The 230,686-nt window shown below is 56.4% G+C and carries 223 protein-coding genes, 5 tRNA genes, 3 pseudogenes and 1 riboswitch (2 of these 232 only partly in view); of the genes and pseudogenes, 92 read left to right on the forward strand and 139 right to left on the reverse strand.

Annotated features, from left to right (window positions below; genetic code table 11):
- Together E0L20_RS04200 and E0L20_RS04205 are read right to left on the reverse strand one after the other, a co-directional pair.
- A protein-coding gene (locus tag E0L20_RS04200) for an N-acetylmuramoyl-L-alanine amidase (protein WP_131632867.1) crosses the window boundary here: on the reverse strand, positions 1-587 show its 5' portion. It extends 244 nt beyond the left edge of the window; only the first 587 of its 831 coding nucleotides appear in the window; it begins with the start codon at positions 585-587; its stop codon lies off the left edge, out of view.
- Complete coding sequence (locus E0L20_RS04205) at positions 584-907, reverse strand: heavy metal-binding domain-containing protein (RefSeq protein ID WP_006174327.1); 324 nt, start codon at positions 905-907, stop codon at positions 584-586. Before E0L20_RS04205 ends, E0L20_RS04200 begins: the two co-directional genes overlap by 4 nt.
- Positions 908-1,004: 97 nt before the next feature.
- Here E0L20_RS04205 and E0L20_RS04210 point away from each other — a divergent pair, with 97 nt between their 5' ends.
- The 6 genes from E0L20_RS04210 to artJ all read left to right on the forward strand — a co-directional run bounded on the left by E0L20_RS04210 (position 1,005) and on the right by artJ (position 5,529).
- Complete coding sequence (locus E0L20_RS04210) at positions 1,005-1,523, forward strand: lipoprotein (RefSeq protein ID WP_131632868.1); 519 nt, start codon at positions 1,005-1,007, stop codon at positions 1,521-1,523.
- Between the two features lie 226 nt (positions 1,524-1,749).
- Positions 1,750-2,478, forward strand: a complete 729-nt coding sequence (gene artP, locus E0L20_RS04215; RefSeq protein ID WP_131632869.1) for an arginine ABC transporter ATP-binding protein ArtP — start codon at positions 1,750-1,752, stop codon at positions 2,476-2,478.
- Positions 2,479-2,497: 19 nt separating this feature from the next.
- Positions 2,498-3,229 (forward strand): arginine ABC transporter substrate-binding protein ArtI, encoded by a 732-nt coding sequence (gene artI, locus E0L20_RS04220; protein ID WP_125914173.1) that lies wholly within the window; start codon positions 2,498-2,500, stop codon positions 3,227-3,229.
- Between the two features lie 6 nt (positions 3,230-3,235).
- Entirely contained in the window at positions 3,236-3,952 is a 717-nt protein-coding gene (artQ, locus tag E0L20_RS04225) for an arginine ABC transporter permease ArtQ (RefSeq protein WP_119934913.1), read from the forward strand.
- Positions 3,952-4,620: an arginine ABC transporter permease ArtM gene (gene artM / locus E0L20_RS04230; protein ID WP_006174318.1), complete on the forward strand. Its 669-nt coding sequence runs from the start codon at positions 3,952-3,954 to the stop codon at positions 4,618-4,620. Before artQ ends, artM begins: the two co-directional genes overlap by 1 nt.
- A gap of 177 nt (positions 4,621-4,797) precedes the next feature.
- Complete coding sequence (gene artJ, locus E0L20_RS04235) at positions 4,798-5,529, forward strand: arginine ABC transporter substrate-binding protein ArtJ (RefSeq protein ID WP_131632870.1); 732 nt, start codon at positions 4,798-4,800, stop codon at positions 5,527-5,529.
- 87 nt (positions 5,530-5,616) lie between these two features.
- On the opposite strand, the gene E0L20_RS04240 is transcribed toward artJ, so the two are convergent.
- From E0L20_RS04240 to nfsA, 11 genes are all read right to left on the reverse strand, one after another.
- The gene (locus E0L20_RS04240; protein WP_131632871.1) at positions 5,617-7,086 is read right to left on the reverse strand and encodes a sensor histidine kinase; all 1,470 of its coding nucleotides are present in this window, start codon (positions 7,084-7,086) and stop codon (positions 5,617-5,619) included.
- The gene (locus E0L20_RS04245) at positions 7,070-7,777 is read right to left on the reverse strand and encodes a response regulator transcription factor (protein ID WP_131632872.1); all 708 of its coding nucleotides are present in this window, start codon (positions 7,775-7,777) and stop codon (positions 7,070-7,072) included. Before E0L20_RS04245 ends, E0L20_RS04240 begins: the two co-directional genes overlap by 17 nt.
- A gap of 174 nt (positions 7,778-7,951) precedes the next feature.
- Positions 7,952-9,082: a 23S rRNA (uracil(747)-C(5))-methyltransferase RlmC gene (gene rlmC, locus E0L20_RS04255; protein WP_131632874.1), complete on the reverse strand. Its 1,131-nt coding sequence runs from the start codon at positions 9,080-9,082 to the stop codon at positions 7,952-7,954.
- 40 nt (positions 9,083-9,122) lie between these two features.
- Complete coding sequence (locus tag E0L20_RS04260) at positions 9,123-9,596, reverse strand: YbjO family protein (protein WP_131632875.1); 474 nt, start codon at positions 9,594-9,596, stop codon at positions 9,123-9,125.
- Positions 9,597-9,661: 65 nt separating this feature from the next.
- Positions 9,662-10,507, reverse strand: a complete 846-nt coding sequence (gene potI, locus E0L20_RS04265; protein ID WP_131632876.1) for a putrescine ABC transporter permease PotI — start codon at positions 10,505-10,507, stop codon at positions 9,662-9,664.
- Positions 10,504-11,457, reverse strand: coding sequence for a putrescine ABC transporter permease PotH (potH, locus tag E0L20_RS04270; RefSeq protein ID WP_131632877.1), 954 nt, complete (start codon positions 11,455-11,457; stop codon positions 10,504-10,506). The genes potI and potH overlap by 4 nt, the downstream gene beginning before the upstream one ends.
- Positions 11,458-11,466: 9 nt before the next feature.
- Entirely contained in the window at positions 11,467-12,600 is a 1,134-nt protein-coding gene (potG, locus tag E0L20_RS04275) for a putrescine ABC transporter ATP-binding subunit PotG (protein ID WP_131632878.1), read from the reverse strand.
- 100 nt (positions 12,601-12,700) lie between these two features.
- A complete protein-coding gene (gene potF / locus E0L20_RS04280) occupies positions 12,701-13,813 on the reverse strand; it encodes a spermidine/putrescine ABC transporter substrate-binding protein PotF (protein ID WP_131632879.1) in 1,113 nt (370 codons plus the stop codon).
- Between the two features lie 351 nt (positions 13,814-14,164).
- Complete coding sequence (locus E0L20_RS04290) at positions 14,165-14,641, reverse strand: YbjN domain-containing protein (protein WP_131632881.1); 477 nt, start codon at positions 14,639-14,641, stop codon at positions 14,165-14,167.
- 63 nt (positions 14,642-14,704) lie between these two features.
- Positions 14,705-15,607, reverse strand: coding sequence for a 30S ribosomal protein S6--L-glutamate ligase (rimK, locus tag E0L20_RS04295; RefSeq protein ID WP_131632882.1), 903 nt, complete (start codon positions 15,605-15,607; stop codon positions 14,705-14,707).
- Positions 15,608-15,658: 51 nt separating this feature from the next.
- Positions 15,659-16,381: a nitroreductase NfsA gene (nfsA, locus tag E0L20_RS04300; RefSeq protein WP_131632883.1), complete on the reverse strand. Its 723-nt coding sequence runs from the start codon at positions 16,379-16,381 to the stop codon at positions 15,659-15,661.
- A gap of 185 nt (positions 16,382-16,566) precedes the next feature.
- Between nfsA and E0L20_RS04305 the strand changes: the two genes are divergently transcribed.
- Entirely contained in the window at positions 16,567-16,836 is a 270-nt protein-coding gene (locus E0L20_RS04305; protein ID WP_014069504.1) for a GrxA family glutaredoxin, read from the forward strand.
- A 29-nt stretch (positions 16,837-16,865) separates the two neighbouring features.
- Here E0L20_RS04305 and E0L20_RS04310 read toward each other — a convergent pair whose 3' ends face one another.
- Positions 16,866-17,240, reverse strand: a complete 375-nt coding sequence (locus E0L20_RS04310; RefSeq protein WP_131632884.1) for an inner membrane protein YbjM — start codon at positions 17,238-17,240, stop codon at positions 16,866-16,868.
- Between the two features lie 273 nt (positions 17,241-17,513).
- On the opposite strand from E0L20_RS04310, the gene E0L20_RS04315 reads away from it, so the two are divergent.
- Positions 17,514-19,199 (forward strand): aspartate:alanine antiporter, encoded by a 1,686-nt coding sequence (locus tag E0L20_RS04315; RefSeq protein ID WP_119934927.1) that lies wholly within the window; start codon positions 17,514-17,516, stop codon positions 19,197-19,199.
- 288 nt (positions 19,200-19,487) lie between these two features.
- Here the strand turns inward: E0L20_RS04315 and E0L20_RS04320 are convergent, their stop codons facing one another.
- The 8 genes from E0L20_RS04320 to E0L20_RS04355 all read right to left on the reverse strand — a co-directional run bounded on the left by E0L20_RS04320 (position 19,488) and on the right by E0L20_RS04355 (position 26,977).
- Positions 19,488-19,703, reverse strand: a complete 216-nt coding sequence (locus E0L20_RS04320) for an ogr/Delta-like zinc finger family protein (RefSeq protein ID WP_012016760.1) — start codon at positions 19,701-19,703, stop codon at positions 19,488-19,490.
- Between the two features lie 67 nt (positions 19,704-19,770).
- Complete coding sequence (locus tag E0L20_RS04325; protein ID WP_131632885.1) at positions 19,771-20,871, reverse strand: phage late control D family protein; 1,101 nt, start codon at positions 20,869-20,871, stop codon at positions 19,771-19,773.
- Entirely contained in the window at positions 20,868-21,353 is a 486-nt protein-coding gene (locus tag E0L20_RS04330) for a phage tail protein (protein ID WP_131632886.1), read from the reverse strand. The genes E0L20_RS04325 and E0L20_RS04330 overlap by 4 nt, the downstream gene beginning before the upstream one ends.
- Complete coding sequence (locus E0L20_RS04335; RefSeq protein WP_131632887.1) at positions 21,353-24,796, reverse strand: phage tail tape measure protein; 3,444 nt, start codon at positions 24,794-24,796, stop codon at positions 21,353-21,355. The genes E0L20_RS04330 and E0L20_RS04335 overlap by 1 nt, the downstream gene beginning before the upstream one ends.
- Positions 24,789-24,908, reverse strand: coding sequence for a GpE family phage tail protein (locus tag E0L20_RS04340; protein ID WP_071842818.1), 120 nt, complete (start codon positions 24,906-24,908; stop codon positions 24,789-24,791). Before E0L20_RS04340 ends, E0L20_RS04335 begins: the two co-directional genes overlap by 8 nt.
- A 14-nt stretch (positions 24,909-24,922) precedes the next feature.
- The gene (locus E0L20_RS04345; RefSeq protein WP_007848877.1) at positions 24,923-25,225 is read right to left on the reverse strand and encodes a phage tail assembly protein; all 303 of its coding nucleotides are present in this window, start codon (positions 25,223-25,225) and stop codon (positions 24,923-24,925) included.
- A gap of 54 nt (positions 25,226-25,279) precedes the next feature.
- Positions 25,280-25,795, reverse strand: coding sequence for a phage major tail tube protein (locus E0L20_RS04350; protein WP_007848874.1), 516 nt, complete (start codon positions 25,793-25,795; stop codon positions 25,280-25,282).
- Positions 25,796-25,804: 9 nt separating this feature from the next.
- Positions 25,805-26,977, reverse strand: a complete 1,173-nt coding sequence (locus tag E0L20_RS04355; RefSeq protein WP_131632888.1) for a phage tail sheath protein — start codon at positions 26,975-26,977, stop codon at positions 25,805-25,807.
- Between the two features lie 677 nt (positions 26,978-27,654).
- Between E0L20_RS04355 and E0L20_RS04360 the strand changes: the two genes are divergently transcribed.
- Positions 27,655-28,137 carry a hypothetical protein gene (locus E0L20_RS04360; RefSeq protein WP_131632889.1) on the forward strand — a complete coding sequence of 161 codons (483 nt, stop codon included), beginning with the start codon at positions 27,655-27,657 and terminating at the stop codon, positions 28,135-28,137.
- 281 nt (positions 28,138-28,418) lie between these two features.
- On the opposite strand, the gene E0L20_RS04365 is transcribed toward E0L20_RS04360, so the two are convergent.
- The 5 genes from E0L20_RS04365 to E0L20_RS04385 are packed head-to-tail and all read right to left on the reverse strand — an operon-like array spanning position 28,419 to position 32,177.
- The gene (locus E0L20_RS04365) at positions 28,419-29,753 is read right to left on the reverse strand and encodes a phage tail protein (protein ID WP_242673385.1); all 1,335 of its coding nucleotides are present in this window, start codon (positions 29,751-29,753) and stop codon (positions 28,419-28,421) included.
- Positions 29,750-30,355 (reverse strand): phage tail protein I, encoded by a 606-nt coding sequence (locus E0L20_RS04370; protein WP_131632890.1) that lies wholly within the window; start codon positions 30,353-30,355, stop codon positions 29,750-29,752. The genes E0L20_RS04365 and E0L20_RS04370 overlap by 4 nt, the downstream gene beginning before the upstream one ends.
- The gene (locus E0L20_RS04375; protein ID WP_131632891.1) at positions 30,348-31,256 is read right to left on the reverse strand and encodes a baseplate assembly protein; all 909 of its coding nucleotides are present in this window, start codon (positions 31,254-31,256) and stop codon (positions 30,348-30,350) included. The genes E0L20_RS04370 and E0L20_RS04375 overlap by 8 nt, the downstream gene beginning before the upstream one ends.
- On the reverse strand, positions 31,243-31,602 hold the full coding sequence (locus E0L20_RS04380; RefSeq protein WP_131632892.1) for a GPW/gp25 family protein: 360 nt from the start codon (positions 31,600-31,602) through the stop codon (positions 31,243-31,245). Before E0L20_RS04380 ends, E0L20_RS04375 begins: the two co-directional genes overlap by 14 nt.
- Entirely contained in the window at positions 31,599-32,177 is a 579-nt protein-coding gene (locus E0L20_RS04385; RefSeq protein WP_131632893.1) for a phage baseplate assembly protein V, read from the reverse strand. The genes E0L20_RS04380 and E0L20_RS04385 overlap by 4 nt, the downstream gene beginning before the upstream one ends.
- A gap of 94 nt (positions 32,178-32,271) precedes the next feature.
- Here E0L20_RS04385 and E0L20_RS04390 point away from each other — a divergent pair, with 94 nt between their 5' ends.
- Both E0L20_RS04390 and E0L20_RS04395 read left to right on the forward strand, forming a co-directional pair.
- Positions 32,272-33,495, forward strand: coding sequence for an AAA family ATPase (locus E0L20_RS04390; RefSeq protein WP_131632894.1), 1,224 nt, complete (start codon positions 32,272-32,274; stop codon positions 33,493-33,495).
- Between the two features lie 3 nt (positions 33,496-33,498).
- Positions 33,499-34,155 carry an HNH endonuclease gene (locus E0L20_RS04395; protein ID WP_131632895.1) on the forward strand — a complete coding sequence of 219 codons (657 nt, stop codon included), beginning with the start codon at positions 33,499-33,501 and terminating at the stop codon, positions 34,153-34,155.
- An 86-nt stretch (positions 34,156-34,241) separates the two neighbouring features.
- On the opposite strand, the gene E0L20_RS04400 is transcribed toward E0L20_RS04395, so the two are convergent.
- The 11 genes from E0L20_RS04400 to E0L20_RS04450 form a co-directional block, all read right to left on the reverse strand.
- Positions 34,242-34,688 (reverse strand): phage virion morphogenesis protein, encoded by a 447-nt coding sequence (locus E0L20_RS04400; protein WP_131632896.1) that lies wholly within the window; start codon positions 34,686-34,688, stop codon positions 34,242-34,244.
- Positions 34,681-35,112: a phage tail protein gene (locus tag E0L20_RS04405; RefSeq protein ID WP_131632897.1), complete on the reverse strand. Its 432-nt coding sequence runs from the start codon at positions 35,110-35,112 to the stop codon at positions 34,681-34,683. The genes E0L20_RS04400 and E0L20_RS04405 overlap by 8 nt, the downstream gene beginning before the upstream one ends.
- A complete protein-coding gene (gene lysC, locus E0L20_RS24010) occupies positions 35,075-35,323 on the reverse strand; it encodes an Rz1-like lysis system protein LysC (RefSeq protein ID WP_242673390.1) in 249 nt (82 codons plus the stop codon). The genes E0L20_RS04405 and lysC overlap by 38 nt, the downstream gene beginning before the upstream one ends.
- Positions 35,208-35,636, reverse strand: a complete 429-nt coding sequence (lysB, locus tag E0L20_RS04415) for an Rz-like lysis system protein LysB (RefSeq protein ID WP_131632899.1) — start codon at positions 35,634-35,636, stop codon at positions 35,208-35,210. Before lysB ends, lysC begins: the two co-directional genes overlap by 116 nt.
- Entirely contained in the window at positions 35,633-36,148 is a 516-nt protein-coding gene (locus E0L20_RS04420; RefSeq protein ID WP_131632900.1) for a lysozyme, read from the reverse strand. The genes lysB and E0L20_RS04420 overlap by 4 nt, the downstream gene beginning before the upstream one ends.
- On the reverse strand, positions 36,129-36,344 hold the full coding sequence (locus tag E0L20_RS04425) for an HP1 family phage holin (RefSeq protein WP_131632901.1): 216 nt from the start codon (positions 36,342-36,344) through the stop codon (positions 36,129-36,131). Before E0L20_RS04425 ends, E0L20_RS04420 begins: the two co-directional genes overlap by 20 nt.
- A 3-nt stretch (positions 36,345-36,347) precedes the next feature.
- Positions 36,348-36,551 carry a tail protein X gene (locus tag E0L20_RS04430; protein WP_090279262.1) on the reverse strand — a complete coding sequence of 68 codons (204 nt, stop codon included), beginning with the start codon at positions 36,549-36,551 and terminating at the stop codon, positions 36,348-36,350.
- Positions 36,551-37,015: a head completion/stabilization protein gene (locus E0L20_RS04435; protein ID WP_131633405.1), complete on the reverse strand. Its 465-nt coding sequence runs from the start codon at positions 37,013-37,015 to the stop codon at positions 36,551-36,553. Before E0L20_RS04435 ends, E0L20_RS04430 begins: the two co-directional genes overlap by 1 nt.
- A gap of 94 nt (positions 37,016-37,109) precedes the next feature.
- Positions 37,110-37,757, reverse strand: coding sequence for a phage terminase small subunit (locus tag E0L20_RS04440; protein WP_131632902.1), 648 nt, complete (start codon positions 37,755-37,757; stop codon positions 37,110-37,112).
- Positions 37,758-37,760: 3 nt separating this feature from the next.
- Positions 37,761-38,825, reverse strand: a complete 1,065-nt coding sequence (locus tag E0L20_RS04445) for a phage major capsid protein, P2 family (RefSeq protein WP_131632903.1) — start codon at positions 38,823-38,825, stop codon at positions 37,761-37,763.
- 15 nt (positions 38,826-38,840) lie between these two features.
- On the reverse strand, positions 38,841-39,674 hold the full coding sequence (locus tag E0L20_RS04450) for a GPO family capsid scaffolding protein (protein WP_131632904.1): 834 nt from the start codon (positions 39,672-39,674) through the stop codon (positions 38,841-38,843).
- A gap of 140 nt (positions 39,675-39,814) precedes the next feature.
- Between E0L20_RS04450 and E0L20_RS04455 the strand changes: the two genes are divergently transcribed.
- The 3 genes from E0L20_RS04455 (at position 39,815) to E0L20_RS04465 (ending at position 43,625) form a co-directional block, all read left to right on the forward strand.
- Positions 39,815-41,581, forward strand: a complete 1,767-nt coding sequence (locus tag E0L20_RS04455) for a terminase ATPase subunit family protein (RefSeq protein ID WP_131632905.1) — start codon at positions 39,815-39,817, stop codon at positions 41,579-41,581.
- Positions 41,581-42,597 carry a phage portal protein gene (locus tag E0L20_RS04460; RefSeq protein WP_131632906.1) on the forward strand — a complete coding sequence of 339 codons (1,017 nt, stop codon included), beginning with the start codon at positions 41,581-41,583 and terminating at the stop codon, positions 42,595-42,597. Before E0L20_RS04455 ends, E0L20_RS04460 begins: the two co-directional genes overlap by 1 nt.
- Before the next feature lie 68 nt (positions 42,598-42,665).
- A complete protein-coding gene (locus tag E0L20_RS04465) occupies positions 42,666-43,625 on the forward strand; it encodes an HNH endonuclease (RefSeq protein WP_131632907.1) in 960 nt (319 codons plus the stop codon).
- 68 nt (positions 43,626-43,693) lie between these two features.
- On the opposite strand, the gene E0L20_RS04470 is transcribed toward E0L20_RS04465, so the two are convergent.
- The 6 genes from E0L20_RS04470 to E0L20_RS04500 all read right to left on the reverse strand — a co-directional run bounded on the left by E0L20_RS04470 (position 43,694) and on the right by E0L20_RS04500 (position 49,342).
- Complete coding sequence (locus tag E0L20_RS04470) at positions 43,694-44,392, reverse strand: DUF4145 domain-containing protein (protein WP_131632908.1); 699 nt, start codon at positions 44,390-44,392, stop codon at positions 43,694-43,696.
- 662 nt (positions 44,393-45,054) lie between these two features.
- Positions 45,055-47,439: a replication endonuclease gene (locus E0L20_RS04480; RefSeq protein WP_207389438.1), complete on the reverse strand. Its 2,385-nt coding sequence runs from the start codon at positions 47,437-47,439 to the stop codon at positions 45,055-45,057.
- A 23-nt stretch (positions 47,440-47,462) separates the two neighbouring features.
- Complete coding sequence (locus tag E0L20_RS04485; protein WP_131632910.1) at positions 47,463-48,473, reverse strand: phosphoadenosine phosphosulfate reductase domain-containing protein; 1,011 nt, start codon at positions 48,471-48,473, stop codon at positions 47,463-47,465.
- A complete protein-coding gene (locus E0L20_RS04490; protein ID WP_060572614.1) occupies positions 48,470-48,697 on the reverse strand; it encodes a TraR/DksA family transcriptional regulator in 228 nt (75 codons plus the stop codon). The genes E0L20_RS04485 and E0L20_RS04490 overlap by 4 nt, the downstream gene beginning before the upstream one ends.
- Entirely contained in the window at positions 48,697-48,933 is a 237-nt protein-coding gene (locus E0L20_RS04495; RefSeq protein ID WP_131632911.1) for a DUF2732 family protein, read from the reverse strand. The genes E0L20_RS04490 and E0L20_RS04495 overlap by 1 nt, the downstream gene beginning before the upstream one ends.
- A 67-nt stretch (positions 48,934-49,000) precedes the next feature.
- The gene (locus E0L20_RS04500; protein WP_131632912.1) at positions 49,001-49,342 is read right to left on the reverse strand and encodes a DUF5347 domain-containing protein; all 342 of its coding nucleotides are present in this window, start codon (positions 49,340-49,342) and stop codon (positions 49,001-49,003) included.
- A gap of 257 nt (positions 49,343-49,599) precedes the next feature.
- Here E0L20_RS04500 and E0L20_RS04505 point away from each other — a divergent pair.
- Positions 49,600-50,058 (forward strand): annotated as a pseudogene (locus E0L20_RS04505) (hypothetical protein).
- On the opposite strand, the gene E0L20_RS04510 reads toward E0L20_RS04505, so the two are convergent.
- The 3 genes from E0L20_RS04510 to E0L20_RS04520 all read right to left on the reverse strand — a co-directional run bounded on the left by E0L20_RS04510 (position 50,006) and on the right by E0L20_RS04520 (position 51,025).
- A complete protein-coding gene (locus E0L20_RS04510; RefSeq protein WP_131632913.1) occupies positions 50,006-50,239 on the reverse strand; it encodes a phage filamentation protein Fil family protein in 234 nt (77 codons plus the stop codon). The pseudogene E0L20_RS04505 and the gene E0L20_RS04510 overlap by 53 nt on opposite strands.
- 7 nt (positions 50,240-50,246) lie before the next feature.
- On the reverse strand, positions 50,247-50,756 hold the full coding sequence (locus E0L20_RS04515; protein WP_131632914.1) for a phage regulatory CII family protein: 510 nt from the start codon (positions 50,754-50,756) through the stop codon (positions 50,247-50,249).
- 65 nt (positions 50,757-50,821) lie between these two features.
- On the reverse strand, positions 50,822-51,025 hold the full coding sequence (locus E0L20_RS04520) for a hypothetical protein (RefSeq protein ID WP_045355697.1): 204 nt from the start codon (positions 51,023-51,025) through the stop codon (positions 50,822-50,824).
- A 59-nt stretch (positions 51,026-51,084) separates the two neighbouring features.
- Between E0L20_RS04520 and E0L20_RS04525 the strand changes: the two genes are divergently transcribed.
- From E0L20_RS04525 to arsC, 6 genes are all read left to right on the forward strand, one after another.
- Positions 51,085-51,723 carry a phage repressor protein CI gene (locus tag E0L20_RS04525; RefSeq protein ID WP_131632915.1) on the forward strand — a complete coding sequence of 213 codons (639 nt, stop codon included), beginning with the start codon at positions 51,085-51,087 and terminating at the stop codon, positions 51,721-51,723.
- A 13-nt stretch (positions 51,724-51,736) separates the two neighbouring features.
- Positions 51,737-53,002 (forward strand): HEPN domain-containing protein, encoded by a 1,266-nt coding sequence (locus E0L20_RS04530; RefSeq protein WP_131632916.1) that lies wholly within the window; start codon positions 51,737-51,739, stop codon positions 53,000-53,002.
- Between the two features lie 87 nt (positions 53,003-53,089).
- Positions 53,090-54,142 (forward strand): phage integrase, encoded by a 1,053-nt coding sequence (locus tag E0L20_RS04535; protein ID WP_131632917.1) that lies wholly within the window; start codon positions 53,090-53,092, stop codon positions 54,140-54,142.
- 184 nt (positions 54,143-54,326) lie between these two features.
- Positions 54,327-54,647 carry a metalloregulator ArsR/SmtB family transcription factor gene (locus tag E0L20_RS04540; protein WP_131632918.1) on the forward strand — a complete coding sequence of 107 codons (321 nt, stop codon included), beginning with the start codon at positions 54,327-54,329 and terminating at the stop codon, positions 54,645-54,647.
- Between the two features lie 40 nt (positions 54,648-54,687).
- Entirely contained in the window at positions 54,688-55,977 is a 1,290-nt protein-coding gene (locus tag E0L20_RS04545) for an arsenic transporter (protein ID WP_131632919.1), read from the forward strand.
- Positions 55,978-55,989: 12 nt separating this feature from the next.
- On the forward strand, positions 55,990-56,421 hold the full coding sequence (gene arsC / locus E0L20_RS04550; RefSeq protein ID WP_131632920.1) for a glutaredoxin-dependent arsenate reductase: 432 nt from the start codon (positions 55,990-55,992) through the stop codon (positions 56,419-56,421).
- Positions 56,422-56,443: 22 nt separating this feature from the next.
- On the opposite strand, the gene E0L20_RS04555 is transcribed toward arsC, so the two are convergent.
- Positions 56,444-56,995 (reverse strand): TetR/AcrR family transcriptional regulator, encoded by a 552-nt coding sequence (locus E0L20_RS04555; RefSeq protein ID WP_131632921.1) that lies wholly within the window; start codon positions 56,993-56,995, stop codon positions 56,444-56,446.
- Positions 56,996-57,076: 81 nt separating this feature from the next.
- Between E0L20_RS04555 and E0L20_RS04560 the strand changes: the two genes are divergently transcribed.
- Positions 57,077-58,291: an MFS transporter gene (locus tag E0L20_RS04560; protein WP_131632922.1), complete on the forward strand. Its 1,215-nt coding sequence runs from the start codon at positions 57,077-57,079 to the stop codon at positions 58,289-58,291.
- Positions 58,281-59,093 (forward strand): annotated as a pseudogene (locus E0L20_RS04565) (Cof-type HAD-IIB family hydrolase). The gene E0L20_RS04560 and the pseudogene E0L20_RS04565 overlap by 11 nt, the downstream one beginning before the upstream one ends.
- Before the next feature lie 60 nt (positions 59,094-59,153).
- Here the strand turns inward: E0L20_RS04565 and E0L20_RS04570 are convergent.
- Positions 59,154-60,386, reverse strand: coding sequence for an MFS transporter (locus tag E0L20_RS04570; protein WP_131632923.1), 1,233 nt, complete (start codon positions 60,384-60,386; stop codon positions 59,154-59,156).
- A gap of 167 nt (positions 60,387-60,553) precedes the next feature.
- Here E0L20_RS04570 and E0L20_RS04575 point away from each other — a divergent pair, with 167 nt between their 5' ends.
- From E0L20_RS04575 to deoR, 3 genes are all read left to right on the forward strand, one after another.
- On the forward strand, positions 60,554-61,282 hold the full coding sequence (locus E0L20_RS04575) for a phosphatase PAP2 family protein (RefSeq protein WP_131632924.1): 729 nt from the start codon (positions 60,554-60,556) through the stop codon (positions 61,280-61,282).
- Between the two features lie 7 nt (positions 61,283-61,289).
- Positions 61,290-61,898 (forward strand): undecaprenyl-diphosphate phosphatase, encoded by a 609-nt coding sequence (ybjG, locus tag E0L20_RS04580; protein WP_131632925.1) that lies wholly within the window; start codon positions 61,290-61,292, stop codon positions 61,896-61,898.
- A 67-nt stretch (positions 61,899-61,965) separates the two neighbouring features.
- Positions 61,966-62,724, forward strand: coding sequence for a DNA-binding transcriptional repressor DeoR (deoR, locus tag E0L20_RS04585; RefSeq protein ID WP_131632926.1), 759 nt, complete (start codon positions 61,966-61,968; stop codon positions 62,722-62,724).
- 67 nt (positions 62,725-62,791) lie between these two features.
- Here deoR and dacC read toward each other — a convergent pair whose 3' ends face one another.
- Positions 62,792-63,997 (reverse strand): serine-type D-Ala-D-Ala carboxypeptidase, encoded by a 1,206-nt coding sequence (gene dacC, locus E0L20_RS04590; protein ID WP_131632927.1) that lies wholly within the window; start codon positions 63,995-63,997, stop codon positions 62,792-62,794.
- Between the two features lie 242 nt (positions 63,998-64,239).
- Here dacC and E0L20_RS04595 point away from each other — a divergent pair, with 242 nt between their 5' ends.
- Positions 64,240-64,866 (forward strand): glutathione S-transferase family protein, encoded by a 627-nt coding sequence (locus tag E0L20_RS04595; RefSeq protein WP_131632928.1) that lies wholly within the window; start codon positions 64,240-64,242, stop codon positions 64,864-64,866.
- Here the strand turns inward: E0L20_RS04595 and E0L20_RS04600 are convergent, their stop codons facing one another.
- Together E0L20_RS04600 and bssR are read right to left on the reverse strand one after the other, a co-directional pair.
- Positions 64,867-65,985 (reverse strand): PQQ-dependent sugar dehydrogenase, encoded by a 1,119-nt coding sequence (locus E0L20_RS04600; protein WP_131632929.1) that lies wholly within the window; start codon positions 65,983-65,985, stop codon positions 64,867-64,869.
- 106 nt (positions 65,986-66,091) lie between these two features.
- Positions 66,092-66,475: a biofilm formation regulator BssR gene (gene bssR, locus E0L20_RS04605; RefSeq protein ID WP_131632930.1), complete on the reverse strand. Its 384-nt coding sequence runs from the start codon at positions 66,473-66,475 to the stop codon at positions 66,092-66,094.
- 216 nt (positions 66,476-66,691) lie between these two features.
- Here bssR and rimO point away from each other — a divergent pair, with 216 nt between their 5' ends.
- Positions 66,692-68,017, forward strand: a complete 1,326-nt coding sequence (gene rimO, locus E0L20_RS04610) for a 30S ribosomal protein S12 methylthiotransferase RimO (protein WP_131632931.1) — start codon at positions 66,692-66,694, stop codon at positions 68,015-68,017.
- Between the two features lie 108 nt (positions 68,018-68,125).
- Here rimO and gsiD read toward each other — a convergent pair whose 3' ends face one another.
- The 5 genes and pseudogenes from gsiD to iaaA form a co-directional block, all read right to left on the reverse strand.
- The gene (gene gsiD / locus E0L20_RS04615) at positions 68,126-69,037 is read right to left on the reverse strand and encodes a glutathione ABC transporter permease GsiD (protein ID WP_131632932.1); all 912 of its coding nucleotides are present in this window, start codon (positions 69,035-69,037) and stop codon (positions 68,126-68,128) included.
- A 1-nt stretch (position 69,038) separates the two neighbouring features.
- Positions 69,039-69,959, reverse strand: a complete 921-nt coding sequence (gene gsiC, locus E0L20_RS04620) for a glutathione ABC transporter permease GsiC (RefSeq protein ID WP_131632933.1) — start codon at positions 69,957-69,959, stop codon at positions 69,039-69,041.
- A gap of 4 nt (positions 69,960-69,963) precedes the next feature.
- On the reverse strand, positions 69,964-71,502 hold the full coding sequence (gene gsiB / locus E0L20_RS04625) for a glutathione ABC transporter substrate-binding protein GsiB (RefSeq protein WP_131632934.1): 1,539 nt from the start codon (positions 71,500-71,502) through the stop codon (positions 69,964-69,966).
- Positions 71,503-71,525: 23 nt separating this feature from the next.
- On the reverse strand, positions 71,526-73,391 hold the full coding sequence (gene gsiA / locus E0L20_RS04630) for a glutathione ABC transporter ATP-binding protein GsiA (protein ID WP_131632935.1): 1,866 nt from the start codon (positions 73,389-73,391) through the stop codon (positions 71,526-71,528).
- A pseudogene (gene iaaA / locus E0L20_RS04635) lies at positions 73,378-74,341 on the reverse strand (beta-aspartyl-peptidase). The gene gsiA and the pseudogene iaaA overlap by 14 nt, the downstream one beginning before the upstream one ends.
- A gap of 189 nt (positions 74,342-74,530) precedes the next feature.
- Between iaaA and moeA the strand changes: the two are divergent.
- Both moeA and moeB read left to right on the forward strand, forming a co-directional pair.
- Positions 74,531-75,763, forward strand: coding sequence for a molybdopterin molybdotransferase MoeA (gene moeA / locus E0L20_RS04640; RefSeq protein ID WP_131632937.1), 1,233 nt, complete (start codon positions 74,531-74,533; stop codon positions 75,761-75,763).
- A gap of 1 nt (position 75,764) precedes the next feature.
- Positions 75,765-76,517, forward strand: a complete 753-nt coding sequence (moeB, locus tag E0L20_RS04645) for a molybdopterin-synthase adenylyltransferase MoeB (protein WP_131632938.1) — start codon at positions 75,765-75,767, stop codon at positions 76,515-76,517.
- Positions 76,518-76,615: 98 nt separating this feature from the next.
- Here the strand turns inward: moeB and fsa are convergent, their stop codons facing one another.
- On the reverse strand, positions 76,616-77,278 hold the full coding sequence (gene fsa, locus E0L20_RS04650) for a fructose-6-phosphate aldolase (protein WP_119935454.1): 663 nt from the start codon (positions 77,276-77,278) through the stop codon (positions 76,616-76,618).
- Positions 77,279-77,405: 127 nt separating this feature from the next.
- Between fsa and E0L20_RS04655 the strand changes: the two genes are divergently transcribed.
- The 4 genes from E0L20_RS04655 (at position 77,406) to E0L20_RS04670 (ending at position 83,157) form a co-directional block, all read left to right on the forward strand.
- Complete coding sequence (locus E0L20_RS04655) at positions 77,406-78,305, forward strand: glycyl-radical enzyme activating protein (protein ID WP_131632939.1); 900 nt, start codon at positions 77,406-77,408, stop codon at positions 78,303-78,305.
- A gap of 4 nt (positions 78,306-78,309) precedes the next feature.
- Positions 78,310-80,742 carry a formate C-acetyltransferase/glycerol dehydratase family glycyl radical enzyme gene (locus tag E0L20_RS04660; RefSeq protein WP_131632940.1) on the forward strand — a complete coding sequence of 811 codons (2,433 nt, stop codon included), beginning with the start codon at positions 78,310-78,312 and terminating at the stop codon, positions 80,740-80,742.
- Positions 80,743-80,935: 193 nt separating this feature from the next.
- Entirely contained in the window at positions 80,936-81,751 is an 816-nt protein-coding gene (locus tag E0L20_RS04665; protein WP_131632941.1) for a Cof-type HAD-IIB family hydrolase, read from the forward strand.
- A gap of 149 nt (positions 81,752-81,900) precedes the next feature.
- On the forward strand, positions 81,901-83,157 hold the full coding sequence (locus E0L20_RS04670; RefSeq protein ID WP_131632942.1) for a DUF1479 domain-containing protein: 1,257 nt from the start codon (positions 81,901-81,903) through the stop codon (positions 83,155-83,157).
- Here the strand turns inward: E0L20_RS04670 and E0L20_RS04675 are convergent.
- Positions 83,154-84,227 carry a LacI family DNA-binding transcriptional regulator gene (locus tag E0L20_RS04675; protein WP_131632943.1) on the reverse strand — a complete coding sequence of 358 codons (1,074 nt, stop codon included), beginning with the start codon at positions 84,225-84,227 and terminating at the stop codon, positions 83,154-83,156. The two genes, E0L20_RS04670 and E0L20_RS04675, sit on opposite strands and share 4 nt — an antisense overlap.
- A gap of 287 nt (positions 84,228-84,514) precedes the next feature.
- Here E0L20_RS04675 and E0L20_RS04680 point away from each other — a divergent pair, with 287 nt between their 5' ends.
- The gene (locus tag E0L20_RS04680; protein WP_131632944.1) at positions 84,515-85,816 is read left to right on the forward strand and encodes an MFS transporter; all 1,302 of its coding nucleotides are present in this window, start codon (positions 84,515-84,517) and stop codon (positions 85,814-85,816) included.
- Between the two features lie 17 nt (positions 85,817-85,833).
- Positions 85,834-88,197: a glycoside hydrolase family 31 protein gene (locus E0L20_RS04685; RefSeq protein WP_131632945.1), complete on the forward strand. Its 2,364-nt coding sequence runs from the start codon at positions 85,834-85,836 to the stop codon at positions 88,195-88,197.
- 90 nt (positions 88,198-88,287) lie between these two features.
- Here the strand turns inward: E0L20_RS04685 and E0L20_RS04690 are convergent, their stop codons facing one another.
- A complete protein-coding gene (locus tag E0L20_RS04690; RefSeq protein WP_131632946.1) occupies positions 88,288-89,883 on the reverse strand; it encodes an ABC-F family ATPase in 1,596 nt (531 codons plus the stop codon).
- 222 nt (positions 89,884-90,105) lie between these two features.
- Here E0L20_RS04690 and ldtB point away from each other — a divergent pair, with 222 nt between their 5' ends.
- Entirely contained in the window at positions 90,106-91,026 is a 921-nt protein-coding gene (gene ldtB, locus E0L20_RS04695) for a L,D-transpeptidase (RefSeq protein WP_131632947.1), read from the forward strand.
- Positions 91,027-91,363: 337 nt separating this feature from the next.
- Positions 91,364-92,071: a hypothetical protein gene (locus E0L20_RS04700; RefSeq protein ID WP_242673386.1), complete on the forward strand. Its 708-nt coding sequence runs from the start codon at positions 91,364-91,366 to the stop codon at positions 92,069-92,071.
- On the opposite strand, the gene E0L20_RS04705 is transcribed toward E0L20_RS04700, so the two are convergent.
- The 10 genes from E0L20_RS04705 to mntR all read right to left on the reverse strand — a co-directional run bounded on the left by E0L20_RS04705 (position 92,072) and on the right by mntR (position 102,602).
- A complete protein-coding gene (locus E0L20_RS04705; RefSeq protein ID WP_131632949.1) occupies positions 92,072-92,788 on the reverse strand; it encodes a GntR family transcriptional regulator in 717 nt (238 codons plus the stop codon). It abuts the gene before it with no gap.
- A 16-nt stretch (positions 92,789-92,804) separates the two neighbouring features.
- Positions 92,805-94,127 carry a PTS sugar transporter subunit IIC gene (locus E0L20_RS04710; RefSeq protein ID WP_131632950.1) on the reverse strand — a complete coding sequence of 441 codons (1,323 nt, stop codon included), beginning with the start codon at positions 94,125-94,127 and terminating at the stop codon, positions 92,805-92,807.
- Between the two features lie 51 nt (positions 94,128-94,178).
- Entirely contained in the window at positions 94,179-95,555 is a 1,377-nt protein-coding gene (locus tag E0L20_RS04715) for a glycoside hydrolase family 1 protein (protein WP_131632951.1), read from the reverse strand.
- 150 nt (positions 95,556-95,705) lie between these two features.
- Complete coding sequence (locus tag E0L20_RS04720; protein ID WP_131632952.1) at positions 95,706-96,203, reverse strand: YqhG/Tai3 family protein; 498 nt, start codon at positions 96,201-96,203, stop codon at positions 95,706-95,708.
- Positions 96,203-96,571: an NlpC/P60 family protein gene (locus E0L20_RS24020; protein ID WP_131632953.1), complete on the reverse strand. Its 369-nt coding sequence runs from the start codon at positions 96,569-96,571 to the stop codon at positions 96,203-96,205. The genes E0L20_RS04720 and E0L20_RS24020 overlap by 1 nt, the downstream gene beginning before the upstream one ends.
- Before the next feature lie 164 nt (positions 96,572-96,735).
- Positions 96,736-98,259: an efflux transporter outer membrane subunit gene (locus E0L20_RS04730; RefSeq protein ID WP_131632954.1), complete on the reverse strand. Its 1,524-nt coding sequence runs from the start codon at positions 98,257-98,259 to the stop codon at positions 96,736-96,738.
- The gene (locus E0L20_RS04735) at positions 98,259-99,830 is read right to left on the reverse strand and encodes a DHA2 family efflux MFS transporter permease subunit (protein WP_131632955.1); all 1,572 of its coding nucleotides are present in this window, start codon (positions 99,828-99,830) and stop codon (positions 98,259-98,261) included. Before E0L20_RS04735 ends, E0L20_RS04730 begins: the two co-directional genes overlap by 1 nt.
- Positions 99,827-100,921, reverse strand: a complete 1,095-nt coding sequence (locus tag E0L20_RS04740) for an HlyD family secretion protein (protein ID WP_131632956.1) — start codon at positions 100,919-100,921, stop codon at positions 99,827-99,829. Before E0L20_RS04740 ends, E0L20_RS04735 begins: the two co-directional genes overlap by 4 nt.
- Positions 100,922-101,022: 101 nt before the next feature.
- A complete protein-coding gene (locus E0L20_RS04745; RefSeq protein WP_131632957.1) occupies positions 101,023-102,132 on the reverse strand; it encodes an anion transporter in 1,110 nt (369 codons plus the stop codon).
- A complete protein-coding gene (mntR, locus tag E0L20_RS04750) occupies positions 102,129-102,602 on the reverse strand; it encodes a manganese-binding transcriptional regulator MntR (RefSeq protein WP_131632958.1) in 474 nt (157 codons plus the stop codon). The genes E0L20_RS04745 and mntR overlap by 4 nt, the downstream gene beginning before the upstream one ends.
- Positions 102,603-102,786: 184 nt before the next feature.
- On the opposite strand from mntR, the gene mntS reads away from it, so the two are divergent.
- Together mntS and E0L20_RS04760 are read left to right on the forward strand one after the other, a co-directional pair.
- Positions 102,787-102,915: a manganase accumulation protein MntS gene (mntS, locus tag E0L20_RS04755; protein WP_131632959.1), complete on the forward strand. Its 129-nt coding sequence runs from the start codon at positions 102,787-102,789 to the stop codon at positions 102,913-102,915.
- Positions 102,916-103,193: 278 nt separating this feature from the next.
- Positions 103,194-104,777, forward strand: coding sequence for a phosphoethanolamine transferase (locus E0L20_RS04760; protein WP_131632960.1), 1,584 nt, complete (start codon positions 103,194-103,196; stop codon positions 104,775-104,777).
- Positions 104,778-104,937: 160 nt separating this feature from the next.
- Here E0L20_RS04760 and ompX read toward each other — a convergent pair whose 3' ends face one another.
- Complete coding sequence (gene ompX / locus E0L20_RS04765; RefSeq protein ID WP_131632961.1) at positions 104,938-105,456, reverse strand: outer membrane protein OmpX; 519 nt, start codon at positions 105,454-105,456, stop codon at positions 104,938-104,940.
- A 353-nt stretch (positions 105,457-105,809) separates the two neighbouring features.
- On the opposite strand from ompX, the gene rhtA reads away from it, so the two are divergent.
- The 6 genes from rhtA (at position 105,810) to ybiO (ending at position 112,438) form a co-directional block, all read left to right on the forward strand.
- Positions 105,810-106,697 carry a threonine/homoserine exporter RhtA gene (gene rhtA / locus E0L20_RS04770; protein WP_131632962.1) on the forward strand — a complete coding sequence of 296 codons (888 nt, stop codon included), beginning with the start codon at positions 105,810-105,812 and terminating at the stop codon, positions 106,695-106,697.
- 298 nt (positions 106,698-106,995) lie between these two features.
- A complete protein-coding gene (dps, locus tag E0L20_RS04775) occupies positions 106,996-107,499 on the forward strand; it encodes a DNA starvation/stationary phase protection protein Dps (protein ID WP_010428924.1) in 504 nt (167 codons plus the stop codon).
- A gap of 361 nt (positions 107,500-107,860) precedes the next feature.
- Positions 107,861-108,604: a glutamine ABC transporter substrate-binding protein GlnH gene (gene glnH, locus E0L20_RS04785; protein ID WP_131632963.1), complete on the forward strand. Its 744-nt coding sequence runs from the start codon at positions 107,861-107,863 to the stop codon at positions 108,602-108,604.
- A gap of 117 nt (positions 108,605-108,721) precedes the next feature.
- Positions 108,722-109,381, forward strand: coding sequence for a glutamine ABC transporter permease GlnP (gene glnP, locus E0L20_RS04790; protein WP_010428919.1), 660 nt, complete (start codon positions 108,722-108,724; stop codon positions 109,379-109,381).
- Complete coding sequence (glnQ, locus tag E0L20_RS04795) at positions 109,378-110,100, forward strand: glutamine ABC transporter ATP-binding protein GlnQ (protein WP_131632964.1); 723 nt, start codon at positions 109,378-109,380, stop codon at positions 110,098-110,100. The genes glnP and glnQ overlap by 4 nt, the downstream gene beginning before the upstream one ends.
- 124 nt (positions 110,101-110,224) lie before the next feature.
- Entirely contained in the window at positions 110,225-112,438 is a 2,214-nt protein-coding gene (ybiO, locus tag E0L20_RS04800; protein ID WP_131632965.1) for a mechanosensitive channel protein, read from the forward strand.
- Positions 112,439-112,486: 48 nt separating this feature from the next.
- Here ybiO and rlmF read toward each other — a convergent pair whose 3' ends face one another.
- Positions 112,487-113,398, reverse strand: coding sequence for a 23S rRNA (adenine(1618)-N(6))-methyltransferase RlmF (gene rlmF, locus E0L20_RS04805; RefSeq protein WP_165500681.1), 912 nt, complete (start codon positions 113,396-113,398; stop codon positions 112,487-112,489).
- 242 nt (positions 113,399-113,640) lie between these two features.
- On the opposite strand from rlmF, the gene mcbA reads away from it, so the two are divergent.
- The 3 genes from mcbA to ybiJ all read left to right on the forward strand — a co-directional run bounded on the left by mcbA (position 113,641) and on the right by ybiJ (position 114,841).
- Positions 113,641-113,907 (forward strand): DUF1471 family periplasmic protein McbA, encoded by a 267-nt coding sequence (gene mcbA, locus E0L20_RS04815; protein WP_131632968.1) that lies wholly within the window; start codon positions 113,641-113,643, stop codon positions 113,905-113,907.
- A 121-nt stretch (positions 113,908-114,028) separates the two neighbouring features.
- Positions 114,029-114,295 (forward strand): DksA/TraR family C4-type zinc finger protein, encoded by a 267-nt coding sequence (locus tag E0L20_RS04820; protein ID WP_131632969.1) that lies wholly within the window; start codon positions 114,029-114,031, stop codon positions 114,293-114,295.
- 285 nt (positions 114,296-114,580) lie between these two features.
- The gene (gene ybiJ / locus E0L20_RS04825; RefSeq protein WP_131632970.1) at positions 114,581-114,841 is read left to right on the forward strand and encodes a DUF1471 family protein YbiJ; all 261 of its coding nucleotides are present in this window, start codon (positions 114,581-114,583) and stop codon (positions 114,839-114,841) included.
- Between the two features lie 118 nt (positions 114,842-114,959).
- Here the strand turns inward: ybiJ and ybiB are convergent, their stop codons facing one another.
- Positions 114,960-115,922: a DNA-binding protein YbiB gene (gene ybiB / locus E0L20_RS04830; protein WP_131632971.1), complete on the reverse strand. Its 963-nt coding sequence runs from the start codon at positions 115,920-115,922 to the stop codon at positions 114,960-114,962.
- 255 nt (positions 115,923-116,177) lie between these two features.
- Here ybiB and E0L20_RS04835 point away from each other — a divergent pair, with 255 nt between their 5' ends.
- The 5 genes from E0L20_RS04835 (at position 116,178) to E0L20_RS04855 (ending at position 121,548) form a co-directional block, all read left to right on the forward strand.
- Positions 116,178-116,714 (forward strand): fimbrial protein, encoded by a 537-nt coding sequence (locus E0L20_RS04835; protein ID WP_131632972.1) that lies wholly within the window; start codon positions 116,178-116,180, stop codon positions 116,712-116,714.
- Positions 116,715-116,780: 66 nt separating this feature from the next.
- Positions 116,781-117,455, forward strand: a complete 675-nt coding sequence (locus tag E0L20_RS04840; protein WP_131632973.1) for a fimbrial biogenesis chaperone — start codon at positions 116,781-116,783, stop codon at positions 117,453-117,455.
- 28 nt (positions 117,456-117,483) lie between these two features.
- Entirely contained in the window at positions 117,484-120,027 is a 2,544-nt protein-coding gene (locus tag E0L20_RS04845; protein WP_165500682.1) for a fimbria/pilus outer membrane usher protein, read from the forward strand.
- Between the two features lie 22 nt (positions 120,028-120,049).
- A complete protein-coding gene (locus E0L20_RS04850) occupies positions 120,050-121,039 on the forward strand; it encodes a fimbrial protein (RefSeq protein WP_131632975.1) in 990 nt (329 codons plus the stop codon).
- A gap of 5 nt (positions 121,040-121,044) precedes the next feature.
- Complete coding sequence (locus E0L20_RS04855; protein WP_131632976.1) at positions 121,045-121,548, forward strand: fimbrial protein; 504 nt, start codon at positions 121,045-121,047, stop codon at positions 121,546-121,548.
- On the opposite strand, the gene dinG is transcribed toward E0L20_RS04855, so the two are convergent.
- A complete protein-coding gene (gene dinG / locus E0L20_RS04860) occupies positions 121,535-123,712 on the reverse strand; it encodes an ATP-dependent DNA helicase DinG (RefSeq protein ID WP_131632977.1) in 2,178 nt (725 codons plus the stop codon). The genes E0L20_RS04855 and dinG overlap by 14 nt on opposite strands.
- A 97-nt stretch (positions 123,713-123,809) precedes the next feature.
- Positions 123,810-125,195, reverse strand: coding sequence for an ATP-dependent RNA helicase RhlE (rhlE, locus tag E0L20_RS04865; RefSeq protein ID WP_131632978.1), 1,386 nt, complete (start codon positions 125,193-125,195; stop codon positions 123,810-123,812).
- A gap of 205 nt (positions 125,196-125,400) precedes the next feature.
- Here rhlE and cecR point away from each other — a divergent pair, with 205 nt between their 5' ends.
- The 5 genes from cecR to E0L20_RS04890 are packed head-to-tail and all read left to right on the forward strand — an operon-like array spanning position 125,401 to position 131,089.
- Positions 125,401-126,078 (forward strand): transcriptional regulator CecR, encoded by a 678-nt coding sequence (gene cecR, locus E0L20_RS04870; RefSeq protein WP_131632979.1) that lies wholly within the window; start codon positions 125,401-125,403, stop codon positions 126,076-126,078.
- Positions 126,075-127,070 (forward strand): secretion protein HlyD, encoded by a 996-nt coding sequence (gene hlyD, locus E0L20_RS04875; protein WP_131632980.1) that lies wholly within the window; start codon positions 126,075-126,077, stop codon positions 127,068-127,070. The genes cecR and hlyD overlap by 4 nt, the downstream gene beginning before the upstream one ends.
- Positions 127,063-128,802, forward strand: coding sequence for an ATP-binding cassette domain-containing protein (locus tag E0L20_RS04880; RefSeq protein WP_131632981.1), 1,740 nt, complete (start codon positions 127,063-127,065; stop codon positions 128,800-128,802). The genes hlyD and E0L20_RS04880 overlap by 8 nt, the downstream gene beginning before the upstream one ends.
- The gene (locus tag E0L20_RS04885; RefSeq protein ID WP_131632982.1) at positions 128,792-129,925 is read left to right on the forward strand and encodes an ABC transporter permease; all 1,134 of its coding nucleotides are present in this window, start codon (positions 128,792-128,794) and stop codon (positions 129,923-129,925) included. Before E0L20_RS04880 ends, E0L20_RS04885 begins: the two co-directional genes overlap by 11 nt.
- 57 nt (positions 129,926-129,982) lie before the next feature.
- A complete protein-coding gene (locus tag E0L20_RS04890; RefSeq protein WP_131632983.1) occupies positions 129,983-131,089 on the forward strand; it encodes an ABC transporter permease in 1,107 nt (368 codons plus the stop codon).
- Here E0L20_RS04890 and E0L20_RS04895 read toward each other — a convergent pair.
- Positions 131,051-131,461 (reverse strand): YbhQ family protein, encoded by a 411-nt coding sequence (locus tag E0L20_RS04895; RefSeq protein WP_131632984.1) that lies wholly within the window; start codon positions 131,459-131,461, stop codon positions 131,051-131,053. The two genes, E0L20_RS04890 and E0L20_RS04895, sit on opposite strands and share 39 nt — an antisense overlap.
- Before the next feature lie 133 nt (positions 131,462-131,594).
- Here E0L20_RS04895 and E0L20_RS04900 point away from each other — a divergent pair, with 133 nt between their 5' ends.
- The 3 genes from E0L20_RS04900 to E0L20_RS04910 are packed head-to-tail and all read left to right on the forward strand — an operon-like array spanning position 131,595 to position 134,553.
- Positions 131,595-132,356, forward strand: coding sequence for an endonuclease/exonuclease/phosphatase family protein (locus tag E0L20_RS04900; RefSeq protein WP_131632985.1), 762 nt, complete (start codon positions 131,595-131,597; stop codon positions 132,354-132,356).
- Entirely contained in the window at positions 132,353-133,591 is a 1,239-nt protein-coding gene (clsB, locus tag E0L20_RS04905; protein ID WP_131632986.1) for a cardiolipin synthase ClsB, read from the forward strand. The genes E0L20_RS04900 and clsB overlap by 4 nt, the downstream gene beginning before the upstream one ends.
- A complete protein-coding gene (locus E0L20_RS04910) occupies positions 133,591-134,553 on the forward strand; it encodes a lysylphosphatidylglycerol synthase domain-containing protein (protein WP_131632987.1) in 963 nt (320 codons plus the stop codon). Before clsB ends, E0L20_RS04910 begins: the two co-directional genes overlap by 1 nt.
- A gap of 105 nt (positions 134,554-134,658) precedes the next feature.
- Here the strand turns inward: E0L20_RS04910 and E0L20_RS04915 are convergent, their stop codons facing one another.
- From E0L20_RS04915 to moaA, 6 genes are all read right to left on the reverse strand, one after another.
- Complete coding sequence (locus tag E0L20_RS04915; RefSeq protein WP_131632988.1) at positions 134,659-135,366, reverse strand: Bax inhibitor-1/YccA family protein; 708 nt, start codon at positions 135,364-135,366, stop codon at positions 134,659-134,661.
- 58 nt (positions 135,367-135,424) lie between these two features.
- Entirely contained in the window at positions 135,425-135,877 is a 453-nt protein-coding gene (gene moaE, locus E0L20_RS04920) for a molybdopterin synthase catalytic subunit MoaE (RefSeq protein WP_131632989.1), read from the reverse strand.
- Position 135,878: 1 nt separating this feature from the next.
- Positions 135,879-136,124: a molybdopterin synthase sulfur carrier subunit gene (moaD, locus tag E0L20_RS04925; protein WP_131632990.1), complete on the reverse strand. Its 246-nt coding sequence runs from the start codon at positions 136,122-136,124 to the stop codon at positions 135,879-135,881.
- Positions 136,117-136,602: a cyclic pyranopterin monophosphate synthase MoaC gene (moaC, locus tag E0L20_RS04930; RefSeq protein WP_023292962.1), complete on the reverse strand. Its 486-nt coding sequence runs from the start codon at positions 136,600-136,602 to the stop codon at positions 136,117-136,119. Before moaC ends, moaD begins: the two co-directional genes overlap by 8 nt.
- 3 nt (positions 136,603-136,605) lie before the next feature.
- Positions 136,606-137,118: a molybdenum cofactor biosynthesis protein B gene (gene moaB / locus E0L20_RS04935; RefSeq protein WP_131632991.1), complete on the reverse strand. Its 513-nt coding sequence runs from the start codon at positions 137,116-137,118 to the stop codon at positions 136,606-136,608.
- Between the two features lie 23 nt (positions 137,119-137,141).
- Entirely contained in the window at positions 137,142-138,131 is a 990-nt protein-coding gene (moaA, locus tag E0L20_RS04940; protein WP_131632992.1) for a GTP 3',8-cyclase MoaA, read from the reverse strand.
- Positions 138,119-138,253, reverse strand: a riboswitch (molybdenum cofactor riboswitch). Its footprint overlaps the gene before it by 13 nt.
- A 226-nt stretch (positions 138,254-138,479) precedes the next feature.
- Here moaA and yvcK point away from each other — a divergent pair.
- Positions 138,480-139,388, forward strand: coding sequence for a uridine diphosphate-N-acetylglucosamine-binding protein YvcK (gene yvcK, locus E0L20_RS04945; RefSeq protein ID WP_131632993.1), 909 nt, complete (start codon positions 138,480-138,482; stop codon positions 139,386-139,388).
- A 72-nt stretch (positions 139,389-139,460) separates the two neighbouring features.
- Here the strand turns inward: yvcK and uvrB are convergent, their stop codons facing one another.
- Positions 139,461-141,476, reverse strand: coding sequence for an excinuclease ABC subunit UvrB (gene uvrB, locus E0L20_RS04950; protein WP_131632994.1), 2,016 nt, complete (start codon positions 141,474-141,476; stop codon positions 139,461-139,463).
- Positions 141,477-142,227: 751 nt separating this feature from the next.
- Between uvrB and E0L20_RS04955 the strand changes: the two genes are divergently transcribed.
- Positions 142,228-142,950: an ABC transporter ATP-binding protein gene (locus tag E0L20_RS04955; protein ID WP_131632995.1), complete on the forward strand. Its 723-nt coding sequence runs from the start codon at positions 142,228-142,230 to the stop codon at positions 142,948-142,950.
- Here the strand turns inward: E0L20_RS04955 and bioD are convergent.
- The 4 genes from bioD to bioB are packed head-to-tail and all read right to left on the reverse strand — an operon-like array spanning position 142,913 to position 146,540.
- On the reverse strand, positions 142,913-143,614 hold the full coding sequence (gene bioD, locus E0L20_RS04960; protein WP_207389435.1) for a dethiobiotin synthase: 702 nt from the start codon (positions 143,612-143,614) through the stop codon (positions 142,913-142,915). The genes E0L20_RS04955 and bioD overlap by 38 nt on opposite strands.
- Positions 143,607-144,362 carry a malonyl-ACP O-methyltransferase BioC gene (gene bioC / locus E0L20_RS04965; RefSeq protein WP_131632997.1) on the reverse strand — a complete coding sequence of 252 codons (756 nt, stop codon included), beginning with the start codon at positions 144,360-144,362 and terminating at the stop codon, positions 143,607-143,609. The genes bioD and bioC overlap by 8 nt, the downstream gene beginning before the upstream one ends.
- The gene (gene bioF / locus E0L20_RS04970; protein ID WP_131632998.1) at positions 144,346-145,503 is read right to left on the reverse strand and encodes an 8-amino-7-oxononanoate synthase; all 1,158 of its coding nucleotides are present in this window, start codon (positions 145,501-145,503) and stop codon (positions 144,346-144,348) included. Before bioF ends, bioC begins: the two co-directional genes overlap by 17 nt.
- The gene (gene bioB, locus E0L20_RS04975) at positions 145,500-146,540 is read right to left on the reverse strand and encodes a biotin synthase BioB (RefSeq protein ID WP_121425411.1); all 1,041 of its coding nucleotides are present in this window, start codon (positions 146,538-146,540) and stop codon (positions 145,500-145,502) included. Before bioB ends, bioF begins: the two co-directional genes overlap by 4 nt.
- A gap of 68 nt (positions 146,541-146,608) precedes the next feature.
- Here bioB and bioA point away from each other — a divergent pair, with 68 nt between their 5' ends.
- Positions 146,609-147,916: an adenosylmethionine--8-amino-7-oxononanoate transaminase gene (gene bioA / locus E0L20_RS04980; protein WP_131632999.1), complete on the forward strand. Its 1,308-nt coding sequence runs from the start codon at positions 146,609-146,611 to the stop codon at positions 147,914-147,916.
- Positions 147,917-147,964: 48 nt separating this feature from the next.
- Positions 147,965-148,441 (forward strand): kinase inhibitor, encoded by a 477-nt coding sequence (locus tag E0L20_RS04985; protein WP_008501131.1) that lies wholly within the window; start codon positions 147,965-147,967, stop codon positions 148,439-148,441.
- A gap of 105 nt (positions 148,442-148,546) precedes the next feature.
- Here E0L20_RS04985 and hutH read toward each other — a convergent pair whose 3' ends face one another.
- The 5 genes from hutH to hutI form a co-directional block, all read right to left on the reverse strand.
- On the reverse strand, positions 148,547-150,067 hold the full coding sequence (gene hutH, locus E0L20_RS04990) for a histidine ammonia-lyase (RefSeq protein ID WP_131633000.1): 1,521 nt from the start codon (positions 150,065-150,067) through the stop codon (positions 148,547-148,549).
- The gene (gene hutU / locus E0L20_RS04995; RefSeq protein WP_131633001.1) at positions 150,067-151,752 is read right to left on the reverse strand and encodes a urocanate hydratase; all 1,686 of its coding nucleotides are present in this window, start codon (positions 151,750-151,752) and stop codon (positions 150,067-150,069) included. Before hutU ends, hutH begins: the two co-directional genes overlap by 1 nt.
- 127 nt (positions 151,753-151,879) lie before the next feature.
- Positions 151,880-152,614 (reverse strand): histidine utilization repressor, encoded by a 735-nt coding sequence (locus tag E0L20_RS05000; RefSeq protein ID WP_131633406.1) that lies wholly within the window; start codon positions 152,612-152,614, stop codon positions 151,880-151,882.
- Positions 152,615-152,633: 19 nt separating this feature from the next.
- A complete protein-coding gene (gene hutG / locus E0L20_RS05005; RefSeq protein WP_131633002.1) occupies positions 152,634-153,572 on the reverse strand; it encodes a formimidoylglutamase in 939 nt (312 codons plus the stop codon).
- A complete protein-coding gene (hutI, locus tag E0L20_RS05010) occupies positions 153,569-154,792 on the reverse strand; it encodes an imidazolonepropionase (RefSeq protein WP_131633407.1) in 1,224 nt (407 codons plus the stop codon). The genes hutG and hutI overlap by 4 nt, the downstream gene beginning before the upstream one ends.
- A 223-nt stretch (positions 154,793-155,015) precedes the next feature.
- Here hutI and E0L20_RS05015 point away from each other — a divergent pair, with 223 nt between their 5' ends.
- The gene (locus E0L20_RS05015; protein ID WP_131633003.1) at positions 155,016-156,299 is read left to right on the forward strand and encodes a putative acyl-CoA thioester hydrolase; all 1,284 of its coding nucleotides are present in this window, start codon (positions 155,016-155,018) and stop codon (positions 156,297-156,299) included.
- A gap of 87 nt (positions 156,300-156,386) precedes the next feature.
- Here the strand turns inward: E0L20_RS05015 and pgl are convergent, their stop codons facing one another.
- A complete protein-coding gene (gene pgl, locus E0L20_RS05020; RefSeq protein WP_131633004.1) occupies positions 156,387-157,382 on the reverse strand; it encodes a 6-phosphogluconolactonase in 996 nt (331 codons plus the stop codon).
- Positions 157,383-157,522: 140 nt separating this feature from the next.
- Between pgl and E0L20_RS05025 the strand changes: the two genes are divergently transcribed.
- Positions 157,523-158,341, forward strand: a complete 819-nt coding sequence (locus E0L20_RS05025; protein WP_131633005.1) for a pyridoxal phosphatase — start codon at positions 157,523-157,525, stop codon at positions 158,339-158,341.
- Here E0L20_RS05025 and modC read toward each other — a convergent pair whose 3' ends face one another.
- The 4 genes from modC to E0L20_RS05045 all read right to left on the reverse strand — a co-directional run bounded on the left by modC (position 158,342) and on the right by E0L20_RS05045 (position 161,193).
- A complete protein-coding gene (modC, locus tag E0L20_RS05030) occupies positions 158,342-159,400 on the reverse strand; it encodes a molybdenum ABC transporter ATP-binding protein ModC (protein WP_131633006.1) in 1,059 nt (352 codons plus the stop codon). It lies immediately after the preceding gene.
- A gap of 2 nt (positions 159,401-159,402) precedes the next feature.
- Positions 159,403-160,092 carry a molybdate ABC transporter permease subunit gene (gene modB, locus E0L20_RS05035; protein ID WP_131633007.1) on the reverse strand — a complete coding sequence of 230 codons (690 nt, stop codon included), beginning with the start codon at positions 160,090-160,092 and terminating at the stop codon, positions 159,403-159,405.
- On the reverse strand, positions 160,092-160,865 hold the full coding sequence (modA, locus tag E0L20_RS05040) for a molybdate ABC transporter substrate-binding protein (RefSeq protein WP_131633008.1): 774 nt from the start codon (positions 160,863-160,865) through the stop codon (positions 160,092-160,094). Before modA ends, modB begins: the two co-directional genes overlap by 1 nt.
- A gap of 178 nt (positions 160,866-161,043) precedes the next feature.
- Positions 161,044-161,193: an AcrZ family multidrug efflux pump-associated protein gene (locus E0L20_RS05045; RefSeq protein WP_042321036.1), complete on the reverse strand. Its 150-nt coding sequence runs from the start codon at positions 161,191-161,193 to the stop codon at positions 161,044-161,046.
- A gap of 127 nt (positions 161,194-161,320) precedes the next feature.
- On the opposite strand from E0L20_RS05045, the gene modE reads away from it, so the two are divergent.
- From modE to gpmA, 7 genes are all read left to right on the forward strand, one after another.
- Complete coding sequence (modE, locus tag E0L20_RS05050; protein ID WP_131633009.1) at positions 161,321-162,109, forward strand: molybdenum-dependent transcriptional regulator; 789 nt, start codon at positions 161,321-161,323, stop codon at positions 162,107-162,109.
- 67 nt (positions 162,110-162,176) lie between these two features.
- Complete coding sequence (modF, locus tag E0L20_RS05055) at positions 162,177-163,649, forward strand: molybdate ABC transporter ATP-binding protein ModF (RefSeq protein WP_131633010.1); 1,473 nt, start codon at positions 162,177-162,179, stop codon at positions 163,647-163,649.
- Positions 163,650-163,849: 200 nt separating this feature from the next.
- Entirely contained in the window at positions 163,850-164,866 is a 1,017-nt protein-coding gene (gene galE / locus E0L20_RS05060) for a UDP-glucose 4-epimerase GalE (RefSeq protein ID WP_131633011.1), read from the forward strand.
- Between the two features lie 9 nt (positions 164,867-164,875).
- Positions 164,876-165,922 (forward strand): galactose-1-phosphate uridylyltransferase, encoded by a 1,047-nt coding sequence (galT, locus tag E0L20_RS05065; RefSeq protein ID WP_131633012.1) that lies wholly within the window; start codon positions 164,876-164,878, stop codon positions 165,920-165,922.
- A gap of 3 nt (positions 165,923-165,925) precedes the next feature.
- On the forward strand, positions 165,926-167,074 hold the full coding sequence (galK, locus tag E0L20_RS05070) for a galactokinase (protein ID WP_131633013.1): 1,149 nt from the start codon (positions 165,926-165,928) through the stop codon (positions 167,072-167,074).
- Positions 167,068-168,111 carry a galactose-1-epimerase gene (gene galM / locus E0L20_RS05075; RefSeq protein WP_131633014.1) on the forward strand — a complete coding sequence of 348 codons (1,044 nt, stop codon included), beginning with the start codon at positions 167,068-167,070 and terminating at the stop codon, positions 168,109-168,111. Before galK ends, galM begins: the two co-directional genes overlap by 7 nt.
- Positions 168,112-168,386: 275 nt before the next feature.
- The gene (gene gpmA, locus E0L20_RS05080) at positions 168,387-169,139 is read left to right on the forward strand and encodes a 2,3-diphosphoglycerate-dependent phosphoglycerate mutase (protein ID WP_131633015.1); all 753 of its coding nucleotides are present in this window, start codon (positions 168,387-168,389) and stop codon (positions 169,137-169,139) included.
- Positions 169,140-169,200: 61 nt separating this feature from the next.
- On the opposite strand, the gene aroG is transcribed toward gpmA, so the two are convergent.
- Positions 169,201-170,253, reverse strand: a complete 1,053-nt coding sequence (aroG, locus tag E0L20_RS05085; RefSeq protein ID WP_131633016.1) for a 3-deoxy-7-phosphoheptulonate synthase AroG — start codon at positions 170,251-170,253, stop codon at positions 169,201-169,203.
- A gap of 304 nt (positions 170,254-170,557) precedes the next feature.
- Here aroG and E0L20_RS05090 point away from each other — a divergent pair, with 304 nt between their 5' ends.
- Together E0L20_RS05090 and zitB are read left to right on the forward strand one after the other, a co-directional pair.
- The gene (locus E0L20_RS05090; RefSeq protein WP_131633408.1) at positions 170,558-170,938 is read left to right on the forward strand and encodes a protein YbgS; all 381 of its coding nucleotides are present in this window, start codon (positions 170,558-170,560) and stop codon (positions 170,936-170,938) included.
- Positions 170,939-171,038: 100 nt separating this feature from the next.
- Positions 171,039-171,977, forward strand: coding sequence for a CDF family zinc transporter ZitB (gene zitB / locus E0L20_RS05095; protein WP_131633017.1), 939 nt, complete (start codon positions 171,039-171,041; stop codon positions 171,975-171,977).
- Here the strand turns inward: zitB and pnuC are convergent.
- The 20 genes from pnuC to mngA form a co-directional block, all read right to left on the reverse strand.
- Positions 171,974-172,693, reverse strand: coding sequence for a nicotinamide riboside transporter PnuC (gene pnuC, locus E0L20_RS05100; RefSeq protein ID WP_131633018.1), 720 nt, complete (start codon positions 172,691-172,693; stop codon positions 171,974-171,976). The genes zitB and pnuC overlap by 4 nt on opposite strands.
- 22 nt (positions 172,694-172,715) lie before the next feature.
- On the reverse strand, positions 172,716-173,759 hold the full coding sequence (gene nadA, locus E0L20_RS05105; RefSeq protein ID WP_131633019.1) for a quinolinate synthase NadA: 1,044 nt from the start codon (positions 173,757-173,759) through the stop codon (positions 172,716-172,718).
- 233 nt (positions 173,760-173,992) lie between these two features.
- Positions 173,993-174,068 (reverse strand) — tRNA-Lys (locus E0L20_RS05110).
- Positions 174,069-174,091: 23 nt separating this feature from the next.
- A tRNA-Lys gene (locus E0L20_RS05115) sits at positions 174,092-174,167 on the reverse strand.
- Positions 174,168-174,213: 46 nt separating this feature from the next.
- Positions 174,214-174,289: transfer RNA gene (locus E0L20_RS05120), tRNA-Lys, on the reverse strand.
- A 3-nt stretch (positions 174,290-174,292) separates the two neighbouring features.
- Positions 174,293-174,368 (reverse strand) — tRNA-Val (locus tag E0L20_RS05125).
- A 27-nt stretch (positions 174,369-174,395) separates the two neighbouring features.
- Positions 174,396-174,471 (reverse strand) — tRNA-Lys (locus E0L20_RS05130).
- Between the two features lie 161 nt (positions 174,472-174,632).
- The gene (gene cpoB, locus E0L20_RS05135; protein WP_131633020.1) at positions 174,633-175,421 is read right to left on the reverse strand and encodes a cell division protein CpoB; all 789 of its coding nucleotides are present in this window, start codon (positions 175,419-175,421) and stop codon (positions 174,633-174,635) included.
- 9 nt (positions 175,422-175,430) lie between these two features.
- Positions 175,431-175,952, reverse strand: coding sequence for a peptidoglycan-associated lipoprotein Pal (gene pal / locus E0L20_RS05140; RefSeq protein WP_131633021.1), 522 nt, complete (start codon positions 175,950-175,952; stop codon positions 175,431-175,433).
- A 35-nt stretch (positions 175,953-175,987) separates the two neighbouring features.
- Positions 175,988-177,280, reverse strand: a complete 1,293-nt coding sequence (gene tolB / locus E0L20_RS05145) for a Tol-Pal system beta propeller repeat protein TolB (RefSeq protein ID WP_131633022.1) — start codon at positions 177,278-177,280, stop codon at positions 175,988-175,990.
- Positions 177,281-177,409: 129 nt separating this feature from the next.
- Entirely contained in the window at positions 177,410-178,663 is a 1,254-nt protein-coding gene (gene tolA / locus E0L20_RS05150) for a cell envelope integrity protein TolA (protein ID WP_131633023.1), read from the reverse strand.
- Between the two features lie 28 nt (positions 178,664-178,691).
- Positions 178,692-179,120: a colicin uptake protein TolR gene (gene tolR, locus E0L20_RS05155; protein ID WP_003858589.1), complete on the reverse strand. Its 429-nt coding sequence runs from the start codon at positions 179,118-179,120 to the stop codon at positions 178,692-178,694.
- Between the two features lie 3 nt (positions 179,121-179,123).
- Positions 179,124-179,816 (reverse strand): Tol-Pal system protein TolQ, encoded by a 693-nt coding sequence (gene tolQ / locus E0L20_RS05160; protein ID WP_089598919.1) that lies wholly within the window; start codon positions 179,814-179,816, stop codon positions 179,124-179,126.
- Positions 179,813-180,217 carry a tol-pal system-associated acyl-CoA thioesterase gene (ybgC, locus tag E0L20_RS05165; protein ID WP_003858593.1) on the reverse strand — a complete coding sequence of 135 codons (405 nt, stop codon included), beginning with the start codon at positions 180,215-180,217 and terminating at the stop codon, positions 179,813-179,815. The genes tolQ and ybgC overlap by 4 nt, the downstream gene beginning before the upstream one ends.
- A 148-nt stretch (positions 180,218-180,365) precedes the next feature.
- On the reverse strand, positions 180,366-180,656 hold the full coding sequence (gene ybgE / locus E0L20_RS05170; RefSeq protein WP_119935039.1) for a cyd operon protein YbgE: 291 nt from the start codon (positions 180,654-180,656) through the stop codon (positions 180,366-180,368).
- Positions 180,656-180,769, reverse strand: coding sequence for a cytochrome bd-I oxidase subunit CydX (gene cydX / locus E0L20_RS05175; RefSeq protein ID WP_006177208.1), 114 nt, complete (start codon positions 180,767-180,769; stop codon positions 180,656-180,658). The genes ybgE and cydX overlap by 1 nt, the downstream gene beginning before the upstream one ends.
- Before the next feature lie 14 nt (positions 180,770-180,783).
- Entirely contained in the window at positions 180,784-181,923 is a 1,140-nt protein-coding gene (gene cydB, locus E0L20_RS05180; RefSeq protein ID WP_131633024.1) for a cytochrome d ubiquinol oxidase subunit II, read from the reverse strand.
- A gap of 15 nt (positions 181,924-181,938) precedes the next feature.
- Positions 181,939-183,507, reverse strand: a complete 1,569-nt coding sequence (gene cydA, locus E0L20_RS05185; RefSeq protein WP_131633025.1) for a cytochrome ubiquinol oxidase subunit I — start codon at positions 183,505-183,507, stop codon at positions 181,939-181,941.
- A gap of 674 nt (positions 183,508-184,181) precedes the next feature.
- Entirely contained in the window at positions 184,182-186,815 is a 2,634-nt protein-coding gene (gene mngB / locus E0L20_RS05190) for a mannosylglycerate hydrolase (RefSeq protein ID WP_131633026.1), read from the reverse strand.
- Positions 186,816-186,835: 20 nt separating this feature from the next.
- The gene (mngA, locus tag E0L20_RS05195; protein ID WP_131633027.1) at positions 186,836-188,743 is read right to left on the reverse strand and encodes a PTS 2-O-a-mannosyl-D-glycerate transporter subunit IIABC; all 1,908 of its coding nucleotides are present in this window, start codon (positions 188,741-188,743) and stop codon (positions 186,836-186,838) included.
- A 171-nt stretch (positions 188,744-188,914) separates the two neighbouring features.
- On the opposite strand from mngA, the gene E0L20_RS05200 reads away from it, so the two are divergent.
- Positions 188,915-189,631, forward strand: coding sequence for a GntR family transcriptional regulator (locus E0L20_RS05200; RefSeq protein WP_131633028.1), 717 nt, complete (start codon positions 188,915-188,917; stop codon positions 189,629-189,631).
- 83 nt (positions 189,632-189,714) lie between these two features.
- Here E0L20_RS05200 and sucD read toward each other — a convergent pair whose 3' ends face one another.
- From sucD to sdhC, 8 genes are all read right to left on the reverse strand, one after another.
- Positions 189,715-190,584 (reverse strand): succinate--CoA ligase subunit alpha, encoded by an 870-nt coding sequence (sucD, locus tag E0L20_RS05205; RefSeq protein WP_008501094.1) that lies wholly within the window; start codon positions 190,582-190,584, stop codon positions 189,715-189,717.
- Complete coding sequence (gene sucC / locus E0L20_RS05210) at positions 190,584-191,750, reverse strand: ADP-forming succinate--CoA ligase subunit beta (protein ID WP_023310791.1); 1,167 nt, start codon at positions 191,748-191,750, stop codon at positions 190,584-190,586. The genes sucD and sucC overlap by 1 nt, the downstream gene beginning before the upstream one ends.
- Before the next feature lie 117 nt (positions 191,751-191,867).
- Entirely contained in the window at positions 191,868-193,088 is a 1,221-nt protein-coding gene (gene odhB / locus E0L20_RS05215; RefSeq protein WP_025912846.1) for a 2-oxoglutarate dehydrogenase complex dihydrolipoyllysine-residue succinyltransferase, read from the reverse strand.
- Positions 193,089-193,102: 14 nt separating this feature from the next.
- Positions 193,103-195,910, reverse strand: coding sequence for a 2-oxoglutarate dehydrogenase E1 component (gene sucA, locus E0L20_RS05220; protein WP_131633029.1), 2,808 nt, complete (start codon positions 195,908-195,910; stop codon positions 193,103-193,105).
- A 269-nt stretch (positions 195,911-196,179) separates the two neighbouring features.
- Positions 196,180-196,896, reverse strand: coding sequence for a succinate dehydrogenase iron-sulfur subunit SdhB (gene sdhB / locus E0L20_RS05225; RefSeq protein ID WP_010428707.1), 717 nt, complete (start codon positions 196,894-196,896; stop codon positions 196,180-196,182).
- A gap of 15 nt (positions 196,897-196,911) precedes the next feature.
- A complete protein-coding gene (gene sdhA / locus E0L20_RS05230) occupies positions 196,912-198,678 on the reverse strand; it encodes a succinate dehydrogenase flavoprotein subunit (protein ID WP_131633030.1) in 1,767 nt (588 codons plus the stop codon).
- Positions 198,678-199,025 carry a succinate dehydrogenase membrane anchor subunit gene (gene sdhD, locus E0L20_RS05235; protein ID WP_008501088.1) on the reverse strand — a complete coding sequence of 116 codons (348 nt, stop codon included), beginning with the start codon at positions 199,023-199,025 and terminating at the stop codon, positions 198,678-198,680. The genes sdhA and sdhD overlap by 1 nt, the downstream gene beginning before the upstream one ends.
- A complete protein-coding gene (gene sdhC / locus E0L20_RS05240) occupies positions 199,019-199,423 on the reverse strand; it encodes a succinate dehydrogenase cytochrome b556 subunit (RefSeq protein ID WP_020684965.1) in 405 nt (134 codons plus the stop codon). Before sdhC ends, sdhD begins: the two co-directional genes overlap by 7 nt.
- A gap of 639 nt (positions 199,424-200,062) precedes the next feature.
- Here sdhC and E0L20_RS05245 point away from each other — a divergent pair.
- The gene (locus E0L20_RS05245; RefSeq protein ID WP_010428698.1) at positions 200,063-201,346 is read left to right on the forward strand and encodes a citrate synthase; all 1,284 of its coding nucleotides are present in this window, start codon (positions 200,063-200,065) and stop codon (positions 201,344-201,346) included.
- A gap of 84 nt (positions 201,347-201,430) precedes the next feature.
- On the opposite strand, the gene nei is transcribed toward E0L20_RS05245, so the two are convergent.
- The 7 genes from nei to E0L20_RS05280 form a co-directional block, all read right to left on the reverse strand.
- Positions 201,431-202,222, reverse strand: a complete 792-nt coding sequence (gene nei / locus E0L20_RS05250; protein WP_131633031.1) for an endonuclease VIII — start codon at positions 202,220-202,222, stop codon at positions 201,431-201,433.
- Between the two features lie 21 nt (positions 202,223-202,243).
- Complete coding sequence (pxpA, locus tag E0L20_RS05255; protein ID WP_131633032.1) at positions 202,244-202,981, reverse strand: 5-oxoprolinase subunit PxpA; 738 nt, start codon at positions 202,979-202,981, stop codon at positions 202,244-202,246.
- Positions 202,968-203,900, reverse strand: coding sequence for a 5-oxoprolinase subunit PxpC (pxpC, locus tag E0L20_RS05260; RefSeq protein ID WP_131633033.1), 933 nt, complete (start codon positions 203,898-203,900; stop codon positions 202,968-202,970). Before pxpC ends, pxpA begins: the two co-directional genes overlap by 14 nt.
- On the reverse strand, positions 203,894-204,550 hold the full coding sequence (gene pxpB / locus E0L20_RS05265) for a 5-oxoprolinase subunit PxpB (RefSeq protein WP_131633034.1): 657 nt from the start codon (positions 204,548-204,550) through the stop codon (positions 203,894-203,896). Before pxpB ends, pxpC begins: the two co-directional genes overlap by 7 nt.
- Positions 204,551-204,564: 14 nt before the next feature.
- Entirely contained in the window at positions 204,565-205,308 is a 744-nt protein-coding gene (locus tag E0L20_RS05270) for a type 2 GTP cyclohydrolase I (protein WP_131633035.1), read from the reverse strand.
- A 10-nt stretch (positions 205,309-205,318) separates the two neighbouring features.
- Positions 205,319-206,731 carry a deoxyribodipyrimidine photo-lyase gene (phrB, locus tag E0L20_RS05275; RefSeq protein WP_131633036.1) on the reverse strand — a complete coding sequence of 471 codons (1,413 nt, stop codon included), beginning with the start codon at positions 206,729-206,731 and terminating at the stop codon, positions 205,319-205,321.
- A 602-nt stretch (positions 206,732-207,333) separates the two neighbouring features.
- A complete protein-coding gene (locus tag E0L20_RS05280; protein WP_028019445.1) occupies positions 207,334-207,540 on the reverse strand; it encodes a YbfA family protein in 207 nt (68 codons plus the stop codon).
- Positions 207,541-207,849: 309 nt separating this feature from the next.
- Here E0L20_RS05280 and kdpF point away from each other — a divergent pair, with 309 nt between their 5' ends.
- The 9 genes from kdpF (at position 207,850) to potE (ending at position 219,779) form a co-directional block, all read left to right on the forward strand.
- Positions 207,850-207,939, forward strand: a complete 90-nt coding sequence (gene kdpF / locus E0L20_RS05285) for a K(+)-transporting ATPase subunit F (protein ID WP_015386886.1) — start codon at positions 207,850-207,852, stop codon at positions 207,937-207,939.
- Entirely contained in the window at positions 207,939-209,618 is a 1,680-nt protein-coding gene (gene kdpA, locus E0L20_RS05290) for a potassium-transporting ATPase subunit KdpA (RefSeq protein WP_131633037.1), read from the forward strand. The genes kdpF and kdpA overlap by 1 nt, the downstream gene beginning before the upstream one ends.
- A gap of 17 nt (positions 209,619-209,635) precedes the next feature.
- A complete protein-coding gene (gene kdpB / locus E0L20_RS05295; protein ID WP_131633038.1) occupies positions 209,636-211,684 on the forward strand; it encodes a potassium-transporting ATPase subunit KdpB in 2,049 nt (682 codons plus the stop codon).
- Positions 211,685-211,696: 12 nt separating this feature from the next.
- The gene (gene kdpC / locus E0L20_RS05300) at positions 211,697-212,272 is read left to right on the forward strand and encodes a potassium-transporting ATPase subunit KdpC (RefSeq protein ID WP_131633039.1); all 576 of its coding nucleotides are present in this window, start codon (positions 211,697-211,699) and stop codon (positions 212,270-212,272) included.
- Entirely contained in the window at positions 212,273-214,960 is a 2,688-nt protein-coding gene (kdpD, locus tag E0L20_RS05305; RefSeq protein ID WP_131633040.1) for a two-component system sensor histidine kinase KdpD, read from the forward strand.
- Complete coding sequence (kdpE, locus tag E0L20_RS05310) at positions 214,957-215,634, forward strand: two-component system response regulator KdpE (protein WP_131633041.1); 678 nt, start codon at positions 214,957-214,959, stop codon at positions 215,632-215,634. The genes kdpD and kdpE overlap by 4 nt, the downstream gene beginning before the upstream one ends.
- A 278-nt stretch (positions 215,635-215,912) precedes the next feature.
- Positions 215,913-216,017 (forward strand): leader peptide SpeFL, encoded by a 105-nt coding sequence (gene speFL / locus E0L20_RS05315; RefSeq protein ID WP_003858645.1) that lies wholly within the window; start codon positions 215,913-215,915, stop codon positions 216,015-216,017.
- A 253-nt stretch (positions 216,018-216,270) separates the two neighbouring features.
- Positions 216,271-218,469 (forward strand): ornithine decarboxylase SpeF, encoded by a 2,199-nt coding sequence (speF, locus tag E0L20_RS05320; RefSeq protein WP_131633042.1) that lies wholly within the window; start codon positions 216,271-216,273, stop codon positions 218,467-218,469.
- Positions 218,466-219,779, forward strand: coding sequence for a putrescine-ornithine antiporter (potE, locus tag E0L20_RS05325; protein ID WP_131633043.1), 1,314 nt, complete (start codon positions 218,466-218,468; stop codon positions 219,777-219,779). The genes speF and potE overlap by 4 nt, the downstream gene beginning before the upstream one ends.
- Positions 219,780-219,869: 90 nt before the next feature.
- Here potE and pgm read toward each other — a convergent pair whose 3' ends face one another.
- Both pgm and seqA read right to left on the reverse strand, forming a co-directional pair.
- Positions 219,870-221,510 carry a phosphoglucomutase (alpha-D-glucose-1,6-bisphosphate-dependent) gene (gene pgm / locus E0L20_RS05330; protein WP_131633044.1) on the reverse strand — a complete coding sequence of 547 codons (1,641 nt, stop codon included), beginning with the start codon at positions 221,508-221,510 and terminating at the stop codon, positions 219,870-219,872.
- A gap of 24 nt (positions 221,511-221,534) precedes the next feature.
- On the reverse strand, positions 221,535-222,083 hold the full coding sequence (gene seqA, locus E0L20_RS05335) for a replication initiation negative regulator SeqA (protein ID WP_131633045.1): 549 nt from the start codon (positions 222,081-222,083) through the stop codon (positions 221,535-221,537).
- A gap of 183 nt (positions 222,084-222,266) precedes the next feature.
- Here seqA and ybfF point away from each other — a divergent pair, with 183 nt between their 5' ends.
- The 4 genes from ybfF to fur all read left to right on the forward strand — a co-directional run bounded on the left by ybfF (position 222,267) and on the right by fur (position 224,880).
- A complete protein-coding gene (ybfF, locus tag E0L20_RS05340; protein ID WP_131633046.1) occupies positions 222,267-223,040 on the forward strand; it encodes an esterase in 774 nt (257 codons plus the stop codon).
- 128 nt (positions 223,041-223,168) lie between these two features.
- On the forward strand, positions 223,169-223,456 hold the full coding sequence (gene ybfE, locus E0L20_RS05345) for a LexA regulated protein (RefSeq protein ID WP_131633047.1): 288 nt from the start codon (positions 223,169-223,171) through the stop codon (positions 223,454-223,456).
- A 155-nt stretch (positions 223,457-223,611) separates the two neighbouring features.
- A complete protein-coding gene (gene fldA / locus E0L20_RS05350; RefSeq protein ID WP_003858653.1) occupies positions 223,612-224,142 on the forward strand; it encodes a flavodoxin FldA in 531 nt (176 codons plus the stop codon).
- 291 nt (positions 224,143-224,433) lie between these two features.
- The gene (gene fur, locus E0L20_RS05360; protein WP_003858655.1) at positions 224,434-224,880 is read left to right on the forward strand and encodes a ferric iron uptake transcriptional regulator; all 447 of its coding nucleotides are present in this window, start codon (positions 224,434-224,436) and stop codon (positions 224,878-224,880) included.
- A gap of 141 nt (positions 224,881-225,021) precedes the next feature.
- Here the strand turns inward: fur and chiQ are convergent, their stop codons facing one another.
- From chiQ to nagE, 4 genes are all read right to left on the reverse strand, one after another.
- Positions 225,022-225,348, reverse strand: a complete 327-nt coding sequence (chiQ, locus tag E0L20_RS05365; RefSeq protein WP_131633409.1) for a ChiQ/YbfN family lipoprotein — start codon at positions 225,346-225,348, stop codon at positions 225,022-225,024.
- 47 nt (positions 225,349-225,395) lie between these two features.
- Positions 225,396-226,811 (reverse strand): chitoporin ChiP, encoded by a 1,416-nt coding sequence (chiP, locus tag E0L20_RS05370; protein WP_131633048.1) that lies wholly within the window; start codon positions 226,809-226,811, stop codon positions 225,396-225,398.
- A 447-nt stretch (positions 226,812-227,258) separates the two neighbouring features.
- Positions 227,259-228,926 (reverse strand): glutamine--tRNA ligase, encoded by a 1,668-nt coding sequence (gene glnS / locus E0L20_RS05375; RefSeq protein ID WP_131633049.1) that lies wholly within the window; start codon positions 228,924-228,926, stop codon positions 227,259-227,261.
- Between the two features lie 169 nt (positions 228,927-229,095).
- Positions 229,096-230,686, reverse strand: the 3' portion of a protein-coding gene (gene nagE / locus E0L20_RS05380; RefSeq protein ID WP_131633050.1) for an N-acetylglucosamine-specific PTS transporter subunit IIBC. 431 nt of this gene lie beyond the right edge of the window; the window shows 1,591 of its 2,022 coding nt (coding positions 432-2,022); its start codon lies off the right edge, out of view; its stop codon occupies positions 229,096-229,098.

The following is a 230,686-nucleotide window of genomic DNA, read 5'->3' on the forward strand; positions in this document are numbered from 1 at the left end:
TCAGGCCAGGCCCCGATCCCCTGCTGGGCCAGCGCCTGCCAGGGAAACAGCGGGCCGGGATCGTCCTTACGCTGCGGGGCAATATCCGAATGCGCCACCACGTTCTGCGGCTTGATGTCGTAGCGGGCAATAATGTCCTTCGCCAGCGGAACCAGCGCCGCAATCTGCGCTCCCTCGAAAGGGGTAAATGTTTTCACGCCATCGCGCTTTTGCCAGCCGCGGTTTTCCAGCTCAATGCCCACAGAGGTATCGTTGATGCGGTTGGTGCCGCGCCAGAAGCTGATGCCCGCGTGCCAGGCCAGTTCGCTCTCCGGCACCAGCTGCCAGATGCGCGGTTTTCCATCCGGCGCGGGGGGAATGGCGGGGATTAAATAGTGGGAGCTGACGTTTTTGTCCGTCAGGGTTGCCAGCGAGCTGTCGAAATCATCGGCGGTGTAGTGGATCACCAGCACCTTTATACGCGGGTACGCCGCCTGCGCCTGATGCCGGGTATCCAGCTCGTAGGCACCTTTATCAACGACGCCTTTTTCCGAGGCGCACCCTGCCAGCAGCAACGCCAGCAGGAGTGTGGAAAGCGGACGCTTCATCGACGCGTTTTCACCGCCGTGCCGCTAACGCTTACCATCAGCATGCTGGCATCTTTGCCCACCGTTTCGTAGTCGATATCAATCCCGACAACGGCATCGGCGCCCAGGGCTTTGGCCTGCTCGCCCAGCTCCTTAAAAGCAATTTCGCGCGCTTTGCGCAGCTCTTTCTCGTACGCGCCAGAGCGACCGCCGACGATGTCGCGGATGCCGGCAAAAAAGTCGCGGAAGATGTTGGCGCCCAGAATCGCTTCACCGGTGACCACGCCGCAGTATTCGGTAATGGGCTGCCCTTCCAGGGTCGGGGTAGTTGAAAATTGCATACTTTCTCTCCTTCTTTAGCGTTCAATGCCTTAGCAACAGCATTATCGGTTCGTTACGCTATGATTGAAAGGATAGTTAACAAATAAGGAAATCAACATGCGCTACTCTGCTTTAACGCTTTTAGTGCCCTGTGCGCTGGTGCTCAGCGCCTGCACCACCCCGGTCACGCCAGCCTTTAAGGATATCGGCACCCGCAGCGGCCCCTGCATTGAGGGCGGCCCGGATACCGTGGCGCAGCAGTTCTATGATTATCGCATTCAGCACCGCGGCAACGATCTCACCGGCCTGCGTCCGTACCTGAGCGACGGGCTGGCAAAGCTGCTGAACGATGCCTCGCGCGATCCGCAGCATAACGCGCTGCTGAAGTCCGATCCGTTCTCCAGCCGCACTACGCTGCCAGACAGCGCAGACGTTGCCAGCGCGTCGACTATCCCGAACACCGACGCGCGGAACATTCCCCTGCGCGTGAAGCTGACCCAGGGCAGCCAGTCATGGCAGGATGAAGTGCTGATGATCCGCGAAGGCCACTGCTGGGCCGTCGACGACGTACGCTACATCGGTGGCAGCGTACATGCCCCGGCAGGCACGCTTCGCCAGTCGATTGAGAATCGCTAAAACAGCCGTTTAAAAAGCGTAAACCCCGTAAAATGTGCGGCATTTCATGCGGAATGCCGACATTTATACTCGCCGCCTTTGGCCTTCGCTATTTTGTGCTATGTTTAGTGAGTATGACGGGTTATATTTAACTTTTAACGCAGAAATATTGCATAACTATTCTGTCAACGGTACTATCTGCGGCCTCAATTGCTATAGATTGCCTGGATGAGTAAAGACTGCCCCGATGAGTATTAAACTAAACGGCATTAACTGCTTCTACGGCGCACACCAGGCGCTGTTCGACATCACGCTGAGCTGCCCGGAGGGCGAAACGCTGGTTTTGCTCGGCCCAAGCGGCGCGGGCAAAAGCTCCCTTCTGCGTGTCCTTAATCTGCTTGAAATGCCCCGCTCGGGCACGCTGGCGATTGCCGGTAACCATTTTGATTTTGCGAAAACGCCGTCTGATAAAGCGATTCGTGAACTGCGTCAAAACGTCGGCATGGTTTTTCAGCAATACAATCTTTGGCCGCACCTGACCGTCCTGCAAAACCTGATTGAAGCGCCCTGCCGCGTGCTTGGTTTAAGCAAGGACCAGGCGATGGCGCGCGCCGAAAAGCTGCTGGAACGTCTGCGCCTGAAGCCCTACAGCGATCGCTATCCTTTACACCTCTCCGGCGGCCAGCAGCAGCGCGTGGCGATTGCCCGTGCGCTGATGATGGAGCCTGCGGTGCTGCTGTTTGATGAGCCAACCGCGGCGCTGGACCCGGAAATCACCGCCCAGATCGTGAGCATCATTCGCGAGCTGGCGGAAACCAACATTACTCAGGTCATCGTAACCCATGAAGTGGAAGTGGCGCGTAAAACCGCCAGCCGCGTGGTTTACATGGAAAACGGGTATATCGTTGAGCAAGGTGACGCGAGCTGCTTCACCAACCCGCAAACCGATGCGTTTAAAAATTACTTATCTCACTGATGTGTTAGGGAAAATGATAATGAAAAAAGTATTGATTGCCGCGCTGCTTGCTAGCGTCAGCCTTTCCGCTACCGCAGCCCAGACCATTCGTTTCGCCACCGAAGCGTCTTATCCTCCGTTTGAATCCATCGATGCGAACAACAAGATTGTTGGCTTCGACGTAGACCTGGCTAACGCCCTGTGTAAAGAGATCGACGCGACCTGTACCTTCAGCAACCAGGCGTTCGACAGCCTGATCCCGAGCCTGAAGTTCCGCCGCATCGACGCCGTGATGGCCGGTATGGACATCACCCCCGAGCGTGAAAAGCAGGTGCTGTTCTCTACCCCTTACTACGACAACTCCGCCCTGTTCATTGGTCAGAAAGGCAAGTTCACTTCCATCGACCAGCTGAAAGGCAAGAAAGTGGGCGTGCAAAACGGCACCACCCACCAGAAATTCATCATGGATAAACACCCGGAAATCACCACCGTTCCGTACGACAGCTACCAGAATGCGAAGCTGGACCTGCAGAACGGCCGTATCGACGGCGTGTTTGGTGATACCGCGGTGGTCACTGAATGGCTGAAAGCCAACGACAAGCTGGCGCCAGTCGGCGACAAAGTGACCGATAAAGCCTACTTCGGCACCGGTCTGGGCATCGCCGTGCGTCAGGGCAACACCGAGCTGCAGCAGAAATTCAACGCTGCGCTGGAAAAAGTGAAGAAAGACGGCACCTACGAAACCATCTACCAAAAATGGTTCCAGAAGTAATTCCTGATGAATGAAATTTTTCCTTTAGCAAGCGCCGCCGGTATGACCGTCGGCCTTGCCGTTTGTGCACTGATCATCGGCCTCGTGCTGGCGATGTTCTTTGCGGTGTGGGAATCGGCTAAATGGTTCCCCGTCGCATGGACGGGCTCCGCGCTGGTGACCGTGCTGCGTGGGCTGCCGGAAATTCTGGTGGTTCTGTTTATCTATTTCGGTTCCTCTCAGCTGCTGTTAACGCTGTCGGACGGCTTCACCATTAATCTCGGATTTGCGCAGATCCCGGTGCAGATGCAGATTGAAAACTTCGACGTCAGCCCGTTCCTGTGCGGCGTGATTGCCCTCTCCCTGCTCTACTCTGCCTATGCGTCACAAACGCTGCGCGGCGCGCTAAAGGCGGTTCCGCAGGGGCAGTGGGAATCCGGCCAGGCGCTCGGCATGTCGAAAGCGGCGATCTTTTTCCGCCTGGTGATGCCGCAGATGTGGCGTCACGCCCTGCCGGGGCTGGGCAACCAGTGGCTGGTGCTGCTGAAGGACACCGCGCTGGTGAGCCTCATCAGCGTGAACGATTTAATGCTGCAGACCAAAAGTATCGCCACCCGTACCCAGGAGCCGTTTACCTGGTACATCGTGGCGGCGGCTATCTACCTGGTGATCACGTTGCTGAGTCAGTACATCCTCAAACGCATCGACCTGCGCGCAACGCGTTTTGAACGGAGACCGGGCTGATGCTTGACTACTTACCCGAGCTGATGAAGGGGCTGCACACCAGCCTGACGCTGACCGTGGCGTCTATCGTGGTGGCACTGATCCTGGCCCTGATTTTCACCATCATCCTGACGCTGAAAACGCCGGTGCTGGTATGGATCGTGCGCGCCTACATTACCCTGTTTACCGGCACGCCGCTGCTGGTGCAGATCTTCCTGATTTACTACGGCCCGGGCCAGTTCCCGTCGCTGCAGGAGTATCCGGTTATCTGGCACCTGCTCTCCGAGCCGTGGCTCTGCGCCCTGATTGCGCTCTCCCTGAACAGTGCGGCCTATACCACCCAGCTGTTCTATGGTGCGATCCGCGCCATCCCTGAAGGCCAGTGGCAGTCCTGCGGGGCGCTCGGCATGAGCAAGAAAGACACGCTGGCGATTCTGCTGCCGTACGCCTTTAAGCGCGCGCTCTCCTCGTATTCCAACGAGGTGGTGCTGGTGTTCAAGAGTACCTCTCTGGCCTACACCATCACCCTGATGGAAGTGATGGGCCACGGGCAGCTGCTCTATGGACGCACTTACGACGTGATGGTGTTCGGTGCGGCGGGTCTGGTGTATCTGGTGGTCAACGGTCTGCTGACGCTGATGATGCGCCTGATCGAGCGCAGAGCGTTAGCGTTTGAGCGCAGATCGTAGGCCGGGTAAGCGCAGCGCCACCCGGCAAGAAGTGCATAAATGTGATTAATCAATGCGGGTAACCTTTTGGTTATCCGTTTTTTTTTGCAATTAAAATAATATTTAATCATTTATATTGCATATAAATTCAATTGCTGGCATTGTTTTTCCATAAGACTTACAGACGGGAGTATGACAATGAAAAAGTTAGTTCTGGCCGCATTACTGGCAACCTTCGCCACTGGCGCATCCGCAGCAGACAAAATCAACTTCGGCGTTTCCGCCACCTATCCGCCGTTTGAATCGCTGGATGCCAGCAACCAGATCGTCGGTTTCGATATCGATCTGGCGAAAGCGCTGTGCACGCAGATGCAGGCCGACTGCACCTTTACCAACCATGCCTTCGACAGCCTGATCCCGTCGTTGAAATTTAAAAAATACGATGCGGTGATCTCCGGGATGGACATCACGCCTGAGCGCAGCAAGCAGGTCGCGTTTACCGACCCGTACTACGCCAACTCTGCGGTCGTGATTGCGAAGAAAGGGGCTTATACCTCTTTCGATCAGCTGAAAGGCAAACGCATCGGGATGGAAAACGGCACCACGCACCAGAAGTATCTGCAGGACAAGCATCCTGAAGTGAAAACCGTGGCCTATGACAGCTACCAGAACGCGATTATTGACCTGAAAAATGGCCGTATCGACGGCGTATTCGGCGACACCGCCGTGGTGAACGAGTGGCTGAAAACCAATCCGCAGCTGGGGACCGCAACCGAGAAGGTGACCGATCCGCAGTACTTTGGCACGGGCCTCGGCATCGCGGTACGTCCGGATAACAAGGCCCTGCTGGAAAAACTGAACGGCGCGCTGAAGGCGATTAAAGCCGACGGTACGTATCAGAAAATCAGCGACCAGTGGTTCCCGCAGTAAATCTCTTTTGCCGGGTGACGGCTTCGCCTTACCCGGCCTACGCGGGGGGTTGTAGGCCGGGTAAGCGCAGCGCCACCCGGCAATCTCTCAAAGTGGCACGAAAAATCTGAACCTCGCCCCGCTCACCGATTCCATCAGGCCGATCCCACCGCCGTGTAGCTCCAGCATTCGCTTAACGATTAACAGCCCCAGCCCGCCGCGGTTCTCACGCGATGCCTGGGTATTCAACGCCGAAGGCCGCTGGAACAGATCGTCGCGCAGCGAAGCCTCCACGCCCGTTCCGCTGTCTGCCACCTCGACCTGCAGCCGTTCATTCTCCTGCCAGACCGCCAGACGTATTTCCCCGCCCGCTGGCGTGTGGCGCATCGCGTTATCGAGCAGGTTGGTCACTACGCGTTCGATCATCGACACATCGGCGTTCACCAGCGGCAGCGGTCCCGGCACGTCAATATGCAGATTTAATTCACGCGTGCGGGCGGTTAATTCAAACTTCTGCGCCACGTCGGAGATCAGTTCCCCCATCGCGAAGCGCTCGCGCTGCGGTTTAATACCGCCGTGCTCAAGGCGCGCCAGCTCAAACAGCTGCTGGGACAGGTGCCGCACCTTCTGCCCCTGACGCAGCGCGGTGGCAAGATACTGCTGATGCTCCTGCGGCGTGAGGGTGGCGGATTTCAGCGACAAGGTTTCCAGATAGCCCAGCAGCGAGGTCAGCGGCGTGCGCAGGTCGTGCGAAATATTGGCAATAAACTCCCGGCGCTGGCGGTCGCTGTCGGCCAGCCGATCCCACTGGGAGGTGATTTTGCGCGCCAGCTCGATGAAACTGTTCCGCAGCATCGCCACTTCGTCGTTGACGGCAGGCTCCAGCGGCTCGGCTGCCAGCCGTTTAATGGCGCTCATGCTGTCCTGCTCCAGCCCGGCGACCTCCATCGTCAGGTGCTTCACCGGACGCGTCACCCAGTACCAAATCAGCATTCCTGCGAGCAGTCCAAACAGGGCGACCCACAGCAGTGACCACAGCACCGTACTCCAGAGCGCCTTGTGCCAGGCCATCTCCGCCAGCGCGTTCGACTCTTCGCCCTGCAAAATAATGTACAGGTAGCCTTTTAGCTCGCCGTCCTGCCGCAGCGGCGTGGCGCTGAAGACCTTTTTATTCTGACTGCGGGGATCGTCGCCCAGTATCGGTATGGCAGTGCCGCTCAGGAAGGTCTGAACCGGCGCAAGGTCGATCCTTTGCCGCTGAATATGGCCCGGCGGCGCGGCATCGGCCAGGATCTCGCCGTCCGGGGAAACGACGTACAGCTCGACGCTCGGATTGAAGGTCATCAGCCGATCGAACAGGGGCTTCAGCGCGCGGCGATCGACCCTGCCCTGCGCGTCCAGAATAGGTTCCCGCTGCACGATCTGTTGCGCCAGCCCGCCCGACAGCCGCTGCACCATCGCGTTGCCGTACTGCATGCTGGTGTAAAGCTGCACCGCGCAGGCCACGGTGGCGCAGAGCATCATCAGCAGAATAAACAGCAGCGTCAGCCGCTGGCTGAGGCTAAAGCGGCGCATCATGATTCTGCTCCGCAAATTTATAGCCCTTGCCCCAGACGGTGCGAATGATTTCCGGCTCGGCGGCATCCTTCTCAATCTTGATGCGCAGGCGGTTAATGTGGGTGTTGACGGTGTGCTCGTAACCTTCGTGCTGATATCCCCAGACCTGCTCCAGCAGCGCAAGCCGCGAGAAAACGTCGCCGGGATGACGAGCGAAGAAGTACAGCAGCTCGAACTCGCGCGGCGTGAGATCGACGTCCTGGCCGTGCAAACGTACCGCGCGTGCCAGCGGGTCGATCGTCAGGCCGTGCGCCTGAATCAGCCCCGAGGTTTGCGCCTGCCCCATCGCCTGCTGGCGGCGGAACAGCGCTTTGATGCGGGCGATCAGCTCCTGCACCGAGAACGGCTTGGCGAGGTAGTCATCGGCACCGGTTTCCAGCCCGGTAATGCGGTCGGTTTCGCTGCTGCGGGCGCTGATGATGATCACCGGCAGATAGCGGGTCATCTGGCGGATGCGGCGACAAATCTCCAGCCCGTCAACGTTAGGCAGCATCAGGTCGAGGATCGCCGCATCCCACGGCTGGGACTCCAGACGCTGTAACGCCTTAGCCCCGTCGGGTTCGTGGGTAATGCTGTAGCCTTCATCTTCTAAATTAAGACGCAGAAGCGCCGCGATATCGTGGTCGTCTTCCACCAGCAGGATCTGCTTCATGGGTAAGCCTTTATTCAGTTCTTATGACGTAAGCTTACCCGATTTTGCAGGGATGAAGAGTTCACATTTTGTTGAACATTGTGCCGGGTTCATGCCGGGTGGCGGCTACGCCTTACCCGGCCTACTCCAGTTTGTAGGCCCGGTAAGCGCAGCGCCACCGGGCGATGTTAAGGATTAGCGCGTTTTCACCAACAACGCCAACACTTCATAATGCGCGGTATGCGGGAACATATCGAAAAGCTGAACGCGCTCAATGCGGTAGCCCGGCAGGTGGGCGATGTCTTTCGCCATGGTTTGCGCGTTGCAGCTGGAGTAGACGATAAAATCGGGCGCCATCTGGCTGAGGTAGTCGCACAGGGCGTTGCCAATTCCCCGGCGCGGCGGGTTGACCAGCACCAGTTCCGGCACGTTGCCCTGCCCGGTGGCGAACTGCGTCGAGTCCAGCGCCTGGAAGTGCAGATTCGTTAGCCCCAGCTCGGCGGCGGACTGCTTCGCGCAGGCGATAGCCTCGGCGGAAATCTCGATGCCGGTCAGCTGCATTTCTGGCGTGGCGCAGTGCAGGCCGAAGCCGCCCACGCCGCAGAACAGATCCCACATGTGGCTGATGTTCAGTGCGCGGACCCAGTCCCGCGCGGTGGCGTACAGCGCGCTGGCAACTACCGGGTTAGTCTGGAAGAAGCTCTGCGGGCGTATCCACAGCGGGACGTTATTGAAGTTTTCTGCCAGCGCGTGCTGCTCGGTAAAGAAAATCTCTTTCTCCCCTTCCATGATCGCCATATGCACCGGCTGGATGTTTGCGGTGATGACCTTGAGCTGCGGAAGCTGTTCCTGCAGCCACGGCAGCGCCGCGCGCAGCTGCTCCAGCTTAGTTTCCGATCGCAGCACGAAGCGCAGCATCATGCCGCCGTCTTTCTGGCTTTCGGTCAGCAGAAGGTATTTCAGCTCGCCGCGCCTGCGGGCGACGTTGTAAGGCGTTAACCCTGCACGCGCAATAAAGGGTTTCAGTGCGGCAAAGACGGGCTCAAACGAGGCGGGATACAGCGGGCAGTCGGTTAAGTCTTCCGGTGTGCCGTCGCGGTGCAGCATCCCCAGCAGCGGTTTTTCAACGCTGCCGCTGACCACCATTTTGGCTTTATTACGGAAACCCTGCTCCGGGCCGCTGACGGGTGCGCACCACTCGCCCACCGCGTGTTCAGCCAGCAGCTGTTGCAGGTCGGCCATTTTGGCGGTGAGTTGTTGAGAGACCGGCTGTTCTATCCACTGACAGGAGCGGCAGCGTCCGGCGTCATAGAGTGCGCACTGCATATGAAAACCTTAAGGATCACGAGGGCTGCGATTATACACATTATTGCAGGCGGAAGAACCGCCGACTGGAGGCGGGGATAAAAAGCAGAAACAGAACCAGCATGTCCGGGAGTTTTTGCATAAACAGCGCGCGCAGGATCTCGCGTTTGGATTCCCCCGCAATGCTGAACAGCTCCGGGTAGCCGTATCCCAGCGAGGCAGCCCACAGATAGCTGGCGGCGGTAATTTGCGTCAGCAGATAGACCCAGCGCGCCCAGTTGCGCCCTTTGACCAGCGAGAATGCACAGTAGATTTCAATAAACACCAGCACCAGGCTGCTCAAAAAAACCAGCGTCAGATTCCACGTCTGTACGCTGCGGTGAATGAATTCACCGATGCCGCGGGCACCTAAGGTGTTCAAAATCATCAGCACGTCCAGACAGCGGATCATAATAATGGCGAGCGCCGCCACCTGCACCAGCGCAGGAACGTTCGGACGAGCATGCGTATGACGTGTTTTTTGAAAGAATCCCAATGTTTTACTTCCCTGAAAAACAGTGCCGCGTCATGCGCGGCACTTCACTGGAAATTTTAAATGCTTCAGCCGCGTCTTGCACGCTGGATATCACGCACGCGCTGTTTTTCCGCGCGCGCCATCAAATACCAGGCGATAAATCCGACAATTCCGACCACGCCGAGGATAATTGACGCCAGGGCGTTAATCTCCGGGTTCACCCCCATGCGCACGCTGGAGAAGACCAGCATCGGCAGCGTCGTCGCGCCCGGCCCGGAGACAAAGCTGGCGATAACCAGATCGTCCAGCGAAAGCGTAAACGCCAGCAGCCAGCCGGATATCACCGCCGGCATAATCATCGGCAGCGTGATGATGAAGAAGACCTTCAGCGGCGTCGCGCCGAGATCCATCGCCGCCTCCTCAATCGAGCGGTCCAGCTCGCGCAGGCGCGAGGAGATCACCACCGCCACGTAGGCGGTACAGAACGTGACGTGCGCCAGCCAGATGGTCAACATGCCGCGATCCGCAGGCCAGCCGATGGCGTGCGCCAGGGCCACAAACAGCAGCAGCAGCGATAGGCCGGTGATCACGTCCGGCATCACCAGCGGGGCGGTGATCATAAAGGCAAAGCCGTTCGCGCCGCGAAAACGCCCGAAGCGCACCATCACCAGCGCGGCGATAGTGCCCAGCACGCAGGCCATCGTCGCCGCCAGCGCGGCAATCGTCAGGCTCAAGCCCACCGCGCTCATCATCGCGTCGTCGTGGAACAGCTCGCTGTACCAGCGCGTCGACCAGCCCGCCCAGACCGTCACCAGCTTAGAGCTGTTGAACGAATAGATCACCAGCATCAGCATGGGCGCATACAGAAAGGTAAAGCCAATCACCAGGATCAGAATTCGCCACGGGGAGCGCACTACCGGTAGGTTGTTCATCCGCGATCTCCCATCTGTTTCTGCTGATGCTTGTGGAACCACATGATCGGCACGATCAGCAGCAGTAACATCACGATCGCCACCGCCGAGGCCACCGGCCAGTCGCGGTTGTTGAAGAACTCCTGCCACAGCACGCGGCCAATCATGATGCTGTCCGGGCCGCCGAGCAGTTCCGGGATCACGAACTCCCCCACCGCCGGAATAAAGACCAGCATTGATCCGGCGATAATGCCGCCTTTGGTCAGCGGGACAATGACGCTGAAGAAGGTTTTTAGCGGGCGGGCGCCGAGATCGAGCGACGCTTCCACCAGCGAGTAATCAATGCGGGTCAGCGCCGTATAGATCGGCAGCACCATAAACGGCAGATAGGCGTACACAATGCCGATATAAACCGCGAGGTTGGTATGCAGGATCGTCAGCGGCTGGTCGATCACCCCGAGCCACATGAGAAAGTTATTCAGCACGCCGTTGTTTTTCAGGATCCCCATCCACGCATACACGCGGATCAGGAACGAGGTCCACGACGGCAGGATCACCAGCAGCAGCAGAATGTTGCGCGTCGACGGCTTGCTGTGCGCCACCGCCCACGCCAGCGGGTAGCCCATCAGCAGACAGCAGATCGTCGAGATCGCCGCCACCTGCAGCGACTGCAAATAGGCTTCGAAATAGAGCGGATCGTCGGTGAGCTGCAGGAAATTGCCGAGATTAAGCGTCAGCGTCAGCTGCCCGTCGGCCCAGTCCAGCAGGTTGGTATACGGCGGGATCGCCCGCGCCATCTCCGCCAGGCTGATCTTAAAGACGATCAGGAACGGCAGCAGGAACAGCAGGATCAGCCAGACGTACGGCATGGCGATGACCAGCTTGCGGCCGTGGTTCATCTGCATACGCGCCAGCCAGTTCCCAAAGCCGCCCGGCTTTTTGACGCGGGCTGGAGGTTCAAGTGTGCTCATGATCGCTCCTTATACCGTCAGTACAACGCAGCTGTCCGCGTCCCAGCACAGGCGCACTTCGTCGCCCCAGGTCGGCTGTCCCTTGCGATACCGGTGCTCGTTTTGCAGCTGCGCGCTGAGCATTTGTCCGCTTTTCAGACGCACGTGATAGATGGAGAGATCGCCCAGATAGGCAATATGCACCACTTCCCCGACGGCAAAGTTATAGCCGTCGGCGGGCGGCTCATCGCAGAGCATGATTTTTTCCGGGCGCAGGGCCACGTAGACCGGCACGTTGTCCACCACGGAGTTATCAGGGTCAACTTTCAGCGGATGAACCAGCCCCGGCGATTCAATCACCAGCCCGTCCTCCTGGCGGTCTTTCAGCAGCCCCTCGAAGACGTTCACCGACCCGATAAACTCCGCGCTGTAGCGGGTGGTCGGGTGCTCATAAATCTCTTCCGGCTCGCCAATCTGCACGAACTTCCCGCGGTTCATGATCGCAATACGTCCGGCCATGGTCATCGCCTCTTCCTGGTCGTGGGTCACCATCACGCAGGTCACCCCCACGCGTTCAAGGATGTCCACCACTTCCAGCTGCATGCGGTCGCGCAGTTTTTTATCCAGCGCCCCCATCGGCTCGTCAAGCAGCAGCAGCTTCGGGCGTTTCGCCAGGCTGCGCGCCAGCGCCACGCGCTGACGCTGGCCGCCGGAGAGCTGGTGCGGCTTACGCTTCGCGAACTCCTGCATGTGTACGAGGCTCAGCATCTCGGCCACGCGCGCGGTGATTTCGGCCTTCGGCAGCTTGTCCTGCTTCAGGCCAAAGGCGATGTTCTGCTCCACCGTCATGTGCGGAAACAGCGCGTAAGACTGGAACATCATGTTAATCGGGCGCTGATACGGCGGCACGCTGGAGAGATCGACCCCATCGAGCACGATCTGCCCGGCGGTCGGCTGCTCAAACCCGGCCAGCATACGCAGCAGGGTGGATTTACCGCAGCCCGATGCGCCAAGCAGCGCGAAGATTTCGCCTTTGTAGATCGTCAGGCTGACGTCGTCCACGGCGTGCTGGCCGTCGAAAGATTTGGTGAGGTTACGAATTTCAAGCAGCGGGGTCAGCGCTTTACGGACTTTCGCCTGCGGGCGGGGGATCGCGTCATTCACGGGGTGTTCTCCGGTAGAGATCAAAACGGGTGCAAACGCACCGTCATGGTGCGCATCGCCGGGCGGCGCTAGCGCTTGCCCGGCCTACATCTGACAAACGCTATTTGCCGCTTTTCACCTTGGTCCACGCGCGGGTGCGCACGCGATCAATTTTCGGGTCCTGGACCTTCAGGGTGAACAGCTTGGCGAATACGTCCGCAGGCGGGTAGATAGCCGGGTTATTGCGGATCGCTTCGCTCACCAGCGGCACGGACGCCTTATTGCCGTTAGCGTAGTAGACGTGGTCGCTGATGTGGGCAATCACGTCCGGACGCATCAGGTAGTTGAGGAACTGATAGGCTTCGTCTTTGTTTTTCGCATCAGCAGGCATCGCGAAAACGTCGAAGAAGGCCAGCGCCCCCTCTTTCGGAATGAAGTAGGAAACGTTCACGCCGTTTTTGGCTTCTTTAGCACGGTTTGCCGCCTGCCAGACGTCGCCCGCCCAGCCGATAGCCACGCAGATGTCGCCGTTTGCCAGGTCGTTGATGTACTGCGACGAGTGGAAGTAGCGAATGTTTGGACGCAGCTTCAGCAGCAGATCGGTTGCCGGGCCGGTGTAGTCGTCGGCCTTGCTGCTGTTCGGATCTTTGCCGAGATAGTTAAGCACGGTGGCGAAGATCTCTTCCGGCGCATCGAGGAAGGAGACGCCGCAGCTTTTCAGCTTCGCGAGGTTTTCCGGCTTCAGCACCACGTCCCAGCTGTCCAGCTTCACGTCAGGCCCCAGCGCCGCTTTCACTTTATCGACGTTAAAGCCGATGCCGGTGGTCGCCCAGAGATAAGGCATGGCATATTTGTTGTCCGGGTCGTGTTTCGAAACGAGCTTCAACACCTCCGGATCGAGGTTTTTCCAGTTCGGTAACTTGCTCTTATCCAGCGGCTGGAACACGCCCGCGGTGAGCTGACGCTCCAGGAAGCTCGCAGAGGGCACCACGAGATCAAAGCCGGTGCTGCCTGCCATCAGCTTGCCTTCCAGCACTTCGTTGGAATCGAACACGTCATAGACCACTTTGATACCGGTCTCTTTTTCAAAATTGGCGACGGTATCCGGCGCAATATAGTCAGACCAGTTATAAACGTGGAGCGTTTTTTGTTCCGCAGCGAGCGTGCCGGCAGAGACGGCCATCAGAGCACCCGCAACCAGACCCGATAACCATTTTTTATTCAAGGCGATCATATCTTTATTCCTTCTGAAAGCTCGTTAACAAACGAGCTAAAACTGTGCAATCTGAAGATATGCAATAATCATGCATAGTTTGTCGCTCTGCCCGAAATAAAAATAACGCCCTTTATCCGGCAGGATCCGCTCGCTTTTTTAAGCATCGCAAGAATAACTGTAGCCCGTGTCTCCGGCTATAGCCCAGATGAAAAAACGCCTTTTATCAATTTTTTATGCAGGTTATGTCTACGGGATAAGCCGAAATGGCCTCAGAGGAGGTGAAAAATTCTTTACAGGAAGGTTAAAAGCAGCAGAAAAAATGGTGTTACGCAGCCGCTCTGGCAGCGACTGCGCAAAAGTCAGGCAGGCTTAGTGAAGAAAATTGGGAGATGCATCATTATTCTCTGCATCGTCTTCGGTGCTGTACAGCAGATGATGCGCGTTGGCTTCCATCATCACCATCGAAATTTGCTCTTCGCTCAGGCGCATAAACCAGGCAAACTGCTTGAACGAAAGCCCGGCACCGGAGAATAAAGACTGGCAAACCACCAGCTTGGGCAGATTATCATCCTGTATGTCCAGAAACGCTTTCACCGTCAAAGAACTGGCGTTAATCGCTGACAGGTCGGAGGCCAGCGCCAGCAGCGCAGAGGGTTTCACCTCAGCCAGCGCCGAGAAAAGAATGACGTCGTTAATCAGATCGACTTTGGCATCGAAAATACCGTCGAAATTTTGCATATGAGGCAGATGCAGCGCCTGACAGGAGTCGCATTCAAAGAAGGTGATACCGGCATCATCAAGCCATTGACGTAACGTATCCAGTGTAGGGACGACCTGTAAATCCATCGCTGTGCAGCCTCTTCAATATAATCTGTGCATAGGGTACGCAAAAAGTGCGCGGTAATCTATTCAACCACCCGTTTTAAGACAGTAGCCCGGCGTCGCATGACGCTCGATCCATGCGATCATTTTACCCGCAATATCGACGCCTGTGGTTTTTTCCACGCCTTCGAGCCCCGGCGAGGCGTTAACTTCCATCACCAGCGGCCCGCGCGTCGCCCGCAGCAGGTCCACGCCCGCCACGTCCAGCCCCAGCGTTTGCGCCGCCTTTACGGCAATCTCGCGTTCACGCTCGCTGATCTCTGCCACCCGCGCCACGCCCCCGCGATGGAGATTTGAACGGAAATCGCCCTCTTTCGCCTGACGCTCAATGGCGGCGACCACCTCATTTCCAACCACGAAGCAGCGAATATCGCGCCCTTTGGCCTCTTCGATATACTCCTGCACCAGAATGTGAGCGTTAAGGCCGCGAAAGGCGTCAATCACGCTTTCAGCCGCCTGGCGCGTTTCCGCCAGCACCACGCCAATGCCCTGGGTGCCTTCCACCAGCTTGATAACCAGCGGCGCACCGCCCACCATGTCGATCAGGTCGCTGGTGTCGTCCGGCGAATGGGCAATCCCGGTGACGGGCAGATCGATCCCCTGACGCGCAAGCAGCTGCAGCGAGCGCAGCTTATCGCGGGCGCGGGAGATAGCGACGGATTCATTGAGGGGGTAACTGCCCAGCATTTCAAACTGGCGCAGCGCGGCGGTGCCGTAATAGGTAATCTGGGAGCCAATGCGCGGGATCACCGCATCAAAGTGGGGAAGCTTGCGGCCTTTGTAATGAATCGACGACGCGGCGGGGTCGATGTTCATATAGCAGGACATCGGATCGAGGATCTCGATCTGATGCCCGCGTTTCGCCGCTGCTTCTCGCAGGCGTTTGCATGAATAGAGCGTTCCATCCCGGGACAATATGGCAATTTTCACCCTGCACCTCTCTAACGACATGGGAAAAGCCTGCATATCATACAGAAGGAACTATCGCGTCGCCCAGCCTTGTTTATGCAGATAATCGAGAATAAACGGGCGATTTTCCTTGATGATGGTGCGACGAATATGGTCGGTCCAGGTATCGCGGCGGTTGTTGCTGTCGCGCGTCAGGTAATAGTTCGCCAGCTCTTCGTCGTATTGATTCAGCACGTCCTGATCCACCGGCTGGTAGTGATTTTCATGCACTAGCATCGCGGCAGGAATGCGCGGCTTCAGATCCGGGTTATCCGCCGGCCAGCCGAGGCACAGGCCGAACAGCGGCAGGACGTGTTTTGGCAGCTTGAGCAGCTCGGTCACGCTTTCGATGTTGTTACGCAGGCCGCCGATATAGACGCCGCCTAATCCCAGCGATTCCGCCGCCGTGAAGGCGTTTTGCGCCATCAGCGCGGTATCCACCACGCCCAGCAGCAGCTGTTCGGCCAGGCCCAGTTCCGCTTCAGGGCAGATCTGCAGATGGCGGTTAAAGTCGGCGCAGAACACCCAAAATTCGGCAGCCTGGGCCACGTGCTTCTGCCCGCCCGTCAGCGTCACCAGCTGTTCGCGCATCGCCGGGTCGGTGATGCGGATAATAGAGCTGCACTGCAGGAAACTTGAGCTGGACGTGCCTCTCGCGCTGTCGACGATCGCTTCGCGCTGGGCCTGGGTGATTGGCTCATCGGTAAAATGGCGAATGGAGCGGTGGGAACGGAGCAGGTCAATAGTTGGCGTCATTCTTTCTCTCTTTGTCTGTCTTTACGCGGTATGGCTGCCAGTATAGGCAAAGATGAAGAGCATGTAATTGGCGAAACATAGCTCGTAGATATTAAAGCGACAGGCGAAACCTTCTTTCCATGACGGCAGGTTATCGTGCACTATAGCGTTATTCGCCGTCAGGCTTGTTTTTTGAGGAGAGAGAAATGTTTGCAGTAATTTTTGGTCGTCCAGGATGCCCTTACTGCGTGCGCGCAAAAGAGCTGGCTGAGAAACTGACAGAAGAGCGTGATGACTTCAACTTCCGCTACGTGGACATTCACGCGGAAGGCATCAGCAAAGCGGATCTGGAAAAAACCGTGGGTAAACCGGTTGAAACCGTACCGCAGATCTTCCTCGATCAGAAACACATTGGCGGCTGCACTGATTTCGAAGCCTACGCCAAAGAAAATCTGGGCCTGTTTGCCGCTCAGTAATGCACAGACGCCCTCACCGCGAGGGCGTTTTAGTTTTGCCGTTTCCGTCTGTGCAGCAGGCTACGCACAAAAAGGAAGCAGAGCGCGCCCAGCGCGCACCAGAATACCCCGCTCAGCAACCACGCCAGCTCCTGCCAGACGCTTCTGGATGAGATATACATTAAGCGCATCATGAGCAGGCACAAAGGCGCGGCAAGCATCGCCCCCAGCAGCGGCTTTACCACCTCGCCATTACGCGAGAGAAAGCTCGCCACCGCCCCTGGCAAAAGGAAAAAGAGCAGCCCGAGTTCAGGATGACCTGACGCTCTGAACGCACCCTTCACATTAAATGCGAGCGACATACACACGACCGTGAACAGCAAAAAGCAGCTGACCACACCCGCCCAGTTTCGTTTATTGTTCACACAATCCTCCTGACTACATCTCTATCAAATACACATTCGTCCGGTGGACGCCCAGTCAGATAAAGCAATGTGGCAATCCGTGCCAAAGCCCGCATACGGTTATGCGATAATAGGTAGCTGTCGATAGCTAATACGATTAAACTATCCGCTTGCTATTGTTTTAGGGAATTTATTAGGAAGCAGGGAATGTTGTGGTTTTCCCTGACGCTAAAAACAGTAGCCCAAATAGTCCTTTCATTCAACAACTTACTGGTAAACAAGAAGTTAGCCTCCGTGAATATAAACGTCGCAGACTTGTTAAATGGGAATTACATCCTGTTATTATTTGTGGTACTGGCGTTGGGCCTCTGCCTGGGTAAATTGCGCCTGGGGTCAGTTCAACTTGGTAATTCCATTGGCGTTTTAGTCGTCTCCTTATTATTAGGTCAGCAGCATTTCAGCATTAACACGGACGCGCTCAACTTAGGCTTTATGCTGTTTATTTTTTGTGTTGGCGTGGAAGCGGGGCCGAACTTTTTTTCGATTTTCTTCCGCGACGGCAAAAATTATCTGATGCTGGCGCTGGTGATGGTCGGCAGCGCCCTGCTGATTGCGTTAGGGCTGGGCAAACTGTTTGGCTGGGATATCGGGTTAACGGCCGGTATGCTGGCCGGCGCTATGACCTCCACGCCGGTTCTGGTCGGTGCGGGTGATACGTTACGCCATTCCGGCATGGCCGGTTCCCAACTCTCTACTGCACTTGACCACCTGAGCCTGGGCTATGCCCTGACCTATCTGATTGGTCTTGTGAGCCTGATTGTGGGCGCGCGCTACCTGCCGAAGCTGCAGCATCAGGACCTGCAGACCAGCGCCCAGACCATCGCCCGCGAGCGCGGCCTGGATACTGACTCCAAGCGTAAAGTCTACCTCCCGGTGATCCGCGCCTATCGCGTTGGGCCAGAGCTGGTGGCCTGGGCGGACGGTAAAAACCTGCGCGAGCTGGGTATTTACCGCCAGACGGGCTGCTATATCGAGCGTATTCGCCGTAACGGCATTCTGGCGAACCCGGACGGCGACGCGGTGCTGCAGATGGGCGATGACATCGCGCTGGTGGGCTATCCGGATGCGCACGCGCGCCTCGACCCCAGCTTCCGTAACGGCAAAGAGGTGTTCGACCGCGACCTGCTCGACATGCGCATCGTTACCGAAGAGATCGTGGTGAAAAACCATAACGCCGTGGGCCGCCGCCTGGCGCAGCTGAAGCTGACCGACCACGGCTGCTTCCTCAACCGCGTGATCCGCAGCCAGATTGAGATGCCTATCGACGATAACGTCGTGCTCAACAAAGGCGACGTTCTGCAGGTCAGCGGCGACGCGCGACGCGTGAAAACCGTTGCCGACCGCATCGGCTTTATCTCCATTCACAGCCAGGTCACCGATCTGCTGGCCTTCTGCGCCTTCTTTATAGTTGGCCTGATGATCGGGATGATCACCTTCCAGTTCAGCAACTTTAGCTTCGGCATCGGTAACGCCGCCGGACTGCTGTTCGCCGGGATCATGCTGGGCTTCCTGCGAGCGAACCATCCAACCTTCGGCTATATCCCGCAGGGCGCGCTGAACATGGTGAAAGAGTTCGGTCTGATGGTGTTTATGGCAGGCGTTGGCTTGAGTGCCGGTAGCGGCATTGGCCACAGCCTGGGCGCCGTCGGCTGGCAGATGTTGGTTTCCGGACTTATCGTTAGCCTGGTACCGGTGGTGATCTGCTTCCTGTTCGGCGCCTACGTGCTGCGCATGAACCGCGCCCTGCTCTTCGGGGCCATGATGGGCGCGCGTACCTGTGCGCCCGCAATGGAAATCATCAGCGACACCGCGCGCAGCAACATCCCGGCGCTGGGGTATGCGGGTACCTACGCTATCGCTAACGTGCTGCTCACGCTGGCAGGTACGCTGATCATCATCATCTGGCCAGGACTCGGATAACTCTTAAGTTTGCGCAGGGTGGAAAATAATTTCACTTTGTGCAGAACTTTTCTTATAGGGCGCAGTCATAATTAGTGCCACTGCTTTTCTTTGATGTCCCCAATTTGTGGAGCCCATCAACCCCGCCGTTTTGGTTCAAGGTTGATGGGTTTTTTGTTGCCTGAAATTTACCACCCATTAAATCAATTACTTATAACCACCCCTCCCCATGCATGGCGACAAAGTGGCGACAGCGCTTTTGCTATGGCGACAGCAATCAATAAAAAACCCGCCAGCGGCGGGTCAATATCAGTAAGCTAATTGTTCCTGCATTCCTTTCGGATGTGGCGGTGCGGCGCTGATTTTTTGCGGACGGCACACGGACCGCACAAACGTCTCATGCGTCACGAACGTATGACCGCACTCAATATTGGTGCACTGGTTGTATCGTTCTTTGGTCTCACTGGAAACCTGAAAGCTACTGCGTGTATGCGCAGCCTGACCGCACATCGGACAATTCATCATTTCGTTCAGCCCTCACTCTTAACCAGTTCGCAATAATGATACATTATTGTTCTCAATTTGGAACTAATCATTCAACGTCGAACTCATCTATTTTCACTTCGAGATCCAGACTGGTCGTAAACCCGTTATCCGGGCTGACGGTATGCGTCAACGTGGTGATGGTCCACTCCGCATCATCAATGGGTTGCTTAAAGCCGCTCACCTTCACCGGCATTTCGGTGTAGAGATCAGCACGCCCTTCTGCGAGCAGCAGGGAGAATAACGCCACCCCACGCTGCAGTCGCTCCCACTGCATCTTTGCCGCTCGCTCTGCATTGCTGCGGTTTGCATAAGTTCTGTTGAGTACCAGCACGTTTTCATCCGTTCCCACCAGGTAATCGCCCTGTTTTGCTTCCGGCTCCTTTGCCGTGGTGGTTTTGTTTCGACGGCGCTTAACCTTTGCTGTCTCTTTTTTCTTTGGCTCACGGGTATGGAGCCAGCTGGCAATTACCCCCGTATAGGCATCGCGATCAGCCAGGGTAAAACGATGACCGTCACCGGCCTGGCGGGTGATGGTGATAACCGGCAGCGGCTTACCGCTTGCCGTTCTGCCCTGCCCCTGGCGGATAAATAACAGATTGCCGTCCTTAACTGAGGCTATCGCCCCATACTGCCGCGCCAGCTTCATCAAAAAGCTGGCGTCGCTTTCATTAGTCTGGTCAAGATGATCGACAGGCTTGTCCAACAGGTCCTTTCCCAGCGCCATCTTTAATTTATGCCTGCCCGCGATTTCCTTCACAACTTCGCCCACCGTTGTCTGGTGCCAGGACTTTTCACGCCGCGTATTCAGGGTTTCACGGAAATCTGCACTACGCGCGCGGATTGTGAGACGGTCAGGCGCGCCGCTGTGCTCAATCTCATCGACAGTAAACGCCCCTTTCGGAAAAAGCGGCTGACCTTTCCACCCCAGCGCAAACTGAATAATGGCCCCCCGACGCGGCAGAACGATTTGCCCGTCAGAGTCGTCTAGTTCCAGATCAAGCTGGTCCGCTTCAAAGCCCCGGTTATCCGTCAGCGTCAGACTCATCAGGCGCGCATCCAGCACGGTAGTCACATCTTTACCTTCAATGATGATACTGAAACCGGGAGTTTTGCTGTTTAGGTTCAGGAGATCAGAGCTGAAATTCACTGCAGTAACCCTCCAACCGTATTTTTCATATTGCCTATCGCAGAGGTGGCAGATTCCTGCAAATTACTGAGCTGGTCGCTGAGGCTGCCGAACATATCAGACAGCGACTCATCCACACGTTTCAGGCTCAGCGAAAATTCGATACGCCGGGGCATACCGCTCTCAAAAAATTCTGTTTTTGTCTGGCTCAGACTCTCGATCACAAACATGCCGTAAATCGTCCCGCTCCCCTCAATCAGAGGCCAGGCTTTTCCCAGCTCCGCCATCTGCTCCAGCGCCAGCAAAGACAACCTGCCGCCGGTAATCTCCGGCAGCAGGACACCGGACAGCGTAAGCGTATCGTTATCCGGTCCAAGAAACTGCGTTGACGGGCGCCGGTTAACCCGGCTGTTGGCTGCGTGCCGCCAGCTGCGCTGATACTGCAGCTCCTGATAGGGCAATGTTCGCAGCATGAATACGTACAACCCCAGCACCATCATCATTATTCGTAACCCCCTCGATCACTGAAATTACTGCGTGTTTTTGCCCTTGCCCTGCGCTCACGCTCATCAAGCTGCCGGGCCACCTCGCGGGCGACATCCTGCGCGCTTTGCCCTGGCTGGGCGACAATATGAATTGGCGCGCTTATCTCGTACTTAATGACCTGCGGCTGTCTCTCTGCCTTTGCTGACGGCGCCGGTTGCGTCCTGACAGGTACACTGTACGGATGAAGTGGTGCGGCTTCTGCCGGGGCAGCCGCCAGGCCCATTACCCCAGCGACCACGGAAGCGAACACCTTCTGGCGCATAGCCATCGGGTCAGCCCTGTTATCCGTGATTTCCGTAAGGGCCGGTGCTGGCATGACAGCCGCAGCGATATCAGCCAGCTCCGCAGCACGATCCCGACCAGGACGATTTACCGGGGCGTTAACAATCTCAGGAGGCAGTATTAACCTGCTTTCAGGCCGTTGCTCCGGGCTGGCTGTTACATCACGAACGGGGCTTACTGTTGCCGCCAGTTTCACCAGTTCAGTAGTGCGATTGCTTACCGGAAGATTTGCCGGACCGTTCACACTATCAGGCGGCAGAACTATCCCGCGTTCAGGACGTTGTTTAGCGCTGGCCGGTTCCGTCCGGGAAGGATTGAGCGTTGCCGCCACCCTCGCCAGATCAGCAGTCCGTTTCCTGCCGGTGACATTGGCGGGCCCGTTTACGATCTCTGGGCCATTCTCACCCACGATGCCGAACTGGCCGCGCGGAATGGTACCGCCGCTGTCGTACATGCCAGCAAAACCCATCGGCGGGAATCCGCCAGGCGGCAGCACCACTTTACCGTCTGTGCTTACCGTGGCTGGTTGCTGCCGCGTGACCTGCTCAGGAAGCTTCGCTTTGGCCGCTTCCTTGCTGACAATGCCAAGTTTTTCAAGCAGCCAGGAAACGCCCGATTTAAGCGAATCCAGCGGGTGCATGACCATGTTCAGCCCTGCCGCCAGCGCCTCCCCAAACTGCCGCCCCATCGACGCCGCGCTTTGCAGCTCTGCAGAGGTGGATTTAACCGGCGTCAGCAGATCAGTAAACCAGCCCCACAATGCCTGGACCTTGTCACCTATCCACTGAAAAACAGGCTGCAGTGGCTCAAACGCCGCACTGACAGGCGCAGCTGCAGCTTTGAATCCTTCAACCACTCCGCCTAAAAATGCGCTTATCGGCTGCCAGTATTTCCAGACAACCAGCGCCACGCCAGCCAGCGCCGCCACAACGAGCCCTATCGGACTAAGCAGGGCGCCCAGCAATCCAGAAATCCCGTACAGCGCAACGCGAAGGAGGTCCAGCGGGCCGGACGCCAGAAAACGCAGCACGCCACCGGCTGCGGATAATCCCCCGCGCAACGCGGCCAGCGGATTCATTACCATGCCGATAATGTTGCGAATACCAGACATTCCGCCGCGAAGGACAGCAAGCGGCGCACCGGCCAGCGCTTTCAGCGCATTGCCAGCCAGCCCGGCAGAACGGCGCAGGGAGTTAAGGGGAGACGCCAGCAACCCGGCGCTGCTGCCGGATGCCGCCAGGCCACGGCGCAACAGGGAAAGCGGCGCATTTGCCAGCCAGGAGAGCGCGCCGCCGGTGCGGGTCACTGCAGACATAACGGAGGGGAGTGTTTTTACACCCAACACGGACAGGCCAAAACGGATCACCGCCAGCGGCCCCAGCACGGCAGCCACGGCCACCGCCAGCGTGCCGAGCACAACGGTGATCGCAGCTGTGGCTGCAGCCACTTTCATCAGCGTGCCCGCCAGCTGCGGGTTAGCCTCAACCCATCGACGCAGTGCCCCGGTAACGTTTTTGACGTACCCCATGATATCCATCAGCGGCTGGCGCAGGGTTTCACCCAGGCTACTGAAAGCGTTCTGCGCGCCCGTTTTAACAAGCAACCACTGCGCGGAAAGTGAATCCTTATTGATATCGGATTCTTTCTGCATGGAGCCGTTAGCCTCAGTGCCTGAGGTGAGTTTCAGCTGTCGCTGCAGCTCCGGCAGGTTGTTTGCAAGCTTCGCCGCATCGTCGCCAAACTCCTTGCCAAATATCATCGTCATGGCGGACAGGCGTTTATCCTGCGGCAGCTTGTTGACCTTCTCCAGCACGCGCTGAATGGTCCCCATTGCGTCCTTTGTCATCTGCTTTTCAATCTCTTCTGGATTGAGTTTCAGCAGATCCATACCTTCCATGAACCGCTTGCTCTGCATGGTTGCAATCGACAGTTCGCGCACCATCGCATTTGATGCGCTGGCGGCAATTTCAGGCGCGGCCCCCAGAGAAAGGAAGGTGGAACCCAGCGCGGCCGCCTTTCGGAAATCAAGCCGGTCAGCCACGCCACCCATGCGCTGCAGCACATTGATGATATCGCCGCCCTTAGACATGGCGTTATCGTCCAGGTAGTTCAGGGTATCGCCAAGCTGTTCAATATTTCGGGTCGGCACTTTATACAGCTGCGCGATTTTCCCCAGCCCCTCCGCCAGCTCATCAGCGGGCAGCTCGAATGCCGTTGCGGCCTTTGCTGCAGTGGATGCAAAGGCCAGCAGGTCACGCTTCTGGTCTTCGTAAGAATCGTTCTGGTTTGTCACGCCCATGCGGGCGCCACCTTCAACCAGCGCGGCATAGTCAATGGCGCCATTCTCCATCGGCAGCTTTTCACTGGCGGCCTTAATGGCATCCTGCATGTCGTAAAACTGTTTTGTGCGGTTGCCGTTGTCGTCCCGCAGCCCGTTAACCTGCTTTGCAACGCCTTTCATCGCATCTTCCATGCTGGCATAGCTTTTAACGGCTGCCATCACCGGCGCGCCCATCGCCAGCCCGGCGGCAGTAGTCGTTGCTCCCGCGCCCGCGATACGATCCCGCACCTCAAGACGCCGCGAATACTGATCGCGGACGGCGTTCATACGGGCCTGCTGCTCGCCCAGGCGTTTAAGGGATTTCTGCTGTCGGTCCAGCGCCTGCCGGGTTTCGTCGGCATTCTGCCGCAGCTCACGCTGGGCACTGCTCAACTTTTTGGTGTCCAGCCCGGCCTCATTGAGCGCAAGACGCTGACGCTGCACCGACTGACGCAGGCCGTTATATTTGCTCTGCAGCTCGTTAACGCGGTTTTTTGCCTGCTCAAGCAGACGAGCCTGCGCCGCCGTCGGGCGGTTAGTTGCCGAGAACTGCGTGGCAAGCTTCGCCGCTTCTTCGCGTGCGGCTTTAAGACTGTTGCCGGTGACGGCGAGCTGCGCGCTTGCCTTGCGGAAACCGTCAATACGGCCCGCCTGGGCGTCCAGTTCTTTTAATCTTGCGCGGCTTTGCTGAATGGCGGTAGCCAGCTCTTTAGAGCTGGCCTGCGCTGATCGGAATGGGCGGGTGAGCTTATCAACCGCATTTAGAATTACCTGCAAACGCAGGTTAGTGTCACTCATCGCTGGCCCCGCTTCTCTGAATCGCTTTATACCGCCACTCCAGCACTTCGGTCAGCGGCATAACGTCAGTGACGGACGGCGGCCAGTGAAAAATGGTGGCGATATCAGCCACCAGGTCTTCTACCGTCAGGCTGTCGGCAAACCGGCAAGCACCGATTTCTTCAACAAAAAAGTGACCACCTCAACCGACAGCGCGGTGAGATCGGCGGGGTCCATTTCAGCCATTTCCTGAGCGGTCAGCGCGGGCGTGGAGATGCGGGGAATAATCGTCATCATCGCGCCGACGTCCATATCCATGATCGCCTGCAGACGGGTGCCACGCAGCGCGCCGGACTGTGGCTTGCGCAGCACAATTTCGGCAATTTCGGTTTTACCGCGTTTGATTGGGGTGTCCAGCTGTACGGTTTTTTCAGTCAGTTGTTCGCTCATTGTCATTTCCTGTTAATAAGGTACTGGCGCGGCTGCCCGCGCCTTTAAAGTAGATCAGAGGCCCAGGGCGTTGCGGTGTTCTTCCATCAGGTCCACGCCATCAACGATTTCAATCATGTTGATCACATCAACCTCATAGAGCACCTCGCCGTTAATGGTCAGCTTCGCGTAGCTGTTGGTGCTGCTGACTTTAGTGGTGTTGCTCTCCCCGGTTTTCCATTCGCCGGAATCGACTTCTTTATGTCGCCCGCGCACAACCAGCTCAACGGCCTGCACTTCGCCGGTATCGTCACGCTGAATGGAGCCGGTGAAACGCAGCTGGATACCGTCAACGGTGGCTTTACCCATCTGTTTGAATAACAGCAGTTCGGTGCCACCGATTGAAAATTCCGTGTCCAGCGCGCCATCATCCAGCCCCAGATCAACATCAGCCGAACCGGGCATACCGCCGCCGCGATACTTTTCAAACTTGCGGCCGAATTTAGGCAGGGTCAGGGACTCAACAATCCCCTGATAGTTATTCCCGTCGTTAAACAGGTTCAGGTGTTTTAACTTGCGTGGTAAAGCCATATTGTCCCCTTACGCGCTGACCTGGCTGGAGAAATCCAGCAGATACTGATCGGTGATGCGCTGGCGCAGCATCAGGTTTTCCAGAGGCGGTACCGGCGTATAGTCGTAATCGATAGTGAGCTTCCCGGCTTTCAGGGAATCTTTATCGTTTACGGACTCATCCAGCCAGCAGTCGGCGCCGATGATGTAACCCTGCGTTTTCAGGTTGCGCAGTTTGGCGCGAATACCTTCGATAATGTCGCGTGCCAGCGACGGGTTAAGTACGCCATCCACCGCCCACATGTGCGCTTCTGCAATGGTGTCAGCCAGCACCTGCGCGGTGCGGGTGTAGTTTTCAAAGGCAAACAGAGGATCGTCACTGAGGCAGCGGGAACCCCAGAAGCGGAAACCATCTTTGCGGATCAGCGTGGTGACATCGTTCTGGTTCAGCAGCCCCGCATCGGTTGCCGGGTCCTGCAAATCCCAGAACACATCCGCAGAAATGCCGGTGACGCCGTTCACGCCCACGTTGGACAGGGATTTGTGCCAGCCGGTCTGTTCGTCAATTTTGGCACGCAGGCCAAGCGCACGGGCTGAGGCGTAAGCCGTTGCGTCAGCATTCAGCACGGTGTCAAAACTGATGAAATCAGGCCAGATCAGCATCCCCTCACGCTGGCTGAAATTAGCGCGGTAGGCAATGGCCTCCTCTACCGTTTTGCAGCCGTAGGCTGACAGATAGGCGAACCCGCGCAGACTCTGCGCCACGCTCAGTAGCTCGGTTGCAACCGCCTGCGCGTCGTGCCCCGGCACGCCAAGAATGCGCGGCTTAACGCCGAGCTGGGACTGCGCAGATAACAGCGCTTTCATGCCCGTTTTTTTACCGTCAGCTGTCACGCCGCCGATAATGTTGGAGGTTGTTTCCGCTTCGGTTTCGCCCTGCGCCACACGCACAACGACGGTGACTGGTTTAGCCTGGTCGGCAATTGCATCCAGCGAGCGGGCCAGCGTGCCGGACTCGCCTGCTTTACCGCTGGCGGTCAGCACGTCGGTGAGCAGGACCGGTTTATTGAGGGGGAACACGGACGCATCTGCATCATCGCCGGTACAGACCATACCGACAATTGCCGTGCTTACTGTTGAAATGGGGCGGGTGCCATCGTTGACCTCAACGACGCGCACACCATGGTGATAATCCTTAGCCATATAACGAATCTCCTTTAGAAGAGTTTCGCCATGATTCCTTTGTATGAAATGAAAATCATCGAGACCATATTGTCTGATTTATGATACAAAGTGATCGTTGAAGGATTAGCGAGACGATGAGCGTAAGCAATGGTTTTTAGTGAGATTACTGTTCTGTCATGTCAGATAGTTGCGTCTTTACTGATGGGGTGTGATTATTTCATGCCTTCCGCATGGAGAACCAGGGTCAATCAAACTCTTTTTGGATACTTTTCTCGATTAAGAGATAATCTTGACAAGGATATTTCACAGAAAATCAAAGAAACATTCGCACAGTTAAAAGTAATATCTTTTTGTTTATGTTTAATAGCAATTGCATATGTAATATACTATTTTAGAATTTCGTTATATGAAAATTTAACACCTATTTTGTATTTGTGCCTCGCAGTCATTTCAATTTTATGTGCAACTCTGGCCCTACATGTTATTGTTGGCCACGCCGTAAAATTGCTTGTCGCATTGGGCATTGGTGGAGTATTTTTCAGAAGTATTTCTGTTTTCTTACTAAAAACAGAAAAAGGTCCACTTGCCGGAACAGGATTTCTCATGTTACTTATCTCATTCATTATGCGATACGCGAACATTACTCATATCTGAACACAACGAACCAGAAAAAAAATACTTATAAAGGAAGGTATATGATTTTTTATCATGCATCAACAACGAAACATGAAATCGGCGACACATTAACTCACACTCAAAGCAATACGTGCAAATACTATCCAGATGTAAATATTGCATTAGAGAAAGTAAAACCTCAGGGCATGCTTGGTCGAGACAATGCCATCTATATAACCAATGATAGTGCTTTTGCTAAACACTTCATCAGTTCCCAACATAAACAAAGCAAAACCTTTATTTATGAAGTTAGTACCACTGACGAACCTAGCGGACATCCATTCGCTGTAATTCATCAGATAAACAAGCATATTAATAACCTTAACGGCTCAAAAGTCAATGTATTAGCCCTCGAATATTGGCAGCCAAGCCAACAATGGAAGTTTTACGAATACCTTGTTTCTAACATTACAATAACTGGCATTATTGAAGTGGATGACAATGACATCTTACTGGCAACACTTTCATACCAAGATGATATTTCTCTTGCTACATCCATATAACCATAAAATATTATTGGGTGTCATTACAACACCCAACAACCAACCCCACCAGTAAGTTCTACCATTATATTAATTATAGCAAGACACCATCAAGAACAGATGATATTGGGTCAATACTAATGAGAATAGGTTTATTATTTTCATCACTGCACCATTGTTTCCCGTACGGCGTAGGTGTTGTTTTGAACGGATGATCATCATCAGATATATTTGTGCATAAACTCAAATCGTGAATGCCCGGTAATGCTTCATTACAACTTATAGGATCCCAGTACCACATATTAGTACCCCTCCGCAATGTAACTACCCGCAAATTTAGAACCATAAGACGTACCAGCATTTGATGAGAGAGTTGTTAGCTGGATTGCTAAACAAATACTTGAGAGTCCGGCTTGTCCGACCTGAGCACTCTCAAACGTATTCTCAATATTAAAGTCTGCAACTGAACTGTAGTAAGCCACTTCGCTAGTAAAACTGATCGGGTAGGCAACGACGACACCGCTTGCAGGGTTTGGAATAGTTAGTGGCTGGGATGTATACCATCGGCGCCCTACACGTTTAAATCCGTCACTGTAAACTTCGTACCAACCATTTGCGTTAGACCCCTTACTCACCAGGTAGCGAGGCGTTTTCGCCAGTTCAGCAATACCTAGGTACTTCAGAATATCTGCCACCGACTTACCTGAAAGCGCTGTCAGCGTCGTATCCAGTGGCTGCTTACCTGAAAGCGCATTGGTCACCGTGGTAGCGAAGTTAGGATCGTTACCCAGCGCTGTGGCCAGTTCGTTTAACGTATCTAGTGCCGCCGGCGATGAATCTACAAGTGCCGCCAGAGCTGACTTAACAAAAGCCGTGGTGGCAATTTGCGTGTTGTTAGCCGTTTGCGCTGCAGTGGGTGCCGTCGGCGTTCCCGTTAGGGCCGGATTTGCCAGCGATGCTTTCAGTCCGAGCGCGTTATTGAGTAACGTCACCACGGCCTGCACAAATGCCGTGCTGGCAATCTGAGTGGTGTTCGTCCCCGCCGGTGCTGTTGGCGTTTTGGGCGTGCCCGTCAGGATCGGACTTTCTTTCGGGGCATACTGAGAATGCGGATCGGCTGCAGCCAGGTGTTTTGCCATCAGGTCATCGACATATACCCTCAGCTCCAGCACCTTGTCATCGACATACTTGCGGGTTGCCAGCACCACCGCTGGGTCAATTTTCAGGGTAATGGTGTCGGTGCTGCTGGTAATCAGCACCATGCGCATGGTCTGCGTGCGTCCGCTCCCCTCCGCCAGCTGCGGCTTGTAGCTCTCCGGACAGTTGCCCACAGCAATCAGCGCGCCGGTGTCATCAAACAGCCCGACCTCGCGAATCCACCACCCGCCCTCAGTTTCGGGGATCACCTGCTCAGCAATAATCTGGCTGCTGTTCTGCGGGTCGATGTACAGCATGTTGAGATCGGCTCGGCGCTTTTCAGCAATCAGCCTGGTCTGCTGTGCGCTGGGTGTGGGAAGCACACCGCCACCGTCGCCCACCGCCATCTGGGTAATTTTCAGCGGAACGCCAAGCGCGGCGGCGCTCGCCAGTTTCGCCGCGCCGATCTCCGTCAGCAGGGTGTAGAATTTTGCGCTCATGGATTCACTCTCACTGTGTCGATAACGTGGACCGCCCCGCCCTCGTAAGCGGTGCCGCCAGAAATAATGGTTTCGTTGATATACGGGTAAATTGTGATTTCTTCGCCGGTATAGGTGGCTGCGCCGACAAAATACGGCCCGCCGCTTTGCAGATTGATGGACATGCCGATCAGATGACGACTGCAGGGTTTGGCGTCACTGATGAGCCGCTCCAGCTCCAGATAGGTTTCTTCAGTGATGCCCTGGTCCTGCACACCGATATCCAGGCGAAACGTGCCAGGCTGTTCACCGGTCTGCCACCATTCGATAATGCGGATCAGGAAGCCGAACGGCTCCACCACGCGACGCACGGCGCTGGTCGTCCCTTTGTGCTGATGTATATAGAACGCATCCTGCACCACCCGGCGCTTTACGCTTTCTGTCCAGCTTTCGTCCCATCGGTCCACAGAAAACGCCCACGCCAGATACGGCAGGAAACTGACCGGACAGGTTGCCGGGTTCCACAGGTCACGCAGCGGAACCCCCAGCCCCGAAATACCGCTGCAGCTCTGCGCCAGTCTGCGCTCAAGCGGCGATGAGCCAGGCGGTAGCAGACTATACATCCGTGCCTCCGTTGGTCACATTCCACTGCGTGCAGGAGGCGGCCTGCGTTTTGTCCAGCACCACATCAGCCAGCGGAGACGCCAGCTCTACACGCTGCACACCTTCAACATGCAGCGCGGCATACAGGGCACTGCGGCGGATATCCCGCCCGAGCCGTGTCTGGCTGGCGATGTACTTCTGCAGGCTAGATTTTGCCGCCGCCAAAACCGGCTCCGCCTCCGGTCCAGGATAGAGAAAAATGTTGGCATCCACGCTGTACGGGATAATTTCGGCGCTGCGCACCGTCAGGCGGTCTGCCACCGGACGCACGCTCTCGCTGTTCAGCGCCTTTTCAACCACGGCCAGTAGGTCATTTTCTGCCGTGCCGTCACCTTCGCGGCTCAGTACGGTCAGAACCACCTCCGCCGGTGCCGGGCTGGTTGCGCTCGCATCCGCCACGCGACCGTCCGCACTTCTGGCATGAAACTCATAGGCTGCCGTCGGCCCGGCAACGGACAGCCCCTCAAATGCTGCTGGTACGCGCAGACGCAGCGCCTCGTCGCTTTCCATCACAGCAGCAACAGGCGGCACGGCGTCGTTATCGGCAGGCGTCACCGTCAGGCGCTTCACGTTATAGTTGGCGGCCAGCTGCTCCAGATCGCCGCCGAGGGCATATGCGACCATGACCGCCTGCGCCGCCTCGTTGATACGCTGGCGCAGCAGAACTTCACGGTAGGTACTTTCCTGCAGCTGTTTGGTGATAGGTTCAGATTCGAGCGACAGCGTGCGCGCGACGGCGGCCTGCTCATCCACCGGATACATCGCCACAAAGGCGGCCTTGCGCTCCGCCAGGAGCGTCTCAAAATCCGGCACGTCCACAATCTGCGGTGCGGGGAGCTGTGAAAGGTCAATGACCGCCATTGTCTGCTCCTGTTGATACGGAAAGAGAAACCGGCGCGCCGTTGTTACGCTGCCCGGTAAGGTCAACCACCATGGAGCCGTCAAAATTGCTTCTGATGGTGATGGATTCCAGCGTCAGGCGAGGCTCCCAGCGACTCAGCGCCATATACACCGCTGACATGATCTGCAGGCGCAGCGCCGGATTTTGCGGCTGGTCAATCAGGACGGACAGGAGGGAGCCATATTCCCGACGGGCAATACGACTGCCCTGCGGCGTCAGCAGAATGTCGCGCACCGACTGGCGCAGATGGTCAGTGTCCGTGATGGCTTTCCCGTTGTTCTGACTCATGCCGAGATACAGCGTCATACCGGACCTCCCGACGTGTCGCCGCCTGATTTAACTTTATTGTGCGCGTGGTTATCCACCACGATCCCGTTGGAACTCATCGGGCCGCCGCCCTGCGTGACAGCGCCGTTGATCACCACTTCGCTGTTGATGCGCGTGGTGCCAGCGTCCACCACAAATTCAGCGGTTTTGACGGTGATATTGTCGGCCGCCTCAATAACCATGGATTTTATACCCCTGACGTGCCAGCGTCCGGTGGCGGGTTCGTACTCAAACCAGCCCCCGTCCGGGTACTGCGTCACGCTGCCGTCTACGGAATCCGACGGCGGCGCAAACTGGCTGGAGTAAATAGCTGGTAGAGCAAAAGCGGTTTCGAGATTGCCGCCCATGCTCAGGACCACCACCTGCTCATCCGGCGACGGGCACCACCATGTACGGGCACCTCCGGCACGCAGCGTCAGCCAGTTAATCCAGTTGGTTTCGAGTTCGCCTACCTTTATCCGGCACAGCCAGTTGTCCCGGTCCACTTCGGTCACGGTGCCGGTGCGGATCAGGTTGGTGATGAGGCGCATGATTTCTGTGAGTTGTGTGTTCATAAGATGCATTATTAAGTTTCCCAAACCTTCATGCATCTGGTATAGAATGTGCTAATCCTGAAACAATAACCGTAATAAGTATTGAGGTACAAAAGTGGAAAAAACAATTAGCGAACTTTATGGTAGAATACCTTTTACTGAAAAAAAATTTTTCATCGAACTTTACGGTAAAAATTTAATAATTACTGGAGGAAATGGCTCTGGAAAAACTAGAATCCTTGAAAATATATATAAACAGCTATCCTTATCCTTAGACAATCCAGATCACACATCCAAAAAATATCATTTAAATAGAATTTCAGAATATCGCAACCAATTACCTTCACACCCCAAAGGGAGCGACGCACAAAAATATGTTCTGAGCTTAATTGAAACTTACAAAGGTTATATCAAAGACATTGAAAATATACAGATAAACACAAAAGATAGACCCAGCAAGATAATTTTATCGAAAACCATCAAACCACTCCTTAGGTATTACACTGCAGATAGAAAATCAGCCATTCAAAAACCTGACGCCGTGTTATCGCTTGGCACATTAAAAGATGATGAGTTTAATAAAAGTTTTGATAGCAACGCTGGCGAACAATTCGAAAATTTCCTTGTCAGTAACAAAACATATCAAAGCCATTTGATTGCGATAGAAAACAATCATGAAGCTGCCCACAAAATAAAAATCTGGTTCGATAAAATTCAAGAAGACTTGCAAAGCTTATTTGAGGATAAGAAATTAAAATTAGTTTTTAATCTACAAGAACAGAGATTTTACATACAACAACCTGAGAAAGAGAAATTCACACTTCAGTCTCTGTCCTCTGGACAATCTGCAATCATGTCTATATATGCAGATTTAGTAATGAAAGTTCAATTCCAAAATACTAAACCCGAAGATTTAAGAGGTATTGTTTTCATAGATGAAATTGATGCTCATCTTCATGTTTCTATTCAGAAGAAAATATTCAATTTCTTAAAAGAAAGTTTCCCTTCAGTTCAGTTCATCATTACAACACACTCACCATTTGTAATTATGTCTGTCAATGACACTGTAATATATGATTTATCAAAACTGGAGTATGTAAGCGACGTATCGCTTTTCTCATATGAGTCTGTGCTTGAGGGCGTATTTGACGTATTACCAGTATCATTAGTCCTCGAAGAAAAAATTAAAAAATTAGCATCACTAATCCTTGATAAAAACTTCAACATAAGCGTTGTTAACTCACTAATACAACAAATAAAACCTATGGAAAATAAATTAGACAGTGAGTCGCAGTATTATCTATTACAAGCAGAATTAGAAGTAGCTAAAAGGGGGTGAGCAATGTTTAATGTAATACGGCCTACAGAAATACCTCATACTCTAACATTAGGTAGAGACTATAAGGGCGAGGATGTATTGAATGCTCTCAAAGAGTGCTTTCATAAAAAATGTTACTTATGTGAAACAAAAGAACCGCATGATATAAATGTCGAGCATTTCATACCTCATGAGGGCGACCCAAATTTAAAATTCGACTGGAATAATTTATATTTAGTTTGCAGTAGATGCAACAACATTAAATTAGCAGGTCGTGCAGCACTTTTGGATTGTTGCGATACAACGCAAGATGTGAGCAAAAAAATAAAAATACTTCCACCTTGTTCACCCTATGCAAAAAAAATGTTAATTGAACCTAATACACAGGATGATGCTGTTGTAAACACAGCGTCTCTCCTCGATAAAATATATAATAGCGAACACACCATAAATAAAGAAGTAACTGGAAGTTTTTTGCGTAAGAAAGTCTTTGATGAAATGATAGATCTTACAACGCATATGATTAATTACTTAAAAAAAGACACGCTTGAAATAGAAAAACCAACAATATTACTGCGAATCAAAAAATTAACAGAGAGCGAATCTCCGTTTTCGTCAATTGCCACAAGTCAAATCTTGGAAGACGAATGTTTCGCGCCGCTCATTTTCCCAAGAAATTAATCCAGTGTAACTGATACAGGATGGATATGTGAGGGTCTTGGAAAATCAAAGCCCCCACACTCCAGAGCTTGAAAGGCACAAATTATTTACAAAGAACTTTTTGATATCAAAGCATTGATAACAATTTTATATGTTGTATCACTATATCCCAATAATTTCCGCTCAGAATATTGCACCTGAGGCCCATTACGGCTTACACGATCACGTAAGCCGTAATGATGCACCCGAGCAATGCGCTGCACTTTCCCTGTAAACTGCACGCTGGCTGAATCCGCGCTGGCCGCAGTTTTCAGGTATTTCGCCGTGCGCAGCTTCGCAAACATCTGCCGCTTAATACGCCCTTTTTTAGTCCTTGCCGTGACCTTTCGCGCCTCGTACCCGCTGCCGTCTGGGTTGCGCTGCAGCCGGATATTGTTTTGCTGATTACGCCTCAGCTCCTTCGCCAGCTCGCGCATCATACGCTGACGTGCGGCAGGTTCAAAATTCGCCAGCAGCGCCTCCAGCCACTCGTCCACTTTATGCAGATTATCCACGTTTCACCGTCCACATTTCTTCCGACTCATCAGGTTCTGGCTCCGCCTCAACCATCGAGATAGCGCCGTCAGTACTGACCAGAACGCGCTCGGTCAGCTGCAGGTTCAGGCTGATATCACACACATCGTTGCGCAGAATATCCACCTCAAAGGTAAACAGCTTTTCGCGCAGGTCCGGGTTGTTGATCGCATCCACCTGATTGGCTTTCAGCCACAGCAGCACCGGGGCCATCAGCAGGTTTTGGTCCCCGCTGAAATCCTCGATCACCACGTTCAGAGTGTAACGATATTCCCACGACATGGAATGCGCGCCGGTTGCCACTAGGGAACCGTTATCCACGAACAGATGCAGCTTGTCCGGGTTATCGCGCACATAAGGCACTGCTTTATTCAGGGCGGTGCGTAAGGACTGCGGCTTGTTCACTGTTTCGCTCCTGACACGCCACTATCGTATCCACTTTGTCTGCACACGCCGCCCAGGCGGCCTCGGTTTCATCCAGCATCGCATTCAGCTCGCCGTTAGTGCGCGGCGCTGACGGGTTCAGGCTGCACGGCGTCACTCTGGGACAGCCATTCACGGTAAGTTGCACCTCCGGCGAGGGCCGGACGCTCCCGCAGCCGGATAATGTCAGCAGGCAAAGGAGTGTCAGCCCAGCGGCGTAAATCTTTGTTCTCACGTTTCAGTTCCTCGATCCGGTGCTGCCGGTTTCGCAGCAGCGAGGTGGTCTTCTCCGCTGCCGCATAAAGTCGCATCTGCTCCCGGCTGTTGGTTTCGGTCAGAATGGACAGGCCGATCAGCTGGCTGTTTTTCTTCGCCAGTGCCTGCGTTTTGGTCTCCAGTGCCTCGCCCTGGGTTTCGATGGTATAGCGGGCGTTGTTTAGTCGCCATGACTGCCAGCCCAGCGTTGCGATGACCAGCGCCAACGCTATCGCCAGCGTGCGCGTCATTCCCCAGCCCCTTGCAGGCACCAAGCCATTTCACGCGCACGGCGATTATCCAGTCCCTGATTAAGCAAGCCTTTGACATACACCCAGCGCGGCAGTTGGCGGCAGGCATCCGCCCAGCGCTTTTGATTCAGCAGTTTCACCAGCGTGGAGCTGCAGGCATTGCCGGTGCCAACATTAAAGGCAAACGACACCATGGCGTCATAGACCTTTTGCGGCACCGATGGCACCACGCATTTTTCCAGTTCCCGTTCGACAATCAGCACATTGCTGATTAGCCCCTGCGCCGCCTGCCGTTCGGTGATAGTTTTACCGGGCGTCACGCCGGACGTGTTGCCGATGCCATCGGTCCAGACGCCCGCGCTGCACTGGTACGGCTGCAGGCGGCAGCCCTCGTAATCGGCAATCAGTTTCAGCCCCTCCACGGAGGTGTGCAGCGACTGAAAACCGGGCAGCGTGGCGGCAATAGCCAGCACCGCACCGACCAGACAGCGCTTAACGATTGAAGGATTCATATTCCCCCCGCGAGATTTTGCCGCCGCGCAGCAGTTTGAAAGACTGGTGTTTGTAGTACCAGTTGATCGCCAGCATCAGCACACCAATCAGCACACCGCCGACCGTTGAGGCATCCTTAAGCGACAGGTCGCCCAGCCAGGCCAGCAGCAAAGCAATGCAGTAAGTGATAAAGGCGCTGACTCTCTCAAGCGTCATGATTCAGTCCCATAGCTGGACGGTCTGCGCGGTGGTCGATGCCGGGAGATCCGGCAGTTCCACCTGCAGCCCGTGCGGTAAAAAGGGGCCGTGTTCAGCCAGCCCTGGATTGGCACGTAATACCTGCTCCGTGACACCCTGCGTGCGCCCGTAGTGACGCCAGCACAGCGCATCCACCGTGTCATACTGGTGCGCACGCACTTTCATCAGATAAGCTCCACCGTGCAGTGCGGTGCGTCCTGCACCCGGCTGATTGCCCAGCGCGCATCGCGCCACAGGTCTCCGCTGGCCTCCGCCAGCTCTTCCCCTCGCTTCACACCGGACGCCGTGGCGTCATAGTCCTGATAGCGTTCATTGAGTACGGCGCGCGCCCAGCAATAGACAGCGTTGTGGTAGTGCTGGATGCGCTCGTTTTTGCCGTCGAGCACGTCCGCAGGTACCTCGGCCAGCGCCAGAAAGCCTAGCATTCGCTGGCGGTTGCGGAAGTCGAACAACTCGGCGTTCACTTCGGAAATAGCGGTGAGCAGCACCTGCTTTAAGCGCGGCTGCGTCACCGTGCCGTCGGTGCGCATCACGCTGCGAAACTCCGACAGGCTTACATCCGGCCAGAACGGCGTGTTTTTGATGACCTCCGCCTGTTCCGGTGCCGGTTCGGGCGCAACAAACTTCATGCGGTCTTCTCCTGAATAAGTGGGCGGTGGACGGGATTTTGATAAGGCGGTGCCTGTCACCATCCCGTGCCGCCCGTGCGCGGGGCACGTTCCGTCAGCGGTCGTTGCGCAGTCTGCGCTCCAGCCGCTCTTTGTCTTTCTTCACACCGCAGCGGGCGTCCAGCTGGAGCGCATGCGTGAGGTGATTCAGGGCCGAGGCCGGATTGTTCTCGCTCAGCACCGCACCGATAGCTTTGTGCAGGCGCGCCCGTGACTGGTCCGGCATATCCTGTCCGGTGGTCAGGTCCAGCGTCTGCAGCAGTGGATCGGCATCGAACGGGGCAGCGGCGAGCATTGCGCTTTGCGCCGCATCCGCCATTTCCTCAGCCAGCACGGTCTGCACGTTGCGGTTGCCGAGCGGCATCACCCAGCCATGGCGCAGGGCATGACGCCCGATTTCCAGCGCACCGGCATAATCACCGGCATCGATACGCCATAGCATCACGTACATCAGGACGTCATCCTGCTGCGTGCCTCCGACTGCCAGTACGCCGTCCGCCCAGGCGGTATAACGCGGCAGCAACTCCACCTTGATTTGCGCCTTTTTCACCGTGGACTGGATACCCTTGAGGCGGCGACGGTCCTCTGCCAGCTGGAGCAGCATCAGGTCATAACCCGAGGCATGGCGAACACTGCCGCCCTCACGGGCGGCCTGCTCAGCCTGAATGCGCAGGCGGTGCTGCCGTGCGGGACTCAGGCTCATGCGTTACTCCCCGGCGTCCGGTGCGGCAGCCGCGCTGAAATCACCGATTTCGATGTTCTCCACCAGGGCAGCGCAGCGGTAGTCTTCGACCACATAGGCCTCGTTCACCGATTCGAAGTTTTCGATGCGGTCACGTTTCGGGTTGTCGATAACCGAGCGGCGGCGTGTGTCTTCCTGCCAGTAGATGGACAGGTTATCCAGACGGGTGATCAGCACGGCGTTCGCCGGGAAATACGGCGCGCGCACGGCCTGCAGGCCGCCCATGCGTTTCTGGCTGATGATCAGATCGGCGGCAATTTTCTCGCTGTTCTCCTGCTCCTTGTTGACCAGCGGGAAATACTTGTCGGATAAAAGCTCACGGCCACAGACCACTACCAGCTCGTCGTCGTCCTGGAAAATCGGATCGATAAGCTCGTTGACCGCGTCCATCACCAGCGCGTCGAGGTTCGCGTAAAGACCGCCCTTGCCGACTTTCACCGGTTCAATGGTCACGGTGCCGTCGTCTGCCGTTTTAATGCCCAGCACGTTGTCCGGCGCGTCTTCGCGGATTTTCTGTAGCCAGCCTTTGTTCACGTCCTGCAGCAGGACGTTCTCACCACGGTTGGAGGTTTTGGCACGCTTCACACCGTTGAAGCCGATCATGATGCGGTCCAGCGCCTGGCGCTTCACGATGGCGTTGCGGATACGCACCTGGAAGTCCTGGAACTTCGCCCACAGGTCCAGCTTCGCGTAGGTCAGCACCGTGTCAAAGTTGGTCTGCTCGCACTTGTATTCCACGTCCGCCATCAGGGTTGGATCGGTGGGTTCGCGCTCTTTGGTGGTGGTATCGGTGGTGCCGGCAATGGTGCTGCCGACGCCCAGGCCCAGCAGCTGGCCGGACTGTTCGGCCACGCCCATCACGTTGATCAGCGTCAGAAACGCGGCGGACTGCTGAATTTCATCTTCCAGCGTCTGGGATACCGACGGCTCCACGGTGAACTTGCTGGCAAGTTCGGTCACAGCCACACCGTTCAGGCGCGCCAGCTGCTGCAGGTAAGCGTTAAAGGCAAAGCGGGTTTTCTGTTTCATGTGTTGGTTTGCTCCTCAGCAATTGGTCACGGTGCCTGCCGGGGCGTCACCGCCCGGCGCGCGCTGGCGGTAGTCCCTGCGGCTGTCTTCGCGGTTCAGCTTCTGCTCCAGTTCGGCAAAGGCGGCCTGCTGTTCCTGCAGGGAAGTTTCCAGCGCGGACAGGCGTTCGCCGTTTTCTGTCAGGGTTTTGGCGGTGCGTTCGCTCAGGTTCTGCTGCTCGGTAGCAACCAGCTCCACGGCCTGATGCACATCAGAGAATCGCGCGTCGTCGGTCTGCTCTTTTTTGGTAAACAGTGCGGTAACGCGGGTAAACAGGTAGGGCTTGTCGTCCTGGACTTCTTCCAGCTCGATAAGCGTTTCTTCGGCGGCAGAAAACAGGTTGTCCGGTTTCTGCTTGCGGTTCGCCAGCGGGTTACGGGCGGCACTGGCACTGAACGCCAGCATCTCAGTACCCAGGCTCGCCGGATCGTCAGTGGCAGCCAGGCCGACAAGATAGGCTTTGCCGGTGTCGGCAAATTTCGGGCTGACCTCCATGGAGGTGAACAGCTTCTGGCCTTTTTTGACCAGCTCCACGAGGGAACTGGTCGGCTCCACGTCGGCATACAGCGCCATCTTGCCTGCCAGCGGACCGTCCGTGATTTCTTCGGCAACCAGCGCCGTCACCTGGCCGTAGCGGTTAAAGGCGCTGTCCGGAGAATAGGATTTGATGTGCTCAAGGTTAATGAGCGCGGTGTAGACCGTCGGGTTGTAGCTCGCCGCCATCTGTTCCAGCCATTCACGCTGGATTTCGCGTCCGTCGGTGGTGGCACCTTCCACCCCGATGCGGAAACGCTTTGCTTTCACTGTCATGAGCCGTGCTCCGTTAAAAAACTGTCTGGAGCCTTATGGTTGCGGGGATGTGGGAAGTGAGACAACGCGCGGCGCTTGTGCCTTTCGCCATACAAAACGAAGCCAAAGAAAGAGGACATTCAAGCCCGTAGGCTTGTGCCATGGATATGACACTGACCCCCGCAGATCTCGATCCCCGTCGGCAGGCTATGCTGCTGTACTTTCAGGGATACCGCGTTGCCCGCATTGCTGAAATGCTGGGCGAGAAAGTTGCAACCGTTCACAGCTGGAAGAAGCGCGACAAATGGGGTGAGTACGGGCCACTGGATCAGATGCAGCTCACCACCGCCGCGCGCTACTGCCAGCTCATCATGAAGGAGCAGAAGGAAGGGAAAGACTTCAAGGAAATTGACCTGCTGGCGCGCCAGTCCGAGCGACACGCCCGCATCGGCAAATTCAACGACGGCGGCAACGAAGCCGACCTCAACCCCAATGTGGCAAACCGCAACAAAGGCCCGCGCAAGCCGCCGGAAAAGAACCTTTTTACCGACGAGCAGATCGAGAAGCTGCAGGTGGTTTTCCACGACTCGATGTTTGCCTACCAGCGCCACTGGTGGGAGGCAGGCAACCGGCACCGCATCCGCAACCTGCTTAAGTCGCGCCAGATTGGGGCGACCTTTTTCTTTGCACGTGAGGCGCTGATTGACGCCATCACCACCGGGCGCAACCAGATTTTCCTCTCCGCCAGCAAGGCGCAGGCGCACGTCTTCAAACAGTACATCATCGACTTCGCCAAAGAGGTCGATGTGGAGCTGAAAGGCGACCCGATGACGCTCAGCAACGGGGCGTGCCTGTACTTCCTCGGCACCAACGCCCGCACGGCGCAGAGCTACCACGGCAACCTGTACCTGGACGAATATTTCTGGATACCGAAATTCCAGGAGCTGCGCAAAGTGGCGTCAGGGATGGCCATTCACAAAAAATGGCGGCAGACCTACTTCTCCACGCCGTCCAGCCTGACCCACAGTGCGTATCCGTTCTGGTCCGGAGCCCTGTTCAACCGGGGCCGCGCCAAAGCTGACAAGGTGGACATTGACCTGACTCACCTTCGCCTGGCCCCCGGCCTGCTCTGCCCGGACGGACAGTACCGCCAGATTGTCACCGTGGAAGACGCGGTGCGCGGCGGCTGTAACCTGTTCGACATCGATCAACTGCGCATGGAGTACAGCCCGGACGAATACCAGAATCTGCTGATGTGCGAGTTTATCGACGATCTGGCGTCCGTGTTTCCGCTCAGCGAGCTACAGGCCTGCATGGTGGACAGCTGGGAAGTCTGGTCAGATTTTCACGCCCTGGCGCTGCGTCCGTTTGGCTGGCGCGAAGTGTGGATCGGCTACGACCCGGCGAAGGGTACGCAAAACGGCGACAGCGCCGGTTGCGTGGTCATGGCCCCGCCCACAGTGCCGGGCGGCAAGTTCCGCATTCTGGAGCGTCACCAGTGGCGCGGAATGGACTTCCGCGCCCAGGCCGATGCCATCAAAAAGCTGACGCAGCAGTACAACGTGACCTATATCGGCATCGACTCCACCGGCGTCGGCCACGGCGTGTATGAGAACGTGAAGGCGTTCTTTCCTGCCGTCCGTGAGTTTGTTTACAACCCCAACGTCAAAAACGCCCTAGTGCTCAAGGCGTACGACATTATCAGCCACCGCCGCCTGGAGTTCGACGCCGGGCACACCGACATCGCGCAGTCATTCATGGCAATCCGCCGCGCCACCACCGCCAGCGGCAACCGCCCGACCTATGAAGCTAGCCGCAGCGAAGAAGCCAGCCATGCCGATCTGGCCTGGGCAACGATGCACGCACTGTTTAACGAACCGCTGCAGGGCGAATCCGCCAATACCAGCAATATTGTGGAGATTTTTTGATGGGCAAGAGTAAAAAAAACCGCGCTGCAGTTCAGCACAGCAGCGGCACGTCTGCAGAAGCCTTCAGCTTTGGCGACCCGATCCCAGTGCTGGACCGCCGCGAGCTGCTGGATTATGTGGAGTGCGTGCAGATGGACCGCTGGTATGAGCCGCCGGTCAGCTTTGACGGACTGGCGCGCACTTATCGCGCGGCCGTGCATCACAGCTCACCCATTGCCGTGAAACGCAACATTCTGACCAGCACCTTTATTCCGCACCCGTTGCTCAGCCAGCAGGCGTTCAGCCGGTTTGTGCAGGATTATCTGGTATTCGGTAACGCCTATCTGGAGAAGCGCACCAACCGGCTCGGCGGCATTCTGTCGCTGGAGCCATCGCTGGCAAAATACACCCGGCGCGGCGTGGATCTGGATACGTACTGGTTCGTGCAATACGGCATGACAACCCAGCCGTATGAGTTCACCAGAGGCAGCATTTTTCACCTGATGGAGCCAGATTTAAACCAGGAGATTTACGGCCTGCCGGAATACCTGTCCGCCATCCCGTCTGCCCTGCTGAACGAGTCCGCCACCCTGTTCCGCCGCAAGTATTACATCAACGGCAGCCATGCGGGGTTCATCATGTACATGACCGACGCTGCGCAGAACCAGGAGGATGTAAACAACATCCGCCAGGCGATGAAAAGCGCCAAAGGGCCGGGCAATTTCCGCAACCTGTTTATGTACTCACCCAATGGTAAAAAGGACGGGATTCAGATCATCCCGCTGTCAGAGGTCGCTGCTAAAGATGAGTTTCTGAACATCAAGAATGTGAGCCGGGATGACATGATGGCTGCACACCGCGTTCCGCCGCAGATGATGGGGATCATGCCAAGTAATGTTGGAGGGTTTGGGGATGTGGAGAAGGCGGCAAATGTGTTTGTGCGTAATGAATTGCTACCTTTAACAAAACGGATTAAAGAGGTAAACGAATGGTTAGGGGAAGAGGTTTTGCGATTTGAGTCATATTCTCTGAATTAATTTTTGTTGTAAATCAACATGCTTTGCTGTTCGATAGTATCAACTATTATTTCAAACAGGATGAAAACGTGGCACAGCAGGCATGGTCCTTCAAAGCAATTGATCAAGATGATTTAAGGTACTGGGGAAATGATGGGTATCATGATGACTCATCAGCCTTCTACCGCTATGACAGTTTCGTAGCAAATCACAAAAACGTAAAAGAAGGTGACATCGTTATCATAACTAATAGAGAAAAGGTTTTAGGAATCTCTATTATTGAAAACTTGTCAAATCAAGGCATCAATAAAAAACGCAATAAGTGTTTTCACTTAAACTGTAATGCAAAAAAAATCCTCCCAAGGAAAACCATCAAACCAGAGTGGCGTTGTGATAATGGGCATGAATTTGATGAGCCAAGAGTTATTTTTGAACCAGCTATTGAGTTTATTGCTAATTATGGAAGTCAGTACAAAGAGCTAATCGATATGTCGATGACTCAACTTATAACTGAAACACCACGCTACAATGGACAAATGTCTATTCAAGAAATTAATCTTGCTTGGGCTATAAACTTACTTGACTCAAAATCTTCTATGGCTTTGGAACTTGAAGCTGACGAAGCGTCTGATGATGAAAATGCAACTCTGATTGATAATGATCAGAGAATAACCATTGAAAAGCAAATTAAACAACGCCGTGGACAAAAAACATTTCGCGATCAACTATTGAAATCCAAACCTGTCTGTGCTGTTACTGGTTGCGAGCTTATAGATATTATTGATGCTGCACACATTGATGCCTATCGAAATGACAGCCATAATCATATAAGCAATGGACTGTTACTTCGTAGCGATATCCATACATTATTTGATTTAAATCTTATTGCCATACATCCAGAAAAAAAGACCATACACTTTTCTTCAGATGCATTAAAAAATGGATACTCAACTTTTGAAGGGAAACCGATCAATGTCAATCACAGTTTACTAAAACACCCCTTAAGTAAACGATGGGATATTTATAAGAAAATTCATAATGAAGAGTGAGAAATAAAGAACCACATATATAAAAAGTCTGATATTACTAACAGATAAGGCCACAAGGGCCTTATCTGTCACTTTAATTTCCGTTGTTCCCTTCGTTTTTTAGCTTGAACAAGCCTTTCTTTTTCAGTATAGAGACGTTCAAGAAGTATGTATGTGAAATCTTCTAGGTTCAAAGCGGCCTCTTTATCGAGTATCCCTTCATGGGCACCATCATTACCATCATCCTTAACACACTCAGCCAAATCTTTCAAAGAAATAGGAAGTATTCCATTCTCAAAAAGCCACGCCATTCTCAACCCTAAACTTCTGCGTATCTTATTATTTGGCTCTTTCGTCTCATCAGGGAGCAAACCCTTTGTGGCATAGTCTAAACAAAGACGGAACATAGTCGCAGCGGCATTATAACAGTCAACAGATAAACATTTCGCACCTTCTAAATAAATGCTATTAATATCATCTGGTAGATACTCAGGTGGAGTCGATGCATTTAAATCAGCAGGTGTGACTACTCCTGTTATTTTTGCCACTTCATTTATATTCCATGGATTATCGTTCCATGTAATTTGGCTAATACTTGTCACATCCTCTAATTGCTGAGCAATGAAAATTGTTGATCTATTGCATTCCTTGCAAACTGCATAAATTTCATAAAAGTCTGCTTTCTTATAGTTTGGAAGGTTTCTATACCCATAATAATTAGCACCTTTAATATCAAAGGTTATTTTTTGTGTACCACAGCGCGGACAATCATTAACCATAACAGCCATATCTTACTACCTCAATTGTAGTTCCCGAAAGAAAAGACATTGTTAATCATTCTACTATTGCCTTTTGTCAATCACAATCTAACAAAAATGTATCTAATCACATATTACAGATTGCTTAGAGTCATTAACTACGAGTTCAACATTATAGAGATAGCGCGCGCTCGTATCCCCGCCACGCCTGCCCGCTTTGTGTAGTGGTTTTCATGCAGGTGCATGACAGGCCGGAAAGCGCGCCAGTTCTGGCGGCTCCGACCCATTGCGATCCTTTTTGGATCATGCGAATCCATGCACCATAGACATGCACTGCGTTCTCAAACCGCAGGATGCCATATGAGAGGGAGTTTCCCATCGTGCGGAATCACTAATGCGTATTCTCATCCTGCCCTACTCCATAATCATTCATCCTAGTAACTAGATCGCTTGTCAGCTCCGACAGCCACGAAATCGCAACCTCCTTATCGTCATCGCTACAATCTGAACTGGCAACCAGCCGGGCCATAAGTTCTATCCGCTGCAGTGCAAGTGACTCCATGAACAAATCGTTCACAACTCCCTCCCAATATTACTGTTTATATATACAGTACATCATATGATTTTAAAGCTGAAATGGTTTTTTACTCAGCTAACTCCTTGATTAATAGATATGCCATTTATCTGAGCTGTCAGTACCACTGACGCCATTTGTCATCCTCCTGTAGGCGCTGGTTCCGGTAGTACAGGCGCAGCCCGGCTCCAGATGGCAGGCTGCCGCCACGCAGAAGCAGATCCACTTCCGTTTCACTGGCGTCAAAGCCTCTGGACAGCAACTCAGCATCGAGCTGTAGCCTTTGGTGTTCCGTAATTTCCTGTTTGTAGCCTTTTCGACGCTTCGGTTTAACCAGCCGCAGCCTTGCCGTCAGCTCGCGCAGTTCCTTTTTGCTCATGTTTTCCAAGTTCGGCAGCGCTGCAGGTTCTTCACCGCTCGGAGGTTCGCCCCCTGTCTGGTACGTTTTTTCAACAGGGGGACAGTTATTGCCACGAGTCCAAGGGGCGCGAGCGCCCTGGTCGGCTGTCGCCTCCTGAACATCAACGGCCTTACGAACCATTTTCCACTTCATCGCGTGCGTGCAGATCCGGCCCTCAATAATCGGGGACCAGACGCCATAGATACGGATACCGTGATCGCCGTAGGCGCTTGGCTCGTCGTTAAGCTCGTATGCCGTTCTGACAAGATGATGTTTACGGGGAATCAGCACGCCGCCCTGCTTCATAATGTAGGTGGCAAAGCACCCAGCATCTGCAGCCGCCAGCACGGCATCCAGTCGCGCATTTTCCAGCACCGGTGCACATGCTTTTTTGTCGCTCTGCGCTCTCGCGGCCTGCCCGGCCAGCAGGCGCAGCTCACGGTAAGCCTGGCGGCCCGGAATACCAAAGAAGCGGAACTGCTGGACGCGATGAAGTGATGCCCAGGCGGTGACGTGCTCGGCGCTGTCTCGCAGCGATTTGCCGGTTTCTTTGCTGATCTCTTTCGCCAGGCCACGCCCGTCGATGTTCTTGCTGATGTATTTGGCGATGTAGCTGGTTGGTGTGCCTTTGCGCGGGTTGATCAACTCAGACTTAAAGCGCGGCCCGGTATTGTTCCCCAACTCCTCGCGGTCTTCACGGATGGCGAATTTACGCAGCAGCGCGGTTATGGAGCGGCGGTCTTTTTTTCGCATGAAGCACAGCAGATGCCAGTGCACGGTGCCGTCGTGATGCGGCTCGGCAACGCGCACGCCGTACCAGCGCAGCCCGGTTTTGTGCATGGCTTTGCGGAATGCGGCGAAGGTATCAACCAGGTAGTCACTGCTCTGCCGGACCGTTTCGCTGGTCCACTTCGGATTCGGTCTGCCATTGTTGAGAGTTGCGTGAAAGCGTGACGGGCAAGTGATGGTATAGAACACGGCGCAGTCGCCACGCATTTCTGAGATCAGCTCCAGCCCTTTAACACAGGCCATCATTTCGTTGCGACGGTGCGCCGGATTGCTATTACTGGCATTTACCACGTCTTCCATATCCAGCGTATCGCCGTCAGCGTTAACCAGCTCATGCGATTTGAAAAACTCCAGTGACCTGCGGCGCTGTTCGCGCTTATGGATCACAGCTTCATAGCTGACATACGGGGAGGCTTTCTTGTTGACCAGGCAAACGGCGCGCAGCTGTTCCTCCCGCCACTCGCAGCGCATCTGCCACAGCTTGCGATACCACCAATCTGCACACAGCATACGAGCCAGTGAACCCGGAATAAGGTCATAAGGCACAGGCTTGCGACGGCGTTTCTTGCGGCGTAGCTGTTCGAAAGCAGGCGGGATCACATCAAGCCGCATAGCCTCAGCCGCCACCTTTTCCCATGACTGGCGGATTTGTTCCGGTTTGACGTCATCAGTCACAAACAGATCGCTGCAGGCCGCATCGAGACACATACTCATATGTGCCGAAACCAGCGTAGACAGTCGCTTGACCTGTTCCTGATTCATTTCAGGGAGAACCAGTAGCCCCTCCAGCCCTTCGTGGCTCGCCATAAACCGGAACGAGGCAGACACCTGACTTTCACGCACGCGATGCAGCCGCTCAAGACACGGCCTGATGGTCTCGCGCAGATAGCGGGAATATGCCTTTGCCCTTCCTAACCCCTGGAAGAACTTAATCCTTTCGAGAAGTGGTTTGCTGATGTGGGCAGGTTCGGCGCTGACGTTGGCCAGAATGACCAAATCGGGATTAACACGCTGCTGCTCGCGGGCCATTTTTGCGTAGCTGATGAGGTTATCCTGCTCCATTTCTCGCTGGACAGGATCGCGGGACTCATTGAAGAAATAACGCTCCCAGACCTCATCACTCAATGCCTCACGGCGTAGCTGCCCCTGCTCATTATCAGCAGCGTACAGAGTGATCAGGTTTGAAAGTGCGGAAACCGGCGCTACTGCCGCCGGGTCCAGATAGGGGTTAACCGCCTTTTTAGGCGAGGTCCATGGATATGCCCCGGCAGCATTACCTCCGCTACCAGGGACTTCAGATACATGAGGTGCGATAAGACGGCCTGAACTGATATCCGTCACTCACAAACTCCCGCATAGACACTGCTACATACCGCGCTGTCATTTGTGCCTGCAAGCAGATCAAATTGCGCACCACCTCGTGTGGTTAACGCCCAGTCGCGATAAGTCTCAATGCCATAGCCATCTACGGTGATGACTTCAATACGCTTCTCGGCCCGTCGCGGATCGTGAGTCGATGGGAAGAACGTTGAATTACCACGACGTGAGCATTCAGCAACCATCCTTTCCCATTCTGCGACACGGCGAATTTCTTCTGGCCAGCGCTGGAAGATTTCCGCCAATTCAGATTTACGGGCATGAATGCAGGGCATGCATCCAACACGACTGCAGCCCTGTTGATAAAGTGGGTTAGGTTTGATGCCATGACGTTTGGCTATAGCGAACACATCTTCGTGCAGCCAGTTAAGGATCGGGCGATAAACATGAAGGCCAGGAGTGTTATCCGCATCTTCCTCCCAGTCCGGAAGCAATGCACGCGCTGGCGATTCCTGCGCCCTCACTCCCTGCCAGCTGATAACCTCGTCATATTCATCTAATGCAGGAACAATCACCTGAGTACGGACAGGCTCATGCTTCAAATCAAATGTGCAAAAACGAGCCTTTGTGGACGGGAATCGCCCTTTCCACATGCACAAGTCAAGAAACGGATTACCAGTTGGTTTAAGAATTTCTAGTGCGCGATGGATACGTTCTGCGGCCTCATCAGGAGACATGCCGCATTCCTCAACCAAAGAAAAAGGCCATTTTTCAGCAATGAATTTACGCTTGCCTTCAATCTGGCGAGTGAAATCCGCTTTCACACGAATAACCTTACCCAGCCGCGATTCCAGATATTCCAGGTAGTCCATCGTCTGAGGATGCTCATGGCCCGTATCAGCAAAGACAGAGATATGAGGAACATCGTTTTCAATGGCCCGTAACCACTGAGCAAGGCTATCCTTGCCCCCTGAGATACTGATGCTGTTAATAGTGCTGATACCGAAGCAACGCGGATCGATGATGTTCATACAGCACGACCGCTGTAATGTTTACCTTTCAGCTCAGCAATTTCCTGGCAAGTCACGCAGCACTGTACGCCCGGAATAGCTTGTCTGCGCGCCGCTGGGATTGGTGCTTCACAGTCGATGCAAAGCACGCGAGCGATACCCGGATTTCGTGCCCGGGCATTGTGGATATGGCGCTGCAGGTTTTCTTCGACGCGCTGCTGTACGAGATCCATAGAATCAGCCATCAGTGCCAGTCCCCGCGTGATTCAGCTTCATAACAGGCAACTTCACGGCGCAGTAATTCTGCAGCCTCCACTCCGTTCATCCCCTCTTTCAGGATGTGGATCGCCAGTGCCTCCATGCGGATGGAAACGGCAAAGGCGCAGCTTTTACGCTCATCCAGACGAGTCTCGTTAAACAACTGGAACAAACCGGCATCATCCGGTCCGGTTTTAGTAGTGCGTGTTTCGCTATTTCGCATAATCATTTCTCCTGAATTTGGGCAAAAGAATGCCCGGCGGGTTTACGCCATTAATTTCTGTTTTGGGTTAGTTCGGCATGGTTAGCCGTTTGGGAAATAAGCTCACTACTGCACGAAAATGATTCATTGCTTTAATCAACTCCCGCATTTCGTCAGTAGTCAGCTCATTAATATTGACGCTGTGACGTTCTGCCGGAATTTTTGCCATGAAGAATATGGCGGCCAGTGCCCTCTCATTCTGTTTATGATTAATGTCGCGGGGATCGCGCATCTCATTAATAAAACGTTCCAGCTCGTGCTCAATATTCAGACCAAACACTTTTGCTCTCAGCTCCGCTATGTGGTTCAGCCCATTCAGGCGCTGACCGGGACTAAGCGGAACTGTCGCCGTGTTACCTTCTATAGCCATTAATTAACCTCACTAGCGACCTGAACTTAGATGGTTAAACATCCACATAACCCACTGAACCAAAGAATGTTTAAAGTGATGCCGGGGATTTTTATGCACGCCCGGCACGTGCCTTAGTGGTAGACTATTTGCGCCAACAATCATCTACCCATCGAAGGAGAAACCTGATGTCAGACTCTGACAATTTCCACGTATTGCCTCGCCCTGCCCCTGCACCTCAACCAGCGCCGGGACAGGATAAAAAATAGGATTCCGGCATGACTAAACAAAGCTCCGAATACTTCCAACTGCATTACAGTTATTACCTTGAGGTTATGACGGCAACGCTTCACGGTAGAGCTGACAAATTGATGACAGCCATTCAGCTTATTAGTGGTACAGCTGTGTTTGCGGACACTGGTCTGGAATGGTTGTTCGCTTTGCCTGTAGTCGTTATCGCGACAATTCAACTTGTGTGGCAACCAGCTATTATTTCCGAACGTGCTAACGTACAAAGCCGCCAGTACGGGGAATAGCTTTATGCAGGGAATGAACTGACCCCGGAACTGATTGCACAAAAGTTGAAAACGCTGCATCACTCTGATTCCGCACCTTTCGGTTCTTTGTTAAATCCAGCCTACAAAAGAGCTGCTATTGCATGTGGTCGGCCTGATGACACTAAGCTCAGCGTCCAGGAAAAGCTTTTCGCCTGGTTTGCAGGTTGCCTGCCACGTTAATACTTAGACGTTGCAGCAAACTCTTTTTGCCTGTTCCCCGGACAGCCTGCTGCCGGGGAGACAATTCAATACACGGATGCCACTTTTTCCCGTCAGGTAAGTAAATCCAGCCATGACCGTAATGTATTGCCGGGCTTTGCCTAACCAGCAGTGATGCGAATGAAGGTTCGTTATTCAACATAAACACCTCAGCTCAGTCCAAAAGAAGAGCCAAGACCTGTCACGGTATCGACGACACTGGCCATTGCAGGATTGGCCTGTAAACGCGCCTGCAGCGAAATAGCGGTTAAAGCCATCAAACGAGTAACTGAGTTGACGCTTTCGACTACCTGACGGCGGGTGGTCGCATTCAGTTGAACACCAGAAACAGCGCTGGCAGCGACACGGCCGATCTCGGCGGTGGCTTTCAGGACGTACTGAGACATTTTCTCTCGTGCGACTTCATTGGTTGGCACACACGGCAGGCAATGGATCTGCGCCAAAAAACCATCAACCAGTGTTGAGTCTTCGGTGAGATCGGTCAGCAGCCAGATATCTGGCGCTGTGAGCTGGTGCGGTTGCTCCGGGTTGAGCTTATTTCGCAGGGTTTGAACATTCATACCTGCATGTTCTGCCAGCTTTGCCATGTTGTGACGTAGAGCGAAGGCCCGGCAGGCTTCATCAAAATGTCTTTGTTTGGAAACTTTATAATCAAACATAGTTTTCATCTCCGAACTTATCGCAAAATCGAACCTCAAAACTGACTGCGATAAGCAAACGTTTCTTAGGCCGACAGTGCATCTACTGTCAAAGCAGCCATGTTAATCATTACCTTTTCGCGCTTTTTATCTTTGCGGAGACGATGGCGCGGAAGGCGACCATCAGCCAACATGTCATTGATCGTATCGACTGGAAGGCCTGTAAGTTCGCTATAGCGCTCAATTGTGACGTGCGGTGTATTCAGAGTGATTGAAATGTTTGGGGTCATGGTGCAACATTCCTTCTTAAGTTCGGCTTGTGGCGAGCCGTTGTTTATCGTGATTAGTTGTGAAGGCTCCAAAAGAACACTTCGAGTTCAACTTTAAGATCGCTTTTGGAATCTGTCAATGGAATTTGGATTGTTTTGGAGGTCTTTTGGATTTCAATAGCGGTGGTAAGAAAGTGATTGAGCGTCTGGTTGAGGCGTACGGATTCACGACTCGTCAAGCTCTCTGCGACCATCTTGGTGTGTCTAAGAGCACAATGGCTACGCGATACATGCGTGACATATTCCCTGCAGACTGGGTAATTCAATGCGCTATCGAAACCGGCAGTTCCCTTGAATGGCTATCTTTTGGTGTAGGAAAAAATACGGCTTCATCTAAAACTCTTACTTTAAATAAATACAAATTAGAAAATGGAATTTTTCAAGAAGTTGGCAGTGTAACATTTGATACATCACTTCTTTCATTTAGTTTTGATAGTCTTATTTATGTTTTTGAGGGTGATATTGGATATATTCTGGAGAAGAAAGTTAAAAACATTTTGGATGGCCAATGGTTGCTTGATATAGATGGTCAAGTTAGTATCCGAAAGATTAGAAGAATACCAGGTAACAATTTGAGAGTTGAAAGCGATGATTTTGTTTTCGATTGTAATATTAATGATATTACTCTTATTGGATTAGTTGTTAAAACCTTCAAATGAAAATGGTGTAATCATGAGAAAAACGAACATCATGAATAAATGTAACGTTGAAATGCTTTTTATCATTAACAAAAGCTCATCAATAGGAAAATCTCCAAAGTCATTTATCAAAATCCTAGAATCAATCGAAGAAATAAAATTAACAAACAACCAGATTACCTTTAACCAAGTAATTTTCGACTTTGAGATATCTGAACATGATCTAAAAAAAGATTCGTTACTAATAAAACTTTCTTTAGATAAGATAGACGAGGATAAACTTGTAGTATTTTCAAAAGTGATACGTATTTTCCGTAAAGTCACCAGTGAATGCAAAATTGGACAAATTCAACTCATTTGGGATGATATTAGTAAGTATTATTGTATTAAAGCATACCCTCTTGTTCACGAAATTGAAAATTTAATGCGCAAACTGATCACAAAATTCATGATTCTTAATGTAGGAATTTCGTGGACCAAAACTTCGATTCCAGAAGAATTTACAAGTTTGAGATCTAATCAAAAATCATTTGAAGATCATAACATGATGTATCAAGTCGATTTCATACAGTTAACAAACTTCTTATTCAAAGCCTATAGAGAACTCGAAATCAGTGAATTAATAAGAAAATTATCACCATTAGAATTCTCAGATTTGGACGCTAAAACCTTTGCAGAATTAAAAAAAATAGTCCCTCAATCAAACTGGGATAAATATTTCTCCCCACATATTGAAGCGCCACAAAAAACTATAATTGAAAGTTGGGAAAGGCTATATGAACTTAGATGCAAAATAGCTCATAACAGAGACTTTTCCAAATCAGATTACGATGAAACGTCAAAGCTTATAAGTGAACTCCTACCTATTTTAAAAAAAGCAATTGATAAAACAGAACTTATAAATATTAAAGACAAGGACAAAGATGAATTAGCAGATCAATTTGAAGATAATTTTTTCAAACAGGATAAAAGCGATATTCAGAACTTTGCCGAGTCAGTTTATAAACTCTATTTAGAAATTGAAAAATTGTATCGCATTGTTATTAATAATCACATTGAGAAAGGAACAGCAGTCTCACTCGTTATCAAACAAGTTTTTGAAAACGTACTACCTGATGAAAAATATAATGCAAGTGATGTCATGGATCTTATCAGGATAATGGCAGACAAAGACAATATTCATAAAATTGACAATTTTGAACTTCACGATCTTATTAAAAAATGCATAGAAATAAAAAAAATAATAAGTGATAAAATCAATACAATCGAAATTACAATTGATGAGCCAGAGCATGATTGACTGGCTTGTTTGTTTATTTAATAACAAACATTGACCACTGTCCAAACATACAGTTAAATTTAGCCCTCAGACATGAGGGCTTTTTTTATGGCAGTACGAAAACTCGACACTGGAAAATGGATTTGCGAATGCTACCCTGCCGGACGCAGTGGGCGTCGTGTGCGTAAACAGTTCGCCACCAAAGGCGAAGCATTAGCCTTTGAGCGTCACACGATGGATGAGACTGAGGCTAAGCCCTGGCTGGGTGAATCGGTAGATCGTCGGACTCTGAAAGACGTGGTTGAACTCTGGTACAAACTGCACGGCAAATCCCTGACTGCTGGCGAGCATGTTTACGACAAGCTGGTCCTGATGGTCGATGCACTCGGAAACCCTCTTGCTACTGATCTCAGCTCGAAATTGTTCGCGCATTACCGTGACAAACGGCTAACGGGTGAAATCTATTTCAGTGAGAAGTGGAAGAAAGGTGCCAGCCCGGTAACAATCAACCTCGAACAAAGCTATCTGAGTGGCGTTTTTAGCGAGCTGGCCCGACTCGGAGAATGGACTGCACCGAATCCACTAGAGAATATGCGCAAATTCACCATTGCCGAAAAAGAAATGGCCTGGCTGACACATGAACAGATTACCGAGCTTCTTTATGACTGCCAACGCCAAAGCGCCCTGCTTGCTCTGGTAGTTAAAATCTGCCTGAGCACCGGAGCGCGCTGGCGCGAAGCGGTGAACCTCACCCGCTCCCAGGTCACAAAGTATCGGATCACGTTCGTCAGGACCAAAGGCAAAAAGAACCGAAGCATTCCGATTAGCAAAGAGCTTTACGAGGAAATCATTGCCCTGGACGGCTTCAAGTTTTTTACAGATTGCTACTTCCAGTTCTTGTCAGTGATGGACAAAACCTCCATCGTGCTTCCGCGCGGCCAGCTCACCCACGTTCTGCGCCATACGTTCGCAGCGCACTTCATGATGTCTGGCGGCAACATCCTTGCCCTGCAGAAAATCCTCGGCCATCATGACATAAAAATGACCATGCGCTATGCTCACCTGGCACCTGATCACCTTGAAACGGCCCTGCGCTTTAATCCAATAGCTACATTGCCAAGTGGCGACAAAGTGGCGGCAGCGGTTGGCATTGCCCCGTAATCGCCACTGCTTACCACCAACCTAACTCATTGATAATCTTGCAAGTCGTTGTTTTCACTAACCCGTTTACATAAATGGTTTTTTTGTTGCCTGAAATTCCCTTACCTCTCATCTCCGCTTCTATCCTGCAATCAAAACATATATGATTAAACGCATATAAATAATCACACCTGCAGGTACTCCCATGCTACACCCGCTCCAGCTCTTCAAAACCCTCGCCGACGAAACGCGGCTCGCCATCGTCATGCTGCTCCGTGAAGCGGGAGAATTGTGCGTCTGCGATCTCTGCGCCGCGACCACAGAGTCGCAGCCGAAGGTCTCCCGCCACATGGCGCTGCTGCGCGAGTCCGGGCTGGTTATTGACCGTCGCGAGGGGAAATGGGTCTATTACCGCCTCTCTCCCACCATGCCTGCGTGGGCGGCAACCGTTATCGACTCCAGCTGGAACTGCCTGCGGGAAGAGACGCGCATGAAGCTGAAAAACAAACTTCCGGGTTCGTGCTAAGCAAAACACATTCACAAAAACAGATGTAACGGAGTAAAAAATGTTTCTGGCAGGGGCTATTTTTCTGTTTACGCTGGTACTGGTCATCTGGCAGCCCAAAGGGCTCAGTATCGGCTGGAGCGCCACCATCGGCGCCGTGCTGGCACTGGCCAGCGGCGTGATTCACATTAACGATATACCGGTCGTGTGGAATATCGTCTGGAACGCCACGGCAACCTTCATCGCCGTCATCATCATCAGCCTGCTGCTGGATGAGTCCGGCTTTTTCGAGTGGGCGGCGCTGCACGTTGCCCGCTGGGGAAAGGGTCGCGGGCGAATGCTGTTTACGTATATCGTGCTGCTGGGCGCAGCCGTGGCGGCGCTGTTTGCCAATGACGGTGCGGCGCTGATCCTGACCCCTATCGTCATCGCCATGCTGCTGGCGCTGGGGTTCAGCAAGCAGGCCACGCTGGCCTTCGTGATGGCAGCAGGTTTTATCGCCGATACCGCCAGCCTGCCGCTGATTGTGTCCAACCTGGTCAACATCGTGTCGGCAGACTTCTTCAAGCTGGGGTTCAGCGAATACGCCTCGGTGATGATCCCGGTGGATATCGCCGCGATCGCCGCAACGCTGGTGATGCTGCATCTCTTCTTCCGCAAGGAAATTCCCCCGGAATATGACCTGGCAAAACTCCGCGAGCCCGCGCGGGCCATTCACGATCTCCCAACGTTCAGAACGGGCTGGATCGTCCTGCTGCTTCTGCTTGTCGGTTTCTTCGTACTTGAACCTCTCGGTATTCCGGTCAGCGCCATTGCGACCGTCGGCGCGCTGATTTTATTCGCTGTCGCAAAGCGCGGACATGCGATAAACACCGGAAAAGTGCTGCGCGGCGCACCGTGGCAAATCGTTATCTTCTCGCTGGGGATGTACCTGGTGGTGTATGGCCTGCGCAATGCCGGGCTGACGGAATATCTCTCAGGCGTACTGGATAGTCTGGCCGGACACGGGCTGTGGGCTACCACGCTGGGTACCGGGTTCATCACCGCGTTCCTGTCATCCATAATGAATAATATGCCCACGGTGCTGATTGGCGCGCTCTCCATTGAGGGCAGTACGGCGACGGGATTGATCAAGGAAGCGATGATTTACGCTAACGTGATTGGCTGCGATCTGGGGCCGAAAATCACGCCTATCGGCAGCCTTGCCACCCTGCTCTGGCTCCACGTGCTGGCGCAGAAAAACATGACGATCGCCTGGGGCTACTATTTCCGGACAGGCATCATTATGACGCTGCCGGTCCTGTTTGTGACGCTCGCCGCGCTGGCGCTACGTCTCTCCTTCACCCTGTAATGAGCCACTGATATGAGCCACATCACTATCTACCACAACCCCGCCTGCGGCACCTCGCGCAACACGCTGGAGATGATCCGCAACAGCGGCACGGAGCCAGAGATTATCCTCTATCTGGAAACCCCACCGTCGCGCGATAAGCTAGCCACCCTGATTGCCGAGATGGGAATTCAGGTGCGGGATCTGCTGCGTAAAAACGTGGAGCCCTATGAGCAGCTCGGCCTTGCCGAAGATAACTTCACCGACGACCAGCTTATCGATTTTATGCTGCAACATCCGATTTTGATCAACCGCCCGATTGTGGTGACGCCCCTGGGCACTCGCCTGTGTCGCCCTTCAGAAGTCGTCCTCGACATCCTGCCGGACGCGCAGAAAGGGGCGTTTACAAAAGAGGATGGCGAAGCCATCGTGGACGCCAGCGGGAAACAGATCGTCCACAAGTAGATATACCCGGGGCAAGGGATACCTAACGGCCGCCCTCGCACGCTATCCGCCCGACCATCGCCCGGATCTCTTCGCGAGTTAACGGCGCGCGGTCGGTCACATAGTGCAGCGTCATTCCTTCAATAAACGCGTCCAGCGCGCGGGCGGTGACCGGGTCGAACCACTGCTCCAACGTATCCTGGCTCATCTTCATCCAGTCCTGCATCACCGTTTTCAGCGCCGCGCTGCGGTGCATGAAGGCGTAGAGCTGATACATCAGCGCCATGTTGTGCGGCGTCGTCACCTGCGAGCTGTGGATTAAGGAGGTGATAGCCTCGCACGCCATCTCAGGGCCGGTGACGCCAGCGAAGAAATCCCGGTACTGCTGCGACATCTGCCGGGTGAACCACGTGAAGGCCTCCTCCAGCAGCGGCTCCATGCCGTCGAAATAGTAGGTCATCGACCCCAGCGGTACGCCCGCGCAGCTGGCAATTTTACGGTGCGTGACGGCATGGATGCCGTGCTCGGCAATGGTGTCCAGGGTCGCCTGCAGAATTTTTTCCCGGCGGTGCGGATCGTTCGGTGGTCTGCTCATAAATTCCTCATCCGGTTTATGTACAAATGTACACAAACTTGCTAGTGTTGTCGCTATTGTTGTACTTCTGGTGCTATCCCAATGACGCAGACCTCTCCCCGCAAAGCCCTGCAGCTCCGCATGTGGGCGCTGTTTATGTTCTTCTTTATTCCAGGGCTGTTAATGGCCTCCTGGGCGACGCGTACGCCTGCGATCCGCGATATTTTGTCCGTCTCCACGGCAGAAATGGGCATAGTGCTCTTCGGCCTCTCGATAGGCTCGATGAGCGGCATTCTCTGCTCCGCGTGGCTGGTCAAGCGCTTCGGCACGCGGGCGGTGATCCGCACCACCATGTGCTGCGCGGTGTTCGGAATGGTGGTGCTGAGCGTCGCGCTCTGGTTTGCCTCGCCTATCCTGTTTGCGCTGGGGCTGACGGTATTTGGCGGCAGCTTCGGCTCGGCGGAAGTAGCAATTAACGTCGAAGGGGCCGCCGTCGAGCAGGAGATGAACAAAACCGTGCTGCCGATGATGCACGGTTTTTACAGCCTCGGCACGCTGGCGGGGGCTGGCGTAGGGATGGCGCTAACGGCGCTGGGCATTGCGGCCAACCTGCATATTTTGCTGGCAGCGCTGGTGTGTATTATCCCGATCCTGACCGGTATCCGATTGATCCCTGACGGCACGGGTAAAAACTCCGCTAACGAACACAAATCGGCTGAAAAAGGGCTGCCGTTCTACCGCGATATGCAGCTAATGCTGATTGGCGTGGTGGTGCTGGCGATGGCCTTTGCCGAAGGCTCTGCCAACGACTGGCTGCCGCTGCTGATGGTGGACGGACACGGCTTTAGCCCAACCTCCGGCTCGCTGATTTACGCCGGGTTTACCCTGGGCATGACCGTCGGGCGCTTTACCGGCGGCTGGTTTATTGACCGCTATAGCCGCGTGGCCGTTGTGCGCGCCAGTGCTCTGCTCGGCGGGTTAGGTATCGCGATGATCATCTTTGTGGACGTGGACTGGATTGCCGGCGTTTCGGTGATCCTGTGGGGATTGGGCGCGTCGCTTGGCTTCCCGCTGACCATTTCCGCCGCCAGCGATACCGGCCCGGATGCGCCAACGCGCGTCAGCGTGGTGGCAACCACCGGCTATCTCGCCTTCCTGGTAGGGCCACCGCTACTCGGTTTCCTGGGCGAGCACTACGGGTTGCGCAGCGCCATGCTGGTGGTATTAGGATTAGTGCTTATCGCAGCGCTGGTGGCGCGGGCGGTGGCAAAGCCGGAAGCAGAACACACGACACTGGAGAAGGGATATGAGCGTTAAACTGATTGCAGTCGACATGGATGGTACCTTTCTTAGCGATGCTAAGACCTACAATCGCGAACGTTTTCTGGCGCAGTATGCGCGCATGAAGGAGCAAGGCATTCGCTTCGTCGTCGCCAGTGGCAACCAGTATTACCAGCTGATCTCTTTCTTCCCGGAGATCGCGCATGAGATCGCCTTCGTGGCCGAAAACGGCGGCTGAGTGGTTGATGCCGGGGAAGACGTGTTCAACGGTGAGCTGACGAAAGCACATTTCGACGCCGTCGCGGCGGTGTTACTCGACGTGCCGGGCATTGAGATTATTGCCTGCGGGAAAGGCAGCGCCTATACGCTTAACGCCTATGACGATGCGTTCATTGATATTGCGTCAAAATACTATCACCGCCTCGAACGGGTGAATGACTTCAACAACCTGAGCGATATTTTCTTCAAATTCGGGCTTAACGTCTCTGACGACGAAATCCCACTGATTCAGCCCATGCTGCATGAAAAGCTGGGCGATATCATGGTGCCCGTCACCACCGGGCACGGCAGTATCGACCTGATTATCCCCGGCGTGCATAAGGCTAACGGCCTGCGGATCCTGCAGCAGCGCTGGGGGATTGAGGACGATGAGGTGGTGGCCTTTGGCGACAGCGGGAACGACGTGGAAATGCTGCGTCAGTCAGGATTCAGCTTCGCGATGGCCAATGCCAGACCGCATATTAAAGCCATTGCCCGCTTTGAAGCGCCGCATAACAACGAAGAAGGCGTTTTAAACGTGATTGAGAAGGCATTGAACGGGGACGCGCCGTTTCATTGATCGCGTGCGGCCTGGTGCCCTCACCCTGGCCCTCTCCCACGGGGAGAGGGAATAATCAGGTTAAGGCTGCAGTGCGCTTCCGACGCGTTTGTCTTTCAGGAACACCACCATTAATCCTACCCACAGCACGCCGTTGGCAAGGTTAAACAGGCTGAACAGCCCGTTGCCGCCAAACGCGTAGGCGTGTTTGCTCACCTCGATGCCGACGGTAAAAATCAGCATCTGCAGCATGCCCATTGCCGCCGACACCGTGCCTTTACTCATCTCGCTGGCAAACAGCGTCAGGCGCACCAGCCCGGCGTTCGCCACGCCGATACCGAAGGCATAGATGCTCAGCCCTGCGGTCATCCACAGGTAGGCGTGGGATGACGCCACGGTCGCAGCCGCAGCAAGGATCAGCCCCGCCGCAATCGGCCAGCCGCCCATGATAATCAGCGAACGTACGGTGCGCCGTGCCGTCAGGCGAGCCAGCACCAGGTTACCGATAATCAGCGCGCCAAAGATCGGCACCTGCAGCAGGCCGTATTCGTAGCTGCTGAGCTTTTCACCGCTGATGATAATGACCGGGGACTGGGCAATCCACGCCAGCAGCGGCAGGCTCACAAAGCCGGTTGCCAGCGCCCCCGCCACAAAGCGAACGTTTTTCAGGACGTCTTTGTAATCGCGTCCCAGCTCCTTCAGCGACAGCTTTTCACCCAGGCGGGTAGCGGTTTCCGGCATCGCGCGATGCAGGCCAAAGAAGGAGATGGCGGCGAGAACCGCGAAGAGAATAAACATCCCCTCCCACGGCGCGACGTGCACCCAGGCCGCCCCCACCAGCGGCCCTAACAGCGGCGCAATCAGCGCCACGTTCGCCATCAGCGCGGTAATTTTGATGCACACCGCCTCCTCAAACGACTCCTGGATGGCGGCATAGCCGACGGCGCCGATAAAGCACAGGCTGACCCCCTGCAGGAAACGCAGCAGCGTGAACTGTTCAATATTTTGCGCCAGCAGCGTGGCAAGACAGGTCACGATAAACCACACCACGCCCGTCAGCATCACCGGACGACGGCCAATACGGTCCGACAGCGGCCCGAGCAGCCACTGCAAAAACATGCCGCCAGCCAGATAGGCGGTCATGGAGGTTGGCACCCACTCAATACCGGCGTTGTACTGTTCCACCACGGCCAGCATGCCGGGCTGGATCATGTCGTTGCCGATATAGGTAGAAAACTCGTAGAGCACCAGACACAGGGGAAACAGTAACGCCTGACGACCCAGACGATGACCGGAAGAAGAACGGTTTATCATGCAATCTCTTTATGATGAAAAAATCGCGATGAGTGTAATGAATTGCCGCACGCTGAGATAGCACATTATCGAGATAAAACAGAAATAAAGCACATCGTGTTGTTGTTTAAGGTTTCCTTAAGTTGACGCTTATATGATAGCGATATTTCACGTCACCGACCCAAATTATGGCACTTAACTCCAGCCGTTCAGAATTGTCTAAGTTACAGACCAATAAGACAAAACGCCTTTACCGTTTGCCGCCCCGCTTTTATGGTTATCAGCTTTTCGTGCTGATAGCCCTTGCCGTGGTGTTTACCTGGCTATCTCGCGATGAAGCGCTGGATAGATGGATCACAGGGTTTTGGTACGACGCGGCGACACAGAGCTTCCCGCTGCAGAAAAATCATCTGTTGGATCTGCTGAACCACCGGCTGGCGAAGTATATCGCCATCGCGCTGGGTGCCGCGGCGCTGTTTTATGGTGCTTACAAGCGCAACGCACGGCTGGTAACAGCCGCGCTGCTGATGGGGCTTGGCGCACTGGTGGTGGGCCTGCTTAAAAGTATGAGCCACCACAGCTGCCCGTGGGATCTGGTGGAATACGGCGGTAAGGCAGTCTCTTATCCCCTGTTCAGTTCCCCCCCGGCGGAAAGCGGCCCCGGACGCTGTTTCCCCGGCGGCCATGCCTCCAGCGGTTTCATGGTGATGGGGCTGTTTTTCGCCTTCTGGCGCGAGCGTCCTCGCCTGGCCTGGTTCTTTGTGGCGCTGGGCGCGACGCTGGGCCTGGCAATGGGGTATGGCCAGGTGATGCGCGGCGCACATTTCTTCTCTCACAACCTGTGGGCCGGGTGGTGGGTTTGGTTTTCCCAGGTGGTGGTCTACGGACTTGTTTCCACCCGGTTTGCTAAAGAGTAACGACATTATGTTAGAGCAACTGAACTACGAGCTGTTTTATCTGATCAACGCCACCCCGGCGTCTCCCGAGTGGATGCTTGATTTCGCCACGTTTCTGGCGAAAGACCTGATCAGCATCGTTCCCGTGCTGGCCGTTGTCCTGTGGCTGTGGGGCCCCCGTGACCAGGTGACGGCGCAGCGCCATCTGGTGATAAAAATGGCGATGGCTCTCGGGGTTAGCGTGTTAGCCAGCTACATCCTCGGACACGCTTTCCCGCACGATCGTCCCTTCGTCGATCGTGTCGGCTATACCTTCCTGCACCATGCGCCGGATGACTCCTTCCCGAGCGATCACGGCACGGTGATTTTTACCTTTGCCCTGGCATTCTTCTTCTGGCATCGCCTGTGGTCCGGCGCGGTGCTCATGGTGGTGGCGGCCGCTATCGCCTGGTCCCGCGTCTATCTCGGCGTCCACTGGCCGTTGGATATGGTAGGCGGCTTCCTGGTGGGGCTGATGGGCTGCGTCAGCGCGTCAATCCTCTGGAGCCTCTTCGGCCCGGCGCTCTATCGCGGTTTATCTCGGGTTTATCGCGTGCTGTTTGCCCTCCCGATCCGCAAGGGTTGGATACGTGACTAACCCCGGTCTGACAGGTTACACTTGAGCCCCCGCCCTGCGGGGGCTCACTTTTTTACCCCGAGGAACTATGGAAACACGTCGCGATGACCGCATTGCTCAGCTGCTCCAGGCGCTGAAGCGCAGTGATAAGCTGCATCTGAAAGAGGCTGCCACTCTGCTCGGCGTCTCCGAGATGACCATTCGTCGTGACCTGAACAGCGAGAGCGCCCCCGTGGTGCTGCTGGGCGGCTATATCGTGCTGGAGCCGCGCAGCGCCAGCCATTACCTGATTAGCGATCAAAAGACGCGTCTGGTTGAAGAAAAACGCAAAGCCGCGCGGCTTGCGGCCTCGCTGGTGCAGCCGCATCAGACGCTGTTTTTTGACTGCGGAACGACTACGCCGTGGATCATCGAAGCCATCGACAGCAGCATTCCCTTTACCGCCGTCTGTTACTCGTTAAACACCTTCCTGGCGCTGCAGGAAAAGCCCGAGTGCCGGGTGATCCTCTGCGGTGGAGAGTTCCACGCCAGCAACGCCATTTTCAAGCCGCTGGATCTCCAGGACACGCTGAGCAACCTATGCCCGGATATCGCCTTTTACTCTGCGGCAGGCGTGAGCGTCCGTCAGGGGGCAACCTGCTTTAACCTGGAAGAGCTGCCGGTGAAGCACTGGGCATTAAATGCGGCGCAGTACCACGTGCTGGTTGTCGATCGCAGCAAGTTTGGCAAGGTGCGTTCGGCAAGAATGGGTGAACTGGCGCAGTTTGACGCCATCGTGAGCGATTGCCGGCCGGATGACGAGTATGTGGCCTATGCGAAGGCGCAGCAGGTGAAGTTGATGTATTGAGAGGGGTGCGGCCTGATGCCCTCACCCCGGCCCTCTCCCACAGGGAGAGGGAGAAAACCCATAAGGTTTAGCTAAACCAGCTGCCAAACCATCCGTGTAATTTCATCATCACGAAATCCCACATCCGGCTGAAGAAGCCGCCCTCTTCTACCGCTTCCATCACGATCAGCGGGCGCTGTTCAATCGATTTGCCGTTCAGCTGGAAATCAATCGTCCCGACGACCTGGCCTTTTTTCAGCGGCGCGGTCAGCTGTGGATCGGTCAGGGTATAGCTGGCCTTCAGGTTTTTCAGCTGGCCGCGCGGAATAGTCACTGAACCCGCCTCGCCGGCCCCCAGATTCACCTCGCTCTTGTCACCAAACCAGACGCGCTGGCTGATGAACGTGGCATCGGGCTTAATCGGCGTCACGGTTTCAAAGAAGCGGAAGCCCCAGGTCAGCAGCTTTTCTGATTCGTTAAAGCGAATGCGGTCCGTTTTGGTGCCCAGCACGACCGAGATCAGGCGCATGTCGCCCTGGGTCGCGGAAGCCACCAGGTTGTAGCCCGCCCCTGCCGTTGTGCCGGTCTTCATGCCGTCCACGTTGACGTTGCTGCTCCACAGCAGACGGTTGCGGTTAGGCTGGCGGATCTTGTTGAAGGTAAACTCTTTCTCTTTATGGATGGCGTATTCATCCGGCACGTCGTGGATCAGCGCCTTCCCCAGCAGCGCCATATCGCGCGCGGTGCTGAACTGGCCCGGCGCATCCAGGCCATGAACCGTTTTGAAGGTGGTGTTGGTTAAGCCCAGCTTCTGCGCGTAGCCATTCATAAGCCCAATGAATGAATCCTGGCTACCCGCCACATAATCCGCCAGCGCAATACAGGCATCGTTACCCGACTGAATGATCACCCCTTTATTCAGATCGGAAACGGAAACCTGATCGCCAGGCTTGAGAAACATCACGGAAGAACCGCGCAGCGCCGGGTTGCCGGTCGCCCAGGCGTCCTTCCCGATGGTGACCATATCATCGAGCTTAATCTTGCCCGCTTTTAACGCCTGCCCGACCACGTAGCTGGTCATGATTTTTGTCAGGCTGGCCGGGTCAAGCTGCTCGTCGGCGTTGCCTTCTGCCAGCACTTTCCCGCTGGCGTAATCCATCAGGATCCAGGCGCGCGCATCCACCGGCGGCGCTTCGGGCGCAGCCTGCTCGGCCGCATAGAGAGTTGGTGCAAACAGGAAAAGGAGCGCAGAGCCTGCCGCCAGGCCGCGCAGAGAAGTCATTTTTCGCGTCATAAATGCCACCCGAGTGTCCATTCAAAAAATTACGTCACATCACCGTGTCGCAAGAAGCGATGAGTAATAGCGCACTAAAACTTTTAAAGAAACCTAAACCAGGTAAAGTTTTTAAAGTTTATGCAATAACGTCCCGATACGCTTTGATTCATGCGATTTATTTGTCTCCTGTTGCGTAATTGTTAGGTTTATCTCAACATGGCGAATCGCTGACTCGGATTCACATCTCATCGGGAGTAAATATGATTACGCTGTGGGGCAGGAACAACTCAACCAACGTGAAGAAGGTGCTCTGGACGCTGGAAGAGCTGGATTTACCGTTTAAGCAGGTGATGGCAGGCCTGGAGTTTGGCGTGAACAAAGAGGCCGACTATCTGGCCATGAACCCAAATGGCCTGGTGCCGCTGCTGCGCGATGAAGAAACTGACGCGACGCTGTGGGAGTCCAACACGATTGTGCGTTACCTCGCCGCCCAGTACGGACAGAACCGCCTGTGGGTGGACAGCCCGGCACGGCGCGCGCAGGGTGAAAAGTGGATGGACTGGGCGAACCAGACGCTCTCTCCGACTCACCGCGTGATCCTGATGGGGCTTATCCGGACGCCTGAAGCCGAGCGAGATTATCCCGCCATTCATGCCGCACAGGACGCCTGCGAAACTCTGTTTGCGATGATGGACGACGAGCTGGCGAAGCACGCATGGTTCTCCGGCGACGCCTTCGGCGTGGGCGATATCGCCGTTGCGCCTTTCATCTGGAATCTGACCAATATGGGGCTGAAATGGACGCCGCGCCCTCATCTCGAGCGCTGGCTCCAGCAGCTGAGCGATCGCCCGGCGTACCGCAAGGTCGTGATGATCCCGGTTACCTGATCACCCGTCGGACGGGCTAACCTTCAACAGCTGCCCGTCCGATTCGTCGGTCAGCACATAGAGATAACCATCCGGCCCGACCCGCACGTCGCGGATGCGCCGATCGTTATCGCCCAGAATGCGCCCGTCCTCCGTCACCTTGTTGCCGTCCACGCTCATGACGATAACGTCCTTTTCCTTCAACGCGCCGACGAACAGCTTATTTTTCCACTGCGGGAAGACGTCGCTGTTATAAAACGCCATACCGCTCACGGCAGGTGAAACCTTCCAGACAAACAGCGGCTTTTCGGTTCCTTCAACGTGCTCACCTTTGGCTTCCGGGATCTTCAGGCCGCTGTAGTTAATGCCGTGGGTCGCCAGCGGCCAGCCGTAATTCTTCCCTTTTTCTGGGATGTTGATTTCATCCCCGCCGCGCGGGCCGTGCTCGTTAAGCCACAGCGCGTCGCTCCAGGGGTTCATCGCCATCCCCTGAGGGTTACGAATGCCGTAGGACCAGATTTCAGGACGCGCGCCGGAGGTGTTCACAAAGGGGTTATCCGAAGGCACTTTTCCATCCTCGGTCAGACGCACCACCTTGCCCTGTAGCTTGTCCAAATCCTGCGCCGTCGGGCGCTGGTTATTCTCCCCGAGGCCGATAAACAGGTAGCCTTTACCGTCAAACACTAACCGACCGCCAAAGTGGTTCCCCGTGGAGAGCTTCGGCGTCTGGCGTAACACCACCCGGAAGGCTTCAATCCGCGAGAGATCGTCGCTTAAGCGGCCATAGCCCACCGCCGTTCCCGCTTTGCCGTCATCCCCCTCTTCGGCATAGCTGAGCCATATTCGTCGAGATTTTGCGAAGTCCGGTGCCAGCACCACGTCGAGCAGCCCGCCCTGTCCGTTTGCCCAGACGCTGGGCACGCCGACGATCGGATCGGAAAGCCCTTTCCCCGCCTGCCAGTGTTTTAGCTGCCCGCCCCGAAGCGTCACGAGCAGCCCTTTGTTATCCGGCAGAAATGCCAGTGACCAGGGATGATCGAGCCGGTTCTGCAACACCTCTACGTTCACCGCGCCCAGCGCGGCAAGAAGATAAGCGGGAAATAACAACGCGGGCAGGAAAATCAGGGAGGATCGATGCATAACGCGCTCCTTTTTCGGCATATGGCTTAAAGGTTAGCCACAACCCCCGGTCGCGTTACTACTTTTACAAAAGCTTAATCAGAAGGGGGAGTTACCTCCCCCGGATCTAATGCTCTTCAAGCTGAGCGTGCTTGTTGAGACACATGATGCAAAGAGAGAGCGTCGTCAGGCAGTTCTCAAGCTTTTCTGCGTCCACGGCAATAAAATTGGGGCAATCATGACGCCCATTCATCAGGCATACCCCTGCGATGGAAAGCATTTCGGCGGCACGACGCAGCGCGATTAGCTCGCTTTCTGCGTATTCCGCTTTCAGAACGGGTGCTTTTTCACGCATAAAATTGCAAAGTTCAAAGAAGTTATCACGCAGATGTTCGCTTTCGCCGACTGACATATACCCTTTGGCCTTCCTCAACTGGAGATAAGCAGCAAGGTCGAGTCGGGCGTTGATCAGCTTGTAAAGCAGATCGCGTTTCAGTCTGTCAACGGACATGCTTTTTCCTCCTCTGTCAGCCATGTTGCACATTCAGAATAAGGTTAATTTTTGTACAATTGTCTGCTTGAGATCAATAAATCATAACTGATTAACATCATTTACAATGTTACAACCTCAGAGGGCGTCATCTGCCCTGCAAAGAGTGTATAAATCCCCCGCAATACGCTGTAAAATCCCGCCCTGATAACTCCATAATTGATGAATTTTTAACCTATGAGCAATGTTACGCACCAGCCGAAAATCGGCTTCGTCTCCCTCGGCTGCCCGAAAAACCTGGTGGATTCCGAACGCATCCTGACCGAACTTCGTACCGAAGGCTATGACGTGGTGCCAAGCTACGACAACGCCGATATGGTGATCGTTAACACCTGCGGGTTCATCGACAGCGCGGTTCAGGAATCTCTGGAAGCCATCGGCGAAGCCCTGACTGAAAACGGCAAGGTTATTGTGACCGGCTGCCTGGGCGCAAAAGTGGATCAGATCCGCGAAGTGCATCCGAAGGTGCTGGAGATCACCGGCCCGCACAGCTATGAGCAGGTGCTGGAACATGTTCATCACTACGTGCCAAAACCAAAGCACAACCCGTTCCTGAGCCTGGTGCCGGAACAGGGCGTGAAGCTGACGCCGCGCCACTATGCTTACTTAAAAATTTCCGAAGGCTGCAACCACCGCTGCACCTTCTGCATTATCCCGTCCATGCGTGGCGATCTGGTGAGCCGCCCTATCGGCGAAGTGCTGGCAGAAGCCAAACGTCTGGCCGACGCGGGCGTGAAGGAGCTGCTGGTCATCTCTCAGGACACCTCAGCCTACGGCGTGGACGTCAAACACCGCTCCGGCTTCCACAACGGCGAGCCGGTGAAGACCAGCATGGTGGGCCTGTGCGAGCAGCTGTCCAAGCTCGGTATCTGGACGCGTCTGCACTACGTCTACCCGTACCCGCACGTTGACGACGTGATCCCGCTGATGGCGGAAGGCAAAATTCTGCCGTACCTGGATATCCCGCTGCAGCACGCCAGCCCGCGCATTCTCAAGCTGATGAAGCGCCCTGGCTCCGTTGACCGCCAGCTGGCGCGCATCAAGCAGTGGCGCGAAATCTGCCCGGAACTGACCCTGCGCTCCACCTTCATCGTCGGCTTCCCGGGTGAAACCGAAGAAGACTTCCAGATGCTGCTCGACTTCCTGAAGGAAGCGCGTCTGGACCGCGTCGGCTGCTTCAAGTACAGCCCGGTCGAGGGCGCAACCGCCAACGAGCTGGCGGATCAGGTGCCGGAAGAGGTGAAAGAAGAGCGCTGGAACCGCTTCATGCAGCTGCAGCAGCAGATCTCTGCCGAGCGTCTGCAGGAAAAAGTCGGCCGCGAAATTCTGGTGATTATCGACGAAGTGGACGAAGAAGGCGCGATTGGCCGCAGCATGGCGGATGCCCCTGAAATCGACGGCGCGGTGTACCTGAACGGCGAAACCAGCGTTAAGCCGGGTGATATTATTCGCGTGAAGGTTGAAAACGCGGATGAGTATGATTTGTGGGGTAGCCGGGTTTAATTACATTCCCCTCACCCCGACCCTCTCCCCAAAGGGGCGAGGGGGAAAACCGCACCGAGCAGTCCCCTCTCCCCTCCGGGGAGAGGGTTAGGGTGAGGGGCAATAAACCTACCCCTTAATCCTCGGATCCAGCGCGTCGCGCAGCCCATCTCCCAGCAGGTTAAACGCCAGCACGGTCAGGAAAATCGCCAGGCTCGGGAAGATCGCCACGTGTGGCGCAATCACCATATCCGCCCTCGCCTCGTTCAGCATCGCGCCCCACTCCGGCGTCGGTGGCTGCGCGCCTAGCCCCAGAAACGACAGGCTGGCCGCCGAGATAATCGATACGCCGATGCGCATGGTGAAATAGACCACGATGGACGACACCGTACCCGGCAGAATGTGGCTGAACAGGATCGTGGTATCGCTGGCCCCCATACTGCGGGCGGATTCGATAAAGGTCTGCTGCTTCAGCACCAGCGTGTTGCCGCGCACCAGACGCGCAAAGGCCGGAATCGAAAAGACCGCAACCGCAATGATGACGTTCGCCATGCCGCTGCCCATGATCGCCACCACCGCAATCGCCAGCAGGATGCCGGGGAAGGCAAACAGCACGTCGCAGATACGCATGATGATGCGGTCCCACCAGCCTTCGTAATACCCGGCCACCAGACCCAGCACCGTGCCGATCGCCGCGCCGATTAATACCGCAAAGACCCCTGCGGCCAGGGATATCTGTGCGCCCACCAGCACGCGGCTGAAAATATCGCGTCCGAGCGAATCCACGCCAAACCAGTGCATCATCGACGGACCGTCGTTCAGACGATCGTAATCAAAGTAGTTTTCGGCATCAAACGGTGCCACCCACGGCGCAATAATGGCCACCACGATCAGCAGCAGCACAAACAGCCCTGCCGTCATGGCGACAGGCTGGCGACGGAAACGCCGCCAGAATTCAGACCACGGCGTGCGGATATGGTCCGGCTTGAGCCCCGGCATAGCGCTTAACACCGCCTGACGACGCCAGTTCAACAATCGCATCTTACTTGTACCTGATGGCCGGGTTAATGGCGGCGTAGAGCACGTCCACCACTAAGTTGATAAGAATAAACTCCAGCGAGAAGAGCAGGACTTCTGCCTGTATCACCGGGTAATCGCGCATGTCGACCGAATCGACCAGCAGGCGCCCCAGCCCCGGCCAGTTGAAGACCTTCTCCACCACGATAGAGCCGCCCAGCAGGAAGCCAAACTGCAGCCCCATCATCGTTACCACCGGGATCATCGCGTTGCGAAAACCGTGCTTGAGGATGACCCACTTCTCGCTCACCCCTTTCGCCCGCGCGGTGCGGATGTAGTCTTCGCTCAGCACGTCAACAAACGAGGCGCGGGTAAAGCGGGCCATTACCGCGGCAACGGCCGCGCCCAGCGTCATGGAGGGGAGAATATAGTGCTTCCAGGTGTCGGCACCCACGGTCGGCAGCCAGCCCAGCTCGACGGAGAAGATCTGCATCAGCAGCATGCCCAGCGCAAACGCCGGGAAGGAGATGCCGGTCACCGCCAGCGCCATGCCCAGCTTATCCGGCCAGCGGTTGCGCCAGATAGCCGCGACAATCCCCGCCCCCAGGCCAAACACCACCGCCCAGCTCATGCTGGCGAGAGTGAGCCAGAAGGTGGGCATAAAGCGGCTGGCGATCTCTTCCGATACCGGGCGACGCGACACCATCGAGGTGCCAAAATCGCCCTGCAGCACGTTGCCCATATAGTGCAGAAACTGCTTATACAGCGGCTGGTCGAGACCCAGCTGCTTGCGCACAAGGTCGATAACGGTCGCATCAGCCTCCGGCCCCGCCACCAGACGCGCCGGATCGCCCGGCAGCATATGAACGAACAAAAACACCAGCACCGCCACGATAAGCAGCGTCGGGATCAGCCCCAGCAGGCGTTTACAAACATAATTCAGCATGAGTTTATTTTAGATCCGCGTCTTCAAAGCTAAAGCCCGTGTCCGGCATGATGTAGAACCCGGTCAGCGCTTTGTTATGGGCAGACACCAGCTTTTCGACCACCAGCGGCACCCACGGCGACTCTTTCCAGATGATATCCTGCGCCTCTTTATACAGGCGCGCTTTCTCTTCCGGTTTGGTCGTTTTCAGCGCGTCGGCCAGGTCTTTGTCCACCTGCGGATTGCTGTAGAACGCGGTATTGAAAAGCGTTGGCGGCCAGTTCTGCGAGGCAAACAGCGGGGAAAGCGCCCAGTCCGCTTCGCCGGTAGAGGCCGTCCAGCCGGTGTAGAACATCCGCACGCCGCTCTCTTTCTGCCCTTTGCCCTCCACTTCCGCCGCACGCTGTCCGGCATCCATTGCGGTGACCTGCGCCTTAATCCCCACCTGCGCCAGCTGCTGCTGGGTGAACTGCAGCACCTTCTGGGCGGTACTGTGATTATGGGACGACCACAGCGTGGTGCTAAAGCCGTTCGGGAAACCGGCTTCCTTCAGCAGCTCGCGCGCTTTAGCGGGATCGTACGGCCACGGCTGATAGCGTTGCGCGTATTCAATGGCCGGCGGCAGCACGCCCGCTGCCGGGGTGGCATAGCCCGCAAAGGCCACCTTCACCAGCGCCTGGCGGTTAATAGCGTAATTGATGGCTTCACGCACCTTCGGGTTATCGAACGGTTTTTGCGTGACGTTCATGCTGATGTAGCGCTGCATGATTGACGGGCTGGCAACCAGCTCCAGCTTGCTGTTTTTCGCCAGCAGCGCCGCCTGTTCGTACGGGATCGGGAAGGCAAACTGCGCTTCACCGGTTTGCAGCATCGCCGCGCGGGTGTTGTTGTCCACCACCGGACGCCAGGTGATGGTGTCGAGCTTCGGCAAGCCCTGCTGCCAGTATCCGGCGAATTTCTTCACCTTCACAAAATCGGTCTGATTCCAGGTAAGCAGCTCGTACGGACCGGTGCCGACCGGGTGGAAGCCAATCTCCTTGCCGTATTTCTTCAGCGCCGCCGGCGAAATCATTGCCGTTGCCGGGTGCGCCAGAATGTTGATGAACGCAGAGAACGGCTCTTTCAGGGTAATTTTCACCGTCGCCGGGTCAACCGCCTCGGTGCTGGCGATGTTTTTATACAGGTTATAACGCTTGAGGCTGTTTTCCGGGTTGCTGGCGCGGTCGAGGTTGACCTTCACCGCGTCCGCGTTGAAATCCGTGCCGTCCTGGAACTTCACGCCGGAGCGCAGCTTGATGGTATACACCAGCCCGTCATCCGAAACGGTATAGCTCTCCGCCAGCACGTTTTTCAGCTTCATCTCTTTATCCAGGCCAAACAGCCCCTGGTAGAACGATTTCGCCACCGCCTGCGACAGCGTGTCGTTAGCGTCATACGGATCGAGCGTTGTGAAATTGGAGCCAACCGCCACCACCACATCTTTGGCAGCGAACGCGGGGGATGCGGCCAGGGCTGCCGTCACGCTCGCGGCTAACAGCCATGTCCGAGCAACAAATTTAACCATTGTGTTCTCCTGCCTGTTGTACGTTATAACCGCGAGAATGCATTGTCCTGACGCGGCGGTGCGACAAAATGTCCGGGGCCGACTTCGCGCAGCGTAACCCGCTCCACGCTTTCACCCCTTTTACGAATATTGCTCGGCATTTCGTCCTGCAGCAGCACGCGCTGGGCGTGGCGATGCGCAGGATCGGCAACCGGTACGGCGGCCATCAGCTTGCGGGTGTAGGGATGCTGCGGGTTTTCAAAAACCGCGCGGCGCGGGCCAATTTCAACGATTTGCCCCATGTACATCACCGCCACCCGATGGCTGATACGCTCAACCACCGCCATATCGTGCGAGATAAAGAGGAACGCGATCCCCATATCCCGCTGCAAATCGAGCATTAAGTTGATGATTTGCGCGCGGATAGAGACGTCCAGCGCCGAGACGGACTCATCCGCAATCACCACCTTCGGATTCAGCGCCAGCGCCCGCGCAATGCAAATACGCTGCCGCTGACCGCCGGAAAATTCGTGCGGATAGCGCCAGGCGTGTTCGGGCTTCAGCCCCACCCGCTCCAGCAGCCAGGCCACACGACGCTGCGCCGCTTCGCCGTCAAGCAGGTTATGCACCCGAAGCGGCTCCATAATCGAGTACCCTATCGTATGGCGCGGATCGAGAGAGGCATACGGGTCCTGAAATATGAACTGAATGTCCCGGCGTATCGCCTGCAGCCGGCTGTCCGGCAGGGTATCGATACGCTCCCCGTTGAAGGTAATACTCCCTTCCTGCGATTCCACCAGCCTGAGCAGCGCCCGCCCGGTGGTGGATTTACCGCAGCCGGACTCCCCCACCAGCGCCAGCGTTTCGCCTGGCCACAGGTCAAAGCTGACGTTTTCAACCGCATGCACTTCGCGCTTCACGCGGTTCAGTATTCCGCCGCGCAGGGGAAAACGGGTGACCAGATCGCGCACTTCAAGGATCGGTTTGCCCGGCACCACCGTATCCTGTTCGACTTCCTGTTGTTCTGCCAGCTCCTGGGTGTTGAGCGGAAAACGGCGCGGTAAATCGCTGCCGTTCATCGCCCCAAGACGCGGCACCGCCGCCAGCAGCGCTTTGGTGTAAGGATGAACAGGCGCATGAAAGATCTGCTCAACCGTGCCCGTCTCCACGGCGTGCCCCTGGTGCATCACCAGTACGCGGTCAGCGATATCCGCCACCACGCCCATATCGTGGGTGATAAAAATCACCCCCATGTCCATCTCCTGCTGCAGCACTTTGATGAGCTGCAGGATCTGCGCCTGAATGGTGACGTCCAGCGCCGTCGTCGGCTCGTCGGCGATCAGCACCGCCGGGCGGCACGACAGCGCCATGGCGATCATCACCCGCTGGCGCATTCCGCCGGAAAGCTGGTGCGGGTAGCGCGCTAAAATGGCCTGCGCCTCCGGAATACGTACCAGCTCAAGCATCCGTTTGGCCTCAAGGAGCGCTTCATCGCCGCTCAGCCCCTGATGCAGCCGAATGGACTCGGCAATTTGTTCCCCCACCGGAAAGACCGGGTTCAGGGAGGTCATCGGCTCCTGGAAGATCATGGCGATATCCGCCCCGCGCACGCCCTGCATCTGCGAGGCGCTCAGTTCGTTTAAATCGATGACCTGTCGGTTGCGGCGGCGCAGCAGCATTTGCTCGCTGGTCACCTGCCCGCCCGTCTGTTCAAGCAGGCGCATCAATGCCAGCGCGGTGACGGATTTACCTGAACCGGACTCCCCCACGATCGCCAGCGTTTCGCCGCGGTTAAGCGAAAACGATAAATTCGGTACTGCAGGGATGAACTGCCGCTCTTCCTGAAAGGCAATATTCAGCTGATGAACCGCCAGTACTTCCCGGCTGTCCAGCTCTTCACTGTGCGGCACGCGTTGCCCCCTTATTCACGATAAATCCCCGTACTGGGCTCGTCACCCGCATAGCCCCAGGCGCGGTACATCCCTTCGCTGTTGAACGGCAACGCCACGTTGCCCTCACGATCCACCGCAATAAGCCCGCCGACGCCGCCCAGCGCGGGCAATTTTTCCATCACCACGCGCTCGCAGGCCTCGCTCAGGCTTAGTCCGCCGTAGTCCATCAGCGCGGTGATGTCGTATGCCGCAAGTGCACGAATAAAGACTTCGCCGGTGCCGGTACAGGACACGGCGGCCGTGGCGTTATTGGCATAGCATCCTGCCCCCGGCAGCGGGCTGTCGCCTACCCGCCCAGGCAGCTTGTTGGTCATCCCGCCGGTCGAAGTTGCGGCAGCAAGATTGCCTGCTTTATCGAGCGCAACCGCGCCAACGGTGCCCATTTTGGTGCGCTCATCCAGCGGCGCGACGTGGTCAAGCTGCGTCTTTCCTGCCGTACGGGCGTCCAGCAGCTGCTGATAGCGCTCCTCGGTAGAAAACAGATCGGGCGATACCGCGTCCATCCCGTGCTCGAAGGCAAATTGCTCTGCGCCCGCCCCCGCCAGCAGCACGTGCGGGCTCGCCTCCATCACCAGCCGCGCGGCCAGAATGGGATTTCGCAGACGGCTCACGCCCGCTACCGCTCCGGCTTTCAGGGTAATCCCGTCCATCACGCAGGCGTCCAGCTCGTGGGTTTCATCCCGCGTATAGACTGAACCGATCCCCGCGTTAAACAGCGGGCACTCTTCCAGCAGGCGCACCGCCTCGGTGACCACATCCAGCGCGCTCTCGCCCGCCTCCAGCATTCGCTGCCCCGTTTCCACAATGGCAGACAGCGCGTCAATGTAGCGCTTCTCCTGCTCAGGGCTGAGCTGTGCACGGGTGATTGCCCCGGCGCCACCATGAATCGCGATTACCGCATTAACCATTTCGCCTCACCCGTCAGCCTGATTTGCGGCTTTTTCTATAAATATCATTATCGTCGATGAAACTTCAGATGATTTTTGAATATAGAAAGACGCAACTGTGATGTAAAGCGTACACCCATCGGGTCATACAGTTAGCCGCACTTTTCTGCCATAATGAGCGCTTTCGTTGTTACTCCGCAGGAGCCCACCATGGATTTTACCGCCGGACTGATGCCGCTTGAGACGGCACTCACGCAGATGCTTGACCGTATTTCCCCGCTGCATGACGTAGAGACGCTGCCCCTCGCCCGCTGTTTTGGCCGCATTGTCGCCCGCGATATCGTCTCCCCGCTTAACGTGCCGGGGTTTGATAATTCCGCGATGGACGGTTACGCGGTACGCCTGGCGGATATTCAGGCGGGTAACGCCCTGCCGGTGGCGGGTAAAGCCTTTGCGGGTCAGCCGTTTAGCGGCGAATGGCCTGCGGGCACCTGCGTGCGCATCATGACCGGCGCGCCCGTTCCGACAGGCTGCGACGCCGTGGTGATGCAGGAAGAGACGGAACAGACCGACGACGGCGTGCGTTTTACCGCCAGCGTCAAAGCGGGGCAGAACATCCGCCGCACGGGCGAAGATATCACGCTTGGCGCAACGGTCTTTGCCGCCGGGCAAAAGCTGACGGTCGCTGAGCTGCCGGTGCTGGCCTCGCTCGGCGTTGCGGAAATCGACGTGATCCGCAAGGTGCGCGTCGCCGTTTTCTCCACCGGCGACGAGCTGCAGCTTCCGGGCCAGCCGCTGCAGGAGGGCCAGATTTACGATACCAACCGCCTGGCGGTGCACCTGATGCTGGAGCAGCTGGGCTGCGAGGTGATTAACCTCGGCATCATTCCTGACGACCCGGAAAAACTGCGCGCCGCGTTTATCGAAGCGGATAAATCCGCCGACGTGGTCATCAGCTCCGGCGGCGTCTCCGTGGGCGAAGCGGATTACACCAAAACCATCCTCGAAGAGCTGGGCGAAATCGCCTTCTGGAAGCTCGCCATCAAGCCGGGCAAACCGTTCGCCTTTGGCAAGCTGCAACACAGCTGGTTCTGCGGCCTGCCGGGTAATCCGGTCTCGGCGGCACTCACCTTCTACCAACTGGCGATCCCGCTGCTGGCGAAGCTTTCCGGCAACAGCGACAGCCCGCTGCCGGCACGCCAGCGCGTGCGCGCCGTCACGCGCCTGAAAAAATCGCCGGGCCGCCTCGATTTCCAGCGCGGGATTCTGGCGCGCAACGCGGACGGCGAATTGGAAGTGAGCACCACCGGGCATCAGGGCTCGCACATTTTTAGCTCCTTCAGCCAGGGCAACTGCTTTATCGTGCTGGAGCGCGAGCGCGGCAATGTGGAAGCAGGCGAGTGGGTTGAGGTTGAACGTTTTAACCACCTGTTCGGAGGCTGACATGACGGTGGAGCTGAGCGACCCGGAGATGATGCGCTACAACCGCCAGATTGTTTTGCGCGGGTTTGACTTTGAAGGGCAGGAAGCGCTTAAGGCAGCAAACGTGCTGGTTGTCGGTCTCGGCGGCCTGGGCTGCGCCGCCGCGCAGTACCTTGCGGCGGCTGGCGTGGGCAGGATGACGCTGCTGGATTTCGATACCGTGTCGGTGTCCAACCTGCAGCGCCAGACGCTGCACAGCGACGCGACCGTAGGGCAACCAAAAGTCGAGTCCGCCAGGGCTGCGCTGGCGCGCATCAACCCCAACGTTCAGTTCACCCTGATTGACGCGATGCTGGACGAAGACGCGCTCTTTGCGCAGATCGCTCAGCACGACCTGGTGCTGGACTGCACCGACAACGTCACCGTCCGTAACCAGCTGAACGCGGGCTGTTTTGCCCACAAAATCCCGCTGGTCTCCGGCGCGGCGATCCGCATGGAGGGGCAAATCAGCGTCTTTACCTACGCCGAGGGTGAACCCTGCTACCGCTGCCTGAGCCGCCTGTTCGGCGAGAACGCCCTGACCTGCGTCGAAGCGGGCGTGATGGCGCCGTTAGTGGGCGTGATTGGCGCCCTGCAGGCGATGGAAGCGATCAAAGTCCTGGCGCACTACGGCACGCCTGCCGCGGGAAAAATCGTGATGTATGACGCGATGACCTGCCAGTTCCGCGAGATGAAGCTGATGCGTAACCTGGGGTGTGAAGTGTGCGGAGGTTAAACCCTGCTGCGGGATGATGCCCTCACCCCGGCCCTCTCCCACAGGGAGAGGGAGAAAATCGTAGGCCGGGTAAGCGTGAGCGCCACCCGGCAACAGCATTAGATCGACGTCCGTCCAAACGCCCCCTGCCAGTCCTGCTCAAACTTCACAATCGCCGCATCCACGGCCGGAGAGGTAATAAACTGCTGCGCCACGTCCAGCGGCAGCGTGATGGACTCGCACCCTGCCAGCAGGCAGTCCAGCGCCTGACGCGGCGTTTTAAAGCTCGCGGCCAGCACCTTTGACTGCGGGGCGTGCAGCGTCAGCAGCTGCTGTAGCTCAACAACCGTCTGGATACCGTCCCCGCCCTGCGCGTCGACGCGGTTAACGTAAGGCGCCACATACTCAGCCCCCGCCAGCGCGGAGAGCATCCCCTGCGCGGCGCCGTATACCGCCGTGCCCAGCGTTGGAATACCTTCCGCTTTCAGCATCTTGATCGCCGCCAGCCCTTCCGCGGTCACCGGCACTTTCACTACCAGGTCGTTAATGATGGCGCGCAGCCTGCGCGCGTCTTCCACCATCCCTTCGGCAGTGGTCGCCATCACCTGGGCGAACAGACGGCCTTTGCCGCCCAGCGCGTCGTGCAGCTCTGGCAGCAACACGTCCAGCGGCGTTTTGCCTGCCGCCACAATGCTTGGGTTGGTGGTCACGCCCGCCAGCGGGAAGATACGCGCCAGCTTTTTCACTGCCGCAACGTCTGATGTGTCGAGATAAAGTTCCATGATGTCGCCCTCAAAATTAGCCTGCACTTACCCTATCACGACAAAACCTGCTCAAGAGTTGACCTGCATCAAGATAACTTTCATTCGAAAGTAATTTAATCTTCATATGCAACACGAGGGCAAAAATATGATCTTCAACATTCAGCGTTACTCTACCCACGATGGCCCCGGTATTCGAACCGTGGTGTTCCTGAAGGGCTGCTCGCTGGGCTGTCGCTGGTGCCAGAACCCGGAAAGCCGCTCCCGCAGCCGGGACGTGCTGTTTGATGCGCGCCTGTGCCTGGACGGCTGCGATCTGTGCCAGCAGGCGGCGCCGGGCTGTATCGAACGCGCGCTGAACGGGCTGGTCATTCACCGTGAGAAGCTTGATGACGCCACGCTCAACGCCCTCACCGACTGCTGCCCGACGCAGGCGCTCACCGTCTGCGGTGAAGATAAGCAGGTAGAAGATATTATGGCGACCGTGCTGCGCGATAAACCCTTCTACGACCGCAGCGGCGGCGGGATCACCCTCTCCGGCGGCGAGCCGTTTATGAACCCTGAACTGGCGCACGCCCTGTTTAAAACCAGCCACGAACAGGGGATCCACACCGCCGTCGAAACCTGTCTTCACGTGCCGTGGCACTATATCGAGCCGTCATTACCCTACGTCGATCTGTTCCTCGCCGACCTGAAGCACGTCGATAGCGAGGTGTTTAAACAGTGGACGGACGGTTCGGCTAAGCGGATCCTGGATAACCTGAAACGCCTTGCCGCGGCCGGGAAAAAAATCACCATCCGCGTGCCGCTGATCCAGGGCTTTAACGCCGATGAAGCGTCCATAACCGCCGTTACCAACTTCGCCGCCGATGAACTCGGCGTCGAGGATATTCATTTTCTGCCGTATCACACGCTGGGCATGAACAAATACACCCTGCTCGGCCAACCCTACTCTGCCCCTGACAAACCGCTGGATAACCCTGCCCTGCTGGACTTCGCGCAGCAGTACGCCTGCCAGAAAGGGTTAACCGCGACCTTACGAGGATAAACCTATGACAACCCTGAATCTCAGCACCCTCAGCGAGCGCATTAAGGCGCACAAAATGGCCCTGGTGCACATCGTTAAGCCGCCGGTCTGTACCGAGCGCGCGCAGCATTACACCGAAATGTACCAGCAGCACATGGACAAGCCGATCCCGGTACGTCGCGCCCTGGCCCTGGCGCATCACCTGGCTGAACGCACCATCTGGATCAAACACGACGAGCTAATCATCGGTAACCAGGCAAGCGAAGTGCGCGCCGCGCCGATTTTCCCGGAATACACCGTCTCCTGGATTGAGAAAGAGATCGACGATCTGGCGGACCGCCCGGGCGCGGGCTTTGCGGTGAGCGAAGAGAACAAGCGCGTGCTGCACGAGATCTGCCCGTGGTGGCGCGGCCAGACGGTGCAGGACCGCTGCTACGGCATGTTTACCGACGAGCAGAAAGGACTGCTGGAAACCGGCATTATCAAAGCCGAAGGCAACATGACCTCCGGCGACGCGCACCTGGCGGTGAACTTCCCGCTGGTGCTGGAGAAAGGCCTCGACGGCCTGCGCGCCAAAGTGGCCGAGCGCCGCTCGCGCATCAACCTGACGGTGCTGGAAGACCTGCACGGCGACCAGTTCCTGAAGGCGATCGATATCGTGCTCGAAGCGGTGACTCTGCACATCAAACGCTTTGCCGATCTGGCGCGCGAGATGGCCGCGACCGAAACCCGCGCAAGCCGCCGCGACGAGCTGCTGGCGATGGCGGAAAACTGCGACATCATTGCCCACGAACCGCCAAAAACCTTCTGGCAGGCGCTGCAGCTGTGCTACTTCATCCAGCTGATCCTGCAGATTGAGTCCAACGGCCACTCCGTCTCGTTCGCGCGCATGGACCAGTATCTCTATCCGTACTACCGCCGCGACGTGGAGCTGAACCAGAGCCTGGATCGCGAGCACGCCATTGAGCTGCTGCACAGCTGCTGGCTGAAGCTGCTGGAAGTGAACAAGATCCGCTCCGGCTCTCACTCCAAGGCTTCCGCCGGTAGCCCGCTGTACCAGAACGTCACCATCGGCGGCCAGAAGCTGGTCAATGGTGAGCCGATGGACGCGGTGAACCCGCTCTCCTACGCGATTCTGGAATCCTGCGGTCGCCTGCGCTCCACCCAGCCGAACCTGAGCGTGCGCTACCACGCGGGCATGAGCAACGACTTCCTCGACGCCTGCGTGCAGGTGATCCGCTGCGGCTTCGGCATGCCCGCGTTCAACAACGATGAAATCGTCATTCCGGAATTCATCAAGCTCGGCGTTGAACGCGACGACGCCTACGACTACGCGGCCATCGGCTGCATCGAAACCGCAGTCGGCGGCAAGTGGGGCTACCGCTGCACCGGCATGAGCTTTATCAACTTCGCCCGCGTGATGCTGGCGGCGATGGAGGGCGGGCGCGACGCCACCAGCGGCAAGGTGTTCCTGCCGCAGGAGAAAGCGCTCTCTGCCGGTAACTTCGACAACTTCGATGAAGTGATGGCGGCGTGGGACAGCCAGATCCGCTACTACACCCGCAAATCCATCGAGATTGAGTACGTGGTGGATACCATGCTGGAAGAGAACGTCCACGATATTCTCTGCTCGGCGCTGGTGGACGACTGCATCGAGCGCGCGAAAAGCATCAAGCAGGGCGGCGCGAAGTATGACTGGGTCTCCGGCCTGCAGGTGGGTATCGCCAACCTAGGCAACAGCCTGGCGGCGGTGAAAAAGCTGGTGTTCGAACAGGGCACTATCGGTCAGCAGCAGCTGGCGGCCGCGCTGGCGGATGACTTCGACGGGCTGACCCACGAGCAGCTGCGCCAGCGCCTGATCAACGGCGCGCCGAAGTACGGCAACGATGACGACAGCGTGGACATGCTGCTGACGCGCGCCTATCAGACCTACATCGAAGAGCTGAAGCAGTACCACAACCCGCGCCATGGCCGCGGCCCGATTGGCGGTAACTACTACGCAGGCACCTCCTCGATATCCGCGAACGTGCCGTTTGGCGCGGCGACAATGGCCACTCCGGACGGACGTAAGGCACACACCCCGCTGGCGGAAGGGGCAAGCCCGGCCTCCGGTACGGATCATCTCGGCCCGACGGCGGTAATCGGCTCGGTGGGCAAACTGCCGACCGAAGCCATTCTCGGCGGCGTGCTGCTGAACCAGAAGCTGAACCCGTCAACGCTGGAAAACGACAGCGATCGCCAGAAGCTGATGGTGCTGCTGCGCACCTTCTTCGAGGTGCATAAGGGCTGGCACATTCAGTACAACATCGTCTCGCGCGAAACGCTGCTGGAAGCGAAGAAGCATCCTGACCAGTATCGTGACCTGGTGGTGCGCGTGGCGGGCTACTCGGCGTTCTTCACCGCCCTGTCGCCGGATGCGCAGGACGATATTATTGCGCGTACTGAGCATACGCTGTAACGGTTTATCCCTTAAGGGGAAATGCGCACGCTGATGCCCTCACCCCGGCCCTCTCCCACGGGGAGAGGGAGAAAACACTAAAAACGGCAACCCAGGTTGCCGTTTTGCTTTTACTTTCGAATGAAATTAAATTTGTGCTCCCCGTCACCTTGTTATTAGAATGTTTCAAAACGCAGTGACCCAGGAGCACAGTATGACCGTTAAAGTTATCGTCACCGATATGGACGGAACTTTCCTTGATGATGCCAAGCAGTACGATCGTGACCGCTTCCAGGCACAGTTTGAACAGCTTAAAGCCCGCGACATTGAATTTGTTGTCGCCAGCGGCAACCAGTATTACCAGCTCATCTCCTTCTTTCCGGAGCTGAAAGAGCAGATCTCCTTCGTGGCGGAAAACGGCGCGCTGGTGTTCGAGCGCGGGGAACAGATTTTCCACGGCGAGCTAACGCGCCATAAGTCACAAATCGTCATTGGCGAACTGCTGAAAGACAAAGGTCTAAACTTTGTGGCCTGCGGGCTGGAGAGCGCCTACGTCAGCGACCAGGCCCCTGAAGAATTCGTGGCGCTGATGTCAAAGCACTACCACCGCTTAAAGCGCATCAGCGATTACCGCGACATTGACGACGTGCTGTTTAAGTTCTCCCTGAACCTGCCGGACAGCGATATCCCTAAGCTGGTGGATAAACTTCACGTCTCCCTGGACGGCATCATGAAGCCGGTCACCAGCGGCTTTGGCTTTGTCGATCTGATTATCCCCGGCCTGCATAAGGCCAACGGCATTAGCCGCCTGCTGAAACGCTGGAAAATTTCCCCGCAAGAATGCGTGGCCATTGGCGACAGCGGCAACGATGCCGAGATGCTGAAGCTGGTGAAATACTCCTTTGCGATGGGCAACGCGGCGGAAAGCATCAAAGACATCAGCCGCTACAGCACCGACGACAACAACCATCAGGGCGCGCTGAACGTCATTCAGGCCGTGCTCGAGAACCATTCCCCGTTCGACGCCTGATCCTCTCCTCGCCGGAGCCTCGCTCCGGCCTCTCACTCTTTTTCCGTCCTGTGGCTTGCGTCAAGTTTTTAAACTTGCATTAACTTATTTTTAACTTAAAGTATCACTTGTAGACACTTTTACTTTCGAATGAAAGATGCGAGGCGGTTATGACCTTTACCAGTGAAACTTTGCCAGCGGATCCCAAAGCGGCAATCCGTCAGTTAAAACGTGAGCTGCGCGCGCAGATCGGCGACGTGCAGGCGGTGTTTGATAAGCTCAGCGACAAAATTGCCACCCGCGTGGCGGAGATCAACGCCCTTAAGAACAAAGGCGAATCCGTCTGGCCGGAGATCCCGTTTGCGGATGTGAAAAACGGCGCCATCACCGACGCTCAGCGCGAGGCGGTCAAGCGCCGCGGCTGCGCGGTGATTAAAGGTCATTTCCCGCGCGAGCAGGCGCTGGCGTGGGATCGGTCGATGCTCGACTACCTCGATCTGAACAAATTTGACGACGTGTACAAAGGGCCAGGCGATAACTTCTTCGGCACCTTAACGGCATCCCGCCCGGAGATTTACCCGATCTACTGGTCGCAGGCGCAGATGCAGGCGCGCCAGAGCGAAGAGATGGCGCAGGTGCAGTCGTTCCTGAACCGTTTATGGACGTTCGAGAGCAACGGCAAGCAGTGGTTCGACCCGGACGTGAGCGTGATTTACCCGGACCGTATCCGCCGCCGTGCGCCGGGAACCACCTCGAAAGGGCTGGGCGCGCATACCGACTCCGGCGCGCTAGAGCGCTGGCTGCTTCCGGCCTATCAGCAGGTCTTTGCCCGCGTGTTTGACGGCAACGTCGATAAGTACGATCCGTGGAACGCCGCGCACCGCACCGAAGTGGAAGAGTACACCGTCGACAACACCACCAAATGCTCGGTGTTCCGCACCTTCCAGGGCTGGACGGCGCTGTCGGACATGATCCCCGGACAGGGGCTGCTGCACGTGGTGCCGATCCCGGAAGCGATGGCCTATATTCTTCTGCGCCCGCTGCTGGACGACGTGCCGGAAGACGAGCTGTGCGGCGTGGCGCCGGGGCGCGTGCTGCCGGTTTCCGAGAAGTGGCACCCGCTGCTCATCGAGGCGCTGACCAGCATTCCGGCACTCGAGGCGGGCGATTCCGTGTGGTGGCACTGCGATGTGATCCACTCCGTCGCGCCGGTGGAAAATCAGCAGGGCTGGGGCAACGTGATGTATATCCCTGCCGCGCCGATGTGCGAGAAAAACCTCGCCTACGCGAAAAAGGTCAAGGAGGCGCTGGAAACCGGCGCGTCGCCGGGAGACTTCCCGCGTGAAGACTACGAAAAAACCTGGCAGGACCGCTTTACCGTGAACGATCTCAACATCCACGGCAAGCGCGCGCTGGGCATGGCTTAACTGTCGTACAGCCCTTCCCGCTCCACGGCGGTGCGTCGTTTTCCCTGACGTATCCGCCGTACCGATTCCCGTACGGTCAGGGTTCCATTAAGCAACAGCGTGCCTACCGGCGCGTCCGGGCGCATCAGCCGCTGCTGGAGCATATAAACCGCTTCTGTTCCCAGCTCATCGCGCGGAACGTGCACGGCCGTTAATGGAACATCCTGAATCGCCGCCAGATTAAACCCGTCTATGCTCATCACCGACACGTCCTGCGGCACGCGCAGACCGTGGTTTTGTAATGCGCTAATAGTGCCCGCCGCCATAAAGTCGCCGCCGACCAGAAACGCCGTCGGCAGGTCTTTGCCCTTCTGCTGGTTAAGCCACTCGCTGACCATCTGTTCCGTTTCACGCGCGCTGAAGCTGGGCACCACCAGCAGATCGCGTTTATCGTTGAACTTCAGGTTGTGGGACAGCCATGCATCGCGGATCCCCGACAGGCGCAGCTCCATGGTGTAGCGACGCAGGCACAGCACGTTCATCACCTCACGGTGTCCCATCTCGAACAGGTACTCCGCTGCCCGCTCGCCAATGGCGCGATGATCCGGCGCGACGGCTGGCAGACGCATGTGGCGGTCACGGCAGTTAATCAACATGCAGGGTTTCCCCACGTCTACCGCCAGATCGTGAATATGCGGATCGTCAATGCCGAGAAGTATGGCGGCCTGGGAATCCGGCTCGTTCATGCGCGCCAGAAACAGCTGCGCGTCGCTGTCGTTCTCCTCCAGCGCGCAGTAGCGCAGGCGAACCTCGTGCGATGCGAGACCTTTACTGATGCTTTGTATCACGCGGTAGTAAAAGATGTCGGACCGCTCGTCGAAGGCGCGCTGCGGCGCAAAAACCACCAGGCTATTCAACAGCAAACGCCCTGCCACCATGCCGTCCATCACGCCCAGCTCCCGCGCGCAGGCCAGCACCTTTGCGCGCGCTTTTTCACTGGTGTTGGCTTTCCCCGCCAGCACGCGGGAAACCGTGCTGATAGAGAGCTGGGTTCGGGCGGCAATTTCAGTGATTTTTAGCCTTTTGTCCATTTTGTGATCTGGCTCCATTTGCGAAATGAAAAAATTTTCATAGCCTGTTTTTCAGTTCATAACTGACGTTGCAGCCATCATGCCAAAGGATTGACGTTCTTTATGAGAAAGTTTGCACAAAATTGACTATTTCCCTCCCACAATCTCCCTTAAGGTGAACTTGTCACACAGCTTCCATACTAGTTGTATAGCAACTTCAAGCTTTAAAACCGATAACAATCAAAGCCATAAAAACCTGTGTGACACCTGAACCTCCGTCCCCTACCGTCCGTCTTGTGGAGAGTAAAATGAGTCAGGACATCAATAACACCGTTGCGACAAGCAAAACCCGTCGCGTCATCAAGAACCTGCGCTGGTACGTGCTGGTGCTATTCTTACTTGGCGTCACCGTTAACTACATCACCCGAAATTCGCTGGGTATTCTTGCCCCCGAGCTGAAAGAGAGCCTCGGGATCACCACCGAGCAGTACTCCTGGATCGTCGGCGCGTTCCAGATCGCCTACACCATTTTCCAGCCCCTGTGCGGCTGGCTGATTGACGTTATCGGCCTGAAGATAGGCTTTATGGTCTGCGCCGGGCTCTGGGCGCTGATGTGTATTTTCCACGCGGGCGCCGGAAGCTGGCTGCACCTGGCGATTCTGCGCTTCTTTATGGGCGCGTCCGAAGCCGCCGCTACCCCGGCGAACGCCAAAACCATCGGAGAATGGTTCCCGAAATCAGAGCGCCCCGTTGCCGCAGGCTGGGCGGGCGTGGGCTTCTCCATCGGCGCGATGCTGGCCCCGCCTATCATCTACTTCGCTCACGCCTCGTTCGGCTGGCAGGGCGCGTTTATGTTTACCGGCGTGCTGGCGCTGCTGTGGGTGATCCTGTGGTGGGCGTTCTACCACAACCCGGAGCAGCACCCGAACCTGGGCAAGAACGAGCTGGCGTTTATCAAGCAGGATAACGAACCGCCTGCGGTGAAGCTGCCCTTCCTGACCGCGCTGAAAACCGTCTCTAAAAACAAACGCTTCTACGGTATCGCCATCCCGGCCTTTATGGCTGAACCGGCCTGGGCGGTGCTGAGCTTCTGGGTGCCGCTGTACCTCGCCAAAGAGCACGGCATGGACCTGAAGCAGATTGCGATGTTTGCCTGGCTGCCGTTCCTCGCCGCCGACCTCGGCAGCGTGGCGAGCGGCTACCTGACGCGTCTGTATACCCGTCTGTTCGGCTGCTCCCGCGTTAACTCGGTCGTTGCAAGCTCCGTGACGGGCGCGTTCCTGATGATCGCGTTGGGCATCGTCGCCATTACCCGCGACCCGTATATCACCATCGTGCTGATCTCCATCGGCGGCTTCGGGCACCAGATCATCTCCTGCATGCTGAGCGCCCTGGTCGTGGAGTCGTTCGACAAAGGCCAGATGGCGACCGTCAACGGCATGCGCGGCTCGGCGGCGTGGATCGCCAGCTTCCTGTTCTCGCTGTTAATCGGCGTGACCGCCGACAAAATCGGCTTTAACCCGCTCTTTATTGCCATGGGCTTCTTTGACCTGATTGGCGCTGTCTTCCTGGTAGCATTTATTGCTGAACGTCGCGCCAAGCGCGCCTGATAGTGGATGTATTGCATATGAAAACCCTGAAAAACTGGACCGTAGATAAGCAGTCGGCAAACCATCTGGAACTGCTGGTCGATAACCAGCACCGCCTGTGCCTGTACGTGCTGGAAGAAAACCTGTTCCGCGTGCTGATTAAGCGCAAGGGCGAGCTGGCGCTGGACCGCACCTGGAGCATCGCGCCGGACAAAGACGTGCCCTGGGAAGGCCGCCGTCGTGACGACATAAGCGGGTTCTCCTGCCCGGCCTGGACGCTGACGCAGCAGGGCGAGACGCTCACCGTGGCAACCCAAGGGCTGCGCGTGACCGTCCACCAGCCGCTGTGGCTGGAGTGGCACTACCGCAATGAGGCGGGCGAGTGGCAGCCGCTGGTCAACGACCGTCCGACCAGCGCCTACCTGCTGAACGCCCACGGCGACGGCGTGGCGCACTACCTCAGCCGTCGCAAGGACGAGCGTTTCTACGGCCTGGGCGAGAAAGCGGGCGATCTGCAGCGCAACGGTAAACGGTACGAGATGCGCAACCTCGACGCGATGGGTTACAACGCGTCCAGCACCGACCCGCTCTACAAGCACATTCCGTTCACCCTCACCCGCCGCGACGACGTCAGCTACGGCCTGTTCTACGACAACCTGAGCAGCTGCTGGCTGGACCTGGGCAACGAAATGGACAACTACCACACCGCCTATCGCCGCTGGCAGGCGGAAGCGGGCGATATTGATTACTACATCTTTACCGGCAGGCGCGTGCTGGACGTCACCAAAGCCTTCGTGCGCCTGACCGGGAAAACGCTGTTCGGACCGAAATGGAGCCTGGGCTACAGCGGCTCGACCATGCACTACACCGACGCGCCGGACGCGCAGAACCAGCTGATGAACTTCATTCGCCTGTGCGAAGAGCACGCCATTCCGTGCGACTCGTTCCAGCTCTCCTCCGGCTATACCTCCATCAACGGCAAGCGCTACGTCTTCAACTGGAACTATGACAAAGTGCCGCAGCCGAAGGTGATGAGCCAGGCGTTCCACGACGCCGGGCTGAAGCTTGCGGCCAACATCAAGCCGTGCCTGCTGCAGGATCATCCGCGCTATAGCGAAGTGGCGGAGAGCGGTCTGTTCATTCGCGATTCAGAAACCGATGCACCGGAACGTTCCAGCTTCTGGGATGACGAAGGCTCGCACCTCGATTTTACCAACCCGCAGACGGTTCAGTGGTGGCAGAACGGCGTCACCACGCAGCTGCTGGAGATGGGCATCGACTCCACCTGGAACGATAACAACGAATATGAAGTGTGGGACGGAGAAGCGCGCTGCTTTGGCTTCGGCAAGGAGATCGCCATCAAGCACATTCGCCCGGTGATGCCGCTGCTGATGATGCGCGCCTCGCTGGAAGCGCAGCAGCGTTTCGCGCCGGAAAAGCGCCCGTACCTGATCTCCCGCTCCGGCTGCGCCGGGATGCAGCGCTACGTCCAGACCTGGAGCGGCGACAACCGCACCAACTGGGACACCCTGCGCTATAACATCCGCATGGGGCTGGGCATGAGCCTGTCCGGCCTGTTCAACGTCGGTCACGACGTCGGCGGCTTCTCCGGCGACAAACCGGACGCCGAGCTGTTCGTTCGCTGGGTGCAGAACGGCGTGATGCATCCGCGCTTTACCATTCACTCGTGGAACGACGACCGCACCGTGAACGAGCCGTGGATGTACCCGGGCGTCACGCCCGCCATTCGCGGCGCGGTTGAGCTGCGCTACCGCCTGCTGCCGTACCTCTACACCCTGCTCTGGCAGGCGCACGCCGACGACGAGCCGATGCTGCGTCCGACCTTCCTCGACCACGAGCACGATGCGCAGACCTTTGAAGAGTGTGATGACTTCCTGCTGGGCCGCGATCTGCTGGTGGCCAGCGTGGTCGAAGCCGGGCAGCGCGAGCGCCGCGTCTGGCTGCCGGATAACGCCACCGGCTGGTACGATTTTTACACCCACGCGTGGTATGCGGGCGGCCAGTCGATCGTTCTCGACGCGCCGCTGGAGAAACTGCCGCTGCTGGTGCGCGCCGGTGCCGGTCTGCCGCTGAGCGAGCGCATTACCCACGTGTCCGCTGAAAAAGACAATACCCGCGAGCTGAAGCTGTTCCCGGTGAAGGGCGTCGGGACAACCTCGGGCATGCTGTTTGAAGACGACGGCGAAAGCTGGGGCTATCAGAACGGCAATGCGCTGTGGGTGGAATGGGACATGGTGTGCGACGGCGCAACCATCAACCTGAAGGTGAACGCGCGCGGGGATTATCGTCCGGCGTGGAAAGCGCTGAAGGTGTCGCTGCCTGTAGGGGAAAAACGTACGCTGCTGGTGAACGGGGTTGAAGGGAGCGAGTGGGTGGTGTAGTGCGGCCTGATGCCCTCACCCTAACCCTCTCCCACAGGGAGAGGGGATAGAACGTAGGCCGGGTAAGGCGAAGCCGCCACCCGGCTTTTTTTAGCCGTCGATACCTTTACTGCGCAGATAATCTTCGTAATTACCGGTGAAGTCCACCACGCGCTCTGGCGTAATTTCGATCACGCGGGTCGCCAGCGAGCTGACGAACTCACGGTCGTGAGAGACGAAGATCAGGGTGCCCTGATACATCTCCAGCGCCATGTTCAGGGATTCGATAGACTCCATGTCCAGGTGGTTAGTCGGTTCGTCCATCACCAGGATATTCGGTTTTTCCATCATCAGCTTGCCGAACAGCATGCGGCCCTTCTCGCCACCGGAGAGCACTTTAGCCGGCTTTTTGATGTCGTCCTGGCTGAACAGCAGACGACCCAGAATGCTGCGCACCGCCTGCTCGTCGTCACCGTCCTGCTTCCACTGGCTCATCCAGTCGAAGACGGTGAGGTCGTTTTCGAACTCGTATTCATGATCCTGCGCGTAATAGCCAATCTGCGCGTTTTCAGACCACTTCACGGTGCCGTTGTCCGGCTGCAGCTCGCCAACCAGGGTTTTCAGCAGGGTGGATTTACCCACGCCGTTGGCACCGAGGATGGCAATCTTCTCGCCCACTTCCAGCAGCAGGTTGAATTTCTGGAACAGCGGGCCGTTCTCAAAGCCTTTTGCCAGGGCTTCCACTTCCAGCGCGTTACGGAACAGCTTTTTGTCCTGCTCGAAGCGGATGAACGGGTTCTGACGGCTGGAGGCTTTGACTTCGTCCAGCTTGATTTTGTCGATCTGACGCGCACGCGAGGTCGCCTGACGCGACTTAGAGGCGTTGGCGCTGAAGCGGCTGACGAAGGACTGCAGGTCAGCAATCTGCGCTTTCTTCTTGGCGTTATCCGCCAGCAGACGTTCACGCGCCTGGGTGGCCGCCGTCATGTACTCATCGTAGTTGCCCGGATAAACGCGCAGCTCGCCGTAGTCCAGATCCGCCATGTGCGTACAGACCATGTTCAGGAAGTGACGGTCGTGCGAGATGATGATCATGGTGCTGTCGCGGTCGTTCAGCGTCTGCTCCAGCCAGCGGATGGTGTCGATGTCCAGGTTGTTCGTCGGTTCGTCGAGCAGCAGGATGTCCGGGTTAGAGAACAGCGCCTGCGCCAGCAGCACACGCAGCTTCCAGCCTGGCGCGACTTCGCTCATCGGGCCGTAATGTTGTTCAACAGGAATGCCCACGCCCAGCAGCAGCTCGCCCGCGCGCGCTTCGGCGGAGTAACCGTCCATCTCGCCGTACTGCGTCTCCAGATCGGCCACTTTGTAGCCGTCCTCTTCGCTCATTTCGGCAAGCGCATAGATACGGTCGCGCTCCTGCTTCACTTCCCACAGCTCACCGTGCCCCATGATCACCGTATCAAGCACCGTGAACTCTTCGAAGGCGAACTGATCCTGACGCAGCTTACCGATGCGCTCGTTCGGATCGAGCGACACGTTGCCAAGCGTCGGCTCTAAATCGCCGCCGAGGATCTTCATAAAGGTGGATTTGCCGCTACCGTTGGCACCAATCAGGCCGTAACGGTTGCCGCCGCCAAATTTGACGGAAATATTTTCGAACAGCGGCTTACTGCCAAACTGCATAGTGACGTTGCTGGTAACTAACACGGGGAGATTCCTGCGAAAAGTGTGATAAACACGGCATTATGCCACAATTCCGAATTGAGATCCCGTGTTGCAGTAATGCACTAAAATTTAACAAAAGCGAAAAAAGTGTGATTTCGTACACATCTGAATTCCCTGTTAGCGGGAATGCACATATAATGCGCTCCCATCACAGATTCAGACTTATCAACTCATCGCCTGAATGGCTTAGATACCTCGCAAAACATGAACATGAAATTAACAACGCTTTTTGCGGCAGCGTTAGCCGTAGTAGGTTTTTGTAAGACCGCTTCAGCGGTGACGTATCCCCTGCCGACAGACGGAAGCCGTCTGGTGGGTCAAAACCAAGTGGTGATCGTGCCGGAAGGCAACTCCCAGCCGCTGGAATATTTTGCTGCGCAGTATCAGCTCGGCCTGTCCAACATGCTGGAAGCCAACCCGGGCGTTGACCCGTACCTGCCAAAAGCCGGTACCGTGCTCAACATTCCACAGCAGCTGATCCTGCCGGACACCGTCCATGAAGGTATCGTGATCAACAGCGCCGAAATGCGTCTGTATTACTACCCGAAAGGCACCAATACCGTGATCGTGCTGCCAATCGGCATCGGCCAGCTGGGCAAAGACACCCCGCTGAACTGGACCACCAAGGTTGAGCGTAAGAAAGCGGGCCCAACCTGGACCCCTACCGCCAAAATGCACGCGGAATACATCGCGGCGGGCGAACCGCTGCCAGCCGTTGTGCCAGCAGGCCCGGACAACCCAATGGGCCTGTACGCGCTGTACATTGGCCGTCTGTACGCCATCCACGGTACCAACGCCAACTTCGGTATCGGCCTGCGCGTAAGCCACGGCTGCGTACGTCTGCGTAACGAAGACATCAAGTTCCTGTTCGATAACGTGCCGGTCGGTACGCGCGTCCAGTTCATCAACGAACCGGTGAAAGCGACCTCTGAACCAGACGGTAGCCGCTACATCGAAGTGCACAACCCGCTGTCCACCAGCGAAGACCAGATCAACAACAATGAAATCGTTCCAGTCACCCTGACCAGCGCAGTGCAGGCTGTGACTTCGCAGGCTGACGTTGAAACCACCGTTGTCGATCAGGCCGTTCAGAACCGCTCGGGTATGCCGGTGCGCCTGAACTGATCGCGACACAAATAGCGTTAAATCATGAGACCCCGACCTGTCGGGGTCTTTTTTTTTAAAGCCACACCCTTTCTGTGCCTAAATGCATAAATTGCTATTAATCCGACTCCAGCCATTTTCTGCTATGCGGGCGGGGTTACATCATTTTGACTAAGTGTTATGATGCGCAATCTCGAAAAATCAGTTTTTTCTGTATTTATCGAGATTTTCAATCTTCCTGGAGCCGCATAGTTCGATGATCAGCATTAACTTAACAACAACAAAATCACGCCTTTATCTCTGTTCGCAAACAGTGTGGTCACTTGCGAATCAGAGTAAAAAGGTCGATCAAATTGTTGTGTGGGTATCCAGCACGCCTTACCTCAGCGATGAAGGCATCACTGAAGAGCCGGAATGGGTTGAGAAAATTCGACTGACCGGCACCAACCTGGTTTTTAAATGGGTCAAAAATACCGGCCCTTACCGCAAGTTATTCCCGGCACTGCAGGCTGCGGCAGAAGACGATATCCTGATCTACGCTGACGATGATGCCATTTATAACGAAGTGTGGGCGGAAACCCTGCTGGATGATTTTTATCGCCATAATCAGGAATATGTGGTTGCTGCCCGCGTGCGTAAAACGGTAAAGAAGAAAAAAGAACTTCTTGATACTTACCGCAATTTCCCGCTCATCACCGCACCGAAGGTGGTCGAACAGGATTACATCATCACCGGCCTTGGCGGCGTGGTGCTTAAGAAAAAGATGATCCCGGAATATTTTCACTTCAATGAGGATTTTCTGAAGGTTTGTCCGCGCGCGGACGACATTTGGATCAGCAAATTAATTCAGTTAACGAAAACGCCTGTCTATGTGTCGGCCCAGAGCATTCGCTATGTTCATGAAATCATTCATGACTACGGCTTATCTCGCGCTAATACCAGCAAAATAAAGCGCTCTCTGCTACAGAAAATTCGCTTCACGTTTAAGCCGGGGCAGATTCAGCACCTGTGTCAGAACGATCTTTATATCAAAGACACCGACAGCTATTTCGAAACCTGCGCCTGACTAGCCGTTATTGACGATCACAATCCCCCCGTGGTCGTAACGGTAGTGACAGTGGGCATACTCCAGCGGTGTGCCATCTTCCAGATAAATCACCTGCTCCACCTCCAGCACCGGATCGCTTTCTTCGCATACCAGATGCTGCATGTCCAGCGCATTCGGCTTTAGCGCTCGCACGACCCGATAAGAGCCCATGATTTTCAGCCCCAGCGTCTCCTGCACGTACCTGAACACCGAGCTTTCAAGATGCGTTTTATTCAGGCCCGGCACCAGGTTCAGCGGCATGACCGTTGAATCCAGCGACATCGGCTCGCCGTTTAACAGGCGCAAACGGATAAAGTCATAGATGGGCGCATCGGCGTTGATCATCAGCGATGCCTGCTCTTTCTCGTTAGGGAAGCGCAGTTCAAAATGCACCACCTGGCTGGTTACCTTGCCAAGATGCTCCCAGGTTTTAGTAGCGCCAAAGTAGTCGCTGCCGGAGAGATCCCACTGCGAAAGCTGCAGGAAGTTTTTGCGTATAAACGTGCCCTGCCCCTGACGGGTATAGACCAGCCCTTCGACAATCAGCTGGCGCATGGCCTGCTGAATGGTCATCCGACTGGTGCTGAACTCCGCCGCCAGCGCAAACTGGTCCGGCAGCGGTTCATTGGCGGCGTACTGCTGGGTGATGATGCGTTTTTTAATTTCCCGCGCTATGGTGATGTACTTCGCCGCCATCGTCCTTCCCTTATGATTAGTTTTCTATCCCGCTGTTTTTCAACGCCACTCGCTCGGCAATCTTGAGGAAAGGCAGGTAGAAGAATACACCAAAAACAATGATTGCCAACTGCACGACCACCGCGCGCCAGTCCCCCGCCGTTGCCAGCCATGCGCTCAGGATCGGCGGCGTTGTCCAGGGGATCATCACCACGCAGCGCGACATCAACCCCAGCGTGGTGCAAAGCCAGGCGACGTAAATGCCGATGGCGGGCAGCAGCACAAACGGGATCATCAGCGGCAGGTTAAAGACAATCGGCAGGCCAAAAATCACCGGCTCGTTGATGTTGAACAGGCCAGGCGCCAGCGACAGGCGCGCCACCTGTTTTGCCGATTTTTGCCGCGAGAAGATAAAGATGGCAATGAGCAACGAGATCGTGCTGCCGGTGCCCCCCACCATGCCGAACGTCGGCACAAAGATGTTGTTGATGATATGCGGGATCGGCTGGCCGTTGGCAAAGGCCAGCATGTTCTCGTTGGTGTTGATCAGCAGGAACGGTTCCAGCACCACGCTGTTCACCACCGACTGGTGAATACCGAGCGTGAACAGGAAGTTACCGAAGCTGTAGATGAAAATCGTCCCCGGCAGGCTGGTGTTGATCAGCCGCAGCGGCTGCTGGATAAAGGTTGTAATAAGATGGATCAGATCCGTGTGCAGCACGTTTGCCAGCACGGCCGCCAGTACCGCAAACAGAGAGAGCGTGAGGATAGTCGGGATCAGCGCGGTAAAGGATTTGCTGACCGCCGGGGGCACGTTTTCCCCAAGCGAAATGTGCAGCGCCTTCAGGCGCGAAATGGCGATAAACAGTTCCGTGGAAAGGAGGCCAATCAGCACGCCGGCAAAAATGCCGGTGGAGCCGATATTGGCAAACGTCAGCACCTGCGTGACGTTCACCGTAGCCTCACCGCCGACGGGCGTGAGCTGCAGGCGCATCGGCATCATGATGATAAAACTGCTCACGGCGATAACCACTGCCGAGACCGGATTGTCGAAATCTTTGTTGCGCGCCAGCGACCAGGCAATCATCGGCGCCAGCAGGAGCGCGGCGATGTTCAGCGTGCCGTTGATAATCGCCTCGCCCCACACCTTAAACTGTGCAAGCGTGTCGCCCTCAAAAATCCACGGAAACACCACGTTGTTCACCAGCACCGCCAGACCGGCGAGGATGAAAATCGGCATCACCGTCGCAAAGGCGTCGCGCAGGGAGCGAAGGTGCACCTGATTAGCCAGGCGCGCTGAAAACTCAACAAATTTATCGACGAAGGACTGCATGTGCGGTGTTATTTTTGCTTCAGACATAGCGGATAGTTCCCATCAATCAGTCACAAAAACGGCCCGGCAGCGTACGGCTTACATCTCGCGTCCGTTGGTATGGATAACCTGTTTTAACCACGCGTAGCTTTTCTTCGGCACGCGCTTCAGGTCTTTCAGGTCGTGGTTTTCACGGTTGACATAGACCACGCCGTAGCGCTTACGCATGTCGCCCTGTGAGCTAAGAATGTCGATCAACCCCCAGCCGAGATAGCCGATCACCTCCGCTCCGTCCTCGAACATCGCCTGTTTCATGGCATCAATGTGCGCCCGATGATAGTCAATGCGGTAGGTATCCTCTATCGGGTTCACGCCGTCCCAGGACTCAATCACCCCGATGCCGTTTTCAATCGGGAATACCGGCAGACGCCAGTCGTTGGCGTAGCGGGTGATGATGGTGCGGAAGCCCAGCGGATCGATCTGCCAGTTCCACTCGGTAGCTTTCAGGTACGGGTTGTTTTTCTCGCCGTGCAGCAGGTAATCGTTCACCGGCGTGCCTTCAGGGATGGCATCGCTGTCCAGCGTTTTGCTGGCGTAATAGCTGAAGGCCATGTAATCGTTTTTGGTGCGCGCAAGCAGGGCAAGATCTTCGGCGCGGTAGATATCGCCAAAGCCTTCCTGTTCAACCACCGCCATCACCGCCGGGCTGTAGCCCTGGCCGGCAAAGACGCGCAGCAGGTTCTGATTAAGGAATTCGTCGTACTGCTGGGCGCAGAAGATATCGCGCGGTTTGCAGGTGGCCGGGTAGATCAGCTGGTGCGCCAGCATTCCGCCCATCAGCTGGCCCGGTTTGGTCTGGTGCAGGTATTCGGTCAGCGCCATGTGCGCCACCATCGTATGGTGCTGCAGCTCGTACAGTTCGCGCAGGGTTTTCTCGCCTTTCATGTAGCCCGAAATGCGGAAGGCTTCCGGCATATGGAAGATGTTCTGCTCGTTGAAGGTCAGCCAGTACTTCACGCGGTCGCCAAAGCAGTCGATCATCTTTTTGCCGTAGCGAATAAAGGCGTCCATCACGCGGCGGTCGTTGAAGCCGTTGTACTCCTGCGCCAGCGCCAGCGGCATATCGAAATGGTACAGGCAGACCATCGGCTCAATGCCGCGGGCGATGAGATCGTCGATAAAGCGGTCGTAAAACGCGATGCCTTCGTCATTAAACTCGCCGTCGCCCTGCGGGCAGACGCGGCTCCAGGAGATCTGGAAGCGGTAGCAATTCATGCCGAGATCCTGCATCAGGTCGAAATCTTCCCGGTAGCGGTGGTAGGAGTCGGTCGCCACTTTCCAGTCGGAGATGTTTTCCCCGGCTTCGCGAATGTCATACACCGACATCCCTTTTCCCCCCTCGTTCCAGGCCCCTTCCGTCTGCATGCTGGACACCGAGTTGCCCCATAAAAAGTTGGCTGGCAATGATTTGTTCATGGTCGCTCCCTATATGACTAGTCATTTAAATTTCATGACTAGTCATATAGGCGAAGATGAAATTTCGATCAAAGAGGAGGATCGTTTTTTGTGAGGTTGATAGAAATAAAAAGCCCCGGCTGTTGCCGAGGCTACGTTCCTGTTCAATGTTTAAAGCCCGCTTTGGGCCGCAACTTTTGCCTGGGCAATTGCTCCGGCATTGAATATGGGGTGCTCATAGTTGTCGGTGACATCACGAACCCTGTATATCTTCCATGCGCCAGCCTCACGACGAACGAATACCTGCAGCTCTACTTTTCCACCGTTTTCTCTCCCAATCCATACGGGCATAACCTCACCCCCCATAAACGATTTGGCTGGACCGACATGTAGCGCCGACACCCAGGATGGATCATAGTCCTGCGCATAAGCAAAGTAATCCGATCCCAGCAGGTCTTGTTCGGGTATCGAGTCTATATCATTCAGTCTCTTGATCGTGTCAGCAGAGACATATTCGCGCAGGTCAGACGGCGTATATTCATTGTCGCTACTTGTAAGAGACATCAGATACGTGGCGTAAAAAGAATGTACTCGCGTCGGCGCGCTCTGATCCGGCTTAACTGCGCAAGCTGAGAGCAAACATGCGCATAACACCATTGCGGCTCGCATCAATTCATCCTGTATGTTTTGAAAGTCGGTTGAGCCGCGCGATACCCTGGGCCAGGGTACATGCTGCGCTGTCGGAAATCGGAGATCCATTGCGTCCCATCATACATTGTCATATGTCCACTGGCGTTTCCTCCCGGATAGGGTTGGATCACTGCGACATCACCGCTCAATAAGGTTGAACCCGGCGGGACTTCACGAAATCCCGCACGCAGCAATGCTGGCCCGTAATCTTTTGCGTTTAGCGTTCTCTCCAGTCGAATGCCGCCTGCCGCTATAGCCTCTCTGGTAAAAGTCGCGCATTCGTTATGCGAACGACCAAGAGCGTGTGACCGGAGGTGTGAAACAGCAACATCTTTATTCCAACTCATTCTTAGTTCCCTTAAGTAAGTAAGAACGGAATTATGGTGCCAGCCATAAAGCTGATGTTGGCTAAAAAATGCTTAAATTTTTCCGGTCAAAATATTAAGTTCTCGCCCAATAAAAAGGCCGGATTCGCTGTGCGGATCCGGCCAGAGTCATCGCCGTTAGCAGATTACCCGCGCGGGGCTTCCCCAAAGACCTTGTAGTCCGGCAGCTGTACCTGCTGATACGGCTCCCAGCCGCCGCCGAGCGCCTTGTACAGCGCCACCAGATCGAGCGCACTTTGCACCTGCGCCTGCGCGCGCTGCTGCTGAGCCTGCGCCAGCTGACGCTGGGCGTCCAGCACGTCGATAAAGCTGGCGATCCCCTGTCGGTAGCTATCGCTCGCCAGGTCAAAGGCGTTTTGCAGCGCATCGATGGTCTTCGCGAGGCCCGCTTCACGCTGCTGGTCGGTGCGATAGCTCACCAGCGCGTTTTCCACATCACCGAGCGCCGTCAGCACCGTCTGGCGATAGTCCAGCACCGCCGCGCCCTGCTGCGCGCGCGCCACCTTGACGCTGGAGACCAGACGGCCGCCCTGGAAGATGGGAATGGAGACCTGCGGGCCGAAGCTGTAGAAATGGCTGCTCCAGTCGGTCAGCCAGTTCGACTCGCTGTTGCGCAGGCCGAACTGCCCGGAAAGCGTAAAGCTCGGGAACAGCTCCGCCACCGATACGCCAATCTGCGCCGTGGCGGCATGAAGGTTCGCCTCGGCCTCGCGCACGTCCGGACGACGGCGCGCCAGCGTCGACGGAATGCCCGTTTGCACGATATCCGGCAGCGCGGGCATCGGCTGCGCGGATTGCAATTCTGCATCCAGCGCGCCCGGCGGCTTGCCGAGCAGGATCGCCAGGCCGTTCATCGCCTGCCGCTCCTGCGCCTGATACTGCGGGAGCTGCGCTTCAAGATTGCCCAGCTGCGCCCGGGCGTTTTCCACGTCCATCTGAGGGGACAGCCCGCCGCGCTGGCGGCTTTCCGTGAGATCCAGCGTCTGCTGCGCGCTTTCAATCTGGGTATTCAGGGTGGCGATAATGCTCTGCGCCCCGCGCAGCTGCAGCCACGCGCGCGCTACTTCCGCCTCCAGCGACACCAGCGCGTCGTTACGCTGCTCTATCGCCGCCTTCTGCTGCGCTTCTGCGGCCTCCACCTGACGGCGCACCTTGCCCCACAGGTCGATTTCCCACTGGGCGTCGAAGCTGCCCTGGTAGAGGTTTATCGGCTGCGTCAGCGGCCCAAGCGCGCCCCGCAGCTGCGGATCGACGTTATCCAGCTGGTCGTAAACGCCGTGGGATTTTAGCTCCCCTTCCAGCCCGAGCTGCTGGCGCGTCGCCTGCAGATTGCCGTTCACCGACGGGAAAAATGCCCCGCCCGCCTGGTTAATCTGCTCTCGCGCCCCGGCGATGCGCAGCACCGTTTGCTGCAGGGACAAATTCCCGGCGATGGCGCGCTCCACCAGGCTATCGAGCTGCGGCGAGCCGAAGGTTTTCCACCAGCGCGGGTTGGTCGCGCCGGAGGTGGTTTTCGACTTCACCTCGCCGTCGCCCCTGTCGTTCCAGTGCGTGACGGCCGGTGGGGCGGGCTGCTGATAGTCCGGCCCCACGGCGCAGCCCACCAGCAGCATCATTATCATCAGGGGGTGTAAACGTCTGTGTATCATCAGTGTGCTCCTGCACTCCCCTCGCTCTTAACCGGCGAGAGCAACAAACAAAACGGAATCAGTAAAAAGGCCACCGCGCTCAGAAGGGTGAACACGTCGATGTAGGCCAGGAAGCGCGACTGCTCGATCATCGTCTGGTACATGCGCCCGGTGGCGATGCCGGTAGGGTCGCCCACCTGGGTGGTAAAGTTCTGGATCGCCTGGGCGCTCTCGCGTATCGCCAGCTGGAACTGCTCGTTAAACGGCGAGGCGTGGTAGGCCAGATGGGCGCTGTGCGCCTGCGATCGCTCGGTGATGGCCGCCGTCGAGAGCGAAATCCCAATCGACCCGGCCACGTTGCGGAACATGGTAAACAGCGCCGCCGCGTCGGCATTGAGCCGCCTCGGTATCGAGATAAAGGCAATGGTGGTCAGCGGCACGAACAGGAACCCCAGCCCAATCGACTGCGCGCTGCGGAACAGCACCAGCGTTTCGAAGTCGATATCCGGCGTCAGCGTGCGCGACCAGAAGAACGACACCGCCAGGCAGGTAAAGCCAAAGGCGATGATCCAGCGCGTCTGCACCACCGGCATCAGCTTCAGCACCAGCGGAATGGTCAGCACAATCAGCACCGCCCCGGGCGAAAGCACCAGCCCGGACCAGGTGGCGGTATAGCCTAAATCCTGCTGCGCCAGCTGGGGGATCACCACCGAGCTGCCGTAGAGGATCATCGCCATCCCTGCCATTAACAGGCTGGAAATGGCGAAGTTCCGATCCTTCATGCAGTGCAGATCCACCACCGGCTTTTTGGCGTACAGCAGCCAGTAAATGGCGCCGACAATGCCGATAAGCGTCAACACGGCGAAGATGCGGGTAAAGTCAGAGTTAAACCAGTCCTCGTCTTCCCCGCGGTCAAGCATCACCTGCAGGCAGCCCAGACCGAGGGCGATAAAACCAATCCCCGTCCAGTCGACGGAGAGCTTCTCTTTAGATTTGCTCTCCCACGGCGGATCTTCCAGCAGCTGGTAGATCGCCAGCACCGTCACAATCCCCACGGGAATGTTGATGAAAAACACCCAGCGCCAGGAGTAGTTATCGGTGATCCAGCCGCCCAGGGTTGGCCCGAGGACCGGCGCAACGATAATGGCAATCGACGAGAGGCCAAAGGCTTTGCCCCTGTCTTCGGGCTTGAAGTAATCGAGCAGCACCGACTGCTGCGTGGGCTGCAGCCCGCCGCCGAAGAAGCCCTGCATCACGCGAAACAGGATGATCTGCCACAGCTCGGTGGCGATGCCGCACAGGAACGAGCAGATGGTGAACATCACGATGCAGATCAGGAAGAACTGCTTGCGGCCAAACAGGCGGCTCAGGAAGGCGGAGATAGGCAATACGATGCCGTTCGCCACCAGGTAGCTGGTCAGTACCCAGGTGGATTCGTCGTAGCTGGCCGTGAGCGATCCCGCCACGTGCGGAAGCGCCACGTTGACGATGGTGGTGTCCAGTATTTCCATAAACACCGCCAGCGTCACCACGATCGCCACCGCCCACGGGTTGCTGGCAGGCTTCCAGCTGTCGTGGCTGTGGTTCGTCATTCGAGCGTGACCTTCGGTTCAACCGACAGCCCCAGCGGCAGCGGCCTGTTCGGGTCCAGACCTTTATCAATCACGATTTTCACCGGCACGCGCTGAACGATTTTGACAAAGTTGCCGGTGGCGTTTTCCGACGGGAACGCGGAGAAGCGCGAGCCGCTGCCCTGCTGGATGCTGTCGATATGGCCTTCAAGCTCCATATCCGGCCAGGCATCCACGGATACCGTCACCTTGTTGCCCGGCTTCATGCGTTCAAGCTGCGACTCTTTAAAGTTCGCCACGACCCACACGTTCGGGGAAACTAGCGAGAACAGCGCCGATCCCGCCTGCACCAGCGTGCCGGGCTGGACGTTGCGTTTGGTGACAAAGCCGTCGAACGGGGCACGAACTTCGGTATAAGAGAGGTTCAGGTTCGCGGTTTCGAGCTGGGCTTTAGCCTGATCGACCTGCCGTTCGCGGGCTTCGACGTTCGTCTCCTGCTGGCGGATCTGCAGCTGAACCTGCTCCGCCATCTCAAGCTGCGCCTGCGCGCTGGCCAGACCGGCCTGGGCGCTGCGCAGCTGGGCATTGGCGGAATCGATACTTTGCTGCGTAGTCGCGCGCGGGTCGACGCCGCGCTGGCGGCGGTACTCGGCCTGCGCGTTAGCCATATCGGCCTGGGCTTTTAGCACCTGCGCTTTGGCTTCGTCACGCTGGGCGGGGTATTGCACCTTCGAGAGCGCCAGCTGCGCCTGCGCCTGGTGGAGCTGAGCAACCGCCAGCCCCAGCTGGGCCTGGGCCTGATCGCGCTGGGCAGCGTTATCGCGGGGATCGATAACCACCAGCAGGTCGCCCTTCTTCACGCGCTGGTTGTCACGCACGCGCAGCTCGGTCACATAGCCTGCCGCTTTGGGAGCAATGGTCACCACGTCGCCGTCGGTAAAGGCGTCGTCGGTCGTCTCTTCGTTACGGGTTAAAAACCACCAGACTAACGCCACGACGACCATTACCACCACGACGATGCCGAGGATAATTAACGGTTTTTTGCCCGGACGCTTGCGCGCGTTATTGTTGTTTTCCTGCTCGTCAGCAGGCGGGGATTGATCTTCAGCCATAGTTCAGCAACGGTCCTGTCAGTGAGCGGCATCACACTATGCCGTTCACTAAAGCTAGGACGTTGCTATACATTTGCCAGGATAAACTGACAAATAGCGCACTATATGAGAAGGAATAGTCCGAATCCGATCGCGGCGGCCCAGGCGAGCATCGGGATCGACCATAAATGGAAGCGCCACCAGATGCGGCGATCGTTGGCCATGCGCAGGGCAATCAGGTTCGCCAGCGAGCCGGGCAGCAGCCCAAAGCCGCCGATATTCACCGCCCAGGCGAGCAGCGCGTCAGGGGGAACATAGTTGAGCAGCAGGATGGTAGAGGGCACGTTGCTGATAACCTGCGAAAGCCCAATGGCCGTCAGCCATAGCCCCGGCTGAGACAGTCCGCTCACGCCGTGCAGGACGTTTTGCAGCGCAGGCAGCTGAATAAGCAGATGCACATCGATAAACATCGCCATAAAAACCAGCAGCAGCGTCCAGTCCACGCTCACCAGCACGCGTCTTGCCAGCACCAGGAACCCGGCGGCGACCAGCAGCACGCCCGTCAGCTCAAGCTTCATTTCCAGCGCAATCAGGAACACGATGTACAGCGCCAGACAGCTCCAGACCAGCCGGGGCTGCCACTGCGGACCCGCTGTTCCACTATGGTACTGCAGCTTTTTATCCGGGAAAGCAAACCAGCAGACCGCAAGCAGGGATATCATCATCACCAGCGCCAGCGGCGCCATCTGCCAGGTAAAGGCGGCAAACGACAGCCCCGAGCGTCCCCATAGCAGGATGTTTTGCGGGTTACCGATAGGGGTTAACAGTGAACCCGCGTTAACCGCCAGCGCTTCAAAAATAATGAGGCGAGTCACCGGAATTTCGCAAAGCTTACGCAGCGTAAGCGTCAGCGGCACGATAATAAACAGCGCCACATCGTTAGTCAGAAAGGTCGACAGCACCGCCGCAGAAAAGACCATGAACAGCGACAGCCTGCGCTCGGTCGCAAAGCGGCGGACCATCTTGCGGCCCAGCACGTCGAAATAGCCGCTCAGCTCTACCCCTTTGGTGAGCATCATTAAGCCGCTCAGGGTGATGATGGTGCGCCAGTCGATGGCAGCAGGCCAGGTATGCGGGGTAAACGGCACAAAAAAACTTAATCCAGCGCCGATGAGTAATAAGAGATGAAAGAAGCGATCGCGGGCCAGCGCCTGCAGTCCAGGAAGCGTCATTCTGCGCCGGGTCCGTATTTAAGGGTAAATTCACGGAATCTCACCAGAGTCTCTTCGCTGACGTGATGCTCCATCCCCTCGGCATCCCGGCGGGCAATCTCCGGGCTAACGCCCAACACCAGCAAAAAGTTTTCAACGATCTGATGACGCTCGCGGCTCTCCTGGGCCAGCTTTTCGCCTTCCGCCGTCAGAAACACGCCGCGCCAGGGGATCATTTCGATCAGGCCGACGGTTGCCAGGCGTTTTAACATTTTGGCAACCGTCGGCTGAGAAACCCCCAGTCGGGCGGCCATATCCACCTGACGTGCTTCGCCGACTTCCCGAATCAAATCGGAGATCAGCTCTACATAGTCATCAATCAGCTCCCGTCGGTGGGCTTCGCGCACCTGACGAAACCCCTCAACGTGCTCTTCAACATTCACCAGTTGCGTCGTTTTTTTTGTTGTTGGCTTACCTGCGCGACGGTTCATTGTACTTCCTCAGTGGGGATGACGCTTCCAGCGCCCGGTATCAAGAGCGAACATTGTAAACCATAGCTCTACAAGCACAAAAAATTAACGAATTAGCCATAGCTATACAATATAGCCTGTGCTATATCTGTATGTAATGCAGTCACCCTTCACGGATCGAAGGGATCTCAAACCAGGAGGCCATATGAATGAATTCAAGAGGTGTATGAACGTGTTTACCCACTCTCCGTTTAAAGTGCGCTTGCTGCTGTTGAATATGCTGTGCGATATGTTCAACAACAAACCGCATCAGGACGACAAGCCATCCCACTAAGCGGCGTCGCGGCACGCCGCTTCATTTTTCCGTCACACATCCTCTGTACGCTGGCCTCTGGCCGCCTTATTCCCGATCTTTTTTGCGGATTTGCAGCCCCCTTCGCAAAACATCTGTTTAGCAACTGTTGACCTTATTTCGCGCTCGCACTATCTTCTTGCAGCCCTGCACTATTTGCGGCTCGCTGAAGCGGACCCTCATTCCCTCTCCACGCACTGTCAGGCAGGCTTTGACCCTTGGCGCCAGGGTGAGCACATGGCGTTTCACGATAGTGAACTATGAACGTAACCCTGAAAGAAACACTTGCTACCCGCAGCCGGGCCTTAAACCCGTGGACGGGATTCTACTTTCTGCAATCGCTGCTGATTAACTTCGCGCTTGGCTATCCCTTTAGCCTGCTTTATGCCGTTGCCTTCACCTGTATCCTTCACCTTCTGTGGCACAGCGCGCCGCGCGTTCAGAAAGTACTCATCGGGATCTGTTCGCTGGTTGCGGCGTCCTATTTCCCGTTTGGCCAGGCTTACGGTTCGCCAAACTTCAATACTCTGCTGGCGCTGCACTCGACCAATATGGAAGAGTCAACGGAGATCCTGACGATCTTCCCCTGGTACAACTATGTGGTTGGCCTCTTCATTTTTGCGCTGGGCGTGATTGCGGTCCGTCGTAAGCAGGCCGAGAAAAAAGCGTGGGGCAGAATTGAAAGCCTGTGTCTGGCGTTCAGCGTCGTCACCTTCTTCGTTACGCCGGTACAAAACCTTGCCTGGGGCGGCGTGTTTAAGCTGAAAGACACGGGCTACCCGGTGTTCCGCTTTGTCAAAGATGTCGTGGTTAACAACAAAGAGGTTCTCGACGAGCAGGCGCGCATGGCCGAGCTTTCCAATATGAAAGACACCTGGAACGTGCTGGCCGTGAAGCCAAAATACCACACCTATGTCGTGGTGATTGGTGAAAGCGCGCGCCGCGATGCGCTGGGCGCGTTTGGCGGCCACTGGGATAACACGCCGTTTGCCAGTTCGGTCAACGGCACGTTTTTTACCGATTATGTGGCGGCCAGCGGTTCGACGCAGAAATCACTTGGCCTGACTCTGAATCGCGTGGTCGACGGTAAGCCGCAGTTTCAGGATAACTTCGTTACGCTCGCTAACCGCGCGGGCTTCCAGACGTGGTGGTTCTCAAACCAGGGCCAGATTGGTGAATACGATACCGCTATTGCCAGCATTGCGAAGCGCGCGGACGAGGTGCAGTTTCTGAAAAACGGCGATTTTGAAGCCGATAAAAACACCAAAGATGAAGCCTTGCTGAAAATGACGGCGCAGGTCTTTGCCACCCAGCGCACTCAGCCGCAGCTGATTGTTCTGCACCTGATGGGCTCGCATCCTCAGGCGTGCGATCGTACCGGGGGGAAATACGCCGAGTTTGTGCAGTCGAAAGAGACGTCATGCTATCTCTACACCATGACACAAACCGACGATCTGCTGAGCAAGCTGTATACCCAGTTACGCAATACCGGCGACAGTTTCTCGCTGGTCTATTTTTCCGACCACGGGCTGGCGTTCAAGGAACGGGGCAAAGAGGTGCAGTACCTGGCGCATGATGATAAGTTCCAGCAGAACTTCCAGGTGCCGTTCATGGTGTTGTCGAGTGACGATAAAACCCATCGCATCATTAAAGCGCGCCGGTCAGCGAATGATTTTCTGGCGTTCTTTTCGCAATGGACGGGAATTGCTGCGGAGCAGATAAAAAAAGCTTACCCGTTTGTCTCAAACAAGAAAGCTCCTCCAGTTTACATTACCAACTTCAAATTACAGAAAGTTGACTATAACCACCTGGGTACGGATATTTTCGATATTAAGAGTAAGTAATCTCTCCCGTCTCGTGCGGTCTGATGCCCTCACCCTGGCCCTCTCCCACGGGGAGAGGGGACAAACACTAAAAACGGCAACCTCTGGTTGCCGTTTTGCTTTTACCTTCCAAAAAAAATCCGCCACATTGGGCGGATTTTTTACTGGCTCACCGAAGTGATTAGAAGCGGTAACCTACGCCTGCGATCCAGGTGCCAACGTCAACGTTGCGGATACGGCTCTGCTCATAGGAGAAGTCCAGAGCAACGTTTTCGATTGGGTTGAACTGCAGACCTGCGCCGTAGGAGAAGCCGTAGTCGCTGTTGCTTGCAGTACGGTTAGCAGATTCGTTTTCGGTCTGCTGGAATTTACCGTAGCCAACACCTACAACACCGTAGATGCTTGCCCAGTCGTTCAGACGGTAAGCTGGACCAGCAGTGATACCGTAGTACTGACCTTTGTTATAAGCACCGTTGTCGAAATTATCTTTTTCGGTGTAGGTGAAAGAACCGATCACGCCCAGCGGGTTGTTATCCTGCTCATAACGGTACTTCAGGTTGAAACCGTTAGCTTTGTTCATTACGCCCTGATAGTCGCTCTGTGCGTAACCACCGGTAACGGTAGAAGTCGCAGCTACAGCGGTACCTGCGGAAACAGCCAGAACAGCGGCCAGTGCTGAAAGACATGCAATTTTTTTCATAACCACCTCAAATGTGCTTCAAGTAAATCCGTAAGTTTTAAATATATCAAAAAATCTTGTGAAACTCTTTGAGATTCGTGATGTCTAATGAAGCCTTTCCTGTAACAGAACGTTTCCAGAATCAGCTATCTTATTCAAATCTCGCCCGTTTTTCACGTCTCAACGCTGATTTTGCGCGACCTCACCGTTACATTCATCCAGATTATTCCTAATCTTTTCGATGATAAATCCACCAGTGCCTGTCCATTTTACGGATTTCTCCTGGATTTTTTTCAACAGTAGCTCAACCGTAGCCGCTTATTTCATTTACACTGCGTTTTTTACTTCATTTGACAAAATTGACAGGAGAAAGGATGCCTGGGTTATCCCGCAGGACGTCGGTCTGGATGCCGGTTGTCGTAATATTGATAGCGATGATGTCTATCCAAAGTGGCGCATCGCTGGCGAAATCGCTTTTCCCGCTGGTAGGCGCACCCGGCGTTACGGCGTTGCGTATCGCGTTAGGCACTCTGATCCTCGTCGTCATTTTTAAGCCCTGGCGGCTGCGTTTCAAAAAAGAGCAGCGCTTGCCTCTCCTGTTCTACGGACTGGCGCTCGGCGGTATGAACTATATGTTCTATCTCTCCATTCAGACTATCCCCCTTGGGATCGCCGTTGCCCTCGAGTTCACGGGGCCGCTGGCGGTAGCCCTCTTTTCCTCCCGCCGGCCGGTTGACTTCATCTGGGTAATATTAGCCGTTCTCGGGCTTTGGTTCCTGCTGCCGCTGGGCCAGGACGTAACGCAGATAGATCTGACGGGTGCAGCGCTGGCGCTGGGCGCGGGTGCCTGCTGGGCCGTCTACATCCTCACCGGGCAGCGTGCCGGGGAAGAGCACGGCCCGGCGACCGTTGCCCTTGGCTCGCTGATAGCCGCCATTATTTTTGTCCCGATCGGTATGGCGCAGGCCACGGAGTCCATCTGGCAGTGGTCCATCCTCCCGGTTGGGCTGGCGGTTGCTGTACTCTCGACGGCGCTCCCCTATTCGCTGGAAATGATTGCCCTGACGCGTCTGCCCACGCGAATCTTCGGCACCCTGATGAGCATGGAACCCGCGCTGGCGGCCATCTCCGGAATGGTTTTCCTCGGCGAAACCCTCACCTTTACCCAGACGCTGGCGCTCTGTTCCATTATCGCCGCGTCAATGGGGTCGACGCTTACCATGCGCCCGGAGCCAAAAGTCCATAACGTGGACGTCAATTAATGGCGTATATTCTGCATGGCGTCACCGTCATGCAGAATAAAGTCTGGTGCCGTCGTTATTATAATTTCTGACATACTTTGTCATACTGCAGAAATATCCCCCCGAAACCAGGAATGCATATCAAATTAAGATTGATCTGCATCAATTTTAAAATAATCACTATTAATCATGCACTTATAAACTCAACGTCCTTCTCGCTATTAAACCGATAGGCAGCGCCAAATCGCAGAGAAAAAATCAGGTGCTATACTTAGTTCCGTAATTACCTGGGACACACACATCAAGAGGATATGAGATTATGAGTACCGCTAAACTGGTGAAAACGAAAGCGTCTAATCTGCTTTATACCCGTAACGATGTATCGGATAGCGACAAGAAAGCGACGATTGAGTTGCTGAATCGCCAGGTGATCCAGTTCATCGATCTTTCGCTGATCACCAAACAAGCACACTGGAATATGCGCGGTGCCAACTTTATTGCCGTTCATGAAATGCTGGACGGATTCCGCACGGCACTGGTTACGCATCTGGATACCATGGCAGAACGTGCCGTGCAGTTGGGCGGCGTTGCCCTGGGTACCACGCAGGTGATCAACAGCAAAACGCCACTGAAAAGCTACCCGCTGGATATCCATACCGTTCAGGATCACCTGAAAGAGCTGGCTGACCGCTACGCGATTGTGGCAAATGACGTACGTAAAGCGATTGGCGAAGCGAAGGACGAAGATACCGCTGATATCTTCACCGCCGCGTCTCGCGATCTGGATCAGTTCCTGTGGTTCATTGAGTCTAACATCGAGTAATCCATACGGATTTCAAATCAAACCCTCGCGTCATGCGAGGGTTTTGCACGTTTATGGTGCACACTTTTTGCCTCCACACCTGCAAAAGTGAACAAAATGTAATAATCACTTCACACAACCGTTAATAGAAGATTGTTTTTTCGTCTGAATTTGCGCTAAATAGCACCACGTCAAATGCCCTGAATGATGCGCACCAAAACGGTGCTCCAGTTTGGTGCATAACATCGCCATTGCCACGATTATTGTGCAATGCGTGACGCACTCCCCTTTGCAAAACAAGAGCTTGTAAAGTTGGCACGTTTTTTTCATTGTGCAACTTGTTCTCGCAGGGGATCGCCCCGTGGATATAAAAGGAAATGCTATGAAGTCTGTATTAAAAGTTTCACTGGCTGCACTTACCCTGGCTTTTGCGGTGTCATCCCATGCCGCCGACAAACTGGTTGTAGCGACCGACACGGCGTTCGTTCCGTTTGAATTCAAACAGGGTGATAAATACGTTGGTTTTGACGTGGATCTGTGGGCTGCGGTCGCAAAAGAACTCAAACTGGATTACACCCTGAAGCCGATGGACTTCAGCGGCATCATCCCGGCACTGCAGACCAAAAACGTTGACCTGGCGCTGGCGGGTATCACCATTACTGACGAACGCAAAAAAGCGATCGACTTCTCCGACGGCTACTACAAAAGCGGCCTGCTGGTGATGGTCAAAGCGGATAATAACGACGTAAAAAGCGTGAAAGATCTCGACGGTAAAGTGGTTGCGGTGAAGAGCGGCACCGGTTCCGTTGATTATGCAAAAGCAAATATCAAAACCAAAGATCTGCGTCAGTTCCCTAACATCGACAACGCCTATATGGAGCTCGGTACTAACCGTGCTGACGCGGTTCTGCACGACACGCCTAACATCCTGTACTTCATCAAAACGGCGGGCAACGGCAAGTTCAAAGCGGTTGGTGACTCTCTGGAAGCACAGCAGTACGGCATCGCGTTCCCGAAAGGCAGCGACGAGCTGCGCAACAAGGTGAACGGCGCGCTGAAAACCCTGAAAGAGAACGGTACGTACAACGAAATCTATAAAAAATGGTTCGGTACTGAACCTAAATAATCCAGCCTGAATTATCAGGTACTGTAATGCCCGGTGGCGCTTGCGCCTACCGGGCCTACAATTTGAGTCAGCCCTCTGACTCATTTTAGTTTTCACCACGGTATACAGGAATACATCATGCAGTTTGACTGGAGCGCCATCTGGCCTGCCATTCCTCTCTTGCTTGAAGGCGCCAAAATGACCCTGTGGATTTCGGTCCTCGGTCTGGTTGGCGGGTTGATTATCGGCCTTGTCGCCGGTTTCGCCCGCACCTACGGCGGCTGGATTGCAAACCACATCGCACTGGTTTTCATCGAAGTGATCCGCGGTACGCCAATTGTCGTACAGGTCATGTTCATCTACTTCGCCCTGCCAATGGCCTTCAACGATCTGCGCATTGACCCGTTCAGCGCCGCGGTCGTGACCATTATGATCAACTCCGGCGCGTACATTGCGGAAATCACCCGCGGCGCCGTACTGTCGATTCATAAAGGCTTCAGCGAAGCCGGGCTGGCCCTGGGGCTTTCCCGTCGCGAAACCATTCGCCACGTTATTCTGCCGCTGGCGCTGCGCCGCATGCTGCCGCCGCTGGGTAATCAGTGGATCATCAGCATTAAGGACACGTCGCTGTTCATCGTTATCGGCGTTGCTGAACTGACCCGTCAGGGCCAGGAGATCATTGCCGGCAACTTCCGCGCGCTCGAAATCTGGAGTGCGGTGGCCGTTGTTTACCTGATCATCACGCTGGTTCTGAGCTTTGTTCTGCGTCGTCTTGAAAGAAGGATGAAAATCCTGTGATTGAATTTAAAAACGTTTCCAAGCACTTTGGCCCAACCCAGGTGCTGCACAATATTGATTTGAACGTCAGCCAAGGTGAAGTGGTGGTGATTATCGGGCCTTCCGGCTCCGGTAAATCGACCCTGCTGCGCTGCATCAACAAGCTGGAAGAGATCACCAGCGGCGATCTGATTGTCGATGGCCTGAAGGTCAACGACCCGAAGGTGGACGAACGTCTGATCCGTCAGGAAGCAGGCATGGTGTTCCAGCAGTTCTACCTGTTCCCGCACCTGACGGCGCTGGAAAACGTGATGTTCGGCCCGCTGCGCGTGCGCGGTGCCAACAAAGCGGCAGCGGAAACGCTGGCGAAAGATCTGCTGGCGAAGGTTGGCCTGGCGGAGCGTGCGCACCACTATCCGTCCGAGCTGTCGGGCGGTCAACAGCAGCGCGTGGCGATTGCCCGCGCGCTGGCAGTGAAGCCGAAGATGATGCTGTTTGATGAGCCTACGTCGGCACTCGACCCTGAACTGCGCCACGAAGTGCTGAAGGTGATGCAGGATCTGGCCGAAGAAGGGATGACGATGGTCATCGTGACCCACGAAATCGGCTTTGCCGAGAAGGTGGCTTCGCGTCTGATCTTCATCGACAAAGGGCGTATCGCCGAAGACGGCAATCCGCAGGAGCTGATCGCGAACCCGCCGAGCCAGCGCCTGCAGGAGTTCCTGCAGCACGTTTCCTGATCCACAGTATTCAGCAGAGCCGGGCATGCCCGGCTTTTTTACGCCAGATTGTTCCCAAAAATCCCCCTTAGCTCCCTGCCCTCTATACTTATCATTTTGTTGGACATTTTTACCGGAGGACGCCGTGCCGTGGATCCTGCTGCTGTTGCTTAGCCTGTTTAGTGCGCCATCGTTCGCCGTCGCGATCCCCGGCGTCACCACCGGAACCGCTGCGACGCAGGAGAGCGCCCCGCCTCAGGAGCCTGACGTTGAACAGAAAAAAGCCGCGTACAGCGCGCTGGCTGACGTTCTGGAAAACGACGCCTCGCGGCAGGAACTTATTGGCCAGCTGCGCAAAGTTGCCGCCACGCCGCCGCAGGAGCCCGTGCCGGCCATTACCCCGCCAGACGTGAAAGAGCAAAAAACGGTGCTGGAGAACGTGACCGACGTTAGCCGTCAGTATGGGGAAGCGCTCTCTTCTCGCTTCGCCCAGCTCTACCGCAACCTGATTGGTTCCCCGCACAAGCCGTTTAATCCACAGACGTTTTCCACTGCCGCCACCCAGTTTTTAATGCTGGCGGGCGGAGTCTTTCTTTTTTACTGGCTGGTGCGCCTGTGTGCCTGGCCGCTGTATCGCAAAATGGGGCAATGGGGCCGCAAAAAGAACCAGCAAAAAAGCAGCTGGCTTCACCTGCCCGCCATGATCGCGTCTGCCTTTATTATTGATTTACTCCTGCTGGCGCTCACGCTGTTTATCGGCCAGCTGCTGGCCGACCGGCTCAATGCGGGCAACAAAACCATCGCCTTCCAGCAGGGGCTGTTTCTGAACGCCTTCGCGCTGATCGAGTTCTTTAAGGCGCTGCTGCGGGTCATCTTTTGCCCGCGCGTGCCCGAGCTTCGCCCCTTCAACATCAAAGATGAAAGCGCGAAATACTGGGCGCTGCGCCTGAGCGTGCTTAGCGGCCTGATAGGCTACGGCCTGCTGGTCGCGGTGCCGATTATTTCAAACCAGGTGAACGTCCAGTTTGGCGCACTGGCAAACGTGCTGATCATGCTCTGTATTACCGTCTGGGCGCTGTATCTGATTTTCCATAACAAAAAAGCGATCACCGAAAGTCTGCTTCACCTGGCCGATCGCTCTCTCTCCTTCTTCAGCCTGTTTATCCGCGCCTTCGCGCTGGTGTGGCACTGGCTGGCAAGCGCGTACTTTATCGTGCTGTGCTTTTTCTCGCTGTTCGATCCGGGCAACAGCCTGAAGTTTATGATGGGGGCGACGTTTAAAAGCCTGGCCATCATTGGCGTTGCGGCCTTTGCGTCCGGCCTGCTCTCTCGCTGGATCTCGAAAACCATCACGCTGTCGCCGCAGGTGCAGCGTAACTACCCGGAACTGCAAAAGCGGGTCAACGGCTGGATGTCGGTATCGCTGAAGGTGGCGCGTATTCTGACCGTCTGCGTGGCGATCATGCTGCTGCTGAACGCCTGGAGCCTGTTTGATTTCTGGAACTGGCTGCACAACGGCGCGGGGGAGAAAACCGTTGACGTGTTAATCCGCATCGCGCTGATCCTGTTCTTCTCCGCTGTCGGCTGGACGCTGCTGGCGAGCCTTATCGAGAACCGGCTGGTGTCCGATATTCACGGCAGGCCGCTGCCGAGCGCCCGCGCCCGCACGCTGTTAACCCTGTTCCGCAACGCGCTGGCGGTGATCATCAGCACCATTACCATCATGATTGTGCTCTCGGAAATCGGCGTGAATATCGCCCCGCTGCTGGCGGGTGCGGGTGCGCTGGGGCTGGCCATTTCCTTCGGTTCGCAAACGCTGGTGAAAGATATTATTACAGGCGTTTTTATTCAGTTTGAGAACGGCATGAATACGGGCGATCTGGTCACCATTGGGCCGTTAACCGGCACGGTTGAGCGGATGTCCATTCGTTCGGTCGGCGTGCGTCAGGATACCGGGGCCTATCACATCATTCCGTGGTCATCGATTACCACCTTCGCCAACTTTGTGCGCGGGATTGGCTCGGTAGTGGCGAATTACGATGTCGATCGCCATGAGGATGCCGATAAAGCGAAACAGGCGCTGCGGGATGCGGTAGAAGAGCTGATGCAGATGGAAGATATCCGCGGTCTGGTGATTGGCGAACCGTCGTTTGCCGGGATTGTCGGACTGACGAACACGGCGTTTACCCTGCGCGTGTCGTTCACTACCCAGCCGCTGAAGCAGTGGACGGTGCGCTTTGCGCTCGACAGCATGGTCAAAAAACACTTTGACCTGGCGGATGTGCGTATGCCGGTGCAGACGTATCAGGTGCTGCCTTCGCCGACCGCACAGCTTCCCCCGCAGGAGCCAACCTTATAGCGCGGATGCCGGGTGGCGGCTTCGCCTTACCCGGCCTACGACGGAGTGCTATTTGCGACGTTTGTTGTTTTCCATAAACGACCAGGCAATAAAGCGGCTCTGCTTCTGCCCCTGCGCCATCTCTTTTTTCACCACCTTCACCGCGCCGGCCTCGGTTAGCGCACGGTAGAGCGGCGGAAGGTTATCGCCGCGCGAAACCAGCGTGGTGAACCATTTCACCTGACGGCCAAACTGTTTGCTTTCCGCAATCATACGCAGGATAAACGCCACCTCACCGCCCTCGCACCACAGCTCCTGCTGCTGGCCACCGAAGTTCAACGCAGCATCCTCAGCCTGACCCAGGTTACGGCGCTTGCGCTCGCTGCCCTCGCGGGCCGCGGCGGCTGAATCATGGAACGGCGGGTTGCACAGGGTGGCATCGTATTGTTCATTTTTATGGATAATGCCGTTGAAGATCGAACCTGCATCTTTCTGACGACGCAGGCGGATTGCCCGGCTTAAGCCCGGATTTCCGTTTATAATCGCCTGCGCGCTGGAGAATGCCTCTGCGCCGATTTCACTCCCGGTGAAGCGCCACTGGTATTCATGAGCGCCAATCAGGGGGTAAATCAGGTTTGCCCCGGTACCGATATCCAGAATGGTGGCCTGCTGCGGAACGACGCCCTCATTACCTTCTGCAAGCAGATCGGCAAGATGATGGACGTAATCTGCGCGGCCAGGAACGGGCGGACAGAGAAAACCTTCCGGGATATCCCAGTTCGCCACGCCGTAATAGTGGGCAAGCAGCGCTTTGTTCAGCATTTTAACCGCCAGCGGGTCAGCGAAGTTGACCGAAGGTTCACCGGCGGGCGTCTGTACAATGAAGCCCTGTAACTGCGGGCAGCTCTGGCACAGCGCGTTCATGTCGTAGCGGCTGCGGTGGCGATTTCGTGGGTGCAATCCCGGCTTTTGGGAAGTCATGGCGTTCTCCTTTAAACAGCGGCGTAAGATACCCTTTGCAGACCCAACGGTAAATAACTGTGTGCGGTACACAAAAACACGCCATAAATCAGTAGCCTTTATGTCTATGATCTGTCAGCAAATCGTCAATTTATATCGTTCAAAAAATAAGCAGATCATCATCAAATATTTGCGCTAAATCACACTCGCGGGGCTTCTAAACTTAAGGGGAATCACCTGTTGTTTCCCCTGAGGATGTGATTATGAAAAACTACCTGCCCCTTGTTGTAATCGCCAGCGCGCTGGCCACGGCGTCCTTCTCTGCCTGGTCAGTTCAGTCCCTGACCGAAAATAATGATACCAGTCAGCTGCAGGCTGCGGGTACGGTCTCGGTAAGCCGGGCGAGTAACCTTGACGACCTCCAGGATAAGCTGGCTGAAAAAGCCCGCCAGGAGGGTGCTAAAGGCTTCGTGGTGAACTCCGCTGGCGGAGATAACCATATGTACGGCACAGCCACCATCTATAAATAACCGCTCATACACGCCCACAACTGCATCCGCACAGCGGATGCAGTTTCTCTTTTCCGCGCCTTGACTGTACGATTTTTAACCCCATATTCATACAATGCGCTTAACACAAACAGGAGGACGTATGGCTTCCGGCTGGGCGAAAGACGACGCCGTTAATGAACAGATCAACAGTACGATTGAAGATGCGGTTGCCCGCGCGCGCGGTGAAATTCCGCGCGGCGAAAGTTTGCATGAATGTGAGGAATGCGGCGATCCGATCCCCGAGGCGCGTCGTAAGGCCATTCCTGGCGTGCGGTTATGCATAACCTGTCAGCAGAATAAAGATTCAAAAAATGCTTCACATTCGGGATATAATCGCAGAGGATCGAAAGACAGCCAGTTACGTTGACTTTCCTTTACCTAAAATCACCGCGCAAGCGGTTTCCTTTACGCTCACGATTTTCGGAACTGCACGTAGCAAAATGTGCGCTCGATCGCTGCTCTGTAAAGCGAAGCGACAAGAAGTGTCAATTGCCGTTCCGAATTTATTAATAATCAATAAGTTATTTGTCATTCAATTTTTTTGAGCAACCACGTCAATTCTCTTCGATTTTATCTCTCGCAAAAAAACGTGATACTTATCACATCGACGGAACATCGTCCCCTTAACAGAATAACCTGCGAGAGATTAACCATGAAAACCATTAAATATGCTGTTGCTGCTGTTGCCCTGTCCGCTCTGTCCTTTGGCGCATTCGCCGCGGAAGCGGTCTCTTCTACTCAGGCACAGAACATGAATAAAATCGGTGTGGTGAGTGCAGAAGGCGCAACCACGCTGGACGGTCTGGAAGCAAAACTGGCTGAGAAAGCGGCTGCAGCAGGCGCAAGCGGATACACCATTACCTCCGCGAACGCCAATAACAAACTGAGCGGCACTGCGGTTATCTACAAATAATCGACTGAATGAATGTACTACCCTCACCATACCCTCTGGTGAGATGCTCCAACCCTCATTGACCCTGTTGTTGTTACCCTTTGTTTGCCCGTCCGCCACTGGACGGGCTTTTTTTTGCTTAAAAGGACCGGGCGACCCGCGCCAGCCCGTCGTCCACCGTTTCCACCTCACCGGTTGCCAGCAAACAGCAGGCCATCTGCAGCTTGATCGAGTGCGGAACGGGAACGCTTCCGGCCAGACACTGCTCTATCCAGTGCGCGGTCGTATGAGGATCTTTTGCCTGAGGCAGGATAACCTCGCTATTTTCTTCCCCACGCTCATACACCACGCGTGAGCCGGACGAATCAATCAGCATCAGCTGAGGGCATCGCTGTGGATTAGCGTAAACCTCACCTTCTGTTCCATGCATCAACAGCGCACGGCCACCAATTTCTTCGAAGAATTTGCCTACCCGCGTCACGTACTCCGGGTGCGATACGCTGGACAGGCGCAGCGCCGCATCTTCTGCAAACGGCGTGGCCAGTTTTGCCAGCGTGTGCGCACTGTTACGTACGCCCATTCGCCAGCGCATATCCAGCTGCTTTTCCAGCGGCGGGCAGAGCGCGCGGACGGGAATATAAACCGGCTGATGCCCGTCCAGCTTCGCCTGCGCCTGCCCCGCATGCAGAGTGGGTTCGATGCCTAAAAGCTCGAAGATAGTTTCCGTCAGCACGCGCGTCGGATCTTCACTTACCCCGTGCACCACCACCGGGAAACCGAGCTTGTTTAATAAAATAGCCAGGAGCGGCGTCAGGTTGGCCTGCTTGCGCGCGCCGTTATAGCTTGGGATCACAATCGGCATGGGCTTTGCCAGCGGCGGTGATAAGCGCAGCGTTTGCGCCTGCATGGCCTCATAAAAGCCGCGCATTTCGGCTTCACCTTCGCCTTTGATGCGCAGGGCGATCAGGATGCCACCCATCTCAAGTTCTGGCACGTCGCCATTCAGCATATGGGTATACAGCGCGTGAGCCGTTTCCTGATCCAGATCGCGGGCATGGTTTTTCCCACGCCCTACCTCTTTGATAATTTTACGATAATCCACGACATCTCTCCTGACAGCTTCATCTTGTTAACAATATAGCCCTGAAGGACGCCCGGCCGTTAGTTTTTTATCTGCGGAATTAACCTTCTGTTTTGACGATAAAAAATAAACGCAAGCCTTTTCGGAATTATTTGTGATGGCTATAGAAGATTCTTACCCATACATTTTTTGATTAAATAACCAACGAAAAGTCATTGAGGTCACGGGTGAAAACGTCCAGGCAACGCGCTCACCAGAAACATATCAGGATTTATTATGAACAAGGTTGCTTTAGGTTTATTCATTGCTGCAACGGTAGGATGTTCCGCATCCGCGTTTGCGGCTACAAACGGCGAAGGGCAAATTAACTTTACCGGTGAAATTATCGATTCTGCCTGTCAGGTCGTTAATGGGTTAAGCAACCCGTTAAACGTACAGTTAGGTAAAGTCTCTAAAACCGTATTTACCGGTGCAGGCTCCACCAGCACGTTAACAAAGTTTGATATTCAGCTAAAAGATTGTCCGGAAACAGTCACCTCTGCGGCAATTAACTTTGGCGGTACGCCGGATGCAAATAACAACTCCACGCTGGCATTAACGCCAGGCGCGGATACCGCAACGGGCGTGGCTATTCAGCTGGTTGACTCCTCTGAGCAACCGGTCAGCCTGTATACCCCTACTCAACAATATCCGTTAGCATCCGGCACGGCGGTGAACGACCTTGAGTTCGGTGCGCGTTATATTCAAACCGATGCGGCAGTTACCGCAGGCCCGGCTAACTCTGTATCGACCTTTACCGTTATTTATAACTGATATTATCAATCCTGAGATATTAACGTTATCAGCGTTAATATCTCTTATTTTTATTGAGAAATATTTATGCGCCACGGTTATTTACTGAGCACTCTTTTACTGGCTGCCGCCACTGCACATGCAGGTGTCGTGATTAACGGCACACGGCTGGTTTACCAGGGAGATAAAAAGGAATCATCTCTTGGTCTTTCAAATCCAGATGCTACGGATTATCTGGTACAGTCCTGGGTCGATTCCGGCGGTAAAAATCTGGCCAGAGCACCTTTTCTGATCACCCCACCGCTTTTTCGCCTGGATGCGAAAGAGGATAACGTTCTGCGCGTCGTGCGCACGGGCGGTAATTTACCCGACGATCGCGAATCCCTGTACTGGCTGAACATCAAAGCGATCCCATCGTCAAAACACGTCGAGGGGATGAATACCCTGCAAATCGCCATTAATACCCGCATTAAACTGCTGTATCGCCCGTCGGCGGTAAAAGGCAAACCTGAAGATGTGGCAGATAAACTTGAGTGGCGTCGCGAAGGCAACGATCTGGTGGTGAATAACCCTACGCCGTTCTATATGAATTTCCAGGCCGTGACGCTGAATGGTCAGAAAGTCACAAAAGCCACCTGGGCGGTGCCTAAAACGGAAACTCACTTTGCATTACCCGGCAGCGTGGGCGGTTCAACCGTCGCGTATTCCATCATTACGGATTACGGCAGCATCAGCCAGACATGGACGACATCCGTTCGTTAATACTGCGCGTAGACAAATAAAAATCATCATGTACAGCCATAAAAAGCCTTTCACATGCCGTATTTCGTTATTGCCGATCATTCTGTGTGGTCTGGTAATGGCGATCTTTGCGCAGCAGGCGATGGCCGATGATTATTTCAACCCGGCACTGCTGGATATTGATAATCCACAGCAGGGGAAAACCGATCTGTCGGTTTACGAGAAGGGCCCAGGACAAGCGCCGGGAAAATATCAGGTCACCATTTTTATCAATAATAATAAAATTGATACCCGTGACGTGACCTTCACCTTAAAAAATGATGCTCAGGGTAATAATTCGCTTCAGCCCTGCTTTAGCCTGAACGATTTAAAAAGCCTCGGCATCAGAACCCAAAAATATCCCCAGCTGATGGCTAAAGGACAGTGTGCCGATTTAACCGCCATTCCTGCGGCCTCCGCTTCGTTTCACGTTCGCAACCAGCAGCTGTTGCTCAGCATTCCTCAGATGGCGCTCGGCAAGGTCCCACGCGGCTATATCGACCCCAAGGAGTTCGATGAAGGGATCACCGCGGGGCTGCTGAACTACAGCGCCACGGCCAGCCAGAGCCATGCGCGCCAGCAGGGGGAACAGGACAACAGCAGCCAGTACGTCAACCTGCGGCCTGGCCTTAACGTCGGGGCCTGGCGCGTGCGCAATTATTCCACCTGGAACCGCAGCACCACGGGCAAGGAGGAGGAGCAAAAGTTTTCCTCCGTCTATACCTACGCGCAGCGCGACATTGTGGCGATGAAAAGCGACCTGACGGTAGGCCAAAGCTCCTCGCCTTCAGATGTTTTCGACAGCGTGCCCTACACCGGCGTGCAGCTCAACTCCAACAACGACATGCTGCCGGACAGCGAAAAAGGCTATGCGCCTATCATTCGCGGCACCGCCCACAGCAACGCGCTGGTGATGGTGCGCCAGAACGGTTACGTCATTTATCAGAATACCGTTGCCCCCGGCGCGTTTGAAATTAACGACCTCTACCCGACCGGCAGCAGCGGCGACCTGCAGGTGACGGTAAAAGAGACCGACGGCAGCGAAAGCCATTTTGTGGTGCCCTATGCCTCCGTGCCGGTTCTGCAGCGTGAAAAAAATCTGCGCTACAGCGTCACCGCCGGGCGTTATCGCTCTTATGACAAAGACGTGGAAAAGACGCCCTTTGCCCAGGGCAGCGCCATCTATGGCTTGCCCTATGGCTTCACCGCGTACGGCGGCGTGCAGCAGAGCAGCCACTATCAGTCGCAGGCGCTGGGCGCCGGAAAAAACATGGGCGATTTGGGCGCGTTCTCCATCGACGTCACCCGTGCGAAAGCGCTGCTGAAGAAGCAGCAGTCCAGCAAAGGCCAGTCCTGGCGCGTCCGTTACAGCAAAGATTTTGCCGGTTCGGGAACCAACTTCTCGCTCGCGGGCTATCGCTACAACAGCAAGGGGTTTTACACCATGGAGGATACCATGGAGTCATATACCCGCTCTGACGACTGGTCAGCACCGCAGCAGCGCCGCGCCCGTACCGAAGCTACCATCGACCAGACGCTGCCTGAAGGCTGGGGCTCCGTTACGCTGAGCCTGGTCAAAGAAACATACTGGAGCCAGAGCCAGAACATGACCTCCATGAGCGTCAGCTATAACAACAGCTGGCACGGCGTCAGCTACAGCCTGAGCTACAGCATGAACAAAAACACCAACGACAGCGATGAGGACGGCGAAGAGGTGACGAACGACAACCAGTTCTCGCTGAACGTCTCCGTTCCGCTCGATCGCTGGATGCACAACACCTGGGCCACCTACAACATGAATAACACCAAAGACGGCACCACGCAGAATATCGGGCTTAACGGCACGGCGCTGAAGGAAGACAACCTGAACTGGAATATCCAGGAAGGACTCAGCCGCTCCGGAAGCGGTAATTCAACCAGCATCAACGCTGATTATAAAGCCACCTACGGCGAGGTGAGCGGCGGCGTCAGCCAGGACAAATATCAGCAAACCGTCAACGTCGGGCTGCAGGGAGGCGTGATTGCCCATGCCAACGGCATCACCCTGAGCCAGCCGCTCGGCGAAACCATCGCCCTGGTGAAAGCGCCGGGCACACACGGGACGCATATCGCTAACCAGACCGGCGTTGAGACGGATTTCCGCGGCTATACCGTCGTACCGTTTGTGACTGCATATCGCCACAACACCATCGCGCTGGATACCGAAACGCTGCCGGACGATGCCGACGTGACGCACGCGGCGCAGGTTGTCACCCCAACGCGCGGCGCCGTGGTGCGCGCGAGCTTTAACACCCGGGTGGGTAGCCGCGTGCTGATGACGCTCACGCAAAACGGAAAACCGCTGCCCTTCGGCGCAACGGTGACCACGGACGATAAGGACAGCGAGTTTATTGTCGGGAATGACGGCCAGACCTACCTCTCTGGCCTGCCGCAGCAAGGGCATCTCGCCGTCTCCTGGGGACAGGATGCGAGCGAGCACTGCGTCGCTGACTATGCGCTAACGGATGAGAAAGAGAAAACCAGCATCATTAACGCTGCCGCGCAGTGTCACTGATTCACCGTTCAGGCTAAACATTATGCAAATGATTAAACAGTGCTTTTTCTTACTGGTTCTGGGTACCGCCGCGTTATTTATGCCGCACGCGAAGGCAAGTTGCTCCACGCCTGATATGCCGAAAATGATTAACGTCGCCACCCTGTCGGTCCCGACAACGCTGGCTGTGGGTGCCACTATCCCCGGCTCTGAACAGACGGTGCATGTTGCGGGCAACTGCGATCATCCCTACGAGAGCGGGATGGAAATCATCTCCTGCTACTACGGAAGCGGCTCGGAAATTCCCGGGTTAACCGGCGTTTATGATTCGGGCGTACCCGGCGTCGGCGTGGCATTAATGAATGATAAAGGTCAGCGTATTACTGGAGGGGGCAAAACCGCCTGCGATTCGCGCAGTACGCCAGTTGGCTATGTGTCAAATGACGGAATGCAGTCATTTGATTTTAACGTCACCCTTGAACTGGTGAAAACCAGTGAGGCAGTCCAGTCCGGTACCCTGATGCAGGCGCAAACCGAGTTCGGTATCGGCGTGTATGGCAATGACGGCATCGGGAGTCCGAACATTATCTCCTACGCCGGTAACGTCAATTTCCAGAATGTCACCTGCTCCGTCCTGCCAAGAAATCTGACGGTTGATCTGGGGGATTTCCCGGTCAGTTCGTTTGTGAGCGTGGGAACCCTCTCTTCTCCGGCGCAGAATTTTGACGTCACGGTGAATTGTAACAGCACCGTGCAGCCCGAGGTAAAAGTGACAAGTTCAAACGGGTATGAAACGGCGTTCGAAGGCGTGCTGAAACTCACTCAGCAGACCGGCATGGCAACGGGCGTCGGGGTTCAAATGGTGTTCGACAACAATATCGCCACGTTCGATACCTACGTAAACACCCAACGCGAAGCGGTAGCCAACGAAACGCTGGCCATTCCATTCCAGGTTCGCTATGAACAAATCAGCGATGTAGTCACACCCGGACCGGCCAACACCGTTGCCACCATCACCCTCGCCTATAAGTGAACGACATGAAAAAGACCATTGCGATACTCATGCTGGGGCTGATGGCCCAGGCACAGGCAGACGACATTCAGATCCAGATGAAGGGGAATATTTACGCCAATACCTGCGTCATCGACAGCGCCAGCCGCAACCTGACGGTGGATTTAGGCCAGGCGGTGTCGGGCAGTTTTAAAGACGTTGGCGATACGGGCGTGTGGAAAGACTTCTCCCTGCTGCTGACGCACTGTCCGACCACGCGCTCGCTGGTTACCGCCTTTTTCTATGGACAGGCCGATAGCGTACACCCGACAAAATTTGCCAATACCGGCAGCGCAAAAGGGCTGGCGCTGGAGCTGGCGGATCGCCAGGACAAGATCCTCATCGCCCCACAGGCGGCATTTAGCGTCCCGATTAATACTGCCGACCACACGGCCACCTTTCCGCTGGCCGCGCGCTATTACGCCACCTCCATGCCCGTCAGCGCAGGGACGTTCAGCAGCGTGATTCAGGTGACCTTCACTTACCAGTAGGACCGCGCCCCTTAGCACGGATGCTTTTTTTACGCCCGGCGGCCAGTTTTGCCGGGCGTTTTTTTACCTCCGGCACCTCCGGCTGCTCTATCGGGAAGATCGGCAGCGCGTTCAGCAGCCGCTGGCCGTAGTTTTTGGTGAGCAGACGCTTATCGTAAATCACCACTTCGCCCCAGCAGCCGTGGCTACGAATAAGACGCCCCACCTGCTGAATCAGGTTAAACGACGCCGCAGGCAGGCTTTGCACCTCAAACGGGTAGCGGTTCAGGCTTTTCAGCCACTCGCCTTCGGTGATCACCACCGGGCTGTCGATGGGCGGGAAGGCGATTTTATGAATATGCACCTGCGTCAGGTAGTCCCCTTTCAAGTCCAGACCTTCCGCAAACGACTGTAGCCCCACCAGCACGCTGCGCTCGCCGTTATCGATACGCTTGCGGTGCGTTTCCACCAGCCGATAGCGCGGCTGATCGCCCTGCACCAGCAGCAGTAAGCGCAGATCGGTCACGAACTCAAGAAAACGCTGCATCGCCCGCCCGCTGGCAAACAGCACCAGCATGCCGGGGTACTTTTTGCTCTCGACCTGTTCGCGGAAGTAGGCCGCCATTTCGGCAATGTGCTGCTCTTCGTTGTCGATCAGCGGCTCGAACGTCATGCGCGGAATGACCAGCTTGCCCTGCTCGCAGTGGTTAAACGGCGAGTCCAGCGCCACGAAGCGGTCGCCCGCTTTCTCCTTCAGGCCGCTCATCTCCTGCAGGCGAGAAAAGCTGTTCAGGGAGCGCAGCGTGGCTGAAGTGACCACCACGTGCGGCACGCTGCGCCAGATCAGCTTTTCCAGCTGATCGGCCACGCGAATGCCCACGCAGTGGAAAAAGAGGTGCACCTGCCCGTCCCGCTCTTCCCGCGTGGCCCACTTGGTGACCGGCGCGCCGGAGGCCTGCGCCAGCGAGGCCAGTCGCCAGAGCTTGCTCTGTGATTCAAACATGCCCAGCGCGCGGTTCATCTGCAGCAGGACGCGGTGAACGCGCACCACGTCGTGCGTGCCGGTTTTCTCGCTGAGATCGTTCAGAAACATTTCTGCCAGGCCGCGCAGCTTCTCAAGAAGTTTCGCCAGTTGCTTGCAGATCTCCATTATCTCTTCCGGCAGTTCGCCCATTGCGAAGCGGTGTTCGGCCTCCTGCGTTTGCGGGAGGTAGAGATTCAGGATGTTATTCAGCGATGAAATGAGGCCGTAGACCTCTTCGCAGTGCTCGCTCAGCCGCTCCGGGACCGCCAGCGGCGGCGTGGTTTTCGGGCGGAACTGCTCCATGCAGGTGGCAATCAGCTTGCAGAACAGATCCAGCTGCAGGCGGAACCACGGGGCGGTGATTTCGGCGCTCATCTCCAGCGCGTCACGCGCCACGTCCGGCAGGTGATGGCCTTCGTCAAGCACCAGCAGCAGATTTTTGGGCTCCGGCAGCACCGCTTCGCTTTCCAGTGCCGCCATCACCAGCGCGTGGTTGGCCACAACCACTTCCGCCTCCTGAATTTCGCGACGGGCGACAAAGAACGGGCACTCGCGGTAATAGTGGCAGTTACGGTTCAGGCAGCTTGCTTTATCGGTGCTGAGCCTGCGCCACAGATCGTCGCTGATGGCTTTGTCGGTATGGTCGCGCAGGCCATCCCACTTATACCCGTCAAGATCGACCTTGAGCGTGGCGCAGAGTTCCTGCTCGGCCTTGTTGTTCGGCGTGAGATCGTCGTCGAGGAAGGCCAGCAGATCCTGCTGCGTCGCCTCGCTGCTGGCGAGCCCCGCCAGGTTGCGCGGACACACGTAGCGCCCGCGTCCAAACGCCGCGGTAAAACGCAGCTCGGGGATGATTTTTCGCAGCAGCGGCAGGTCTTTACTGAAGATCTGATCCTGCAGCGCCACGTTGGCGGTGCTGACCACCAGCGTTTTCTGTTCTTCCCTGGCGATGGCAATGCCGGGAATAAGGTATGAAAGGGTTTTCCCGACGCCGGTTGGGGCTTCAATCGCCAGATGTCGCCCGTCGTCCCCGGCGAGCGTTTTGGCCACATCAGCAATCATCTGCCGCTGCGGCGCTCGGGGGATAAAGTCGGGGATCTGCTGTTGTAGCGCCTTATACCATGCGCCAATTTGCGCCTTGAGCGCAGCGGTTAAAGCCATCGGGAAACCTGAAATACTGTATAAACAGCCACTATTGTGGCACTTTCTCTTCGCTGCCGCAAAAAGAAAAGCCCGGCTTTACGACCGGGCTTCCAGATTACTGCGGGTTAGCAGGCTTGCGCGGGCGGCGTCGACGCTGCCCTTCTCCTGCCGGTTTCCCTTCGCCGCTGCGCCACGGGTTTTCACCCGCCGGTTTGCTGTCGTTGTTACGACGCGGCGGTTTGCCGGATGATTTCGGCGCGCCACCTTCTGTACGACGCGGCTGCTGACCGCGACCGCCGCCGCCCTGACCACGTCCACCGCCGCCCTGACGGCCGTTCTGAATCGGCTCGGCTTTGATGGACGGGTCCACTTCATAACCTGGGGTTTCGATGCGCGGGATCTCTTTCTTCAGCAGGCGCTCGATGTCGCGCAGCAGCTTGTGCTCGTCCACGCAGACCAGAGAAAGCGCTTCACCGGTTGCCGCCGCGCGGCCGGTACGACCAATGCGGTGAACGTAATCTTCCGGCACGTTAGGCAGCTCGTAGTTCACCACGTGCGGCAGCTCTTCGATGTCCAGACCGCGGGCGGCGATGTCGGTCGCCACCAGCACGCGGATGTCGCCGGATTTGAAGTCCGCCAGCGCACGGGTACGCGCGCCCTGGCTTTTATTACCGTGGATCGCCGCGCTGCGGATGCCGTCCTTGTTGAGCTGTTCCGCCAGGTGGTTAGCGCCGTGCTTGGTGCGGGTAAAGACCAGCACCTGCTGCCAGTTGCCCTGGCCGATCATCTGGGAGAGCAGCTCCCGCTTGCGCTTTTTATCCACAAAGTGAACGTGCTGCGTCACCTGCTCGGAGGCGGTGTTGCGGCGCGCCACTTCCACTTCCAGCGGGTTGTGCAGCAGCTTTTCTGCCAGGCCTTTAATCTCATCAGAGAAGGTCGCGGAGAAAAGCAGGTTCTGACGACGCGCGGGCAGCTTGGCCAGCACGCGACGGATATCGTGAATGAAGCCCATGTCGAGCATGCGGTCAGCTTCATCCAGCACCAGAATTTCAATACCATCAAGCTTAACGGCGTTCTGGTGTTCAAGATCCAGCAGACGGCCCGGCGTTGCCACCAGCACGTCCACGCCGCCGCGCAGCTTCATCATCTGCGGGTTAATGCTTACCCCACCGAAAACCACCAGCGAGCGAATGTTGAGGTAGCGGCTGTATTCGCGCACGTTCTCGCCAATCTGCGCTGCCAGCTCGCGGGTTGGGGTGAGGATCAGCGCGCGAACCGGACGACGACCTTTGGCGTGCGGCTGGTTTTTAACCAGCAGCTCTAACAGCGGCAGCGTAAAGCCGGCGGTTTTACCGGTGCCGGTCTGGGCGCTGGCCATCAGGTCACGGCCCTGAAGAACGGCGGGGATCGCCTGCTGCTGGATAGGGGTTGGCTCGACGTAGCCCTGCTCTGCAATCGCACGCAGAATTTCAGGGTTCAGGCCAAGGGAATCAAAAGACATAAAAACTCCGAACCGCCCCGACCATCACAGGTGTAGTTTTCAGGGAGATATAACAATTAGGAGGACAAAAACCACAGTGTCGCGAAGCAGCGGAGTGTAGCAGCTTTTGTGACGTGGCGCATAAAATATCCCTCAGCCTTCACTCGACGGAAAGGCGAATCAGGCATAATCTTAATCAATCGATTGATTAATTTTTAATGCTGCTATGAATACGACACCCACAACAACCAAAGGTGAACAGGCCAAAAGCCAGCTTATCGCCGCCGCGCTGGCGCAGTTTGGTGAGTATGGCCTGCACGCCACCACGCGGGATATTGCCGCGCAGGCCGGGCAGAACATTGCGGCCATCACCTACTACTTTGGCTCAAAAGAGGATTTATACCTCGCCTGCGCGCAGTGGATCGCCGATTTTATCGAGAGGAACTTTCGCCCGCACGTCGAGGAGGCCACCGCGCTGTTCAGCCAGCCAGAGCCTGACCGTGCCGCCATCCGTCAGCTTATCCTCAACGCCTGCCACAACATGATCCGCCTGCTGACGCACGACGATACGCTGAACCTGAGCAAGTTTATCTCACGCGAACAGCTTTCGCCTTCCGCCGCCTACCAGCTGGTACATGACCAGGTGATTGCGCCGATGCACTCGCACCTTACGCGGCTCATTGCGGCCTATACCGGCCGGGAGGCCAACGATACCGAGACGATTTTGCATACCCATGCCCTGCTGGGCGAAGTGCTCGCCTTCCGTCTGGGGCGTGAGACCATCCTGTTACGCACGGGCTGGACACAATTCGATGAGGATAAAGCCGCGCAGATTGGCCGGGTTATCGCCTGTCATCTCGATCTGATCCTGAATGGCTTAACGCAAAGGAGCCTGAAGTCATGAAAAAACCTGTCGCCATCGTTCTGGTGGTTGTTGTGTTGCTTGCTGCGGGAGTCGGCGGCTGGCTGTGGTATCAAAGCCAGCAGGATAAAGGCCTGACGCTGTACGGTAACGTCGATATACGCACCGTGAATATGAGCTTCCGCGTCGGCGGGCGGCTGGCCTCGCTGAGCGTTGACGAAGGCGATGCCATTAAAAGCGGGCAGACGCTGGGGATGCTTGATAAAGCGCCCTACGAAAACGCCCTGATGCAGGCAAAGGCAGGCGTTTCGGTGGCGCAGGCGCAGTATGACCTGATGCTGGCAGGCTATCGCGATGAAGAAATCGCCCAGGCCGCCGCCGCCGTTAAGCAGGCGAAAGCCGCCTATGACTACGCGCAGAACTTCTACGCGCGCCAGCAGGGGCTGTGGAAAAGCCGCACCATTTCTGCCAATGACCTGGAAAATGCGCGCTCGTCACGCGACCAAGCGCAGGCGACGCTGAAATCCGCGCAGGATAAACTGAGCCAGTACCGCACCGGCAACCGCGCGCAGGATATCGCTCAGGCGAAAGCCAGCCTTGAGCAGGCGCAGGCGCAGCTGGCCCAGGCGGAGCTGGATCTGCACGACACCACCTTAATCGCGCCGTCTGACGGCACGCTGATGACCCGCGCCGTAGAGCCAGGCAGCATGCTCAGCGCGGGCAGCACCGTCTTAACGCTCTCCCTGACGCGCCCGGTGTGGGTGCGCGCCTATATCGACGAACCGAACCTCGGCCAGATGCAGCCGGGCCGCGAGCTGCTGCTTTACACCGACGGCCGTCCGGACAAGCCCTATCACGGCAAAGTGGGCTTTGTCTCCCCGACCGCCGAATTCACCCCGAAAACGGTTGAAACGCCGGACCTGCGTACCGACCTGGTGTATCGCCTGCGCATTATCGTGACCGACGCGGACGACGCGCTGCGTCAGGGCATGCCCGTCACCGTAACAGTGAACGACGGGGAACGACATGAATGACGCGGTTATTCAGCTCAACAACCTGGTCAAACGCTTCGCGGGGATGGACAAGCCGGCCGTTGCGCCGCTGAACTGTACCATCCAGAAAGGCTATGTGACCGGGCTGGTGGGCCCGGACGGCGCGGGCAAAACGACGCTGATGCGGATGCTGGCGGGTCTGCTGAAGCCGGACGAAGGCTCCGCCAGCGTGCTCGGCCTTGACCCGATCAAAGACGACGGCCCCCTTCACGCGATTATGGGCTATATGCCGCAGAAGTTTGGCCTGTACGAAGATCTGACGGTGATGGAAAACCTGAATCTCTATGCCGATCTGCGCAGCGTCACCGGCGAAACGCGGCAGAAAACCTTCGCGCGCCTGCTGGAGTTTACCTCACTCGGCCCGTTCACCGACCGGCTGGCGGGCAAGCTCTCCGGCGGGATGAAGCAGAAGCTGGGGCTGGCCTGTACGCTGGTGGGCGAGCCGAAAGTGCTGCTGCTGGATGAGCCCGGCGTGGGCGTTGACCCGATATCCCGCCGCGAGCTGTGGCAGATGGTGCACGAGCTGGCGGGCGACGGGATGCTGATCCTCTGGAGCACCTCCTACCTCGACGAAGCGGAACAGTGCCGCGACGTGCTGCTGATGAACGAAGGCGAGCTGCTCTATCAGGGTGAGCCAACGACGCTGACGCAGAGCATGGCCGGGCGCAGCTTCCTGCTGCACAGCCCGCAGGAGTCTAACCGCAGGCTGCTGCAGCGGGTGCTTAAGCTGCCGCAGGTGAGCGACGGAATGATTCAGGGACGTTCGGTGCGCGTGATCCTCAAAAAGGAGGCTACCGCCGACGATGTTCGTCAGGCGCAAGGGATGCCGGAAATTGACATTGAGGAAACCGCTCCGCGCTTTGAAGATGCCTTTATCGATCTGCTGGGGGGCGCGGGGACGTCGGAATCGCCGCTCGCGGCCATTCTGCACACGGTTGAAGGCACGCCGGGCGAAACGGTGATCGAGGCCAAGTCCCTGACCAAAAAGTTCGGTGACTTTGCCGCGACCGACAACGTCAACTTTGCGGTGAAGCGCGGGGAGATTTTTGGCCTGCTCGGGCCAAACGGCGCGGGAAAATCGACCACCTTTAAAATGATGTGCGGCCTGCTGGTGCCGACGTCCGGCAAGGCGCTGGTGCTGGATATGGATTTGAAGGTCAGCTCCGGCAAGGCGCGCCAGCGGCTTGGCTATATGGCGCAAAAGTTTTCGCTGTACGGCAACCTGACGGTCGAGCAGAACCTGCGCTTTTTCTCCGGCGTGTACGGCCTGCGCGGCCGGGCGCAGAGCGAGAAAATCCGCCGCATGAGCGACGCCTTCGCGTTAACCAACATTGCCACCCACGCCACCGACGAGCTGCCGCTCGGCTTTAAGCAGCGGCTGGCGCTCGCCTGCTCGCTGATGCACGAGCCGGACATTCTGTTTCTGGATGAACCGACGTCGGGCGTTGACCCCATTACCCGCCGCGAATTCTGGCTGCATATCAACAGCATGGTGGAGAAAGGCGTTACCGTCATGGTGACCACCCACTTTATGGACGAGGCGGAGTACTGCGACCGCATCGGGCTGGTCTATCGCGGCAAGCTGATTGCCCACGGCACGCCGGACGACCTGAAGGAACAGGCCGCCGACCAGGAGGTCCCGGACCCGACCATGGAGCAGGCGTTTATTACCCTCATCCACGACTGGGATAAGGAGAATGCCCATGCGCAGTAACGCCATTTCGTGGCGCAGGGTGCGCGCCCTGTGCGTCAAAGAGACGCGCCAGATCGTGCGCGATCCCAGCAGCTGGCTGATTGCGGTGGTGATCCCCCTGCTGCTGCTGTTTATCTTTGGCTACGGCATTAACCTCGACTCCAGCAAGCTGCGGGTCGGCATCCTGCTGGAGCAGCAGAGCGAAGAGGCGCTGGACTTTACCCACGCCATGACCGGCTCGCCCTACATCGACGCCACCATCAGCGACAGCCGGCAGGAATTGATCCAGAAAATGCAGGCAGGGAAAATTCGCGGCCTGATCGTCATTCCGGTGGATTTCGCCGCCAACATGGCCCGCTCGGGCGCCGATGCGCCGATTCAGGTCATCACCGACGGCAGCGAGCCGAACACCGCCAACTTTGTGCAGGGCTACGCGGAGGGGATCTGGCAACTGTGGCAGATGCAGCGCGCGGAAGACCGGGGGGAGACGTTTGAACCGCTGATCGACGTGCAGACGCGCTACTGGTTTAACCCCGCCGCCATCAGCCAGCACTTTATTATTCCGGGCGCGGTGACGATCATCATGACGGTGATCGGCGCGATCCTGACCTCGCTGGTGATTGCCCGCGAATGGGAGCGCGGCACCATGGAGGCGCTGCTTTCCACCGAAGTGACGCGCGTCGAGCTACTGCTCTGCAAGCTTATCCCCTACTACTTCCTCGGCATGCTGGCGATGTTGCTCTGTATGCTGGTTGCCGTCTTTATCCTCGGCGTGCCGTACCGCGGTTCGCTGGTGCTGCTGTTCTTTATCACCAGCCTGTTTTTACTCAGCACGCTGGGCATGGGGCTGCTGATTTCCACCGTTACCCGCAACCAGTTCAACGCCGCGCAGGTGGCGCTTAATGCCGCTTTCCTGCCGTCGATTATGCTCTCCGGGTTTATCTTCCAGATAGACAGTATGCCCGCCGTCATCCGCGCCGTGACCTACATTATTCCGGCGCGTTACTTCGTGAGCACGCTGCAAAGCCTGTTTCTGGCGGGGAATATTCCGGTGGTGCTGATTATCAACACCCTGTTTTTGATGGCGTCGGCGGTGATGTTTATCGGGCTGACGTGGATGAAAACGAAAAGAAGATTAGATTAGCCATCGGATTTTGTAGGTCGGGTAAGCGCAAGCGCCACCCGACAGGAGGACGACGCGATGTTTCACCGTTTATGGACACTGATCCGCAAAGAACTGCAATCCCTGCTGCGCGAGCCGCAAACCCGCGCCATACTGGTGCTGCCGGTGCTGATCCAGGTTTTACTGTTCCCGTTTGCCGCTACCCTTGAGGTGACCAACGCCACCATTGCCATTTACAACGAAGATAACGGCAAACACGCCGTCGAGCTGACCCAGCGCTTTGCCCGCGCGAAGGCCTTCACCCACATCCTGCTGCTGAAAAGCCCGCAGGAGATCCAGCCGACCATCGACACGCAAAAGGCCCTGCTGCTGGTGCGATTCCCGGCGGATTTTTCCCGCAATCTGGACACCTTCCAGACCGCGCCGATGCAGCTGATCCTCGACGGGCGTAACTCTAACAGCGCCCAGATAGCGGCCAACTATCTGCAGCAGGTGGTGAAGGATTATCAGCAGGAGCTGATGCAGGGAAAACCTAAGCCCAACAACAGCGAGCTGGTGGTGCGCAACTGGTACAACCCGAATCTGGACTACAAGTGGTTTGTGGTGCCGTCGCTGATCGCCATGATCACCACCATCGGGGTGATGATCGTGACGTCATTGTCCGTGGCGCGCGAGCGCGAACAGGGCACGCTGGACCAGCTGCTGGTGTCCCCACTCGCCACCTGGCAGATTTTCGTCGGCAAAGCGGTTCCGGCGCTGATTGTGGCGACGTTCCAGGCCACCATCGTGCTGGGCGTGGGGATCTTTGCTTACCAGATCCCGTTCGCCGGATCGCTGGCGCTGTTTTACTTCACGATGCTGATTTACGGGCTGTCCCTGGTGGGATTCGGGCTGCTGATTTCGGCGCTCTGCTCCACGCAGCAGCAGGCGTTTATCGGGGTATTCGTCTTTATGATGCCGGCGATTTTGCTCTCAGGGTACGTCTCCCCCGTCGAGAATATGCCGGTGTGGCTGCAGGATATAACGTGGATTAACCCGATTCGTCACTTCACGGATATCACCAAGCAGATCTATCTTAAAGATGCGAGTCTGGACATTGTCTGGGGAAGTTTGTGGCCGCTACTGGTCATAGCGGCCACGACGGGCTCAGTGGCCTATGCGATGTTTAGACGAAACATTGCGTAGCTTTTTCTCTTTGGTCAGCAAAGAGACAACCGCAGGCCCTGCGAGGATAGCCAGACCCGCCAGGGCCAGCAGCAGGTTGTTTTGCAGCACGCGTGACAGCAGCCACAGGACGATCATTGCCGCACCAAAATACCAGGTGGTGGTGAGCTCTTCGAGCACATCACCCACTTCACGCCAGCGCGCCTCATGATGGCGCTGCAAGAACAGCATCGACAGCACGGTCACGCCGTAAATCACACATAACCCTAAGCCAACACGCACCAGCGTGCCGCTCATCCAGCCCATCACCAGTACGGCCACGACCAGTAAATGCAACATTATCTGCCAGCAACTAAGACCCGTTGCGACACGAACACGTTGTTGCCACTTCATGGCTTCTCTCCTGAAGGATTTTTATCTGCTAGTTCAGACTACCGCACTTTACGGAAAATTCCGTAACACCGCACCTTTTTGTGACGCCGACTACACTTTATTTTCATCAGGATAATGACCCTGGAAGGTGCATATGACTCATAAAACGCAGCATTTCTCGCTTAAGGTGCTGACGATAAACATTCATAAGGGCTTCACAGCATTTAACCGTCGCTTCATGTTACCGGAGCTACGCGACGCCGTGCGCACCGTCAGCGCGGACATCGTCTGCCTGCAGGAGGTGATGGGCGCGCACGACGTACACCCAATGCATGTCGAAAACTGGCCCGACACGCCGCACTATGAATTTCTGGCCGATACGATGTGGAGTGATTACGCCTACGGACGCAACGCCGTCTACCCGGAAGGCCATCACGGCAATGCCGTGCTGTCACGTTTTCCCATCGAATATTACGAAAATCGCGACGTCTCCGTGGGGGAAAGCGAAAAGCGCGGGCTGCTATACTGCCGTATCACGCCCCCGGATCTGGCGTTCCCTGTTCATGTCGGCTGCGTGCATCTCGGGCTGCGCGAAGAGCACCGTCAGGCGCAGCTGCAGATGCTGGCCGACTGGAGCAACGCGCTGCCGGAAGGTGAACCGGTGGTCGTCGCTGGCGATTTTAACGACTGGCGGCAGCGGGCCAACCATCCGTTAAAGGTAAACGCCGGGCTGGAGGAGATTTTCACCCGCGCCAATGGTCGGCCTGCGCGGACGTTCCCGGTGCGTTTCCCCCTGCTGCGCCTTGACCGCATCTATGTGAAAAACGCCCATGCCAGCAGCCCTACCGCGCTGGCGTTACTCAACTGGCGACATTTATCAGACCATGCCCCGCTGAGCGCGGAGATCCACTTATGAAATGTACATGGCAGGAAGGAAACCGCATTACGCTGCTGGAAAATGGCGATAACTTTTATCCGGCGGTCTTTGAGGCCATTAGCCACGCGCAGCAGAAAGTCTTTCTTGAAACCTTTATCTGGTTTGAGGACAACGTGGGCAAGCAGCTGCACAGCGCGCTGCTGCATGCCGCCCAGCGCGGTATAACCATCGAGGTTCTGCTCGACGGGTACGGTTCGCCCGACCTTAGCGATGAATTTGTTAACGAGCTTACCTCCGCAGGCGTGGTGTTCCGCTACTACGATCCCGGCCCGCGTCTGTTCGGCATGCGCACGAATCTGTTCCGCCGTATGCACCGCAAAATTGTCGTGGTGGACGAAACGGTGGCGTTCGTGGGCGGCATTAACTACTCCGCCGAGCATATGTCGGATTACGGTCCTGAGGCGAAGCAGGACTACGCGATCCGCATTGAAGGGCCGGTGGTTCAGGACATTCAGCTATTCGTACTGGAAAACTTACCCGGCAAAGAGGCCGCGCGCCGCTGGTGGCGACGTCGTCATCACCCGGAAGAGAACCGCAGGCCCGGTGAGGCCCAGGCGCTGTTTGTCTGGCGGGACAACGAGGAGCATCGGGACGATATCGAGCGGCATTACCTCAAAATGCTGGCGAACGCGAAGCGTGAGGTGATTATCGCCAACGCCTACTTCTTCCCCGGCTACCGTATTTTGCACGCCATGCGCAATGCGGCCCGACGCGGCGTGAGCGTGAAGCTTATCGTGCAGGGCGAGCCCGATATGCCGATTGTGAAGGTGGGCGCGCGCCTGCTGTATCGCTATCTGGTCAAGAGCGGCGTTCAGATATATGAATACCGCCGCCGCCCGCTTCACGGCAAAGTGGCCCTGATGGATGACCACTGGGCAACCGTGGGTTCCAGCAACCTCGATCCGCTGAGCCTGTCGCTCAATCTGGAGGCGAACCTGATCATCCACGATCGCCAGTTTAATCATACCCTGCGCGAAAACCTTCAGGGGCTGATCGACAAGGACTGCGTGCGGGTGGATCAATCCATGGTGCCAAAACGCAGCTGGTGGAACGTTGGCGTCGGCGTGGTGGTGTTCCACTTCCTGCGCCACTTCCCGGCCATGGTCGGCTGGCTGCCCGCGCACACGCCGAAGCTTGCGCAGGTGGACCCGCCGGTTCAGCCCGAAATGGAAACCCAGGACCGCGTTGAGGCGGAAGACGGAGGGAAAACCTGATGTCAAAATCTCATCCACGCTGGCGTGTGGCGAAGAAAATCCTCACCTGGCTGTTCTTTATTGCCGTCGCGGTGCTGCTGGTGGTATACGCCCAAAAAGTTGACTGGGAAGAGGTGTGGAAGGTTATCCGCAACTACAACCGGACGGTGCTGCTGGGCGCCGTTGGGCTGGTCATCGTGAGCTACCTGATGTACGGCTGTTATGACCTGCTGGGCCGCGCCTACTGCGGCCACAAGCTGGCCAAGCGGCAGGTTATGCTGGTGTCGTTTATCTGTTACGCCTTCAACCTGACGCTGAGCACCTGGGTCGGCGGGATTGGCATGCGCTATCGCCTTTACTCGCGCCTCGGCCTGCCTGGCGGGACCATTACGCGCATTTTCTCGTTAAGCATCACCACCAACTGGCTGGGCTATATTTTGCTCGGCGGCGTGATCTTCACCATCGGCGTGGTGCAGCTGCCCGCGCACTGGTATATCGATGAAACCACGCTGCGGATTTTAGGCTTCGTGCTGCTGCTGATCATCGCCGTTTACCTGTGGGCCTGCGCCTTTGCCAAGCGTCGGCATATGACCATCAAAGGGCAAAAGCTGGTGCTGCCCTCGTGGAAGTTCGCGGTGCTACAGATGGTGGTCTCCAGCGCCAACTGGATGGCGATGGGGGCGATTATCTGGCTATTAATTGGTGAAGACGTGAACTACTTCTTCGTGCTCGGGGTGCTGCTGGTGAGCAGTATCGCTGGCGTGATTGTCCACATACCGGCGGGGATCGGCGTGCTGGAAGCGGTGTTTATCGCGCTGCTTGCGGGGGAACATGTTTCTCAGGGGACAATCATCGCCGCCCTGCTGGCGTACCGCATGATTTATTACTTCCTGCCGCTGGCGCTGGCGACGGTCTGTTATCTGGCGCTGGAGAGTCGGGCGAAGAAGCTGCGGGCGAAGAATGAGAAGGCAATGGCAAAATAAAAGCCCCCCTCACCCCGGCCCTCTCCCCATAGGGGCGAGGGAGAAAAGACCGCACCTTGCAATCCCCTCTCCCCTATGGGGAGAGGGTTAGGGTGAGGGGCAATTTTAACGACGGTTGCCCATAATACGCAGCAGCATCAGGAACAGGTTGATGAAGTCGAGATAGAGCGTCAGCGCACCGACAATCGAGTATTTGCGCAGCGTTGAGCTGTCGCGCACGTCAATCTGCTCGCCGATGTTCTTCAGCTTCTGGGTGTCGTAGGCCGTCAGCCCGACGAAGACCACCACCCCAATGTAGGTTACGGCCCACATCAGCGCTTCGCTCTTCAGCCACAGGTTCACCAGCGACGCCAGCACGATCCCTATCAGCCCCATAAACAGCATGCTGCCAAAACCGCTCAGATCACGCTTGGTGGTGTAGCCGTAGAGGCTCATCGCGCCAAACATCCCGCCGGTCACCACAAACGTGCTGGCGATGGAGGCGTAGGTATAGGCGATAAAAATACTGGAGAGCGTAAGCCCGGTCAGCACCGAATAGAGCATAAACAGCGTGGTTGCCATGCCGGCGCTGAGCTTATGCACCATACCGGAAAGGACAAAAACAACCGCCAGCTGGGCAATGATCAGGCCAAAGAAGGTTACTTTGCTTGAGAAGATAAACATCATGACTTCTGGCGTATTTGCCGCATACCACGCGATAAACGCGGTAAGCAGCAGGCCGACCGTCATCCAGCCGTACACCTGAGCCATATACGTCTGCAGGCCGCTACGGGTCTGCTGTACTATCGAATCGGAACGCGGAAATCGGTCCATGATTCACTCCTGATTAAGTTGACACACACGTTAAGACTAACACATCAAAGTAAACCTGTTACCAACGGCTGGCCGCCTGCTTGTCGCTGTCGCGGGATTCCACCCACCGCTCGCCTTCCGGCGTCGCTTCACGCTTCCAGAAAGGGGCTTTGGTTTTGAGGAAGTCCATGATGAACTCTCCTGCCGCGAACGCGCTGCTGCGGTGCGCGCTGGTCACTCCGACAAAGACAATCTCCTCGCCTGGCCACATCTCGCCGATGCGGTGAATAACCGTGACGCGCCCCAGCGCCCAGCGGCCACGCGCCTCGTCAACAATCTCCGCCAGCGATTTTTCCGTCATCCCCGGATAGTGCTCCAGCGTCAGCGCCTTCACGCTGTCGCCGAGGTTGTGGTTGCGCACTTTGCCGGTGAAGGTGACAACGGCGCCGTCTTCATCGCGTTCCGCCAGCCAGCTGTATTCGGTCCCCACGTTAAACCGCTCGGGGCTCACCAGAATTCGGGTTTCAGCCATCTTAGCCCCCCGTTACCGGCGGGAAGAAGGCCACTTCATCGCCTTCCTTCAGCGGGTGGGTGAACTCCACCAGCGTCTGATTAACGGCTGCCAGCAGCTTGCCCTCGTCCAGCGCCAGCGCCCAGCGGTCGCCTTGCGCGGCCAGATGTGCGCGCAGCGCGGCAACGTTTTCAAACGGCGCGTCCAGCGTCAGGCTGTCGGTATTGACCAGCTCGCGAACCTGCGCAAAAAAGAGCACTTTAATCATGGCTGTCCACCTTAAAATCACCGGATTTGCCGCCGCTTTTCGCCAGCAGGCGCACCGGGCCAATGACCATATCTTTCTGCACGGCCTTGCACATATCGTAGATAGTCAGCGCCGCCACGGACGCCGCCGTCAGGGCTTCCATCTCAACGCCGGTTTTGCCCGTCAGGCGGCAGAGTGATTCAATGCGCACGCGGCTCTGCTCCGGCTGCGCCTGCAGGTTCACTTCCACCTTGCTCAGCATCAGCGGGTGGCACAGCGGAATGAGATCCCAGGTGCGCTTGGCGGCCTGAATACCCGCGATACGCGCGGTGGCAAAGACGTCGCCCTTATGGTGGCTGCCGTCGATAATCATCGCCAGCGTTTCCGGCAGCATGGTGACGAACGCCTCGGCGCGCGCCTCGCGCACGGTTTCGGCTTTGGCGGAGACATCCACCATATGCGCTTCACCGGCGGCGTTAATGTGGGTCAGTTGCGACATAGCTTATTTCTTTAAATGGGGATGAAAGTTACACGGACGGGTGCGGGCATCCAGCTGCGGGGCGATAATGTTTTCCCACGCGGTGCGGCAGGCTTTGGTCGAACCCGGCATGGCGAAGATCAGCGTCTTGTTCGCCACGCCCGCCACGGCGCGCGACTGGAGCGTGGAGGTGCCAATCTCTTCAAAGGAGAGCATGCGGAACACCTCACCAAAGCCTTCAACCTCGCGGTCAAACAGCGGGATCAGCGCTTCCGGGGCCTGGTCGCCTGCGGTAAAACCGGTGCCGCCGGTGATCAAGACCACCTGCACCTCATCGCTGGCAATCCACTGTGACACCTGCGCGCGAATGGCGTAGCGGTTCTCTTTGACAATGGCTTTATCAACAACTTGGTGCCCGGCCTCGTGAGCCGCCTCGCGCAGCCAGTGGCCGGAGGTATCGTCCTCTTCACCACGGCGATCGGAAACGGTAAGAATAGCAATGCGTGTCGGGATAAATTCTGCGCTTGCCTGACTCATCTTCTGGTTCCTTCTAAGACTGTTTACCCGCCGATGTAGGACAGGTTCTGAGTAATGCCGGTGTTGCCCTGATGCAGGAAGTGGGTCTGTTTTTTATGCGTCAGCGCTTCAGAAATGCGCGCTTCAAGCGCCTCCTGCTGAGCGTCGTCTTCCAGCAGATCGCGGAGATCTACGCCGCCGTCCCCAAACAGGCAGAGGTGCAGCTTGCCGACGGAGGAGACGCGCAGACGGTTACAGCTGGCGCAGAAGTCTTTCTCATAGGGCATGATGAGCCCAATTTCCCCTTCGTAATCCGGGTGACAAAAGACCTGCGCCGGGCCGTCGCTGCGCTGGCGGATCTGGTGGATCCAGCCGCGTCTCAGCAGCGCGTCGCGCAGCACCATGCCGGAGATGTGATGACGGCGGAACAGCTCGCTGCCCTCGCCGGTTTCCATCAGCTCAATAAAGCGCAGCTGAATGCGGCGCGGTTTGATCCACGCCAGGAAGGTGTCCAGCTGATGATGGTTCACATCACGCATCAACACCGTGTTGACTTTGACCTTGTCGAATCCGGCGGTGAATGCCGCGTCGATGCCGTCCATCACCTGCTGGAACTTATCCTGTCCGGTAATGGCGTGGAACTGTCGCGCATCGAGGCTATCGACGCTGACGTTGATCGCGGTCAGGCCCGCCTCGCGCCAGCTCGCCACGTCGCGCGCCATGCGGTAGCCATTGGTGGTAACCGCAATCTGACGGATACGCTCGTTTTCACGCACGGCGGCAATGATGTCGGGGAAATCACGACGCAGTGAGGGCTCCCCACCGGTCAGGCGGACTTTTTCCGTGCCGAGCTCAGAGAAGGCGCGCGTGACGCGGCGCACTTCATCGACGGAGAGAAAGCCGTTGTTGGTGACCTTACCCGGCCTGTAGCCGTCGGGAAGGCAGTAGGTGCAACGGAAGTTGCACACGTCGGTAATCGACAGACGTAAGTAGAAAAACTTACGCGCAAAAGCATCAGTAAGTTGTGAAGCCATGTACACCTTTCCAGATACGGGAGGCACAGTCATTTCTTTCTGTACCCTGGTGGCAAATCCGCCACGGCCAGGGCGCCATATCGTTCGACACAGGCGCCAGGGCTAGAGTGTATGTTTTCAAATTCGAAAACGTGGTTATGGCGATAGTAGCGCGTAAATCATCACTTCGCCATTATCGCCTTACGCTATATAATTATCTATATAGCGTCATGATCGTGCATTTTCGCTACAGAATACCTAAAAGCAGCACTTTCGCATTGATATACGTCATTAAGCTTTGGCTGAGGCATCGTCTTTTAGGGGTAGTTGGGTTACTGTTACGCAGATCGAATGAGATAAGGAATGTGTATGCGCAATCGCACTTTGGCGGATCTTGACCGCGTCGTCGCCCTCGGCGGAGGCCACGGTCTGGGACGGGTAATGTCGTCGTTATCCACCCTGGGGTCCAGATTAACAGGGATAGTGACCACGACCGATAATGGGGGATCTACCGGCCGGATCCGCCGCGCCGAGGGCGGAATAGCCTGGGGCGATATGCGTAACTGTCTGAACCAGTTAATAACAGAACCCAGCGTCGCCTCGGCGATGTTTGAGTACCGTTTTGGCGGGAACGGTGAATTATCGGGCCATAACCTTGGAAACCTGATGTTAAAGGCGCTGGATCACCTGAGCGTGCGCCCTCTCGAAGCCATCAACCTCATTCGAAACCTGCTTAAAGTCGATGCGTTTCTGATCCCAATGTCCGAACATCCGGTCGATTTAATGGCTATCGACGTGGAAGGGCATGAAGTTTACGGCGAAGTGAACATAGACCAGCTTCTGCTGCCGCCGGCAGAGCTAATGACCTACCCGAGCGTGCCTGCCACGCGCGAAGCGGTTGAAGCCATCAGCGAAGCGGATCTGATTTTGATTGGCCCGGGCAGTTTTTACACCAGCCTGATGCCGATCCTGCTGGTGAAGGAGCTGGCGCAGGCGCTGCGCAGAACGCCAGCCCCGATGGTCTATATCGGCAATCTTGGGCGTGAGCTGAGCCCGGCGGCGGCGAGCCTGTCGCTGGCGAACAAGCTGGAGCTAATGGAGCAGTACGTCGGTAAGAAAATTATCGACGGCGTTGTCGTCGGGCCGAATGTGGATGTCTCTGGTATCGGCGACCGGGTGGTGGTTCAGGAGCCGCTGGAAGCGAGCGACATCAAGTATCGCCACGACCGTCATCTGCTGCGCGAGGCGCTGGAGAAGGCGATTCAGGCATTGGGTTAGGGCCGCTTTGTGCGGCCTGATGCCCTCACCCCGGCCCTCTCCCACGGGGAGAGGGAGAAAACAACGCTTTAATCACGATGCCGCGATGAAAAGATCCCGAAGCTGATGCAGCTGGTCGCGGATCTGCGCCGCCTCTTCGAACTCCAGGTTCTGCGCGTGCTGCATCATCTGCCCTTCCAGCTCGTGGATTTTCTGCTGCAGCGCTTTCGGCGTCAGTACGACGGTATCCTCTTCCACCACGGAACGCGCCTTGCCGCGCCCTTTCGATTTGGTCTTGGCAATATTCTGACCCAGCGCCAGAATGTCCACCACCTTCTTGTTCAGACCCTGCGGCGTGATGCCGTGCTCTTCGTTGTAGCGCTGCTGCTTCTCGCGGCGACGTTCCGTTTCGCCAATCGCTTTCGCCATCGACGGGGTGATCTTGTCTCCGTAAAGAATAGCTTTCCCGTTGACGTTACGCGCGGCGCGGCCAATGGTCTGGATCAGCGAACGCTCGGAACGCAGGAAGCCCTCTTTGTCGGCGTCCAGAATGGCTACCAGCGACACTTCCGGCATGTCCAGACCTTCTCGCAGGAGGTTGATCCCCACCAGCACGTCGAACTCGCCCAGACGCAGATCGCGGATAATCTCCATGCGCTCTACGGTATCGATATCCGAGTGCAGGTAACGCACCTTCTCGCCGTGCTCTTCCAGATACTCCGTCAGGTCTTCCGCCATGCGTTTGGTTAGCGTCGTGACCAGCACGCGCTCGTTGATGGCGGAACGGGCGCGGATCTCGGAGAGCAGGTCGTCCACCTGCGTCGCAACCGGACGGACCTCGATAATAGGATCAAGCAGCCCGGTCGGACGCACCACCTGGTCCACCACGTCCTCGCCGGATTTCTCCAGCTCGTAGTTGCCCGGCGTTGCCGATACGTAGATGGTCTGCGGCGCGAGCGCCTCAAATTCTTCAAACTTCATCGGACGGTTATCGAGCGCCGACGGCAGGCGGAAGCCGTACTCCACCAGCGTCTCCTTTCGCGCCCGGTCGCCGCGGTACATCCCGCCGATCTGCGGGATCGTGACGTGGGATTCGTCGATCACCAGCAGGCCATCCGCCGGAAGGTAGTCAAACAGGGTTGGCGGCGCTTCGCCCGGCCCGCGCCCGGAAAGGTAACGCGAGTAGTTTTCGATACCGGAGCAGTAGCCCAGCTCGTTCATCATCTCCAGATCGAACTGGGTACGTTGGCTCAAGCGCTGCTCTTCAAGCAGCTTGTTGTTCGCCAGGAGCACTTTACGACGATCGGCCAGCTCGACTTTGATATCTTCCATCGCCTGCACGATTCGCTCGCGCGGCGTCACGTAGTGCGTTTTAGGGTAGACGGTAAAGCGCTGGATCGTCGACTCAACGTGTCCGGTCAGCGGGTCGAACAGCGACAGCCGTTCAACCTCTTCGTCAAACAGCTCAACGCGCAGCGCCATATCGTCCGATTCGGCCGGGAAGATGTCGATCACCTCCCCGCGCACGCGGAAGGTGCCGCGCTGGAACGCCTGGTCATTACGGGTGTACTGCAGCTCGGCCAGACGACGCAGTATTGCGCGCTGGTCGATGATCATCCCCTGGGTCAGGTGCAGCATCATCTTCAGGTAAAGATCGGGATCGCCCAGACCGTAGATGGCTGAAACCGATGCCACCACAACAACGTCGCGACGCTCCAGAAGCGCCTTCGTCGCCGACAGACGCATCTGCTCGATATGTTCGTTTACCGAGGCATCCTTCTCGATGAAGGTGTCTGAGCTGGGGACGTAGGCCTCAGGCTGGTAGTAATCGTAGTAGGAGACGAAATACTCCACCGCATTTTCCGGGAAGAACTCTTTCATCTCGCCGTACAGCTGCGCCGCCAGCGTTTTATTGGGGGCAAGCACCATCGTGGGGCGTTGCAAATCCGCAATAACGTTAGCAACGGTAAAGGTTTTACCCGAACCGGTCACCCCCAGCAGCGTCTGGTGCGCCAGCCCGTCTTCCAGACCCTCTTCGAGACGACGTATCGCCTCAGGCTGATCGCCTGAAGGACGGAAAGCAGAATTCAATTTGAACGGTTTACTCATTGGCGACAACCTGATGACGTAAAAAGCGGCAGGTGAGTAATTTTACTCGTTGTGGCCAGGAATGCCAGTAAAAAACACTGGATGAAAAACCAGTGGCATGGCAGGATATTTAGAGTAGCGCTTGAATGATTAGCGCGATCCCGGTCGGAATTTAGACAGTGACAAGATAAAACACCAGACGATACGGGTTATCCCCAGAAGTTTTCCTTTTTTAACATTTGTCAAGCTGTGTAATGGGCGTTTTAGGGCAGCGAGTGACACTTTCATGACGGTGATTGCTTTTATCCAACCCTTTAATAATTAAACGATATTTCTTAAAGCCGCGTTTCGCACCAATTTGCGCGTAACCCGCGTATTCTCTCGCTTATCGCGTGTTTTCTAACTCTAATGCACATGGTTATCCACAGGAATAGTGGATAACTGCTTCCAGCCCATATGGCGCGCCACTCGGCAAATTCCCGGTTTTTCCCACGAAGCGGCGACAAAAAATTTTTATAGCTCTTTTTTGCTATTCATCAGCTGAGCTGCACATAACGTATTGGTGAGATCTTACTCACAATTCCTTTATCATGGCGCTGCACCATTCTCCTCCTCTCTCGGGCACTGTCGCGGTGCACTCCGGCAGCCTGCAGGCCGCAAAGCAGCGACTTATTCCTAAAAAAGGCTCTTTTTTAAACGATTTAAGGGTTCTGGCAGGCATTTTGCAGAAAACAGAATGAGCCTTGCCCATACGCATTTTGAGGAGAGAAAGATGTTGAGTCTGCGCGCAGTGAATCAGTTCTACGGAAGCCAACATACGCTATGGAATGTCGATTTAGATTTACCGAAAGGCTTATGCACCGGAATTGTGGGTTTACCCGGGATGGGCAAAACAACCCTGATGAACTGCATCACCGGTGCGTTACCGGTTGAGAGTGGTACGATCGTCTGGCATGAAGCCGGTGCCCCGCCCTGCGATTTGCTGAGCAAGATACCCGAGCAGCGTTCCCTGCTGGGCATTGGCTATGTTCCGCAGGACAGGCGGATCTTTTCCCAGTTGACCATAGAAGATAATTTGCACATTGCGGTGCGGGCAACGGGCATGCCTGATGCTGCGGTGAAAAGCGATATTTACGATCTTTTTCCACAGCTTTACGCCCTGCGGCAAACCCGCGCCAACGCCCTTTCGCCGGAAGATCAGTATCAGCTGGCGCTGGCCAATGCGCTGGTCAATCGCCCGCAGGTGCTGATTCTGGACGAGCCGATGCACGGCGCCGGACAGAGCTTCGCCCAGAAGCTAGGGCAGCTGCTGGTGAGGCTAAGTCAGGAGTTAGGGATGACGGTCCTGCTGGCAGAGCAGCAGCTGTCGTTTATCCGTCGGTTCGCGGATCGCTTCTGCATGCTTTATCGCGGGCGTAACGTGGCGCAGGGCCACGTTAACGAGCTTGACGATGAGCTTATCGCTCACTGGATGTCGCGAGAGGCAAGGCGCTGATATCGAGATAGCGGCCGGTCTCGGCATTGTCCGCACCGTCAGCAAGCCACGGGATCTCGCCGAGGAACGGCGCGGGCAGCACGCGTCTGAGCGTTGCCAGATACTCCTGATGGCGTTTCCCCGGCGCAACCACGTCGTTAGCGATCCAGCCCGCCAGCGGCAGTCCTGCCTGCTGCACGGCCTGCGCCGTCAGCATCGCATGGTTAATGCAGCCCAGCTTCACGCCGACAACCAGGATCACCGGGAGCCGCTCGGCCTGCACCCAGTCAGCAAAGGTCTGCTCTTGCGAAAGCGGCGTAAACCAGCCGCCCGCGCCTTCCACCAGCACCCACTCGGCCCGCTCTTCCAGCGAACGCAATCCGGCAGACAGCACGGCAAAATCTATCGGACGTCCTTCGTCGGCGCTGATGATGTGCGGCGAGGTCGGCTCGGCAAAGGTGTACGGATTCACCGCGGAATAGGCGAGTTCAATCGTGCTGTTGCGCTGGAGCGCCAGCGCGTCGGAATTGCGTAATCCGTCCGGCGTCATCTCGCTGCCGGATGCAACGGGCTTATATCCGGCGGTGGATTTTCCCTGCAGGCGCGCGGCCTGCAGCAGCGCGGCGCTGGCCACCGTTTTACCCACTTCCGTATCCGTTCCGGTAACAAAATAGCGTTCAGCCACGTTCAATAACCCCATGAAATAGTTGATAAGAGAGCGGGAACTGACCCCGCTGCTGCGGCCAGGCCAGATCGAGGCGCTGCAGCTGCCCGCGGGTCAGGGGTTTTCTCTCCCGCCCGGCGTGCAGGTGCGTGGCGCCAATCCCCTTGAGGGAGCGCATGGCGCTGAGCGCGTCGTCAAAATTGAGGGTGATGGTCTGCGCCGCGCTGCGATAGCGCCAGCCGGACAGCGCCAGCGTCACCTGCTCGTGCGATAAGAAACGGTTCGCGTGCGGTTGCGCATCCACCGCTTTCCACGCCTGATTAAGCTCCGGCAGCGAGCTTTCCAGCAGCGTGGTAAAGGCCACCTTCCCGCCCGGACGTGCTACGCGGTAAAGCTCAGCCAGCGCCTGCGGCAGGCTGGTGCACCACTGCACCGCCAGGTGGCTCCAGACCAGATCGAACTGCGCGTCCGCCAGCGGTATGGCTTCGATATCCGCCTGCAGATAGCGGTCTGCGGCCCGCTGCTGGCGCGCTTCATCCAGCATTTGTGCGGACAGGTCGAGAGCCGTGACGTGGCTTCCCGCGTCGCGCCAGTAGCGGCTGTTGCCTCCTGGCCCACAGCCGGCGTCCAGCACCTGCGGGAAATTATATTCACCGAGTGCGGCAAGCAGCCCCTTCGCGCTCTGTCGCTGCAGTTCATCATGCTGTGAATAGCTGCGCGCTGCCCTGCCAAAGGCCGCCGCGACGGCCTGCTTATTGACCGGCGACATGTAGCGCCTCCACAAGTGCATCGATATCCTGCGCCTCGTGCGCCGCCGTCAGGGTCAGCCGCAAACGGGCTGTCCCTGCGGGCACGGTTGGCGGACGAATTGCGGTGGCCCACATTCCGCGCTCGCGTAGCCCGTCCGCAAGCGACAGCGCGCGGCTGTTGTCGCCTGCAATCACCGGCTGGATAGCGCTTTGAGAGTCCGTCGTCCGGAACGGCAGCGCGCGCAGCGCCTCGCGAAAGCGGGCGATGTGCCCGTTTAAGCGCTGGCGACGCTCTTCCCCCTCAGCGCTTCGGATCACCGCCAGCGAGGCGGATAACGCCACGGCCTGCGCGGGCGGCATGCTGGTGCTGTAAATCAGATGCCGCGCGAACTGCAGCAGGTAGTCGGCAACGGACTCGCTGCATAACACCGCCGCGCCGCTCGCGCCAAAGCCTTTGCCGAAGGTGACAATCAGCAGTTCGGGCTTAACATTCTGCAGGTGCGCGCTGCCGCGCCCCTCTTCGCCCATCACGCCAATGCCGTGGGCGTCGTCGACCAGCAGCCACGCGTTTTGCCGTTTTGCCGCCTCCTGCAGCGCGGCAAGCGGCGCGCTGTCGCCGTCCATGCTGAACACGCCCTCGGTGACCGCCAGCTGCTGTCCGCCGCAGGGTTTGTCCAGCAGCGTAGCGAGCTGCCCCGCATCGTTATGGGCAAAGCGGCGCAGCTGAGCCGGGCTTAAATTTGCCGCCTCCAGCAGCGAGGCGTGGCTAAGCCGATCGGCAACAATACGATCGTCTTTGCCCATCAGCGCGGCAATCACCGCCTGATTGGCGGCAAAGCCGGAGTTAAACAGCAGCGCGCGCGGATAGCCCAGCCAGTCGGCAAGCGCCTCTTCCAGCGCGCGGTGCGCGGTCGTGTACCCGCTCACGTGGCCCGAGCCGCCGCTGCCTACCCCGTAACGCTCCGCGCCCTGCTGCCAGGCGCGAACGATGGCCGGATGCTGGCTCAGCCCGAGGTAATCGTTGCTGGAGAAATTACAGAACCGCCGCCCCTCGCGGATCAGAAAACGGCCCGCGCCGTTCTCCACGACGTTGCGTACGCGAAAAGCGTCCGCCGCCCGACGCTCGTCCAGCGCGGTATTGATACGTGCCTGCCAGGTCATACGGCTGCCGCGTTGTAGAACTGGTCGGTGTCGGCGTTGAAAATCTGCTGCTCCAGCTGCTGCTGCTGTTCGTTATCGCCCGTCAACACCTCGGTCTGGTGCGGGTTAAGCCCCAGCTTGCGGAACAGCTGAACGTCTTTGTCCTCTTCCGGGTTCGGCGTGGTCAGCAGCTTGCAGCCGTAGAAGATGGAGTTGGCTCCGGCCATAAAGCACATCGCCTGAGTTTGCTCGTTCATCTGCTCGCGACCGGCGGAGAGGCGCACGAAAGAGGTCGGCATCATGATGCGCGCCACCGCGATGGTGCGGATAAAATCAAACGCATCCACGTCGTCGTTGTCCGCCATCGGCGTGCCCTTAACCTTCACCAGCATGTTGATCGGCACGCTTTCTGGCGGGGTCGGCAGGTTCGCGAGCTGCAGCAGCAGTCCGGCACGATCTTTCACCGTTTCACCAAGGCCGACGATGCCGCCGGAACAGACCTTGATCCCGGCATCGCGCACTTTATCCAGCGTGTCGAGGCGCTCCTGATAGGTGCGCGTGGTAATGACGTTGCCGTAGAACTCCGGCGAGGTGTCGAGGTTGTGGTTGTAGTAATCCAGCCCCGCCGCCGAGAGGCGCTGCGCCTGCTCGTCGTTCAGCGTGCCGAGCGTCATGCAGGCTTCGAGGCCCATCTCCTTCACGCCTTTGACCATCTGCTCCAGATAGGGCATGTCGCGATCGTGCGGGTTTTTCCACGCCGCGCCCATGCAGAAGCGGGTCGAGCCGGCGTTCTTCGCCTTGCGCGCCGAGTCGAGCACCTGCTCCACCTCCATCAGCCGTTCGGATTCCAGGCCGGTTTTGTAGCGCGCGCTCTGCGGGCAGTATTTGCAGTCTTCCGGGCAGGCGCCGGTCTTGATCGACAGCAGCGTGCTGACCTGAACATGGCGGGGATCGAAGTGCTGACGGTGCACCTGCTGCGCTTCAAACATCAGCTCGAGGAAAGGTTTATTGAATAATTCAGTGACTTGCGACATCGTCCAGCGTGCGTGGTGAGCCATTGGGCTTCTCCAAAGGGTTTTGTTAATTGTCGGTTCGGTTTATACTTGTAAACCTAAAACTTTTCAAAATGGTTTACAAGTCGATTATGACCCAGGACGATCTCGCCTTCGACAAGCAGCATATCTGGCACCCTTACACCTCCACCACCCGCCCGTTGCCCGTCTACCCCGTGGCCTCGGCCCACGGCTGCGAGCTGCATCTTGCTACTGGCGAGCGGCTCGTTGACGGGATGTCCTCCTGGTGGGCCGCCATTCACGGGTACAACCACCCGCGCCTGAACGCGGCGATGAAGGCGCAGATTGAGCAGATGTCGCACGTGATGTTCGGTGGGATCACCCATCAGCCCGCCGTGGACCTCTGCCGCCGCCTGGTGGCGATGACGCCTGCATCACTGGAGTGCGTGTTCCTGGCCGATTCCGGCTCCGTGGCGGTGGAAGTGGCGATGAAAATGGCGCTGCAGTACTGGCACGCGAAGGGCGAAACCCGCCAGCGGTTCCTCACCTTCCGCAACGGCTATCACGGGGACACCTTCGGGGCGATGTCGGTGTGCGATCCGGACAACTCCATGCACAGCCTGTGGAAGGGCTATCTGCCGGAAAATCTGTTTGCCCCGGCCCCGCAGAGCCGCTTCGACGGCGAGTGGGACGAGATGGACATGGTGGGCTTTGCGCGGCTGATGGCGGCTCATCGCCATGACATCGCCGCCGTGATTCTGGAGCCGATTGTGCAGGGCGCAGGCGGAATGCGGATGTACCATCCCGAGTGGCTGAGGCGCATTCGCAGGATGTGCGACCGCGAGGGCATTCTGCTGATTGCCGATGAGATCGCCACCGGCTTTGGCCGCACCGGCAAGCTGTTTGCCTGCGAACATGCGGGCATTGCGCCGGATATTCTGTGTCTGGGCAAGGCGCTGACCGGCGGCACCATGACGCTCTCCGCCACGCTCTCGACCCGTCACGTTGCCGACACCATCAGCGACGGCGAGGCGGGCTGCTTTATGCACGGCCCGACGTTTATGGGCAACCCGCTTGCCTGCGCCGTCGCAAGCGAAAGCCTCGCCATACTGGAGAGCGGCGAGTGGCAAACGCAGGTCGCGGCGATTGAGGCGCAGCTCAGGCAAGAGTTGGATGCGGCTTCTGCGTCAGAATTCGTCGCGAACGTTCGCGTGCTGGGCGCCATCGGGGTCATTGAAACAACGCATCCGGTCAACATGGCGGCGCTGCAGCGCTTCTTCGTTGACCAGGGCGTGTGGGTGCGCCCGTTCGGCAAGCTTATCTACCTGATGCCGCCGTACAGCATCGCGCCGGAACAGCTGCGTCAATTAACCGACGCGGTCGTAACAGCCGTTAACATTCCCGCGCATTTCACGATGTAACCCTATGCATTACACTTGCTGAACGAGCGATCAACGAGGGTAAACCGTATGAAAATCATCAGTAAAGATCTGCGCGACGGCGAAAAGCTGCCGGAGCGCCACGTTTTCAACGGCATGGGCTATCAGGGAGACAATATCTCCCCGCACCTGGCGTGGGACGAGGTTCCCGCCGGAACCAAAAGCTTTGTCGTGACCTGCTACGATCCGGACGCACCAACTGGCTCCGGCTGGTGGCACTGGATTGTGGCGAACCTGCCTGCCGACACGCGCGTGCTGCCGCAGGGTTCCGGTTCAGACCTGGTTGCCCTGCCTGAAGGAGCCATTCAGACGCGCACCGATTTTGGTAAAGCGGGCTACGGCGGCGCGGCGCCGCCAAAAGGGGAAACCCACCGCTATATCTTCACGGTGCACGCGCTGGATGTGGAGAAGATCGAGGTCGATGAAGGCGCAAGCGGCGCGATGGTCGGGTTTAACGTGCATTTCCATTCGCTTGGCAGCGCGTCGATTACGGCGATGTATTCGTAATAGTGTGGGCTGATGCCCTCACCCCGGCCCTCTCCCACAGGGAGAGGGAGAAAACCGGGCAATTCCCTCTCCCTGTGGGAGAGGGTTAGGGTGAGGGCAAAAAAATCACAACACCGGCGGCAACAACCCTACCAGCCGCCCCTCTTCCAGAAGCTGCATCGCCTTATCAATATCCGGCGCAAAGAAGCGGTCGTCATCGTAGTGCGATACATGCTCGCGCAGCGCCTGACGCGCCTGCTCCAGCAGCGGGCTGGATTTTAGCCCTTCGCGCAGGTCGATACCCTGACACGCCGCCAGCCACTCAACGGCCAACACGCCGCGGGTGTTGGAGGCCATCTCCCACAGGCGACGCCCGGCAGCCGGGGCCATCGAAACGTGATCTTCCTGGTTCGCTGACGTTGGCAGGCTGTCCACGCTGTGCGGATGCGACAGCGCTTTGTTCTCGCTCGCCAGCGCTGCGGCCGTCACCTGCGCAATCATAAAGCCCGAGTTGACCCCGCCGTTGCGCACCAGGAACGGCGGCAGCTGGGACATATGTTTGTCCATCATCAGCGCGATACGACGCTCGGACAACGCGCCCACCTCGGCAATCGCCAGCGCGAGGTTATCCGCCGCCATCGCCACCGGCTCGGCGTGGAAGTTACCGCCGGAGACCACCTCGTTTTCCTCGGCGAACACCAGCGGGTTATCGGACACCGCGTTGGCCTCCACCAGCAGCACCTCTGCCGCCTGACGCAGCTGCGTCAGGCACGCGCCCATCACCTGCGGCTGGCAGCGCAGGGAATACGGGTCCTGCACCTTCTCGCAGTTATGGTGTGAATCGGCAATTTCGCTGGTGTCGGTAAGCACGTGACGATACATCGCGGCGGCATCGATCTGCCCGCGCTGACCGCGCACCTCGTGAATTCGCGCATCGAACGGGCGACGCGAGCCCAGCACGGCTTCGGTGGTCAGCGCACCGCACACCACCGCCGAGGCAAACAGATCTTCCGCTTCAAACAGGCCGCGCAGCGCGAAAGCAGTCGATGCCTGCGTACCGTTCAGCAGCGCCAGCCCCTCTTTCGCCGCCAGCGTGATCGGCGCCAGGCCCGCTTTTTGCAACGCCTCCTTCGCAGGAAGCCACTCGCCCTGCCAGCGCGCCTGGCCTTCGCCGAGCAGCAGCAGCGACATGTGCGCCAGCGGCGCAAGATCGCCGGATGCCCCAACGGAACCTTTCGCCGGGATCCACGGATAAACATCCGCATTGACCAGCGCCATCAGCGCCTGGATCACGCTCAGGCGAATGCCGGAGAAACCGCGCGCCAGGCTGTTGATTTTGAGCACCATCATCAGGCGAACAATGTCGTCATCCAGCGGCTGACCCACGCCCGCGGCATGCGACAGCACCAGCGAACGCTGTAAGTTTTCCAGATCGTGCGTGGCGATGCGGGTCTGCGCCAGCAGCCCAAAGCCGGTGTTAATCCCGTAGGCGGTGCGCCCCTCGGCCACAATCGCCTCCACGCAGGCTACGCTGTCGTTAATGGCCGCGTGCGCGCTGTCATCCAGCGAGAGCGTAACCGGTTGACGCCAGACGCTGCGCAGCTGCGTGAGCGTCAGCGAGCCGGGAATGAGTGTTAATGCATTCATTATTGCTTTCCTTGTGTGGCAGGGATCATCGGCAGGTTCAGCCCCTGCTCTTTGGCACAGTCAATGGCAATCTCATAACCCGCATCCGCATGGCGCATCACGCCGGTAGCCGGGTCGTTGTGCAGCACGCGAGCGATACGCGCGGCGGCTTCGTCGGTTCCGTCGCAAACGATGACCATCCCCGAATGCTGGGAGAAACCCATCCCGACGCCGCCGCCGTGGTGCAGCGACACCCAGGTCGCGCCGCTGGCGGTATTCAGCAGGGCGTTCAGCAGCGGCCAGTCGGACACGGCATCGGAGCCGTCGCGCATGGCTTCGGTTTCGCGGTTCGGACTGGCGACGGAGCCGGAGTCCAGATGGTCGCGGCCAATAACGATCGGCGCGGACACTTCACCACTGCGCACCATTTCGTTAAAGGCGAGGCCCAGCTTTTGCCGCCACTCCAGCCCAACCCAGCAGATACGCGCCGGCAGGCCCTGGAAGTTAATGCGCTCGCGGGCCATGTCCAGCCAGCGGTGCAGGTGTTCGTCGTCGGCGACGATCTCCTTCACTTTGGCGTCAGTTTTGTAGATGTCCTCCGGGTCGCCGGACAGGGCAACCCAGCGGAACGGTCCAATGCCGCGGCAGAACAGCGGGCGGATGTAGGCCGGAACGAATCCCGGGAAGTCGAACGCGTTACTTACGCCCATCTCTTTCGCCATCTGGCGGATGTTGTTGCCGTAGTCAAAGGTCGGAATGCCCATCTGGCTAAAGGCCAGCATGGCGGAGACGTGTTCCGCCATGGATTCTTTGGCGGCAAGCACCGTCCCTTCCGGATCGGTTTCCGCTTTTTGCTGATAGCCTTCCCACGTCCAGCCTTTTGGCAGATAGCCGTGCAGCGGATCGTGGGCGCTGGTCTGGTCGGTGACCAGATCCGGGCGCACGCCGCGGGCGACGAGCTGCGGGAGAATGTCCGCCGCGTTGCCGCACAGGGCAATCGACATGGCTTTGCCTTCGGAGGTGTATTTTTTGATGCGCGCCAGCGCGTCGTCCAGGTCGGTGGCCTGTTCATCGACGTAGCGGGTACGCAGGCGGAAATCAATGCGGCTCTGCTGGCATTCAATGTTCAGCGAGCACGCACCGGCAAGCGTGGCGGCCAGCGGCTGCGCGCCGCCCATGCCGCCAAGACCCGCGGTGAGCACCCAGCGGCCTTTGAGCGAGCCGTTATAGTGCTGGCGACCCGCCTCGACGAAGGTTTCGTAGGTGCCCTGCACAATCCCCTGGCTGCCGATGTAGATCCAGCTTCCCGCCGTCATCTGGCCGTACATCGCCAGCCCTCTGGCATCCAGCTCGTTGAAGTGCTCCCAGGTCGCCCAGTGCGGCACCAGGTTAGAGTTGGCAATCAGCACGCGCGGCGCATTCTTGTGGGTTTTGAATACGCCAACCGGCTTGCCGGACTGCACCAGCAGGGTTTCGTCGGATTCAAGGTTGGTGAGGGACTCAACAATGGCGTCATAGCATTCCCAGTTGCGCGCGGCGCGGCCTATGCCACCGTAGACCACCAGCTCGTGGGGGTTTTCCGCTACCTCAGGATCAAGGTTGTTCATCAACATGCGCAGCGGGGCTTCGGTGAGCCAGCTTTTGGCGGTGAGGGTGGTGCCGCGCGGCGCGCGGACATCCTGCTGGCGGTATTTACCTGACGACATTGTGTGCTCCTCATACGGGACAGATGATGTATTTAGATATACTTGTATAGACAAGCACACACAAGGCAGCATTTAACAAAAAAGATACAATTTTGCTATATTGCGTTAGCGATCACGCTTATAAAACTTATGACATGAAGTGGCCCTGCAGCCGGTAGCGGTTACCGGGAAACAGCAGCCTGGCATGGGACACAATCTGCGAAGATGACCATGTGCGGCGGCGGATCAGCAGGCACGGGTCGTGCTCTTTAATCCGCAGCAGATCGCACTCCTGCGGCGTGGCGCGTACCGCTTCTACGATGTGCTCCCCTTCCGTCAGCGGCGCAACAAGCGAGAGATAGGCGTGCGGCGTGGTCTGGGTGTAATCCTGATTCAGATAGTCCGGCACGCGCCCGGCGTTGACGCAGCGGTCTTCAATCTGCACCGGAATGTCGTTCTCGTAATGCACCATCACCGAATGAAAAATGCGGGTTCCTTCTTTGACGTTAAGCTCCAACGCCTGCTCGGCGCTGGCCAGCGTCTCCTCGAGCATCAGCACCTCGCAGCGGTGCTGATGGTTTCGCGCGGCAATTTCGTCCGCAATGCTGCGGATCTCAAAGAGCGCCGACTGTCCTTTTGGCTCGGCAACAAAGGTGCCGACGCCCTGCAGACGCACCAGCAGCCCTTCGTCGGTAAGCTCACGCAGCGCCCGGTTGATGGTCATCCGGCTAAAGCCAAATTGCGCCACCAGCTCCGCCTCCGACGGAATGCGATCGTGCGGACGCCAGACGCCCGCCGCGATTTTTTCGCTGATCGCCTGCTTCACCTTCTCGTAGAAAGGCGCGGGAGGGCTCGGTTGCGACAGGGGCGAGCGTGAAAACATCATGACTCCTTACAGGGTGTTATGCCCACCAGTGAGCAATTTGCCAGGCCAGACGGGCGGCGAGTTTTGCCCCCTGCCCGTCCCGATCGTACTGCGGGTTAAACTCTACCAGATCGGCAGCCTGCAGCTTTCCGCTGCGGCAGATTTTTTCAATGACCGGCATGAGATCAAGCGCCGGTACGCCTAACGCTGCAGGCGCGGAGACCGCGGGCATTTCGCCTGCGGGCAGCACGTCCAGGTCGACGGTCAGATATACGCGGTCGGCCTGCGCCAGCACCGTTTCGAGCGACGACAGCGCCTCGCGGCGAAAATGAAGGTCCTCCACCAGCGTAACGTTCAGGCGTTCCGCCTCGTCCCACAGCGCCTGGGTATTCGCCGCGCGGCTTACGCCAAAACAGGCGTACTGAAATTCCCGCCCGCGTTCATCGCAGTAGCGCGCCAGCTGGCGAAACGGGGTCCCGGAGGTTGCGCGATCGGCGTTGCGCAGATCCAGATGCGCATCAAGATTAATCACCGCCACGCGCACGTTCGAAAAGGCTTCCAGCACGGCGCGACCGTGCGCCCAGGCGGTTTCATGTCCCCCGCCGAACACCAGCGTGCGCATACCGGCCTGCTGGCACGCGATCACCGCATCGCTTAACGCCTGCTGCGCCGCTTCCAGCTCATCGCCTTCAACGAAAATGGTGCCCATATCCGCAAGCCGTTCATGTCCCTGATGGCTGGCCATGTTCGCCAGCGCCTTGCGTAGCACGTCGGGCGCCTCTGCGGCTCCTGGCCTGCCGTGATTGCGCCTGACTCCCGCATCACATTCAAAGCCTATCAACGCAATGCCTGACGAAAGCGGGATGAACTGCGCCTGCCGGTGCAGGGTCTGGAAAATACGCCTGGCGTTGCTGGCTTCGGCGCTGTCGTCACGCCCCTGCCAGACGTCAGGTGATACGGGTTGCCACAGCCTCATACCGCGGTTCCTCGAAATACGCGCTGATACAACGGATTACGTCCCGGTTCGTAGACCATCTCCACCGGGTTTTGCGCATCCCAGACGATAAAATCGGCGACGTATCCGGCCCGCAGCTGCCCGTGCGTCTCGCCGCGCCCCAGGGCCTTCGCGGCATGCCGCGTCACGCCGGCCCAGGCTTCCTCTGGCGTGAGGCCAAACTGCACGCAGGCCATGTTCATCGCCAGATGAATGCTGGCAAAGGGGCTGGTCCCCGGGTTGTAGTCGGTGGCGACCGCCATTGGCACGCCATATTTGCGGAGCTGCGCAACTGGCGGCCGCTGGCGCTCCTGAAGAAAATAGAAGGCACCGGGCAACAGCACGGCAACGGTACCGCTTTGCGCCATCGCCTGAACGCCAGATTCATCAAGGTATTCGATATGGTCCGCAGAAAGGCCTTCATAGCGGCTGACCAGCGCCGCGCCGCCCAGATTCGACAGCTGCTCCACGTGCCCTTTCACCGGAATACCCAGCGCGGTTGCCGCCTGGAAAACCCGCTCGGTTTGTGCAGGCGTGAAGCCAACCTTTTCACAAAAGACGTCCACCGCGTCGAATAACGCCTTCTGCCACAGCGCGGGGATAATCTCGTCGCACACCCGCGTGATATAGGCGTCGGGCTCCTGCCGGTATTCCGCCGGAACCGCATGCGCAGCGAGGAGCGTAGGGCTGATGTCGATCGGATTGTTCAGGCCCAGCTGGCGGGCGACCTGCAGCATCTTCTCTTCGGCATCGGCGTTCAGCCCGTATCCCGATTTGATTTCAACGGTCGTGACGCCTTCGTTCATCAGACGTTCAAGACGGCTTTGCGCAACGTTCAGCAGGGCATCAGGTGAGCTGCCGCGCGTGGCCGTCACGGTGGCGTTGATTCCACCGCCCTGCTCGCTGATTGTCTGGTATGAAACGCCATTGAGACGCTGCTCCCATTCCGCCGCGCGATCGCCGCCGAAAATCAGATGGGTATGGCAGTCGATCAGGCCCGGCGTCACCAGCCGTCCGCCGAGATCGACGCCGTTGCGATGTCCCGCGGGAATATCGGACTCGGGAATTACGGCCAGGATGGTCTGGCCTCGAACCACCAACGCGTATTGCTCTCTCAGGCCGTACGGCGCGGGGTCATCTGCAACCATTGTTGCCAGTCGCGCATTTCGCCATATCACATCGTCGGGATGAAGCTGCTGCATGGGCATTCCACTTGTCATGGGTTGTATAGACATTTATTTTCATCTGCTGCCTGCTGTCAACCGCCTTTCGCGAATATGTTATTTATTTGTGATGAATTTCCCGCGTGCTGCGCGGGAAAATGCAACTTTTACCCTTTTTATCTTCCCGTTTCGCTCAACTTAGTATAAAAAAGCAGGCTATTTCGTCTATCCAATAAAGACTTGCATACCCAGGAGCTTCACCTTGAATATTTCCAGGATTTCCCGTCTGGCGTTAGCACTCGCCTTTGGCGCGACATTATCCGCCTGTAGTTCAACCCCACCGGATCAGCAGCCTTCTGAGCAGGTTGCGCCGGGCACGGCGTCCCGCCCGATCCTGTCAGCGGGAGAAGCGAAGAACTTCACCCGTGCGAACTACTTCTCGGCGATGGATCCAAAGGCAACCCCGTGGACCCCTTCTTCTATTACTCTGCCGAAACAGCCTAACTTCGTTGTTGGGCCGGCAGGTGCGCAGGGCGTAACGCATACCTCTATTCAGGCTGCGGTCGACGCTGCCATCACCAAACACAGCGCATCACGCCAGTACATTGCGATCCTGCCTGGTGAATACGAAGGTACCGTTTACGTTCCGGCAGCGCCGGGCAGCATCACGATCTACGGGATGGGCGAAAAAGCCATCGACGTGAAAATTGGCCTGGCGATTGATTCTGAAATCGACAGCACCACGTGGCGCCATCTGGTGAATCCGGCCGGTAAATATATGCCGGGCAAACCGGCGTGGTACATGTTTGATAACTGCCAGAGCAAGCGTTCCGCCACCATTGGCGTGATGTGCTCCGCCGTGGTCTGGTCCCAGAACAATGGCCTGCAGCTGCAGAACCTGACCATTCAGAACACCGTGGGTGACAGCGTTGATGCGGGCAACCATCAGGCCGTAGCGCTGCGTAGCGACGGCGACCAGGTGCAAATTAACAACGTGAACATTCTGGGTCGCCAGAACACCTTCTTCGTCACCAACAGCGGCGTGCAGAACACCCTGCAAACGAACCGTCTGACCCGTACGCTGGTCACTAACAGCTACGTTGAAGGCGACGTGGACCTGGTATCCGGCCGTGGCGCGGTGGTGTTTGATAACACCGATTTCCGCGTGGTGAACTCGCGCACGCAGCAGGAAGGCTATGTGTTTGCTCCGGCTACGCAGTCAAACCTGTTCTACGGCTTCCTCGCAGTCAATAGCCGCTTCACCGCAGCAGGCGACGGCGTCGCACAGCTGGGCCGCTCTCTGGACGTGGACTCTGCGACCAACGGCCAGGTCGTGATCCGCGACAGCGTCATCAACGAAGGCTTCAACATGGCGAAACCGTGGGCGGATGCCGCTATCTCTAAACGTCCGTTCTCCGGCAATACCGGTGCGGTGGATGATAAGGGGGAGGTGCAGCGCAACCTGAACGACGCTAACTTCAACCGCATGTGGGAATACAACAACCGCGGTCTGGGTAGCAAAGTGGTCGCAGAGCCTAAGCAGTAAGCTGTTTTGCCGGGTGGCGGCGTCGCCTTACCCGGCCTACAAAGATAAAAAAACCTCGCATTCGCGAGGTTTTTTGTTTTAAGCCGCTTAGTGAGCGTGAACCACAACCCACATTGGCCCCTGGCCGACGGCATAACGCCCCTTCTCTTCCAGCAAGCCCTGCTCGCCTTTGATTTCGTACAGCGCAATGTGGTGCGATTTTTGCCCCGCCGCAATCAGGAATTTACCGCTGTGATCGACATTAAAGCCGCGCGGCTGGGTTTCCGTTGGCTGGAAGCCTTCAATCGCCAGCACGCTGCCGTCTTCAGAAACGCTAAACACGGTGATCAGGCTGGAGGTGCGGTCGCATGCGTACAGATGACGTCCATCAGGCGTGATGTGAATATCCGCAGCCCAGCGGGTATCTGCGAAATCGGCCGGCATCATATCCAGCGTCTGCACGCACTCAATCTGGCCGTTAGGATCTTTCAGCTCCCATACGTCCACCGAGCTGTTCAGTTCGTTTACCACGTAAGCATACTGCTGGTTGGGATGGAAGACCATGTGGCGCGGACCCGCGCCTTCTACGGTGGTCACTTCAGCCGGGGTTTGCGCCACCAGATGACCGTCATCACTGAGGGTAAACAGGCAGATGCGATCCTGCTTCAGCGCAGGGACCCACAGGGTGCGGTTATCCGGGGAGATATTCGCCGAGTGGCAGCCTTCCAGCCCTTCAACGACATCAACGGTATCCGTCGGTATACCGTCCTCCAGTCGGGTCACGCTTACGCAGCCCGCATTATAGGAGCCGCTGAAGACGAAGTTGCCTTTGCGATCGGTAGAGATATGGGTTGGGCTGCCCGGCAGTGGCGCTTCGGCAGTGTAGGTCAGCGCGCCATCGTCCGGAGAGATGCGGTAGGCCAGCACGCGAAACTCCGGGCGCACGCCCACGTACAAGAAACGTTTATCCGGACTGATGACCATCGGCTGAACCTGTCCTGGCACATCAACAACCTGAACCAGCGTGAGTGTCCCTTCGGTATTTAAACGCCAGACGTGGATCTGCTGGCTTTCAGGGCTGGCGGTATAAACGGTTTGTTTCATGAATACTCTCTCCTCACTGCGCATGAAAGTAGTTAACTTTTAACGGTGAATGCTGAATTGTCGACGGGGATTTTGAAGCCTTCGCCTCTGGGTGTAACATCCCATCAGAACATAAATTCAATATTAACCCGGAAAAACAAATGACCTCGCGTGTGATTGCTCTGGATTTAGACGGTACCTTACTTACCCCGCAGAAAACCCTTCTTCCCTCTTCCCTCGAAGCGCTTAAACGTGCGCAGGAAGCAGGCTATCAACTCCTCATCGTAACGGGTCGACATCACGTTGCCATTCATCCTTTTTATCAGGCACTGGCGTTAGATACACCTGCAATTTGTTGTAATGGCACCTATTTGTATGATTATCAGGCAAAAAAGGTTTTAGAATCCGATCCGCTGCCGGTGGCTCAGGCGCTGCAATTGATTGATTTGCTGGATGAGCATGCCGTTCACGGCCTGATGTATGTTGATAATGCGATGGTGTACGAGCGCCCAACCGGCCACGTCGTGCGCACCAGCAACTGGGCGCTGTCGTTGCCGGAGGCCCAGCGTCCCGTCTTTACGCAGGTATCTTCCCTGCGCCAGGCGGCACAGGACGTCGAGGCTATCTGGAAATTCGCCCTGACGGATGAAGATACCGCTAAACTGAACGCCTTTGCGAAACACGTCGAAGAAACGCTGGGGCTGGAGTGCGAGTGGTCCTGGCACGATCAGGTGGACATCGCCCGTAAAGGCAACAGCAAAGGCAAGCGCCTGACGCAGTTTGTGGAATCAAAAGGCTGGTCGATGCAGGATGTGATTGCCTTTGGCGATAACTACAACGACATCAGCATGCTGGAAGCCGCCGGAACGGGCGTGGCGATGGGCAATGCTGATGACGCCGTGAAAGCGCGCGCTAACGTGGTGATTGGCGATAACACCACCGACAGCATCGCGCAGTATATCTATACCCACCTGCTGTAATCAGGCGGTGATGGAGACGCTCTTGATTTGCGCGTAAAGCCACAGGCCGGGTTTGATGCCTAACTCATCCCTGGCCCACGGGCTGATGCGCGCCCAGAGCGTCCTGCTGCCGACCTCAAGCTTCACCTCTACCTGGCCGTTGTCATCAAAACACTCCGCCACTTTGGCGCGCAGGATATTTCGAATACTGGTTTGCAGCGGCGGCTGCAGCACCAGCGAAACATCCGACGCCTGAATGCGGATCCGCAGCGCGGACTGCAGCGGTTTGTCGATCTTATTGACCCAAAGATGCTGGTCACCCAGCGCCAGGGCAGTCATCGCGTAGTGTGGATGGTGTTCCAGAACGCTCACTTTCAGAATGCTGCTCTGCTGTTCCCGGGGCAACCAGGGGTGCATTACGCTGCTGCCCCACACCTCCTCCAGATTGCCAAAGGCCTTGACGCTGCCCTCTTCCAGCACCAGCACCTTGTCGGCAAGATGGAGGATCTCATCCAGCGAATGGCTGACGTAGAGCATGGGTATATTAATTTCACGCGCCAGACGCTGCAGATACGGCAGCAGCTCGCGCTTTCGCGGGATATCCAGCGAGGCCAGCGGCTCGTCGAGCAGCAGCAATTCCGGCGCGGTCAATATTGCCCTGCCGATCGCCACGCGCTGCTTCTCACCGCCCGAAAGCGAAGAAGGCAGCCTGTCGAGCAGCGGTTCAATGCCTAAAAGCGCCACCAGCTTATCAAACTGCGCAGCCATGCTTTTCGCCATCCCGTAGCGCAGGTTGCCGCGCACGCTGTAGTGCGGAAAAAGCCGCGCGTCCTGAAAGACATAGCCAATACGGCGCTTATCCGGCGAGAGGTAAATCTTGTTCTCCACGTCATTTAAGACGCGGTTATTTAAGACGATCCGGCCCGTCTGAGGGCGCGTCAGGCCGCTGATGGCATTAATCAGTGACGTTTTCCCCGCGCCCGATACGCCGAAAATGGCGGTGATACCGCTCGCGGGCAGCGTCTCGTTAAGCGTGAGGGTATGCGTTCCCAGCGTCTGGGTGAAGTTAAGCTCAAGCATGATTATTTCCCCATCCGCTCGCGGCTAAGACGCGCCAGCCACTCAGACACCAGCAGAGAAACCAGCGCCAGCACGATTGAGATGATGCACAGCCGCGCCGCAGCGCCTTCACCGCCCGGCGTTTGAATCAGGGTATACATTGCCGAGGGGATGGTTCGCGTCTCGCCGGGAATATTCGATACAAACGTGATTGTTGCGCCAAACTCGCCCAGCGAGCGGGCAAAGGCCAGCACCGTACCCACAATAATGCCGGGCAACGTCAGGGGTAGCGTGATGGTAAAAAAGACGCGCCAGCGCCCGGCGCCCAGGGTGCGGGCCGCCTGCTCAAGCCGGATATCGACGCCTTCCAGCGCCAGGCGGATCGCCCTGACCATCAGCGGGAAAGACATCACCGCCGCCGCCAGCACCGCCCCGCGCCAGCTAAACGCGAACGTCAGGCCAAACCAGTCGTAAAGCTTCTCGCCGATAAAACCGCGTCGTCCCATCGAAATGAGTAGCAGATAACCCACCACAACGGGCGGTAAAACCAGGGGAAGATGGAGAACACTGTCCAGCAGGGCTTTGCCCGGAAACTTACAGCGGACCAGTAGCCAGGCAAAGAAGATCCCGAAGGGTAAACTCAGCACCACTGCCAGGGAAGAGACTTTAAGGCTCAGCAGCACGGCCTGCCATTCAGGATCGGTCAATATCATCAGCGAGTCGTAAATCCATAACGTTTAAATATTGCTGACGCTTCTGGCCCCTTCAGGTAGTCATAGAAGGCCGTCACGGTCGCATTTTTGTGCCCATCAACAATCGCAGCAGGGTATTCCACTTTTTTATGGGAGTCTTCCGGGAAAGTACCCACCACCTTCACGCCCTTGCTGGCAACGGCGTCGGAGCCGTACACAATCCCCAGCGGCGCTTCGCTGCGCTCGACCAGCGCCAGCGCGCCGCGAACGTCTTCCGCGGGAGCCAGTTTAGGCGAAAGCGTCTCCCAGGCGCCCAGCTTTTGCAGCGCCTCTTTTGCGTAAATGCCTGCCGGAACATGATCCGGATCGCCGACCGCCAGGCGGCCACCGCTTAACAGACGGGTCCAGTTTGTCGCTTTGTTGATGGTGATATCGCCCTGCGCGCTGGCCTTTGGTGCAACCACAACCAGGCTATTGCCGAGCAGCGTTTCGCGGGTTGTCGTATCAATCGATTTCTTCTCAACCGCGTAGTCCATCCACTTCTGATCGGCAGAGATAAACAGGTCAGCAGGTGCGCCCGCTTCAATCTGGCGTGCCAGCGTAGACGAAGAGGCGAAAGAGGAGACCACGTCCACTTTTTGCTCTTTCTTGTACGCCGCAGCGATATCCTGCATTGCGTTGGTCAGCGATGCCGCCGCAAAGACCGTAATTTTACCTTCGTCGGCCAGCGCGTGTCCGGTAAGGGAAAGCGTCAGCGTTGCGCCTGCAAAAAGGCGTGCCCATGTACGTGCCATCTGTAGCTCCTGTGAGTTTCGTTATATACACACAAATATAACGACAACTCCGGGGATATCCTAGCGTTATATCGTACCGATTAATGAGTAAATCGACACAATGCTACAGATAATATCGGCGAGAGAGGGAAATACTTGAGAGCAAAACGCCCGGGCTAGCCGGGCGTTTTACGAGGAATCATTGCTGCTTTTTAGGCTGGTCTCTGTGACCAATGTTCGAAAAGACGTTGAACACTTCACCCAGGCCGTAGATGGCACCGAGGATGATGGCCATCACTACTGGTACCATGATTACCGCGAATACCAGACTTTTCAACAACTCTAACATGGTTTTCTCCAGTTATTGTGAATAGCGTATTCTACCCTGAAAAGTGAGAAAAACATCCCCTTTTGTGCGGTGCACTTTGCGCCCTGCACCATTTGGGTCACAATAGACTTTTTGCCAGGACACTGTTATGCAGGCCGAAATTCTCCTCACCTTACGACTTCAGCAGAAGCTTTTCGCCGATCCGCGACGTATCGCCCTGCTTAAACAAATAGAACAAACGGGCTCAATTAGCCAGGGGGCTAAAAACGCGGGCATCAGCTACAAAAGTGCCTGGGACGCCATCAACGAAATGAACACCTTAAGCGAACAAACGCTGGTTGACCGCGCCACGGGCGGCAAAGGCGGCGGCGGCGCGGTGCTTACCCGCTACGGGCAGCGTCTGATTCAGCTTTACGATCTGCTCGCTCAGATCCAGCAGAAGGCCTTTGACGTGCTGAGCGACGATGACAACCTCCCGCTGGACAGCCTGTTAGCCGCCATTTCCCGCTTCTCGCTCCAGACGAGCGCGCGTAACCAGTGGTTTGGTACGGTAACGGCTCGCGACAATTCGCAGGTACAGCAGCATATCGACATCCTGCTGGCGGATGGCGCGACCCGCCTGAAAGCGGCGATTACCGCGCAAAGCGGGCAGCGCCTCGGGCTGGACGAAGGCAAAGAAGTGCTGGTCTTACTTAAAGCCCCGTGGGTCAGCATCACCCTTAATCCCGAGCGCGCTAAAGATGCCGATAATCAGCTGCAGGGTGCAATCAGCCATATTGAACGCGGCGACGAGCAGTGTGAGGTGTTGATGACGCTGCCGGACGGGCAGATGCTCTGCGCCACCGTCCCCGCAGCCCAGGCGACTGAACTAGAAGAAGGTGCTGAAGTTACCGCATATTTCAATGCAGACCGGGTGATTATCGCCACGTTGTGCTAAGCGCATTGACAATCGTGCCGACAGTGAGTATCCCTGACGTTAATTGCTGCAAAAAATGGGATAAATCATGTCATCATTGCATATTTCGCAAGGCACGTTTCGTCTTAGCGACACCCGCACGCTCACGCTTCCTGATTTAACACTGCGCGCGGGCGAAAGCTGGGCGTTTGTCGGCACTAACGGAAGCGGCAAGTCCGCGCTGGCGCGTGCCCTGGCCGGTGAGCTGACTCAGCTCAAAGGCGAACGCCATACCACCTTTACCCGCCTGACCCGCCTCTCGTTTGAACAGCTGCAAAAGCTGGTCAGCGACGAGTGGCAGCGCAACAACACCGATTTGCTTAGCCCCGGTGAAGAGGATACTGGCCGCACCACGGCAGAAATTATTCAGGACAGCGTCAACGATCCCGCCCGCTGCCAGCAGCTGGCAGCGCAGTTTGGCATTACCGCCCTTCTCGATCGGCGCTTCAAGTACCTCTCGACCGGCGAGACGCGCAAAACGCTTCTGTGCCAGGCACTGATGAGCGAGCCCGAGCTGCTGATCCTGGATGAACCTTTCGACGGACTGGACGTGCAGTCCCGCGCCCAGCTGGCAACCCTGCTCGGTTTGCTCAATCAGGAGGGATACACCATCGTGCTGGTGCTTAATCGCTTCGATGAAATTCCGGCGTTTGTGCAGAACGCGGGCGTGCTGGCGGACTGTAGCCTGACCGAAACCGGTGAAAAATCGGCCTTGCTCAAGCAGGCGCTGATTGCCCAGCTCGCGCACAGCGAGAAGCTGGATGGCATCTCGCTTCCGGAACCCGATGCCCCGTCGGCGCGTCATGGGCTCGAGCCCCACCAGCCGCGCATAGTGCTACGCGACGGCGTAGTGTCCTATGACGATCGTCCGATTCTCAATCACCTGAGCTGGACGGTTAACCCGGGTGAACACTGGCAGATTGTTGGCCCTAACGGCGCGGGTAAATCTACCCTGCTGAGCCTGATTACCGGCGATCATCCGCAGGGCTACAGTAACAATCTGACGCTGTTTGGCCGCCGTCGCGGCAGCGGCGAAACTATCTGGGACATCAAAAAGCACATCGGCTACGTCAGCAGCAGCCTGCATCTGGATTACCGCGTCAGCACCACGGTGCGCAACGTGATCCTCTCCGGCTATTTTGACTCTATCGGCATTTATCAGGCGATATCGGACAAACAGCACAAGCTGGCCCAGCAGTGGCTGGATATCCTGGGCATGGATAGCCGGGTCGCCGATGCGCCGTTTCATAGCCTGTCGTGGGGACAGCAGCGGCTGGCGCTGATCGTGCGCGCGCTGGTGAAACACCCGACGCTGCTGATCCTGGATGAGCCGCTTCAGGGGCTGGACCCGCTTAACCGCCAGCTGATACGCCGCTTCGTGGACGTGCTGATAGGCGAAGGCGAAACGCAGCTGCTTTTTGTGTCACACCACGCAGAAGACGCCCCTTCCTGCATCACCCACCGGCTTGAGTTTGTCCCGGACGGCGAAAGCTATCGCTACCTTCTGAGCAAGATTGACTAAACCCGGAGGGCGCTGCCCTCCTCTTTTCAGATAACCTGCAGCATTACATTCCTATCTCTTTGATTTAGAATGCCGCTATCGCTGCAAAAATGGCGAGTGAAAATCGGTGTAAACGATTCCACTATTTTATCCCATGTCACACTTTTCGCATCTCTGTTATGCTATGGTTAATTCATACCATAAGCCCAATGGAGCGAAATATGCGAGTTCTGGTAACAGGTGGTAGCGGTTACATTGGTAGTCATACCTGCGTGCAGCTACTGCAAAACGGCCATGATGTCATCATCCTCGACAACCTGTGCAACAGTAAGCGCAGCGTGCTGCCTGTGATTGAACGTCTTGGCGGTAAACAACCTACTTTCGTGGAAGGCGACATCCGCAATGAAGCGTTGATGACCGAAATCCTTCACGATCATGCGATCGATACCGTTATCCACTTCGCGGGCCTGAAAGCGGTCGGCGAATCGGTGGCAAAGCCGCTTGAGTATTACGATAACAACGTCAACGGCACGCTGCGTTTAATCTCCGCCATGCGCGCTGCCAACGTGAAAAACTTCATCTTCAGCTCATCCGCCACGGTCTACGGCGATCAGCCCAAAATCCCTTACGTTGAAAGCTTCCCGACCGGTACACCGCAAAGCCCGTATGGCAAAAGCAAGCTGATGGTGGAACAGATCCTGACCGATCTGCAAAAAGCCCAGCCGGAGTGGAGCATTGCGCTGCTGCGCTACTTCAACCCGGTCGGCGCCCATCCGTCGGGCGATATGGGCGAAGATCCGCAGGGTATTCCCAACAACCTGATGCCGTACATCGCGCAGGTGGCGGTAGGCCGCCGCGACTCGCTGGCGATTTTTGGCAACGACTATCCCACTGAAGACGGCACCGGCGTACGTGACTACATCCACGTGATGGATCTGGCCGACGGCCACGTGGCGGCGATGCAGCAGCTGGCGGACAAACCGGGCGTGCATATCTATAACCTCGGCGCGGGTATCGGCAGCAGCGTGCTGGACGTCGTTAACGCGTTCAGCAAAGCCTGCGGTAAGCCGGTGAATTATCACTTCGCGCCGCGTCGCGATGGCGATCTGCCTGCTTACTGGGCTGATGCAACCAAAGCCGATAAAGAGCTTAACTGGCGTGTGACGCGCACGCTTGATGAAATGGCACAGGATACCTGGCACTGGCAGTCACGCCATCCGCAGGGCTATCCGGACTAAGGATCCGTCATGACGCAATTCAACCCCGTCGATCATCCGCACCGTCGGTTTAATCCGTTAAGCGGACAATGGATTTTGGTTTCCCCGCATCGCGCCAAGCGCCCCTGGCAGGGGGCGCAGGAGACGCCTGCAAAACAGACGCTGCCACAGCACGACCCGGACTGTTTCCTCTGTCCGGGCAACACGCGCGTTACCGGGGATAAAAACCCGGACTACAAGGGTACCTTCGTCTTCACCAACGATTTCGCCGCCCTGATGACCGACACGCCGGATGCCCCACAAAGTGACGATCCGCTGATGCGCTGCGCAAGCGCGCGCGGTACCAGCCGCGTGATCTGCTTCTCGCCCGATCACAGCAAAACGCTGCCGGAGCTGAGCGTGGACGCGCTGAAAGAGGTCGTCAGCACCTGGCAGGCGCAAACCGCGGAGCTGGGCCAGACCTATCCGTGGGTGCAGGTATTCGAAAACAAAGGTGCGGCGATGGGCTGCTCTAACCCGCACCCGCACGGTCAGGTCTGGGCGAACAGCTTCCTGCCTAACGAAGCCGAGCGTGAAGACCGTCTGCAGAAAGCGTATTACGCGGAAAACGGCTCGCCGATGCTGGTGGACTACACGCAGCGTGAACTGAAAGACGGCAGCCGTACCGTGGTGGAAACCGAACACTGGCTGGCGGTAGTGCCCTACTGGGCCGCGTGGCCGTTTGAAACGCTGCTGCTGCCGAAAGCGCACGTACAGCGCATTACCGATCTCAGCGACGCGCAGCGCGACGACCTTGCCCTGGCGCTGAAAAAGCTGACCAGCCGCTATGACAATCTTTTTCAGTGCTCTTTCCCCTACTCTATGGGATGGCACGGCGCGCCGTTTAACGGCGAAGAGAATCAGCACTGGCAGCTGCACGCCCATTTCTATCCGCCGCTGCTGCGCTCTGCGACGGTGCGTAAATTTATGGTGGGCTACGAAATGCTGGCGGAAACCCAGCGTGACCTGACGGCAGAACAGGCTGCAGAACGTCTGCGTGCCGTTAGCGATGTCCATTACCGCGAATCAGGAGTCTAAAAAATGAGTCTGAAAGATAAAACACAATCCCTGTTTGCTGAAAAATTTGGCTACCCTGCCACCCACGTTATCCAGGCGCCCGGTCGCGTTAACCTGATCGGTGAACATACCGATTACAACGACGGCTTCGTGCTGCCGTGCGCCATCGATTATCAGACGGTCATCAGCTGCGCAAAGCGCGACGATCGCAAGGTGCGCGTCATTGCTGCCGATTACGACAGCCAAATTGACGAGTTTTCCCTCGATGCTCCGATTGTGACGCACGACAGCCAGCAGTGGTCCAACTACGTGCGCGGCGTGGTGAAGCACCTGCAGAAGCGAAACAAGAACTTTGGCGGTGCGGATTTAGTCATCAGCGGCAACGTGCCGCAGGGCGCGGGCCTGAGCTCCTCTGCATCACTTGAAGTGGCCGTGGGCACCGTCTTCCAGCAGCTTTATCATCTGCCGCTGGACGGGGCGCAAATCGCGCTGAACGGCCAGGAAGCGGAAAACCAGTTTGTGGGCTGCAACTGCGGCATCATGGATCAGCTGATCTCCGCGCTGGGCAAAAAAGAGCATGCGCTGTTAATTGACTGCCGCTCGCTGGGCACTAAGGCGGTTCCGCTGCCAAAAGGCGCGGCGGTCGTGATTATCAACAGCAACTTCAAACGCACTCTGGTAGGTAGCGAGTACAACACCCGCCGCGAGCAGTGTGAGACCGGCGCGCGCTTCTTCCAGCAGCCTGCCCTGCGTGACGTTTCGCTCGATGAGTTTAACAAGGTGGCGCACGAGCTGGACCCGATCGTGGCGAAACGCGTTCGTCACATACTGACGGAGAATGCCCGTACCGTTGAAGCGGCAACTGCCCTCGCGAAAGGCGACCTGAAGCGCATGGGCGAGCTGATGGCGGAATCACACGCGTCCATGCGCGATGATTTTGAAATCACCGTTCCGCAGATCGACACCCTGGTAGAGATTGTCAAAGCGGCCATCGGCGATAAGGGCGGCGTACGTATGACCGGCGGTGGCTTTGGCGGCTGCATCGTCGCGCTGGTCCCGGAAGAGCTGGTCCCTGCCGTTGAGGACGCCGTAGCGAAACAATACGAAGCCAAAACGGGTATCAAAGAAACATTCTACGTCTGCAAAGCATCACAAGGAGCCGGACAGTGCTAAACGAAACGCCAACACTGGCACCGGATGGTCTGCCGTATCGCCTGTTAACCCTGCGCAACAGTGCAGGGATGGTGGTCACGGTAATGGACTGGGGAGCTACCCTTCTTTCCGCCCGCATACCAATGCCGGACGGCACCGTGCGCGAGACCCTGCTCGGCTGCGCCTCGCCTGAGCAGTACGTCAATCAGTCCGCCTATCTGGGCGCGTCCGTTGGGCGCTATGCTAACCGCATCGCGAAGAGCCGTTTTGAGCTCGACGGCGTGCAGTACGCCCTGCTTCCAAGCCAGGGTGAGAACCAGCTGCACGGCGGCCCGGACGGGTTTGATAAACGCCGCTGGAAAATTGTGCGGCAAAATGACGCCGAAGCGCTGTTTTCTCTGGACTCACAGGATGGCGATCAGGGCTTCCCGGGCAATCTTGCCGCAACGGCGCGTTTTACCCTGACCGAAGATAATCGCATCGCCATTGAGTATCGCGCAACGGTTGATAAGCCGTGCCCGGTCAATCTGACCAACCACGCGTACTTCAACCTTGACGGGAACCAGTGCGACGTGCGTAACCACAGGCTGCAAATCCTTGCGGATGAGTATCTGCCGGTAGATGAGATGGGGATCCCCTATCAGGGGCTAAAATCGGTAATCGGCAACAGCTTTGATTTCCGTGAGGCAAAAACCATTGCCCGGGATTTCATGAGCGACGATGACCAGCGCAAGGTGAAAGGTTACGACCACGCATTTCTGCTGCAGGCCAAAGGTGATGTCACCCAACCCGCCGCACAGGTCTGGTCTGCAGATGAGAAGCTGCAGATGACGGTCTACACCACCGCGCCTGCCCTGCAGTTCTATTCGGGCAACTATCTCGGCGGAACAACGGCGCGCGAGCACGAGGAGTACAGCGACTGGCAAGGTCTGGCGCTGGAAAGCGAGTTCCTGCCCGACAGCCCGAATCACCCGGAATGGCCGCAGCCTGACTGCGTGCTGCGCCCAGGCGAAGAGTACGTGAGCGTCACAGAGTATCATTTCATTCCGCACGCTTAATGCCCGGCGGCGCTACGCTTGCACGGGCCTACGGGTAGGCCGGATAAGCAAAGCGCCATCCGGCAAATAACGCCAGCCCTCACAGCGAGGGCTTTTTTCTGCTCGCCTTGCTGAAAATAGCGCCGATCGCAGACAAAATCATAACCCTGGATTCACAAGCACCTTACACTCAGAGACTATTTTCGCTATGGTTAGGGTTAAGCGTTGCTGCTGGCAGGTCCACGGCAATATAATGAGAATTGTTATCATTCAATAAAGCTTATGAGGAGTACGATATGGCTGTAACTAAGCTGGTTCTGGTGCGTCACGGCGAAAGCCAGTGGAACAACGAAAACCGCTTCACCGGTTGGTACGACGTTGATCTGTCCGAGAAAGGCGTAAGCGAAGCCAAAGCGGCAGGCAAACTGCTGAAGGATGAAGGCTTCACCTTTGATTTTGCTTACACCTCTGTGCTGAAACGTGCCATCCACACGCTGTGGAACGTGCTGGACGAGCTGGATCAGGCCTGGCTGCCGGTTGAAAAATCCTGGAAGCTGAACGAGCGCCACTACGGTGCGCTGCAGGGTCTGAACAAAGCGGAAACCGCTGAGAAATACGGCGACGAGCAGGTTAAGCAGTGGCGTCGCGGTTTTGCGGTGACCCCACCAGAGCTGAGCAAAGATGACGAGCGCTATCCGGGCCACGATCCACGTTACGCAAAACTGACCGATGCCGAGCTGCCGCAGACTGAAAGCCTGGCGCTGACCATCGATCGCGTTGTGCCATACTGGAACGAAACCATTCTGCCACGCCTGAAAAGCGGTGAGCGCGTGATCATCGCCGCTCACGGTAACTCCCTGCGTGCGCTGGTAAAATACCTGGACAACATGGGTGAAGACGAGATCCTCGAACTGAACATCCCTACCGGCGTACCGCTGGTGTATGAGTTCGATGAAAACTTCAAACCGATCAAACATTACTACCTCGGTAACGCTGACGAAATCGCTGCTAAAGCGGCGGCTGTCGCGAACCAGGGTAAAGCGAAGTAATTTTCGCAAGGCATAAAAAAAGCGCGGAGCCTTCCGCGCTTTTTTATTTGTGCTGCAGGAGTTAGCCCCGGCGCGCTTTTACCGCGTTCGCCAGCTGGCGCAGGAGCGTATCGGTATCGTCCCAGCCGATGCAGGCATCCGTGACGCTCTTACCGTAAACCAGCGGCTCGCCGCCTTCCAGGTTCTGATTGCCTTCCACCAGGTGGCTCTCGATCATCACGCCAATCACCGCCTGCTCGCCGCCGGCGATCTGCTGGCAAACGTCCGCGCCCACTTCCATCTGCTTCTTAAACTGCTTGCTGGAGTTAGCGTGGCTGAAGTCGATCATCACCTGCGGTGACAGGCCCGCTTTTTCGAGGCCCGTTTTCACTTCGGCCACGTGTTTCGCGCTGTAATTCGGCTCTTTGCCGCCGCGCAGGATGATGTGGCAATCGCCGTTACCGCTGGTGTTAACAATCGCTGAGTGGCCCCATTTGGTCACTGAGAGGAAGCAGTGCGGCGCGCCCGCGGCGTTGATCGCGTCGATGGCGACTTTGATCGTACCGTCAGTGCCATTTTTAAAGCCAACCGGGCATGAAAGGCCGGAAGCCAGCTCGCGGTGAACCTGGGATTCCGTGGTACGCGCGCCAATTGCGCCCCAGCTCATCAGGTCGGCCAGATACTGCGGCGTGATCATATCCAGGAATTCGCCCGCCGCCGGAAGGCCGCTGTCATTGATTTCCAGCAGCAGCTTGCGCGCGATGCGCAGTCCGTCGTTGATCTGGAAGCTGTTGTCCATGTGCGGGTCGTTAATCAGCCCTTTCCAGCCCACCGTGGTACGCGGTTTTTCAAAGTACACGCGCATCACGATTTCCAGCTCGTCTTTCAGCTCCTCGCGCAGGGTAAGCAGACGCGCTGCGTACTCTTTTGCCGCTGCGGGATCGTGAATAGAGCACGGGCCAATCACCACCAGAAGACGATCGTCATTACCTTTGAGGATCTTGTGGATCGCTTTGCGGGCATGAGACACCGTATTTGCAGCATTTTCAGTGGCGGGGAATTTCTCAAGGAGTGCTACAGGAGGTAATAACTCATTGATCTCTTTAATGCGTAAATCGTCGTTCTGATAATTCATCTTCTTTCCAGCTCTGCCATATCTTTCGTAAGGAATGCAATCCTTTCAATCTATCTCGTCGGCCTGGAAGTGTAAACTGGCTTTTACACTTCGCGCAGATAATTCCTGGAATTGACCTAATAAACGCCACAAAATAGCGAAAAATGAGATCTGCTCTAGACTTTTTAATTGTAACAACCAACTTTTATTGCTTATACGCGATTCCATACTGACGTAAGTCAGAATGGTGGAATCTTTCGCCACTGCACGAGATGCACTGTTGGAAAATGTTATCCAGCATAACGACCAGAACAGGAGCACCATGATGAAAATGACGAAACTGGCCACACTCTTCCTGACAGCAACCCTTACCCTGGCAAGCGGCAGCGCCCTTGCGGCCGATTCGAGCGCTTCTGGCAGCAACGGCGATGCTAATGCCGCCGCAGAAGCGGGCCAGGTCGCTCCGGATGCCAAACAGAATATTGCCCCAAACAACGTTAATAACAACAACATCAACACCGGCAATACCAACACCGGTGGCACAATGCTGCATCCGAACGGGACCGATTCAGGGACGATGAATCACGATGGCATGACCACCGATGAAGTGCACAAAAACTCCATGTGTAAAGACGGTAAATGCCCGAACCCAAATGACAAAGTGGGTAACGATGCCGATACCAAAACGGACGGCACTACGCAGTAATCATAAGCTGCCGTGAAAAAAGGAGAGCCTGTGCTCTCCTTTTTTATTTAACTCATTAAAAACGCTACACTCAGGAGATCAATCAATCAGGGAATAAGATATGTCGCACTCGCATTCACACACCGCTACTCCCGGGGATGACAACGCAAAACGTCTGCTGCTGGCCTTTGGCGTCACCGCGACGTTTATGGTCATTGAGGTTATCGGGGGATTGGTGTCAGGCTCTCTGGCTCTGCTGGCTGACGCTGGGCATATGCTTACCGATGCCGCCGCCCTGCTTTTCGCATTATTAGCCGTGCAGTTCGCGCGTCGTCCACCCAATGCTCGTCACACGTTCGGCTGGCTCAGGCTCACTACGCTCGCCGCCTTCGTTAACGCTATCGCACTGGTCGCGATCACCATTCTTATCGTTTGGGAGGCTTTCCAGCGCTTCAGGCATCCGCAGCCCATAGCCGGATGGACGATGATGCTCATCGCCATTGCCGGGCTGCTGGCCAACATTCTCGCCTTCTGGGTACTGCATCGCGGAAGCAGCGAAAAGAACCTTAACGTGCGCGCAGCAGCGCTGCACGTGCTGGGAGATTTGCTGGGCTCGGTTGGCGCAATAGTTGCGGCACTGATTATCCTCGGCACCGGCTGGACGCCCATCGATCCGATACTTTCGGTACTGGTGTCGTGCCTTGTGTTGCGCAGCGCCTGGCGTCTGTTGAAGGAGAGCGTCAATGAACTGCTCGAAGGCGCGCCTGCGGCGCTGGATATCGGTGAACTGAAGCGTAACCTGTGCCGCTCCATACCGGAGGTGCGAAACGTCCACCACGTTCACGTCTGGCTGGTGGGGGAGAAACCGATCATGACGCTACACGCCCAGGTGATACCGCCCCACGATCACGATGCGCTGCTTGAACGTATCCGCCACTTTCTCGAACATCACTATGAGATTGCGCACGCAACCATCCAGATGGAGTATCAACCCTGTAACGGGCCAGACTGCCACCTCAGCGAGGCGCAGTCCGGCCATTCACATCATCATCACCATTAGCTGGAAAGCGCGCGAGAGCCACGCTCACGCGCGCTGTTAATCCACATGCGGCTGCCGTTCAGGGCGATGAAGGTCAGGAGCAGATACTCAAGCGACATCGCATACACGCCCTGCAACGCAAAGATAACGACGCTGATGACGTTAATGATGACCCACAGCAGCCAGTTCTCAACGTACTTACGGGTCATCAGGACCATCGCCGCAATCGACAGCACCATCATGCAGGAATCCCAGAACGGGAAGGCATCTGGCTGAAGCTCAGGCATGGTCACGTTCAACCCGACAGCGGACATCACCGACACCGCAATGCGCGTCAGGAAGGCGAATACCGGATTTATAAAGACGGTCATGAGTCCGATCGCAACCACACAGGCCGTTAGCCAGCCGATTGCCTTGGGCAAAGGCAGCCAGCGGATCTGCAGTTCCGCCTCCTGCTGGCCGTTCTGCCGCGACCAGGCGTACCAGCCGTAAATATTTGCCGCGAAGAAAAACAGCTGCAAAAGCAGGCTGGCGTACAGCTGGATCTGGAAGAAGATGATTGCAAAGAGCGTAACGTTAATCAGCCCGAACGCGTAATTGCTGATTTTCTCAAGACTTGCCAGCCAGATACAGAGTAAGCCCGCCAGGGTGCCGACGGCCTCAATCCATGACAGGTCATAGCCACCTGCACCAATCGGTATATGAACCAGGATGTTCTGCGTGCTAAAAAAATCCATCTTTTCCCCAGAGCGTATTGAATTAAGTACGTAGTGTAGCCGCAAAATCCAGCATGCGGTTAAGCGGAATTAACGCCCCTTCGCGCAGGGCAGCATCCACGTGGATTTCATGCGCGGCGCCGCCGGTTTCTAACCCTTCAGCAATAGCCTTCAGCCCGTTCATCGCCATCCACGGACAGTGCGCGCAGCTGCGGCACGTCGCCCCCTCTCCTGCCGTAGGCGCTTCCAGCAGCTCTTTTTCTGGCACCGCCTGCTGCATCTTGTAGAAGATCCCGCGATCGGTCGCCACGATAAGCTGCTTGTGGGGCAGCGTTTTTGCCGCGTTGATAAGCTGGCTGGTTGAGCCGACCGCATCCGCCATATCGACAATCGACCGGGGTGATTCGGGGTGCACCAGAATAGCGGCGTCAGGGTAGAGCCCCTTCATCCGGGTCAGCGCCTGCGTTTTAAACTCATCGTGAACGATGCACGCCCCCTGCCAGCACAGCACATCCGCACCGGTCTGCTTTTGCACGTAGCTTCCCAGGTGGCGATCCGGCGCCCAGATGATTTTTTCTCCCAGGCTATCCAGGTGCTCAATCAGCTCGACGGCAATGCTGGAGGTTACCACCCAGTCCGCACGCGCTTTTACCGCCGCAGAGGTATTGGCATAGACCACGACGGTGCGGTCGGGATGCGCATCGCAGAAGGCGGTGAACGCATCAATAGGGCAGCCAAGGTCGAGCGAACATTCGGCGTTGAGCGTCGGCATCAGGATGGTTTTTTCGGGGCTGAGAATTTTTGCCGTTTCCCCCATAAAACGCACGCCGGCAACCAGAAGCGTCGTAGCGGGATGCTTTGCCCCAAAGCGCGCCATCTCCAGCGAATCGGAAATGCATCCACCCGTCTCTTCCGCCAGCTGCTGAATTTCAGGATCGGTATAATAATGCGCCACCATCACCGCATCGCGTTCTTTGAGAAGGCGCTTGATCTTCTCGCGGTAGAACTGCTTTTCATCCTGACTTAGCGGGAAGGGTTTTGGCGGGAAGGGATAAATTGCGACTTCTGGATCAAACATCACACTCATTATGGCTTCTCGTTTTACTGGCTTAACAATATTGCCTTTCTTTTGCGCAACATAGCAAAACGGATGGCAATTGTGTTTTGTATACTAAACAAGATAGCGAACTTGAGGAAAAAAGTCACCGGGATTAGGTGCGGATAGCATTTGTCGGGTGGCGGCTTCGCCTTACCCGACCTACAGGATGGGTTTCTGAACGCCAGATAGCAAAAAAGCGCCTTTAGGGCGCTTTTTTACATTGGTGGGTCGTGCAGGATTCGAACCTGCGACCAATTGATTAAAAGTCAACTGCTCTACCAACTGAGCTAACGACCCCTTGCGGGATTTTTTCTTCGAAGTGGTGGGTCGTGCAGGATTCGAACCTGCGACCAATTGATTAAAAGTCAACTGCTCTACCAACTGAGCTAACGACCCATTCGGGTGCTGACTTCGAAGATTTTTACTCGGTACCACCAGAAAGTGGTGGGTCGTGCAGGATTCGAACCTGCGACCAATTGATTAAAAGTCAACTGCTCTACCAACTGAGCTAACGACCCGAGTGGTGGGTGATGACGGGCTCGAACCGCCGACCCCCTCCGTGTAAAGGAGATGCTCTACCAACTGAGCTAATCACCCACTCTGTACTACTGGTTTTGCGTTAAGTGGTGGGTCGTGCAGGATTCGAACCTGCGACCAATTGATTAAAAGTCAACTGCTCTACCAACTGAGCTAACGACCCACTTTTACGCTGTTTTCACGTTGTTTGATATCCCGTGGCAACGGCGGCATATATTACTGATTTAAGAATTCTGCGCAACAAAAATTTCGATGAAGATCACTTAACCGCTTAGTAATCATGCTGCACGACCAGAAATAACACGATTTCTGGTCATGCGATAATCATCCCATCGTACTCAGACGTTTTTGCGCCTGTTTAGCACCTTCGGTGCCCGGGAATTTTGTGACCACCTGCTGATAGACCGCTTTGGCTTTCGCAGTGTCACCTTTGTCCTGCATGATTACGCCGACCTTAAACATCGCATCGGGCGCTTTTGGCGATTTAGGGTAATTTTTCACCACAGAGGCAAAATAAAACGCCGCATCGTCCTTTTTACCCTTGTTGTAATTCAGCTGACCAAGCCAGTAATTTGCATTTGGCTGGTAAGTGGAATCAGGGTATTTCTTCACGAAGTTCTGAAACGCAACGATAGCATCGTCCTGACGAGATTTGTCCTGCACCAGGGCAATGGCCGCGTTGTAGTCCGTATTCGCGTCACCGCTCTGTACAGGCGCTCCTGTCGAGGCAGAAGCATCAGCTGACGGCGCTGGCGTAGCTGCACCGCTCTGATCGCCCGCTGCTGGCTGTGCTGCCGCACCGCCGCTGCTCAGACTATCCATCTGCTGTAGGATTTGCTTCTGACGCTCCACAACCTGGTTCAGCTGGTACTGGCTTTCTTGGATCTGACCGCGAAGAGAGTCAATATCGCTTTGATTGTCGGAAAGTTGTTGCTGAAGCTGGGTTAAAAGCTGGCTGTGAGCGTTAGAAATACGCTCGAGTTGAGTGACCCGGTCTTCTACCGAGCCTGAGCCGACACTACTGATTGGTGCCTGAGCAAAAGCGGCCCAGGGGGCCGCTATTCCAACCAGTAACGACAGACTCAACAGATGATGTCTGAAGTTACTGCTCATGCAATTCTCTTAGTAAACCAGTACGGCACGACGGTTTTTGGAGTAAGCCGCTTCGTCGTGACCCAGTACTGCAGGTTTTTCTTTACCGTAAGAAACGATGGAGATCTGGTCAGCAGAAACGCCTTTACCCTGCAGGTACATTTTAACGGCGTTAGCACGACGCTCACCCAGGGAGATGTTGTACTCTGGAGTACCACGTTCGTCCGCGTGACCTTCTACGGTGACTTTGTAAGACGGGTTGCTACGCAGGAAGTTAGCGTGAGCATCCAGCATCGCAGCGAAGTCAGAACGGATGTCGTATTTATCCAGTTCGAAGTAAACGATGTTGTTCTGCTGAAGCTGCTGCATCTGAAGACGCGCTTGCTCTTCAGAAGACATGTTGCCATTGCCGTTCGCGTCCATACCGGTGCCGGCACCCATCATGCCTTCGCCGCTCTGGTCATTGCTTGCATTCTTGTTAGAAGAACACGCCGCGATTGCCATTACAGGCAGAGCGATCATCAGCCCCTTCAGCACTTTGTTCAGTTGCATTTCTAAGATTCCTTTAGTAATCAATTAATTATTATTTACAGATACGGCGACCAGGCAGGTGATTTTACCTGTCCATCAGTTGCCGGAATACGCGCTTTGAAACGCCCATCTGTAGAAACCAGATTCAGCACAGATCCCATCCCCTGAGAAGAGCTGTAGATTACCATAGTGCCGTTAGGTGCCAGACTTGGCGTTTCATCCAGGAACGTTGACGAGAGAACTTGCACGCCACCCGCTACCAGATCTTGTTTGGCAATGTGCTGCTGCCCACCGTTGGAGCTGACCATTACCATAAACTTACCGTCGCTGCTTACGTCTGCGTTCTGGTTCTGTGTACCTTCCCAGGAAATACGCTGCGCTGCACCGCCGTTAACATTAATTTTATAGATTTGTGGACGGCCTGCCTGGTCAGAAGTAAAGGCCAGGTTCTGACTGTCCGGGAACCAGGTTGGTTCGGTGTTGTTGCTGCGACCATCCGTTACCTGACGGATCTGACCGGAACCAATATCCATCACGTAGAGGTTCAGGCTACCGGTTTTAGACAGTGCGAACGCCAGCTTGGAGCCGTCAGGAGAGAACGACGGTGCACCGTTGTGACGCGGGAACGAAGCAACCTGACGAACAGCACCGTTAGCCAGCGTCTGGATTACCAGCGCAGAACGACCGCTTTCAAAGGTCACGTAGGCCAGCTTAGAGCCGTCCGGAGACCAGGCTGGGGACATCAGCGGCTGAGAAGAACGCTTCACCAGGAACTGGTTGTAACCGTCGTAATCAGATACGCGCAGCTCGTAAGGGAACTGGCCGCCGTTGGTCTGCACCACGTAGGCGATACGGGTACGGAACGCGCCCTTGATGCCGGTGAGCTTTTCAAATACCGCATCGCTGGCAGCGTGAGCCGCATAGCGCAGGTACTGTTTGGTGACCTTGTACGAGTTCTGAGCCAGAACCGTACCCGGCGCACCGCCGGTATCAACCAGCTGCCAGGCCACGTTGAACGAACCGTCCGGATTAGGCGTAACCTGACCCACAACCACGGCATCAATACCCAACGCAGACCATGCGGCAGGCTGGACTTCCTGCGCGCTGCCCGGCTGCTGCGGCAGACGAGAACGATCCAACGGGTTGAATTTACCGCTGTTACGCAGGTCCGCCGCTACGATGCCGCCGGCATCTTCAGGCGCAGCGCCTGGGCCAGCCCACTGGAACGGAACAACACCGATTGGGCGCGCCGAGTCCACCCCCTGGGTGATCTCGATACGTACTTCTGCGTGCAGCACAGCTGCCCACAGCATTAAGAAACTAAATGCTACGCGTAATGCCTGCTTCATCATATCTCCCTTATCTGGGTAACCTTACCCACGATAATTTAGCAGAATGTTAACAAACCCAAATATACAAAACTACTTATCCCAATTACGACAATAGACTGTTTTTCATACTTCCGTAAGAAGAGATGATTACAGCTTAAAGTCCAGTTTGGCATCTTTTATCTTTTCATAAACAGCCTCACTAGGCGGTTTAGGAATGTTCGCCGATCTTGCTGCAGCCAGCGCAGCCTGACAAAGCGCAGGATCGCCCCCTTCAGACGTCACGTTTTTCAACCTGCCGTCTGGCGCAAGGTTGATATGTAAGACGCATTGCTTGCCCTGATACAGGCCTGCGTCAAAGAGTCGGCTCTGAATCGCAACCTGGATCTGCTTCGCATAGGCGCTAATATCTGCACCAGTCGCACCACCGTTAGCACCGGAGGTACCGCTGTCTTTCGACGGCTGGCCGCTACCTTTCGCTCCTCCGCCGGTTTTCGGCGCATTCTTACCTGAACTCAGGTCGCCCAGCAGATCGTCAACACCGGCGGCAGCGGCAGCTTTTTCAGCGGCAGCCGCCTTTTTGGCTGCGGCTTTTTCAGCAGCCGCTTTCTTATCGGCAGCAGCCTTCTCAGCTGCAGCTTTTTTGTCAGCGGCGGCTTTCTCCGCGGCAGCCGCTTTTTCCGCCGCAGCTTTCTCGGCTGCAGCCGCTTTCTTCGCAGCATCAGCAGCAGCTTTCTTCTCTGCTTCCTGAGCGGCTTTCTTCGCGGCTTCCGCTTCTGCTTTCTTCTGTGCATCGGCAGCGACTTTTTTCGCAGCTTCCGCTTCGGCTTTCTTCTGAGCATCAGCAGCGGCTTTTTTCGCAGCTTCCGCTTCCGCTTTCTTCTGAGCATCGGCTGCGGCTTTTTTCGCCGCATCCGCCGCTAGCTTCGCCTGGGCATCAGCCTGCGCTTTTGCGTCCGCTGCGGCTTTAGCCGCCGCTTCTTCAGCCTGCTTTTGCTGTTCCTGCGCTTTCTTCGCGGCAGCTTCAGCCTGCTTCTGCTGCTCCGCCTGCTCTTTCGCCGCTTCCTGCGCCTGCAAACGTTCTTTCTCAAGCTGCTTCAGGCGTTCCTGCTCGGCGGCCTGCTTTTCACGCAGCTCTTCCGCTTGCTGTTGCGCCTGTTTTTCACGCTGCTCTTCAGCACGTTTGGCACTCGCCTGCTGCTGTTGCTGACGATTATAGTTCTGCACTACCGCACCGGGATCCACCATAACGGCGTCGATGGACGAACCACCGCCGCCGCCCGATGCATCAATGTGCTCGTCGAACGAACTCCAGATCAGCGCTGCAAAAAGAATAACGTGCAGCACTGCGGAGACGATTATCGCTCGCTTAAGCTTGTCGTTCTGTTCGGTTGCCTTTGACACTATCGGTTCCCAAAAACTACGCAGATGATCAAATAGGCTGAGTCATTAAGCCAACCGACTTAACGCCCGCGCTATGTAGCAAGTTCAGCGCTTTAATGATTTCATCGTAAGGTACGTCTTTCGCACCGCCGATTAAGAAGACCGTTTTCGGATTTGACTCCAGGCGACGTTGCGCTTCGGCAATAACCTGCTCAGGCGGCAGCTGATCCATACGATCTTTCTCTACCACCACGCTGTACTGCCCTACGCCGGAAACCTCAATGATGACCGGAGGATCGTCATTGGTGCTTACCGCCTGTGATTCAGTCGCATCCGGCAGATCCACTTCCACGCTCTGGGTAATGATGGGTGCCGTCGCCATAAAGATCAGCAGCAGTACCAACAGTACGTCCAGCAGCGGGACGATATTGATTTCGGACTTGAGCTCGCGACGACCTCGTCCACGCGATCTGGCCATGGTTTACCCCTTGTTGCTCTCGGTGCTGGTAAACGCCTGACGGTGCAGAATCGCAGTGAACTCTTCCATAAAGTTGTCGTAGTTCAGTTCCAGTTTGTTCACGCGCTGGTTCAGACGGTTATAAGCCATAACCGCCGGGATAGCGGCAAACAGACCGATAGCGGTCGCAATCAGTGCTTCTGCAATACCTGGCGCAACCATCTGCAACGTCGCCTGCTTCACCGCGCCAAGCGCGATAAAGGCGTGCATGATCCCCCAGACCGTACCAAACAGACCGATATACGGGCTGATGGAGCCGACGGTACCCAGGAAAGGAATGTGCGTCTCAAGAGTTTCCAGCTCACGATTCATGGAAATGCGCATCGCACGCGACGCACCTTCAACGACCGCTTCTGGCGCATGGTTATTGGCGCGGTGCAAACGCGCAAACTCTTTGAAACCGCTATAGAAAATTTGTTCGGAGCCTGAGAGGTTATCACGGCGTCCCTGGCTTTCCTGATACAGACGAGATAGTTCGATACCAGACCAGAACTTATCTTCAAACGCTTCGGCTTCACGGCCTGCCGCATTGAGGATACGAGTTCTCTGGATGATGATAGCCCAGGATGCGATAGAAAAACCAATCAAAATCAACATGATAAGTTTAACCAGAAGGCTTGCCTTCAGGAACAAATCAAGGATATTCATGTCAGTCACTGCTTAAACTCCGCGACAATAGACTTAGGAAGCGCACGAGGCTTCATTATGGTTGGATCAACACAGACAATCAGTACTTCAGCTGAGTTCAGTACGGTGTTCTCTGCATTGACTATCCGCTGCGTGAACACCAGTGAGGTCCCGCGCATTGATGTAATTTCAGTTTGGACTTCGAGCATATCGTCGAGTCTGGCAGGCGCAAAATACTCAAGCGTCATCTTGCGTACCACAAAGGCAACTCGCTCAGCCAACAGCACCTGTTGGCTAAAGTGATGATGGCGCAGCATCTCTGTGCGTGCCCGTTCATAAAAAGCAACGTAGCTGGCGTGGTAGACCACACCACCGGCATCGGTATCTTCGTAGTAGACACGAACCGGCCATCGAAACAGCGTTGTATTCACTTTACATCCCGGTAATACAAGAAAAGTTGGAGCTTTCAAACTTCGCTACTATACGCGCGGGAATGATGGTTTGGAATGGGAGAAAGTAAACGGAGAGTAAATTTTTATGGGCTCGGGTAAGCCCATAACGTTAACGGACATTTCTTATTCAGGAGAAGAAGAAAATCAAACCTGCGAGGAGTACGAGGTCGGCAATCAGCGGGCAAAAGATCCCCTGCCAGTGAAGCGCTTTCGGACGAAAGCCCACGCCGTGAATTACCCCAGCGCACACCGCCCACATAATGAGGAAGCCGTGCCAGATTTCCAGCTCGCTGGTCTTTGCCGCGAAGCGCGACGGATCCCAGAAGATACAGCCTGCCAGCAGTAATGCCATCACTAAAGAAAGCGCCCGTAACGGGCGCTTATCCATTACCGCATATAACGTTGCGATAATGTTCATTAGTGTTTTTCTTCACCTGCTTTAGACGCTTCAACGTGCTCAAGCGCCAGGGCAGTGATGACACCAAATGCACAAGCAAGAAGCGTCCCTAAAATCCATGCGAAATACCACATATTCAGCTCCTTACTTAATACAGTGAATGAGTGTTGCTTTCGATATCTTCTTTCGTGATACGACCGAACATCTTCCAGTAACACCAGGTGGTGTAGAGCAGGATAATCGGTACGAACACACAAGCAACATACGTCATCAGGTTCAGCGTCAGCTGGCTGGAGGTCGCATCCCACATCGTCAGGCTGGCATTCATCATGGTGCTTGACGGCATCACGAATGGGAACATGGCAATACCGGCCGTCAGAATGATGCACGCCAGGGTCAGTGAAGAGAACACGAACGCCAGAGCACCTTTTTCAAGACGAGACGTCAGCATGGTCAGCAGCGGCAGCAACACGCCCAGAGCCGGGATAGCCCACAGCGCAGGGGTATTGTTGAAGTTCACCATCCAGGCACCCGCCTGACGCGCCACTTCTTTGGTCAGCGGGTTAGACGGTGCGGCATGGTTAATCGCCGACGTAATCACGTAACCATCAATACCGTACACGACCCAGACACCGGCCAGTGCGAAGCAGACCAGCGTGACCAGAGCGGCAACCTGGGCGGTAGCGCGGGAACGCAGGTGAAGTTCGCCCACGGTACGCATCTGCAGATAGGTCGCGCCCTGAGTAATGATCATCGCGACGCTCACCACGCCCGCCAGCAGGCCAAACGGATTCAGCAGCTGGAAGAAGTTACCGGTGTAGTAAAGACGCATGTACTCGTCGATGTGGAACGGCACGCCCTGCAGCAGGTTACCGAACGCCACGCCAATCACCAGCGGCGGAACGAAGCTACCGATGAAGATGCCCCAGTCCCACATGTTGCGCCAGCGGGTGTCTTCAATCTTAGAGCGGTAGTCGAAACCAACCGGACGGAAGAATAAAGACGCCAGCACCAGAATCATCGCCACGTAGAAACCAGAGAACGCAGCCGCGTAGACCATCGGCCAGGCGGCGAACAGCGCGCCGCCCGCGGTGATCAGCCACACCTGGTTACCGTCCCAGTGCGGGGCGATGGAGTTGATCATGATTCGACGCTCGGTGTCATTACGGCCGAGGAAACGGGTGAGCATGCCCACGCCCATGTCGAAACCATCCGTGACCGCAAAACCGATCAGCAGAATACCGACCAGCAGCCACCAGATAAAACGCAATACTTCATAATCGATCATTTGATGACTCCTGTCTTAGCGTGCCGGCTGAGTAGTCACGGTGGACTGCTCGTAGTGATAGCGACCGGTTTTCAGGCTGCTTGGGCCAAGGCGCGCGAACTTGAACATCAGGAACAGTTCAGCTACCAGGAACAGGGTGTACAGACCACAAATCAGCAGCATTGAGAAGATCAGATCGCCCGCCGTCAGGGAAGAGTTCGCTACCGCGGTTGGCAGCACCTCACCGATCGCCCACGGCTGACGGCCATACTCCGCAACAAACCAGCCGGATTCAATGGCAATCCACGGCAGCGGGATACCGTACAGCGCCGTACGCAGCAGCCATTTCTTCTCACCGATACGGTTACGAATCACTGACCAGAAGGACGCCGCGATAATCAGCAGCATGATGATGCCGCAGCCCACCATGATGCGGAACGCGAAGTACAGAGGCGCAACGCGTGGAATAGAGTCTTTGGTTGCCATCTGAATCTGTGCTTCCGTCGCGTCGGAGACGTTCGGGGTATAGCGTTTCAGCAGCAGACCGTAGCCCAGGTCTTTCTTCACGTCGTTGAACTGGTCGCGAACGGCCTGGTCGGTTGAACCAGAGCGCAGCTGTTCCAGCAGCGAGTAAGCCTTCATCCCGTTACGGATACGCTCTTCGTGCTGCACCATCAGATCTTTCAGGCCAGTGACCTGCTTGTCGACGGAACGCGTCGCGATGATGCCCAGCGCGTAAGGGATTTGAATGGCGAAGCGGTTTTCCTGCGCATCCTGATCCGGAATACCGAACAGGGTAAAGGCAGCCGGAGCCGGTTGCGTTTCCCACTCGGCTTCAATCGCAGCCAGTTTGGTTTTCTGCACGTCGCCCATTTCGTAACCGGATTCATCACCCAGAACAATAACGGACAGAATCGCAGCCATACCGAAGCTTGCGGCGATAGCAAAGGAGCGTTTTGCAAAAGCGAAGTCGCGACCGCGCAGCATGTAGTAGGAGCTGATGCCCAGCACGAACATGGCGCCGCACACGTAGCCCGATGCCACGGTGTGAACGAATTTAACCTGTGCAACCGGGTTCAGGACCAGCTCGGCAAAGCTGACCATCTCCATACGCATGGTTTCGAAGTTGAAATCAGAGGCGATGGGGTTCTGCATCCAGCCGTTCGCGACCAAGATCCACAGCGCGGACAGGTTAGAGCCTAATGCGACCAGCCAGGTCACTGCCATATGCTGGACTTTGCCCAGACGGTCCCAGCCGAAGAAGAACAGACCTACAAAGGTGGATTCGAGGAAGAAGGCCATCAGACCTTCAATGGCCAGTGGCGCACCGAAGATATCCCCTACGTAGTGGGAATAGTAAGACCAGTTAGTCCCGAACTGGAACTCCATGGTTAAACCGGTAGCCACGCCCAGCGCGAAGTTGATACCAAACAACTTGCCCCAGAACTTGGTCATATCTTTATAAATCTGTTTGCCGGAGAGGACGTAAACCGTTTCCATGATCGCCAACAGGAACGCCATACCGAGCGTCAGTGGTACAAACAGGAAGTGGTACATCGCGGTCAAGGCAAACTGTAAGCGCGACAGTTCGACTATGTCTAACATTATGACTCCTTGCTCATCGCATGAAGACTCCGAGAGTGAACCCCGTCAGAAAGAGATTCACACGCATGCCCCAATACAAATTATTCGCATCCCTGTCGTCGTTATTACCCTGAGGGAGGATAAAAACGATGACGTCAGGTTACAAATACGTTAAAAAAAACCAAAATTGATCCCGTAAATATAATACGCTGCAAAACCCTTACAATAAACAGGTTTTTATTGAATCACATTTACGTTTTACGACGGTGATCAACTTATAGCAAAACTACCGCTTTTCGGCCATTTTGATCGGGGACAATTTAGCGCCTTTTGAAGGTTTTTTCCAAGGATTAAACATTGATTTAAATCAAAAACGACTCTCAATGTTAACCATGTTTAATCATGGTGAGAATGGTAAAAACCATGTTAATGATATGTACATTTGGAGGTGTTGTTAGTTATCAATCGCAAGAGGAAATATAAACAGAAGTGATTTTATTTAACGCTCAAGGAAAAATGCTGGACTGGCCGGGTAAACATTTAATGATAGTCCCCTCACCCTCATTTTTCGCGGGCAAACTGCACCTTGTGGAATTACTTTTATTTTACTTTTACGCCCCTTTAAATTAACACCACTGTGTGACTATTTAATGAAAAAAGGCTGCAGGGCCTACAGCCTTTTCTCTTGTCGTCGGTTATGAGTCGAACAAAATGCTAAACGTGCGCGACGCGCCCGGTTTGAACGCGCACATCATCCCCTGCACATTTTCCCCGGTTTTTATCTGCTCGTTCATGTCTGTTTCGCAGCACCGTCGTACGGACTGATTTATTGCTAACTGGACATCATTCACACTGGTTATGGAAGGGTTAAACAGACGTAGAATCAGCTCATCGCGTTCTTCCGCCTTTTTGATCGCACTGAGCACGCACCCCGTTGGCGAAAGAGAAAACAGGCTGTAGCTCAGTGGCGTCATGAACGTCGAACGATTGAGCTTCATCGCATCCCAGGGGATTTTGTTATAGCACTGCACCGGCGTTAACCATGACTTTGCCTGCTGCGCTAAGCCGGCGCTTTCAGGCGTTCCGCTGAAGCTGTACAGGCTAAACCGACAGGTTAACGCCCCCCGCATCTGCGAATCAGGAACGGGCATTTTAATACCCGACGGTCTGCCGGGGCGCAGGAGCAGATCTTCTTTCCCGAGCAGCCCAACGCCGCGAAGCAGGGTCAATGCAAAGGCTTTTTTGTCATCCCCCACTACTTCAAACTCACGCAGCCCCTCGGTGAACAGGGCGAGTCCGTTGCGTCTCTCCCGAAGGACGGCGTAGTTGAGCAAATTCCAGACGGGCACCGGCGCTTCTTTCCAGCCTTCCTCCTGCCAGGTCTCCATCGCCTCATCCTGCACCGGACGGGTAATGGAACCAAACTGGGTATCCGCTAACACTTCCTGCGTGCTAAACGGCGTAGGGATCAGCACGCGAATGCGGTGGTCATCAGCCTGATTATCCAGGCGTACCTCCACGTCAATGCGTCTGCTGTTGTGGCTGAGCGTGACCGCAATCTCGGCACCGAGCGCGCCATTCTGCTGGCGGGCCGAGCGCTCGGTGAGGTTTGCCGGAACGGCCATGCGGTGACGGATAACCGCCCTGCTCTGCCAGCCCTCATGCGTGACCTCAACATCATGCTGCCCTTGTGCTGAAGTGAGTCTCCACTCTTCTCGCGAAGGCGAGTAGTCGTACTCGTCCCCGTCATCCGAGCTTTCCTCCATTTCCAGCACGCGGTCATAAATGAGCCCGGACTCTTTATCCCGCAGGCGCAGCGTGCCGTCGGCGTTTAAATCAATCTGCCAGAAGGCATTTTCCAGCAGCGCGTCGGTCCCTTTTGCCGGAGCGAGCACGTTCCCGGCAACATGCGGCTCGATAAAGAGCGTGCGATAGCCCATCGACGGCAGGATCTGGCTGACCTGAATATCGAACTCCATAAAGGGTTCGTAGTTCCCGTAATGGACGATTTGTCGGTCAATCAAGCCAGGGTCAAGCTCGCGCGCGTCGCGAATGAAATACGGGATCTCGTTGCCTTTGTCATCCACCAAACGAAAACGGCTGGCGCGCAGACGGAGAGTCGTGTTGATGACCTCTTCCCGCGGCCAGGGCATCAGGTTGAACATCACCAGCTTATCGGCATCACTTTCCGGCATGTTGTCGACAATCTTGCGCATGTAGAATGCGACCAGATTGTCAGCCATATCCTCAGCCAGCTCAAAGCGGGAGACAATTTCGCGATGCACCTTGTCGCTGCAGCAGCAGCCGATGCTGTCGTGCGCGTGGTTTTTCAGGATCTCTTTCCACATTTTTTCCAGCAGGCCGTGGTGATACTCAAAGCCCAGCGTCCAGGCGAGCGTCGCCAGCGGCTCGAGGAGGTTGACGATTTTATTTTCGATACGGGCATGGGCAATTTTGATATCCATCCGCGTGGAGCCAATCGTTCGGTGCACGCGCATGTACTTCCCGTCGATAAACTCGCCTTTCAGCGTCGCCAGCGCCTCCCGATGGGCGTCGATATGGTCGAAGACCTCCTCAAAGCGGCTCATCACGAATTTACGCTGCGGGTAGATTTCGCGAAGCTTATCCATCACCGCAAAAATGTTCTGCTGCAGCGGCATCTGGTCATGGCCGTTAGGCAGCAAAATTTCGTTTGTCACGGAGGCGCTTTCCAGCACCTCAAAGTAGCTGTCGAGGCGTTTACGCAGCCCGGCTTCGTCCTCCGGTAAGTACTTACCAATCGCGTAGCCCAGCGGCAGCACCTGCGCCGTTACTTCACTGCCGTCCTGGCTCTGCCAGAGAAACTCGGTTTTATCTGTCCCGTGACGTTCCGAGCAGCCGCGCCAGAACATCGTGCGCATAATGCCGAAACCGTTATAAATGTGTGGAAGCTGGCCGGACATACCAAATGAATCGGGCAGATAGCCAATTTTCATCGGCTCGCCGAACGCCATGCAGTCGCGAATGCCGTACATCAGGTTACGCACAATCGACTCGCCGGAGACAATCGTGGTATCCGTCTGCGTATACCAGGGACCAATAATGAGCTTTCCGGCCTGGACCAGCGCCTTCACGCGGGGGCGGTTTTCCGGTTTTACCGCAAAGTAATCCTCCAGCACCGCCGTCTGGCCGTCGAGGACGTAGTATTTATATTCCTCGTCCTGTTCAAGACGGGTGAGGATCTCCTCCATATTATTGACCAGGAGAATACGTGACGCTTCGGTGGTGAAGTACCACTCACGGTCCCAGTGCATATGCGGCGTGATATGAACGCGAGATACAGCTTTCATCTTCGTTTCCTGTGTGCGTGTTATGGCGTAACGTCTTCAGTGACGTACTTGCCGCGCTTAACGGCCTGACGTCGCCAGATAAGTAAAATGAGAGTGGAGATAGCGGTTCCCACCAGTGCCGCGCCAAACCAGCCGGCCGCAGCGATTGCGCCGCCCATTCCGGCGTGATGCAGTAAAAAGAGGGAGAAAATCCCTGCCCCTGGCGTAGATAGCCCTAACCCCATGGCACCGACAATCGCGCCCGTCGCCATCGAGCCGAGAACCAACGAGCCTATCACTCTCAGCGGATCTTCAATCGCCATCGGGATTGCCCCTTCGGTAATACCCGCCAGGCCAAGCAGCCACGTCGATTTGCCGGTTTCGATTTCAAACTGTTTGAAGAGATGCGGAGCCAGCATCGTCGAGGCGGTGACGGTAAAGGCCGACACCATTTTGACGGAAGCAAAGATCGCGTACGGACCATACACGCCATTCGCCATCGCCCCGAGACAGAACGCGTAGGCTGCCTTGTTTACCGGGCCACCTAAATCGAACGAACACATAAAACCAAGAATGACGCCCAGCAGCAGCGCGTTTGCCCCTGACAGCCCGTTAAGCCATGCCGTCAGCGCGTTGTTGATCCATGCCACCGGTTCGCCAATCACAAACAGCATCAGGCTGCCCGCCCCCAGCACGCCGATGACCGGATAGAGGTAATAGGTTAAAAATCCGTTGTAGCGGTTGTTGAGGCGAATATGGTTTTTTACCCAACGCATCAGGTAGCCGGCGATTAATCCGCCCGCGACGGCCCCCAGAAATCCCGAGCCGATCATGTTGGCGGCAAGACCGGCCGCAAAGCCCGGCGCCAGCGCGGGTTTGTCCGCCAGCGAGTAGGCGGTATAGGCCGCGAGCACCGGCACCATCAAAATGCCGAGCATGCCGCCGCCGAGCTTGCGGTACATCCACAGCCATGAATTTTCCTGATCGAAAAGATGCTGCAGGCCGAGTATCTGCGCCAGCAGTACCGACACGGCCAGCACCGTTCCTCCGGCGACGATCAGCGGCACCGCAAAGGAGATACCGCTTAGAAGCGCCTGCTTGAGCTCGGTTTTAACGCTCTTTCTCTCTCCCTGCACCGGCCGTTCATCGGGCGAGGACGGTAACGCCAGGGCACGCTCAATTAACGCTTCGGCATGACGCAGCGGTTCCGCAACCGGCACCGAAATAGCGGGGATACCGTTGAAACGTTCACCCTCCTTGATCGCCACTTCCGCCGCAAAAATACAGGCCCGCGCCGCCTTCAGCTGCTGCGGGGTGATGCGTCCTTCAATGCCGTTCGCCCCCTGCTTTTCGACCACCACGTTGATACCCAGCCTGCGCCCTGCTTTTTCCAGGTATTCAGCGGCCATGTAGGTATGGGCAATACCGGCCGGACAGGCGGTGACGCAGACGACGGTTGGCGCATTTATCAGGGTTTTCACCGCGTCGTCCTGCGAAGCATCTTCAAGCGCCGCTAGCAGATCTTCCGCGCTGGTCGCCGCCATCACGCGGGCCCGGAGCGCGTCATCCGCCAGGCGAGACGTCAGCTCGGTCAACACCTGAATATGCGTCGATCCCGCTTCGGCGGGCGGAATGGCAAGCAGGACGATCAGCTCAACCTTCTCCGGGCCGTCCACCCCTTCCCACTCCAGCGGCTGGCTCAGCGTGGCAACGGCGAAGGCCGCTTCCGCCACCGCGCTCGATTTGCCATGCGGAACAGCCAGCCCTTCGCCCAGCGCGGTGGGCCCCAAAGATTCGCGATGAAAGACATCCGCTATAAACGCATCGCCGTCGGTAATTTTTCCCAGCGACGCGAGCCGCGCCGCGAGCTGGCGGATCGCCTCATCACGACTGGCATACTGCGCCTGCACGCAAACCGCGCTGGGGTGGGTCAGGGTCGTCAGGTTCATCAAGATCCTCACACTCATGTTGTTATTGTCTGAGCGCGATTGTGGCAGACCAAACAATACATTTATGTGATCACTTTCTCTTTATCTTATAATTTGTATTTAAATTGTATTATTTACAAATTATGAACGGCAGGCATAATTCCGTGAAAAGGTATTAGAAAGGCAGAGTTCATGGGCAACAAACCGATGTATCGGCAGATCGCCGACGCGCTTCGTGAAAAAATTAACGCCGGTGAGTTAAAACCCGGTGACGCGCTGCCGACGGAATCCAGCCTTCAGGAGGCGTTCAGCGTCAGCCGGGTAACGGTAAGGCAGGCGCTCAGGCTGCTCACGGAAGAACAGATTATTGAGAGCATCCAGGGCAGCGGCTCCTACGTCAAAGAGGAGCGCGTGAATTACGATATTTATCAGCTCACCGGCTTTTACGAGAAGCTGGCCGACCGGAACGTGGATACCCACAGCGACGTGCGCATTTTCGAGGTGCTGAAAGCCGACGTAAAACTTGCCGATAAATTAGCGATCGCGCCGGATGATAAAGTCTGGCACGTAAAACGCGTGCGCTTCATCAAGCAAAAGCCGGTGAACCTGGAGGAGACGTGGATGCCGCTGGCGATGTTCCCCGACCTTACCTGGGAAGTGATGGAAAATTCGAAATACCATTACGTTGAGCAGCTTAAAAAGATGACGATCGATCGCAGCGAGCAGGAGCTTGCGCCGGTTATGCCATCGCAGGAGGCCATCGCCGCGCTGGCGCTCGATCCGACACGGCCGATTCTGGAGAAAGTGTCTCGCGGATTTTTGAAGGACGGGCGGGTGTTTGAATACAGCCGCAACGTCTTTAACAGCGACGACTATAAATTCACCCTCATCGCCAAACGCAGGCAATAAAAAAGGCCGCTATTCAGCGGCCAACCATGTCGAAACGGACATTTAGTTATATCAACGCTCCCCTTTCGGGGAGCAGAGAGGACTTACTTAATGATGGATTTCAGTGCTTCGCCGATATCCGCCAGGCTGCGAACGGTCTTCACGCCTGCGGCTTCCAGCGCTGCGAATTTCTCATCTGCCGTACCTTTACCGCCTGCGATAATCGCGCCTGCGTGACCCATACGCTTGCCTTTCGGCGCGGTCACGCCCGCGATATAACCCACAACCGGCTTGGTTACGTGTTCTTTGATGTATGCAGCCGCTTCTTCTTCCGCGCTACCGCCGATCTCACCGATCATCACGATCGCCTCGGTCTGCGGATCTTCCTGGAACAGCTTCAGGATGTCGATGAAGTTAGAGCCCGGGATCGGGTCACCGCCGATGCCCACGCAGGTGGACTGGCCGAAACCGTAGTCGGTGGTCTGCTTAACCGCTTCATAGGTCAGGGTACCGGAACGGGACACGATGCCCACCTTGCCCGGCTTGTGAATGTGGCCCGGCATGATGCCGATTTTACATTCGCCTGGGGTGATAACGCCCGGGCAGTTCGGGCCGATCATGCGCACGCCGGCTTCGTCCAGCTTCACCTTCACGGTCAGCATATCCAGCGTCGGGATGCCTTCGGTGATGGTGATGATCAGTTTGATGCCTGCGTCGATCGCTTCCAGAATGGAGTCTTTGCAGAACGGGGCCGGAACGTAGATCACGGTCGCGGTTGCGCCCGTCGCTTCTACCGCTTCACGCACGGTGTTGAACACCGGCAGGCCCAGGTGCGTGGTGCCGCCTTTACCTGGCGTTACGCCGCCAACCATCTGCGTACCGTAGGCAATCGCCTGTTCGGAGTGGAAAGTCCCCTGGCTACCGGTGAAGCCCTGGCAGATAACCTTGGTATCTTTATTAATTAAAACGGACATTATTTCCCCTCCACTGCGGCAACAACCTGCTGAGCTGCATCCGTCAGACTTTTCGCTGCAATAATATTCAGGCCGCTGTCAGCCAGTTTTTTCGCGCCGAGTTCAGCGTTGTTACCTTCCAGACGCACAACAACCGGAACGTTAACGCCCACTTCTTCAACCGCACCGATGATACCGTCTGCGATCAGGTCGCAACGCACGATACCGCCGAAGATGTTCACCAGAACCGCCTTCACGTTATCGTCAGAGAGGATGATTTTGAACGCTTCGGTTACGCGCTCTTTGGTTGCGCCACCGCCCACGTCGAGGAAGTTTGCTGGCTCACCGCCGTGCAGCTTAACGATGTCCATGGTGCCCATTGCCAGGCCCGCACCGTTAACCATGCAGCCGATGTTGCCATCCAGCGCCACGTAGTTCAGCTCCCACTGTGCAGCCTGCGCTTCACGCGGGTCTTCCTGAGACTGGTCGCGCATTTCGCGCAGATCGGACTGGCGGAACAGCGCGTTGCCGTCAGCGCCCAGCTTGCCGTCGAGGCAGATCAGGTCGCCCTGGGTGGTGATCACCAGCGGGTTGATCTCGATCAGCGCCAGATCGCGCTCCAGGAAGATGTTCGCCAGACCCATGAAGATCTTGGTGAACTGCTGAACCAGCTTGCCTTCCAGACCCAGCTTGAACGCCAGCTCGCGACCCTGGTAGGGCATTGGGCCTGCCAGCGGATCGATTGCCACTTTGTGGATCAGGTGCGGGGTCTCTTCCGCCACTTTCTCGATTTCCACGCCGCCTTCGGTAGACGCCATGAACACCACGCGACGGGAGCTACGGTCAACAACCGCGCCCAGGTACAGTTCTTTCGCGATGTCGGTCGCCGCTTCAACCAGGATCTGGTTTACCGGCTGGCCGTTTGCATCTGTCTGGTAGGTGACCAGGCGCTTGCCGAGCCAATGTTCAGCAAAGGCGCGGATTTCTTCTTTGCTCTTAACAACCTTCACACCGCCCGCTTTACCACGGCCACCAGCGTGAACCTGACATTTAACTACCCACGGGCCGGAACCGATTTTAGATGCGGCTTCTTCTGCTTCACGCGGGGTAGTACAGGCATAACCCACCGGAGCCGGTAAGCCATACCGGGCAAACAGCTGTTTGGCCTGATATTCATGTAAGTTCATGTGTTCTATCCATCCTTCAGGGTAATCGTTATCTTCAAACCTGTAGACCGGCGCGATCTGTGTGCCGGATGGCGCTACGCTTATCCGGCCTACAGGGCAGGTGATGCTAAATAGTAACTAGACGTCCAGCAGCAGACGCGTTGGATCTTCCAGCAGCTCTTTAATCGCGACCAGGAAGCCCACGGACTCGCGGCCGTCGATCAGGCGGTGATCGTAAGAGAGCGCCAGGTACATCATCGGCAGGATCTCCACTTTACCGTCTACCGCCATCGGGCGATCTTTAATGGCATGCATACCCAGGATCGCGCTCTGCGGCGGGTTAATGATCGGGGTAGACATCAGCGAGCCGAATACGCCGCCGTTGGTAATGGTAAAGTTACCGCCGGTCAGGTCGTCTACGGTCAGCTTGCCGTCGCGGCCTTTCACAGCCAGCTCTTTAATGTTTTTCTCGATGTCAGCCATACCCAGGGTATCCACATCGCGCAGAACCGGGGTCACCAGGCCGCGTGGAGTAGACACCGCCATGCTGACGTCGAAATAGTTGTGGTAAACCACGTCATCGCCGTCGATAGAGGCGTTCACTTCCGGGTAGCGTTTCAGCGCTTCAACCACCGCCTTCACGTAGAAGGACATAAAGCCCAGACGGATACCGTGACGTTTTTCAAACGCGTCACCGTACTGCTTACGCAGGTCCATGATTGGCTTCATGTTCACTTCGTTGAAGGTGGTCAGCATCGCGGTGGAGTTTTTCGCTTCCAGCAGACGCTCGGCCACGCGCTTGCGCAGGCGGGTCATCGGCACGCGTTTTTCGCTGCGGGCGCCCAGAGCAGGCTGCGCTGCCGGTGCCGCCGCAGGGGCTTTCGCTTCTGCCTGAGCAGGCGCTTTCGCCAGGTGCTTGTCGATGTCTTCGCGAGTCAGACGACCGCCCACGCCGGTGCCTTTGATGGCGGCCGGGTCAAGGCTGTGTTCAGCCAGCAGGCGACGGATCGCCGGGCTCAGCGCATCGTTTGTCTGCTCTTCCAGAGAGGCCTGCTGGCGCTGCGCTGGGGTAGACGCTTTTTCTTCAGACTTGGCGCTGGACTCTTTGCCCGCGCTGTTGCCTTCACGCAGGCGGCCCAGGATCTGACGAGAGGTAACGGTGGTACCTTCATCTTCCAGCACCGCGTCCAGAACGCCGTCCGCCGAAGCCGGTACTTCCAGTACCACTTTGTCAGTTTCGATTTCTACCAGCACTTCATCGCGCTTAACGGCATCGCCTGGTTTTTTGTGCCAGGTGGCGACGGTCGCATCTGCTACGGATTCAGGCAGGTCGGGAACAAGAATATCTACGCTACTCATTTTGTATCCTTTAATTAATCGACGTTCAGCGCGTCATTGACCAGATCTTGTTGCTGCTTCTGGTGAACGGACATATACCCTACCGCCGGAGAGGCGGAGGCCGGGCGACCTGCATAGCGCAGGGCTGACCCAAATGGAATCACTTCACGGAAATGATGCTGGCTGCAGTACCATGCGCCCTGGTTGAGCGGCTCTTCCTGGCACCAGACAAAATCATGTACGTGAGCATATTGTTTCAGCACGTCCTGCATCGCCTGATGCGGGAACGGATAAAGCTGTTCGATACGCACGATGGCGACATCTTTCTGATCGTTCTTGCGGCGCTGTTCCAGCAGGTCGTAATAAACCTTACCAGAACACATTACAACGCGCTTAACGCCTTTCGGGTCCAGCTCGTCCACTTCGCCGATAGCCGGCAGGAAGGTGCCGTTAGCCAGCTCATCCAGGCTTGAAACCGCCAGCGGATGACGCAGCAGCGATTTCGGTGACATCACCACCAGCGGACGGCGCATACCGCGAAGCGCCTGACGACGCAGCATGTGGTACACCTGAGCCGGGGTAGACGGCACGCAGACCTGCATGTTCTGCTCGGCGCAAAGCTGCAGATAACGTTCCAGACGCGCGGAGGAGTGCTCCGGCCCCTGCCCTTCGTAACCGTGCGGCAGCAGCATCACCAGGCCACACATGCGGCCCCACTTCTGCTCGCCGGAGGAGATGAACTGGTCGATAACCACCTGCGCACCGTTGGCGAAGTCGCCGAACTGCGCTTCCCAGATGGTCAGGGTGCGTGGTTCAGCGGTGGCGTAACCGTATTCGAAGGCCAGCACCGCTTCTTCAGACAGCACGGAGTCCCAGACCTTGAACTGGCCCTGACCGTTGTGCACGTGCTGCAGCGGGGTATAGGTTGAACCGTTAGACTGGTTGTGAACCACCGCGTGACGGTGGAAGAAGGTGCCGCGGCCCGCATCCTCACCGGACAGACGAACGGGAATGCCCTCGTCAACCAGCGTTGCGTAAGCCAGGGTTTCCGCGCCGCCCCAGTCGAACAGCTTCTCGCCTGCCGCCATGGCCTGACGGTCGCCGTAGATTTTCGCTACGCGAGACTGCATTTCGATTGCGTCCGGTACGGTGCTGATGCGTTTAGCCAGCTCCTGCAGGCGCTTCATCTCAACCTTGTTCGGGTAGCTCTCATCCCACTCGTGGTTGAGGTAAGGCGACCAGGTAAAGGAGTGCATGTTCATTGGGCGCAGCTCTTTCACTACGCACTCACCCGCATCCAGCGCGTCGCGGTAAAGATTGACCAGCTCGGTCGCATCTTCCAGCGTCGCCACTTTTTCGCTCTCCAGCTTGTCAGCATAGATTTTACGCGGCGTCGGGTGCTTTTTGATTTTCTGATACATCAGCGGCTGGGTTGCGCTTGGCTCATCCGCTTCGTTGTGGCCGTGACGGCGATAGCAGAACAGGTCAATCAGCACGTCGCGTTTGAAGGTATTACGGTAGTCCAGCGCCAGACGGGTGACGAAAGCAACGGCTTCCGGATCATCCGCGTTTACGTGGAAGATTGGCGCCTGCACCATCTTACCGATGTCGGTGCAGTACGGCGTAGAACGCGCGTCCAGCGGGTTAGAGGTGGTGAAGCCCACCTGGTTGTTGATCACGATGCGAACGGTACCGCCCACTTCGTAACCACGCGCTTTCGACATGTTCAGGGTTTCCTGAACCACGCCCTGGCCGGTAATTGCCGCATCACCGTGAATGGTGATTGGCAAGACTTTGTTGCTGCTCGGCTCGTCCAGACGATCCAGACGCGCACGAACGGAACCGATCACCACCGGGCTGACGATTTCCAGATGCGACGGGTTAAACGCCAGCGCCAGGTGAACCAGGCCGCCATCGGTTTCGATATCAGACGAGAAGCCCATGTGGTACTTCACGTCGCCGGTGCCGAGGTGTTCTTTATGCTTGCCCGCGAACTCGTCGAACAGGTCCTGCGGTTTTTTACCCAGCACGTTGACCAGCACGTTCAGACGACCGCGGTGCGCCATGCCCAGCACCACTTCACGGGTACCGCTGTTGCCCGCATGGCGGATCAGCTCTTTCAGCATGGGCACTAACGCGTCGCCGCCTTCCAGCGAGAAGCGTTTTGCACCCGGGAATTTCGCACCCAGATAACGCTCAAGGCCTTCTGCTGCGGTCAGTTCGTTCAGGAAGCGTTTTTTCTCTTCCGTCGAGAAGTTGGCGTGACCCGCCACGGATTCGATACGCTGTTGGATCCAGCGTTTCTCTTCGGTGGAGGTAATGTGCATATATTCCGCGCCGATGGAGCCGCAGTAGGTCTGCTTGAGCGCATCAATCAGCTCGCCCAGCTTCATCGTGTCTTTGCCGATAGCAAAAGAACCTACGTTAAAGCTTTCCTGGAAATCGGCCTCGGTCAGATCGTGATACGCCGGATCGAGATCCGCGACACGATCCTGCTGCCACAGTCCCAGCGGATCGAGATTCGCATGCTGGTGACCGCGGAAGCGATAAGCGTTGATAAGCTGCAGGACTTTAACCTGCTTCGCATTGGTGTCAGGGTCGGAAATCGCAGAAGAGTAACGTGAGGCATCCTTCGCCAGACGGCGGAAATAATCACGTGTTTTGGAGTGGAATTGATCCGGTTTGACTCCCGTGCCAGGCAACTCCTGGAACATGGAACGCCAGTTTGCGTCCACTGAGTCAGGATCGGTTAAGAAGTCTTCATAGAGCTGTTCAATCCAGCTCTGGTTTGCACCAGAAAGGAAAGAAGAGTCCAGCCAGGCTTTCATTGCGCCGTTCTGCATCGTGATCCCTTAAGCATTTTTATGCTTACTTTCGCCGTAGAAACTACCACGCACACCGCGTGTACGTGCCGGGGTTCACCTGCGAGCTCTTTTCATTTGGCCCGCGAAGGAACCTTTAGAAACTGTCTTAAGGGTTTCCCCTCACCCCGACCCTCTCCCGTGGGGAGAGGGGGAAGGTCGTCGGCAGTTTTTAAAGATTTCCTGCAATCTGTTCCCTCTCCCTTAGGGAGAGGGTTAGGGTGAGGGGAACAGCGCTCCCCTCTCACTACTTACGCACTGCGCTGCAGCAGCATCGACTTAATATGGCCGATAGCGCGCGTCGGGTTCAGCCCCTTAGGACATACACTGACGCAGTTCATGATGCTATGGCAGCGGAATACGCTGAAAGCGTCACTCAGTCCTTCCAGACGGTTATCGGTTTCGGTGTCGCGGCTATCGATCAGGAAGCGATAGGCAGCCAGCAGGCCGGCCGGGCCGATAAACTTGTCCGGGTTCCACCAGAACGACGGGCAGGACGTAGAACAACATGCGCAGAGAATACACTCGTACAGCCCATCGAGTTTTTCACGCTGCTCAGGAGACTGCAGGTGCTCACGAGCGGGTGGATTTTGCCCATTATTCAATAAGTAAGGCTTAATCTTCTCATATTGTGCATAGAATTGCCCCATGTCTACCACCAAATCACGCACGACCGGCAGGCCAGGCAGAGGACGGATAACAATTTTCTGACCAGGACGCTGCAGCGCCGAAATTGGCGTGATGCAGGCCAGGCCGTTTTTGCCGTTCATGTTCACGCCGTCGGAGCCACAGACCCCTTCACGGCAGGAGCGGCGGAACGACAGCGTTGGATCTTTTTCCTTCAGCTGCATCAGGGCATCCAGCAGCATCATGTCGCGACCTTCTTCCGCTTCCAGGGTGTAATCCTGCATGCGCGGAGCGTCGTCTACATCCGGGTTATAACGATAAACTGAGAATTCGAGTTTCATTGTCCTGTCTCCGCATTAATAAGTACGAATCTTCGGCGGGAACGCCGGACGCAGTTTCGGTTCCATGTTGACGCTACGACGCGTCATGGATTCCGACTCTGGCAGATACAGGGAATGGCACAGCCAGTTTTCGTCATCACGATCCGGGTAGTCGAAGCGGCTATGCGCGCCACGGCTCTCGGTACGGAAGTTTGCCGACACCGCAGTGGCGTAGGCGGTTTCCATCAGGTTATCCAGCTCCAGACACTCAACGCGCTGGGTGTTGAACTCGCTGGAGGTGTCGTCCAGACGGGCATTTTTCAGACGCTCGCGGATCGCTTTCAGCTGCTCAAGCCCTTTCGCCATAGCGTCACCTTCACGGAACACCGAGAAGTTGTGCTGCATACACTCCTGCAGCGCCTTGCGGATTTCCACCGGATCTTCGCCGTTACGGTTGCCGTTCCAGCGGTTGAGGCGCTCAAGGGAAGCGTCAATTTCTGCATCAGTTGCGTCCAGCAGGTCACCCTGCTCGGCAATGGATTCCTGCAGATGCAGACCCACGGCGCGACCAAACACCACCAGGTCCAGCAGGGAGTTGCCGCCCAGGCGGTTTGCGCCGTGTACGGATACGCAGGCAATTTCGCCCACCGCGAACAGGCCAGGAATGACCACGTCTTCGCCCTGCTCGTTCACGGTCAGCGCCTGACCGGTCACTTTGGTCGGAATACCGCCCATCATGTAGTGACAGGTTGGGATAACCGGAATCGGCTCTTTCACCGGGTCGACGTGCGCGAAGGTGCGGGACAGCTCCAGAATGCCCGGCAGACGGGATTCCAGCACTTCTTTACCCAGATGGTCGAGCTTCAGCTTCGCGTGTGGACCCCATGGGCCGTCACAGCCGCGGCCTTCACGGATTTCGATCATGATGGAACGCGCCACCACGTCACGACCCGCCAGGTCTTTCGCATTCGGGGCATAACGCTCCATGAAGCGCTCGCCGTGTTTGTTCAGCAGGTAACCGCCTTCACCGCGGCAGCCTTCCGTGACCAGAACGCCCGCACCGGCGATACCGGTTGGGTGGAACTGCCACATCTCCATATCCTGTACCGGCACGCCCGCACGGATAGCCATACCGACGCCGTCACCGGTGTTGATGTGGGCGTTGGTGGTGGACTGATAGATACGGCCTGCGCCGCCGGTCGCCAGCACGGTTGCACGCGCTTTGAAGTAGACCACTTCACCGGTTTCGATGCACAGCGCGGTACACCCGACGACGGCGCCATCGGCGTTTTTCACCAGATCCAGCGCGTACCACTCGGAGAAGATGGTGGTATGGTTTTTCAGGTTTTGCTGATACAGGGTGTGCAGCAGCGCGTGACCGGTACGGTCAGCCGCTGCCGCGGTACGCGCCGCCTGCTCGCCGCCGAAATCTTTCGACTGGCCGCCAAACGGACGCTGATAGATGGTGCCATTTTCCAGACGGGAGAACGGCAGGCCCATATGGTCCAGCTCCAGAATCGCTTCCGGGCCGGTCTTACACATATATTCGATGGCGTCCTGGTCACCGATATAATCGGAACCTTTCACCGTATCGTACATGTGCCATTCCCAGTTATCTTCATGGGTGTTACCCAGCGCAACGGTAATACCGCCCTGCGCAGACACGGTGTGGGAACGGGTTGGGAAAACTTTAGAGAGCAGCGCACAGGTCTGGCCGCTCTGGGAAATTTGCAGCGCTGCGCGCATACCTGCGCCACCAGCACCAATCACAACAGCATCAAATTCTCTGACTGGCAGTTTCATTACACACCCCACACCACAACGAATCCATAAATAACGTAAACCACCAGTGCAACGACAATAGCCAGCTGCAGAGGAAGGCGAATCGCCAGCGGTTTAACGTAATCGGTCAACACCTGCCACATGCCGATCCAGGCATGAATAAGGATGGAGAACAGCGCCAGCAGGGTGAACACTTTGGTGAAGGCCGATCCGAAGAAACCGCTCCAGATCTCCCACGTCAGCGTGCCGCTGGTCGCGAAGAAACCGATCATATAGATGATGTAAAGCGTGAGGACGATGGCGGTAGCGCGGACCAGGATGAAGTCATGTACGCCGTTGCGTCCTAATGCCGAGGCGTTGCTTACCATACGAGAACTCCTGCGAGAAGTGAAAGCACGACAGTAATCACAAATGAAATGTTAGCGGAGCGTTTCCCAGCTTCGAATGTCTCTTCCAGGTAGCCAAAGTCCATCAGCATATGGCGAACACCCACTACAACGTGGTACGCCAGCGCGGTCAGAATGCCCCACATGATAAATTTCACGAAGAAGCTGTTCATAATGGCGGAGGCCTGGAGGAATCCTTCAGGGGACGAGAGGCTGGTTCCCAGCAACCACAGCAGAATACCGACCGCCACAAACGTAATCACACCGGATACGCGGTGCAGAATGGACGCTATTGCTGTTACAGGGAACCGGATCGTTTTGAGATCCAGATTGACAGGTCTTTGTTTTTTCACATTTCTTATCATGAATAACGCCCACATGCTGTTCTTATTGTTTCCTTCCTCCGGACTGCGATGCGGGTCAAGCAGCGTTCCTTTTCTATAACTGCGCGTCATGCAAAACATTGCTTCCAAATGCTAAAACGACACGTTACAACGCTGGGTGGCTCGGGATTGCAGGGTGTTCCGGAGACCTGGCGGCAGTATAGGCCGTTCACAAAATCATTACAATTAACCTACATACAGTTTGTCGGGTTTTCTCTGGAACAGTGATCAGGGTCACGATAACAACATCTTTTTAATTTTTAATCATCTGATTTGACAAATGTTAAACAATATTGTTACAAACGTCATCAGAAAAGGCATATAATGCGCAAAAGTTATGAGGTCTCTCTTTCACCTGACAAATAGTTATGTAACAGTGTGATGGTATTGACCGAAGTTATCAGGACAGTTATTAGTGATATACAGGTTTGAATAATTCGGACTGCAAAAACGCTGATTTGCTGTTATTTCACTGATATTTCATCCGTTTACCTGCAAGGCGCCATAGCTCTGTACCCTGGTTTCTCCTCGTGAGCTGAGCGGTAAGCCAAATAACAATCTGGTAACGGTGATTAACAGCTGAAGGCAAATCCGGTGAACAGCAGTCTTAAGCATAAGGCGCTAAGGAGACCGTAAATGGCTGATACAAAGGCAAAGCTCACCCTGGGTGGTGACACTGCTATTGAACTGGATGTGCTAAAAGGCACGCTCGGTCAGGATGTTATTGATATCCGTACGCTGGGTTCCAAAGGAGTTTTCACCTTTGACCCTGGATTCACCTCTACCGCATCTTGCGAATCCAAAATCACCTACATTGACGGTGACGAAGGTATCCTGCTCCATCGCGGCTTCCCCATCGATCAGTTAGCCACCGAATCCAACTATCTGGAAGTGTGCTACATCCTGCTGAACGGCGAAAAGCCGACGCAGGCGCAGTACGATGAATTCAAAACCACCGTGACCCGTCACACCATGATCCATGAGCAGATTACCCGTCTGTTCCATGCGTTCCGCCGTGACTCTCACCCGATGGCGGTCATGTGCGGGATTACCGGCGCGCTGGCGGCGTTCTACCACGACTCCCTTGACGTGAATAACCCGCGCCACCGTGATATCGCGGCGTTCCGCCTGCTGTCCAAAATGCCGACCATGGCAGCGATGTGCTACAAATATTCCATCGGCCAGCCGTTCGTGTATCCGCGCAACGACCTCTCCTACGCCGGTAACTTCCTGCGCATGATGTTCTCCACGCCGTGCGAAGAGTACGAAGTGAACCCGGTGCTGGAACGCGCGATGGACCGTATCCTGATCCTGCACGCTGACCATGAACAGAACGCCTCTACCTCTACCGTCCGTACCGCGGGCTCTTCAGGCGCGAACCCGTTCGCCTGTATCGCTGCGGGCATCGCCTCCCTGTGGGGACCGGCGCACGGCGGCGCGAACGAAGCGGCACTGAAGATGCTGGAAGAGATCAGTACCGTTGAGCACATTCCTGAGTTCGTGCGTCGCGCGAAAGACAAGAATGACTCCTTCCGACTGATGGGCTTCGGCCACCGTGTTTACAAAAACTACGATCCGCGCGCTACCGTCATGCGTGAGACCTGCCACGAAGTGCTGAAAGAGCTGGGCACCAAAGATGACCTGCTGGAAGTGGCGATGGAGCTTGAACACATCGCGCTGAACGACCCGTACTTCATCGAGAAGAAACTCTACCCGAACGTCGATTTCTACTCTGGCATTATTCTGAAAGCGATGGGCATTCCGTCTTCCATGTTCACCGTGATCTTCGCCATGGCCCGTACCGTAGGCTGGATTGCGCACTGGAACGAAATGCACAGCGAAGGCATGAAAATCGCCCGTCCTCGTCAGCTGTATACCGGCTACGAGCAGCGTGATTTTAAGTCTGATATTAAGCGCTAATAAACACGCCCGGCGGCGCTTCGCTTGCCGGGCCTACAAGTGCGAAATGTAGGCCGGGTAAGGCGTAGCCGCCACCCGGCTTTTTTATTTCTGACAGTGCGGGCACCAGTAAAACGGTCTTGAAGAGAGCATAATCCTGTCGATAATCCCGCCGCACCGCTCGCACTTTTTCCCCGCCCGATGAAACACCTTGAACCGGAACAGCGCCCCGTGATACCTATTCTCATCCACCACGCCGCGCGTGTTGTAGGACAGCCGCGGAATATCCAGCAGCGCGTGGGATAGCGCCTCCAGCTGTTCATCATTCAGCTGAGACGCTTTGTGCTGTGCCGCCAGTCCGACTTCCCACAGAATTTCTACCCTCAGGTAGTTACCCAGCCCGGCCAGAAAAGCCTGGTCGAGGAACAGACCGGAAAACTGTCGGTTACGGAATTTTGCAGATAGCAGCCGGGCCTTCACGTCGCTCGCCGTCAGGCGCATGTCCAGCACGTCCGGACCAACCCGCTGCAAAAACGGGTGAGTGAGCAGTTGCTCCGGCGTTAACATTTCGATATCCGACGCACTGTAAAGCAGGATCGCTTTATCCGCCGTTTGCAGCCTGACGCGCAGCACGCGCGTGGTTTGCGGCTGCTCGTCCGCATCAACCACCCGCCAGACGCCGTAAAGCTGGTTATGGCTATATAACGTCAGGTTATGGGAAAAGTGCGTCAGCAAGGCCTTGCCGCGCGTTTCGATATGGGTCACCGTCTGCCCCACCAGCTGGGATTCAAACGGCTTCAGTTGAGGAAAGGCAAACCAGACGTCCGTCAGGGGTTTGCCCTTTATCGCCGCCTCCAGGCTATCCGCCGCGCGGCGGATCTCCGGACCTTCAGGCATCTTTTCGTCCTTATTGTGATTTCAGGCGCTGACGCAAATACCCTGCTCCGCAAATGCCGCCCGCAGGCGGCGTGCGAACAGCAGCGCATGCTCGCCGTCGCCGTGTAAACAGACCGTTTCAGCCTTCACCGCCGCAGACGTGCCGTCAATCGCCGTGACCCGCCCTGAGCGAACCATCTCCAGCGTCTGCGCCAGCGCCTGCTCCTCATCGGTGATAAGCGCGCCCGGCTGCGTGCGGGGAACCAGACTGCCGTCAGGCTGATAGCCCCGATCGGCAAAGACTTCCTGCCGGGTGGTTAATCCCAGACGCTCTCCGGCGCGAATCAGTTCGCTACCCGCCAGTCCGACCAGAATCAGCGCCGGATTGCAGTCCCGCACCGCGCGGGCGATGGCGTCCGCAAGTGCCGGATCTTTCGCCGCCTGGTTGTAAAGCATGCCGTGCGGCTTCACGTGGCGCAGCACGCCCTTCTCGGCGCGCACAATCGCGTCCAGCGCGCCAGTCTGGTAGAGCACCTGAGCGTAGACCGTCTCAGGCGGGAGATCCATCGCCGTGCGGCCAAAGTTCTCCCGGTCAGGAAAGCTCGGATGAGCACCTATCGCGACGCCATTTTTGATGGCATTGCGCACGCTTGTGAGCATGGTATGCGCGTCGCCCGCGTGGAATCCGCAGGCAATATTGACTGACGAAACCAATGTCATCAGTTCCGCGTCGGCGGTGCCGCCCTCGCCCAGATCGGCATTCAAATCAATCTTTGCCATCGAGCCTCCACGCCAGCTGTTCGAGATAACGCTGCCGATCCTGTCGCGCCTTTAGCGCCTCCTCGAGCGAACACTGCACGAAGTGAATCGGCTGTCCGAGGGGAATTTGCGCCAGATGGTAGCGATCGGCTTCGATAATGCAGGCAATTCGTGGATAGCCGCCCGTTGTCTGCGCATCGTTCATCAGCACAATTGGCTGTCCGTTACCCGGCACCTGAATCACGCCGGGCAGCAAACCGTGGGAAAGCATTTCCCGATCCGTGGTGCGGCTCAGCGGCTGGCCCTGCAGACGGTAGCCCATGCGGTTACTTTGCGGGCTGATTTTCCACGGCGAGCGCCAGAAGGACTCCTTAGAGGCCTCGTCGAACTCATGATATTCCGGCCCGGGCAAGGCGCGGATGCGGTTTCCCCACAGCAGCTGCTTAACGCCCTGAGCCGTCGAGAAATGGCGCGCTGAGGGTTTGATTGCCAGCCGATCGCCGTCGCGCAGGAGGCGACCTTCATGCCCGCCGATGCCCGCTTTTTGATCGGTACTGGAAGAGCCCAGCACCTCCGGCACGTCAATACCGCCCGCGACCGCAAGATAGCTGCGCACGCCGTGCAGGGGGCGCTTGAGCGTCAGACGCTGTCCGGCTTTCGCCCGCAGACGCCAGCCTGTCCACACCGCTTTGCCGTCCAGCGTGGCATCGCACCCTGCCCCGGTTAAGGCAAACCAGGTTTCCTGACTAAACTCAATCACGCACTGGCCCAGCGTAATTTCCAGCGCTGCCGTATTGCCGGGGTTGCCCACCAGCACGTTGGCGATTTCAAGCGCAGGACGGTCCAGCGCGCCGCAATAGCTCACGCCAGACTGGCGCATGCCAAAGCGGCCCGCATCCTGAACGGAGGTGTAAAGCCCTGCGCGTATAAGCGTTAACATACCCCCTCCTTCTGCGGGATAAAGCGCAGCGTATCGCCAGGTCGAAGGAGGATTGGTGCATCCTGCCCCGGTTCAAATAACGGCGTGGACGTGTGCCCGATAAGCTGCCAGCCGCCCGGTGAGGCGAGCGGATAAATGCCGGTCTGTTCGCCGCCAATCGCCACCGTGCCCGCAGGGACGCTCAGCCGGGGTTCAGCGCGTCGCGGCGTATGCAATCTGGAGGATAAGCCGCCCAGATACGGGAATCCCGGCTGGAACCCCAGGAACCACACCACGTAGTCCACTGAGCTGTGCAGCTCAACCACCTGTTTTTCCGTCAGGCCACAATGTTCAGCCACCACGCCCAGATCGGGCCCACTCGTTCCGCCATAGACAACCGGGATCTCAATGGTACGGGATTCCGGCTCCAGCGCCTCGCTCTCCTCCCACCAGCGCTGCAGACGTTCGATGGCGTCCAGCGCCAGCGTGTGCGGATTACGCAGCACCACGGTGACATTGTTCATTCCTGGAATGGCCTCCACCACTTCCGGAATATCGGCCAGACGCTGCGTCAGCCGCCAGATACGCTTCTGCGTGGCAAGCGTGACGGGCGGCTCCAGCTCCAGCACCACCGCGGTTTCACCCAGAAGATAACAACGCGCTCGCTGCACTTAACTACCTCTCATCAGGCCGGGTTAGGGATATCAATAAAGGTCACGTCCAGATCGGTATTTTCCGTCAGCCATTCGCTGAGGGCGCGAATACCGCCGCGCTCGGTAGCATGGTGTCCCGCTGCGTAAAAATGCAGGCCCTGCTCGCGGGCGGAGTGAACCGTCTGCTCGGAGACTTCACCGGTAATAAACGCATCCACGCCAAAGCGCGCGGCGCTGTCGATAAAGCCCTGGCCGCCACCGGTACACCAGGCCACACGCTTCACGGTATCTGGCCCGGTGTCGCCGCACCACAGCGGACGACGCCCCAGGCGCGCTTCGATCCACGAGGCCAGCTCAAGTCCCGGCACCGGCATCGCCAGCTCGCCCCACGGCACCAGCGGCTCGATTTCGCCCATCACGGTAATACCCAGCAGCTGCGCCAGCTGTACGTTATTGCCCAGTTCCGGGTGCGCATCCAGCGGCAGGTGGTAACCGTACAGGTTGATGTCGTTCGCCAGCAGCGTTTTCAGGCGGTTACGCTTCATGCCGCGGATAATCGGCGATTCGTTTTTCCAGAAATAACCGTGGTGAACGATGACCGCATCGGCCTCCTGACGTACGGCTTCGTCCAGCAGTGCCTGGCTTGCCGTCACGCCGGTGATAATTTTCTGCACCGCTTCACGGCCTTCGACCTGCAGGCCATTCGGACCGTAGTCGCTGAACGCGGAGACGTTGAGTTTGTCGTTAATCAGGCTTTCCAGTTCGCTGTTTTTCATCATCACTCTCTTATGCTTTGCGGGCGGCTTCGTACGCCGCCAGCGTGGCGACGCGCGCCTGTTTGTGGTCGACTATCGGGCGGGGATAATTGAGCGTTACGCCCTGCTTATCCGCCCATGCCCAGGGGTCGTGGATCGCTTTCGCGGGCACGTCCTGAAGCTCAGGCACCCACTGGCGAATAAACTCGCCGTCAGCGTCAAAGCGTTGCCCCTGGGTCGTCGGATTAAAAATCCGGAAATACGGCGCCGCATCGGTTCCGGTAGAGGCAGCCCACTGCCAGCCGCCGTTATTCGCCGCCAGATCGCCATCGATTAGCTGAGAAATAAAATAGCGCTCCCCGGCGCGCCAGTCGATAAGCAGATCCTTTACCAGGAAGCTGGCGGTAATCATTCGCAGACGGTTGTGCATCCAGCCGGTTTCGTTGAGCTGGCGCATCGCGGCATCGACTATCGGGTAGCCCGTTTGCCCGGATTGCCAGGCTTTCAGCTGCCGGTCATTCGACAGCCACTTAACATTATCGGTCCAGCGAATGAAGGGACGATATTTACATAAATCAGGGTGATACGTCATCAGATGACGATAAAACTCGCGCCAGATAAGTTCATTCAGCCAGACGGCACCCGCCCCGCCGTCCAGCGCCTGCGGCTGCTCCGCCAGCAGACGATGTAAACACTGGCGCGGAGAGAGCGCGCCCAGCGCTAAGCAGGCCGATAAACGGCTTGTGCCTTCAATCGCGGGGAAATCCCGACGCGCTTCGTAGTCGGCCGCACCCTGCCTGCAGAACTGGCGCAGCTGGGCGATAGCCGCTTTCTCATTCGCGGGGAAAAGGGTTTCATCAAACGGCTCCTGCGGGTAATCAAACGTCAGCGCAGGCAGATCCGTAAGGGGCTCGCCCCGCCCGGCGGGTGCGGCAACGCACTCCGGCAGCGCCTCCTTAAGGCGTTTAATGAAGGCATTTTTGAACGGCGTGAAGACTTTATACATCTCGTGGCTGCCGGTCATGACGCTGCCCGGTGCCAGCATCACGCTGTCGTCAAACCCTTCGCAGACCACATCGTCCAGCATTTTCTCCAGCTGGCGGTCACGCTGCTGCTCGTTGTATTCGTACTGGTAGTTGTAGAAAAGATGCGTGACGTCGTGCTGCCGACACGTCTCCTGCACCGTCCGCAGCTGTGCCGCAAAATCCCCCACCTCTTTGTAGATCAGCGGAATGCCCTTCTCGGCGAGCGTTTGCTGCAAATCATTCAGGTGCGAGAGGAGATAAGCCGCCTGGCGCGGCGCCATATTATGCTGCTGCCACTGCCCGGGCGTAGCGATGAACAGGGCCAGTACGTTTGCATTTTTGTCGCGGCAGGCGGCCGCAAGGGCGATGTTGTCATGAACGCGCAGGTCCGCGCGAAACCAAACCAGATGGGTGGGCATAAAACTCCAGGCAATTGTCCATTATGTCCGTAAGGGCATGCCGCTAAAGGAAAAAGGCACGCTTTTAAATGTACTTTGCCATGAAGTGTAGACGGGATGAAATAAAAAAGGCCGCACGAGGCGGCCTTAACGCTACTTGTCCTGCGCTATCGTGGAAAATGCAACAAACGCGGTCGGTTCATCACTTTTTACAACGAATACGCTGGCGACAATGAACGCAATGCAAAAATAGCGTTTCATTATGCGGTCCCTGCAGCTAACCGCTCCACCGTTCACCACCGGTGATAAGTCGGTGGACACAAGCTCTGACGAGAGCCTGACTTACGGTTGTGGTAACACCTCTCCCGGGACCGGTTCCCATGTGCGAGATGGCGGAAAGGGACGCCGCATAATAGTTGGCCCAGGGGTAAAACGTCATCTACTGAAATGTGTTTTAAGAATCTATTTAGGGCGTTATGGTTTGATTACTTAAGGACAGGAGATATTCTTGTAAGCCTCTGACGAGAGCCTGAAGTTCACCCAACGGACCGCGAATCCCGAGGGAAAAAAACCGCCACATTGCTGTTGGCGGTTTTTTTATTGCTGTGTGTAATCTTTCTTTTTTAGTAGAAATCGCAGGTCGCTTTCTCGGCCTGGTCCATCCATACCGGCTTCTCGCTGGTTTTCGCCCAGACGCGGTGCAGATAGCTGTAAAAACGTGCGCGATCTTTCCAGAACAGCATTACCGGCAGGGCCAGCACGCCAGCCACTACGGCGAAGGTGCGGCGCATGAAAACGATATGAGCCGGAAACTCTTTATAAAGATCCATAATTTTCTCCCCTATAGTTGGCCGGAAACGTCATCCGGAAAATTCAAAATCTGTGACCTGGCTAAAATAATATCGCTTTGTTTGTAATTTTACTACTCATCCGACCACTTATTTTCATCCATTTAGTGAATATTTACATTCCCGCCGTAACTAAGTTACAAAAAAGTTAACGATTTACTTATCAATAGTTAAATTGTGGGCTTTGCCATTTTTATACTTTTTTTACACCCGCCCTTCTGATTTTTGCGAAATCTTTGCGCCATAAATCCTACCGTTAGCACAAATACAAATGTCACCCGGAGGTGGATTGTGAGTGCAGGTCTGATTACCGGCATCGTGCTGGTGTTCCTGTTATTGGGTTATCTGGTCTACGCCCTGATTAATGCGGAGGCATTCTGATGGCTGCTCAGGCGTTTTTGCTTATTGCCAGCTTTTTACTGGTGCTGTTTGTACTGGCAAGGCCGTTAGGCGCGGGGCTGGCGCGGATGATCAACAACGTGGCCTTACCCGGTACGGAACGTGTTGAAAAAGGGATCTGGCGCGTTCTGGGGACAAGCGATTCGGAGATGAACTGGCGTCAGTATCTGATGGCGATCCTGCTGCTGAACGTGGTTGGCCTGGTTGCCCTCTTTGCCATGCTGATGCTGCAGGGCGTTCTGCCGCTCAATCCCCAACAGCTTCCGGGCCTCTCCTGGCACCTGGCGCTGAACACGGCGGTGAGCTTCGTGAGCAACACCAACTGGCAGTCTTACGCCGGTGAAACCACGCTCAGCTACTTCAGCCAGATGGCCGGATTGACCGTGCAGAACTTCCTTTCTGCCGCGAGCGGGATCGCGGTGATCTTCGCCCTGACGCGCGCGTTTGCACGTCAGAACGTCAGCACGCTGGGCAACGCCTGGGTGGATTTAACCCGCATTACGCTGTGGGTCCTGCTTCCCATCGCGCTGCTTATTGCGCTGTTCTTTATCCAGCAGGGCACGCTGCAAAACCTGCTTCCTTACGCGCCGTACACCTCGCTTGAAGGGGCAAAACAGCTCCTGCCGATGGGGCCGGTGGCCTCGCAGGAAGCGATCAAGATGCTGGGTACCAACGGCGGCGGCTTCTTCAACGCCAACTCGTCGCATCCGTTTGAAAACCCAACTGCGCTCACTAATTTCGTCCAAATGCTGGCGATATTCCTGATCCCCACCGCGCTGTGTTTTGCCTTTGGCGACGTGGTTAACGACCGCCGTCAGGGGCGCACCCTGCTGTGGGCGATGTCGCTAATCTTCGTGGTTTGCGTGGCGCTGGTGATGTGGGCCGAATGGCACGGCAACGGTCACTTCATGCAGCTTGGGGCTGACAGCAACATCAATATGGAAGGCAAAGAGAGTCGCTTCGGTATTCTTGCCAGCAGCCTGTATGCGGTGGTGACCACGGCAGCCTCCTGCGGGGCGGTGAACGCCATGCACGACTCCTTTACGGCGCTCGGCGGCATGATCCCAATGTGGCTGATGCAAATTGGCGAAGTGGTGTTTGGCGGGGTCGGTTCAGGCCTGTACGGCATGCTGCTGTTCGTTCTGCTGGCGGTGTTCATCGCCGGGCTGATGATTGGGCGCACGCCGGAATATCTGGGTAAAAAAATCGACGTCCGCGAAATGAAATTAACCGCGCTCGCGATTCTGGTTACCCCAGCCCTCGTGCTGCTCGGCACCGCGCTGGCGCTGATGACCGAGGCCGGACGCAGCGGCATCTTCAACCCCGGCATTCACGGCTTCAGCGAAGTGCTTTACGCCGTCTCGTCTGCCGCCAATAACAACGGCAGCGCCTTTGCGGGCCTGAGCGCCAACTCGCCGTTCTGGAACTGCCTGCTGGCGTTTTGCATGTTCGTTGGCCGCTTCGGCGTGATTATTCCCGTTATGGCTATCGCGGGCTCTCTGGTGAGTAAAAAAATCCAGCCGACCACCACCGGTACATTACCCACCCACGGCGCGCTGTTTGTTGGCCTGTTGGTTGGCACCGTGCTGCTGGTGGGTGCCCTGACCTTTATCCCCGCCCTCGCGTTAGGCCCGGTCGCGGAAACCCTCTCTTTACGCTGATTTGCGGAGAATTTGTCATGAGTCGTAAACAACTGGCCCTGCTCGAACCGACGTTAGTTCGTCAGGCGCTCATGGATGCGGTGAAAAAGCTAAGTCCGCGCGTTCAGTGGCACAACCCGGTGATGTTTATCGTCTGGATTGGGAGCGTGCTGACCACCGCACTGGCGATTGCCATGGGAACTGGCCACCTTTCAGGAAATGCGGCCTTTACCGGCGCCATCAGCCTGTGGCTGTGGTTCACCGTGCTGTTCGCTAACTTCGCCGAAGCGCTGGCAGAAGGCCGCAGCAAGGCCCAGGCCAACAGCCTAAAAGGGGTGAAAAAAACCGCATTTGCCCGCAAATTACGCGAACCAAAATACGGTGCGCAGATGGACCACGTTCCGGCAGATGAGCTGCGCAAAGGCGACGTGGTGCTGGTGGAAGCGGGTGACATTATCCCGTGCGACGGGGAAGTGATTGAAGGCGGCGCCTCGGTTGACGAGAGCGCCATCACCGGTGAATCCGCGCCGGTTATCCGCGAATCGGGCGGTGACTTTGCCTCCGTGACGGGCGGGACGCGCATTCTCTCCGACTGGCTGGTGATCCAGTGCAGCGTCAACCCGGGCGAAACCTTCCTCGACCGGATGATCGCCATGGTCGAAGGCGCACAGCGCCGCAAAACGCCGAACGAAATTGCCCTGACCATTCTGCTGGTCGCCCTCACCATCGTCTTCCTGCTGGCAACCGCGACCCTCTGGCCGTTCTCTGCGTATGGCGGCACGGCAGTCAGCACCACCGTACTGGTCGCCCTACTGGTGTGCCTGATCCCGACCACCATCGGTGGCCTGCTGTCCGCCATCGGCGTGGCCGGGATGAGCCGTATGCTCGGTGCCAACGTGATCGCCACCAGCGGACGCGCCGTTGAGGCCGCGGGTGACGTCGACGTGCTGCTGCTCGATAAAACCGGGACCATCACGCTGGGCAACCGTCAGGCCTCTGACTTCTTACCGGCACCGGGCGTGGATGAAAAAACGCTGGCGGACGCGGCGCAACTGTCATCCCTTGCCGATGAAACCCCGGAAGGCCGCAGCATCGTGATTCTGGCGAAACAGCGCTTCAACCTGCGCCAGCGCGACGTGCAGAGCCTGCACGCGACCTTTGTACCGTTTACCGCCCAGACCCGCATGAGCGGAATTAACATTCAGGACCGGATGATCCGTAAAGGCTCCGTTGACGCCATCCGTCGCCATATTGAAGCCAATAACGGCCACTTCCCGCCCGAGGTGGACAAACTGGTCGAAAGCGTTGCCCGTCAGGGGGCCACGCCGCTGGTGGTGGCAGAAGGCTCGAACGTGCTGGGCGTTATAGCCCTGAAGGATATCGTCAAAGGCGGCATCAAGGAGCGCTTTGCGCAGCTGCGCAAAATGGGCATCAAAACGGTGATGATCACCGGGGATAACCGCCTGACCGCCGCCGCCATCGCCGCCGAAGCGGGCGTGGACGATTTTCTCTCCGAGGCCACGCCGGAAGCCAAGCTGGCGCTGATCCGCCAGTATCAGGCGGAAGGCCGTCTGGTGGCGATGACGGGGGACGGTACCAACGATGCCCCTGCCCTGGCGCAGGCCGACGTGGCGGTGGCGATGAACTCAGGCACCCAGGCGGCAAAGGAGGCGGGCAACATGGTCGACCTCGACTCTAACCCGACCAAGCTGATTGAAGTGGTGCACATCGGGAAACAGATGCTGATGACGCGCGGCTCGCTGACCACGTTCAGCATCGCCAACGACGTGGCAAAGTATTTCGCCATCATTCCGGCGGCGTTTGCGGCAACCTATCCGCAGCTGAACGCGCTTAACGTGATGCACCTGCACTCTCCGTCATCGGCCATTCTTAGCGCGGTGATCTTTAACGCCCTGATCATTGTCTTTCTTATTCCGCTGGCGCTGAAAGGGGTGAGCTATAAGCCGCTGACGGCGGCCGCCATGCTGCGCCGCAACCTGTGGATTTACGGTCTGGGCGGGCTGGTTGTGCCCTTTATTGGTATTAAGGTTATCGACGTGCTCCTGACGCTGTTTGGGCTGGTCTAAAAGGTGAATCAAATGACGATGTTACGCCCCGCTATACTTCTGTTTATTCTACTGTCTCTTATTACCGGCGGGCTGTACCCGCTGGTGACGACGGCACTCGGCCAGTGGTGGTTTCAGGACCAGGCCAACGGCTCGCTGATTATCCAGAACGGCGAGAACCGCGGTTCGCGCCTGATTGGGCAGAACTTTACGGACGCGCGCTACTTCCAGGGACGCCCTTCCGCCACTGCGGAAAGCCCGTATAATCCGATGGCATCGGGCGGCAGCAACCTGGCCGGCAGCAACCCTGATCTGGATAAAGCCGTTGCGGAACGCGTTGCTACCCTGCGCGCCGCCAATCCGCAGGCCAGCCGCGAAGTGCCTGTTGAACTGGTCACCGCCTCGGCCAGCGGGCTGGACTATAGCCTGACGCCGGAAGCCGTGGCATGGCAGATCCCGCGCGTGGCCGCAGCCCGCCAGCTGTCCGTCGAGCAGGTGAGCCAGCTGGTCGCCGAGCACACGCAAAAGCCGCTGGTCAGCTTCATCGGCATGCCGGTAGTGAACATTGTTGAGCTGAATCTGGCGCTGGACGCGCTAAGGAAAAACTAAATGACCGACGAGCCCATGCGCCCGGACCCGGACAGGCTGCTCGAACAGACGGCTGAAGCCCACCGCGGCAAATTGAAAATTTTCTTCGGCGCCTGCGCGGGCGTCGGGAAAACCTTCGCCATGCTGACGGAAGCACAGCGGCTGCGGGCGCAGGGGCTTGATATTCTGATCGGCGTGGTGGAAACCCACGGACGGAAAGAGACGGCGGCGCTGCTGACGGGGCTTGCCACCCAGCCGCCCCGCCGCATCAGCCATCGCGGGAGGCTGGTGACAGAATTTGATTTGGATGCCGCCCTCGCCCGCCGCCCTGCCCTGATCCTGATGGACGAGCTGGCGCACAGCAATGCCCCAGGCTCGCGTCATCCGAAACGCTGGCAGGACGTGGAAGAGCTGCTGGACGCCGGCATTGACGTTTTCACCACCGTCAACGTTCAGCATCTCGAAAGCCTGAACGACGTGGTGAGCGGCGTGACCGGCATTCAGGTGCGGGAAACCGTCCCCGATCCGTTTTTTGATTCCGCCGACGAGGTGGTGCTGGTCGACCTGCCTCCAGACGATCTTCGCCAGCGCCTGCACGAAGGTAAAGTCTATATCGCAGGCCAGGCCGAGCGCGCCATCGAACATTTCTTCCGCAAAGGCAACCTGATTGCCCTGCGCGAACTCGCCCTGCGCCGTACCGCCGACCGGGTTGATGACCAGATGCGCGCCTGGCGCGACCTGCAGGGGCAAGAGCGCGTCTGGCATACCCGCGACGCCATTCTGCTGTGCATCGGGCACGGCAGCGGCAATGAGAAGCTGATCCGCACCGCCGCGCGGCTTGCGGCGAAATTTGGCAGCGTCTGGCACGCGGTGTATGTCGAGACGCCGCAGCTTCACGCCCTGCCTGAAAATCAGCGTCGCGCTATCCTCGGCTCGCTGCGGCTGGCACAGGAGCTGGGTGCGGAAACCGCCACCCTGTCCGACCCTCAGGAAGATAAAGCTATACTGCGCTACGCCCGCGAGCATAACCTGGGGAAAATTGTCATTGGCCGCCGCCAGCATCGGCGCTGGTTTAGCCGCGAATCCTTTGCCGACAGGCTGGCCCGCCGCGCGCCGGATCTGGATCTGGTGATCGTGGCGCTGGATGACAAGCCCACGCCGTTACCCAACCGCGCGCCGGACGCCCGCGCCTTCGGCGATAAATGGCGGATTCAGATCCGCGGCTGCCTTGTCGCCGTCGTGCTCTGCGCCCTGATTACCGTCATTGCCAGCCAGTGGCTGATCGCCTTCGACGCCGCCAACCTGGTGATGATCTACCTGCTCGGCGTGGTGGTGGTGGCGCTTTTTTACGGACGCTGGCCGTCCGTGCTGGCGACGATTATCAACGTGGTCAGCTTCGATCTTTTCTTCATTGCCCCGCGCGGGACCCTCGCCGTATCCGACGTGCAGTACATTCTTACCTTTGGCGTCATGCTCACCGTCGGGCTGGTGATCGGGAACCTGACGGCGGGCGTTCGTTACCAGGCGCGTATCGCGCGCTATCGCGAGCAGCGCACGCGACATCTGTATGAGATGTCAAAATCGCTGGCGGTGGGCCGAACTCAGCAGGATATCGTGCAAACCAGCGAGCAGTTTATCCGTTCAACGTTTCACGCCAGCAACCTCATCCTGCTTCCGGACGAGCATGGCACGCTTCGTCCGCTCACCTCCGCCACGGGTATGACGCCTTGGGATGAAGCTATCGCGCGCTGGAGTTTTGATAAGGGATTACCGGCGGGTGCGGGAACCGACACCCTGCCCGGCGTGCCGTACCAAATATTGCCGCTGCGCAGCGCGGATAAAAATCAGGGACTGGTCATCGTCGAACCAACCAATTTGCGCCAGCTGATGATCCCCGAGCAGCAGCGCCTGCTGGAAACCTTCACCCTGCTCGTCGCCAGCGCGCTGGAGCGGCTGGCGCTGACCGCCAGCGAAGAGCAGGCGCGGCTGGCAAGCGAGCGCGAGAGCATCCGAAATTCACTGCTGGCAGCGCTTTCTCACGACCTGCGCACCCCCCTCACCGTCCTGTTCGGGCAGTCGGAAATCCTGACGCTGGACCTGGCGGCCGAAGGGTCAAAACACGCGATGCAGGCCAGCGAGATCCGCCAGCACGTGCTCAACACCACGCGCCTGGTGAATAATCTGCTCGATATGGCGCGCATTCAGTCCGGCGGGTTTAACCTCAAAAGAGAGTGGCTTACGCTTGAAGAAGTGGTGGGCAGCGCGTTGAAAATGCTCGAGCCGGGGCTGGGTGGCCGCCACATTGCGCTGAATATGCCTGACCCGCTGACGCTGATCCACGTTGATGGGCCGCTGTTTGAACGCGTGCTCATTAACCTGCTGGAAAATGCGGGCAAATACGCGGGCGCAAAGGCACAGATTGGCGTGAATGCCTCGGTGGACAATCAGGTGCTGCAGCTTGAAGTCTGGGATAACGGCCCCGGCATTCCTGCAGGGCAGGAAAATGCAATCTTTGAAAAATTTGCGCGCGGTAATAAAGAGTCAGCTATTCCCGGCGTGGGGCTGGGGCTGGCAATTTGTCAGGCGATCGTCGAGGTGCACGGTGGCACCCTTTCAGCAGAAAACCGTCCGGAAGGCGGCGCGCGTTTTTGTGTTAAACTTCCACTCGATAACCCTCCAGAACTCGATGAATTACCAGAGGATTTGTGATTAACGTCCTGATTGTTGAAGATGAACTTGCTATTAGCCGATTTCTGCGCGCCGCGCTGGAAGGCGACGGCCTGCGCGTTCATGATGCGGGCACGCTTCAACGGGGGTTAATTGAGGCCGCCACGCGCAAGCCGGACCTGGTGATCCTCGATTTAGGGCTACCGGACGGTGACGGCATTGATTTTATCCGTGAAGTTCGCCAGTGGAGCCAAATGCCGATTCTGGTTCTCTCCGCCCGAACTGAAGAGACGGATAAAATCGCGGCGCTGGACGCCGGGGCGGATGACTATCTGATCAAACCTTTTGGCATTGGCGAACTGCAGGCTCGCCTTCGCGTTGCGCTGCGCCGCCATAGCGCAACCGCGCCCGCTGACCCAACCTACACGTTTGGGGATATCCGGGTTGACCTGGCCGCGCGACGCATTGTGCGCGGCGATGAGGAAATTCACCTCACGCCAATAGAATTTCGCCTGCTCGCCGTGCTGCTCAATAACCACGGTAAGGTCCTCACCCAGCGCCAGCTATTAAGTCAGGTGTGGGGACCCAATGCGGTGGAGCATAGTCATTATTTACGCATATATATGGGGCACCTTCGTCAGAAACTGGAAGTTGACCCCGCGCGCCCTCGCCATTTATTAACTGAAACCGGTATCGGTTATCGGTTTATGCTTTGAATAGTTATTCAAATTAACTCTTAAAATAAATTAAACCCTCCCGAAGCAATATTTAAAAATAATCAATCCGGCATCTTCCGGATTATTTCCGCACCTTTAAAACATTAATAATACAACCTGTTAACGCATAAACAACAAAACAGCATTTTGATCTGCATTATGCACTCCTGGCGACTAATTATTTCTGAAATGATCGGTTAACGGTGATCTTCTTCACAGTTAATCATCCCTTCATGGATAAAATGACCATGCTTTCAATTACTGAAAGGAAATTAAGCATGGAAAACAACAATCGTTTAATGCCCCATATAAGGCGAACAACGCATATCATGATGTTTGCCCACCGTAACTGTTTTGACTTTCATCTCTTCAACGCCCGGTAGTCCTTCGACTTCTGGCGCACCCGATCACAGGTTATCCTGAAATACGTTATTTAACAGGCAATTGTCTGTAGAGACGTGCGCTCATTTCTCTTGATCCAGACGCATCCGCAGCCGGGCGGCCTGGATTTTACTTAAAAAAAGCAATTAGCTGATTTTTTATCAGCGGCCTCACTTTGCTTTTTTTCCGGTGAATATCGATTTCTTTTTTTACGAGAAATCGAGGGACTCCTGTTTTCAAAATAAAGAGATAAAGATGAAAAATTTAAAAATCGCCGCCAGCCGTGCCTGCCCTGATTGTTTTACGACTCACCGCGAGATAGTTGATGCCCGCGCGACTGACTATATTGACGTTGCCGCCGTCGTAATGGCCGTGAGCGATATTGCCGAAGGCGCTATAGAAGAATTAGAAGCCACCGGATTTGGTATTCCGGTTTTTATTGCCACTCACAAAGAGGAGATTGTCCCGGCGGATTATTTGCCGCGTATTCAGGGCGTTTTCGAGCATTCGGATACCAGCAATGAATTCTATGGACGCCAGCTGGAAGCCGCAGCCCAGAAGTACGAAACCCAGCTGCGGCCGCCTTTCTTCCGCGCCCTGGTCGATTACGTAAAGCAGGGCAACAGCGCCTTTGACTGCCCGGGTCATCAGGGCGGCCAGTTTTTTCGCCGCCACCCGGCCGGTAATCAGTTTGTCGATTTCTTTGGCGAAACGCTTTTCCGCTCGGACTTGTGTAATGCCGACGTCGCAATGGGGGATCTGCTGATCCACGAAGGCGCGCCATGCATCGCCCAGCAGCATGCGGCAAAAGTCTTTAATGCCGATAAGACCTACTTCGTGCTGAACGGAACCTCATCGTCAAACAAAGTGGTGCTTAACGCCCTGCTCACCCCGGGCGACCTGGTGCTGTTCGACCGTAACAACCACAAATCTAACCATCACGGCGCCCTCCTCCAGGCTGGCGCAACGCCGGTGTATCTGGAAACGGCACGTAACCCGTACGGCTTTATTGGCGGTATTGACGCCCACTGCTTTGAAGAACGTTATCTGCGCGAGCGGGTGGCAGAGGTGGCACCGGGCCGCGCGCGCGACGAACGCCCGTTCCGTCTGGCGGTGATCCAGCTGGGTACCTACGATGGCACCATCTATAACGCCCGTCAGGTGGTGGATAAGATTGGCCATCTCTGTGACTACATCCTGTTTGACTCCGCCTGGGTGGGCTATGAGCAATTTATTCCGATGATGGCCGACTGCTCGCCGCTGCTGCTGGAGCTGAACGAAAACGATCCGGGTATTCTGGTTACGCAATCGGTGCATAAACAGCAGGCCGGCTTCTCGCAGACCTCGCAAATCCATAAGAAAGACAGCCACATCAAAGGCCAGCCGCGCTACGTCCCGCACAAGCGTCTTAACAACGCCTTTATGATGCACGCCTCCACCAGCCCGTTTTATCCGCTGTTCGCTGCGCTGGACATCAACGCCCGTATGCATGAGGGCCAGAGCGGCCGCAACATGTGGATGGACTGCGTGGTGAACGGTATCGAAGCGCGCAAGCTGATCCTGGAGAACTGCCGGTATCTGCGCCCCTTCGTGCCGGAAACGGTGGATGGTCGTCCGTGGGAAAGCTGGGATACGGCGGAAATTGCGACCGATCTGCGCTTCTTCCACTTCGTACCGGGTGAACGCTGGCACGCTTTTGAAGGCTACGCTGAGCATCAGTATTTTATCGACCCGTGCAAGCTGCTGCTGACCACGCCGGGCATCAACGCCCGCACCGGCGAATATGACGACTTCGGCGTGCCCGCCACAATCCTCGCCAACTTCCTGCGTGAAAACGGTATCGTGCCGGAGAAATGCGATCTCAACTCGATCCTGTTCCTGCTCACGCCTGCGGAGGACATGGGCAAACTGCAGCAGCTGGTGGCGCAGCTGGTGCGCTTCGAAAAGCTGCTTGAGAGCGATGTGCCGCTGAAGGAGGTTCTGCCCTCTCTCTATAAACAGCATCCGGAACGTTATGCGGATTACACCCTGCGCCAGATCTGTCAGGAGATGCATGACCTGTACGCCCGCAACAACGTGAAGCAGCTGCAAAAAGAGATGTTCCGCAAGTCCCACTTCCCGCGCGTGATGATGAGCCCGCAGGAGGCGAACTATGCGTATCTGCGCGGAGAGGTCGAGCTGGTCTCCCTGCGCGACGCGGAAGGCCGCATCGCCGCCGAAGGCGCGCTACCTTACCCACCGGGAGTGCTGTGCGTGGTGCCTGGCGAAGTCTGGGGCGGTTCCGTGCTGCGCTACTTTGCCGCACTGGAAGAAGGGATCAATCTTCTGCCGGGCTTTGCGCCGGAGCTGCAGGGCGTATACATCGAAGAGTGCGACGGTCGCAAACAGGTTCGCTGCTACGCGATCAAACAGCCCGCCGCTCAGCCTGCGCTGCTGAAAGGAGAAAAATTATGAGTAAGTCCAATAAGATGGGCGTAGTGCAGCTCACCATCCTCACCATGGTGAACATGATGGGGTCCGGGATTATCATGCTGCCCACCAAGCTGGCCGAAGTAGGGACCATTTCGATTATCTCCTGGCTGGTGACGGCGGTCGGCTCAATGGCGCTGGCGTGGGCATTCGCCAAGTGCGGGATGTTCAGCCGTAAGTCTGGCGGGATGGGCGGCTATGCCGAATACGCATTCGGCAAGTCGGGCAATTTTATGGCCAACTACACCTACGGCGTGTCGCTGCTGATCGCCAACGTGGCGATTGCCATCTCCGCGGTGGGCTACGGTACGGAGCTGTTTGGCGCCACGCTCAGCCCGGTACAGATTGGGCTGGCAACCATCGGCGTGCTGTGGATCTGCACCGTGGCAAACGTTGGCGGCGCGCGTATCACCGGGCAGCTCTCCAGCATCACCGTCTGGGGCGTGATTATTCCGGTTGTCGGTCTGTGCATCATCGGCTGGTTCTGGTTTAGCCCAACGCTGTACGCCAACTCCTGGAACCCGCACCACGTGCCGTTCTTTACCGCAGTAGGCTCTTCTATTGCCATGACGCTGTGGGCCTTCCTCGGGCTCGAATCCGCCTGCGCGAACGCGGAGGTGGTAGAGAATCCGGAGAAGAACGTGCCGATTGCGGTCCTCGGTGGCACGCTGGGCGCGGCGGTGATCTACATCGTCTCAACTAACGTGATTGCAGGCATCGTACCCAATATGGATCTGGCTAACTCCACGGCGCCGTTCGGGCTGGCCTTCGCGCAGATGTTCACGCCGGAAGTCGGGAAAGTGATTATGGGTCTGATGGTGATGTCCTGCTGCGGTTCCCTTCTCGGCTGGCAGTTCACCATCGCCCAGGTGTTCAAATCTTCGGCTGACGAAGGCTACTTCCCGAAAATCTTCTCCCGCGTGAGCAAATCTGACGCGCCGGTGCAGGGCATGCTGGCGATTGTCATCTTCCAGAGCGGCCTGTCGCTGATGACCATTAGCCCGTCGCTGAACAGCCAGTTCAACGTGCTGGTCAACCTGGCGGTGGTGACGAACATCATTCCGTATATTCTGTCGATGGCGGCGCTGGTGATCATCCAGAAGGTGGCGAAGGTTGATCCGCGCAAGGCGCGTGTGGCCAACATCGTGGCGCTGATAGGGGCAATCTACAGCTTCTATGCGCTCTACTCGTCCGGCCAGGAAGCGATGCTGTATGGCGCGATGGTGACCTTTATGGGCTGGACGCTGTACGGTCTGGTATCGCCGAGATTTGAATTGAAGAACAAGCATAGTTAAAAAAAAGCCCGGTGGCGCTAGCGCTTACCGGGCCTACGATCGTTGTTGTAGGCCGGGCAAACGCAGTGCCGCCCGGCACACAAACCGCACTTACGCGTTTTTCAGCACTTCGCTGACAATCTCTACCGCTTCTTTTTCAATCTGCTGACGGTGCTCAGCGCCGAGGAAGCTTTCGCAATAGATTTTGTACGCATCTTCCGTACCGGATGGACGCGCGGCGAACCAGCCGTTTTCGGTCATCACTTTCAGGCCGCCGATAGACGCACCGTTACCCGGCGCCGCCGTCAGACGCGCGGTGATCGGGTCGCCCGCCAGGGTGCTTGCGCTGACCATTTCCGGAGAGAGTTTGGACAGAGCGGCTTTCTGAGCAGAGGTCGCACCGGCCTGAATGCGGTTATAGCTTGGCGCACCAAAACGCTCCGCCAGCTCGTTGTAATGTTCCTGCGGGTTCTTACCGGTGACCGCGGTGATTTCCGCCGCCAGCAGGCACATGATGATGCCGTCTTTATCGGTTGACCACGGCGTGCCGTCGAAGCGCAGGAAGGACGCGCCCGCGCTCTCCTCACCGCCAAAGCCAAAGCTGCCGTCGTGAAGGCCGTCAACGAACCACTTGAAGCCCACCGGCACTTCTACCAGCTTGCGGCCCAGCGCCTCGACCACGCGGTCAATCATCGCGGAGGAGACCAGCGTTTTACCGACGGCTACCTCTTTGCCCCACTGCGGACGGTGCTGGAACAGGTAGTTAATCGCGACGGCCAGATAGTGGTTCGGGTTCATCAGCCCTGCCGGGGTGACGATGCCGTGACGGTCGTAATCCGGGTCGTTAGCAAACGCCAGGTCGAATTTGTCGCGCAGCGCCAGCAGGCCAGCCATCGCGCACTCGGAGGAGCAGTCCATGCGGATCGCGCCGTCTTTGTCCAGGTGCATAAAGCGGAAGGTCTGATCGACGTGATCGTTCACGATGGTCAAATCCAGCTTGTAATGCTCGGCAATGCGTTTCCAGTATTCGATACCGGAGCCGCCCAGCGGATCCACGCCCAGCTTCAGGCCGGCTTTCTGGATGGCCGCCATATCGACGATCTCCGCCAGCCCTTCTACGAACGGCTGCACCAGATCCTGTTCTTTCACGTGACCGGACGCCATGGCGGCATCGAGAGAAATGCGCTTAACGCCTTTCAGATCGTTGGCTAACAGGGCGTTGGCGCGGTCTTCCACCACTTTGGTGACGTTGGTATCAGCCGGGCCACCGTTAGGCGGGTTGTATTTAATGCCGCCGTCATCCGGCGGGTTGTGGGATGGCGTGATAACGATACCGTCAGCCAGCGCACCGCCTTTTTTGTTGTGCACCAGGATGGCGTTAGACACCGCTGGCGTTGGCGTGAAGCCGTTGTTCTCCTGAACAATCACGTCTACGCCGTTTGCCGCCAGCACTTCCAGCACGGAAATGAACGCCGGTTCAGACAGGGCGTGGGTATCTTTCCCCACGTAGCACGGACCGGTAACGCCATTTTTGGCGCGCTCTTCCGCGATAGCCTGGGCAATGGCCAGAATGTGCGGTTCGTTAAAGCTATGGCGCGCCGCGCTGCCGCGGTGACCGGATGTACCAAACTTCACTGCGTGTTCTGCGTTGCCCACGACCGGCTTCAGCACGTAATACTGGGAGGTCAGTTGAGCGACGTTAATCAAATCGCGTTGTTGTGCAGGTTGGCCTGCACGGCTGTGATTTGCCATTGCCTGGTCCTTCTGATGCAAGGGTTAAATTGTACCGCAAACCTTCTCAATCAATTCCGCCGGGAACTGCATGGACTGCATGATATGTTCAACCATGCTGCACTTGCGGCCCGTATTGGTATTGGTGATGACCCAGTACGGTGTGCCCGGGACATGCTTAGGTTTGGTTTGGTTGCCATTTTGCAGCAGCGTCTGCTCGTCGCCCGCGAAATAGACCCGCGTGCGGCCGTGCAGCGACTCGGTCGCTTCAGCAAACGCATTGTTATCCAGTGAATAAAGTGTAGACAGCACCAGCATGAAGCGATTAACCGCTTTTTTCTGCTCGGCGTATTCATCGGAGAGCAGCAGCTCGCGCATCGCGCGCACTTTATCTTTTACCTGCGCCACGGCCGGTTTAGCTTGCGCGACAACGCTCGGCTGAGACACGACATCTTTAGCGACAAGGGTGACAGGCTGTGAGGCGGCGGAAATTTTAAGCATACGCCGTAAAATGTCGGACGCGCTCTCCCCGATATGCCGCGTTTGGCTGGCAATAAACTGATAGAGTTCGTCATCAACTTCGATTGTTTTCATCTTAATCCAGTGCGATATCTTATCTGAATACAAGTCGTTGGGATTATAGGGTCAAATCCCAACAGCGGATAGCGTCAAACCCGGTTGGCGGCAAAAGTCAGATTAAACTGGAACCTTGCAGCCGGGCGGCAGAATGGTCAACATGATACCCTAACCTGACATACGTAAAAAAAGAACTTTGCCATGAAATTGAATACCCGAGCGCAATCTGCACAATCGCCGAACAATAATCCTCCCATCGTACTGGTTCACGGGCTGTTTGGTAGCCTCGATAACCTGGGCGTGCTGGCGCGCGATCTGGTAACCGATCACGATATTTTACAGGTTGATATGCGCAATCACGGCCTTTCCGGGCGTTCCGACGAGATGACCTACGCGGCGATGGCGCAGGATCTGCTGGATACGCTCGATGCACATAACCTGAAGAAGGTAACGCCGATCGGGCATTCAATGGGGGGCAAAGCGGTAATGGCCCTGACGGCGCTTGCGCCGGAGCGTATCAACGGGCTGATTGTCATTGACGTCGCGCCTGTGGATTACAACGTCCGCCGTCACGATGAGATCTTCGCCGCCATTAATGCGGTCACGGAAGCGGGTGTCGCGACGCGCCAGCAGGCTGCCGCCGTGATGCGTGAGCATCTGGATGAGGAAGGGGTCGTGCAGTTCCTGCTGAAGTCGTTCGTCGACGGGCAATGGCGTTTTAACGTGCCGGTGCTCTGGGAGCAGTACAACAACATCGTGGGTTGGGAAAGCATTCCCGCCTGGCCGCACCCTACCCTGTTTATCCGCGGCGGGAACTCACCTTACGTCACCGACGCGTACCGTGACGCCCTGCTGGCACAATTCCCGCAGGCGCGCGCCCACGTTATCGCCGGTGCCGGACACTGGGTTCACGCCGAAAAGCCTGACGCCGTACTGCGTGCCATCCGTCGCTATCTCACTGATACAGCGAATTGATTAAAAAGACAGCGACTGGAAGTCTGCGGGCTTCCAGTCGTTGGCGTGCCGTTTTCGCTGATGTATGATGGCGCGCTTATCGCCCGGGCATTAGCAGGGCGGCGTGTTTCCCCCGAAGTCTCAGAATCATGGCCAAAGAACAAACGGACCGTACGACACTAGATCTGTTCGCGAATGAGCGTCGACCGGGACGACCGAAAACGAATCCGCTTTCGCGCGATGAACAGCTGCGTATTAATAAACGCAACCAGCTTAAACGCGATAAAAATCGTGGGCTTAAGCGTGTCGAACTGAAGCTCAATGCCGATGCCGTCGATGCACTGAATGAGCTGGCCGAGGCACGTAACATCAGCCGCAGCGAGCTGATTGAAGAGATGTTAATCACCCAGCTTGAGACATTGCGCGGCAAGGCATAAGTCTGAAAATCTCCTTTATTACCCTTTTCATGTAGCACAGAGTGCAGTCCTGCGCGATAGCTGTTTCCGCAGGGTTGCCTGTTCTGCTATTATTGCCCTTATCCGTGGACAAATTGCGCCACCATACCATTAAGTTTCAAGAGGTTATTTTACTCATGGCAATCATCGGCATTTTCTTCGGCAGTGATACCGGCAATACCGAAAATATCGCAAAAAACATCCAAAAACAGCTCGGTAAAGACGTTGCCGATGTGCACGACATCGCCAAGAGCAGCAAAGAAGATCTCGAAGGCTATGACATCCTGCTGCTGGGCATTCCCACCTGGTACTACGGCGAAGCGCAGTGCGACTGGGATGATTTCTTCCCAACCCTGGAAGAAGTGGACTTCAACGGCAAGCTCGTTGCCCTGTTCGGCTGCGGCGATCAGGAAGACTATGCAGAGTACTTCTGCGACGCGCTGGGCACCATCCGCGACATCATTGAGCCGCGCGGTGCCGCTATCGTAGGCCACTGGCCGACGGCGGGTTACCACTTTGAAGCGTCCAAAGGCCTGGCGGATGACGACCACTTCGTGGGTCTGGCCATCGACGAAGATCGCCAGCCGGAACTCACCGCTGAGCGCGTTGAAAAATGGGTTAAGCAGGTTCGCGAAGAGCTGAACCTGGACGACATCCTTAACGCCTGATACTCCTGCGGCGCAGCTCCGGCTGCGCCCGTTTTCCAGGTAAAACCGATTAAATTAATTGCTACAAACTTTTAACTTTTTCGCTCAGACCTGTACAATATCCCCCTGGTAAAAAGTGGGTGCCATCGAACAAGTTTGTTGGTGATACCACGTTTTTATAAGCATACTTTGCTTGAGACTTGCAGTTTTCATTTAGGCATGGCAGTTCTATAATGAGACGCATTATCCCAAGTGCATTTTCTGTCACTTCTTCGTTAGAAGTGAATCGTTTAGCAACAGGACAGATTCCGCATGACTGACAACAATACCGCATTAAAGAAGGCTGGCCTGAAAGTAACGCTTCCTCGGTTAAAAATCCTTGAAGTGCTTCAGGGGCCAGACAATCACCATGTCAGTGCGGAAGACCTTTACAAGCGTCTTATCGACATGGGCGAAGAGATTGGGCTGGCAACCGTGTATCGTGTGCTGAACCAGTTCGATGACGCGGGCATTGTTACCCGTCATAATTTCGAAGGCGGTAAATCCGTTTTCGAACTGACCCAGCAGCACCACCACGATCACCTGATCTGCCTCGATTGTGGCAAGGTCATTGAATTCAGCGATGATTCAATCGAATCACGCCAGCGTGAAATCGCCGCGCGTCACGGCATCCGCCTGACCAACCACAGCCTGTACCTCTACGGTCACTGTGCAGAAGGCGATTGCCGCGAAAATGAACATGCGCACGACGCAAAATAAGTGAGTGTTCATACTCTGAGCCAGCCGTAAGGTTGGCTTTTTTTTGCCTGAAAAAAGCCCGGTGGCGCTGCGCTAACCGGGCCTACGGGCTGTGACACCGTTGTAGACCCGTAAGCGCAGCGCCACCGGGCGTAAAGCAACTTACTTATTGTTATTGCGGATCTCGTCCCAGATCTTATCGCAACGCTTCGCTACGTCCTGATCGTTACCGGTTTTACGCGCCTGAATGCAGGCCTGATAATCCATTACGCGGACGTTCTCCTGCGTCGCGAACTGCTCATGCGCTTTCTCTTTCTTCAGCACATTAAGCACGCTCTGACAGGCCTCGATTTTCTCCGGCGATCCTTGTGCAGTGTTGATGCAGGCGCTGTACGCCTCTTTAAGACGTGAGTCTTCTTTCTGTGCCCGATCCTGCGCACACCCCACCAGCCCCGATGCCAGCAGCGCGACGATTACCATTTTTTTCATCATGTGCAGTCTCCATGTCGGCGGGACATAGCCCGCCGGCGCGTTCATCAGAAGATAGTGAATGGTGCGATAACCATGAATTTCACGTCACGCTCATCCTGGAAGATGTTGTTGTAGCCACCGCCATAGCTTGGCAGATCGGAATGGTTGTCATACTGCGTGAAGTGCAGCTTGAACATCGTGCCCTTGGCTCGACCATCCTGCAGTACATATGCTGCATCCAGGCTGTAGGCAGATTCTTTCAGGCGCTGGCTCTGATCGTAGATTGGTGCACTGCTTGGTTTTGCATCCCAGCCGTAAGCGTAGGAAGCGCCAACCGACCAGCCTGCGAGGTTCCAGTTTTTGAGATCGTACATTGCGCCGAAGAAGACCGCTTTTTCACCATTGGCGTTGAAGTCAGAGCGGTTATCCCACCAAATATCTAAGCGTCCATTTGAGGAAGCGTAGGTTGGCGTCATGCGCTGCAGGAAGAAGCCCTGATTACCGTCTGCTTTAACCCAGGTACCTTCCAGACGAAGATCGACCTGGCCAATTTTGTAGCCAAAGGTTAAAGCCTGCAGCCAGGCCGTGCCGTCATATAAATCGTTGGCCAGCGCGACGTCATCGTTAGTCCTTAAGTTATTTTGCGCATCGGCTTTATCACGTGCGCCATAGAACTGATAGCTGGTGGAGAGCGGGCTGCCAGCGATATCAAATTTATACGATGCCTTAGCAAAGTACTGATCCATATAGCCTTCAGCCTGACCAAACGCCGCTTCCAGGACAAGGTCATTTTTAAAGTCGTACTTCACCCCCAAAGAGTGGAGATAATCCACTTTGGTTTTACGATCGCCCTGATAGAACTTGTCCATCTCGATGTGCCACGGCGCTTTGTACTCGTTGGTCCACATATAGGAGAAGCTCAGCGCGCCCGCATCGCCGTAGTCAAAATTCGCCCCGGCTTCTGCGCCCTGATAGGTGCCCGGCATAAAGCTCCAGTGCGGGGCTAACAGCGTCTGGCCGGTTGGCTGAATATAGCCCCCGCGCGCCCAGACCGGTCCATATTTGAATTTCGCTGCGGCCTTGTACAGGCTGATACCGCTTTTATCGCCGGACCAGTCTTCTTTATAGGCTTTGTTGCTGGAGGAGAAGGCAATTTCGTTCGGGTGTGCGCTATCGCCGTTTTCAGCCATTTCAATGGCCGTAAACGCGGCGATATCCAGACCAAACATATCGGCGACATAACCCGACTGGAAGTCCAGGTTGGCGTTCCAGGTGGAGTGAGAAAGGTTGGTTTTATATTTATCTTCTGTGACGTCTTTACGGTCACGCTCACGCTGCCAGTAATAAATACCGCCCGTGAGGGTAGAATCATCGATGAATCCTTCTGCCTTAGCTTCTGGGGTAATTACCAGGCTCGACATTGCCGTCACGCCGGCGATAGCCAGCGCCAGCGCACTACGTTTGCCACTGAACGTACGCATAGATTATTCCTCTTTGACGAATTAAAACGCCTAAAACGGCGAAAATATAAAAGACCTAATGGTCAGGGGTAGTTAGAAATACCCTCGAATTAACTACCGCCTTTAGGTTATTTTTCGCGACGCGAATTATCAATGCTTTTTAATAAGCAAAAGTCAGGATTATGACGAAGTGCACATAATTAGTAGTGCTTTGTAACATTTGCGGTGAAGCGAGGAATGACGGGATATAGCGAGATTTTTCAGGCAGTAACGCCGAAATTTTATGCCTATTTTTTGACCTTATGTAATTTGATAAATACACAAACTTTTTTTAGAAAAATAAGTAGCACCTCATTGACCTGTTTTTTGGGGAAATAGTATTTCAACAGTCCGTTAATGACATGATCGATAAATAAAAAAAACGCCGCTTACCGCGGCGTTTGTTTCTCATTGACCAGAGCAGCGATATTATTCGCCGATTTTAGCCCAGGTGTCACGCAGACCTACGGTACGGTTAAATACCGGTTTTTCTGCTGTGCTGTAGCGGCTGTCGAGACAGAAGTAACCTTCACGCTCGAACTGGAACGCTTTACCGGCTTCCGCGGCTTTCAGTGACGGTTCAGCGAAGCCCTGCTTGATAACCAGTGACTCAGGGTTAATGGTCGCCAGGAAGTCTTCTGCAGCACCTGGGTTAGGCACGCTGAACAGACGGTCGTACAGGCGGATTTCTACAGGCAGCGCATGCGTCGCGCTCACCCAGTGAATAACGCCCTTCACTTTACGACCATCAGCAGGATCTTTGCTCAGGGTCTCTGCATCGTAAGAGCAGAAGATGGTGGTGATGTTGCCTTCCGCATCTTTCTCCACGCGCTCGGCTTTGATTACGTATGCGTTACGCAGACGCACTTCTTTACCCATCACCAGACGCTTGTACTGCTTGTTCGCTTCCTCGCGGAAGTCAGCGCGATCGATCCAGATCTCGCCGCTGAACGGCACGTCGCGGGTGCCCATCTCCGGCTTGCTCGGATGGTTAGGCATAGACACCAGCTCGCTCTCGCCCTGCGGGTAGTTTTCGATTACCAGCTTAACCGGGTCGATAACCGCCATCGCGCGCGGGGCGTTTTCGTTCAGGTCTTCACGGATGCAGGACTCCAGTGAAGCGATCTCAATGGTGTTGTCCTGCTTGGTGACGCCGATACGTTTGCAGAACTCGCGGATAGACGCGGAGGTATAGCCGCGACGGCGCAGACCGGAGATGGTTGGCATACGCGGGTCATCCCAGCCTTCAACGTGCTTGTCGGTGACCAGCAGGTTCAGCTTGCGCTTGGACATCACGGTGTATTCCAGGTTCAGACGAGAGAACTCGTACTGACGTGGATGCACGGGAATGGTGATGTTGTCCAGCACCCAGTCGTACAGGCGGCGGTTGTCCTGGAACTCCAGCGTACACAGGGAGTGCGTAATGCCTTCCAGCGCATCGCTGATGCAGTGGGTGAAGTCGTACATCGGATAGATGCACCACTTGTTGCCGGTCTGGTGGTGTTCAGCAAACTTGATGCGGTACAGCACCGGATCGCGCATCACGATGAACGGAGACGCCATGTCGATTTTCGCACGCAGGCACGCTTTGCCTTCTTCGAAGCCGCCGGCACGCATTTTTTCAAACAGCGCCAGGTTCTCTTCCACGCTGCGATCGCGGAACGGGCTGTTTTTGCCCGGCGCGGTCAGCGTACCGCGATATTCACGGATTTCATCAGCAGACAGTTCGTCAACATACGCCAGACCTTTATTGATCAGTTCAACCGCGTAGGCGTACAGCTGATCGAAATAGTCAGAGGAGTAGCAGATATCGCCAGACCAGTTGAAGCCCAGCCATTGCACGTCGTTCTTGATGGACTCAACGTATTCGATGTCTTCTTTTACGGGGTTGGTGTCATCGAAACGCAGGTTGCACTGGCCCTGATAGTCTTGCGCAATACCAAAGTTCAGGCAGATAGATTTCGCATGCCCAATATGCAGGTAGCCGTTCGGCTCCGGCGGGAAACGGGTATGAATTGTGGTGTGCTTACCACTGGCCAGATCTTCATCGATGATCTGACGAATAAAGTTACTCGGGCGGGCTTCTGCCTCACTCATCGTGGATTCCTCAAAGCGTAAACAACGTATAACGGCATATGATCTTATAAGCCGGACGTAGTGACAACCCTTAAAACGTCTCTTGAGAAAATAATGGGGGCATTTGCTGCAAAAAAAAGCGGCGGAGGAAATCCCCCGCCGCTTAAGGCATGACTCTACTCAGGAGCGATTACTTGCCTTTAATCTCATACAGTGGCGTTTGGCCCGCAACAACCTGACCTTTTGCCTGAATAACCAGGCCGCTGAAGTCGTCGATGTTGCTGCACACGACCGGGCTGATCATGGAGCGCGCGTTGGCGTTCAGGAAGTCCAGATCCATTTCCAGAATCGGCTGGCCTGCCACCACTTCTGCACCCTCTTCCACCAGGCGAGTAAAGCCCTGACCGTTCAGCGCAACGGTATCAATACCCATATGGACAACGATCTCCGCGCCTTTCTCGGTTTCGAGGCAGAATGCGTGGTTGGTGTTGAAGATTTTAACGATGGTACCGGCAGCAGGAGACACAACGGTTTTATCCGTTGGCTTCACGGCCACGCCGTCACCGACCGCTTTGCTGGCGAAGGCTTCGTCTGGCACCTGCTCAATGGCAACCACGTCACCGGTGACCGGGGAAACCAGCGCGGCAATAGTCACGGCATTTGGCACAGTCTGCGGTTTTGCAGCGGCTGGTGCAGCAGCAGGTGCGGCAGAGGCTTCTGCTGCGGCGACCGGACCGGTGGTTTTCATGGCGTTAGCAATTTTCTCAGCCACGAAGCCGACGATAATCTGCACGCTGGTTTTGTTCAGGCGAATAACGCCGGAGGCACCCAGACGTTTTGCCAGCGCTTCGTTCACCAGAGAAGAGTCTTTCACGTTCAGACGCAGACGGGTGATACAGGCGTCGATACCGGTCAGGTTGTCAGATCCGCCTACTGCGGCGATGTACTGACGCGCCAGACCCGCAACATCCTGCTCTTTATCTGCGCTCACGTTCACGTCCTGACCATCCGCTTCGCTACCGGCAACCGCCAGTTCACGACCCGGAGTCATCAGGTTGAATTTAGTGATGGTGAAGCGGAACACCACGTAGTAGATAACGAAGAACACCAGACCCTGTGGGATCAGCATCCACCAGTGGGTCGCCAGCGGGTTACGGGACGACAGCACCATATCCACCAGACCGGCGCTGAAGCCGAAACCGGCAATCCACTGCATGCTTGCAGCGATGAACACGGAGATACCGGTCAGCACGGCGTGGATCACGTACAGCACTGGCGCAACGAACATGAAGGAGAATTCCAGCGGCTCGGTGATACCGGTGAAGAAGGCCGCGAACGCACCTGCCATCATGATACCCAGCACTTTCGCTTTGTTCTCTGGACGCGCGCAGTGGTAGATAGCCAGCGCTGCACCCGGCAGGCCGAACATCATGATTGGGAAGAAGCCTGCCTGATAACGACCGGTGATACCCACAACCGCTTTACCTGCTTCGATGGACTGTGCGCCACCCAGGAAGTTAGGAATATCGTTAATACCGGCAACGTCGAACCAGAACACGGAGTTCAGCGCGTGGTGCAGACCGACCGGGATCAGCAGGCGGTTGAAGAACGCGTACACGCCCGCACCGACGGAACCCAGCTTCTGGATGTGTTCACCGAAGTTCACCAGACCGTCGAAGATCACCGGCCAGATGTACATCAGGATGAACGCAACGAAGATCATCACGAAAGAGGTGAGGATCGGCACCAGACGACGGCCGCTGAAGAACGACAGCGCTTTC

The sequence above is a fragment of the Enterobacter wuhouensis genome (assembly GCF_004331265.1).
Lineage (GTDB): Bacteria > Pseudomonadota > Gammaproteobacteria > Enterobacterales > Enterobacteriaceae > Enterobacter > Enterobacter wuhouensis.

Coding starts and splice junctions, on each gene's coding strand:
- E0L20_RS04205 (WP_006174327.1), bottom strand. CDS start 907: ATGCAATTTTCAACTACCCCGACCCTGGAAGGGCAGCCCATTACCGAA.
- E0L20_RS04210 (WP_131632868.1), top strand. CDS start 1,005: ATGCGCTACTCTGCTTTAACGCTTTTAGTGCCCTGTGCGCTGGTGCTC.
- artP (WP_131632869.1), top strand. CDS start 1,750: ATGAGTATTAAACTAAACGGCATTAACTGCTTCTACGGCGCACACCAG.
- artI (WP_125914173.1), top strand. CDS start 2,498: ATGAAAAAAGTATTGATTGCCGCGCTGCTTGCTAGCGTCAGCCTTTCC.
- artQ (WP_119934913.1), top strand. CDS start 3,236: ATGAATGAAATTTTTCCTTTAGCAAGCGCCGCCGGTATGACCGTCGGC.
- artM (WP_006174318.1), top strand. CDS start 3,952: ATGCTTGACTACTTACCCGAGCTGATGAAGGGGCTGCACACCAGCCTG.
- artJ (WP_131632870.1), top strand. CDS start 4,798: ATGAAAAAGTTAGTTCTGGCCGCATTACTGGCAACCTTCGCCACTGGC.
- E0L20_RS04240 (WP_131632871.1), bottom strand. CDS start 7,086: ATGATGCGCCGCTTTAGCCTCAGCCAGCGGCTGACGCTGCTGTTTATT.
- E0L20_RS04245 (WP_131632872.1), bottom strand. CDS start 7,777: ATGAAGCAGATCCTGCTGGTGGAAGACGACCACGATATCGCGGCGCTT.
- rlmC (WP_131632874.1), bottom strand. CDS start 9,082: ATGCAGTGCGCACTCTATGACGCCGGACGCTGCCGCTCCTGTCAGTGG.
- potI (WP_131632876.1), bottom strand. CDS start 10,507: ATGAACAACCTACCGGTAGTGCGCTCCCCGTGGCGAATTCTGATCCTG.
- potH (WP_131632877.1), bottom strand. CDS start 11,457: ATGAGCACACTTGAACCTCCAGCCCGCGTCAAAAAGCCGGGCGGCTTT.
- potF (WP_131632879.1), bottom strand. CDS start 13,813: ATGATCGCCTTGAATAAAAAATGGTTATCGGGTCTGGTTGCGGGTGCT.
- E0L20_RS04290 (WP_131632881.1), bottom strand. CDS start 14,641: ATGGATTTACAGGTCGTCCCTACACTGGATACGTTACGTCAATGGCTT.
- nfsA (WP_131632883.1), bottom strand. CDS start 16,381: ATGACGCCAACTATTGACCTGCTCCGTTCCCACCGCTCCATTCGCCAT.
- E0L20_RS04305 (WP_014069504.1), top strand. CDS start 16,567: ATGTTTGCAGTAATTTTTGGTCGTCCAGGATGCCCTTACTGCGTGCGC.
- E0L20_RS04320 (WP_012016760.1), bottom strand. CDS start 19,703: ATGATGAATTGTCCGATGTGCGGTCAGGCTGCGCATACACGCAGTAGC.
- E0L20_RS04330 (WP_131632886.1), bottom strand. CDS start 21,353: ATGATGATGGTGCTGGGGTTGTACGTATTCATGCTGCGAACATTGCCC.
- E0L20_RS04335 (WP_131632887.1), bottom strand. CDS start 24,796: ATGAGTGACACTAACCTGCGTTTGCAGGTAATTCTAAATGCGGTTGAT.
- E0L20_RS04345 (WP_007848877.1), bottom strand. CDS start 25,225: ATGAGCGAACAACTGACTGAAAAAACCGTACAGCTGGACACCCCAATC.
- E0L20_RS04350 (WP_007848874.1), bottom strand. CDS start 25,795: ATGGCTTTACCACGCAAGTTAAAACACCTGAACCTGTTTAACGACGGG.
- E0L20_RS04355 (WP_131632888.1), bottom strand. CDS start 26,977: ATGGCTAAGGATTATCACCATGGTGTGCGCGTCGTTGAGGTCAACGAT.
- E0L20_RS04360 (WP_131632889.1), top strand. CDS start 27,655: ATGATTTTTTATCATGCATCAACAACGAAACATGAAATCGGCGACACA.
- E0L20_RS04365 (WP_242673385.1), bottom strand. CDS start 29,753: ATGAGCGCAAAATTCTACACCCTGCTGACGGAGATCGGCGCGGCGAAA.
- E0L20_RS04370 (WP_131632890.1), bottom strand. CDS start 30,355: ATGTATAGTCTGCTACCGCCTGGCTCATCGCCGCTTGAGCGCAGACTG.
- E0L20_RS04375 (WP_131632891.1), bottom strand. CDS start 31,256: ATGGCGGTCATTGACCTTTCACAGCTCCCCGCACCGCAGATTGTGGAC.
- E0L20_RS04380 (WP_131632892.1), bottom strand. CDS start 31,602: ATGACGCTGTATCTCGGCATGAGTCAGAACAACGGGAAAGCCATCACG.
- E0L20_RS04385 (WP_131632893.1), bottom strand. CDS start 32,177: ATGAACACACAACTCACAGAAATCATGCGCCTCATCACCAACCTGATC.
- E0L20_RS04395 (WP_131632895.1), top strand. CDS start 33,499: ATGTTTAATGTAATACGGCCTACAGAAATACCTCATACTCTAACATTA.
- lysB (WP_131632899.1), bottom strand. CDS start 35,636: ATGACGCGCACGCTGGCGATAGCGTTGGCGCTGGTCATCGCAACGCTG.
- E0L20_RS04420 (WP_131632900.1), bottom strand. CDS start 36,148: ATGAATCCTTCAATCGTTAAGCGCTGTCTGGTCGGTGCGGTGCTGGCT.
- E0L20_RS04425 (WP_131632901.1), bottom strand. CDS start 36,344: ATGACGCTTGAGAGAGTCAGCGCCTTTATCACTTACTGCATTGCTTTG.
- E0L20_RS04430 (WP_090279262.1), bottom strand. CDS start 36,551: ATGAAAGTGCGTGCGCACCAGTATGACACGGTGGATGCGCTGTGCTGG.
- E0L20_RS04435 (WP_131633405.1), bottom strand. CDS start 37,015: ATGAAGTTTGTTGCGCCCGAACCGGCACCGGAACAGGCGGAGGTCATC.
- E0L20_RS04440 (WP_131632902.1), bottom strand. CDS start 37,757: ATGAGCCTGAGTCCCGCACGGCAGCACCGCCTGCGCATTCAGGCTGAG.
- E0L20_RS04445 (WP_131632903.1), bottom strand. CDS start 38,825: ATGAAACAGAAAACCCGCTTTGCCTTTAACGCTTACCTGCAGCAGCTG.
- E0L20_RS04450 (WP_131632904.1), bottom strand. CDS start 39,674: ATGACAGTGAAAGCAAAGCGTTTCCGCATCGGGGTGGAAGGTGCCACC.
- E0L20_RS04455 (WP_131632905.1), top strand. CDS start 39,815: ATGGATATGACACTGACCCCCGCAGATCTCGATCCCCGTCGGCAGGCT.
- E0L20_RS04460 (WP_131632906.1), top strand. CDS start 41,581: ATGGGCAAGAGTAAAAAAAACCGCGCTGCAGTTCAGCACAGCAGCGGC.
- E0L20_RS04470 (WP_131632908.1), bottom strand. CDS start 44,392: ATGGCTGTTATGGTTAATGATTGTCCGCGCTGTGGTACACAAAAAATA.
- E0L20_RS04485 (WP_131632910.1), bottom strand. CDS start 48,473: ATGAACATCATCGATCCGCGTTGCTTCGGTATCAGCACTATTAACAGC.
- E0L20_RS04490 (WP_060572614.1), bottom strand. CDS start 48,697: ATGGCTGATTCTATGGATCTCGTACAGCAGCGCGTCGAAGAAAACCTG.
- E0L20_RS04495 (WP_131632911.1), bottom strand. CDS start 48,933: ATGCGAAATAGCGAAACACGCACTACTAAAACCGGACCGGATGATGCC.
- E0L20_RS04500 (WP_131632912.1), bottom strand. CDS start 49,342: ATGGCTATAGAAGGTAACACGGCGACAGTTCCGCTTAGTCCCGGTCAG.
- E0L20_RS04510 (WP_131632913.1), bottom strand. CDS start 50,239: ATGTTGAATAACGAACCTTCATTCGCATCACTGCTGGTTAGGCAAAGC.
- E0L20_RS04515 (WP_131632914.1), bottom strand. CDS start 50,756: ATGTTTGATTATAAAGTTTCCAAACAAAGACATTTTGATGAAGCCTGC.
- E0L20_RS04520 (WP_045355697.1), bottom strand. CDS start 51,025: ATGACCCCAAACATTTCAATCACTCTGAATACACCGCACGTCACAATT.
- E0L20_RS04530 (WP_131632916.1), top strand. CDS start 51,737: ATGAGAAAAACGAACATCATGAATAAATGTAACGTTGAAATGCTTTTT.
- E0L20_RS04535 (WP_131632917.1), top strand. CDS start 53,090: ATGGCAGTACGAAAACTCGACACTGGAAAATGGATTTGCGAATGCTAC.
- E0L20_RS04540 (WP_131632918.1), top strand. CDS start 54,327: ATGCTACACCCGCTCCAGCTCTTCAAAACCCTCGCCGACGAAACGCGG.
- E0L20_RS04545 (WP_131632919.1), top strand. CDS start 54,688: ATGTTTCTGGCAGGGGCTATTTTTCTGTTTACGCTGGTACTGGTCATC.
- arsC (WP_131632920.1), top strand. CDS start 55,990: ATGAGCCACATCACTATCTACCACAACCCCGCCTGCGGCACCTCGCGC.
- E0L20_RS04555 (WP_131632921.1), bottom strand. CDS start 56,995: ATGAGCAGACCACCGAACGATCCGCACCGCCGGGAAAAAATTCTGCAG.
- E0L20_RS04560 (WP_131632922.1), top strand. CDS start 57,077: ATGACGCAGACCTCTCCCCGCAAAGCCCTGCAGCTCCGCATGTGGGCG.
- E0L20_RS04570 (WP_131632923.1), bottom strand. CDS start 60,386: ATGATAAACCGTTCTTCTTCCGGTCATCGTCTGGGTCGTCAGGCGTTA.
- E0L20_RS04575 (WP_131632924.1), top strand. CDS start 60,554: ATGGCACTTAACTCCAGCCGTTCAGAATTGTCTAAGTTACAGACCAAT.
- ybjG (WP_131632925.1), top strand. CDS start 61,290: ATGTTAGAGCAACTGAACTACGAGCTGTTTTATCTGATCAACGCCACC.
- deoR (WP_131632926.1), top strand. CDS start 61,966: ATGGAAACACGTCGCGATGACCGCATTGCTCAGCTGCTCCAGGCGCTG.
- dacC (WP_131632927.1), bottom strand. CDS start 63,997: ATGACGCGAAAAATGACTTCTCTGCGCGGCCTGGCGGCAGGCTCTGCG.
- E0L20_RS04595 (WP_131632928.1), top strand. CDS start 64,240: ATGATTACGCTGTGGGGCAGGAACAACTCAACCAACGTGAAGAAGGTG.
- E0L20_RS04600 (WP_131632929.1), bottom strand. CDS start 65,985: ATGCATCGATCCTCCCTGATTTTCCTGCCCGCGTTGTTATTTCCCGCT.
- bssR (WP_131632930.1), bottom strand. CDS start 66,475: ATGTCCGTTGACAGACTGAAACGCGATCTGCTTTACAAGCTGATCAAC.
- rimO (WP_131632931.1), top strand. CDS start 66,692: ATGAGCAATGTTACGCACCAGCCGAAAATCGGCTTCGTCTCCCTCGGC.
- gsiD (WP_131632932.1), bottom strand. CDS start 69,037: ATGCGATTGTTGAACTGGCGTCGTCAGGCGGTGTTAAGCGCTATGCCG.
- gsiC (WP_131632933.1), bottom strand. CDS start 69,959: ATGCTGAATTATGTTTGTAAACGCCTGCTGGGGCTGATCCCGACGCTG.
- gsiB (WP_131632934.1), bottom strand. CDS start 71,502: ATGGTTAAATTTGTTGCTCGGACATGGCTGTTAGCCGCGAGCGTGACG.
- moeA (WP_131632937.1), top strand. CDS start 74,531: ATGGATTTTACCGCCGGACTGATGCCGCTTGAGACGGCACTCACGCAG.
- moeB (WP_131632938.1), top strand. CDS start 75,765: ATGACGGTGGAGCTGAGCGACCCGGAGATGATGCGCTACAACCGCCAG.
- fsa (WP_119935454.1), bottom strand. CDS start 77,278: ATGGAACTTTATCTCGACACATCAGACGTTGCGGCAGTGAAAAAGCTG.
- E0L20_RS04655 (WP_131632939.1), top strand. CDS start 77,406: ATGATCTTCAACATTCAGCGTTACTCTACCCACGATGGCCCCGGTATT.
- E0L20_RS04660 (WP_131632940.1), top strand. CDS start 78,310: ATGACAACCCTGAATCTCAGCACCCTCAGCGAGCGCATTAAGGCGCAC.
- E0L20_RS04665 (WP_131632941.1), top strand. CDS start 80,936: ATGACCGTTAAAGTTATCGTCACCGATATGGACGGAACTTTCCTTGAT.
- E0L20_RS04670 (WP_131632942.1), top strand. CDS start 81,901: ATGACCTTTACCAGTGAAACTTTGCCAGCGGATCCCAAAGCGGCAATC.
- E0L20_RS04675 (WP_131632943.1), bottom strand. CDS start 84,227: ATGGACAAAAGGCTAAAAATCACTGAAATTGCCGCCCGAACCCAGCTC.
- E0L20_RS04680 (WP_131632944.1), top strand. CDS start 84,515: ATGAGTCAGGACATCAATAACACCGTTGCGACAAGCAAAACCCGTCGC.
- E0L20_RS04685 (WP_131632945.1), top strand. CDS start 85,834: ATGAAAACCCTGAAAAACTGGACCGTAGATAAGCAGTCGGCAAACCAT.
- ldtB (WP_131632947.1), top strand. CDS start 90,106: ATGAACATGAAATTAACAACGCTTTTTGCGGCAGCGTTAGCCGTAGTA.
- E0L20_RS04705 (WP_131632949.1), bottom strand. CDS start 92,788: ATGGCGGCGAAGTACATCACCATAGCGCGGGAAATTAAAAAACGCATC.
- E0L20_RS04710 (WP_131632950.1), bottom strand. CDS start 94,127: ATGTCTGAAGCAAAAATAACACCGCACATGCAGTCCTTCGTCGATAAA.
- E0L20_RS04715 (WP_131632951.1), bottom strand. CDS start 95,555: ATGAACAAATCATTGCCAGCCAACTTTTTATGGGGCAACTCGGTGTCC.
- E0L20_RS04720 (WP_131632952.1), bottom strand. CDS start 96,203: ATGCGAGCCGCAATGGTGTTATGCGCATGTTTGCTCTCAGCTTGCGCA.
- E0L20_RS24020 (WP_131632953.1), bottom strand. CDS start 96,571: ATGAGTTGGAATAAAGATGTTGCTGTTTCACACCTCCGGTCACACGCT.
- E0L20_RS04730 (WP_131632954.1), bottom strand. CDS start 98,259: ATGATACACAGACGTTTACACCCCCTGATGATAATGATGCTGCTGGTG.
- E0L20_RS04735 (WP_131632955.1), bottom strand. CDS start 99,830: ATGACGAACCACAGCCACGACAGCTGGAAGCCTGCCAGCAACCCGTGG.
- E0L20_RS04740 (WP_131632956.1), bottom strand. CDS start 100,921: ATGGCTGAAGATCAATCCCCGCCTGCTGACGAGCAGGAAAACAACAAT.
- E0L20_RS04745 (WP_131632957.1), bottom strand. CDS start 102,132: ATGACGCTTCCTGGACTGCAGGCGCTGGCCCGCGATCGCTTCTTTCAT.
- mntR (WP_131632958.1), bottom strand. CDS start 102,602: ATGAACCGTCGCGCAGGTAAGCCAACAACAAAAAAAACGACGCAACTG.
- mntS (WP_131632959.1), top strand. CDS start 102,787: ATGAATGAATTCAAGAGGTGTATGAACGTGTTTACCCACTCTCCGTTT.
- E0L20_RS04760 (WP_131632960.1), top strand. CDS start 103,194: ATGAACGTAACCCTGAAAGAAACACTTGCTACCCGCAGCCGGGCCTTA.
- ompX (WP_131632961.1), bottom strand. CDS start 105,456: ATGAAAAAAATTGCATGTCTTTCAGCACTGGCCGCTGTTCTGGCTGTT.
- rhtA (WP_131632962.1), top strand. CDS start 105,810: ATGCCTGGGTTATCCCGCAGGACGTCGGTCTGGATGCCGGTTGTCGTA.
- dps (WP_010428924.1), top strand. CDS start 106,996: ATGAGTACCGCTAAACTGGTGAAAACGAAAGCGTCTAATCTGCTTTAT.
- glnH (WP_131632963.1), top strand. CDS start 107,861: ATGAAGTCTGTATTAAAAGTTTCACTGGCTGCACTTACCCTGGCTTTT.
- glnP (WP_010428919.1), top strand. CDS start 108,722: ATGCAGTTTGACTGGAGCGCCATCTGGCCTGCCATTCCTCTCTTGCTT.
- rlmF (WP_165500681.1), bottom strand. CDS start 113,398: ATGACTTCCCAAAAGCCGGGATTGCACCCACGAAATCGCCACCGCAGC.
- mcbA (WP_131632968.1), top strand. CDS start 113,641: ATGAAAAACTACCTGCCCCTTGTTGTAATCGCCAGCGCGCTGGCCACG.
- E0L20_RS04820 (WP_131632969.1), top strand. CDS start 114,029: ATGGCTTCCGGCTGGGCGAAAGACGACGCCGTTAATGAACAGATCAAC.
- ybiJ (WP_131632970.1), top strand. CDS start 114,581: ATGAAAACCATTAAATATGCTGTTGCTGCTGTTGCCCTGTCCGCTCTG.
- E0L20_RS04835 (WP_131632972.1), top strand. CDS start 116,178: ATGAACAAGGTTGCTTTAGGTTTATTCATTGCTGCAACGGTAGGATGT.
- E0L20_RS04840 (WP_131632973.1), top strand. CDS start 116,781: ATGCGCCACGGTTATTTACTGAGCACTCTTTTACTGGCTGCCGCCACT.
- E0L20_RS04845 (WP_165500682.1), top strand. CDS start 117,484: ATGTACAGCCATAAAAAGCCTTTCACATGCCGTATTTCGTTATTGCCG.
- E0L20_RS04850 (WP_131632975.1), top strand. CDS start 120,050: ATGCAAATGATTAAACAGTGCTTTTTCTTACTGGTTCTGGGTACCGCC.
- E0L20_RS04855 (WP_131632976.1), top strand. CDS start 121,045: ATGAAAAAGACCATTGCGATACTCATGCTGGGGCTGATGGCCCAGGCA.
- dinG (WP_131632977.1), bottom strand. CDS start 123,712: ATGGCTTTAACCGCTGCGCTCAAGGCGCAAATTGGCGCATGGTATAAG.
- rhlE (WP_131632978.1), bottom strand. CDS start 125,195: ATGTCTTTTGATTCCCTTGGCCTGAACCCTGAAATTCTGCGTGCGATT.
- cecR (WP_131632979.1), top strand. CDS start 125,401: ATGAATACGACACCCACAACAACCAAAGGTGAACAGGCCAAAAGCCAG.
- hlyD (WP_131632980.1), top strand. CDS start 126,075: ATGAAAAAACCTGTCGCCATCGTTCTGGTGGTTGTTGTGTTGCTTGCT.
- E0L20_RS04880 (WP_131632981.1), top strand. CDS start 127,063: ATGAATGACGCGGTTATTCAGCTCAACAACCTGGTCAAACGCTTCGCG.
- E0L20_RS04885 (WP_131632982.1), top strand. CDS start 128,792: ATGCGCAGTAACGCCATTTCGTGGCGCAGGGTGCGCGCCCTGTGCGTC.
- E0L20_RS04890 (WP_131632983.1), top strand. CDS start 129,983: ATGTTTCACCGTTTATGGACACTGATCCGCAAAGAACTGCAATCCCTG.
- E0L20_RS04895 (WP_131632984.1), bottom strand. CDS start 131,461: ATGAAGTGGCAACAACGTGTTCGTGTCGCAACGGGTCTTAGTTGCTGG.
- E0L20_RS04900 (WP_131632985.1), top strand. CDS start 131,595: ATGACTCATAAAACGCAGCATTTCTCGCTTAAGGTGCTGACGATAAAC.
- clsB (WP_131632986.1), top strand. CDS start 132,353: ATGAAATGTACATGGCAGGAAGGAAACCGCATTACGCTGCTGGAAAAT.
- E0L20_RS04910 (WP_131632987.1), top strand. CDS start 133,591: ATGTCAAAATCTCATCCACGCTGGCGTGTGGCGAAGAAAATCCTCACC.
- E0L20_RS04915 (WP_131632988.1), bottom strand. CDS start 135,366: ATGGACCGATTTCCGCGTTCCGATTCGATAGTACAGCAGACCCGTAGC.
- moaE (WP_131632989.1), bottom strand. CDS start 135,877: ATGGCTGAAACCCGAATTCTGGTGAGCCCCGAGCGGTTTAACGTGGGG.
- moaD (WP_131632990.1), bottom strand. CDS start 136,124: ATGATTAAAGTGCTCTTTTTTGCGCAGGTTCGCGAGCTGGTCAATACC.
- moaC (WP_023292962.1), bottom strand. CDS start 136,602: ATGTCGCAACTGACCCACATTAACGCCGCCGGTGAAGCGCATATGGTG.
- moaB (WP_131632991.1), bottom strand. CDS start 137,118: ATGAGTCAGGCAAGCGCAGAATTTATCCCGACACGCATTGCTATTCTT.
- moaA (WP_131632992.1), bottom strand. CDS start 138,131: ATGGCTTCACAACTTACTGATGCTTTTGCGCGTAAGTTTTTCTACTTA.
- yvcK (WP_131632993.1), top strand. CDS start 138,480: ATGCGCAATCGCACTTTGGCGGATCTTGACCGCGTCGTCGCCCTCGGC.
- uvrB (WP_131632994.1), bottom strand. CDS start 141,476: ATGAGTAAACCGTTCAAATTGAATTCTGCTTTCCGTCCTTCAGGCGAT.
- E0L20_RS04955 (WP_131632995.1), top strand. CDS start 142,228: ATGTTGAGTCTGCGCGCAGTGAATCAGTTCTACGGAAGCCAACATACG.
- bioC (WP_131632997.1), bottom strand. CDS start 144,362: ATGTCGCCGGTCAATAAGCAGGCCGTCGCGGCGGCCTTTGGCAGGGCA.
- bioF (WP_131632998.1), bottom strand. CDS start 145,503: ATGACCTGGCAGGCACGTATCAATACCGCGCTGGACGAGCGTCGGGCG.
- bioB (WP_121425411.1), bottom strand. CDS start 146,540: ATGGCTCACCACGCACGCTGGACGATGTCGCAAGTCACTGAATTATTC.
- bioA (WP_131632999.1), top strand. CDS start 146,609: ATGGTTTACAAGTCGATTATGACCCAGGACGATCTCGCCTTCGACAAG.
- E0L20_RS04985 (WP_008501131.1), top strand. CDS start 147,965: ATGAAAATCATCAGTAAAGATCTGCGCGACGGCGAAAAGCTGCCGGAG.
- hutH (WP_131633000.1), bottom strand. CDS start 150,067: ATGAATGCATTAACACTCATTCCCGGCTCGCTGACGCTCACGCAGCTG.
- hutU (WP_131633001.1), bottom strand. CDS start 151,752: ATGTCGTCAGGTAAATACCGCCAGCAGGATGTCCGCGCGCCGCGCGGC.
- E0L20_RS05000 (WP_131633406.1), bottom strand. CDS start 152,614: ATGTTTTCACGCTCGCCCCTGTCGCAACCGAGCCCTCCCGCGCCTTTC.
- hutG (WP_131633002.1), bottom strand. CDS start 153,572: ATGAGGCTGTGGCAACCCGTATCACCTGACGTCTGGCAGGGGCGTGAC.
- hutI (WP_131633407.1), bottom strand. CDS start 154,792: ATGCAGCAGCTTCATCCCGACGATGTGATATGGCGAAATGCGCGACTG.
- pgl (WP_131633004.1), bottom strand. CDS start 157,382: ATGAAACAAACCGTTTATACCGCCAGCCCTGAAAGCCAGCAGATCCAC.
- E0L20_RS05025 (WP_131633005.1), top strand. CDS start 157,523: ATGACCTCGCGTGTGATTGCTCTGGATTTAGACGGTACCTTACTTACC.
- modC (WP_131633006.1), bottom strand. CDS start 159,400: ATGCTTGAGCTTAACTTCACCCAGACGCTGGGAACGCATACCCTCACG.
- modB (WP_131633007.1), bottom strand. CDS start 160,092: ATGATATTGACCGATCCTGAATGGCAGGCCGTGCTGCTGAGCCTTAAA.
- modA (WP_131633008.1), bottom strand. CDS start 160,865: ATGGCACGTACATGGGCACGCCTTTTTGCAGGCGCAACGCTGACGCTT.
- E0L20_RS05045 (WP_042321036.1), bottom strand. CDS start 161,193: ATGTTAGAGTTGTTGAAAAGTCTGGTATTCGCGGTAATCATGGTACCA.
- modE (WP_131633009.1), top strand. CDS start 161,321: ATGCAGGCCGAAATTCTCCTCACCTTACGACTTCAGCAGAAGCTTTTC.
- modF (WP_131633010.1), top strand. CDS start 162,177: ATGTCATCATTGCATATTTCGCAAGGCACGTTTCGTCTTAGCGACACC.
- galE (WP_131633011.1), top strand. CDS start 163,850: ATGCGAGTTCTGGTAACAGGTGGTAGCGGTTACATTGGTAGTCATACC.
- galT (WP_131633012.1), top strand. CDS start 164,876: ATGACGCAATTCAACCCCGTCGATCATCCGCACCGTCGGTTTAATCCG.
- galK (WP_131633013.1), top strand. CDS start 165,926: ATGAGTCTGAAAGATAAAACACAATCCCTGTTTGCTGAAAAATTTGGC.
- gpmA (WP_131633015.1), top strand. CDS start 168,387: ATGGCTGTAACTAAGCTGGTTCTGGTGCGTCACGGCGAAAGCCAGTGG.
- aroG (WP_131633016.1), bottom strand. CDS start 170,253: ATGAATTATCAGAACGACGATTTACGCATTAAAGAGATCAATGAGTTA.
- E0L20_RS05090 (WP_131633408.1), top strand. CDS start 170,558: ATGAAAATGACGAAACTGGCCACACTCTTCCTGACAGCAACCCTTACC.
- zitB (WP_131633017.1), top strand. CDS start 171,039: ATGTCGCACTCGCATTCACACACCGCTACTCCCGGGGATGACAACGCA.
- pnuC (WP_131633018.1), bottom strand. CDS start 172,693: ATGGATTTTTTTAGCACGCAGAACATCCTGGTTCATATACCGATTGGT.
- nadA (WP_131633019.1), bottom strand. CDS start 173,759: ATGAGTGTGATGTTTGATCCAGAAGTCGCAATTTATCCCTTCCCGCCA.
- cpoB (WP_131633020.1), bottom strand. CDS start 175,421: ATGAGCAGTAACTTCAGACATCATCTGTTGAGTCTGTCGTTACTGGTT.
- pal (WP_131633021.1), bottom strand. CDS start 175,952: ATGCAACTGAACAAAGTGCTGAAGGGGCTGATGATCGCTCTGCCTGTA.
- tolB (WP_131633022.1), bottom strand. CDS start 177,280: ATGAAGCAGGCATTACGCGTAGCATTTAGTTTCTTAATGCTGTGGGCA.
- tolR (WP_003858589.1), bottom strand. CDS start 179,120: ATGGCCAGATCGCGTGGACGAGGTCGTCGCGAGCTCAAGTCCGAAATC.
- ybgE (WP_119935039.1), bottom strand. CDS start 180,656: ATGAACATTATCGCAACGTTATATGCGGTAATGGATAAGCGCCCGTTA.
- cydX (WP_006177208.1), bottom strand. CDS start 180,769: ATGTGGTATTTCGCATGGATTTTAGGGACGCTTCTTGCTTGTGCATTT.
- cydB (WP_131633024.1), bottom strand. CDS start 181,923: ATGATCGATTATGAAGTATTGCGTTTTATCTGGTGGCTGCTGGTCGGT.
- cydA (WP_131633025.1), bottom strand. CDS start 183,507: ATGTTAGACATAGTCGAACTGTCGCGCTTACAGTTTGCCTTGACCGCG.
- mngB (WP_131633026.1), bottom strand. CDS start 186,815: ATGAAAGCTGTATCTCGCGTTCATATCACGCCGCATATGCACTGGGAC.
- mngA (WP_131633027.1), bottom strand. CDS start 188,743: ATGAACCTGACGACCCTGACCCACCCCAGCGCGGTTTGCGTGCAGGCG.
- E0L20_RS05200 (WP_131633028.1), top strand. CDS start 188,915: ATGGGCAACAAACCGATGTATCGGCAGATCGCCGACGCGCTTCGTGAA.
- sucD (WP_008501094.1), bottom strand. CDS start 190,584: ATGTCCGTTTTAATTAATAAAGATACCAAGGTTATCTGCCAGGGCTTC.
- sucC (WP_023310791.1), bottom strand. CDS start 191,750: ATGAACTTACATGAATATCAGGCCAAACAGCTGTTTGCCCGGTATGGC.
- odhB (WP_025912846.1), bottom strand. CDS start 193,088: ATGAGTAGCGTAGATATTCTTGTTCCCGACCTGCCTGAATCCGTAGCA.
- sucA (WP_131633029.1), bottom strand. CDS start 195,910: ATGCAGAACGGCGCAATGAAAGCCTGGCTGGACTCTTCTTTCCTTTCT.
- sdhB (WP_010428707.1), bottom strand. CDS start 196,896: ATGAAACTCGAATTCTCAGTTTATCGTTATAACCCGGATGTAGACGAC.
- sdhA (WP_131633030.1), bottom strand. CDS start 198,678: ATGAAACTGCCAGTCAGAGAATTTGATGCTGTTGTGATTGGTGCTGGT.
- sdhD (WP_008501088.1), bottom strand. CDS start 199,025: ATGGTAAGCAACGCCTCGGCATTAGGACGCAACGGCGTACATGACTTC.
- sdhC (WP_020684965.1), bottom strand. CDS start 199,423: ATGTGGGCGTTATTCATGATAAGAAATGTGAAAAAACAAAGACCTGTC.
- E0L20_RS05245 (WP_010428698.1), top strand. CDS start 200,063: ATGGCTGATACAAAGGCAAAGCTCACCCTGGGTGGTGACACTGCTATT.
- nei (WP_131633031.1), bottom strand. CDS start 202,222: ATGCCTGAAGGTCCGGAGATCCGCCGCGCGGCGGATAGCCTGGAGGCG.
- pxpA (WP_131633032.1), bottom strand. CDS start 202,981: ATGGCAAAGATTGATTTGAATGCCGATCTGGGCGAGGGCGGCACCGCC.
- pxpC (WP_131633033.1), bottom strand. CDS start 203,900: ATGTTAACGCTTATACGCGCAGGGCTTTACACCTCCGTTCAGGATGCG.
- E0L20_RS05270 (WP_131633035.1), bottom strand. CDS start 205,308: ATGAAAAACAGCGAACTGGAAAGCCTGATTAACGACAAACTCAACGTC.
- phrB (WP_131633036.1), bottom strand. CDS start 206,731: ATGCCCACCCATCTGGTTTGGTTTCGCGCGGACCTGCGCGTTCATGAC.
- E0L20_RS05280 (WP_028019445.1), bottom strand. CDS start 207,540: ATGGATCTTTATAAAGAGTTTCCGGCTCATATCGTTTTCATGCGCCGC.
- kdpA (WP_131633037.1), top strand. CDS start 207,939: ATGGCTGCTCAGGCGTTTTTGCTTATTGCCAGCTTTTTACTGGTGCTG.
- kdpB (WP_131633038.1), top strand. CDS start 209,636: ATGAGTCGTAAACAACTGGCCCTGCTCGAACCGACGTTAGTTCGTCAG.
- kdpC (WP_131633039.1), top strand. CDS start 211,697: ATGACGATGTTACGCCCCGCTATACTTCTGTTTATTCTACTGTCTCTT.
- kdpD (WP_131633040.1), top strand. CDS start 212,273: ATGACCGACGAGCCCATGCGCCCGGACCCGGACAGGCTGCTCGAACAG.
- speFL (WP_003858645.1), top strand. CDS start 215,913: ATGGAAAACAACAATCGTTTAATGCCCCATATAAGGCGAACAACGCAT.
- speF (WP_131633042.1), top strand. CDS start 216,271: ATGAAAAATTTAAAAATCGCCGCCAGCCGTGCCTGCCCTGATTGTTTT.
- potE (WP_131633043.1), top strand. CDS start 218,466: ATGAGTAAGTCCAATAAGATGGGCGTAGTGCAGCTCACCATCCTCACC.
- pgm (WP_131633044.1), bottom strand. CDS start 221,510: ATGGCAAATCACAGCCGTGCAGGCCAACCTGCACAACAACGCGATTTG.
- seqA (WP_131633045.1), bottom strand. CDS start 222,083: ATGAAAACAATCGAAGTTGATGACGAACTCTATCAGTTTATTGCCAGC.
- ybfF (WP_131633046.1), top strand. CDS start 222,267: ATGAAATTGAATACCCGAGCGCAATCTGCACAATCGCCGAACAATAAT.
- ybfE (WP_131633047.1), top strand. CDS start 223,169: ATGGCCAAAGAACAAACGGACCGTACGACACTAGATCTGTTCGCGAAT.
- fldA (WP_003858653.1), top strand. CDS start 223,612: ATGGCAATCATCGGCATTTTCTTCGGCAGTGATACCGGCAATACCGAA.
- fur (WP_003858655.1), top strand. CDS start 224,434: ATGACTGACAACAATACCGCATTAAAGAAGGCTGGCCTGAAAGTAACG.
- chiQ (WP_131633409.1), bottom strand. CDS start 225,348: ATGAAAAAAATGGTAATCGTCGCGCTGCTGGCATCGGGGCTGGTGGGG.
- chiP (WP_131633048.1), bottom strand. CDS start 226,811: ATGCGTACGTTCAGTGGCAAACGTAGTGCGCTGGCGCTGGCTATCGCC.
- glnS (WP_131633049.1), bottom strand. CDS start 228,926: ATGAGTGAGGCAGAAGCCCGCCCGAGTAACTTTATTCGTCAGATCATC.